Origin of the sequence: Pantoea dispersa (genome assembly GCF_019890955.1) — a bacterium.
Lineage (GTDB): Bacteria > Pseudomonadota > Gammaproteobacteria > Enterobacterales > Enterobacteriaceae > Pantoea > Pantoea dispersa.
Map to the genome: position 1 here is coordinate 2,739,869 of NZ_CP082346.1, position 224,795 is coordinate 2,964,663.

The 224,795-nt window shown below is 57.9% G+C and carries 226 protein-coding genes, 11 tRNA genes, 1 other RNA gene, 3 pseudogenes, 1 riboswitch and 1 other annotated feature (2 of these 243 running past the window's edge); of the genes and pseudogenes, 109 read left to right on the top strand and 132 right to left on the bottom strand.

Annotated elements, in window-relative coordinates; genetic code table 11:
- The 5 genes from moaE to moaA form a co-directional block, all read right to left on the bottom strand.
- Positions 1-247, bottom strand: partial view of a molybdopterin synthase catalytic subunit MoaE gene (gene moaE / locus K7H94_RS12765; protein ID WP_021508491.1) — the 5' portion only. The gene continues 206 nt to the left of window position 1, outside the view; only the first 247 of its 453 coding nucleotides appear in the window; the start codon lies at positions 245-247; its stop codon lies off the left edge, out of view.
- 2 nt (positions 248-249) lie between these two features.
- Positions 250-495 (bottom strand): molybdopterin synthase sulfur carrier subunit, encoded by a 246-nt coding sequence (moaD, locus tag K7H94_RS12770; protein ID WP_058757846.1) that lies wholly within the window; start codon positions 493-495, stop codon positions 250-252.
- Entirely contained in the window at positions 488-973 is a 486-nt protein-coding gene (gene moaC, locus K7H94_RS12775) for a cyclic pyranopterin monophosphate synthase MoaC (protein WP_058757847.1), read from the bottom strand. Before moaC ends, moaD begins: the two co-directional genes overlap by 8 nt.
- 2 nt (positions 974-975) lie before the next feature.
- Positions 976-1,491 carry a molybdenum cofactor biosynthesis protein B gene (gene moaB, locus K7H94_RS12780; RefSeq protein ID WP_021508494.1) on the bottom strand — a complete coding sequence of 172 codons (516 nt, stop codon included), beginning with the start codon at positions 1,489-1,491 and terminating at the stop codon, positions 976-978.
- Positions 1,492-1,508: 17 nt separating this feature from the next.
- On the bottom strand, positions 1,509-2,495 hold the full coding sequence (gene moaA, locus K7H94_RS12785) for a GTP 3',8-cyclase MoaA (protein WP_222951150.1): 987 nt from the start codon (positions 2,493-2,495) through the stop codon (positions 1,509-1,511).
- A riboswitch (molybdenum cofactor riboswitch) is annotated at positions 2,484-2,620 on the bottom strand. Its footprint overlaps the gene before it by 12 nt.
- Before the next feature lie 194 nt (positions 2,621-2,814).
- On the opposite strand from moaA, the gene K7H94_RS12790 reads away from it, so the two are divergent.
- Positions 2,815-3,717, top strand: a complete 903-nt coding sequence (locus tag K7H94_RS12790; protein ID WP_021508496.1) for a gluconeogenesis factor YvcK family protein — start codon at positions 2,815-2,817, stop codon at positions 3,715-3,717.
- 30 nt (positions 3,718-3,747) lie between these two features.
- On the opposite strand, the gene uvrB is transcribed toward K7H94_RS12790, so the two are convergent.
- Entirely contained in the window at positions 3,748-5,769 is a 2,022-nt protein-coding gene (gene uvrB, locus K7H94_RS12795; RefSeq protein ID WP_021508497.1) for an excinuclease ABC subunit UvrB, read from the bottom strand.
- A 918-nt stretch (positions 5,770-6,687) separates the two neighbouring features.
- Between uvrB and K7H94_RS12800 the strand changes: the two genes are divergently transcribed.
- Entirely contained in the window at positions 6,688-7,404 is a 717-nt protein-coding gene (locus K7H94_RS12800; protein WP_021508499.1) for an ABC transporter ATP-binding protein, read from the top strand.
- A 42-nt stretch (positions 7,405-7,446) separates the two neighbouring features.
- Here K7H94_RS12800 and bioD read toward each other — a convergent pair whose 3' ends face one another.
- Genes bioD through bioB form a run of 4 tightly spaced genes read right to left on the bottom strand, consistent with a single transcriptional unit; the run spans position 7,447 to position 11,034 of the window.
- Complete coding sequence (gene bioD / locus K7H94_RS12805; RefSeq protein WP_058775301.1) at positions 7,447-8,118, bottom strand: dethiobiotin synthase; 672 nt, start codon at positions 8,116-8,118, stop codon at positions 7,447-7,449.
- Entirely contained in the window at positions 8,115-8,870 is a 756-nt protein-coding gene (gene bioC, locus K7H94_RS12810) for a malonyl-ACP O-methyltransferase BioC (protein ID WP_222951151.1), read from the bottom strand. The genes bioD and bioC overlap by 4 nt, the downstream gene beginning before the upstream one ends.
- Positions 8,851-10,002 carry an 8-amino-7-oxononanoate synthase gene (gene bioF, locus K7H94_RS12815; RefSeq protein WP_222951152.1) on the bottom strand — a complete coding sequence of 384 codons (1,152 nt, stop codon included), beginning with the start codon at positions 10,000-10,002 and terminating at the stop codon, positions 8,851-8,853. The genes bioC and bioF overlap by 20 nt, the downstream gene beginning before the upstream one ends.
- Positions 10,003-11,034, bottom strand: a complete 1,032-nt coding sequence (gene bioB / locus K7H94_RS12820; RefSeq protein ID WP_058757850.1) for a biotin synthase BioB — start codon at positions 11,032-11,034, stop codon at positions 10,003-10,005.
- An 87-nt stretch (positions 11,035-11,121) separates the two neighbouring features.
- Between bioB and bioA the strand changes: the two genes are divergently transcribed.
- Both bioA and K7H94_RS12830 read left to right on the top strand, forming a co-directional pair.
- Positions 11,122-12,414 carry an adenosylmethionine--8-amino-7-oxononanoate transaminase gene (gene bioA, locus K7H94_RS12825; RefSeq protein WP_222951153.1) on the top strand — a complete coding sequence of 431 codons (1,293 nt, stop codon included), beginning with the start codon at positions 11,122-11,124 and terminating at the stop codon, positions 12,412-12,414.
- Positions 12,415-12,481: 67 nt separating this feature from the next.
- The gene (locus K7H94_RS12830) at positions 12,482-12,958 is read left to right on the top strand and encodes a kinase inhibitor (protein ID WP_222951154.1); all 477 of its coding nucleotides are present in this window, start codon (positions 12,482-12,484) and stop codon (positions 12,956-12,958) included.
- A 78-nt stretch (positions 12,959-13,036) separates the two neighbouring features.
- On the opposite strand, the gene pgl is transcribed toward K7H94_RS12830, so the two are convergent.
- Entirely contained in the window at positions 13,037-14,032 is a 996-nt protein-coding gene (gene pgl / locus K7H94_RS12835) for a 6-phosphogluconolactonase (RefSeq protein WP_222951155.1), read from the bottom strand.
- Between the two features lie 148 nt (positions 14,033-14,180).
- Here pgl and K7H94_RS12840 point away from each other — a divergent pair, with 148 nt between their 5' ends.
- The gene (locus K7H94_RS12840; RefSeq protein ID WP_222951156.1) at positions 14,181-14,999 is read left to right on the top strand and encodes a pyridoxal phosphatase; all 819 of its coding nucleotides are present in this window, start codon (positions 14,181-14,183) and stop codon (positions 14,997-14,999) included.
- A 107-nt stretch (positions 15,000-15,106) separates the two neighbouring features.
- On the opposite strand, the gene modC is transcribed toward K7H94_RS12840, so the two are convergent.
- The 4 genes from modC to K7H94_RS12860 all read right to left on the bottom strand — a co-directional run bounded on the left by modC (position 15,107) and on the right by K7H94_RS12860 (position 17,913).
- Positions 15,107-16,165, bottom strand: coding sequence for a molybdenum ABC transporter ATP-binding protein ModC (modC, locus tag K7H94_RS12845; RefSeq protein ID WP_222951157.1), 1,059 nt, complete (start codon positions 16,163-16,165; stop codon positions 15,107-15,109).
- Positions 16,165-16,857, bottom strand: a complete 693-nt coding sequence (gene modB / locus K7H94_RS12850; protein WP_222951158.1) for a molybdate ABC transporter permease subunit — start codon at positions 16,855-16,857, stop codon at positions 16,165-16,167. Before modB ends, modC begins: the two co-directional genes overlap by 1 nt.
- Positions 16,854-17,627 carry a molybdate ABC transporter substrate-binding protein gene (gene modA, locus K7H94_RS12855; protein ID WP_021508510.1) on the bottom strand — a complete coding sequence of 258 codons (774 nt, stop codon included), beginning with the start codon at positions 17,625-17,627 and terminating at the stop codon, positions 16,854-16,856. Before modA ends, modB begins: the two co-directional genes overlap by 4 nt.
- A 127-nt stretch (positions 17,628-17,754) precedes the next feature.
- Positions 17,755-17,913, bottom strand: coding sequence for an AcrZ family multidrug efflux pump-associated protein (locus K7H94_RS12860; protein ID WP_021508511.1), 159 nt, complete (start codon positions 17,911-17,913; stop codon positions 17,755-17,757).
- 117 nt (positions 17,914-18,030) lie between these two features.
- Between K7H94_RS12860 and modE the strand changes: the two genes are divergently transcribed.
- The 6 genes from modE (at position 18,031) to gpmA (ending at position 24,750) form a co-directional block, all read left to right on the top strand.
- Positions 18,031-18,813, top strand: a complete 783-nt coding sequence (gene modE, locus K7H94_RS12865) for a molybdenum-dependent transcriptional regulator (protein WP_141496545.1) — start codon at positions 18,031-18,033, stop codon at positions 18,811-18,813.
- 76 nt (positions 18,814-18,889) lie between these two features.
- Positions 18,890-20,362, top strand: a complete 1,473-nt coding sequence (gene modF, locus K7H94_RS12870; RefSeq protein WP_222951159.1) for a molybdate ABC transporter ATP-binding protein ModF — start codon at positions 18,890-18,892, stop codon at positions 20,360-20,362.
- A gap of 262 nt (positions 20,363-20,624) precedes the next feature.
- Entirely contained in the window at positions 20,625-21,668 is a 1,044-nt protein-coding gene (gene galT, locus K7H94_RS12875; protein ID WP_058757858.1) for a galactose-1-phosphate uridylyltransferase, read from the top strand.
- Positions 21,669-22,817 carry a galactokinase gene (galK, locus tag K7H94_RS12880; RefSeq protein WP_222951160.1) on the top strand — a complete coding sequence of 383 codons (1,149 nt, stop codon included), beginning with the start codon at positions 21,669-21,671 and terminating at the stop codon, positions 22,815-22,817. It begins immediately after the preceding gene.
- Positions 22,811-23,845, top strand: a complete 1,035-nt coding sequence (gene galM, locus K7H94_RS12885) for a galactose-1-epimerase (RefSeq protein ID WP_222951161.1) — start codon at positions 22,811-22,813, stop codon at positions 23,843-23,845. Before galK ends, galM begins: the two co-directional genes overlap by 7 nt.
- A gap of 152 nt (positions 23,846-23,997) precedes the next feature.
- Entirely contained in the window at positions 23,998-24,750 is a 753-nt protein-coding gene (gpmA, locus tag K7H94_RS12890) for a 2,3-diphosphoglycerate-dependent phosphoglycerate mutase (RefSeq protein WP_010616013.1), read from the top strand.
- A gap of 63 nt (positions 24,751-24,813) precedes the next feature.
- On the opposite strand, the gene aroG is transcribed toward gpmA, so the two are convergent.
- Positions 24,814-25,866 carry a 3-deoxy-7-phosphoheptulonate synthase AroG gene (gene aroG / locus K7H94_RS12895; protein ID WP_021508517.1) on the bottom strand — a complete coding sequence of 351 codons (1,053 nt, stop codon included), beginning with the start codon at positions 25,864-25,866 and terminating at the stop codon, positions 24,814-24,816.
- Positions 25,867-26,160: 294 nt separating this feature from the next.
- On the opposite strand from aroG, the gene K7H94_RS12900 reads away from it, so the two are divergent.
- From K7H94_RS12900 to zitB, 4 genes are all read left to right on the top strand, one after another.
- The gene (locus K7H94_RS12900; protein WP_058757861.1) at positions 26,161-26,520 is read left to right on the top strand and encodes a YbgS-like family protein; all 360 of its coding nucleotides are present in this window, start codon (positions 26,161-26,163) and stop codon (positions 26,518-26,520) included.
- 103 nt (positions 26,521-26,623) lie between these two features.
- Positions 26,624-27,208, top strand: coding sequence for a response regulator transcription factor (locus K7H94_RS12905; RefSeq protein ID WP_021508519.1), 585 nt, complete (start codon positions 26,624-26,626; stop codon positions 27,206-27,208).
- A complete protein-coding gene (locus K7H94_RS12910) occupies positions 27,190-30,270 on the top strand; it encodes an ATP-binding protein (RefSeq protein ID WP_222951162.1) in 3,081 nt (1,026 codons plus the stop codon). Before K7H94_RS12905 ends, K7H94_RS12910 begins: the two co-directional genes overlap by 19 nt.
- On the top strand, positions 30,245-31,201 hold the full coding sequence (gene zitB, locus K7H94_RS12915) for a CDF family zinc transporter ZitB (protein ID WP_021508521.1): 957 nt from the start codon (positions 30,245-30,247) through the stop codon (positions 31,199-31,201). Before K7H94_RS12910 ends, zitB begins: the two co-directional genes overlap by 26 nt.
- On the opposite strand, the gene pnuC is transcribed toward zitB, so the two are convergent.
- The 3 genes from pnuC to K7H94_RS12930 all read right to left on the bottom strand — a co-directional run bounded on the left by pnuC (position 31,198) and on the right by K7H94_RS12930 (position 33,646).
- The gene (gene pnuC / locus K7H94_RS12920; protein WP_021508522.1) at positions 31,198-31,917 is read right to left on the bottom strand and encodes a nicotinamide riboside transporter PnuC; all 720 of its coding nucleotides are present in this window, start codon (positions 31,915-31,917) and stop codon (positions 31,198-31,200) included. The two genes, zitB and pnuC, sit on opposite strands and share 4 nt — an antisense overlap.
- A 25-nt stretch (positions 31,918-31,942) precedes the next feature.
- Entirely contained in the window at positions 31,943-33,004 is a 1,062-nt protein-coding gene (gene nadA / locus K7H94_RS12925) for a quinolinate synthase NadA (protein ID WP_150058435.1), read from the bottom strand.
- 126 nt (positions 33,005-33,130) lie between these two features.
- Entirely contained in the window at positions 33,131-33,646 is a 516-nt protein-coding gene (locus K7H94_RS12930) for a methylated-DNA--[protein]-cysteine S-methyltransferase (protein WP_021508524.1), read from the bottom strand.
- A 158-nt stretch (positions 33,647-33,804) separates the two neighbouring features.
- Here K7H94_RS12930 and K7H94_RS12935 point away from each other — a divergent pair, with 158 nt between their 5' ends.
- Positions 33,805-35,265 (top strand): AlkA N-terminal domain-containing protein, encoded by a 1,461-nt coding sequence (locus K7H94_RS12935; protein WP_222952051.1) that lies wholly within the window; start codon positions 33,805-33,807, stop codon positions 35,263-35,265.
- A 496-nt stretch (positions 35,266-35,761) separates the two neighbouring features.
- On the opposite strand, the gene K7H94_RS12940 is transcribed toward K7H94_RS12935, so the two are convergent.
- The 22 genes from K7H94_RS12940 to sdhC form a co-directional block, all read right to left on the bottom strand.
- Positions 35,762-35,837: transfer RNA gene (locus tag K7H94_RS12940), tRNA-Lys, on the bottom strand.
- A 32-nt stretch (positions 35,838-35,869) separates the two neighbouring features.
- A tRNA-Lys gene (locus tag K7H94_RS12945) sits at positions 35,870-35,945 on the bottom strand.
- A gap of 50 nt (positions 35,946-35,995) precedes the next feature.
- Positions 35,996-36,071: transfer RNA gene (locus K7H94_RS12950), tRNA-Lys, on the bottom strand.
- A gap of 166 nt (positions 36,072-36,237) precedes the next feature.
- Positions 36,238-37,029 (bottom strand): cell division protein CpoB, encoded by a 792-nt coding sequence (cpoB, locus tag K7H94_RS12955; protein ID WP_058757869.1) that lies wholly within the window; start codon positions 37,027-37,029, stop codon positions 36,238-36,240.
- Positions 37,030-37,038: 9 nt separating this feature from the next.
- On the bottom strand, positions 37,039-37,557 hold the full coding sequence (gene pal, locus K7H94_RS12960; RefSeq protein WP_021508527.1) for a peptidoglycan-associated lipoprotein Pal: 519 nt from the start codon (positions 37,555-37,557) through the stop codon (positions 37,039-37,041).
- A 64-nt stretch (positions 37,558-37,621) separates the two neighbouring features.
- A complete protein-coding gene (gene tolB, locus K7H94_RS12965) occupies positions 37,622-38,917 on the bottom strand; it encodes a Tol-Pal system beta propeller repeat protein TolB (protein WP_021508528.1) in 1,296 nt (431 codons plus the stop codon).
- A gap of 116 nt (positions 38,918-39,033) precedes the next feature.
- A complete protein-coding gene (gene tolA / locus K7H94_RS12970) occupies positions 39,034-40,305 on the bottom strand; it encodes a cell envelope integrity protein TolA (RefSeq protein ID WP_222951163.1) in 1,272 nt (423 codons plus the stop codon).
- Between the two features lie 25 nt (positions 40,306-40,330).
- Positions 40,331-40,759, bottom strand: a complete 429-nt coding sequence (gene tolR, locus K7H94_RS12975; RefSeq protein WP_021508530.1) for a colicin uptake protein TolR — start codon at positions 40,757-40,759, stop codon at positions 40,331-40,333.
- A gap of 13 nt (positions 40,760-40,772) precedes the next feature.
- Positions 40,773-41,459: a Tol-Pal system protein TolQ gene (gene tolQ / locus K7H94_RS12980; protein WP_010616001.1), complete on the bottom strand. Its 687-nt coding sequence runs from the start codon at positions 41,457-41,459 to the stop codon at positions 40,773-40,775.
- On the bottom strand, positions 41,456-41,878 hold the full coding sequence (ybgC, locus tag K7H94_RS12985) for a tol-pal system-associated acyl-CoA thioesterase (RefSeq protein ID WP_168714917.1): 423 nt from the start codon (positions 41,876-41,878) through the stop codon (positions 41,456-41,458). Before ybgC ends, tolQ begins: the two co-directional genes overlap by 4 nt.
- A gap of 177 nt (positions 41,879-42,055) precedes the next feature.
- Positions 42,056-42,349: a cyd operon protein YbgE gene (gene ybgE / locus K7H94_RS12990; RefSeq protein WP_021508532.1), complete on the bottom strand. Its 294-nt coding sequence runs from the start codon at positions 42,347-42,349 to the stop codon at positions 42,056-42,058.
- Entirely contained in the window at positions 42,349-42,462 is a 114-nt protein-coding gene (gene cydX, locus K7H94_RS12995) for a cytochrome bd-I oxidase subunit CydX (RefSeq protein ID WP_010615998.1), read from the bottom strand. The genes ybgE and cydX overlap by 1 nt, the downstream gene beginning before the upstream one ends.
- A gap of 15 nt (positions 42,463-42,477) precedes the next feature.
- On the bottom strand, positions 42,478-43,617 hold the full coding sequence (gene cydB / locus K7H94_RS13000; RefSeq protein ID WP_021508533.1) for a cytochrome d ubiquinol oxidase subunit II: 1,140 nt from the start codon (positions 43,615-43,617) through the stop codon (positions 42,478-42,480).
- Positions 43,618-43,628: 11 nt separating this feature from the next.
- Complete coding sequence (gene cydA / locus K7H94_RS13005; protein WP_058757874.1) at positions 43,629-45,200, bottom strand: cytochrome ubiquinol oxidase subunit I; 1,572 nt, start codon at positions 45,198-45,200, stop codon at positions 43,629-43,631.
- Between the two features lie 676 nt (positions 45,201-45,876).
- Positions 45,877-46,752, bottom strand: coding sequence for a succinate--CoA ligase subunit alpha (sucD, locus tag K7H94_RS13010; protein ID WP_021508535.1), 876 nt, complete (start codon positions 46,750-46,752; stop codon positions 45,877-45,879).
- A complete protein-coding gene (gene sucC, locus K7H94_RS13015) occupies positions 46,752-47,918 on the bottom strand; it encodes an ADP-forming succinate--CoA ligase subunit beta (protein ID WP_006118458.1) in 1,167 nt (388 codons plus the stop codon). The genes sucD and sucC overlap by 1 nt, the downstream gene beginning before the upstream one ends.
- 70 nt (positions 47,919-47,988) lie before the next feature.
- Positions 47,989-49,203 carry a 2-oxoglutarate dehydrogenase complex dihydrolipoyllysine-residue succinyltransferase gene (odhB, locus tag K7H94_RS13020; protein WP_021508536.1) on the bottom strand — a complete coding sequence of 405 codons (1,215 nt, stop codon included), beginning with the start codon at positions 49,201-49,203 and terminating at the stop codon, positions 47,989-47,991.
- Between the two features lie 15 nt (positions 49,204-49,218).
- Positions 49,219-52,026, bottom strand: a complete 2,808-nt coding sequence (sucA, locus tag K7H94_RS13025) for a 2-oxoglutarate dehydrogenase E1 component (RefSeq protein WP_021508537.1) — start codon at positions 52,024-52,026, stop codon at positions 49,219-49,221.
- 206 nt (positions 52,027-52,232) lie between these two features.
- A complete protein-coding gene (locus K7H94_RS13030; RefSeq protein ID WP_021508538.1) occupies positions 52,233-52,949 on the bottom strand; it encodes a succinate dehydrogenase iron-sulfur subunit in 717 nt (238 codons plus the stop codon).
- Between the two features lie 14 nt (positions 52,950-52,963).
- Positions 52,964-54,730: a succinate dehydrogenase flavoprotein subunit gene (gene sdhA / locus K7H94_RS13035; RefSeq protein WP_021508539.1), complete on the bottom strand. Its 1,767-nt coding sequence runs from the start codon at positions 54,728-54,730 to the stop codon at positions 52,964-52,966.
- Positions 54,731-55,078 (bottom strand): succinate dehydrogenase membrane anchor subunit, encoded by a 348-nt coding sequence (gene sdhD, locus K7H94_RS13040; RefSeq protein ID WP_021508540.1) that lies wholly within the window; start codon positions 55,076-55,078, stop codon positions 54,731-54,733. It abuts the gene before it with no gap.
- The gene (gene sdhC, locus K7H94_RS13045) at positions 55,072-55,461 is read right to left on the bottom strand and encodes a succinate dehydrogenase cytochrome b556 subunit (RefSeq protein ID WP_021508541.1); all 390 of its coding nucleotides are present in this window, start codon (positions 55,459-55,461) and stop codon (positions 55,072-55,074) included. Before sdhC ends, sdhD begins: the two co-directional genes overlap by 7 nt.
- Positions 55,462-56,216: 755 nt before the next feature.
- Between sdhC and K7H94_RS13050 the strand changes: the two genes are divergently transcribed.
- A complete protein-coding gene (locus tag K7H94_RS13050) occupies positions 56,217-57,500 on the top strand; it encodes a citrate synthase (protein WP_021508542.1) in 1,284 nt (427 codons plus the stop codon).
- A gap of 345 nt (positions 57,501-57,845) precedes the next feature.
- Here the strand turns inward: K7H94_RS13050 and nei are convergent, their stop codons facing one another.
- The 11 genes from nei to K7H94_RS13105 all read right to left on the bottom strand — a co-directional run bounded on the left by nei (position 57,846) and on the right by K7H94_RS13105 (position 67,085).
- A complete protein-coding gene (gene nei / locus K7H94_RS13055) occupies positions 57,846-58,634 on the bottom strand; it encodes an endonuclease VIII (protein ID WP_058781263.1) in 789 nt (262 codons plus the stop codon).
- Between the two features lie 12 nt (positions 58,635-58,646).
- On the bottom strand, positions 58,647-59,294 hold the full coding sequence (pcp, locus tag K7H94_RS13060) for a pyroglutamyl-peptidase I (RefSeq protein ID WP_058775288.1): 648 nt from the start codon (positions 59,292-59,294) through the stop codon (positions 58,647-58,649).
- 7 nt (positions 59,295-59,301) lie between these two features.
- Positions 59,302-60,318, bottom strand: a complete 1,017-nt coding sequence (locus tag K7H94_RS13065; RefSeq protein ID WP_125309982.1) for a DUF979 domain-containing protein — start codon at positions 60,316-60,318, stop codon at positions 59,302-59,304.
- Positions 60,318-61,046 carry a DUF969 domain-containing protein gene (locus K7H94_RS13070; RefSeq protein WP_058775286.1) on the bottom strand — a complete coding sequence of 243 codons (729 nt, stop codon included), beginning with the start codon at positions 61,044-61,046 and terminating at the stop codon, positions 60,318-60,320. Before K7H94_RS13070 ends, K7H94_RS13065 begins: the two co-directional genes overlap by 1 nt.
- Positions 61,047-61,103: 57 nt before the next feature.
- Entirely contained in the window at positions 61,104-61,841 is a 738-nt protein-coding gene (pxpA, locus tag K7H94_RS13075) for a 5-oxoprolinase subunit PxpA (RefSeq protein WP_058769446.1), read from the bottom strand.
- Positions 61,825-62,763, bottom strand: a complete 939-nt coding sequence (gene pxpC, locus K7H94_RS13080) for a 5-oxoprolinase subunit PxpC (RefSeq protein WP_222951164.1) — start codon at positions 62,761-62,763, stop codon at positions 61,825-61,827. Before pxpC ends, pxpA begins: the two co-directional genes overlap by 17 nt.
- Positions 62,757-63,413, bottom strand: a complete 657-nt coding sequence (gene pxpB / locus K7H94_RS13085) for a 5-oxoprolinase subunit PxpB (protein ID WP_088516294.1) — start codon at positions 63,411-63,413, stop codon at positions 62,757-62,759. The genes pxpC and pxpB overlap by 7 nt, the downstream gene beginning before the upstream one ends.
- A 161-nt stretch (positions 63,414-63,574) precedes the next feature.
- Positions 63,575-64,318 (bottom strand): type 2 GTP cyclohydrolase I, encoded by a 744-nt coding sequence (locus K7H94_RS13090; RefSeq protein WP_222951165.1) that lies wholly within the window; start codon positions 64,316-64,318, stop codon positions 63,575-63,577.
- Positions 64,319-64,336: 18 nt separating this feature from the next.
- Entirely contained in the window at positions 64,337-65,764 is a 1,428-nt protein-coding gene (gene phrB / locus K7H94_RS13095) for a deoxyribodipyrimidine photo-lyase (protein ID WP_222951166.1), read from the bottom strand.
- A 12-nt stretch (positions 65,765-65,776) separates the two neighbouring features.
- Positions 65,777-66,733 carry a YbgA family protein gene (locus K7H94_RS13100; RefSeq protein ID WP_088516291.1) on the bottom strand — a complete coding sequence of 319 codons (957 nt, stop codon included), beginning with the start codon at positions 66,731-66,733 and terminating at the stop codon, positions 65,777-65,779.
- 151 nt (positions 66,734-66,884) lie between these two features.
- Positions 66,885-67,085: a YbfA family protein gene (locus K7H94_RS13105; protein ID WP_031279882.1), complete on the bottom strand. Its 201-nt coding sequence runs from the start codon at positions 67,083-67,085 to the stop codon at positions 66,885-66,887.
- Between the two features lie 246 nt (positions 67,086-67,331).
- On the opposite strand from K7H94_RS13105, the gene kdpE reads away from it, so the two are divergent.
- Positions 67,332-68,006, top strand: a complete 675-nt coding sequence (gene kdpE / locus K7H94_RS13110; protein ID WP_021508554.1) for a two-component system response regulator KdpE — start codon at positions 67,332-67,334, stop codon at positions 68,004-68,006.
- A 42-nt stretch (positions 68,007-68,048) separates the two neighbouring features.
- Here the strand turns inward: kdpE and pgm are convergent, their stop codons facing one another.
- Both pgm and seqA read right to left on the bottom strand, forming a co-directional pair.
- Positions 68,049-69,689: a phosphoglucomutase (alpha-D-glucose-1,6-bisphosphate-dependent) gene (pgm, locus tag K7H94_RS13115; RefSeq protein ID WP_021508555.1), complete on the bottom strand. Its 1,641-nt coding sequence runs from the start codon at positions 69,687-69,689 to the stop codon at positions 68,049-68,051.
- 25 nt (positions 69,690-69,714) lie between these two features.
- Positions 69,715-70,254, bottom strand: coding sequence for a replication initiation negative regulator SeqA (gene seqA / locus K7H94_RS13120; RefSeq protein ID WP_010616121.1), 540 nt, complete (start codon positions 70,252-70,254; stop codon positions 69,715-69,717).
- A gap of 248 nt (positions 70,255-70,502) precedes the next feature.
- On the opposite strand from seqA, the gene ybfF reads away from it, so the two are divergent.
- From ybfF to fur, 4 genes are all read left to right on the top strand, one after another.
- Positions 70,503-71,267 (top strand): esterase, encoded by a 765-nt coding sequence (ybfF, locus tag K7H94_RS13125; RefSeq protein WP_222951167.1) that lies wholly within the window; start codon positions 70,503-70,505, stop codon positions 71,265-71,267.
- A gap of 169 nt (positions 71,268-71,436) precedes the next feature.
- Positions 71,437-71,712, top strand: a complete 276-nt coding sequence (ybfE, locus tag K7H94_RS13130; RefSeq protein WP_010616122.1) for a LexA regulated protein — start codon at positions 71,437-71,439, stop codon at positions 71,710-71,712.
- A 137-nt stretch (positions 71,713-71,849) separates the two neighbouring features.
- Entirely contained in the window at positions 71,850-72,380 is a 531-nt protein-coding gene (gene fldA, locus K7H94_RS13135) for a flavodoxin FldA (RefSeq protein WP_021508557.1), read from the top strand.
- Between the two features lie 352 nt (positions 72,381-72,732).
- Positions 72,733-73,182 (top strand): ferric iron uptake transcriptional regulator, encoded by a 450-nt coding sequence (fur, locus tag K7H94_RS13140; RefSeq protein ID WP_021508558.1) that lies wholly within the window; start codon positions 72,733-72,735, stop codon positions 73,180-73,182.
- A gap of 61 nt (positions 73,183-73,243) precedes the next feature.
- On the opposite strand, the gene K7H94_RS13145 is transcribed toward fur, so the two are convergent.
- The 3 genes from K7H94_RS13145 to nagE all read right to left on the bottom strand — a co-directional run bounded on the left by K7H94_RS13145 (position 73,244) and on the right by nagE (position 77,728).
- Positions 73,244-73,639, bottom strand: coding sequence for a hypothetical protein (locus K7H94_RS13145; RefSeq protein ID WP_222951168.1), 396 nt, complete (start codon positions 73,637-73,639; stop codon positions 73,244-73,246).
- A gap of 236 nt (positions 73,640-73,875) precedes the next feature.
- A complete protein-coding gene (gene glnS, locus K7H94_RS13150; protein WP_058757889.1) occupies positions 73,876-75,543 on the bottom strand; it encodes a glutamine--tRNA ligase in 1,668 nt (555 codons plus the stop codon).
- 151 nt (positions 75,544-75,694) lie between these two features.
- Positions 75,695-77,728 (bottom strand): N-acetylglucosamine-specific PTS transporter subunit IIBC, encoded by a 2,034-nt coding sequence (gene nagE / locus K7H94_RS13155; protein WP_058758041.1) that lies wholly within the window; start codon positions 77,726-77,728, stop codon positions 75,695-75,697.
- A gap of 343 nt (positions 77,729-78,071) precedes the next feature.
- On the opposite strand from nagE, the gene nagB reads away from it, so the two are divergent.
- From nagB to K7H94_RS13215, 12 genes are all read left to right on the top strand, one after another.
- The gene (gene nagB, locus K7H94_RS13160; protein ID WP_222951169.1) at positions 78,072-78,872 is read left to right on the top strand and encodes a glucosamine-6-phosphate deaminase; all 801 of its coding nucleotides are present in this window, start codon (positions 78,072-78,074) and stop codon (positions 78,870-78,872) included.
- Positions 78,873-78,930: 58 nt separating this feature from the next.
- Complete coding sequence (gene nagA, locus K7H94_RS13165; protein ID WP_059012584.1) at positions 78,931-80,079, top strand: N-acetylglucosamine-6-phosphate deacetylase; 1,149 nt, start codon at positions 78,931-78,933, stop codon at positions 80,077-80,079.
- Between the two features lie 7 nt (positions 80,080-80,086).
- Complete coding sequence (gene nagC, locus K7H94_RS13170; RefSeq protein ID WP_058757890.1) at positions 80,087-81,307, top strand: DNA-binding transcriptional regulator NagC; 1,221 nt, start codon at positions 80,087-80,089, stop codon at positions 81,305-81,307.
- Positions 81,308-81,348: 41 nt separating this feature from the next.
- Complete coding sequence (locus tag K7H94_RS13175; RefSeq protein WP_021508565.1) at positions 81,349-82,101, top strand: HAD-IIA family hydrolase; 753 nt, start codon at positions 81,349-81,351, stop codon at positions 82,099-82,101.
- Between the two features lie 339 nt (positions 82,102-82,440).
- A complete protein-coding gene (gene asnB, locus K7H94_RS13180) occupies positions 82,441-84,108 on the top strand; it encodes an asparagine synthase B (protein WP_222951170.1) in 1,668 nt (555 codons plus the stop codon).
- Between the two features lie 216 nt (positions 84,109-84,324).
- Positions 84,325-84,401, top strand: a tRNA-Met gene (locus K7H94_RS13185).
- Between the two features lie 7 nt (positions 84,402-84,408).
- Positions 84,409-84,493: transfer RNA gene (locus K7H94_RS13190), tRNA-Leu, on the top strand.
- A gap of 21 nt (positions 84,494-84,514) precedes the next feature.
- Positions 84,515-84,589 (top strand) — tRNA-Gln (locus tag K7H94_RS13195).
- A 34-nt stretch (positions 84,590-84,623) separates the two neighbouring features.
- A tRNA-Gln gene (locus tag K7H94_RS13200) sits at positions 84,624-84,698 on the top strand.
- Between the two features lie 29 nt (positions 84,699-84,727).
- Positions 84,728-84,804, top strand: a tRNA-Met gene (locus K7H94_RS13205).
- A 7-nt stretch (positions 84,805-84,811) separates the two neighbouring features.
- Positions 84,812-84,886, top strand: a tRNA-Gln gene (locus K7H94_RS13210).
- Positions 84,887-84,914: 28 nt separating this feature from the next.
- Positions 84,915-84,989 (top strand) — tRNA-Gln (locus tag K7H94_RS13215).
- Between the two features lie 105 nt (positions 84,990-85,094).
- Here the strand turns inward: K7H94_RS13215 and ubiF are convergent.
- Positions 85,095-86,267 (bottom strand): 3-demethoxyubiquinol 3-hydroxylase, encoded by a 1,173-nt coding sequence (ubiF, locus tag K7H94_RS13220; protein WP_222951171.1) that lies wholly within the window; start codon positions 86,265-86,267, stop codon positions 85,095-85,097.
- Between the two features lie 596 nt (positions 86,268-86,863).
- On the opposite strand from ubiF, the gene miaB reads away from it, so the two are divergent.
- The 9 genes from miaB (at position 86,864) to K7H94_RS13265 (ending at position 96,170) form a co-directional block, all read left to right on the top strand.
- Positions 86,864-88,288: a tRNA (N6-isopentenyl adenosine(37)-C2)-methylthiotransferase MiaB gene (gene miaB / locus K7H94_RS13225; protein ID WP_021508568.1), complete on the top strand. Its 1,425-nt coding sequence runs from the start codon at positions 86,864-86,866 to the stop codon at positions 88,286-88,288.
- Positions 88,289-88,493: 205 nt separating this feature from the next.
- Positions 88,494-89,567, top strand: coding sequence for a PhoH family protein (locus tag K7H94_RS13230; protein ID WP_058757893.1), 1,074 nt, complete (start codon positions 88,494-88,496; stop codon positions 89,565-89,567).
- The gene (ybeY, locus tag K7H94_RS13235) at positions 89,564-90,037 is read left to right on the top strand and encodes an rRNA maturation RNase YbeY (protein WP_222951172.1); all 474 of its coding nucleotides are present in this window, start codon (positions 89,564-89,566) and stop codon (positions 90,035-90,037) included. Before K7H94_RS13230 ends, ybeY begins: the two co-directional genes overlap by 4 nt.
- Positions 90,038-90,119: 82 nt before the next feature.
- Positions 90,120-91,001, top strand: a complete 882-nt coding sequence (gene corC / locus K7H94_RS13240) for a CNNM family magnesium/cobalt transport protein CorC (protein ID WP_021508571.1) — start codon at positions 90,120-90,122, stop codon at positions 90,999-91,001.
- Positions 91,002-91,005: 4 nt separating this feature from the next.
- Positions 91,006-92,532: an apolipoprotein N-acyltransferase gene (lnt, locus tag K7H94_RS13245; protein WP_222951173.1), complete on the top strand. Its 1,527-nt coding sequence runs from the start codon at positions 91,006-91,008 to the stop codon at positions 92,530-92,532.
- A gap of 439 nt (positions 92,533-92,971) precedes the next feature.
- Entirely contained in the window at positions 92,972-93,865 is an 894-nt protein-coding gene (locus K7H94_RS13250) for a glutamate/aspartate ABC transporter substrate-binding protein (protein WP_021508573.1), read from the top strand.
- A 161-nt stretch (positions 93,866-94,026) separates the two neighbouring features.
- Positions 94,027-94,767 carry an amino acid ABC transporter permease gene (locus tag K7H94_RS13255; RefSeq protein ID WP_021508574.1) on the top strand — a complete coding sequence of 247 codons (741 nt, stop codon included), beginning with the start codon at positions 94,027-94,029 and terminating at the stop codon, positions 94,765-94,767.
- On the top strand, positions 94,767-95,444 hold the full coding sequence (gltK, locus tag K7H94_RS13260) for a glutamate/aspartate ABC transporter permease GltK (RefSeq protein WP_021508575.1): 678 nt from the start codon (positions 94,767-94,769) through the stop codon (positions 95,442-95,444). The genes K7H94_RS13255 and gltK overlap by 1 nt, the downstream gene beginning before the upstream one ends.
- Positions 95,445-96,170, top strand: coding sequence for an amino acid ABC transporter ATP-binding protein (locus K7H94_RS13265; RefSeq protein WP_058757895.1), 726 nt, complete (start codon positions 95,445-95,447; stop codon positions 96,168-96,170). It abuts the gene before it with no gap.
- A 341-nt stretch (positions 96,171-96,511) separates the two neighbouring features.
- On the opposite strand, the gene K7H94_RS13270 is transcribed toward K7H94_RS13265, so the two are convergent.
- Positions 96,512-96,994 (bottom strand): zinc ribbon-containing protein, encoded by a 483-nt coding sequence (locus K7H94_RS13270; protein ID WP_021508577.1) that lies wholly within the window; start codon positions 96,992-96,994, stop codon positions 96,512-96,514.
- A 221-nt stretch (positions 96,995-97,215) separates the two neighbouring features.
- Between K7H94_RS13270 and leuS the strand changes: the two genes are divergently transcribed.
- The 14 genes from leuS (at position 97,216) to K7H94_RS13340 (ending at position 111,887) form a co-directional block, all read left to right on the top strand.
- The gene (gene leuS, locus K7H94_RS13275; protein ID WP_222951174.1) at positions 97,216-99,798 is read left to right on the top strand and encodes a leucine--tRNA ligase; all 2,583 of its coding nucleotides are present in this window, start codon (positions 97,216-97,218) and stop codon (positions 99,796-99,798) included.
- A gap of 14 nt (positions 99,799-99,812) precedes the next feature.
- The gene (gene lptE, locus K7H94_RS13280; protein WP_021508579.1) at positions 99,813-100,412 is read left to right on the top strand and encodes an LPS assembly lipoprotein LptE; all 600 of its coding nucleotides are present in this window, start codon (positions 99,813-99,815) and stop codon (positions 100,410-100,412) included.
- Positions 100,409-101,440: a DNA polymerase III subunit delta gene (gene holA, locus K7H94_RS13285; RefSeq protein ID WP_021508580.1), complete on the top strand. Its 1,032-nt coding sequence runs from the start codon at positions 100,409-100,411 to the stop codon at positions 101,438-101,440. The genes lptE and holA overlap by 4 nt, the downstream gene beginning before the upstream one ends.
- Positions 101,433-102,077, top strand: coding sequence for a nicotinate-nucleotide adenylyltransferase (nadD, locus tag K7H94_RS13290; protein ID WP_222951175.1), 645 nt, complete (start codon positions 101,433-101,435; stop codon positions 102,075-102,077). The genes holA and nadD overlap by 8 nt, the downstream gene beginning before the upstream one ends.
- A 92-nt stretch (positions 102,078-102,169) precedes the next feature.
- Entirely contained in the window at positions 102,170-102,487 is a 318-nt protein-coding gene (gene rsfS / locus K7H94_RS13295; protein WP_021508582.1) for a ribosome silencing factor, read from the top strand.
- 3 nt (positions 102,488-102,490) lie between these two features.
- Complete coding sequence (gene rlmH, locus K7H94_RS13300; protein ID WP_058757899.1) at positions 102,491-102,961, top strand: 23S rRNA (pseudouridine(1915)-N(3))-methyltransferase RlmH; 471 nt, start codon at positions 102,491-102,493, stop codon at positions 102,959-102,961.
- Positions 102,962-102,995: 34 nt separating this feature from the next.
- Positions 102,996-104,900, top strand: a complete 1,905-nt coding sequence (gene mrdA / locus K7H94_RS13305) for a peptidoglycan DD-transpeptidase MrdA (RefSeq protein ID WP_021508584.1) — start codon at positions 102,996-102,998, stop codon at positions 104,898-104,900.
- Positions 104,901-104,908: 8 nt separating this feature from the next.
- Entirely contained in the window at positions 104,909-106,021 is a 1,113-nt protein-coding gene (mrdB, locus tag K7H94_RS13310; protein WP_031279886.1) for a peptidoglycan glycosyltransferase MrdB, read from the top strand.
- 10 nt (positions 106,022-106,031) lie between these two features.
- Positions 106,032-107,132, top strand: a complete 1,101-nt coding sequence (gene rlpA, locus K7H94_RS13315; protein WP_222951176.1) for an endolytic peptidoglycan transglycosylase RlpA — start codon at positions 106,032-106,034, stop codon at positions 107,130-107,132.
- Positions 107,133-107,250: 118 nt separating this feature from the next.
- A complete protein-coding gene (dacA, locus tag K7H94_RS13320; protein ID WP_021508587.1) occupies positions 107,251-108,462 on the top strand; it encodes a D-alanyl-D-alanine carboxypeptidase DacA in 1,212 nt (403 codons plus the stop codon).
- Positions 108,463-108,555: 93 nt separating this feature from the next.
- The gene (gene ybeD, locus K7H94_RS13325) at positions 108,556-108,819 is read left to right on the top strand and encodes a DUF493 family protein YbeD (RefSeq protein ID WP_010618866.1); all 264 of its coding nucleotides are present in this window, start codon (positions 108,556-108,558) and stop codon (positions 108,817-108,819) included.
- 69 nt (positions 108,820-108,888) lie between these two features.
- A complete protein-coding gene (gene lipB, locus K7H94_RS13330; RefSeq protein ID WP_150058449.1) occupies positions 108,889-109,539 on the top strand; it encodes a lipoyl(octanoyl) transferase LipB in 651 nt (216 codons plus the stop codon).
- A 176-nt stretch (positions 109,540-109,715) separates the two neighbouring features.
- A complete protein-coding gene (gene lipA, locus K7H94_RS13335) occupies positions 109,716-110,681 on the top strand; it encodes a lipoyl synthase (RefSeq protein WP_058757902.1) in 966 nt (321 codons plus the stop codon).
- A 156-nt stretch (positions 110,682-110,837) separates the two neighbouring features.
- Positions 110,838-111,887 carry a hypothetical protein gene (locus tag K7H94_RS13340; protein ID WP_222951177.1) on the top strand — a complete coding sequence of 350 codons (1,050 nt, stop codon included), beginning with the start codon at positions 110,838-110,840 and terminating at the stop codon, positions 111,885-111,887.
- Positions 111,888-111,963: 76 nt separating this feature from the next.
- On the opposite strand, the gene tatE is transcribed toward K7H94_RS13340, so the two are convergent.
- From tatE to K7H94_RS13370, 6 genes are all read right to left on the bottom strand, one after another.
- Positions 111,964-112,167, bottom strand: a complete 204-nt coding sequence (gene tatE, locus K7H94_RS13345) for a twin-arginine translocase subunit TatE (protein WP_010618871.1) — start codon at positions 112,165-112,167, stop codon at positions 111,964-111,966.
- Between the two features lie 98 nt (positions 112,168-112,265).
- Positions 112,266-113,036 carry an amino acid ABC transporter ATP-binding protein gene (locus K7H94_RS13350; RefSeq protein WP_058757904.1) on the bottom strand — a complete coding sequence of 257 codons (771 nt, stop codon included), beginning with the start codon at positions 113,034-113,036 and terminating at the stop codon, positions 112,266-112,268.
- Entirely contained in the window at positions 113,033-113,992 is a 960-nt protein-coding gene (locus tag K7H94_RS13355) for an amino acid ABC transporter permease (RefSeq protein ID WP_150058451.1), read from the bottom strand. The genes K7H94_RS13350 and K7H94_RS13355 overlap by 4 nt, the downstream gene beginning before the upstream one ends.
- Positions 113,989-114,876 (bottom strand): ABC transporter substrate-binding protein, encoded by an 888-nt coding sequence (locus tag K7H94_RS13360; protein WP_222951178.1) that lies wholly within the window; start codon positions 114,874-114,876, stop codon positions 113,989-113,991. Before K7H94_RS13360 ends, K7H94_RS13355 begins: the two co-directional genes overlap by 4 nt.
- A gap of 22 nt (positions 114,877-114,898) precedes the next feature.
- Positions 114,899-115,693 carry a deaminated glutathione amidase gene (locus K7H94_RS13365; RefSeq protein WP_211726313.1) on the bottom strand — a complete coding sequence of 265 codons (795 nt, stop codon included), beginning with the start codon at positions 115,691-115,693 and terminating at the stop codon, positions 114,899-114,901.
- A 2-nt stretch (positions 115,694-115,695) separates the two neighbouring features.
- A complete protein-coding gene (locus tag K7H94_RS13370; protein WP_222951179.1) occupies positions 115,696-116,655 on the bottom strand; it encodes a substrate-binding domain-containing protein in 960 nt (319 codons plus the stop codon).
- Between the two features lie 136 nt (positions 116,656-116,791).
- Between K7H94_RS13370 and K7H94_RS13375 the strand changes: the two genes are divergently transcribed.
- Positions 116,792-118,147 (top strand): aminotransferase class I/II-fold pyridoxal phosphate-dependent enzyme, encoded by a 1,356-nt coding sequence (locus K7H94_RS13375; RefSeq protein WP_222951180.1) that lies wholly within the window; start codon positions 116,792-116,794, stop codon positions 118,145-118,147.
- Here the strand turns inward: K7H94_RS13375 and K7H94_RS13380 are convergent.
- From K7H94_RS13380 to pagP, 3 genes are all read right to left on the bottom strand, one after another.
- Complete coding sequence (locus K7H94_RS13380; protein ID WP_222951181.1) at positions 118,131-118,556, bottom strand: GNAT family N-acetyltransferase; 426 nt, start codon at positions 118,554-118,556, stop codon at positions 118,131-118,133. The genes K7H94_RS13375 and K7H94_RS13380 overlap by 17 nt on opposite strands.
- Before the next feature lie 359 nt (positions 118,557-118,915).
- A complete protein-coding gene (cspE, locus tag K7H94_RS13385; RefSeq protein ID WP_010615627.1) occupies positions 118,916-119,125 on the bottom strand; it encodes a transcription antiterminator/RNA stability regulator CspE in 210 nt (69 codons plus the stop codon).
- A gap of 150 nt (positions 119,126-119,275) precedes the next feature.
- Positions 119,276-119,848, bottom strand: a complete 573-nt coding sequence (pagP, locus tag K7H94_RS13390) for a lipid IV(A) palmitoyltransferase PagP (protein WP_242868554.1) — start codon at positions 119,846-119,848, stop codon at positions 119,276-119,278.
- A 396-nt stretch (positions 119,849-120,244) separates the two neighbouring features.
- Between pagP and K7H94_RS13395 the strand changes: the two genes are divergently transcribed.
- A complete protein-coding gene (locus K7H94_RS13395) occupies positions 120,245-120,430 on the top strand; it encodes a hypothetical protein (protein WP_058775268.1) in 186 nt (61 codons plus the stop codon).
- 33 nt (positions 120,431-120,463) lie between these two features.
- Here the strand turns inward: K7H94_RS13395 and K7H94_RS23360 are convergent, their stop codons facing one another.
- On the bottom strand, positions 120,464-120,586 hold the full coding sequence (locus tag K7H94_RS23360; protein ID WP_445081475.1) for a small membrane protein YohP: 123 nt from the start codon (positions 120,584-120,586) through the stop codon (positions 120,464-120,466).
- 218 nt (positions 120,587-120,804) lie between these two features.
- Here K7H94_RS23360 and K7H94_RS13400 point away from each other — a divergent pair, with 218 nt between their 5' ends.
- Together K7H94_RS13400 and K7H94_RS13405 are read left to right on the top strand one after the other, a co-directional pair.
- Positions 120,805-121,050 (top strand): hypothetical protein, encoded by a 246-nt coding sequence (locus K7H94_RS13400; RefSeq protein WP_021508600.1) that lies wholly within the window; start codon positions 120,805-120,807, stop codon positions 121,048-121,050.
- A gap of 101 nt (positions 121,051-121,151) precedes the next feature.
- Positions 121,152-122,234, top strand: a complete 1,083-nt coding sequence (locus tag K7H94_RS13405; RefSeq protein WP_222951182.1) for a malate/lactate/ureidoglycolate dehydrogenase — start codon at positions 121,152-121,154, stop codon at positions 122,232-122,234.
- Positions 122,235-122,267: 33 nt separating this feature from the next.
- Here K7H94_RS13405 and gntT read toward each other — a convergent pair whose 3' ends face one another.
- Positions 122,268-123,584, bottom strand: coding sequence for a gluconate transporter (gntT, locus tag K7H94_RS13410; protein ID WP_021508602.1), 1,317 nt, complete (start codon positions 123,582-123,584; stop codon positions 122,268-122,270).
- 276 nt (positions 123,585-123,860) lie between these two features.
- Here gntT and K7H94_RS13415 point away from each other — a divergent pair, with 276 nt between their 5' ends.
- Positions 123,861-125,006 (top strand): iron-containing alcohol dehydrogenase, encoded by a 1,146-nt coding sequence (locus tag K7H94_RS13415; RefSeq protein WP_159378383.1) that lies wholly within the window; start codon positions 123,861-123,863, stop codon positions 125,004-125,006.
- A gap of 34 nt (positions 125,007-125,040) precedes the next feature.
- On the opposite strand, the gene K7H94_RS13420 is transcribed toward K7H94_RS13415, so the two are convergent.
- The 3 genes from K7H94_RS13420 to K7H94_RS13430 all read right to left on the bottom strand — a co-directional run bounded on the left by K7H94_RS13420 (position 125,041) and on the right by K7H94_RS13430 (position 127,458).
- Positions 125,041-125,868, bottom strand: a complete 828-nt coding sequence (locus tag K7H94_RS13420; RefSeq protein ID WP_021508604.1) for a Cof-type HAD-IIB family hydrolase — start codon at positions 125,866-125,868, stop codon at positions 125,041-125,043.
- 109 nt (positions 125,869-125,977) lie between these two features.
- On the bottom strand, positions 125,978-126,439 hold the full coding sequence (locus tag K7H94_RS13425) for an RcnB family protein (protein WP_058757914.1): 462 nt from the start codon (positions 126,437-126,439) through the stop codon (positions 125,978-125,980).
- 779 nt (positions 126,440-127,218) lie between these two features.
- The gene (locus tag K7H94_RS13430) at positions 127,219-127,458 is read right to left on the bottom strand and encodes a DUF1272 domain-containing protein (protein ID WP_010615634.1); all 240 of its coding nucleotides are present in this window, start codon (positions 127,456-127,458) and stop codon (positions 127,219-127,221) included.
- Positions 127,459-127,650: 192 nt separating this feature from the next.
- On the opposite strand from K7H94_RS13430, the gene K7H94_RS13435 reads away from it, so the two are divergent.
- The 5 genes from K7H94_RS13435 (at position 127,651) to K7H94_RS13455 (ending at position 131,245) form a co-directional block, all read left to right on the top strand.
- Entirely contained in the window at positions 127,651-128,754 is a 1,104-nt protein-coding gene (locus K7H94_RS13435) for an AI-2E family transporter (protein WP_222951183.1), read from the top strand.
- A gap of 263 nt (positions 128,755-129,017) precedes the next feature.
- Entirely contained in the window at positions 129,018-130,178 is a 1,161-nt protein-coding gene (locus tag K7H94_RS13440) for a diguanylate phosphodiesterase (RefSeq protein WP_222951184.1), read from the top strand.
- A 66-nt stretch (positions 130,179-130,244) separates the two neighbouring features.
- Entirely contained in the window at positions 130,245-130,526 is a 282-nt protein-coding gene (locus K7H94_RS13445; RefSeq protein WP_088516275.1) for a hypothetical protein, read from the top strand.
- A gap of 180 nt (positions 130,527-130,706) precedes the next feature.
- The gene (locus tag K7H94_RS13450; protein WP_021508609.1) at positions 130,707-130,967 is read left to right on the top strand and encodes a hypothetical protein; all 261 of its coding nucleotides are present in this window, start codon (positions 130,707-130,709) and stop codon (positions 130,965-130,967) included.
- A gap of 80 nt (positions 130,968-131,047) precedes the next feature.
- Positions 131,048-131,245, top strand: a complete 198-nt coding sequence (locus K7H94_RS13455; protein ID WP_021508610.1) for a hypothetical protein — start codon at positions 131,048-131,050, stop codon at positions 131,243-131,245.
- Between the two features lie 32 nt (positions 131,246-131,277).
- On the opposite strand, the gene K7H94_RS13460 is transcribed toward K7H94_RS13455, so the two are convergent.
- The 3 genes from K7H94_RS13460 to ycgZ all read right to left on the bottom strand — a co-directional run bounded on the left by K7H94_RS13460 (position 131,278) and on the right by ycgZ (position 132,290).
- On the bottom strand, positions 131,278-131,544 hold the full coding sequence (locus tag K7H94_RS13460; RefSeq protein ID WP_058757917.1) for a biofilm development regulator YmgB/AriR family protein: 267 nt from the start codon (positions 131,542-131,544) through the stop codon (positions 131,278-131,280).
- A 134-nt stretch (positions 131,545-131,678) separates the two neighbouring features.
- The gene (locus tag K7H94_RS13465) at positions 131,679-131,948 is read right to left on the bottom strand and encodes a hypothetical protein (RefSeq protein ID WP_150058461.1); all 270 of its coding nucleotides are present in this window, start codon (positions 131,946-131,948) and stop codon (positions 131,679-131,681) included.
- Positions 131,949-132,047: 99 nt separating this feature from the next.
- Positions 132,048-132,290, bottom strand: a complete 243-nt coding sequence (gene ycgZ, locus K7H94_RS13470) for a regulatory protein YcgZ (protein ID WP_021508613.1) — start codon at positions 132,288-132,290, stop codon at positions 132,048-132,050.
- 312 nt (positions 132,291-132,602) lie between these two features.
- Between ycgZ and K7H94_RS13475 the strand changes: the two genes are divergently transcribed.
- A complete protein-coding gene (locus K7H94_RS13475) occupies positions 132,603-132,842 on the top strand; it encodes a biofilm development regulator YmgB/AriR family protein (RefSeq protein ID WP_021508614.1) in 240 nt (79 codons plus the stop codon).
- Between the two features lie 221 nt (positions 132,843-133,063).
- Here the strand turns inward: K7H94_RS13475 and K7H94_RS13480 are convergent, their stop codons facing one another.
- Entirely contained in the window at positions 133,064-133,324 is a 261-nt protein-coding gene (locus tag K7H94_RS13480; protein ID WP_031279895.1) for a hypothetical protein, read from the bottom strand.
- A gap of 198 nt (positions 133,325-133,522) precedes the next feature.
- Positions 133,523-134,986, bottom strand: coding sequence for a sugar porter family MFS transporter (locus K7H94_RS13485; RefSeq protein WP_215800306.1), 1,464 nt, complete (start codon positions 134,984-134,986; stop codon positions 133,523-133,525).
- Between the two features lie 342 nt (positions 134,987-135,328).
- On the opposite strand from K7H94_RS13485, the gene K7H94_RS13490 reads away from it, so the two are divergent.
- The gene (locus K7H94_RS13490) at positions 135,329-135,904 is read left to right on the top strand and encodes a TetR/AcrR family transcriptional regulator (protein ID WP_193751834.1); all 576 of its coding nucleotides are present in this window, start codon (positions 135,329-135,331) and stop codon (positions 135,902-135,904) included.
- A 23-nt stretch (positions 135,905-135,927) separates the two neighbouring features.
- Here K7H94_RS13490 and K7H94_RS13495 read toward each other — a convergent pair whose 3' ends face one another.
- Positions 135,928-136,668: a BPL-N domain-containing protein gene (locus K7H94_RS13495; RefSeq protein WP_420874717.1), complete on the bottom strand. Its 741-nt coding sequence runs from the start codon at positions 136,666-136,668 to the stop codon at positions 135,928-135,930.
- A 239-nt stretch (positions 136,669-136,907) separates the two neighbouring features.
- Positions 136,908-137,363 carry a MarR family winged helix-turn-helix transcriptional regulator gene (locus K7H94_RS13500; RefSeq protein WP_215786389.1) on the bottom strand — a complete coding sequence of 152 codons (456 nt, stop codon included), beginning with the start codon at positions 137,361-137,363 and terminating at the stop codon, positions 136,908-136,910.
- 76 nt (positions 137,364-137,439) lie between these two features.
- Between K7H94_RS13500 and K7H94_RS13505 the strand changes: the two genes are divergently transcribed.
- Positions 137,440-138,519, top strand: a complete 1,080-nt coding sequence (locus tag K7H94_RS13505) for an FAD-dependent oxidoreductase (RefSeq protein WP_222951185.1) — start codon at positions 137,440-137,442, stop codon at positions 138,517-138,519.
- A 399-nt stretch (positions 138,520-138,918) separates the two neighbouring features.
- Positions 138,919-142,152, top strand: coding sequence for an autotransporter domain-containing protein (locus tag K7H94_RS13510; RefSeq protein ID WP_222951186.1), 3,234 nt, complete (start codon positions 138,919-138,921; stop codon positions 142,150-142,152).
- A gap of 260 nt (positions 142,153-142,412) precedes the next feature.
- Here K7H94_RS13510 and K7H94_RS13515 read toward each other — a convergent pair whose 3' ends face one another.
- From K7H94_RS13515 to K7H94_RS23010, 13 genes and pseudogenes are all read right to left on the bottom strand, one after another.
- Entirely contained in the window at positions 142,413-142,634 is a 222-nt protein-coding gene (locus tag K7H94_RS13515) for a hypothetical protein (RefSeq protein WP_136545622.1), read from the bottom strand.
- A gap of 150 nt (positions 142,635-142,784) precedes the next feature.
- Entirely contained in the window at positions 142,785-143,210 is a 426-nt protein-coding gene (locus K7H94_RS13520) for a cell envelope integrity TolA C-terminal domain-containing protein (RefSeq protein WP_245001374.1), read from the bottom strand.
- 329 nt (positions 143,211-143,539) lie between these two features.
- Positions 143,540-143,881 carry an MFS transporter gene (locus K7H94_RS13525; RefSeq protein ID WP_222951187.1) on the bottom strand — a complete coding sequence of 114 codons (342 nt, stop codon included), beginning with the start codon at positions 143,879-143,881 and terminating at the stop codon, positions 143,540-143,542.
- Positions 143,882-144,038: 157 nt separating this feature from the next.
- Entirely contained in the window at positions 144,039-145,154 is a 1,116-nt protein-coding gene (locus K7H94_RS13530) for a mandelate racemase/muconate lactonizing enzyme family protein (protein WP_058757922.1), read from the bottom strand.
- 35 nt (positions 145,155-145,189) lie between these two features.
- Positions 145,190-145,951 carry a GntR family transcriptional regulator gene (locus tag K7H94_RS13535; protein WP_058757923.1) on the bottom strand — a complete coding sequence of 254 codons (762 nt, stop codon included), beginning with the start codon at positions 145,949-145,951 and terminating at the stop codon, positions 145,190-145,192.
- A gap of 2 nt (positions 145,952-145,953) precedes the next feature.
- Positions 145,954-147,342 carry a dihydroorotase gene (locus K7H94_RS13540; protein ID WP_222951188.1) on the bottom strand — a complete coding sequence of 463 codons (1,389 nt, stop codon included), beginning with the start codon at positions 147,340-147,342 and terminating at the stop codon, positions 145,954-145,956.
- Positions 147,339-148,265 (bottom strand): ABC transporter substrate-binding protein, encoded by a 927-nt coding sequence (locus K7H94_RS13545; RefSeq protein ID WP_222951189.1) that lies wholly within the window; start codon positions 148,263-148,265, stop codon positions 147,339-147,341. The genes K7H94_RS13540 and K7H94_RS13545 overlap by 4 nt, the downstream gene beginning before the upstream one ends.
- Positions 148,265-149,305: an alpha-hydroxy acid oxidase gene (locus K7H94_RS13550; RefSeq protein ID WP_058757926.1), complete on the bottom strand. Its 1,041-nt coding sequence runs from the start codon at positions 149,303-149,305 to the stop codon at positions 148,265-148,267. The genes K7H94_RS13545 and K7H94_RS13550 overlap by 1 nt, the downstream gene beginning before the upstream one ends.
- Positions 149,292-150,818, bottom strand: a complete 1,527-nt coding sequence (locus tag K7H94_RS13555; protein ID WP_058757927.1) for an amino acid ABC transporter permease/ATP-binding protein — start codon at positions 150,816-150,818, stop codon at positions 149,292-149,294. The genes K7H94_RS13550 and K7H94_RS13555 overlap by 14 nt, the downstream gene beginning before the upstream one ends.
- Before the next feature lie 76 nt (positions 150,819-150,894).
- The gene (locus K7H94_RS13560; protein ID WP_058757928.1) at positions 150,895-151,791 is read right to left on the bottom strand and encodes a transporter substrate-binding domain-containing protein; all 897 of its coding nucleotides are present in this window, start codon (positions 151,789-151,791) and stop codon (positions 150,895-150,897) included.
- 85 nt (positions 151,792-151,876) lie between these two features.
- Entirely contained in the window at positions 151,877-152,848 is a 972-nt protein-coding gene (locus K7H94_RS13565) for a D-2-hydroxyacid dehydrogenase (protein WP_222951190.1), read from the bottom strand.
- Complete coding sequence (locus K7H94_RS13570) at positions 152,848-153,240, bottom strand: Rid family detoxifying hydrolase (RefSeq protein WP_222951191.1); 393 nt, start codon at positions 153,238-153,240, stop codon at positions 152,848-152,850. The genes K7H94_RS13565 and K7H94_RS13570 overlap by 1 nt, the downstream gene beginning before the upstream one ends.
- Positions 153,241-153,796: 556 nt before the next feature.
- Positions 153,797-154,057: pseudogene (locus K7H94_RS23010) on the bottom strand (hypothetical protein); the annotation flags it as partial.
- Between K7H94_RS23010 and K7H94_RS13575 the strand changes: the two are divergent.
- From K7H94_RS13575 to K7H94_RS13585, 3 genes are all read left to right on the top strand, one after another.
- Positions 154,032-154,559, top strand: coding sequence for a hypothetical protein (locus K7H94_RS13575; protein WP_222951192.1), 528 nt, complete (start codon positions 154,032-154,034; stop codon positions 154,557-154,559). The pseudogene K7H94_RS23010 and the gene K7H94_RS13575 sit on opposite strands and share 26 nt — an antisense overlap.
- 74 nt (positions 154,560-154,633) lie before the next feature.
- Positions 154,634-155,080 carry a hypothetical protein gene (locus tag K7H94_RS13580; protein WP_222951193.1) on the top strand — a complete coding sequence of 149 codons (447 nt, stop codon included), beginning with the start codon at positions 154,634-154,636 and terminating at the stop codon, positions 155,078-155,080.
- 248 nt (positions 155,081-155,328) lie between these two features.
- Positions 155,329-155,697, top strand: a complete 369-nt coding sequence (locus tag K7H94_RS13585; RefSeq protein ID WP_222951194.1) for a hypothetical protein — start codon at positions 155,329-155,331, stop codon at positions 155,695-155,697.
- Between the two features lie 354 nt (positions 155,698-156,051).
- On the opposite strand, the pseudogene K7H94_RS13590 reads toward K7H94_RS13585, so the two are convergent.
- Positions 156,052-156,168 (bottom strand): annotated as a pseudogene (locus K7H94_RS13590) (lysis system i-spanin subunit Rz); the annotation flags it as partial.
- Between K7H94_RS13590 and K7H94_RS13595 the strand changes: the two are divergent.
- Positions 156,157-156,390, top strand: a pseudogene (locus tag K7H94_RS13595) (tyrosine-type recombinase/integrase); the annotation flags it as partial. The pseudogenes K7H94_RS13590 and K7H94_RS13595 sit on opposite strands and share 12 nt — an antisense overlap.
- A 15-nt stretch (positions 156,391-156,405) precedes the next feature.
- Here the strand turns inward: K7H94_RS13595 and K7H94_RS13600 are convergent.
- Both K7H94_RS13600 and K7H94_RS13605 read right to left on the bottom strand, forming a co-directional pair.
- Positions 156,406-156,482 (bottom strand) — tRNA-Arg (locus tag K7H94_RS13600).
- A 95-nt stretch (positions 156,483-156,577) separates the two neighbouring features.
- Positions 156,578-157,081, bottom strand: a complete 504-nt coding sequence (locus K7H94_RS13605) for a DUF1198 family protein (protein ID WP_141496716.1) — start codon at positions 157,079-157,081, stop codon at positions 156,578-156,580.
- Positions 157,082-157,256: 175 nt separating this feature from the next.
- Here K7H94_RS13605 and folD point away from each other — a divergent pair, with 175 nt between their 5' ends.
- Together folD and ybcJ are read left to right on the top strand one after the other, a co-directional pair.
- Positions 157,257-158,123, top strand: a complete 867-nt coding sequence (gene folD / locus K7H94_RS13610; RefSeq protein ID WP_222951195.1) for a bifunctional methylenetetrahydrofolate dehydrogenase/methenyltetrahydrofolate cyclohydrolase FolD — start codon at positions 157,257-157,259, stop codon at positions 158,121-158,123.
- Positions 158,123-158,335: a ribosome-associated protein YbcJ gene (gene ybcJ, locus K7H94_RS13615; RefSeq protein ID WP_141496715.1), complete on the top strand. Its 213-nt coding sequence runs from the start codon at positions 158,123-158,125 to the stop codon at positions 158,333-158,335. Before folD ends, ybcJ begins: the two co-directional genes overlap by 1 nt.
- A gap of 148 nt (positions 158,336-158,483) precedes the next feature.
- Here the strand turns inward: ybcJ and cysS are convergent, their stop codons facing one another.
- Positions 158,484-159,869 (bottom strand): cysteine--tRNA ligase, encoded by a 1,386-nt coding sequence (gene cysS / locus K7H94_RS13620; protein ID WP_021508630.1) that lies wholly within the window; start codon positions 159,867-159,869, stop codon positions 158,484-158,486.
- 218 nt (positions 159,870-160,087) lie between these two features.
- Between cysS and ppiB the strand changes: the two genes are divergently transcribed.
- The 4 genes from ppiB (at position 160,088) to purK (ending at position 163,002) form a co-directional block, all read left to right on the top strand.
- A complete protein-coding gene (gene ppiB, locus K7H94_RS13625) occupies positions 160,088-160,582 on the top strand; it encodes a peptidylprolyl isomerase B (RefSeq protein ID WP_021508631.1) in 495 nt (164 codons plus the stop codon).
- Entirely contained in the window at positions 160,582-161,298 is a 717-nt protein-coding gene (locus tag K7H94_RS13630) for a UDP-2,3-diacylglucosamine diphosphatase (protein ID WP_222951196.1), read from the top strand. Before ppiB ends, K7H94_RS13630 begins: the two co-directional genes overlap by 1 nt.
- Before the next feature lie 133 nt (positions 161,299-161,431).
- The gene (gene purE, locus K7H94_RS13635) at positions 161,432-161,941 is read left to right on the top strand and encodes a 5-(carboxyamino)imidazole ribonucleotide mutase (protein WP_058769411.1); all 510 of its coding nucleotides are present in this window, start codon (positions 161,432-161,434) and stop codon (positions 161,939-161,941) included.
- Positions 161,938-163,002, top strand: a complete 1,065-nt coding sequence (purK, locus tag K7H94_RS13640; protein WP_058757935.1) for a 5-(carboxyamino)imidazole ribonucleotide synthase — start codon at positions 161,938-161,940, stop codon at positions 163,000-163,002. Before purE ends, purK begins: the two co-directional genes overlap by 4 nt.
- Positions 163,003-163,163: 161 nt before the next feature.
- Here the strand turns inward: purK and ybbP are convergent, their stop codons facing one another.
- A complete protein-coding gene (ybbP, locus tag K7H94_RS13645; protein ID WP_222951197.1) occupies positions 163,164-165,581 on the bottom strand; it encodes a putative ABC transporter permease subunit YbbP in 2,418 nt (805 codons plus the stop codon).
- Complete coding sequence (gene ybbA, locus K7H94_RS13650) at positions 165,578-166,264, bottom strand: putative ABC transporter ATP-binding protein YbbA (protein ID WP_021508636.1); 687 nt, start codon at positions 166,262-166,264, stop codon at positions 165,578-165,580. The genes ybbP and ybbA overlap by 4 nt, the downstream gene beginning before the upstream one ends.
- On the opposite strand from ybbA, the gene tesA reads away from it, so the two are divergent.
- The 5 genes from tesA to K7H94_RS13675 all read left to right on the top strand — a co-directional run bounded on the left by tesA (position 166,232) and on the right by K7H94_RS13675 (position 170,034).
- Positions 166,232-166,858, top strand: coding sequence for a multifunctional acyl-CoA thioesterase I/protease I/lysophospholipase L1 (gene tesA, locus K7H94_RS13655; protein ID WP_021508637.1), 627 nt, complete (start codon positions 166,232-166,234; stop codon positions 166,856-166,858). The two genes, ybbA and tesA, sit on opposite strands and share 33 nt — an antisense overlap.
- 31 nt (positions 166,859-166,889) lie before the next feature.
- Positions 166,890-167,663, top strand: a complete 774-nt coding sequence (locus K7H94_RS13660) for an SDR family oxidoreductase (protein ID WP_021508638.1) — start codon at positions 166,890-166,892, stop codon at positions 167,661-167,663.
- Between the two features lie 79 nt (positions 167,664-167,742).
- Positions 167,743-168,597: a thioredoxin family protein gene (locus K7H94_RS13665; protein ID WP_021508639.1), complete on the top strand. Its 855-nt coding sequence runs from the start codon at positions 167,743-167,745 to the stop codon at positions 168,595-168,597.
- Positions 168,598-168,661: 64 nt separating this feature from the next.
- Positions 168,662-169,576 carry an SPFH domain-containing protein gene (locus K7H94_RS13670; RefSeq protein ID WP_021508640.1) on the top strand — a complete coding sequence of 305 codons (915 nt, stop codon included), beginning with the start codon at positions 168,662-168,664 and terminating at the stop codon, positions 169,574-169,576.
- Entirely contained in the window at positions 169,576-170,034 is a 459-nt protein-coding gene (locus tag K7H94_RS13675) for an NfeD family protein (protein WP_021508641.1), read from the top strand. The genes K7H94_RS13670 and K7H94_RS13675 overlap by 1 nt, the downstream gene beginning before the upstream one ends.
- Here the strand turns inward: K7H94_RS13675 and cueR are convergent.
- Positions 170,010-170,426 carry a Cu(I)-responsive transcriptional regulator gene (gene cueR, locus K7H94_RS13680; protein ID WP_021508642.1) on the bottom strand — a complete coding sequence of 139 codons (417 nt, stop codon included), beginning with the start codon at positions 170,424-170,426 and terminating at the stop codon, positions 170,010-170,012. The two genes, K7H94_RS13675 and cueR, sit on opposite strands and share 25 nt — an antisense overlap.
- Before the next feature lie 95 nt (positions 170,427-170,521).
- On the opposite strand from cueR, the gene copA reads away from it, so the two are divergent.
- The 3 genes from copA to ybaK all read left to right on the top strand — a co-directional run bounded on the left by copA (position 170,522) and on the right by ybaK (position 174,544).
- The gene (gene copA / locus K7H94_RS13685; protein WP_222952053.1) at positions 170,522-173,032 is read left to right on the top strand and encodes a copper-exporting P-type ATPase CopA; all 2,511 of its coding nucleotides are present in this window, start codon (positions 170,522-170,524) and stop codon (positions 173,030-173,032) included.
- A 68-nt stretch (positions 173,033-173,100) separates the two neighbouring features.
- Entirely contained in the window at positions 173,101-173,901 is an 801-nt protein-coding gene (locus K7H94_RS13690; protein WP_222951198.1) for a TraB/GumN family protein, read from the top strand.
- 163 nt (positions 173,902-174,064) lie between these two features.
- Positions 174,065-174,544, top strand: coding sequence for a Cys-tRNA(Pro)/Cys-tRNA(Cys) deacylase YbaK (ybaK, locus tag K7H94_RS13695; RefSeq protein ID WP_021508645.1), 480 nt, complete (start codon positions 174,065-174,067; stop codon positions 174,542-174,544).
- Here the strand turns inward: ybaK and K7H94_RS13700 are convergent.
- On the bottom strand, positions 174,541-175,410 hold the full coding sequence (locus K7H94_RS13700) for a LysR family transcriptional regulator (protein ID WP_021508646.1): 870 nt from the start codon (positions 175,408-175,410) through the stop codon (positions 174,541-174,543). The two genes, ybaK and K7H94_RS13700, sit on opposite strands and share 4 nt — an antisense overlap.
- 90 nt (positions 175,411-175,500) lie before the next feature.
- Between K7H94_RS13700 and K7H94_RS13705 the strand changes: the two genes are divergently transcribed.
- Positions 175,501-175,932: a multidrug/biocide efflux PACE transporter gene (locus K7H94_RS13705; RefSeq protein ID WP_021508647.1), complete on the top strand. Its 432-nt coding sequence runs from the start codon at positions 175,501-175,503 to the stop codon at positions 175,930-175,932.
- Positions 175,933-175,966: 34 nt separating this feature from the next.
- Here K7H94_RS13705 and ushA read toward each other — a convergent pair whose 3' ends face one another.
- Positions 175,967-177,718 carry a bifunctional UDP-sugar hydrolase/5'-nucleotidase UshA gene (ushA, locus tag K7H94_RS13710; protein WP_058757939.1) on the bottom strand — a complete coding sequence of 584 codons (1,752 nt, stop codon included), beginning with the start codon at positions 177,716-177,718 and terminating at the stop codon, positions 175,967-175,969.
- A gap of 163 nt (positions 177,719-177,881) precedes the next feature.
- On the opposite strand from ushA, the gene K7H94_RS13715 reads away from it, so the two are divergent.
- Together K7H94_RS13715 and ybaL are read left to right on the top strand one after the other, a co-directional pair.
- Positions 177,882-179,081: an MFS transporter gene (locus K7H94_RS13715; protein ID WP_222951199.1), complete on the top strand. Its 1,200-nt coding sequence runs from the start codon at positions 177,882-177,884 to the stop codon at positions 179,079-179,081.
- Between the two features lie 219 nt (positions 179,082-179,300).
- Positions 179,301-180,989, top strand: a complete 1,689-nt coding sequence (gene ybaL / locus K7H94_RS13720; RefSeq protein WP_021508650.1) for a YbaL family putative K(+) efflux transporter — start codon at positions 179,301-179,303, stop codon at positions 180,987-180,989.
- 98 nt (positions 180,990-181,087) lie between these two features.
- Here ybaL and K7H94_RS13725 read toward each other — a convergent pair whose 3' ends face one another.
- From K7H94_RS13725 to K7H94_RS13740, 4 genes are all read right to left on the bottom strand, one after another.
- The gene (locus K7H94_RS13725; RefSeq protein ID WP_021507224.1) at positions 181,088-182,389 is read right to left on the bottom strand and encodes an inosine/guanosine kinase; all 1,302 of its coding nucleotides are present in this window, start codon (positions 182,387-182,389) and stop codon (positions 181,088-181,090) included.
- 58 nt (positions 182,390-182,447) lie between these two features.
- Positions 182,448-183,407, bottom strand: a complete 960-nt coding sequence (gene hemH, locus K7H94_RS13730; protein WP_021507223.1) for a ferrochelatase — start codon at positions 183,405-183,407, stop codon at positions 182,448-182,450.
- A 115-nt stretch (positions 183,408-183,522) separates the two neighbouring features.
- Positions 183,523-184,167, bottom strand: a complete 645-nt coding sequence (gene adk / locus K7H94_RS13735; protein ID WP_021507222.1) for an adenylate kinase — start codon at positions 184,165-184,167, stop codon at positions 183,523-183,525.
- Between the two features lie 151 nt (positions 184,168-184,318).
- The gene (locus K7H94_RS13740) at positions 184,319-185,146 is read right to left on the bottom strand and encodes a DUF6024 family protein (protein ID WP_222952054.1); all 828 of its coding nucleotides are present in this window, start codon (positions 185,144-185,146) and stop codon (positions 184,319-184,321) included.
- A gap of 189 nt (positions 185,147-185,335) precedes the next feature.
- Between K7H94_RS13740 and K7H94_RS13745 the strand changes: the two genes are divergently transcribed.
- On the top strand, positions 185,336-186,205 hold the full coding sequence (locus K7H94_RS13745; protein WP_058769402.1) for a LysR substrate-binding domain-containing protein: 870 nt from the start codon (positions 185,336-185,338) through the stop codon (positions 186,203-186,205).
- A gap of 130 nt (positions 186,206-186,335) precedes the next feature.
- Here the strand turns inward: K7H94_RS13745 and htpG are convergent, their stop codons facing one another.
- From htpG to K7H94_RS13775, 6 genes are all read right to left on the bottom strand, one after another.
- Positions 186,336-188,204: a molecular chaperone HtpG gene (gene htpG, locus K7H94_RS13750; protein ID WP_185749251.1), complete on the bottom strand. Its 1,869-nt coding sequence runs from the start codon at positions 188,202-188,204 to the stop codon at positions 186,336-186,338.
- A 106-nt stretch (positions 188,205-188,310) separates the two neighbouring features.
- Positions 188,311-188,916, bottom strand: coding sequence for a recombination mediator RecR (recR, locus tag K7H94_RS13755; protein ID WP_031279660.1), 606 nt, complete (start codon positions 188,914-188,916; stop codon positions 188,311-188,313).
- The gene (locus K7H94_RS13760; protein WP_010616869.1) at positions 188,916-189,245 is read right to left on the bottom strand and encodes a YbaB/EbfC family nucleoid-associated protein; all 330 of its coding nucleotides are present in this window, start codon (positions 189,243-189,245) and stop codon (positions 188,916-188,918) included. The genes recR and K7H94_RS13760 overlap by 1 nt, the downstream gene beginning before the upstream one ends.
- 49 nt (positions 189,246-189,294) lie before the next feature.
- Positions 189,295-191,274 (bottom strand): DNA polymerase III subunit gamma/tau, encoded by a 1,980-nt coding sequence (gene dnaX, locus K7H94_RS13765; RefSeq protein ID WP_222951200.1) that lies wholly within the window; start codon positions 191,272-191,274, stop codon positions 189,295-189,297.
- Positions 189,892-189,953: a sequence feature (DnaX frameshifting element), on the bottom strand. Its footprint overlaps the gene before it by 62 nt.
- Positions 191,275-191,521: 247 nt before the next feature.
- The gene (gene apt / locus K7H94_RS13770) at positions 191,522-192,073 is read right to left on the bottom strand and encodes an adenine phosphoribosyltransferase (protein ID WP_031279659.1); all 552 of its coding nucleotides are present in this window, start codon (positions 192,071-192,073) and stop codon (positions 191,522-191,524) included.
- Between the two features lie 150 nt (positions 192,074-192,223).
- Positions 192,224-192,607: a DUF454 family protein gene (locus tag K7H94_RS13775; protein WP_058757944.1), complete on the bottom strand. Its 384-nt coding sequence runs from the start codon at positions 192,605-192,607 to the stop codon at positions 192,224-192,226.
- A 58-nt stretch (positions 192,608-192,665) separates the two neighbouring features.
- Here K7H94_RS13775 and priC point away from each other — a divergent pair, with 58 nt between their 5' ends.
- From priC to rsmS, 3 genes are read left to right on the top strand one after another with little or no spacing between them, the layout of a single operon-like run.
- The gene (gene priC / locus K7H94_RS13780) at positions 192,666-193,175 is read left to right on the top strand and encodes a primosomal replication protein PriC (protein WP_021507214.1); all 510 of its coding nucleotides are present in this window, start codon (positions 192,666-192,668) and stop codon (positions 193,173-193,175) included.
- Between the two features lie 49 nt (positions 193,176-193,224).
- Positions 193,225-193,470 (top strand): GlsB/YeaQ/YmgE family stress response membrane protein, encoded by a 246-nt coding sequence (locus tag K7H94_RS13785; protein WP_010616865.1) that lies wholly within the window; start codon positions 193,225-193,227, stop codon positions 193,468-193,470.
- Between the two features lie 8 nt (positions 193,471-193,478).
- Positions 193,479-193,634 carry a pleiotropic regulatory protein RsmS gene (gene rsmS, locus K7H94_RS13790; RefSeq protein WP_072209946.1) on the top strand — a complete coding sequence of 52 codons (156 nt, stop codon included), beginning with the start codon at positions 193,479-193,481 and terminating at the stop codon, positions 193,632-193,634.
- Here rsmS and acrR read toward each other — a convergent pair.
- On the bottom strand, positions 193,631-194,269 hold the full coding sequence (acrR, locus tag K7H94_RS13795) for a multidrug efflux transporter transcriptional repressor AcrR (RefSeq protein WP_031279658.1): 639 nt from the start codon (positions 194,267-194,269) through the stop codon (positions 193,631-193,633). The genes rsmS and acrR overlap by 4 nt on opposite strands.
- Positions 194,270-194,411: 142 nt before the next feature.
- On the opposite strand from acrR, the gene K7H94_RS13800 reads away from it, so the two are divergent.
- The 4 genes from K7H94_RS13800 to ykgO all read left to right on the top strand — a co-directional run bounded on the left by K7H94_RS13800 (position 194,412) and on the right by ykgO (position 199,342).
- A complete protein-coding gene (locus K7H94_RS13800; RefSeq protein WP_058757947.1) occupies positions 194,412-195,602 on the top strand; it encodes an efflux RND transporter periplasmic adaptor subunit in 1,191 nt (396 codons plus the stop codon).
- 17 nt (positions 195,603-195,619) lie between these two features.
- The gene (locus tag K7H94_RS13805) at positions 195,620-198,769 is read left to right on the top strand and encodes a multidrug efflux RND transporter permease subunit AcrB (RefSeq protein ID WP_021507209.1); all 3,150 of its coding nucleotides are present in this window, start codon (positions 195,620-195,622) and stop codon (positions 198,767-198,769) included.
- A 159-nt stretch (positions 198,770-198,928) separates the two neighbouring features.
- Complete coding sequence (locus K7H94_RS13810; protein WP_021507208.1) at positions 198,929-199,186, top strand: type B 50S ribosomal protein L31; 258 nt, start codon at positions 198,929-198,931, stop codon at positions 199,184-199,186.
- 15 nt (positions 199,187-199,201) lie between these two features.
- Complete coding sequence (gene ykgO, locus K7H94_RS13815) at positions 199,202-199,342, top strand: type B 50S ribosomal protein L36 (protein ID WP_010616859.1); 141 nt, start codon at positions 199,202-199,204, stop codon at positions 199,340-199,342.
- A gap of 44 nt (positions 199,343-199,386) precedes the next feature.
- Here ykgO and K7H94_RS13820 read toward each other — a convergent pair whose 3' ends face one another.
- From K7H94_RS13820 to K7H94_RS13830, 3 genes are read right to left on the bottom strand one after another with little or no spacing between them, the layout of a single operon-like run.
- Positions 199,387-200,265, bottom strand: coding sequence for a metal ABC transporter substrate-binding protein (locus K7H94_RS13820; RefSeq protein ID WP_058769397.1), 879 nt, complete (start codon positions 200,263-200,265; stop codon positions 199,387-199,389).
- A 21-nt stretch (positions 200,266-200,286) separates the two neighbouring features.
- Positions 200,287-201,126: a metal ABC transporter permease gene (locus K7H94_RS13825; protein WP_021507206.1), complete on the bottom strand. Its 840-nt coding sequence runs from the start codon at positions 201,124-201,126 to the stop codon at positions 200,287-200,289.
- Positions 201,123-201,779: a metal ABC transporter ATP-binding protein gene (locus K7H94_RS13830; protein WP_141496706.1), complete on the bottom strand. Its 657-nt coding sequence runs from the start codon at positions 201,777-201,779 to the stop codon at positions 201,123-201,125. The genes K7H94_RS13825 and K7H94_RS13830 overlap by 4 nt, the downstream gene beginning before the upstream one ends.
- Positions 201,780-202,106: 327 nt before the next feature.
- Here K7H94_RS13830 and K7H94_RS13835 point away from each other — a divergent pair, with 327 nt between their 5' ends.
- The 3 genes from K7H94_RS13835 to K7H94_RS13845 all read left to right on the top strand — a co-directional run bounded on the left by K7H94_RS13835 (position 202,107) and on the right by K7H94_RS13845 (position 203,226).
- A complete protein-coding gene (locus tag K7H94_RS13835; protein ID WP_031279656.1) occupies positions 202,107-202,460 on the top strand; it encodes a hypothetical protein in 354 nt (117 codons plus the stop codon).
- A 145-nt stretch (positions 202,461-202,605) separates the two neighbouring features.
- On the top strand, positions 202,606-202,983 hold the full coding sequence (gene tomB, locus K7H94_RS13840; RefSeq protein WP_021313568.1) for an Hha toxicity modulator TomB: 378 nt from the start codon (positions 202,606-202,608) through the stop codon (positions 202,981-202,983).
- A 24-nt stretch (positions 202,984-203,007) separates the two neighbouring features.
- Positions 203,008-203,226 carry an HHA domain-containing protein gene (locus K7H94_RS13845; protein WP_021507203.1) on the top strand — a complete coding sequence of 73 codons (219 nt, stop codon included), beginning with the start codon at positions 203,008-203,010 and terminating at the stop codon, positions 203,224-203,226.
- Positions 203,227-203,354: 128 nt separating this feature from the next.
- On the opposite strand, the gene ffs is transcribed toward K7H94_RS13845, so the two are convergent.
- Positions 203,355-203,451: signal recognition particle sRNA small type (gene ffs, locus K7H94_RS13850), an RNA gene on the bottom strand.
- Between the two features lie 176 nt (positions 203,452-203,627).
- Here ffs and K7H94_RS13855 point away from each other — a divergent pair.
- The gene (locus K7H94_RS13855) at positions 203,628-203,939 is read left to right on the top strand and encodes an MGMT family protein (protein WP_021507202.1); all 312 of its coding nucleotides are present in this window, start codon (positions 203,628-203,630) and stop codon (positions 203,937-203,939) included.
- Positions 203,940-204,105: 166 nt separating this feature from the next.
- On the opposite strand, the gene K7H94_RS13860 is transcribed toward K7H94_RS13855, so the two are convergent.
- The gene (locus tag K7H94_RS13860) at positions 204,106-204,663 is read right to left on the bottom strand and encodes a YbaY family lipoprotein (RefSeq protein ID WP_222951201.1); all 558 of its coding nucleotides are present in this window, start codon (positions 204,661-204,663) and stop codon (positions 204,106-204,108) included.
- A 15-nt stretch (positions 204,664-204,678) separates the two neighbouring features.
- Between K7H94_RS13860 and K7H94_RS13865 the strand changes: the two genes are divergently transcribed.
- Positions 204,679-204,870, top strand: a complete 192-nt coding sequence (locus K7H94_RS13865; protein ID WP_222951202.1) for a hypothetical protein — start codon at positions 204,679-204,681, stop codon at positions 204,868-204,870.
- Positions 204,867-205,730, top strand: coding sequence for an acyl-CoA thioesterase II (gene tesB / locus K7H94_RS13870; RefSeq protein WP_058757950.1), 864 nt, complete (start codon positions 204,867-204,869; stop codon positions 205,728-205,730). The genes K7H94_RS13865 and tesB overlap by 4 nt, the downstream gene beginning before the upstream one ends.
- A gap of 72 nt (positions 205,731-205,802) precedes the next feature.
- On the opposite strand, the gene amtB is transcribed toward tesB, so the two are convergent.
- The 5 genes from amtB to K7H94_RS13895 all read right to left on the bottom strand — a co-directional run bounded on the left by amtB (position 205,803) and on the right by K7H94_RS13895 (position 211,747).
- Positions 205,803-207,092 (bottom strand): ammonium transporter AmtB, encoded by a 1,290-nt coding sequence (gene amtB / locus K7H94_RS13875; RefSeq protein WP_058757951.1) that lies wholly within the window; start codon positions 207,090-207,092, stop codon positions 205,803-205,805.
- A gap of 33 nt (positions 207,093-207,125) precedes the next feature.
- Entirely contained in the window at positions 207,126-207,464 is a 339-nt protein-coding gene (glnK, locus tag K7H94_RS13880) for a P-II family nitrogen regulator (protein WP_007886947.1), read from the bottom strand.
- Positions 207,465-207,723: 259 nt separating this feature from the next.
- Positions 207,724-209,499 carry a SmdB family multidrug efflux ABC transporter permease/ATP-binding protein gene (locus tag K7H94_RS13885; RefSeq protein WP_222951203.1) on the bottom strand — a complete coding sequence of 592 codons (1,776 nt, stop codon included), beginning with the start codon at positions 209,497-209,499 and terminating at the stop codon, positions 207,724-207,726.
- Complete coding sequence (locus K7H94_RS13890; RefSeq protein ID WP_132466448.1) at positions 209,492-211,261, bottom strand: SmdA family multidrug ABC transporter permease/ATP-binding protein; 1,770 nt, start codon at positions 211,259-211,261, stop codon at positions 209,492-209,494. The genes K7H94_RS13885 and K7H94_RS13890 overlap by 8 nt, the downstream gene beginning before the upstream one ends.
- Positions 211,262-211,285: 24 nt before the next feature.
- On the bottom strand, positions 211,286-211,747 hold the full coding sequence (locus tag K7H94_RS13895) for an Lrp/AsnC family transcriptional regulator (RefSeq protein ID WP_021507196.1): 462 nt from the start codon (positions 211,745-211,747) through the stop codon (positions 211,286-211,288).
- Positions 211,748-211,862: 115 nt separating this feature from the next.
- On the opposite strand from K7H94_RS13895, the gene K7H94_RS13900 reads away from it, so the two are divergent.
- Positions 211,863-212,897, top strand: a complete 1,035-nt coding sequence (locus K7H94_RS13900) for a PLP-dependent cysteine synthase family protein (RefSeq protein WP_021507195.1) — start codon at positions 211,863-211,865, stop codon at positions 212,895-212,897.
- 34 nt (positions 212,898-212,931) lie between these two features.
- On the opposite strand, the gene cof is transcribed toward K7H94_RS13900, so the two are convergent.
- On the bottom strand, positions 212,932-213,753 hold the full coding sequence (cof, locus tag K7H94_RS13905; protein ID WP_058757954.1) for an HMP-PP phosphatase: 822 nt from the start codon (positions 213,751-213,753) through the stop codon (positions 212,932-212,934).
- Between the two features lie 93 nt (positions 213,754-213,846).
- Between cof and K7H94_RS13910 the strand changes: the two genes are divergently transcribed.
- Positions 213,847-215,562 (top strand): SgrR family transcriptional regulator, encoded by a 1,716-nt coding sequence (locus K7H94_RS13910; protein WP_222951204.1) that lies wholly within the window; start codon positions 213,847-213,849, stop codon positions 215,560-215,562.
- Positions 215,563-215,588: 26 nt separating this feature from the next.
- Entirely contained in the window at positions 215,589-216,284 is a 696-nt protein-coding gene (gene queC, locus K7H94_RS13915; protein ID WP_058757956.1) for a 7-cyano-7-deazaguanine synthase QueC, read from the top strand.
- Positions 216,285-216,328: 44 nt separating this feature from the next.
- On the opposite strand, the gene K7H94_RS13920 is transcribed toward queC, so the two are convergent.
- From K7H94_RS13920 to tig, 8 genes are all read right to left on the bottom strand, one after another.
- Positions 216,329-216,736 (bottom strand): acyl-CoA thioesterase, encoded by a 408-nt coding sequence (locus tag K7H94_RS13920; protein WP_058769390.1) that lies wholly within the window; start codon positions 216,734-216,736, stop codon positions 216,329-216,331.
- Positions 216,737-216,837: 101 nt separating this feature from the next.
- Positions 216,838-217,161, bottom strand: coding sequence for a ComEA family DNA-binding protein (locus tag K7H94_RS13925; RefSeq protein WP_058775229.1), 324 nt, complete (start codon positions 217,159-217,161; stop codon positions 216,838-216,840).
- A gap of 139 nt (positions 217,162-217,300) precedes the next feature.
- Entirely contained in the window at positions 217,301-219,169 is a 1,869-nt protein-coding gene (gene ppiD, locus K7H94_RS13930) for a peptidylprolyl isomerase (protein ID WP_058769843.1), read from the bottom strand.
- A gap of 237 nt (positions 219,170-219,406) precedes the next feature.
- Positions 219,407-219,679 carry a nucleoid-associated protein HU-beta gene (gene hupB / locus K7H94_RS13935; protein ID WP_014606441.1) on the bottom strand — a complete coding sequence of 91 codons (273 nt, stop codon included), beginning with the start codon at positions 219,677-219,679 and terminating at the stop codon, positions 219,407-219,409.
- Positions 219,680-219,891: 212 nt separating this feature from the next.
- Positions 219,892-222,246: an endopeptidase La gene (gene lon, locus K7H94_RS13940; RefSeq protein WP_059010556.1), complete on the bottom strand. Its 2,355-nt coding sequence runs from the start codon at positions 222,244-222,246 to the stop codon at positions 219,892-219,894.
- A gap of 189 nt (positions 222,247-222,435) precedes the next feature.
- The gene (gene clpX / locus K7H94_RS13945; RefSeq protein WP_021507186.1) at positions 222,436-223,707 is read right to left on the bottom strand and encodes an ATP-dependent protease ATP-binding subunit ClpX; all 1,272 of its coding nucleotides are present in this window, start codon (positions 223,705-223,707) and stop codon (positions 222,436-222,438) included.
- A gap of 127 nt (positions 223,708-223,834) precedes the next feature.
- Positions 223,835-224,458, bottom strand: a complete 624-nt coding sequence (gene clpP / locus K7H94_RS13950) for an ATP-dependent Clp endopeptidase proteolytic subunit ClpP (protein ID WP_010616837.1) — start codon at positions 224,456-224,458, stop codon at positions 223,835-223,837.
- Between the two features lie 336 nt (positions 224,459-224,794).
- Position 224,795: a 1-nt sliver of a trigger factor gene (gene tig / locus K7H94_RS13955; RefSeq protein ID WP_021507185.1), read on the bottom strand. Its footprint extends 1,304 nt past the window's final position; a 1-nt sliver of its 1,305-nt coding sequence is all that appears in the window; its start codon lies beyond the right edge, outside the window; only part of the stop codon is in view: it crosses the right edge, with 1 base visible at position 224,795.

Here is a 224,795-nt window from a genome sequence, read left to right on the forward strand (position 1 = left end):
GATGAATCACCGTCACCTGCTGCAGTGCCCAGCGCTGACGCGCATCCGCCACAATCTCTGCCAGCGCTTTTTCCGTCATACCCGGATAGTGCTCCAGCGTTAACGCAGCCACGCTGTCGCCGAGATTGTGGTTGCGGACTTTGCCGGTGAAGGTGACGACCGCGCCGTCGCTGTCATGCGCCGCCAGCAGCGCATACTCGTCGCCAACGTTAAACGGCGCGCTGCCGACGCGAATTCGGGTTGTCATGCTCAGCCTCCGGTAACCGGCGGGAAGAACGCCACTTCATCACCGGCGCGCAGCGGATGGTTCATCGGCACCAGCGTCTGATTCACCGCCGCCAGCAGCTTGCCGGACTCCAGCGCCAGCGCCCAGCGATCGCTTTTCTGCGCCAGCGCAGCGCGCAGCGTGGCGACGTCAGCATACTCTGCCGCCAGATCCAGCGTGGCGGTGCCGGTCAGTTCGCGCACCTGGGCAAAAAACAGTACCTTAATCATGGCGCACCGCCTGGAAATCACCGGATTTACCACCGCTTTTGCTCAGCAGTCGCAGTTGGTCGATGACGATATCTTTCTGCACCGCTTTGCACATGTCGTAGATGGTCAGCGCCGCGACCGACGCGGCGGTCAGCGCTTCCATTTCCACGCCGGTTTTGCCGCTCAGGCGACAGCGCGAGGTAATGCGTACGCGGCTGTGCTCCGGCTCAGCCACCAGCGTCACCTCGACTTTGCTCAGCATCAGCGGATGGCACAGCGGAATCAGTTCCCAGGTGCGCTTCGCCGCCTGAATACCGGCAATGCGTGCGGTGGCGAAAACATCGCCTTTGTCATGGCTGCCGTCGAGGATCATTTGCAGCGTGGCCGGCTGCATTAACACCAGGGCTTCCGCCTGCGCTTCTCGCACGGTGTCAGTTTTGCCGGAGACGTCCACCATGTGGGCTTCGCCGGCCGCGTTGATATGGGTTAACGAGGACATGCTTATAACTTCTTCAAATGTGAGACAAAATTACACGGACGCGTACGCGCATCCAGCTGGGCTTCAATAATCCGCTCCCATGCACTGCGGCAGGCACCGGTTGAGCCCGGCACGGCAAACAGCAGCGTCTGGTTGGCCAGACCGGCCACCGCGCGTGATTGCAGCGTCGCGCTGCCGATCTCCTCGTAAGAGATCATGCGAAACAGTTCGCCAAAGCCGTCAATTTCACGATCCAGCAGCGGCAGCAGCGCTTCCGGCGTGCTGTTTTTACTGTTAAAGCCGGTACCGCCGTTAATCAGCACCACCTGCACATCTTCACTGGCGATCCAGCGCGACAGCGTGGCACGGATGCGATAACGGTTGTCCGGGACGATGGCGTGATCGACCACCTGATGCCCGGCTTCGGTCAGCGCCTCACGCAGATAGTCGCCGGAGCTGTCACTGCTGGCGTCGCGGCTGTCAGAGACGGTCATCACCGCCGCATTTAAGGCGACAAAATCGCCGGAAGGTTTACCCATGGCCGTAACTCCTGTGTTTAGCCACCAATGAAGGAGAGGTTCTGCGTGATGCCGGTATTGCCCTGATGCAGGAAATGCGTCTGCTTCTTCTGCCCGAGGCTGTGGGCGATGCGCGCCTGCAGCTCGGCCTGCTGATCGTCGGAGGCCAGCAGGTCGCGCAGCGGCACGCCGCCGTCGCCAAACAGGCACAGATGCAGGTTACCGATCGCCGATACGCGCAGGCGATTACAGCTGGCGCAGAAATCTTTTTCATACGGCATGATCAGGCCGACTTCCCCCTGATAATCCGGATGGCGGAACACCTGGGCCGGGCCATCACTGCGGCCGCGCGGCTGGCGCTGCCAGCCCTGCATGATCAGCTGATCGCGGATCACCTCGCCGGACACATGCTGACGGCGGAACAGATCGCCGCCCTCGCCGGTTTCCATCAGCTCGATAAAGCGCAGCTGAATCGGCCGGGTGCGGATCCACGCCAGAAAGGTCTCCAGACTGTGGCTGTTGACGTCGCGCATCAGCACGCTGTTGACTTTGACGGTGCTGAAACCGGCATCAAAGGCCGCATCAATCCCCGCCATGACTTCATGAAACTTGTTCTGCCCGGTAATGGCGTGAAACTGCCGTGCGTCGAGGCTGTCGACGCTGACATTGATATGGGTGAGGCCTGCCGCACGCCAGGCGCCGATGTCGCGCGACATGCGGTAGCCATTGGTGGTCATGGCGATCTGGCGGATTGCCGCGTTGTCGCGCACGGCGGCAATGATATCGGTGAAGTCGCGCCGCATCGAGGGTTCGCCGCCGGTCAGGCGCACTTTTTCGGTGCCCGCCGCCGCAAAGGCACGCGTCACGCGACGAATCTCATCCAGCGAGAGAAAACTTTTGTTGTGCACGCCGTTCGGCCGGTAGCCGTCGGGCAGGCAGTAGGTACAACGGAAGTTACACACATCCGTGACCGACAGGCGCAGATAATAAAAGCTGCGCGCATAGGCATCTGTAAATTGTGGCACCTGAACACCTTTCCAAAGTACGGGAGATGCAGTCATTTCTTTCTGCACCCTGGCAGCTCGCGGCTGCGGCCAGGCATCCATATCACACGACTTAGGAACGCAAGGCTTGGGAGTCTGTTGTCATTGTGGACAACACGGTTAAAGCAAATGGTAGCGCGATTTGACGCTCGCATCCATCGGCATTTATCGCTATATATATTGATACATAACGTTATTTCACCGCATTTTCGCGACAGGATACGGTAAAATGCGCGACAGATATTGATACACATCAGTTGAACGCCGTCTGCACCTCACGTGCGGCGTTTTAAGGAGCAGCATGAATCGTACCCTGGCAGATTTGGATCGCGTGGTGGCACTCGGCGGCGGCCACGGCCTTGGCCGCGTGATGTCGGCGCTGGCGCCACTGGGCTCACGCCTGACCGGCATCGTCACCACCACCGACAACGGCGGATCCACCGGCCGCATACGCCGTTCAGAAGGCGGCATTGCCTGGGGCGACATGCGCAACTGCATTAATCAGCTGATCACCGAACCCAGCGTGGCCTCTGCCATGTTCGAGTATCGCTTTACCGGCAACGGCGAACTGGCCGGGCATAATCTGGGCAATCTGATCCTGAAAGCGCTCGATCACCTCAGCGTGCGTCCGCTGGAAGCCATCAACATTATCCGCAACCTGCTGAAGGTGGATGCGTTTCTGATTCCGATGTCGGAGCAGCCGGTGGACCTGGTCGCGCAGGATAGCGAAGGCAATATGGTGTACGGTGAAACGGCGATTGACGAAATGAAGCAGGCGCCGGAAGAGCTGATGCTGCACCCTAATGTGGTGCCGACGCGTGAAGCGCTGGACGCCGTCGCCGAGGCCGATTTGATCCTGATTGGTCCCGGCAGCTTTTACACCAGCCTGATGCCGATTCTGCTGATGGAGGAGATGGCACGCGCGCTGCGCCGGACGCCCGCCACCATGGTGTTCATCGGTAATCTCGGGCGCGAACTGAGCCCGGCGGCGGCCAGCCTGACGGTCGCCGACAAGCTGGCGATGATGGAAAAAGCCATTGGCAAACGGGTGATTGACGCTGTAGTGGTCGGCCCGTCAGCAGACACGCGCGGCGTCACTGAGCGGTTGATCGTGCGCGAACCGCTGGAAGCCGCCGATATCCGCTATCGTCACGACCGCCAGCTGCTGCGCCGCGCGCTGGAGCATGCCATTCAGGCGGTTTAGCCGGCGCGCAACGCGACCGCCGGCTTCAGATTAAGAGGCGGCGATAAACAGTTCACGCAGCTCGTGCAGCTGGTCGCGCACCCGCGCGGCCTCTTCGAACTCCAGGTTCTGCGCGTGCTGCTGCATCTGCCCTTCCAGCTCGTGGATCTTCTTCTGCATGGCCTGTGGCGTGAGCGCCAGATAGCTGGCCTCAGCTTCGGCGGCAGTGCGTGAAGCCGTTTTACCTTTGCCGCGCGTTTTCACCACGTTTTTGCCCAGCTCAAGAATATCGGTGATTTTCTTGTTCAGGCCCTGCGGCACAATGCCCCGCTCTTCGTTATAGCGCTGCTGCTTCTCGCGGCGGCGCTCGGTCTCTTCCATCGCCCGCGCCATCGACGGCGTGATCTTATCCGCGTAGAGAATCGCTCTGCCGTTGACGTTACGCGCCGCGCGTCCGATGGTCTGAATCAGCGAGCGCTCAGAGCGCAGGAAGCCCTCTTTATCGGCGTCCAGAATCGCCACCAGCGACACTTCCGGCATATCCAGCCCTTCGCGCAGCAGGTTGATCCCCACCAGCACGTCAAACTCCCCGAGGCGCAGATCGCGAATGATCTCCATACGCTCAACGGTATCAATGTCTGAATGCAGATAGCGCACCTTCTCGCCGTGCTCTTCAAGATACTCGGTGAGGTCTTCGGCCATGCGCTTGGTCAGCGTGGTAACCAGCACGCGCTCGTTGATTTCGACGCGCTTGCGGATCTCCGACAGCAGATCGTCGACCTGGGTCGCCACCGGACGCACCTCAAGAATCGGATCGAGCAGACCGGTAGGCCGCACCACCTGATCGATGACGTCGCCGCCCGATTTCTCCAGCTCGTAGTTACCAGGCGTGGCCGAGACGTAAATGGTCTGCGGTGCCAGCGCTTCAAACTCTTCAAAGCGCAGCGGACGGTTATCCAGCGCCGACGGCAGGCGGAAACCGTACTCCACCAGCGTCTCTTTACGCGCGCGGTCACCGCGATACATGCCGCCAATCTGCGGAATAGTCACGTGGGATTCATCGACCACCAGCAGGCCATCCGCCGGCAGGTAATCAAACAGCGTCGGCGGCGGCTCACCCGGTCCGCGTCCGGAGAGATAGCGCGAATAGTTTTCAATGCCCGAGCAGTAGCCGAGTTCGTTCATCATTTCGAGGTCGAACTGGGTGCGCTGAGTGATGCGCTGCTCTTCCAGCAGTTTGTTGTTCTCCAGCAGCACTTTGCGCCGCACCGCCAGCTCATCCTTAATCTCTTCCATCGCCTGCAGAATACGCTCGCGCGGCGTGACGTAGTGCGTTTTCGGGTAGATGGTGAAACGCGGAATCACCGAGATCACCTGGCCGGTCAGCGGGTCGAACAGCGACAGGCGCTCAACCTCTTCATCAAACAGTTCAACGCGCAGACCAATGTCATCGGATTCCGCCGGGAAGATATCGATCACTTCGCCGCGCACGCGGAAGGTGCCGCGCTGGAAAACCTGATCGTTGCGGGTGTACTGCAGTTCGGCGAGGCGGCGCAGAATGCTGCGCTGGTCGATGATCATGCCGCGCGTCAGATGCAGCATCATTTTCAGGTAGAGATCGGGATCGCCCAGGCCGTAGATGGCAGAAACCGACGCCACCACAATCACGTCGCGGCGCTCCAGCATCGCTTTAGTGGCAGAGAGACGCATCTGCTCGATGTGCTCGTTTACCGCCGCATCTTTCTCGATGAAGGTATCCGAACTGGGCACGTAGGCTTCCGGCTGATAGTAGTCGTAGTAGGAGACGAAGAACTCGACGGCATTATCCGGAAAGAACTCTTTCATCTCGCCATACAGCTGTGCCGCCAGCGTTTTATTCGGTGCCATTACCATGGTCGGCCGGTTGAGATCGGCAATGACGTTGGCGATGGTAAAAGTTTTTCCTGAACCGGTAACCCCCAGCAGCGTCTGGTGCGCCAGTCCATCCTCCAGCCCTTCTTCAAGGCGACGAATCGCCTCAGGCTGATCGCCTGAAGGTTTGAAAGCGGAGTTGAGTTTAAAGGCTTTACTCATGGTATTACGGTTCCTGCTGAAGAAGTCGGCGGGCAGGCTGGTAATTCTACTCTGCTATGGCGATTTTGCCAGAAAAAAATACTGGATATAATTACAGATATGCTGCACGATGATGGGGAGATGCCGCGATTCGCTTCAGCGTAATTTATGCGGTAATCCGGAAGCGTTTGTTGCGCAAGGTTATCCCCAGACGAGCAACGCTTTTAACAATTGTCAATAGAGCGTCATTAAATTGCAGTCTGATGACAAGCCAGACAATTCTCAGGCTTGCTTTTAAATAACCTGCTGATTTAAAAGACTTTGACTCAAAAGCCCAGTTTCGCAGCATTATGTATGCAACCCGCGTATTTCCTCGCTTGCGCCCGGTTTTCAGTCGCTAATGCACAAGGTTATCCACAGGAATAGTGGATAACTGAATCCAGCCCCACGTCCATCGGCTGTGTATAATTTTCCCCTCGCTTATCCTGCCGTGCGAAAAAATTTTTTTTGCGATTATTTTTCCATCATCCCGTGCGGCTTTAACTATTCTTTTGGCGTACCCCATCGTGCCGTAACGGGAAAAAGCCCAGCGTTAAGGCCACTTATTTCTTCAGTCCCTGCCTTATGACAGCACAGATGCACCAGAAACGTTAAGCAGTCAGCACCGTCAAAGTGCAGGCGAGTTATTACTGTGGGCAATTGTTAAGCTTTTCTCATCAATTATGGCGAGTTTCGCTGCCTTTTACCCCGATTGAGGCTGCTTTGGCGGATCTGGCCTGGGAATTGCAGTGAATTAACGGTGGAGTGACGAGTCCATGCCGGCAGGATGAACAAGCGCCGCCGGCGACAGCAGTGTCCCAATAGCCATTGTGCATGACTGTATGCCAGACGACACAGAGCGGGAGCATTCAGGCGAATAATCTGGAAGGAGAATGTCAGATGCTGAGTTTACGTTCGGTGAATCAATTTTACGGTCAGAACCATATTTTATGGGATGTGGATCTCGATCTGCCGCCAGGCACCTGCACCGGCGTGCTGGGCAGCCCGGGGATGGGCAAAACCACGCTGGTGAACTGTATTATGGGTCGCCTGCCCATTAATAGTGGATCGATGACCTGGCAGGAAGACGGCGCGCCGCCGGAAAACCTGCTGCTGCAGCCTGCTGAGCAACGCGCGCGCATGGGCATCGGCTACGTACCACAGGGACGCCACATCTTTTCCCAGATGAGCGTGGAAGATAACCTGCTGATTGCGCTGATGGCGGCACAGGACGATCGCAGCCGCGCCATTCCCGAGATGGTATTCGATCTGTTTCCGGCGCTCTACTCGCTGCGTCATCAGCGCAGCGGCGAACTGCCGATGGATCAGCAGCAGCAGCTGGCCCTGGCGCGCGCGCTGGTGCTGCAGCCGAAACTATTGATCCTTGATGAACCCACCGAAGGCATGTCGCCGTGGCTGGAGGAGGAGATGGGGAATCTGATTCGCCGCCTGAACCGCGACTATGGCCTGACGATTCTGCTGCTGGAACAGCATGTGTCGTTCATTCGCCGCGTGGCGGACTATTTTCTGCTGCTGCATCGTGGCCGCAACGTGGCGCAGGGCAGCGTGGCACAACTGGATGATGTCACGGTGAGTAAGTGGTTAACGGCCACCTAGCGTCGGTAGCGTGCGGCGCAGAGTGCTGCGCCGCCGCGCCATTTACTGTGGCAGGGTAAGGTAACGGCCACAGTCGGCCTGCTGCGCCGCGCTGCTCAGCCACGGAATCTCACCGAGGAACGGGGCCGCAATGCGCTGTTGCAGCGTCGCCAGATATTCCGCATGTCGCTTACCCGGCGGCTGGATGTCATTGGCAATCCAGCCGGCGAGGCGCAACCCCCGCGCCTTCACCGCTTCCGCCGTCAGCATGGCGTGGTTGATGCAGCCGAGCTTCACGCCGACCACCAGAATCACCGGCAGTTGCTCGGCGGCGACCCAGTCGGCATAAGTTTGCGTCGCGGACAGCGGCGTGAACCAGCCGCCCGCGCCTTCCACCAGCACCCATTCAGCCTGCTGTTCCAGCGCGCGTAAGCCAGCGGAGAGCTGCGCAAATTCAATCGGTCTGCCCTCTTCCGCGCTGACGATATGCGGCGACGTCGGTTCGATGAACGCCAGCGGGTTCACCTGCTCATAGCTCAGCGCCAGGCTGCTGTAGCGCTGCAGCGCCAGCGCGTCGCTGTTGCGCACGCCGTCGGGCGTGACCTCGCAGCCGGAGGCCACCGGTTTATAGCCGGCAGTGCGTAATCCCGCAGCGCTGGCCGCCTGCAACAGAGCGCCGCTGGCGACTGTTTTGCCCACTTCGGTGTCAGTTCCGGTAATAAACCAGCGTGTCATTTTTGTAAAACTCCATACATCAGGTGATAACTGAGACGATAGCCGTGCGCATCATGCGGCCAGTGCTGCTCCAGCTGCGCCAGCTGCGGGCGCGTCAGCAGGGCCGCGTGTCGCCCATCGTGCAGGTGCGTCGCGCCGATGCCTTTCAGCGAGCGCATGGCGCTCAGCGCGCTGGGGAAATGCAGCGTGACGATCTCCGTCTGGCTGCGCAGCGGCAGGCCCACGGTCGCCAGGGCAAAGGCATCGCCGCTGAGGAAGCGATTGGCGTGACGCCGACCATCGATCTGCGCCCACGCCTGGTGCACCTCCTGCAGCGAGCCGTCGAGCAGCGTCGAGAACAGCACGCTGCCGCCCGGGCGCGTCACGCGCAGAAATTGCAGCAGCGCGGTGCGCAGATCGCTGCTCCACTGCACCGCCAGGTTGCTCCAGACGCCGTTGACGCTGTTATCCGCCAGCGGTAACTGGTCGATATCGCCCTGTAAATAGTCGTGCGCCGAGTGCTGTTCGCGTGCCGCCTGCAGCATCGCCGGTGACAGATCCAGCGCGCAGACCTGGCGACCGCGATCGCGCCAGTAGCGGCTGAACCAGCCGGTGCCGCAGCCGGCATCCAGCAGCTGCGGGCCAAATCCGGCCGGCGCCAGCGCCAGCAGCGCCTCGCCGCTCTGGCGCTGCAGCTGAGCATGCTGTTCGTAGTGCGCGGCCGCCCGGCCAAACGCCTGCGCCACCGCCTGTTTATTCACCTGCAGCGTCATACAGTGCCTCCAGCAACGCGTCGATATCTTCGGGATGATGCGCCGCGGTGAGCGTAATGCGCAGCCGCGCGGTACCCGGCGGCACCGTCGGTGGCCGGATCGCGCTCACCCAGCAACCGGCTTGCGCCAGCCGCTGCGCCAGCGCCAGCGCGGCGCGGTTTTCACCGACGATCAGCGGCTGAATGGCGCTGTCAGAGGCCATCAGCTGCCACGGCAACTGCGCCGCGCCCGCGCGAAAGCGGGCAATATTTTGCTGTAACCGCGCGCGCAACGCGTCGCCCTGCTGGATCTGCGCCAGCGCCGCCAGCAGCGCACAGCACTGCGCCGGCGGCATGGCGGTGGAATAGATTAAATGGCGCGAGAATTGCTCGACGTAATCTGCGGTAGCGTCATCACACAGCAGCGCGGCGCCGCTGACGCCAAAGCCTTTACCAAAAGTCACCACCAGCAGTTCCGGTTTCACCTGCTGCTGCCAGCAGCTGCCGCGCCCCTGCTCACCGGTGACGCCAATGCCGTGCGCATCGTCCACCAGCAGCCAGCCGCCCGCGCGCCGGGTTTCGGCGGCAAGTTCAGCCAGCGGCGCACTGTCGCCATCCATGCTGAATACGCCCTCGGTCACCACCAGCGTGCCGCCTTCCGCGCGCGTCGCCAGCAGTTTCGCCAGGCTGGCCGGCTGGTTGTGGGCAAAACGGCGCAGCGTTGCCGGACTGTGACTGGCGGCATCCAGCAGCGAGGCGTGCGTTAGTTTGTCAGCGATAATGCGATCCGACTTTTGCGCCAGCAGATGGATCACTGCCTGGTTGGCGGCAAAGCCGGAGATAAACAGCAGCGCGCGCGGGTAGCCGAGCCAGGACGCCAGCTGCTGCTCCAGCTGCGCATGGTGACGGCTGTAGCCGGTGACGTGGCCGGAAGCCCCGGCACCGACGCCCGCCTCGCGCACGCCCTGCTGCCAGGCAGCCATCACCGCCGGATGCTGGCTCAGGCCGAGGTAATCATTACTGGAGAAGTGGCGATAGCGCTGCCCGTCGAGGGTAATTTCACGCACGCTGTTGTGCTCAATGCGCCGCCGCTGCCGCCAGCCGTCGGCGGCACGCTGCGCCGTCAGCGCCTGCGCAATACGTTCAGACCACATTTACACGGCCGCGTTATAGAACTGCGCGCTGTCGGCGTGCAGCAACTGCTCGCTGAGCTGATGCTGCTGTTCGTTATCGCCCGCCGTCGTGGCGGTGTGCTCCGGATTCAGGCCCAGCTTGCGGAACAGGATCAGATCTTTGTCCTCTTCCGGGTTCGGCGTGGTCAGCAGCTTGCAGCCGTAGAAAATCGAGTTGGCACCCGCCATGAAGCACATCGCCTGGGTCTGTTCGCTCATCTGCTCGCGACCGGCCGACAGGCGCACGTGCGAGGTTGGCATCATGATGCGCGCCACGGCAATGGTGCGGATAAAGTCGAACGGCTCGACGTCATCGTTATCCGCCAGCGGCGTGCCTTTGACTTTCACCAGCATGTTAATCGGCACGCTCTCCGGCGGCGTGGGCAGGTTGGCCAGTTGCACCAGCAAACCGGCGCGGTCGTTGACCGTTTCGCCCAGCCCGACAATGCCGCCCGAGCACACTTTGATGCCGGCGTTGCGCACTTTATCCAGCGTATCAAGACGCTCCTGATAGGTACGGGTGGTGATGATGCTGCCGTAAAACTCCGGCGAAGTGTCAAGGTTATGGTTGTAAAAATCGAGCCCGGCGCTGGCCAGCCGCTGCGCCTGATCGTGGTCGAGCGTGCCCAGCGTCATGCAGGTTTCCATGCCCATGGCTTTCACGCCCTGCACCATCTGCTCCAGGTACGGCATGTCGCGCTCGTGCGGGTTTTTCCACGCCGCGCCCATGCAGAAGCGGCTGGAGCCGGCTGCTTTGGCCTTGCGCGCCGATTCCAGCACCGCTTCCACCTCCATCAGGCGCTCGGTTTCCAGCCCGGTTTTGTAACGCGCACTCTGCGGACAGTATTTACAGTCTTCCGGACAGGCGCCGGTTTTGATCGACAGCAGCGTGCTGACCTGCACCTGACGCGGGTCGAAGTGCTGGCGGTGCACCTGCTGTGCTTCAAACATCAGCTCGAGAAAAGGTTTATCAAATAGCGCCTGAGCCTGAGCCAGTGTCCAGCGATTAGCCATTGCTTACTCCAAAAAAGGGGGTTCATCCTGACGATTAACGTGGTTATACTTGTAAACTAAATCTTTTCAAAATGGTTTACAAGACAGATGTTCACACAGGACGACCTCCGCTTTGACCGCCAGCATATCTGGCATCCTTACACCTCAATGCGCGATCCGTTGCCGTGCTACCCGGTGGTGGCCGCGCACGGCTGCACGCTGCAGCTGGCCGATGGACGTGAGCTGGTCGACGGCATGTCGTCGTGGTGGGCAGCGATCCACGGCTATAACCATCCGCGCCTCAATCAGGCGTTGCAGCAGCAGATGGCGCAGATGTCACACGTGATGTTTGGCGGCATCACCCATCCGCCAGCCGTGGAGCTGAGCCGCCAGCTGATCGCCATGACGCCCGAGGCGCTGGAGTGCGTGTTCCTCGCCGATTCCGGCTCGATCGCCGTCGAAGTGTCGATGAAAATGGCGCTGCAGTACTGGCTGGGTCGCGGAGAGACGCGGCAGAAATTCCTCACGCTGCAGCGCGGTTATCACGGCGATACGTTTGCCGCCATGTCGGTCTGCGATCCGGAAAACTCCATGCACAGCCTGTGGCGCGGCTACCTGCCCGAGCATCTGTTCGCCCGCGCGCCGCAGTGTGGCTTTGACGATGACTGGGATGACAACGATATTGCCGATTTCGCCCGGCTGGCCGAACAGCACCATCGCAGCATTGCCGCGGTAATTCTGGAACCTATCGTGCAGGGTGCCGGCGGCATGCGCTTTTACCATCCACGCTATCTGCAACAGGTGCGGGTGCTGTGCGATCGCTACGGTTTATTGCTGATCGCCGATGAGATCGCCACCGGCTTCGGCCGCAGCGGCAAGCTGTTTGCCTGCGAGCACGCCGGCATCACGCCGGACATCTTGTGCCTCGGCAAGGCGCTGACCGGCGGCACCCTGACACTTTCCGCCACCCTGACCACGCGCGACGTCGCCGATACCATTAGCCGCAGCGCGGCAGGCTGCTTTATGCATGGTCCGACCTTTATGGGCAATCCGCTGGCCTGTGCGGTGGCGGTTGAAAGCCTGAAGCTGATCAACGAAGGGCACTGGCCGGCGCAGGTGGCGGCGATTGAGCAGCAGCTGCGTACGGAACTGCTGCCGCTGCGCGACCATCCGATGGTGGCGGATGCGCGCGTGCTGGGGGCGATTGGCGTGATTGAGACCCATCAGCCGGTGAACATGGCGGCGCTGCAGCAGTTCTTCGTGGAACGCGGCGTATGGATTCGCCCGTTCGGTAAGCTGATTTACCTGATGCCACCTTATCTGATTTCTGCCGCACAGCTGACGCAGCTGACGGCGGCGCTAAGCGCTGCACTGGCGGTGGACGGCCACTTTCAGCCCTGACACCGCTGGCACTCGCCGCCATTTTCCACCATCATGGAGAGCAGTACACAACAGGAAAGGAGAGATCATGCGCGTAGTGAGCCAGGATTTTAACGATGGCGATAAAATGCCCGAGCGCCACGTGTTTAACGGCATGGGTTACCAGGGCGATAATCTGTCGCCGCACCTGGCATGGGATGAAGTGCCGGCCGGCACCAAAAGCTTTGTGGTGACCTGCTACGATCCGGATGCCCCGACCGGCTCTGGCTGGTGGCACTGGGTGGTCGCCAATATCCCGGCTGAGGTGACCGTGCTGTCACAGGGCGCCGGTTCCGGCGTGGCGGAACTGCCGGAGGGTGCCATTCAGACGCGCACCGATTTCGGCCAGAACGGTTACGGTGGTGCATCGCCGCCGCAGGGCGAATCGCATCGCTACATCTTTACGGTGCATGCGCTGGACGTGGAGAAAATTGAGGTGGACGAAGGTGCCAGCGGCGCGATGGTCGGCTTCAACGTGCACTTCCATGCGCTGGCCAGCGCGTCGATCACGGTGAAATACGCCTGATTGCATAAGGTGCGCATCGCTGCGCACCCTGGCAGAGGTCGCCGTAGATGGCGACCCTGCATGACCGAAGCGCGTTCCTCAGTCCAGCGCGTGAATCACTACCCACATCGGGCCCTGACCCACGGCGTAACGCGCCAGCGGTTGCAGCAGGCCACGATCGCCGATGCGATAGACTTCAATGTGATGCGATTTCTGCCCCGCCGCCACCAGATACTGACCGCTGCCATCAATGTTAAAGCCACGCGGCTGAGTTTCGGTCGGCTGATAACCCTCAATCGTCAGCACCGAGCCGTCCTCACTGAGACTGAACACGGTCAGCGTGCTGCTGGTGCGGTCACAGGCATACAGGAAGCGACCGTCCGGGGTGATATGGATATCCGCTGCCCAGCGCGTATCGCTGAAGCCCGGTGGCATCATATCAAGACTCTGCACGCGCTCGACCTGGCCGTTAACATTATTCAGCGCCCAGACGTCGACGGTGCTGTCCAGTTCGTTAACCACATAGCCATAGGCGCCGTTCGGGTGGAACGCCATATGACGCGGGCCGGCGCCTTCTACCGTGGTCACCTGCGGCTGCGCGCGCGGTGCCAGCGTGCCGCCCGCCTGCAGCTGATACAGGCAGATGCGATCCTGTTTCAGCGCTGGCACAAACAGCGTCTGGTTGCTGAGGTCGATATTCGCCGAATGGCAGCCCTCCAGCCCGTTAATCACCTGCAGCGGTGCCTGCGGCAGGCCGTCGCTGCCAATCGGACTGATGCTGACACAGGCATCGTTATACGAGCCGCAGAACAGATAGTTGCCCTGGCGGTCGGTAGAAATGTGAGTCGGGCTGCCCGGCAGCGGCGCTTCACCGGCCAGGCTCAACGTACCGTCGGCCGCAATGCGGTACGCCAGTACGCGAAAATTCGGACGCACGCCGACATAGAGAAAATCTTTCTTCGGGCTCACCACCATCGGCTGCACCTGGCCGGCCACATCCGTGACCTGCAATAACGTCAGTGCGCCATCTTCCTGCATCTGCCAGGCGTGGATCTGCTGGCTCTCGGGACTGGCGGTATACACGACTTGTTTCATGCGTTTTCCTTATTCGCTGCCTGATGAAAAACAGTAACTGTAGCGCGTTTCACCGCGGCGCGCTGGGCTGATTTGTGCCCTGCTTTTTGTCTCAGGGCCGCTGGCGGGTGTAGACTTAATGCTTTGCTAACTCCGGACGGAAAGTGTAATGAGCTACCGCGTAATCGCCCTTGACCTCGACGGCACCCTGCTGACCCCAAACAAAACCATCCTGCCAGAATCCCTTGAAGCCTTAGCCCGCGCGCAACAGGCTGGCGTTCAGGTGCTGATCGTCACCGGTCGCCATCACTGCGCGATTCACCCGTTTTATCAGGCGCTGCAGCTGACAACGCCCGCCATCTGCTGTAACGGCACGTACCTGTACGATTACCAGGCGCAACGGGTGCTGGCTGCCGATCGGCTGGAGAAAAGTCAGGCGGCGCGAGTGATTGAGATGCTCGATCAGGAGAATATTCACGGTCTGCTGTATGTCGATGATGCGATGCTGTACCAGGAAGCGACCGGCCATGTGACGCGCACCCTCAACTGGGCGCAGTCGCTGCCGGAAGCGCAGCGCCCGCTGTTTGTGCAGGTGCCGAGTCTGGCGCAGGCGGCGCACGACGCGCAGTCGATCTGGAAATTTGCCCTGTCGCATCCGGATACCCGCGCGCTGCAGCAATTTGCCGAACGCACCGAACGCGAGCTGGGTCTGGCGTGTGAATGGTCGTGGCACGATCAGGTCGACATCGCTCAGGCCGGCAACAGCAAAGGCAAACGCCTGGCGCAGTGGGTGGCGAGCCAGGGTCTGAGCATGCAGGACGTGCTGGCGTTTGGCGACAATTACAACGATCTCAGCATGCTGGAGCAGGCCGGGCTGGGCGTGGCGATGGGCAATGCCGATGACGCCATCAAAGCACGCGCGCGCAAAGTGATCGGCACCAACCTTGAGCCGGGCATTGCGCAGGTGATCTACCAGGAAGTGCTGTAACGCCAGGCTGACCGCGGCATAAGGCATCAGTCAGGTTGACCGGAAAAAAGCGCGAAAAATCGCGCTGATCCGCAAACCGGACATACCGCGCTGTCGTCCGGTTTGGGTTACGCGGTAATCGACACGCTCTTGATCTGCGCATACAGCCACTGATCGGGCCGGATATTCAGTTCGTCGCGCGCCCACGGTGAAATGCGCGCCCACAGCTCGCTGACGCCGATGCGCAGCTTCACTTCGACCTGGTCGTCCAGCTCCAGCAGCTCCACCACCTGCGCCGGTAAAATATTGCGGATCGAGGTGTTTTGCGGCGGCTGCAGCGCCAGCGACACGTCCGCCGAGGCGATACGGATGCGCAGTACGCTTTTCACCGGCTGATTCACCCGGCTGACCCAGATGTGCTGATCGCCAAGCGACAGCGCGGTCATCGGGTAATCCGGATGCTGCTCCAGCACCTGCACGCGCAGCACGCTGCTGCGCTCGGCCGCCGGCAGCCAGGGCCGCATCGCGCTGCTGCCCCACACTTTTCCCAGCGCGCCGAAGGCTTTGACGTTACCGTTATCCAGCACCAGCACCTGATTCGCCAGCTGGACAATCTCCTCCAGGCTGTGGCTCACGTACAGCAGCGGAATCTCCACCTGCTTCGCCAGCTTCTGCAAATAGGGCATCAGCTCGCGCTTGCGTGGCAGATCGAGCGACGCCAGCGGTTCGTCCATCAGCAGGATATCCGGCGCGCTCAGCAGCGCCCGGCCCATCGCCACGCGCTGCTTTTCACCCCCCGACAGCGAGGCCGGATAGCGATCCAGCAGCGCATCCAGTCCCAGCAGCGTCACCAGCGCCCCGAACTGCGCCTTCATTTTAGGCGCCATGCCATACTGCAGATTGCCGCGCACGCGATAATGGGGAAACAGGCGCGCATCCTGAAACACGTAGCCGATGCGGCGTTTTTCCGGCGGCAGATTGATACCGCTGTCGCGGTCAAACAACAGACGATCGTTAAGCGCAATCTGGCCGCTTTGCGGCTGCGTCAGACCGCTGATGGCATTGATTAATGAGGTTTTTCCCGCCCCGGACACGCCAAAGATCGCGGTGATGCCGCTGGCCGGAATCTCCACATCGACGTTGAGCTGATGCTCGCCGAGCTGTTGCGCAATGTTGATTTTCAGCATCAGGCCGCTCCCAGCCGCTTGCGGCCCCAGCGCGCCAGCAGCTCCGAGGCCACCAGCGACAGCAGCGCCAGCGCAATCGCCACCGCGCACAGCCGCGCCGCGGTGCCTTCCGCGCCGGGCGTTTCAATCAGGGTAAACATGGCTGACGGGATGGTGCGGGTTTCGCCGGGAATGTTGGAGACAAAAGTAATGGTGGCACCAAACTCACCTAGCGAGCGGGCAAACGCCAGCACGGTGCCCACGATGATGCCCGGAAAAGTCAGCGGCAGCGTGATGGTGAAAAACACCCGCCAGCGGCCCGCGCCCAAGGTCCGCGCCGCCTGCTCAAGCCGGCTGTCTACCGCTTCCAGTGCCAGACGAATGGCGCGCACCATCAGCGGAAACGCCATCACCGCCGAGGCCAGTACCGCACCGCGCCAGCTGAAGGCGAAGGTGATACCGAACCAGTCATACAGCCAGATGCCAATCAGGCCGCGCCGTCCCAGCGTTAGCAGCAGTAAATAGCCCACCACCACCGGCGGCAGCACCAGCGGCAGGTGAATCAGGCTATCGAGCAGGGTTTTGCCAGGAAAGCGACAGCGCGCCAGAATCCAGGCCATCAGGATGCCAAACGGCAGGCTGCACAGCACCGCCACGCAGGAAACTTTCAGGCTGAGGAACACGGCCTGCCATTCGGGATCGCTCAGTATCATCTCTTCGGCGTAAATCCATACTGTTTAAACACGGCAGCGGCATCCGGCCCCTGCAGATAGTCATAGAAGGCCTGCACCGCTGCGTTCTGGTGATCGCTGACCACCGCCATCGGGTACTCTACGGGTTTGTGACTCGCTTCGGGGAAGCGTCCGACCACCTGCACCTTATCACTGGCTACCGCGTCGGAACCGTACACGATGCCATACGGCGTTTCGCGTCGCTCCACCAGCGCCAGCGCGGCACGCACGTTGTTAGCCGGTGCGAGCCGTGAAGCCAGCGTGTCCCACGCGCCCAGCTTTTGCAGCGCTTCTTTGGCATAAATGCCTGCCGGCACGTGATCCGGATCGCCCACCGCCAGGCGCTCGCCCTTAAGCAGGTTCTGCCATGGGGTCTGCGCATTGATGGTCACCGGCTGCGCGTTAGCGCTTTTTGCCGCCACCAGCACCAGATCGTTGCCCAGCAGCGTGTAGCGCGTACTGCCGATCACGCTGTTTTTCGCCACCGCATCGTCCATCCACTGCTGATCGGCAGAGATAAACAGATCCGCCGGGGCGCCCTGCTCGATTTGCCGCGCCAGCGTCGACGAGGAAGCGAACGAGGATACCACTTCAACGCCGCTTTTTTGCTGATATTGCGTGGCAATCTGCTGCATCGCATTGGTCAGCGAGGCCGCGGCGAACACGGTAATTTTCTCCGCCGCCAGTGCCTGACCCGACAGCGACACGGTGACCACGGCTGCCGCCGCCCAGTGATAAAGCGTATTTTGCATAGAGAGCTCCAGGTTACGTTATATAGTTGATAATACAACGCGAGCCTGAAAGCTGTCATGAGCTTTATATCGGCAAAAACGGCGGGAAGTTAAGGGCAAAACGCCCGCAGCGTGCGGGCGTTAAAAATCAGTGGTGTGAGCTATTGGCGGGACGATCGTCGCGGCGGCCAAATTTAGAGATGACGTTAAAGACTTCACCCAGGCCGTAAATCAGACCCAGCATAATCGCCATCACGATGGGCACCATGATGATGGCGACCGCCAGGCTTTTTAACAGTTCCAGCATGGAAACCTCGCGCAAAGAGTAAAAAAGTGATTGTAACGGCTGGAGAAAAAAAGGCACTGCCCTTTTCGTGCTTTTACTTTAGGCCTTACAATTGGCGCATTCACCTAAGGAGCTGACATGCAGGCAGAACTCTCTCTTCACATTCGTCTTCAGCAGAAACTGTTTGCCGATCCGCGCCGTATCGAGCTGCTCAGGCGCGTGCAGGAAACCGGCTCCATCAGCCAGGGCGCCAGACTGGCGGGCATCAGCTATAAAAGCGCCTGGGACGCCATCAATGAGATGAATCAGCTGGCGGATCAGACGCTGGTCGAACGCGCAACCGGCGGCAAAGGCGGCGGCGGTGCCCGGCTGACGCGCTACGGCGAGCGATTGATTCAGCTGTTTCAGCTGATGGAGCAGATCCAGCAAAAAGCCTTTGACGTGCTGCAAAACGACAGCCTGCCGCTCGACAGCCTGCTGGCGGCCATCGCCCGCTTTTCCCTGCAAACCAGCGCGCGCAACCAGCTGTTTGGCACGGTGCAGGCGCGCGATCGTCAGCAGGTGCAACAGCACGTTGAGGTACTGCTGAACGACGGCGTGACGCGCCTGCAGGTGGCTCTGACCGAACGCAGCGCGGAGCGGCTGCAGCTCGACAGCGGTAAAGAGGTGCTGGTGCTGATCAAAGCGCCGTGGATCCGCCTGACGCCTGACGCCGCAGAGGGCGATAATCAGCTGCCGGGCGTTGTCCACACCATCGAACCCGGCGAAACGCAGAGTGAAGTGCTGATTGCGCTGGCGGGCGGTGAAATGCTGTGCGCCACCATTCCCAGCCAGGCGCTTCGCCAGCATAATCTGCAGCCCGGCAGCGCCGTGACCGCCTGTTTTAATGCCGAACACGCCATCATCGCCACACTGCTCTGATCTGGCCGCCATGATTTGACTTCATTTCGCTGGCTCGCTACAACTGAGCGACTTGATGCAGAAAACGGAACAAATCATGGCCTCATTGCAAATTTCGCAAGGCATATTTCACCTGAGCGATAGCCGTACCCTGACCCTGCCGGACTTAACCCTGCACAGCGGCGAAAGCTGGGCCTTTGTCGGTGCCAACGGCAGCGGTAAATCTTCGCTGGCGCGCGCGCTGTCCGGCGAGCTGACGGCGGCAAAGGGCAAGCTGCGGCAGGATTTTCAGCGCCGCACCCGTCTGTCGCTGGAGCAGCTGCAACAGCTGGTGACGCAGGAGTGGGAGCGCAACAACACCGATCTGCTGAGTGAAGGCGAAGATGACACCGGCCGCACCGCGCTGGAGATCATTCAGGATGAAGTAAAGGATGAGGCGCGGGCGCGGGCGCTGGCCCAGCAGTTTGGCATCAGCGCTTTACTGACTCGTCGCTTCAAATACCTTTCTACCGGCGAAACGCGCAAAACGCTGCTGTGTCAGGCGCTGATGGCGCAGCCGGATTTGCTGATCCTCGACGAACCTTTTGATGGTCTGGATGTGGCATCGCGCGCCAGCCTTGCCGATACGCTGCATCAGCTGCATCGCGACGGTTACACCGTGGTGCTGGTGCTGAACCGCTTTGACGATATTCCGGATTTTGTCCAGCAGGTCGGCGTGCTGGCGGAGTGCACGCTGACGCACGTGGGCGCGCGCCAGGCGATTCTCGCCGAAGCGCTGGTGGCGCAGCTGGCGCACAGCGAACGCCTGCAGGGCATGGCGCTGCCGGAGCCGGACCAGCCGGATCAGCTGCCGCAGCTGGCGGCAGATGCGCCGCGCGTTATCCTGCGCAACGGCGTGGTGTCGTATAACGATCACGCGGTGATCGACGGCCTGAACTGGCAGGTCAATCCCGGCGAGCACTGGCAGATTATCGGCCCCAACGGCGCGGGTAAATCGACCCTGCTCAGCCTGGTCACCGGCGATCATCCGCAGGGCTACAGCAATGATTTAACGTTGTTTGGTATTCGGCGCGGCAGCGGTGAAACCATCTGGGACATCAAGCAGCATATCGGTTACGTCAGCAGCAGCCTGCATCTGGATTACCGCGTCAGCTGTAACGTGCGTACGGTGATCCTCTCAGGCTTTTTTGATTCGATCGGTCTGTATCAGGCGGTATCGGATCGGCAGAAAGCGCTGGCGCGCCAGTGGCTGGCGCTGCTTGGCATGGACAATGCGCTGGCCGATGCGCCGTTTCATAGCCTGTCGTGGGGCCAGCAGCGGCTGGTGCTGATTGCGCGCGCGCTGGTGAAGCACCCGACGCTGTTAATCCTGGATGAGCCACTGCAGGGGCTCGATCCCATTAACCGCCAGCTGGTGCGCCGCTTTGTTGATGTGCTGATCGGCGAAGGCCGTACTCAGCTGATGTTTGTTTCCCACCACGCCGAGGACGCGCCGCAGTGCATCTCCCACCGCCTGAGTTTTGTAAAACAGGGTGCGGGCTATGCTTATCAGCAGGAGGCGTTGCATTAGTTTTCATTGATGAGCGGGTCGCCATCCATGGCGGCCCGGCAGTAACAGTACGCACCTGACAGATTTCTTCCCCTAAAAATGTAACCGCTACCACTAGCCTGCCGCATTATTCAGCAAATGCTACGCATAAACCCACAAAATGAGAATCGTCACCTTGTGTAAACGATACCATTTATCCAGACTGGATCACGCTTTCAGCGCCACCGTTATGCTACGTTGAAGGCAGTGATTTTCTTCTGTTTGCCGATTACCAGGACTTGTTATGCAAAAATTTAACCCGGTCGATCATCCGCATCGCCGTTATAACCCGTTGATCGATCAATGGGTGCTGGTGTCACCGCATCGCGCCAAACGTCCGTGGCAGGGTGCGCAGGAGACGCCGGCGCTGGAGCAACTGCCCGCACACGATCCGGACTGCTTCCTGTGCGCCGGTAACACCCGTATCACCGGCGACAAAAATCCCGATTACAAAAGCACTTACGTATTCACCAATGACTTTGCCGCGCTGATGACCGATACACCGGACGCGCCGCAGAGCGATGATGTACTGATGCGCTGTGAAGGCGCGCGCGGTACCAGCCGGGTGATCTGCTTCTCACCGGATCACAGCAAAACCCTGCCCGAACTGCCGCTGCACAACTTGCAGGATATCGTGCGTACCTGGCAGGAGCAGACCGCTGAACTCGGCCAGCACTATCCGTGGGTGCAGGTGTTTGAAAACAAAGGCGCAGCGATGGGCTGCTCGAATCCGCATCCGCACGGTCAGGTGTGGGCCAACAGTTTTCTGCCGAATGAAGCGCAAAAAGAGGATGACAACCAGCGCCGCTACTTTGCTGATAAAGGTACGCCGCTGCTGGTGGATTACGTAGCGCGCGAACTGCAGGACGGCAGCCGTACCGTGGTTGAAACCGATCACTGGCTGGCGGTAGTGCCGTGGTGGGCGGCCTGGCCGTTTGAAACCCTGCTGCTGCCTAAAACGCACGTGAAACGTATTACCGATCTTAACGAGGCGCAGCGCACCGATCTGGCGCTGGCGCTCAAGCAGCTCACCAGCCGTTACGACAATCTGTTCCAGTGCTCGTTCCCCTATTCGATGGGCTGGCACGGCGCGCCGTTTAACGGCGAAGCCAACGATCACTGGCAGCTGCACGCGCACTTCTATCCCCCGCTGCTGCGCTCCGCCACGGTACGAAAATTTATGGTTGGCTACGAGATGCTGGCCGAGACCCAACGTGATTTAACGGCGGAACAGGCAGCAGAACGTCTGCGCTCTGTCAGCGCTATCCATTTCCGCGAGGAACAATAAATGTCTTTAAAATCGATCACTCAACAGGTTTTCGCTGACACCTTCGGCTATGCGCCGAGCCACAGCATTCAGGCACCGGGCCGGGTGAACCTGATCGGCGAGCATACCGATTACAACGACGGCTTCGTGCTGCCCTGCGCCATTGACTATCAGACCGTGATTGCCTGCGCCCGCCGCGACGATCGCCAGGTGCGCGTGGTGGCGGTGGATTACGACAATCAGCAGGATAGCTTCTCGCTGGATGCGCCGATTGAGCCGCTCAGCGAACCGATGTGGGCCAATTACGTGCGCGGCGTGGTGAAACATCTGCAGCAGCGCGACGCCAGCTTTGGCGGCGTGGATATGGTGATCAGCGGCAACGTGCCGCAGGGTGCCGGTCTCAGCTCGTCCGCCTCGCTGGAAGTGGCGGTAGGCACTGTGTTCCAGCAGCTGTATCAGCTGAAGCTCGACGGCGCAGCGATTGCCGTTAACGGGCAGGAAGCGGAGAACCAGTTTGTTGGCTGCAACTGCGGCATCATGGATCAGCTGATTTCAGCGCTCGGCCAGCAGGATCACGCCATGCTGCTGGACTGCCGCACGCTGGGCACGCGCGCCGTATCCATGCCGGAGGATGTCGCGGTGGTGATCATCAACTCGAACTTCCGCCGTAATCTGGTGGGCAGCGAATACAATACCCGCCGCGAGCAGTGCGAAACCGGTGCGCGCTTCTTCAACAAAAAGGCGCTGCGCGACGTAACGCTGGAGGAGTTTGCGGCGGCAGAACAGCAGCTCGATCCGCTGGTGGCCAAACGCGTGCGTCACGTGATCACCGAAAACGCCAGGACGCTGGAAGCGGCGGACGCGCTGAGCAGCGGCGATCTGCAACGCATGGGTGAGCTGATGGCCGCCTCGCACGCCTCAATGCGCGACGATTTTGAGATCACCGTGCCGCCCATCGATCAGCTGGTAGAGATTGTTAAAGCGGAAATCGGCCCGCGCGGCGGCGTGCGTATGACCGGCGGCGGCTTCGGCGGCTGTATTGTCGCCCTGATGCCAACCGATCTGGTCGATCAGGTGAAAGCGGTGGTGGCGCAGCAGTACGAAGCGCAGACCGGCATTAAAGAGACCTTTTACGTGTGCAAAGCCTCAGCAGGAGCCGGCCAATGGTAAGCGACGTCAACTCTCATGCGCCGGACGGCCAGCCGTGGCGCATCACCGTGCTGCGCAACCGCAACGGCATGGTCGCCACCTTTATGGACTGGGGCGCCACCTGGCTGTCGGCGCGCGTGCCGATGCAGGACGGCAGCGTGCGCGAAGCGCTGCTCGGCTGCGCCACGCCGTCCGACTATCTGCATCAGGATGCTTATCTCGGTGCCACCATCGGACGTTACGCGAACCGCATCGCCTTCGCTGAGCTGAAGCCGCTTAACCGGCTGCTGGCGGCCAATCAGGGTCCGCACCAGCTGCACGGCGGGCGGCAGGGTTTCGACAAGCGCCGCTGGCAGATCCTCAGCCAGAGTGACAGCGAAGTGCACTATCGTCTTGATTCGCCGGACGGCGACCAGGGCTACCCCGGCAATCTGATTGCCGATGTGATTTATCAGCTCGATGACGATAACTGCCTGTCGATTCGCTATGAAGCGCAGACCGATCAGGCCTGTCCGGTCAACCTGACCAACCATGCTTACTTCAACCTTGATGCGCATCATGGCGACGCGCGCCAGCATCGCTTACAACTGCAGGCCGATCGTTATCTGCCGGTGGACAGCGCAGGCATTCCCAATGCGCCGCTGAAAGCGGTAGACGGTACCAGCTTTGATTTCCGCCAGCCGAAACGCGTGGCGGACGAGTTCCTGGCCGATGACGATCAGCGCGCGGTGAAAGGTTACGATCACGCGTTTCTGCTCACCACCGCCGGTGACAGCAGCCAGCCTGCTGCGCAGCTGTGGTCAGCGGACGACAAACTTAGCGTGAGCGTGTTCACCGCCGCGCCGGCGCTGCAGTTCTACTCCGGCAACTATCTGGAGGGAACGCGCGCCCGTGAACAGGGCAGCTATACTGCTTTCCAGGGCATCGCTCTGGAGAGTGAGTTTTTACCGGATTCGCCCAACCATAGCGAGTGGCCGCAGCCTGATTGCTGGCTGCAGCCCGGCGACACATGGCACTCCGTGACGCGTTATCGCTTCACCCCGCACTAAGCGCCGGTTGAAAAATGCGCACTGCGGTGCCGACAGGCTTACGCCGTGCGCTGTTTTCCGCTATGGTATGGCGCTATCAGTGTGCCGCTAAAATCAGCGGCCGCAGCCGGTTTCTATCATCATCGAAACATTAAGCATTAAGGAGTAAAGCTATGGCCGTAACTAAGCTGGTTCTGGTGCGCCACGGCGAAAGCCAGTGGAATCAGGAAAACCGCTTCACCGGATGGTACGACGTGGATCTGTCCGACAAGGGTCGCACCGAAGCCAAAGCAGCCGGTCAGCTGCTGAAAAAAGAAGGTTTCGTGTTTGATTTTGCCTACACCTCAGTGCTGAAGCGTGCCATCCACACTCTGTGGAACGTGCTGGATGAGCTGGATCAGGCCTGGCTGCCGGTCGAGAAAACCTGGCGTCTGAATGAGCGTCACTACGGTGCGCTGCAGGGTCTGGACAAAGCGGAAACCGCCGCCAAATACGGCGACGATCAGGTGAAACAGTGGCGCCGCGGCTTTGCCGTTACGCCGCCAGAGCTGGATCGTAACGACGAGCGTTTCCCGGGCCACGACCCGCGCTACAAATCCCTGACCGACGCGCAGCTGCCGACCACCGAAAGCCTGGCACTGACCATCGATCGCGTGATCCCATTCTGGAACGAGAGCATTCTGCCGCGCATCAAGAGCGGTGAGAAAGTGATCGTTGCCGCGCACGGTAACTCACTGCGCGCGCTGGTGAAATACCTCGATAACATGAGCGAAGATGAGATCCTCGAACTGAACATCCCAACCGGCGTACCGCTGGTGTATGAGTTCGACGAGAACTTCAAGCCAATCAAACATTACTATCTGGGTGATGCCGACGAGATCGCAGCGAAAGCCGCCGCCGTTGCTAACCAGGGTAAAGCGAAGTAAGTTCACGCTGAAACGCAAAAGGCCAGACGCGAGTCTGGCCTTTTTTTATGCCGTGCGCTGCCGTTAGCCGCGACGGGTTTTGATCGCCTGCGCCAGCTGACGCAGCGCTTTTTCCGTGTCGTCCCAGCCAATACAGGCGTCGGTGACGCTCTGGCCGTACACCAGCGGTTTACCGCTGTCGAGGCTCTGGTTGCCTTCCACCAGGTGGCTCTCAATCATCACGCCGGTAATCGCCTGCTCGCCGCCAGCAATCTGCTGTGCCACGTCTGCGGCCACCACCATCTGACGCTGGAACTGCTTGCTGCTGTTGGCGTGGCTGAAATCGATCATCACCTGTGGACGCAGGCCCGCTTTTTCCAGCCCGGTTTTCACCGCCGCAACGTGCTCCGCACTGTAGTTTGGCTCTTTGCCGCCGCGCAGAATGATGTGGCAATCTTCATTACCGCTGGTTTCGACAATCGCCGAATGACCATATTTGGTGACCGACAGGAAACAGTGCGGCGCGCTGGCAGCGCCGATGGCATCGATCGCCACTTTGATGGTGCCGTCGGTACCGTTTTTGAAGCCGACCGGACAGGAGAGCCCGGAGGAGAGCTCGCGGTGCACCTGCGATTCGGTGGTGCGCGCACCAATCGCGCCCCAGCTCATCAAATCCGCCATGTATTGCGGCGTGATCATGTCGAGGAACTCACCGGCAGCCGGCAGTCCGGTGTCGTTGATATCCACCAGCAGCTTACGCGCCAGGCGCAGGCCGTCGTTAATCTGGAAGCTACCGTCCATGTAAGGATCGTTGATCAGCCCTTTCCAGCCCACCGTGGTACGCGGTTTTTCAAAGTACACGCGCATCACCACTTCCAGCTCACCCTTCAGCTCCTCGCGCAACGTCAGCAGGCGAGCGGCATACTCTTTGGCTGCCTGCGTATCGTGGATGGAGCATGGCCCAATCACCACCAGCAGGCGGTCATCTTCACCGTGCAGAATGCGGTGAATGGCCTGGCGGGCCTGGGCAACGGTTTGAGCAGCGTTATCGGTGGCGGGGAATTTTTCCAGCAGCGCAACAGGGGGCAGTAACTCTTTGATCTCTCTGATGCGTAAATCGTCGTTCTGGTAATCCATACTTATTCCATTCAAATTTCTGGCCCTGCGTACGCCGGGCGCAACCCGTCCAATGTATCCCTTCAGGCACCAGGTGTAAATTATGTCCTGTGCGCCAATGGCTCGCTCAGATTTGCATTTATTCGTTTATGGACTAAGCTTTTTAAACGTAAGCACTGAGGAATGAGGTGCTTTCGCTATTTATATTCATGCCGAACACTCATGACGGAATTAAATTCCGTCGCGGCACGCTTTTTTCGTCAAACAGCACCAGCGGGTGTCACGCGGCAACTATCCATTTATTACAGGAGCATAATGATGAATAAGTTTGCATTGATTTTTCTGACGGCAGCGATGACTTTGGGCAGCGGCGCAGCACTGGCGGCGGATAACAACAACGGCCAGGCGAATGCGTCAGCAGAAGCCGGCGCAGCCGCGGGCGGCGCGAAAGAGAATCTGCCGCCAAATAATGTCGACAATAGCAACATTAATAATGGCAGCATGAACACCAACGGTGCCGCGACTTCTGGTACCACCTCTGGCAATATGTCGGCCAGCCAGGAACACAAAAATACCATGTGTAAAGATGGTCGCTGCCCGGATATGAACAAGAAAGTTGAAACCAAGGAAGGCGGTGGTCACGTTAAACACAAAACTGACGGCACCACGCAGTAATCCACACGGAGCGTGATGCAGGGCGAGCTTCGGCTCGCCCTGTTGTTTTTCCCCTGCCCTATTTCCGCTATGCTAACGCTATGAAATTCACAGGAACTGTTTCATGGCTGCGCTGCTGCTTATCGATGATCACCCTTTAGTTGAAGTCGCGCTGGAAGCGGCCTGCCTCAACGCCCCTATTCCATTACAGCTTTACGCCGCCGGTGACGAAGCCCAGGCGCGCCAGCTGCTGCAACAGCATCATATTGACCTGATTGTGCTGGATATCGGCCTGCCGGATAGCGATGGTCTGGAGCTGCTGCGCCGTCTGCGTGCGCGCCATCCGCAGTGTCCGGTGCTGATTTACTCGGCCCAGCAGAGCCGCCACACGCTGCTCAGCGCCGCCTCGCTCGGGGCGGCCGGCTATGTGGTGAAGAGTCAAAGCATGGCGCAGTTGCTGAGCGCGATTCTGGCGGTGCTGGGCGGCCAGCAGGCGTTTCCGCCGCTGCCGGAGCGCATTGCGCTACCGCTCACCGAGAAAGAGCAGCAGATTGTGGCGCTGCTGGTGCGCGGGCTGTCGAATATCCAGATTGGCGAACAGCTGCACATCAGCAATAAAACCGTCAGCACCCACAAGAAAAATATCCTCGAGAAGACCGGCGTGCAGTCGGTGGTCGAGCTGGCAGAACTATGGAAAGCGCAGCAGTGAAATGCTGGCTGCTGCTGTTCGCGCTGTTTTTCAGTCTGCTGGCGCGCGCCGGATTGCAGCCCGCCAGCAGCGTGATGCTGCCCGCCATGATGCCCGCGCCGCACGCCGAGCCGTGGCCGGGAGCGGTGCTGCGCGTGGCAGTGCCGGCGCAAAACAGCGCGCCCTGGGCGATGCGCATCGGCGATCGCATCTGGGGCATTGATGCCGACTATCTCAGCGCCCTCAGCCAGCTGAGCGGCAGCACATTCAGCCTGCACGGTTACCCTGACTTTGCCGCCCAGCTGGCGGCGCTGCAGCGTGGCGACGTGGATATGGTGCTGAGCACCCGCCAGCGCGATCTGCCCGCCGACGTACTGACCAGCGAGAGCTGGTTCAACAGTCCGATGCGCATCTACCGCAATCGTGACAACCAGCGCGCGGTGATGTTCAACAGTGATAACGCTCAGCTGACCATCGCCGCCGACACGCTGGCGCAGCTGCCGCAAACCTTTGCACATCGCCACCGCTGGCAGACGCTGCCCGGCAATTTACAGGCGCTGTATGCGCTGCTGAACCAGCAGAGTGACTATCTGGTGGCCGATGAAGCCAGCGCCGGTTTCCTGCTCAGCCAGCTGCAGCAGGGACAGATTTATCAAATCACTGCCGATCCCGGTGCCGGCGAGCTGTCGCTGCGCGCACTGACGCGCGATCCGGCGCTGATTGCCTGGCTCAACCGCCAGCTGCGTTTGCTGCCAGCGGAGTTCAGCAACCGCGTGCAGCAGCGCTGGAGTCCGCCGCTGCTGCGCTATCAGGATACGCAGACCCTGATGCTGACGGGCGCAGAGAAACAGTGGCTGGCGCAGCAGGATGCCATTCCTTATGCCGCCGAGAGCGATAACGCGCCGTGGAGCTATCGCGATGCCAGCGGCAACGCGCGCGGCTTCGGTATTGACCTGCTTAACGCGCTGAGCCAGAGCACCGGTCTGCGTTTCACGCCGCGCTGGGTCAATAATCCGCAGCAGGCCGCCAGTCTGTTGCAGCAGCAGCAGGTGATGCTCAACCTGTTACAGCCGCTGTACGGGGACGATGCTAACCGCACCGCGCTGCCAGTGTGGCGCGCCATCTGGGGCATTTACACGCTGTCCGACAGGCAGCCGATGGACTGGTCCGCGCTGCACGCTCAGCGCGTCGGCGTGCTGCGTGGCGATCTGGCGCAGCGTCTGCTTCCGGCTGAGATCGCGCCCCAGCTGTTCGACGATCGCGCCCAGCTGTGGCAGGCCCTCAACACTGGCCAGATTGATGCAGTGGTGGATAACGTGCTGTCGGCGCGCTGGCGTATGGCCAGCCATGAGGGCAACCGCGTGCATCTCGCGTTTGTGGCCAGCGATATCGCCTGGCCGCTGGCGCCGCAGGTGAGCGCTCAGCAGCCGCAGCTGAGCGCCCTGCTCGACCATGCGCTGCAGCAGATTCCGGCGGATACGCTGAACCAGATGCGCGTCAGCTGGTCGCAGCCGCCGCAGCCCGGCACCACCATGACGATGCGCAATGTGCCGCTGCTGATTTTGATTGCGGCCGCCGTGATCATCCTGCTGTTGCTGGTATTGCTGCTGCGCCGTTATCTGCAGCAGCGGCGTGAGCGGTTACAGCGCGAGCAGGCAGAACGCGCCAATGCCGCTAAAAGTCAGTTTCTCGCCACCGCCAGCCACGAGCTGCGCACGCCGATGCAGGCGATTCTGGGTCTGCTGGAGCTGGAGCAGCAGCAGCATCCGAGCGCGCGGCTCGATCTGATGCACAGCAGCGCCCGGTCGCTGATGACGCTGCTGAACGACCTGCAGGATCATGCGCGTATCGAGAATCACAGCTTCCGCCTGACGCCGCGCCCGCTCGATCTCAGGTTGTGGCTACAGCAGCAACAGCAGTTTTACCACCCGCTGATGCGCGATGGCGGGCCACAGCTGCACGTAGCGGCGCTGACCCCGCTGCCGGCCAGCGTGATGCTCGACAGCGATCGCCTGCAGCAGGTGGTGAACAATCTGGTGGCCAATGCGCTGAAATTTACCCGCCACGGCGAAATCCGCCTGACGCTGGCGGTCACCGGGGATATCGCGCTGACGGTGAGCGACAGCGGCAGCGGCATTCCGCTCAGCGAGCAGGCGCAGCTGTTTGAACCTTGGTATCAGGCGCCGTCGGGCAAGCGCCATGCGGTGCAGGGCAGCGGCCTCGGGCTGTTTATCTGTCGCGAGATTGTACAGCGCATGGGCGGCACGCTGTCGCTGCACTCCGCACCGCAGCAGGGCACCACGGTGAGCGTGCGCCTGCCGCTGGAACCCTGTGCGGCGACAACGGCGGATGACGCCACGCACTGGCCGCACTATCCACAGCTGCGCGTAGCGATTGTCGACGATCACCCGACTAATCTGCTGGTGATGCAGCAGCAGCTGGCGAGCTTTGGCATTACTGCGGCGGTGTTTGAGGATGGCCGCGAACTGCTGCGGGCCGATGCGCAGCAGCCGTTTGATGTGCTGTTTATCGACCAGATGATGCCACGCCCGGATGGCCTGACGCTGCTGCGCATCCTGCGCCGCCGTCAGCGCCAGCGCGTGCAGCCTGCGCTGCGCATACTGTGCTCTGCCGACGTACAGCTGCTGAAACTGCCGCTGCAGGCGCACGAAGCGCAGCTGGTTAAGCCGGTGACTCTGCGGGATATTGCACCGCTTCTGGCGCAGGCAGTGCGCGATCCGCTGCAGGTGCTGCCGGACAGCCTGCAGATTCTGGCGCAGCACAATCCGGCTTTCATTCCGCGTATTTGCCACACCCTGCAGCGTACGCTGCAGCAGGATCGTGATGCGCTGCTGCAGGCGAGCGCGGCCGCAGACTGGCCGCAGCTGGCGCGCGCGGCGCACCGCCTGAAAGGCAGCTGGCTGATGCTCGGCATTGACGACGTAGCCGCCCGCTGCCAGCAGCTGGCCGACGCGGCAAAACAGCATCAGCCTGACCGTGACAATCTCAATTTACTGATATCATTAACGAACAGGCTACTTAACCAACTGGAACGTTATGGCACACACTCATTCTCACAGTGAGCACGGCGGCAACCGCACGCGTCTCGCCGCCGCGTTTGGCGTCACCGCGCTGTTTATGGTTGCCGAGGTCATCGGCGGGCTGGTGTCCGGCTCGCTGGCGCTGCTGGCCGATGCCGGACATATGCTCACCGACGCCGCCGCGCTGCTGATGGCGCTGCTGGCCGTGCAGTTCGCCCGGCGCAAACCGAATGCGCGTCACACCTTTGGCTTGCTGCGTCTTACCACGCTGGCCGCGTTTGTTAACGCCATCGCGCTGCTGGTGATTACCGTCCTGATCGTCTGGGAAGCACTGCGCCGTTTTTACCAGCCCGAGCCGATTGAAGGCGGGCTGATGCTCGGCATCGCCATTGCCGGCCTGCTGGCGAATCTGCTGTCGTTCTGGCTGCTGCACCGCGGCAGCGAAGAGAAGAATCTCAACGTGCGTGCCGCCGCGCTGCACGTGCTGGGCGACCTGCTCGGTTCGGTGGGCGCAATCGTGGCGGCAGTGATTATCATGCTAACCGGCTGGACGCCGATCGATCCGATTCTGTCGCTGCTGGTGGCGCTGCTGGTGGTGCGCAGCGGCTGGGCGCTGCTGCGCGAGAGCCTGCACGAGCTGCTGGAAGGCGCACCGACGCATATCGACGTGGATAAGCTAGCGCGGGCGCTGACACGTCACATTGATGAAGTGCGTAATGTGCATCATGTGCATGTGTGGCAGGTGGGCGAAAAGCCGGTATTGACGCTGCACGTACAGGTGATTCCGCCGTACGATCACGACGGCCTGCTGCGACGCATTCATCAGTATCTGCACCAGCATTATCAGATTGCCCATGCCACGGTGCAGATGGAGTATCAGCCCTGCGTCGGCCCGGACTGCGAGTTATGCGAAGAGAGCGGCACGCAGCACGAGCACGCAGCGCTGGAAGGCCACGCGCATCATCACCACTAATGGGACAGCGCGCGCGAACCCTGTTCCCGTGCGCTCTGCATCCACAGGCGCGTGCCGTTCAGCGCGATCAGCGTCAGGATGGCGTACTCCAGCGCCATGGCATACACGCCCTGACGCGCAAAGATCATCACGCTGATAACGTTGATCACCACCCACAGCAGCCAGTTCTCGACGTATTTGCGCGTCATCAGGATCATCGCCACAATCGACAGCACCATCATGCAGGAATCCCAGAATGGGAAGGCATCCGGCTGCAGCTGCGGCATTACCACGTTAAGACCGAGCGACTGCATCAGGCCCACCGCGGTGCGCGTGAGGAAAGCGAATACCGGGTCGATATAGCGCGTCATCAGCGCAATGGCGATCACGCAGGCGGCGCCCCAGCCGATGGCTTTCGGCAGCGGCAGCCAGCGGATTTTCAGCGCCGCTTCATGGCTGCTGGTCTGCCGGCTCCACGCGTACCAGCCGTACACATTGGCAACAAAGAAGAACAGCTGCAGCAGCAGGCTGGCATACAGCTGAATCTGAAAGAAAATCACCGCAAACAGCGTGACGTTAATCAGACCAAACAGGTAGTTGATAATTTTTTCCTGGCTGGCGAGCCAGATACACAGCAGGCCGGCCAGCGTACCGATCGCCTCAATCCATGACAGATCGTAGCCGCCGACGCCAATCGGAATATGAACCAGAATATTGTGTGTGCTAAAGAAGTCCATCATCTGCACCTGTATGAAAACCGCCTCAGGCGTTCCCTTTCAGCGTAAGTTTTAGTTGTGCTGCAAAGTCTAGCATGCGGTTGAGCGGCAGCAACGCTGCCTTGCGCAGTGCCGCATCGACGTGAATTTCATGCTGAGCGCCGCCGTGTGCCAGCCCTTCAGCGATAGCCTGCAGGCCATTCATCGCCATCCACGGGCAGTGCGCGCAGCTGCGGCAGGTCGCCCCTTCGCCTGCGGTAGGGGCTTCCAGTAACTCTTTATCCGGTACCGCCTGCTGCATTTTGTAAAAAATACCGCGGTCGGTCGCCACAATCATCTGCGGATGCGGCAGCGTTTTGGCGGCCTGAATCAGCTGGCTGGTAGAACCGACCGCATCGGCCAGTTCGACAATCGCCTGCGGTGACTCCGGGTGCACCAGCACTGCCGCGTCAGGATAGAGCGCTTTCATGCGCTGCAACGCCTGGGTTTTGAACTCATCATGCACGATGCAGGCGCCCTGCCAGCACAGCACATCAGCGCCGGTTTGCTGCGTGACGTAACGGCCCAGATGGCGGTCCGGTGCCCAGATAATTTTCTCACCGCGACTGTCGAGATATTCAATCAGCTCAACCGCAATGCTGGACGTCACTACCCAATCGGCGCGTGCTTTTACCGCTGCCGACGTGTTGGCATACACCACTACAGTCCGATCCGGATGCGCATCGCAGAAGCGGTTAAATTCGTCAATCGGGCAACCGAGGTCAAGCGAGCACTCCGCCTGCAGCGTGGGCATCAGCACGGTTTTTTCCGGGCTAAGGATTTTGGCGGTTTCGCCCATGAAACGCACGCCGGCCACCAGCAGCGTTTGCGCCGGATGCTGGCTGCCAAAGCGTGCCATCTCAAGGGAATCCGCCACGCAGCCGCCGGTCTCTTCGGCCAGCGCCTGGATTTCCGGATCGGTGTAGTAATGCGCCACCATCACCGCATCGCGTGCTTTCAGCAGGCGTTTAATTTCTTCGATGTAACCGGCTTTTTCCTGTGGGCTAAGGCGCGCCGGTTTCGGCGGGAAGGGATAAATGGCGCTTTCAGCATCAAACATTGCACTCATGACACGGCTCTCGTTTTATCGATTTAACAAAATCGCCCATCAGGACGATGATGCGGCATTAAATCCGCCATCGTGTTTTATATGCTAAACACAATAGCGGATTACACTGAGCCTGTCGTGTGATTTTTATGCGGGAAGTACCAGCTGCGCGCCGGCCTGCGCCTGTTGTGGGCTTTCCAGCTCAAGCAGAAACGCTTTTACCGCCAGGCCGCCAGCAAAGCCGGTGAGCTTACCGTTGCTGCCGATAACGCGATGACAGGGCGCCATGATCGACAACGGATTTTTACCATTGGCAGCCCCGACGGCGCGTACCGCTTTCGGGTTGCCGATCTGCTCCGCGATTTGCAGATAGCTGCGGGTTTCACCAAACGGAATGGTGAGCAGCGCCTGCCAGACCTTTTTCTGAAACGCAGTGCCAACGGTGTCGTACGGCATGTCAAACTGCTGGCGCTCGCCGGCAAAGTACTGGCGCAGCTGGCGCTCGGCCTCACAGAGAATCGGATGCTGGTCGTTACGCGCGATCGGTTTCAGCGGCACGCGCTGCGCCCCTTCGTTTTCCCATAAAATGGCTGACAGACCGCGATCCGTGGCAATGAGCGTCAGTTCTCCGACGGGCGTGGTAATGATTTTAGCGTGATACATGTTGCACCTCCGGCATGGGCTATGCGGATGATTATCGCACTTTTGCGCGGCAAAACTGGCTGTTTTCGGTCATGAGCATAAACTGGTTAGCTGTCCGATAGCAGCCAGTTTTCCATCCGCACCTGCGCGACGATGGTGTTTATTTGCCGGAGACGATGATGTTTGATCCTGAAATTGCCTATCAGGCGCTGACGGCGCGCGACAGCCGTTTCGACGGGGTGTTTTTTGTCGGCGTGACCTCCACCGGTATTTACTGCCGTCCGATCTGTCCGGTGAAAGCGCCGATGCAGAAGAACTGCCTGTTTTTCACCAGTGCTGAAGCGGCTGAAAAGGCGCACTTTCGCCCCTGCCTGCGCTGTCGTCCCGAGCTGGCACCTGGTTCGGCACCGGTCGATAGCCATCATCGCATCGCCGACCGGCTGATTCGCCGTATCGAAGAAGGCTTACTGGAAGAACAGGAGACACTGGCTGAGATCGCCAGCGAGTTTGACCTGAGTGAACGTCAGCTAAGACGGGTGATTCAGCAGGAGCTGGGCGTGTCGCCGCTTGAACTGCGGCAAACCCGGCGCATGTTGCTGGCGAAGCAGCTACTGACTGAAACCGCATTGCCGGTGACCGAAATTGCCTATGCCAGCGGTTTTCGCAGTCTGCGCCGTTTTAACGACGTGTTCCAGGCTCGCTATCGCATGACGCCATCGCGTCTGCGTAAGCAGATTCAGACGGAAGCCCTGAATGGTGAGCAGGAGAGCGCCGAACTGCGCCTCAGCTACCGGCCTCCTTATGACTGGGACGCCATCCTCGATTTCCTGCAACAGCGCGTGATGAAGCAAGTCGAGTGGGTCAGCGAGGGCGTTTATCATCGTACTGTGGCGCTCGGTCAGTGTCGTGGCTGGGTGCGCATTAGCCATTTGCCGGAAAAGCAGGCGCTGAAGGTGCAATTTACCACCACGCTGACGCCGGTGCTGCCTGCCCTGCTGCGCCGCTTGCGCGATCTGTTTGATCTGGATGCCCAGCCACAGCGCATCAGCGAGCAGCTCAGCCAGGATCCGCTATTAGCTGCGAGTCTGGCACGCTATCCCGGCTTACGCGTTCCTGGTGCGTTTGACGGCTTCGAGCTGGCGGTCCGCGCCATCCTCGGCCAGCAGGTGACGGTGAAAGCCGCGACGACGCTGAGCAGTCGCGTGGCGGAGCGTTTTGGCGCGCCCCTCACCACGCCGTGGCCTGCACTCTCCCGCTTACCGCCAGAGGCCGAATCACTGGCTACTGCCACCCTGGATGATATCGCCAGCCTCGGCATTGTGAGCGCCCGCGCGCAGGCGATCAAGGCACTGGCCGAGTCCTGCGCCTCAGGAGCGCTGCGCTTCAATGGCGCGGTAAATCCGGACGTGGTGCAGCAGCAGTTGCTGGCGCTGAAGGGGGTCGGGCCATGGACAGCGAGTTATATCGCCATGCGCGCCCTGCGCTGGCCGGATGCCTTTCCGAAAGAGGATATTGCGATCCGCAACAATCTCGGTGGCGTGAGCGCAAAGGTCGCAGAGCAGATGTCGCAGGTGTGGCGCCCATGGCGCAGTTACGCGGTGCTGCATATCTGGAAGAGCCTGACGCCGGAAAAGCGCTAGTGAGATTTGGCATGATATCGTTGCCAGAATAACTGTAATAGTGCCTTTCAGCCAAAGGGGACGGGGCGGTTGCGTAAAGTCGCCGTGAATACATCCCTGTAGGCTCTGCCGGCGGTTTACTCGCCTCATCCCTGAGGCTCGCCCACTTTGTGGGCCAACGCTAAGCGTTGTTCAAAAATGCTCCCGGCATTTTTGTCCATGCGCCGGAAGCTTTACTCCACCGCTCCGTACCCTTCGGCTTCATGTTAACTCTCTGCGCCTTGCTGAAAGCGCTGCAAAACTAAAGCAGCTGAAATGCCTGACAGCCAGAAAAGGCGGGTGCGGAGGAGCGAAGCGTCCGAGCCATGGATGGCGAGGCCGATCCACAGGGATGTGAGATTCCTTTGCGATCCGCCCCGCCTTATCTGGCCGGTGCACAATCTCAAAGCAACCCATCTAACACTGTATAAAACGTAAAAAAGCAAAAAGGCGCCTTTAGGGCGCCTTTCTACATAACTGGTGGGTCGTGCAGGATTCGAACCTGCGACCAATTGATTAAAAGTCAACTGCTCTACCAACTGAGCTAACGACCCGCTCGGGAAGTGGCTTACAACTTTCGACTTGATGGTGGGTCGTGCAGGATTCGAACCTGCGACCAATTGATTAAAAGTCAACTGCTCTACCAACTGAGCTAACGACCCATCAAGGTTGTGAAGCAAACTGAAGTGACATCAAAACTGAATGGTTGAGATGGTGGGTCGTGCAGGATTCGAACCTGCGACCAATTGATTAAAAGTCAACTGCTCTACCAACTGAGCTAACGACCCATCTTCAGTGCTGCCGATACTTGTTAAGATATGTCCCGGCAACGGCGGCATATATTACTGATTTAGCGGGAGGGCGCAACCCTTATTTTCCGCTAAATGTCTCAACTGCTTACCTTTCATGCGGCAAGACCAGAAATCAGACGAAATCCGGTCTTAACTGCAGCAATTACATTGCAGCGAGCCGTTTTTGTGCCTGCTTAGCAGACTCAGAGTTAGGGAACTGTTTGATCACCTGCTGGTAGACCGCTTTCGCTTTCGCTGTATCGTTCTTCTCCTGCATGATCACCCCAACCTTAAACAGCGCTTCCGCCGCTTTTGGCGATTTCGGGTAGTTTTTAACTACAGTGGCAAAATAGTAGGCCGCATCGTCCTTTTTGCCTTTGTTGTAAAACAACTGACCCAGCCAGTAATTGGCATTCGGCTGATAGGTGGAGTCCGGATACTTCTTCACCCACGCCTGCAGCGCAGTAATCGCCTGGTCGTACTGTTTCTTCTCAAGAATCAGCGCGACGGCAGCATTGTAATCGGTGTTGGCATCGCCGGTTTGTGCGGGTGCAGCGGCAGCCGTATTGCTGCTCCCCGCATCAGCGTTTCCCGCTGCGGCACCGGCTGCTGCATCCGCACCACCGCTGGCCTGCGCACCATTACTGCTGCTCAGACTGTCGATCTGCTGATAAAGCTGCTTCTGCCGCTCAATCACCTGATTAAGCTGATAACTGTTCTGCTGGATCTGCCCGCGCAGCGAATCGATATCGCTTTGGTTATCACTCATCTGCTGCTGCAACTGCTGCAGAAGCTGAGCCTGGGCATTGGAGATACGTTCAAGAGTGGTGACACGGTCTTCGACCGAGCCTGAGCCAACGCTACTGATTGACGCCTGGGCATTAGCGGCCCAGGGGGCCGCTACGCCAACCAGTAACGACAGACTCAACAGATGAAGTCTGAAGTTACTAATCATGTGATTCTCTTAGTAAACCAGTACGGCACGACGGTTTTTAGCGTAAGCCGCTTCGTCGTGGCCCAGTACAGCAGGTTTCTCTTTACCGTAAGATACGATAGACATCTGGTCAGCAGACACGCCTTTACCCTGCAGGTACATTTTAACGGCGTTAGCACGACGCTCGCCCAGGGCGATGTTGTACTCTGGGGTGCCGCGCTCATCCGCGTGACCTTCGATGGTCACTTTGTAAGATGGGTTGCTGCGCAGGAAAGCAGCGTGCTGATCCAGCATCTGAGCGTATTCAGACTGCACGTCATACTTGTCCAGACCGAAGTAAACGATGTTGTTCTGCTGCAGCTGCTGCATCTGCAGACGCGCCTGCTCGTCAGAAGACATGTTGCCGTTCTGGCCAGCGCCAGCGCCGTATGCACCGTCAGCACCCATACCGGTCTGATCGTTGTTGTTGTTTTTGTGAGAGCTACATGCAGCTACCGCGATAACCGGCAGAGCCAGCATCAAACCCTTCAGCACTTTGTTCAGTTGCATTTCTTTATCCTATTATTTTGTTTGCCATACATTTTACTCCCCCGCCAGGCAAGGGAGCGATGCATCACAGATACGGCGACCAGGCAGGAAATTTGACCTGTCCATCAGTTGCCGGAAGACGCGCTTTGAAACGCCCATCGGTTGAAACCAACTGCAACACGGAACCCATCCCCTGAGTAGAGCTATAGATTACCATCGTGCCGTTAGGAGCCAGACTTGGCGTCTCATCCAGGAACGTGTCCGTTATTGTCTGAACGGCTCCCGTTTCCAGATCCTGTTTGGCGACGTGCTGCGCGCCACCGGCGCTGCTGATCATCACCATCGTTTTACCGTCAGATGACACATCCGCATCCTGGTTCTGAGCCCCTTCCCAGGTAATGCGCTGTGGCGTTCCGCCGTTAACGTTAACTTTGTAAATCTGTGGCGCACCGGCCTGATCCGAAGTGTAAGCCAGCGTCTGGCTGTCCGGGAACCAGGTAGGTTCGGTGCTGTTGTAGCGGCCATCGGTCACCTGACGCGTCTGACCGGAGGCCAGATCCATCACGTACAGGTTCAGGCTACCGGTTTTCGACAGGGCGAAGGCCAGCTTAGAGCCGTCCGGCGAGAAGGCCGGCGCACCGTTGTGACGCGGATAAGAAGCCACCTGACGGATAGCGCCGTTGGCCAGCGTCTGCACCACCAGCGCCGATTTACCGCTTTCGAAGGTCACGTAAGCCACTTTGCTGCCGTCTGGCGACCAGGCCGGTGACATCAGCGGCTGCGGCGAACGGTGTACCACAAACTGGTTGTAACCATCGTAGTCAGACACGCGCAGCTCGTACGGGAACTGACCGCCGTTGGTCTGCACCACATAGGCGATACGGGTACGGAACGCGCCTTTGATACCGGTCAGCTTCTCAAACACTTCATCGCTGGCGGTATGCGCTGCATAGCGCAGCCACTGTTTGGTGACTTTATAGGAGTTCTGCGCCAGCACGGTACCCGGTGCGCCACCGGTATCCACCAGCTGATAAGCCACCTGGTAGCTGCCATCGGCGTTCGGCGTAACCTGCCCGACGACCACGGCATCAATACCCAGTGCGCTCCAAGCGGCAGGCTGTACTTCCTGTGCGCTGGTCGGCTGCTGTGGCAGACGAGAGCGATCCAGCGGATTGAATTTACCGCTGTTACGTAAGTCTGCTGCGACGATGCCACCAATATCTTCGGGTGCAGCGCCCGGACCGGCCCACTGGAACGGCACCACACCAATTGGGCGTGCGGTATTCACGCCCTGCGTAATTTCAATGCGTACTTCCGCGTGCAGCATCGCTGCCCACAGCAGTACAAAAAAACCTAAGGTTACACGAAGTGCCTGCTTCATCTTATCTCCCTTATCTGAACCTGAGTTCATGATAATTCGCACAGTTCCTGAAAAAACACGAGTACTCATAGAGTACGGCAAGCTAACCTTAGTTCAACCTGCCGTACGTTACTGCATTATTCTGGTTTGAAACGCATCGGTGCGTTCTTAAACACTTCATATACGGCCTGCGAAGGCGGCTTCGGAATGCGTGCCTGCTTCGCTGCGGTAATCGCCGCCTGACACAGCGCCGGATCGCCGCCTTCAGCTTTCACGTCAATCAGCAAACCATCCGGTGCCAGTTTAATCCGCAGATCGCAGCTTTTACCGCGATACAGATCGGCATCGTAGAAGCGGCTCTGAATCGCACTGGTGATCTGACCCAGATACGCATTCACCTCAGCACCTGAGGCACCGGCCTTCTTCTGATTGCCCTGACCTGCCGCCGCACCACCACCGGACGCCGCACCACTTTTCGGTGCATTCTTACCGGAAGAGAGACCGCCTAACAGATCATCCACGTCGCTCTCGTTCTTCGCCGCTTCGGCAGCCGCTTTCTTCTTCGCATCGGCGGCCGCTTTAGCTTTCGCCGCCGCATCCGCTTTGGCTTTGGCTGCTGCCTCAGCTTTCGCTTTGGCTTCGGCGGCCGCTTTCTCTTTCGCGGCTTCCGCAGCTTTCTCTTTGGCTTCCTGTGCAGCTTTGGCTTTCGCATCTGCAGCGGCCTGAGCTTTGGCTTCTGCCTCCGCTTTGGCTTTCGCTTCAGCTGCGGCTTTCGCCTGCTGCGCGGCTTTCTCTTTCGCCGCTTCGGCTGCGGCGGCTTTAGCCTGCTCTTCCGCTTTCTTCTTCGCGTCGGCTGCGGCCTGCTTCGCCTGCTCTTCCGCTTTGGCTTTCGCGTCCGCTGCAGCCTTCGCCTGAGCATCGGCCTGCGCTTTGGCATCGGCTTTGGCTTTCGCCGCGGCCGCTTCTGCGGCTTTCTGCTGCTCCTGCGCCTGCTTCGCTGCTGCTTCCGCCGCCTTCTGCTGCTCTGCCTGCTGCTTCGCCTGCTGCTTCGCCTGCTCTTTGGCTTCCTGCTGCGCCTGCAGACGCTCTTTTTCCAGCTCTTTCAGCCGCTGCTGTTCAGCGGCCTGCTTCTGCTGCAACTCTTCCGCCTGCTGCTGTGCCTGCTTCTGGCGCTGCTGCTCGGCGCGCTGACTATCACTCTGCTGATTCTGCTGACGGTTATACTGCTCAACCACCGCGCCAGGATCGACCATCACCGCGTCGATATCACTGCCGCCACCGCCGCCGCTGGCTTCGATATGTTCGTTAAACGAGCTCCAAATCAGCAGGGCGATCAGCACGATGTGCAGAATCACCGAAATGATTATCGCGCGTTTTAACTTCTCGTTCTGCTCGGTTGCCTTCGACACTCTCGGTTCCCAAAAACGGTTCGCGTTAAATCGGCTGCGTCATCAAACCGACGGATTTCACGCCAGCCTGATGCAACAGGTTCAGCGCCTTGATGATTTCGTCGTAAGGCACATCTTTCGCCCCACCAATCAGGAAGACCGTCTTCGGATTGGCTTCAATACGGCGCTGCGCTTCGCTCACCACCTGCTCCGGCGGCAGCTGCGTCATACGATCGTGATCCACCACCAGGCTGTACTGCCCTACCCCGGCCACTTCCACGATCACCGGCGGATTATCGTCGCTGGAAACGGTTTTCGAATCGGTTGCGTCCGGCAGGTCCACTTCCACGCTCTGCGTAATAATCGGCGCGGTTGCCATAAAGATGAGCAGCAACACCAGCAGCACGTCCAGCAGCGGAACAATGTTGATTTCCGACTTAAGATCGCGACGCCCGCGACCACGGGTTCTGGCCATCGTTAACCTCGACTTACTTGCTGTTGTCGGTAGAGAAAGCCTGACGATGCAGGATGGCCGTGAACTCTTCCATAAAGTTGTCGTAGCCCTGCTCCAGCTTGTTCACGCGCTGGTTCAGACGGTTATACGCCATAACGGCAGGAATAGCCGCGAACAGACCGATTGCGGTGGCGATCAGCGCTTCGGCGATACCGGGAGCAACCATTTGCAGCGTGGCCTGTTTCACCGCACCCAGTGCGATAAAGGCATGCATGATCCCCCACACCGTACCAAACAGACCGATATACGGGCTGATGGAACCGACGGTGCCAAGGAATGGGATGTGATTTTCCAGCGCTTCCAGTTCACGGTTCATCGAGATGCGCATGGCGCGACCGGCCCCTTCGACCACCGCTTCCGGCGCATGGCTGTTAGCGCGGTGCAGGCGGGCAAACTCTTTGAAGCCAGAATAGAAAATCTGTTCGGACCCGCTCAGCTCGTCACGGCGCGCCTGGCTCTCCTGATAGAGACGCGACAGCTCGATACCGGACCAGAACTTGTCCTCGAACGCCTCGGCCTCACGCCCCGCCGCGTTAAGAATGCGGGTGCGCTGAATGATGATTGCCCAGGAGGCAATAGAAAAGCCGATCAAAATCAACATGATAAGTTTGACCAGAAGGCTTGCCTTCAGGAACAAATCAAGAACGTTCATGTCAGTCACTGCTTGAACTCCGCGACAATAGACTTGGGAAGCGCAATCGGCTTCATTAGATGTGGGTTGATGCAGGCAATCAGGACGTCTGCTTCATTGAGCACTTTGCCTTCAGCATTCACGATACGCTGCGAGAACGTCATGGTTGCGCGCGTCATTGCTGTCACTTCGCTCTGGATCTCCAGAAGGTCGTCGAGACGTGCCGCGGCAATAAAGTCCACCGTCATGCGCCGTACCACAAAAGCCACCTGCTCTTCCAACAGGGCCTGTTGATTGAAATGGTGCTGGCGCAACATCTCGGTACGTGCTCGTTCATAAAAAGCAAGATAGCTGGCGTGGTAAACCACACCACCGGCGTCAGTGTCTTCGTAATAGACCCGAACCGGCCAGCGAAACAGCGTTGTACTCACTCTACATCCCGGTCTCATTTTAAACGTTGCTACTATACGCAAGTGAGATCGGCTTGGGAATGGTCCGCCAGAGCCAGGAGAAAATAATTATCAGACGTTAACAACTGGAAGGATTTTTGGGAGATTTCCTGACCAACCGCTGACAAAAACTCACGTCAGCAGCGGTAAAACAGCCCTTGCGGGCTGAGACAGAACTTAATGGTAGAACCAGTAAATTCCCAGCGCCAGCACGATCAGCGCCGGCAGCGGGGCAAACAGCGCCTGCCAGCGGGCTCGCTGTGGCCGGAAACCCGTGCCGTGAATCACGCCGCTGCACACCGCCCAGATTAACAATAATCCGTGCCAGACAGCGAGCTCACTGGTGTGTGCGGCAAAGCGCGCCGGCTGCCAGATGACGCATCCGGCCAGCCACAGCGCCAGAATCAGTGAAAGGGCCCGCAGCGGGCCCTTATCCATCAGACGATACAGCGTCTGTATCAGGCTGCGCATCAGAGCTTGTCGTCCTGCGCGCCGCCCTCTTCCACATGCTCGATCGCCAGTGCCGTGACCACGCCAAACGCACAGGCCAGCAAGGTGCCAAGAATCCAGGCAAAATACCACATGCTTAATCTCCTCAATCAGTACAGGGAGTGCGTATTGCGCTCAATGTGTTCTTTGGTGATGCGGCCATACATCTTGTAGTAACACCAGCTGGTGTAAGCCAGAATAATCGGCACAAAGATGATGGCGGCCACGGTCATGATCTGCAGCGTCAGCAGGCTGGAGGTCGCGTCCCACATGGTCAGGCTGGTGCCCGGCACGGTACTGGATGGCATGATGAACGGGAACAGCGCAATGCCCGCCGTCATAATGACGCACGCCAGCGTCAGCGAAGAGAAGATAAACGCCCATGCGCCCTTCTCCATGCGCGAACACAGGATCGTCAGCAGCGGCAGCAGCGCGCCGAGCAGCGGGAACAGCCACAGCACCGGCATCTGTTCAAAATTGACCAGCCAGGCCCCGGCTTCACGCACCACGTCTTTACCCAGCGGGTTAGACGCCGCGTGATGATCGATTGCGCTTTTCAGCACATAGCCATCAATGCCGTATTTCACCCACACGCCAGCCAGTACAAAGCCCACCAGCATCACCAGCGCGCTGATTTGCGCCGCGGTGCGGGAACGCAGGTGCAGTTCGCCGCTGGTGCGCATCTGCAGGTAAGTCGCGCCCTGGGCCAGAATCATCGCGACGCTGATCACCCCAGCCAGCAGGCCAAACGGATTAAGCAGCTGGAAGAAATTACCGGTGTAGAACAGGCGCAGGTACTCATCAGCATGGAACGGCACACCCTGCAGCAGGTTACCGAACGCCACGCCAATCACCAGCGGCGGCACAAAGCTACCAATGAAGATGCCCCAGTCCCAGGCACCGCGCCAGCGCATATCTTCAATCTTCGACCGGTAATCAAAGCCGACCGGACGGAAGAACAGCGAGGCCAGCACCAGAATCATCGCCACGTAAAAACCGGAGAACGCGGCGGCATAGACCATTGGCCAGGCGGCGAACAGCGCCCCGCCGGCAGTGATCAGCCAGACCTGGTTACCGTCCCAGTGCGGCGCGATGCTGTTAATCATGATGCGACGCTCGGTATCGGTGCGACCGAGGATGCGGGTCAGCATTCCCACGCCCATATCGAAGCCGTCGGTGACGGCAAAACCGATCAGCAGAATGCCAATCAGCAGCCACCAGACAAAACGCAACACTTCATAGTCAAACATGGTCGCTCTCCTTATCCGCGCGCCGGTTGAGTCACAGCCTGCACTGTTTCATGGTGATAGCGGCCGGTTTTCAGGCTACTTGGACCAAGGCGGGCAAATTTGAACATCAGATACATCTCCGCCACCAGGAACACGGTATACAGGCCGCAGATCAGGATCATCGAGAACAGCAGATCGCCGACGGTCAGCGACGAGTTAGCCACTGCGGTTGGCAGCACCTCACCAATCGCCCACGGCTGACGGCCATATTCAGCGACAAACCAGCCAGCTTCGACGGCAATCCACGGCAGTGGAATACCGTACAGCGCCGCTTTCAGCAGCCAGCGATTCTTACCGATGCGGTTACGAATCACGCTCCAGAACGACAGCGCAATGATGCCCAGCAGCAGCACGCCACACAGCACCATGATGCGGAAGGCAAAATAGAGCGGTGCCACGCGCGGAATGGAATCCTGCGTTGCCTGCTGGATTTGCGCTTCCGTGGCGTTCGCCACGTCCGGGGTATAACGCTTGAGCAGCAGACCGTAGCCGAGATCCTGTTTATGCGTCTCAAACTCACTGCGCACCGCCGGATCTTTACTGCCGGCACGCAGCTCGTTCAGCAGCGCATAGGCTTTCATACCGTTACGGATGCGCACTTCATGCTGCGCCAGCAGATCTTTCAGGCCGGTGACCGGCGTATCGACAGAACGGGTGGCGATCAGGCCGAGCAGATAAGGGATCTGGATGGCGTACTTGTTCTCCTGCGTCGCCTGATCCGGCACGCCAAACAGCGTAAAGGCCGCCGGCGCCGGCTGGGTTTCCCATTCGGCTTCGATAGCGGCCAGCTTGGTTTTCTGCACGTCGCCCATTTCATAACCGGATTCGTCACCCAGCACGATGACCGACAGCACGGCAGCCATACCGAAGCTGGCAGCGATCGCAAAGGAGCGTTTGGCAAACGCGATGTCGCGCCCTTTCAGCAGATACCAGGCGCTGATACCCAGAATGAACATCGCTCCGGTGGTGTAGCCCGCGGCCACGGTATGCACAAATTTCACCTGCGCCACCGGGTTTAGCACCAGTTCGGAGAAGCTCACCATCTCCATACGCATGGTTTCGAAATTGAATTCGGAGGCGATCGGGTTCTGCATCCAGCCGTTCGCCACCAGGATCCACAGCGCGGACATGTTCGAGCCGAGTGCCACCAGCCAGGTCACCGCCAGGTGCTGCACTTTACCGAGGCGATCCCAGCCGAAGAAGAACAGGCCGACAAAGGTGGATTCAAGGAAGAACGCCATCAGGCCTTCGATGGCCAGCGGCGCACCGAAGATATCGCCGACGTAGTGGGAGTAATAAGACCAGTTGGTACCGAACTGAAATTCCATGGTCAGGCCGGTGGCCACACCCAGCGCAAAGTTGATACCAAACAACTTGCCCCAGAATTTGGTCATATCTTTATAAATCTGTTTTCCCGACAGGACATAGACCGTTTCCATGATCGCCAGTAAAAACGCCATACCGAGCGTTAAGGGCACGAACAGGAAATGGTACATCGCCGTCAGGGCAAACTGTAAACGCGACAGCTCGACAATATCTAACATGATGACTCCTTGCTCCTCGCATGAACTCATCCTGCGAATAACAACCACAAACAGCGGGCAGTGCGATGCAGAATAAGGTCAGGAACGACTGATTATTGATTCCAGTTTTGTTACCGACAGCACAATGCGTACTGCGGCCCGAAGTGAGCGAGTAACAGTGGTGAAAATTCCCCGAAAAACCGATCGCTTCAGCCTGTTTCGAGCAGGAGTAAGATGAGGAGGCGACAGAATTGATATGACAACGCCTGGCACAAACTCCTGAAAAATGATGAAAAAGACTGAATTGATGCAGCGCAATTTATACCGGTTGGGTTGCTTTTAGCCAGCGGTAAAGTTTGCTATATATCGCCTTTTATTGATCTGGATTAAGACAATAATTTTCCAGATATGTAGTGTTAGAGTTGTTGTTAATTAGTTGTCATAAATCGATGGCGTAATTAAGAAAACAATTACCTTTCCCGTAATTATTTAACCTCTTTGCCAGCCAGACGCCTGGACGCTGACGGGAAAAAGCACGCCTCTTTGCCCTTCTTTACTCAACGACAAAGTAAGCATAGCCGCAGAAAATGTTGCCGTTACGTTTTTACTGCAAATGTGTGAGGACGGCTAATGGCCGTGCATGACAGCCATAAAAAAAGCCACCCGCAGGTGGCTTTGTTCTTTCAGCAGCAAAATCTTATTTCGCTGGCAGTACCGCTTTCACCGCGTCGCCGATATCGGCCAGGCTGCGAACGGTTTTCACACCGGCCGCTTCCAGCGCAGCAAATTTCTCATCGGCGGTGCCTTTACCACCAGCAATGATGGCGCCAGCGTGGCCCATACGCTTGCCTTTCGGCGCCGTTACGCCGGCGATATAGCCGACGACAGGCTTGGTCACGTGCTCTTTGATGAATGCCGCGGCTTCTTCTTCAGCGCTGCCGCCGATCTCACCGATCATCACGATCGCTTCGGTCTGCGGATCGTCCTGGAACATTTTCAGGATGTCGATGAAGTTAGAGCCAGGGATCGGGTCACCGCCGATGCCCACACAGGTGGACTGGCCGTAGCCGATGTCGGTGGTCTGCTTAACCGCTTCATAGGTCAGCGTACCGGAACGTGACACGATACCCACGCGGCCTGGCTGGTGAATGTGGCCCGGCATGATACCGATCTTACATTCGCCAGGCGTGATCACACCCGGGCAGTTCGGGCCGATCATGCGCACGCCTGCTTCGTCCAGCTTCACTTTTACCGTCAGCATATCCAGCGTCGGGATACCTTCAGTGATGGTGATGATCAGTTTGATGCCCGCGTCGATCGCTTCCAGGATACCGTCTTTGCAGAACGGTGCCGGCACGTAGATCACGGTAGCGGTGGCGCCCGTCGCTTCTACTGCTTCACGCACGGTGTTAAACACCGGCAGACCGAGATGGGTAGTGCCGCCTTTACCTGGCGTCACACCGCCAACCAGCTGCGTACCATAGGCCAGCGCCTGCTCAGAGTGGAACGTTCCCTGGCCACCGGTGAAACCCTGGCAAATGACTTTGGTGTTTTTGTCGATCAGAATGGACATTATTTACCCTCCGCAGCAGCGACAACACGCTGTGCTGCGTCTGTCAGGCTGGTTGCTGCAATGATGTTAAGACCGCTGTCCGCCAGTTTCTTCGCGCCCAGCTCGGCGTTGTTACCTTCCAGACGTACCACGACCGGTACGTTGACACCCACTTCAGCCACAGCACCGATGATGCCGTCTGCGATCAGGTCGCAGCGCACGATACCGCCGAAGATGTTAACGAATACCGCTTTCACAGCATCGTCAGACAGGATGATTTTGAAGGCTTCGGTAACGCGCTCTTTGGTTGCGCCGCCGCCAACATCAAGGAAGTTTGCAGGCTGACCACCGTGGTGTTTCACGATGTCCATGGTGCCCATCGCCAGACCGGCGCCGTTGACCATACAGCCAATGTTGCCTTCCAGCGCGACGTAGTTCAGTTCCCACTGCGTCGCGTGGGCTTCACGGGGATCTTCCTGGCTTGGGTCGCGCATTTCACGCAGCTCTGGCTGACGGAACAGGGCATTGCCATCGGCACCCAGTTTGCCATCCAGACAGATCAGGTCGCCCTGTTTGGTGATCACCAGCGGGTTGATCTCAACCATCGCCAGGTCGCGCTCCAGGAACATGGTCGCCAGACCCATGAAGATTTTGGTGAACTGGCTGACCTGCTTGCCGGTCAGGCCCAGTTTGAATGCCAGCTCGCGGCCCTGGTATGGCTGCGGGCCGGTCAGCGGATCCAGCGCCATTTTGTGGATCAGGTGCGGGGTTTCTTCCGCCACTTTCTCGATTTCCACGCCGCCTTCAGTTGACGCCATGAAGATCACGCGACGGGTGGCACGGTCAACCACTGCACCCAGATACAGCTCCTGATCGATGTCGGTCGCCGCTTCAACCAGGATCTGGTTTACCGGCTGGCCATTGGCGTCAGTCTGGTAGGTCACCAGACGTTTGCCCAGCCAGTTTTCAGCGAAAGCACGAATGTCTTCTTTACTGTTAACCACCTTCACACCGCCCGCTTTACCGCGGCCACCGGCATGAACCTGACATTTCACCACCCACGGACCCGCGCCAATTTTCGAGGCGGCTTCTTCGGCTTCACGTGGCGTGGTGCAGGCGTAGCCAGTCGGTGCTGGCATACCATACCGTGCAAACAGCTGCTTCGCCTGGTATTCGTGTAAGTTCATGATGTTCTATCCATTCAGATCTAAACAGGGTTAATTTGGGCGCGCCTCGTGCCAGCGCGCCCGGCGAAAATCAGACATCCAGCAGCAGACGCGCCGGATCTTCCAGCAGCTCTTTCACCGCGACCAGATAGCCGACAGATTCACGACCATCGATCAGACGGTGATCGTAGGAGAGCGCCAGATACATCATTGGCAGCACCACCACCTGACCATTCACCGCCATTGGGCGATCTTTAATGGCGTGCATCCCCAGAATCGCGCTCTGCGGCGGGTTGATGATCGGCGTAGACATCAGCGAACCGAACACACCACCGTTGGTGATGGTGAAGTTACCGCCGGTCAGTTCTTCCACCGTCAGCTTGCCGTCACGGCCTTTCACCGCCAGCTCTTTAATTTTCTTCTCGATATCGGCCATGCTCAGCGCATCAACATCTTTCAGCACTGGCGTCACCAGACCACGCGGCGTTGAGACCGCGATGCTGACATCGAAATAGTTGTGGTACACCACATCATCGCCGTCGATCGACGCGTTCACTTCCGGGAAGCGTTTCAGCGCTTCAACCACCGCTTTGATGTAGAAGGACATGAAGCCCAGACGCACGCCGTGACGCTTCTCGAAGGCATCGCCGTACTGCTTGCGCAGATCCATGATCGGCTTCATGTTGACTTCGTTGAAGGTAGTCAGCATCGCGGTGCTGTTTTTCGCTTCCAGCAGACGCTCGGCCACGCGCTTGCGCAGACGGGTCATTGGCACACGCTTCTCGCTGCGGTTGGCAACGGCCTGCGGAGCCGCATCGGCTGCCGGTGCCGCTTTCGCGCCGTCGGCTTTCTTCGCCAGATGTTTTTCCACATCTTCGCGCGTCAGACGGCCGCCAACACCGGTGCCTTTAATCTGGCTGGCGTCGAGGTTGTTTTCCGCAATCAGGCGGCGCACGGCCGGGCTGAGCGCGTCATTGCTCTCTTCTTCCAGAGATGCAGTCTGACGCTGTGCAGGCGTAGACTCCTTGCTTTCCACTTTCGCCGTGGTCTCTTTCCCGCCGCTGTTGCCTTCCTTCAGACGGCCCAGAATCTGGCGCGATGTTACGGTGGCGCCTTCGTCTTCCAGCACCGCTTCCAGCACACCGTCAGCGGCGGCAGGCACTTCCAGTACCACTTTGTCAGTTTCGATCTCGACCAGCACTTCGTCGCGGGTCACAGAGTCGCCGGGTTTTTTATGCCAGGTGGCTACCGTGGCGTCCGCTACGGATTCAGGCAAATCGGGAACGAGAATTTCTACGCTACTCATTTTCTTTCCTTTTAATTAACCAAGGTTCAGCGCGTCATTGACCAGGTCTTGCTGCTGTTGTTGATGAACGGACATATAGCCCACGGCCGGTGAAGCAGAAGCCGGACGGCCTGCGTAACGCAGTGACGCACCAAATGGAACCACTTCGCGGAAATGATGCTGACTGCAATACCATGCGCCCTGGTTCAGTGGCTCTTCCTGACACCAGACGAAATCCTGAACATGGGCGTAATTCTTCAGCGCTTCCTGCACCGCTTTGTGCGGGAACGGATAGAGCTGTTCGATACGCACGATGGCGACATCGGTCTGCTCGTTCTTACGACGCTGCTCCAGCAGATCGTAATAAACTTTACCGGAGCACAGCACTACGCGTTTCACCTGCTGCGGATCGAGGTCGTCGATCTCACCAATCGCCGGCTGGAAGCTGCCGTTGGCCAGCTCATCAAGGCTGGATACCGCCAGCGGATGACGCAGCAGCGACTTCGGCGACATCACGATCAGCGGACGGCGCATACCGCGCAGCGCCTGACGACGCAGCATGTGGTAGACCTGCGCTGGCGTTGATGGCACGCAGACCTGCATGTTCTGCTCAGCACACAGCTGCAGATAGCGCTCAAGGCGCGCGGAGGAGTGCTCCGGACCCTGCCCTTCGTAGCCGTGTGGCAGCAGCATCACCAGACCACACATGCGGCCCCATTTCTGCTCGCCGGAGCTGATGAACTGATCGATCACCACCTGAGCGCCGTTGGCGAAGTCACCGAACTGCGCTTCCCAGATGGTCAGCACGCGCGGCTCGGCGGTGGCGTAACCGTATTCGAACGCCAGTACCGCTTCTTCCGATAGCACCGAATCCCACACCTTGAACTGACCCTGACCGTTATGGATGTGGTGCAGCGGAGTGTAAGTTGAACCGTTCTGCTGGTTGTGAATCACCGCGTGACGGTGGAAGAAGGTGCCGCGGCCGGAGTCTTCACCCGACAGGCGCACCGGAATGCCTTCGTCCACCAGCGTGGCGTAAGCCAGGTTTTCCGCGCCGCCCCAGTCGAACAGCTTGTTGCCCTCCGCCATCTCTTTGCGGTCGTTGTAAATCTTGGCAACGCGCGACTGCACTTCCACCGCTTCCGGAATGCTGCTGATGCGGCGCGCCAGCTCCTGCAGACGTTTCATGTCCACGGTTTCCGGGTAGCTCTCATCCCACTCGTGGTTGAGGTACGGAGACCAGGTGAACGAGTGCAGGCTCATCGGACGCCATTCCGGCACCACGCACTCGCCTTCATCCAGCGCATCGCGGTACAGGTTTACCAGCTCGGTGGCATCTTCCTGCGTGGCCACGCCTTCGCTTTCCAGCTGATCGGCGTAGATTTTGCGCGGCGTCGGATGCTTTTTGATTTTCTGATACATCAGCGGCTGGGTTGCGCTTGGCTCGTCGGCTTCGTTATGGCCGTGACGGCGGTAGCACACCAGGTCGATGAACACATCGCGTTTGAAGGTGTTGCGATAATCCAGCGCCAGACGGGTAACAAACGCCACCGCCTCCGGATCGTCCGCGTTGACGTGGAAGATCGGTGCCAGCACCATTTTGCCGATGTCGGTGCAGTAAGGGGTAGAACGCGCATCTTTCGGATTCGAGGTGGTGAAGCCCACCTGGTTGTTAATCACGATGCGTACGGTGCCGCCCACTTCGTAACCGCGAGCCTGCGACATGTTCAGGGTTTCCTGCACCACGCCCTGGCCGATAACGGCGGCATCACCGTGAATGGTGATCGGCAAAACTTTGTTGCTGCCCGGCTCTGCCAGACGATCCAGACGCGCGCGCACCGAGCCCATGACGACCGGGCTTACAATTTCCAGATGCGACGGGTTGAACGCCAGCGCCAGGTGTACCAGGCCGCCTTCGGTTTCCACGTCTGACGAGAAGCCCATGTGGTACTTCACGTCACCGGTACCGAGGTGCTCTTTGTGCTTGCCGGAGAACTCGTCGAACAGATCCTGCGGTTTTTTACCCAGCACGTTGATCAGTACGTTGAGACGGCCGCGGTGCGCCATACCCAGCACCACTTCACGCGTGCCGCTCTTGCCGGCGTGGCGAATCATTTCGCGCAGCATCGGTACCAGCGCATCACCGCCTTCCAGCGAGAAGCGTTTGGCACCCGGGAATTTCGCGCCGAGGTATTTTTCCAGGCCCTCTGCCGCCGTCAGCTCTTTCAGGAAACCTTTTTTCTCGTCCGCGCTGAATGACGCATGGCCCACCACCGATTCCAGACGCTGCTGAATCCAGCGCTTCTCTTCGGTGTTGTTGATGTGCATGTACTCTGCACCAATCGAACCACAGTAGGTCTGCTGCAGTGCGGCATAAAGATCGGCCAGCTTCATGGTCTCTTTGCCAATGGCGAAAGAGCCTACGTTAAAGCTTTCCTGAAAATCGGCGTCGGTCAGATCGTGGAAGGCCGGATCGAGATCCGCCACGCGCTCCTGCTTCCACAGGCCGAGCGGATCGAGGTTAGCGTGCTGATGGCCGCGGAAGCGGAACGCATTAATCAGCTGCAGCACTTTAACCTGTTTGGAATTAGCGGCCGGATCGGTGACTGTGGAGGTGTAGCGGGTGGCGTCTTTCGCCAGGCGGCGGAAGTATTCACGCGTCGTGGAGTGAAACTGCTCAGGTTTCACACCGGTGCCCGGCAGCTGCTGGAACATCGAGCGCCACACTTCATCAACAGAGTCAGGATCGGTCAGGAAATCCTCATAGAGTTGCTCTATGTAGGACTGGTTCGCGCCGGCCAGCCAGGAGGAGTCCAGCCAGGGTTTCATCGCGCTGTTCTGCATTGTGATCCCTTAAGCATTAATCTGCTTTTTTGAGGTTTCATTTGTTGCCGCTTACGCGGCTTGCCGTAGTGAGTTCAGCGATACGAACCTGTGCGCAACCGGCGCCTGGCCCGTAAGGGAACCTTTATAAGCGTGGTCAGTACCGCGCTTATAGAGGCTTCCGTAAACGATCGGGAACCTGAGTTCCCGACCGTGACTTCCGTTTGTTACGCCCCGCGCTGCAGCAGCATCGACTTAATGTGGCCGATGGCGCGCGTTGGGTTTAAGCCTTTCGGGCACACGCTCACACAGTTCATGATGCTGTGACAGCGGAAAACACTGAAAGCATCATTCAGATTGTCGAGGCGCGCATCGGTTTCGGTGTCGCGGCTGTCAATCAGGAAGCGGTACGCCGCCAGCAGGCCGGCCGGACCGATGAACTTGTCCGGATTCCACCAGAACGATGGGCACGACGTGGAGCAGCAGGCACAGAGAATACACTCGTACAGGCCGTCCAGGTGCTCGCGCTGCGCAGGCGTTTGCAGATGCTCGCGCGCTGGCGGATTTTCCCCATTATTCAACAGGAAAGGCTTAATCTTCTCATACTGAGCATAGAATTGTCCCATGTCCACCACGAGGTCGCGGATTACCGGCAAACCGGGCAGCGGACGGATAACAATCTTCTTGCTGCCATTGCCCAGTGCGGAGACCGGCGTGATACACGCCAGGCCATTTTTACCGTTCATGTTGAGGCCATCGGAGCCGCACACGCCTTCACGGCAGGAGCGACGGAAGGCCAGCGTAGGATCCTTCTCTTTCAGACGGATCAGCGCGTCCAGCAGCATCATGTCGCGACCATCTTCCGCTTCGAGGGTATAATCCTGCATGCGCGGTTTGTCATCGACTTCCGGGTTGTAACGATAGATAGAAAATTCGAGTCTCATGATGATCTCCGCAATTAGTAAGTACGCGCTTTCGGCGGGAAGGCCGCACGCAGTTTCGGTTGCATGTTCACCTCACGGCGCGTCATGCTTTCCGTTTGCGGAACATAGAGGCTGTGGCACAGCCAGTTGGCATCATCACGCTCCGGGTAGTCGAAGCGGCTGTGAGCGCCACGGCTTTCGGTGCGGAAGTTGGCCGCTACCGCGGTGGCGTAAGCGGTTTCCATCAGGTTATCCAGCTCAAGGCATTCGATACGCTGGGTGTTGAAGTCCGGTGAACGATCATCGAGACGCGCGTTTTTCAGGCGCTCACGAATCTCTTTCAGCTCGGCCAGGCCTTCACGCATCGCATCCCCTTCACGGAATACCGAGAAGTTGTTCTGCATGCAGCGCTGCAGCGCCTTGCGGATTTCAACCGGGTCTTCACCGGTGGTGTTGTTTTCCCAGCGGTTGAAGCGGGCCATCGCCGCGTCGATTTCATCTTCGGTGGCGTCGCGCAGTTCGCCCTGCTCAGCGATGCACTCCATCAGATGAACACCGGCCGCGCGGCCGAATACCACCAGGTCGAGCAGCGAATTGCCGCCAAGACGGTTTGCGCCATGTACCGATACGCAGGCAATTTCGCCTACCGCGAACAGGCCCGGAATCACTTCATCTTCGCCCTGCTCGTTAACGCGCAGCGCCTGACCGGTCACGCGGGTCGGCACGCCGCCCATCATGTAGTGGCAGGTCGGGATAACCGGAATCGGTTCTTTAATCGGGTCGACGTGAGCAAAGGTACGCGACAGCTCAAGGATGCCCGGCAGACGGGATTCCAGCACTTCAGCACCCAGATGGTCGAGTTTCAGTTTGATATGCGGACCCCATGGGCCGTCGCAACCGCGACCTTCACGAATTTCCACCATCATTGAACGCGCCACCACATCACGGCCCGCCAGATCTTTGGCGTTCGGCGCGTAGCGCTCCATGAAACGCTCGCCATGCTTGTTCAGCAGATAGCCACCTTCACCACGGCAGCCTTCGGTCACCAGCACACCCGCCCCGGCGATGCCGGTTGGGTGGAACTGCCACATCTCCATATCCTGCATTGGCACGCCGGCACGCAGCGCCATGCCGACGCCGTCGCCGGTGTTGATGTGGGCGTTGGTGGTGGACTGATAGATACGGCCAGCACCGCCGGTCGCGAGGATAGTGGCTTTGGCTTTGAAGTAGACCGTTTCACCGGTTTCGATGCAGATGGCGGTACAGCCGACGATCGCGCCGTCAGCGTTTTTCACCAGATCCAGTGCATACCACTCGGAGAAGATGGTGGTTTTGTTTTTCAGGTTCTGCTGATACAGCGTATGCAGCAGGGCGTGGCCGGTACGGTCGGCAGCAGCAGCGGTACGCGCCGCCTGCTCACCACCGAAGTTTTTCGACTGACCACCAAACGGACGCTGATAAACGCGGCCGTCATCAAGACGGGAGAATGGCAGGCCCATGTGCTCCAGCTCCAGAATCGCTTCCGGACCGGTTTTACACATATATTCGATCGCGTCCTGGTCACCGATGTAATCGGAGCCTTTGACGGTATCGTACATGTGCCATTCCCAGTTATCTTCGTGGGAGTTACCCAGCGCCACGGTAATCCCGCCCTGCGCCGATACGGTGTGGGAACGGGTTGGGAACACTTTGGATAACAGAGCACAGCTCTGGCCCGACTGGGAGATTTGCAGCGCGGCGCGCATACCCGCACCACCTGCGCCGATCACCACGGCATCAAATTCTCTGACTGGCAAACTCATTTACACACCCCACACCACAACAGTTCCATAAATTGCATACGACAACAGCGCGACCACAATCACCAGTTGCAACACCAGACGCGTTGCCAGCGGTTTCACGTAGTCGGTCAGGACCTGCCACATGCCAATCCAGCCGTGGACCAGAATCGAGAACAGCGTCAGCAACGTGAACACTTTGGTAAAGGAGGAAGCGAAAAAGCCGCGCCAGACGTCATACGTCAGCGTGCCGGTCATCACGACAAAACCGAGGATGTAGAGAATGTAGAGCGTAATTAAGATTGCAGCAGCACGCAGTAACAGCCAGTCATGGATACCGTTGCGTCCTAATGCAGAAGCATTGCTTACCATACGAGGACTCCAGCCAGAATTGAGAGCACGACAGTGATAACAAAAACCGCTTGCGCGGTACGGGTTCCCACCTGCAGGGTTTCTGCCGTAAAACCGAAGTCGGCCAGCATGTGACGAATGCCGCTTGCTGCGTGATAAGCCAGCGCGGTCAGAATGCCCCACATGATGAATTTGGCGAAGAAGCTATCCATGATGGATGCCGCTTGCTGGAAACCTTCCGGAGAAGAGAGGGAGAGACCCAGTAACCAGAGCAGAATTCCGAGAGCGACAAAGGTAATCACGCCGGAGACGCGGTGGAGAATGGACGATATTGCAGTAACGGGAAACCGGATCGTCGAGAGATCCAAGTTAACAGGTCTTTGTTTTTTCACGGTTTTGCCCACACAGCTCTTTTTTATTTTGCTTCCTCCGGTCCTGAGTTACAGAAGAGCACAGTGCGTGTTCGGACTGCAACCGCCACCAAAATAGCAACATCCAGTGTTAAATGAAGCGGGTAAAACGCTGGGTGGCTCCTGGTGTCAGGGTATTCCGGAGACCTGGCGGCAGTATAGGAGGATCACATTCTGATTACAATTCCCCTACAATCTCTTTGGTCACATTTAAGCTGAACAGTGATCCGCCTCACGTATTTCACAATTTGTACATTTTTAATTATCTGATTTGACAATAGATCAACATTTCAGTTACAAACGAACGCACTAAAACCCTATGATGCATAAAAGTTATGGGGATACACTTTCCCCTAAGCTCAAGTTATGTAACATTGCCTTTACGAGCAACACAAACCGTCAGGTTATTGGTTACCAAGAAGTTATGTCGTGACAGGATCTTTAACATCCACGATGTGCAGCGCGTCATGCCCGGACACCACCGATTGGCTTTACACATTTCGCTCCGTAACCTTGCAGCATGAACGTTACCGCTGAGTGATGCTGTGAAGATTCTGTTTTAGCCTAAGTCGTGCGGGTTGCAACAAGGCAGTAAGCGTGCAAATGATGGGCGATTACGAAAGTAATTGACCGCACTGCGCGCGCGCAGCCAGTGTAGCGGCGGCCCGAAAATACGGCGGGTAAACGCAACATGATGACTGTTCTGGTGTCTAAGATCCTTACCTACTAAGGCGCTATGGAGACGAAAAATGACAGATAAAAAAGTGACGCTAACCCTACAAGATAACAACTCCGTGGAACTGGATGTGATGCAAGGCACGCTGGGACAGGATGTTGTTGATGTCCGCGCCCTTGGCTCAAAAGGCCTGTTCACCTTCGACCCCGGTTTTACCTCTACGGCGTCCTGCGAATCAAAAATTACCTTTATTGATGGTGATGAAGGGATTTTGTTACATCGCGGTTTCCCTATCGATCAGCTGGCTACCCACTCAAACTATCTGGAAGTGTGCTACATCCTGCTGAACGGCGAAGCCCCAACTCAGGCGCAGTACGACGAGTTCCGTACCACCGTAACCCGTCACACCATGATTCACGAGCAGATTACCCGCCTGTTCCACGGCTTCCGTCGTGATTCACACCCGATGGCAGTGATGTGCGGCGTGACCGGCGCGCTGGCTGCCTTCTATCACGATTCATTAGACGTGAATATTGAACGTCACCGTGAAATCGCCGCCTTCCGCCTGCTGTCAAAAATGCCGACCATGGCCGCGATGTGTTACAAATACTCCATCGGCCAGCCGTTTGTGTATCCGCGTAACGACCTCTCCTATGCCGGTAACTTCCTGCATATGATGTTTGCTACACCGTGTGAAGAGTACAAAGTGAACCCGGTGCTGGAACGCGCCATGGACCGTATTCTGATCCTGCACGCTGACCACGAACAGAACGCATCAACCTCTACCGTGCGTACCGCCGGTTCTTCCGGTGCCAACCCGTTTGCCTGTATCGCCGCCGGTATCGCCTCGCTGTGGGGACCTGCGCACGGTGGTGCCAACGAAGCCACGCTGCGTATGCTGGAAGAGATCAGCACTGTGGATCACATCCCGGAATTCGTGCGTCGCGCCAAAGATAAGAACGATTCGTTCCGTCTGATGGGCTTCGGTCACCGTGTGTATAAGAACTATGACCCGCGCGCGACCGTGATGCGTGAAACCTGTCATGAAGTGCTGAACGAGCTGGGCATGAAGGACGACCTGCTGGAAGTGGCGATGGAGCTGGAGCACATCGCGCTGAACGACCCGTACTTCATCGAGCGCAAACTCTATCCGAACGTCGATTTCTATTCCGGCATCATCCTGAAAGCGATGGGCATTCCGTCATCAATGTTTACCGTGATCTTCGCAATGGCGCGTACCGTTGGCTGGATTGCGCACTGGAAAGAGATGCACGACGAAGGCATGAAGATTGCCCGCCCACGTCAGCTCTACACCGGTTACACCGAGCGCGAATTCAGCTCGGCGCTGAAAAAATAACAATCAGGGCGGGTTATCCCGCCCTTTTCTTTTTTAGCATCCCACAGAAGTTCATGCTGTATCGTGCAGAGCCCTGCCTGGCTGAGCCCCGTTTCAGGCGTCCTCGCGCCGCTGACGCGGTACCTTCACACCCTTCGTCAGTCTGACGGACCGCCGTCGACGGGACATCCTGTCCCGGCTCCGGCTTTCACCCGCATCCATGCGGTCTCATCCTGACTTCCTCATGCTGTTCAGCGCTGCGGATTGCCTGCCCCGGGGCTCAGCCAGTCAGTGCATTAGCTCTGGTGCGATTTGCCGGAAGACGATGATGGCCTGTCCCGCGCCTCTTCTATAGATGATCAAAACTCAATGCTGACAGCCCGGACACCAGTAAAACGGTCGTGATGACAGTACGCCCTTCTCAATGACGGTACCGCAGCGCCGGCACTTTTTGCCCTGCCGGTGAAACACCTCGAAACGAAACGCCGCCTCTTCGTGATACTTCTTCATGCTGCCACGCATCTGATAAGACAAACGCGGCACCGCCAGCATGGCGTGGCTCAACGCATCCAGCTGCTGGTCGCTCAAATCCTGTGCACGATGCTGCGCCAGCAAACCGGCGTGCCACAAAATCTCGACGCGCAGATAGTTGCCGAGCCCGGCGAGAAATGCCTGATCCAGCAGCAAACCGCTGAACTGGCGGCGACGAAAAGGCGGCGACAGCAGCCGCTCGCGCACCTCTTCCACCGTCAGCGTAGCGTCCAGCACGTCAGGTCCGACGCGTTGCAAAAACGGATGCGCGCCAAGCGTATCTGCGTTCAGCAGCTCAATATCCGAAGCGCTATACAGCAAAATTGCCCGGTCGGCATTACCCAGCCGCACGCGCAGCTGGCGCGAAGTATTGGGCTCAGTCCCACTCGGCACCACACGCCACACGCCGTACAGCTGATTATGGCTGTACAGCGTCAGTCCGTTGGAGAAGTGTGTCAGCAGTGCCTTGCCGCGCGTTTCAAAGGCGTCGATGGTTTCCCCCATCAGCGCCGGTTCGTAGGTCTTCAGCGCCGGAAAAGCAAACCACACCTCGGTCAGAGGCTTGCCCACCATTGCCGCTGCAAGTTGATCCGCCGCGCGGCGGATCTCCGGTCCCTCTGGCATAACCGCTCCTGATTAATGGGTTGCGCCGCCCACTTCGCGAATGTCTTTCTCAGTGCTGAGAATCACCTGCAGCGACGTTTCCAGCGCCTGAATCACACTGGCGGTCGACATACTTGGTGCGCCAGGATGCTGCGCCGCCTGCTGCGGCATATAAGGAATATGCACGAAACCGCCGCGTGCTGCGCTGCCTGTGGTCTGCAGCCAGTGCAGCAGGTGATACATGACGTTATTGCAGGTAAACGTCCCGGCGGTTTGCGACACCGAAGCCGGAATCCCCACTTCGCGCAGTGCCGCGACCATCGCTTTGATCGGCAGCGTAGAGAAATAGGCCGCCGGTCCCCCGGCGACAATCGGCTGATCGACCGGCTGCTGCTGGTCGTTATCCGGAATGCGCGCATCGTTCACATTAATCGCCACGCGCTCTACGCTGATATCGCTGCGCCCGCCAGCCTGGCCGACGCACAGCACGCGGTGCGGCTGCAGCTCTTCCAGCGCGGCGGTCAGCACCTGGCCGCAGCGGGCGAATACCACCGGCAGCTGGCGCACCACAATCCGCGCGCCGCCGAACTCCCGACCATCAAAGCTGCGTACCGCTTCCCACGACGGATTAATGCGCTCGCCGCCAAACGGCTCGAACGCCGTCATTAACACCGTTTTCATCGCAACCTCACAGGAACATCAGGAAATAAAGCAGGAAAATATTTACTACTAACAGTAGCACACCGGTTGGCACCTGAGCCTTGATCACCGCGTTACGATCCGGCAGCTCCAGTAAACGTGCCGGAACAATATTGAAGTTGGCAGCCATCGGTGTCATCAGCGTGCCGCAGTAGCCGCAGAACATGCCGATCGCTGCCATCACCGCCGGATTGCCACCGTGCTGCAGCACCAGAATCGGAATACCGATGCCGGCGGTGACAATCGGAAACGCCGCAAACGCGTTGCCCATCACCATGGTCAGCAGCGCCATGCCCAGTGCATACACCGCGACCGCAATCAGCCGGTTATCCACCGCCAGATAGTGTTCGGTCAGATGCGAAATCGCCGTGCCGACGCCGGCGCTGGTAAACAGCAGGCCGAGCGTGGCGAGAATCTGTGGCAAAATAAACGCCCAGCCAACCGCATCCAGCAAACGCCGCGTCTCCTGCATCGACTGCAGCGGCTTCTCATGGGTAAACTTCAGCGCAATCAGCCAGCCCAGCACGCAGCCAATCATCATCGAAAACAGCGTGACCAGCGTCGAATGATTGCCCGGGCCAAATACCTTCTCCTGCAGACCGGGAATATGATTGAACGCCAGCACGCCAATCACCGTCACCAGCGGGATCGCCAGCGCCGGCAGGAACAGCTTATTGCCGAGACGCTGCGCGCTCTGCTGCTTCTGTTCATCGCTGCGCTGATGATAGCGACCGAGGCGCACGCCGCCGAACCCGGCAATCAGCGCCATGATCACCACCGCCGCGCCCACGGCAATATGCAACCAGCGACGTCCCAGCTCCGCATCACCGGCCCACTGCCCCATCAGTTGATAAGCACCGTCGCCAATCAGGAAAATCAGACCGTACAGCGCCCAGAATAAACCGGTGGTAAAACGGCGCGGGTTGGCGCTATCGCGCCATGACAGCAGCGCGACAATCAGCAGGATCGCCCCGGCCAGCCACATCAGATACTGTTGCTGAAACATCACTCACCTCCTTTTGCGCGCAGCGCCTGCTGGTTGAGCGCGCCCAGCTCACGCGACAGCTGACGGTCGAGCCGCACCAGTCGCGATGCATGAATCAGGAACGCACACAGCGCGGTCGGAATGCCCCACAGCGCGATGTGCAACGGTTCGGTGCTGATGCCCGCCGACTCCTGCATAAAGTTGTGCATAAAAATGATCGCGCCGAAGGCCACGAAAATATCTTCACCGAAGAACAGCCCGACGTTATCGGTAGCCGCCGACATGGCGCGCAGCCGCTGACGAATCTCCGGTGATACGCTGCCGTAACGGTTTTCAGTAGCACCTTCGGCCATCGGCGCCAGCAGCGGACGCACCATCTGCGGATGCCCGCCCAGGCTGGTCAGCCCCAGCGCCGCAGTCAGCTCACGCACGAACAGATAGACGATCAGTAAACGGCCGGCGGTGGCGGTTTTGATCCGGGCGATCCACGTCTGCGCACGCTCTTTCAAACCGTGGCGCTCCAGCAATCCAATGACCGCCAGCGGCAACAGCAGGATCAGCGGCAGATTACGGGTATTGAGAAAGCCGGAACCGAGCTTCTCCAGAATATCGCCGAGCGGCATATGCGCCGCCAGCCCGGTGACAAAACCGGCAACAATCACCACCAGCACCGGGTTGAAGCGCAGCACAAAGCCAAGCACAATCGCGGCAATGCCAAGTAACGGCCAGAGATTGACCACGTTATCCATGTTTTCCCCTCGTCAGAAATAAAAAGCCCGGCAACAGGCCGGGCTAACAGTCAATGATCAGGCGCTGGTGACAGCAATCTGATTTGTCGCAAAAGCGGCGCGCAGCGTGCGGGCGAATTCCAGCGCATGGGCACCATCGCCGTGCAGACAGACCGTCTGCGCATTCACCGCCACCCATTCGCCGCTGACGCTGCGCACCTGACGCTGCTGCACCATGGTGAGCGTCTGCGCCAGCGCCTGCTCAGCCTCTTCGATTAACGCCCCGGGCTGGCTGCGCGGCACCAGCGCGCCACTGGCCAGATAGCCGCGGTCAGCAAACACTTCTTCGCGCGTGCGCAGACCATGATGCGCGGCGGCGGCAATTGAGGCGCTGCCCGCCAGGCCAACCAGAATCAGCGCCGGATCGACGGCTTTCACCGCGCGCGCAATCGCATCCGCCAGCGCTGCATCCGCCGCCGCCTGGTTATACAGCATGCCGTGCGGCTTCACGTGCACCAGCTTCGCCCCTTCACTTTCAGCGAGGCTTTTCAGGGCACCAATCTGGTAGATCACCTGCGCGTAGACGGTTTCCGGTGGCAGCTGCATGGCGGTCCGGCCAAAATTTTCCCGGTCGGGAAAGCTCGGATGCGCACCAATCGCCACGCCGTTGGCGCTGGCCCAGCGCACCGACTGCAGCATGGTTTCGGCATCGCCGGCATGGAAACCGCAGGCGATGTTGGCCGAGCTCACCAGTTCCAGCAGGGCCCGATCGCTGGCACTGCCTTCACCGAGGTCGGCGTTAAGATCGATCTTCATGAGCAAGCCCCCAGGCTATCTGATCAAGCGAACGTTGCTGCTGCTGTTTGGCCAGCAGCGCCTCCTCCAGCGTGCAGCGGATGAAGTGAATCGGTTCTCCCAGACGAATCTGCGCCAGCTGATAGAGATCGGCTTCGATGACGCAGGCAATACGCGGATAGCCGCCGGTGGTTTGCGCATCGGCCATCAGCACAATCGGCTGGCCGTTCGGCGGCACCTGCACCACACCCGGCACCAGGCCGTGCGACAGCAGTTCACGTGCGACACTGCGCTGCAGCGGACTGCCCTGCAGCCGGTAGCCCATGCGGTTACTTTGCGGGCTGAGCTGCCACGGGTTACGCCAGAATGCGTCCTGCGCGTCGTGGGTAAATTCGTTGTACTCCGGCCCCGGCAGTGCGCGGATGCGGTTGCCCCACAGCAGCTGCCGTACGCCAGCCTGATGGCTGAAGCGACGCGTCGGCTTGCCCAGCGGCAGCTGATCGCCATCCTGCAGTTTACGTCCCTGCCAGCCACCAAAGGCCGCTTTGAGATCGGTGCTGTACGAGCCCAGCATGGCGTCGATGGCAAAACCGCCATTCACCGCCAGATAGCTGCGCATACCGCGCGTAGGCATGGACAGACTCAGCACCTGGCCTTTTTTCACCGGCAGACGCCAGCCGGTCCACACCGGCTGGCCATCCAGTTCGGCGCTGCAGCTGGCACCGGTCAGCGCAAACCAGCCGTTGCGACGAAACTCCGCTTTGAACTGGCCGAGCACAATCTCCAGCACCGCGCTGTTTTCCGCGTTGCCGACCAGCATATTGGCCGTGCGCATTGAAGGCTCATCCAGTGCACCGCTCAGGCTGATACCGTATTGCCGCCAGCCGTGGCGGCCGCGATCCTGCACCGAGGTCATTAATCCGGCACGCAAAATGTTTAACATACGCCCTCCCGTTGTGGCACGAAGCGGACGCTGTCGCCGGGACGCAGCAGCGTCGGCGGCTGTTGCTGTGGATCGAACAGGCTAAGCGGCGTGTGACCAATCAACTGCCAGCCACCGGGCGCGGCCAGCGGATAGATACCGGTCTGGCTGCCGCCAATGCCCACCGAACCGCCAGGCACCACCAGCCGGGGCTCGGCGCGACGCGGCGTGTGCAGCCGCTCATCCAGCCCGCCGAGATAAGGGAAACCCGGCTGAAAGCCAATGAAATAGACCACGTAATCCGCGCTGCTGTGCAGCTCCACCACCTGTTGCGAGGTCAGATCCGCCGCACGGGCGACCTCCACCAGATCCGGACCGCCCGCGCCGCCATACACCACCGGAATCTCAACCTGACGCGGCTCGGCCAGCAGCACCTCGCTCTCTTCCCACCAGCGCTGCAAACGCTCGATAGCATCCAGCGCTTTCAGCTGCGGATCGCGCAGTAGCAGCGTCAGGTTATTCATGCCCGGAATCACTTCCGCGATCTGCTCATTCTGCTGCAGCCGCTGGCACAATCCCCAGATGCGCTGCTGGCTGACGAGCGAAACCGGCGGTTCCAGCTCCAGTACCACCGCCCGCTCACCCAGCAGATAACAACGTGCTCGTTGCAAAACCCACCTCCCGGTCATTAATAAAACGCGCCGTGACCGCAGTGACGGCGCGCCTGAGGGCATTCGCTTATGCGAAAAGTCAATAAGTTATGCGAAAGTGAAGGAGATGTGTCAACTGATTTGCGCCCGGCACGTGTTTTCCGGGCGCATAAGCGAGGCGGTCAGGCGGGGTTGTCGATATCGATAAAGGTCACATCCAGACCATGCTGGCTGGCGAGCCACTCACCGAGCGCTTTGATGCCGCCGCGTTCGGTGGCATGATGGCCGGCAGCAAAGAAATGCAGCCCCTGTTCACGGGCGCTGTGAATGGTCTGCTCAGAGACTTCACCGCTGATAAAGGCGTCAACGCCAAAGGCGGCGGCCGCATCGATAAAGCCCTGACCGCCACCGCTGCACCATGCCACCCGGCGAATCAGCGCCGGAGCATTATCACCGCAGTGCAGCGGCTGGCGGCCGAGGCGCGCCGCGATTTTTTCCGCCAGCGCCGGACCGCTTAGCGGCTCAGCCAGCTCGCCCCAGGGCACCAGCGGCTGAATTTCACCTTTGACGTCGATATCAAACAGCGTGGCCAGCTGGGCGTTGTTGCCCAACTGTGGGTGAGCATCGAGCGGCAGGTGCCAGCCGTACAGGTTGATGTCATTGGCCAGCAGCGTGCGCAGACGCTGGCGTTTCATTCCTTTAATCACCGGCGCTTCGCTCTTCCAGAAGTAGCCATGATGCACCAGTATCGCATCGGCCTGGCGTTTTACCGCCTCATCCAGCAGCGCCTGACAGGCCGTCACGCCGGTGATTACACGGCGCACCTGCTCACGCCCCTCAACCTGCAAACCATTGGGCGCATAGTCGCTGAAGGCACTGGTGTTGAGTTGCTGATTGACAATCTGTTCTAACTCGAAATTTTTCATAACGGCTCCGTGACCGCCTCAGGCTGCGCTGCGCGCGCGCTCGAAGGCGTCTAGTGTCTTTTTACGTGCCGCCTTATGTTCCACGATTGGCGCCGGATAATCGAGTTTCTTGTTATTTTTCTCCGCCCAGTCGTGCGGCTGATGGATGGCGCTGTCCGGCACGTCTTGCAGCTCCGGCAGCCACCGGCGGATAAACTCGCCCTGCTTATCAAAGCGCTCGCCCTGGGTCGTCGGGTTGAAGATGCGGAAGTAAGGCGCGGCGTCGGTGCCGGTCGACGCGGCCCACTGCCAGCCACCGTTGTTAGCCGCCAGATCGCCGTCAATCAGTTGCTGCATGAAATAGCGTTCACCCTCGCGCCAGTCAATCAGCAGGTCTTTCACCAGAAAGCTGGCGGTGATCATGCGTAACCGGTTGTGCATCCAGCCCAGCGTATTGAGCTGGCGCATCGCTGCGTCAACAATCGGATAACCGGTTTTGCCCTGCTGCCAGGCGGTAAGGTGTTGCTCATTCTGTTGCCAGCTGACGTTGCGCGTCCAGTCGACAAACGGCTGATGCTTACACAGCGCCGGAAAAGCCACCATCAGGTGACGATAAAATTCGCGCCAGACCAGTTCATTCAGCCACACCAGCGCGCTGCCGTTGTTCAGCGCCTGCGGATGCTCCTTCAAAATGCGATGCAGGCACTGACGCGGCGACAGCACACCAATCGCCAGATACGGCGACAGGCGGCTGGTGCCGTCAATCGCCGGTATGTCGCGCTGCTGGTCATATTTTTCCACCCGCTGCTGGGCAAACTGGCGCAGCTGCTTCAGCGCCGCCTCTTCTCCGGCGGGGAACCAGGTTTCGTCGAATTTTTCCACAGGATAATCGAATGCCGCTATTTTTTTGCCGGCGGCCACGGGTGCCCCGGCGCGCGCTTTCGGTGCGTGATGGCACTCTGGCAGCCCCTGTTGCAGACGCCGGATAAACGCTTTGCTGAACGGCGTGAACACTTTGAACATGCTGTTGCTGCCGGTCTGTACGCTGCCCGGCGGTAACAGCAGGCTGTCATCGAACCCCTGGCACACCACGCCCTGCTGATCGAGCTGCTTCTCAACCGTAGCGTCGCGCTGGCGCTCATTGATTTCATACTGATAGTTGTAAAACAGCGCATCCACCTTGTGCTGCTGGCAGAAGGTCGCCAGATAGTCGACCGACGCGGCGAAGTCATCGCACTGATGAAAATGCAGCTTGATACCGCGTTCTGCCAGCGACTGCTGCAGCAGGCACAGGTTTTGATGGATAAAAGCCGCCTGTTTGGGGGCCATGCTGTGTTGCTGCCACTGGCCGGGCGTGGCGATGAACAGCGCCAGCACCTCGGCCTGACTGTCGCGGCAGGCCGCGGCCAGTGCGCTGTTATCATTCATGCGCAAATCGTTACGCAGCCAGACTAAGTGAGTGCTCATAACGCTCCGTGTTTACTGGCCGTAGCGCAGACGCAGCGCTTCCGGGTAGGGATCGAAATAACGCTGTTGCGCCAGCCACGGGTGCGGGAACTCTGCCATGTAATGTTTCAGCATGGTGATGGGGGCCAGCAACGGCTGCAGACCGCGACGGTAGCGGTCGATCAGCTGCGCCAGCTCCTGACGCTGCGGTGAACTCAGCTTCGGCCGGAAATAGCCCTGTACGTGCATCAGCACATTGGTGTGATTACGACGCGACGCCTGGTGCGACATCAGGTGCATCAGACGGTTACGGTATTCAAAGGCGTACGCATCCAGTGATTCCCACTGTTCCATCGCCGCGACAAACCGCCCCATCTCGCGGTACTCATCCTGCGCATGTGACAGCAGCAGTAGTTTGTAGCGACTGTGAAAGGCAATCAGCTTGTGACGCGTCAGCCCGCTGCGCCACATTTCGTTGAACTCATGCAGCGCATAGACGCGCCCCATAAAGTTTTCGCGGATCGCATCATCGTGCAGGCGTCCATCCTCTTCCAGCGGCAGCCACGGCAGCTCTTTCTGCAGGAACGAGGTGAACACGCCGGTGCCGGCTTTGCGATTGTTGTTAGTGTCAGGCTCGTAGACGCGCACGCGCTCCAGTCCGCAGCTCGGCGATTTGGCACACAGGATGTAGCCGCACAGATGGTGCAGCGATTTGACGCGCTCCGCAGACCAGCGGGCCATGTCGTCGGTCAGCTCTTCCCCGCCGTCTTTGCTGAAACACAGGTGGATCTGATCGTCGCTCTGTTTGACCAGCCGCAGCGCCGGGCGCGGCGTCGGCAGACCGATGGCCATTTCCGGGCAGACAGGTTCGAAGCGCACAAATGGCGCGAGCTCGTCAGTTGCAAAGGCAAAACGCTTGTGGCCGCCATCGAATCGGACGCTATCCCCGAGCAGGCAGGCACTGATACCTACAGGAATTTTCTCGCTCATACTTGTACAACCTCCAAAATCTTGTAGAGGTTTAAGTGTAGCTGAAATGCCGCGAGATAACAGCGGGACAATGCGTTTGTCGCACCACTTTAAGATAAAAAAACCCGGTGCCTTGAGCGAGGTCACCGGGTTATCACCGCGAAGCCGGGGGTTACCAGTAGATACCGCCTGCCGCCTCCGATTGCGCCAGCCAGACCGGTTTAGTACTGGTTTTGCACCACATGCGGTGCAGATAACTGTAGAAGCGCGCGCGATCCTGGCGGAACAGCATCACTGGCAGCGCCAGTACGCCAATCAATACCACCAGCACACGGCGCAGCACAATTTTGGCGAGTGGATATGCCTGATACATCAATGCCTCCTCGTGGTAAATTTTGCTATGAAATGTGATCTGCCTCAGATATTACGCCTGGCTGTGTAATTTTACTACTCATCCGACCACTATTTTGATCTTTTTTCAGCCATTTCCTGGCCGGGATGAAAGGAAGTTACATTTTTGTAAAATTTTGGATCACAGCGAGTTACTGAGATCGTGACGGACGCCGTCGCGGTTTATTGTTAAAGTAATGCGTTAACCTTATTTGCCGCAGGAGTCAGCGTGACGACCATCTTGATTGTCGAAGATGAAAAGGAGATTCGCCGTTTCGTGCGCCTGGCGCTGGAGAGCGAAGGCCTGAAGATTGTGGAAGCGGAGCAACTGCAGCGCGGCCTGATTGAAGCGGCTACGCGCAAACCGGATTTGGTGATTCTCGATCTCGGTTTACCGGACGGCGATGGCAATGCCTTCATCCGCGAAGTGCGGCAGTGGAGCAGCATGCCGGTAATTGTGCTGTCAGCGCGCAGTGACGAGCAGGATAAAATAGAGGCGCTGGATGCCGGCGCTGACGACTATCTCACTAAGCCGTTTGGCATCGGCGAACTGCTGGCGCGCGTGCGCGTGGCGCTGCGTCGTCATCAGCGCAGCCAGCCGGAACCGCTGGTGCAGTTTGGCGAAGTGAGCGTCGATCTCGCCGCGCGGCGCGTGCTGCGCAGCGGTGAAGAGGTACATCTGACGCCGACCGAATTCCGCCTGCTCAGCCTGCTGCTGAATAACGCCGGCAAAGTGCTGACCCAGCGCCAGTTGCTTAACCAGGTATGGGGGCCCAACGCCGTGGAACACAGCCATTATCTGCGCATCTATATGGGACACCTGCGGCAAAAGCTGGAAGCCAACCCCACCCAGCCAACGCACCTGCTGACAGAAACCGGCATCGGCTATCGCTTCATGCCATAAAAAAAGGCCGCAAACGCGGCCTTCTTCATGCAGGATGCCCTGTCAGGCGTTTTTCAGCACTTCGCTGACAATTTCTACCGCTTCTTTCTCGATCTGCTGGCGATGCTCAGCGCCGAGGAAGCTTTCACAATAGATTTTGTAGGCGTCTTCCGTACCGGACGGACGTGCCGCGAACCAGCCGTTTTCAGTCATCACTTTCAGACCACCAATCGAGGCACCGTTGCCCGGTGCCGCGGTCAGACGTGCGGTGATCGGGTCGCCTGCCAGCGTATCGGCGCTGACCATTTCAGGTGACAGCTTCGACAGTGCCGCTTTCTGCGCGGAAGTGGCAGGTGCCTGCAGACGGTTGTAGCTTGGCGCACCAAAACGCGCGGCCAGCTCATCATAGTGCTGCTGCGGGTTCTTACCGGTAACCGCAGTGATTTCCGCCGCCAGCAGACACAGGATGATGCCGTCTTTGTCTGTTGACCAGGCGGAGCCGTCGAAACGCAGGAACGAGGCGCCGGCGCTCTCTTCGCCGCCAAAGCCAAAGCTGCCATCGAACAGACCATCCACGAACCATTTGAAGCCGACCGGTACTTCCACCAGCTTGCGACCAATGTCGTTCACCACGCGGTCGATCATCGCGCTGGAGACCAGCGTTTTACCAACGGCCACCTCTTTGCCCCACTGCGGACGGTGCTGGAACAGGTAGTTGATCGCTACCGCCAGATAGTGGTTCGGGTTCATCAGACCGGCGGGCGTGACGATGCCGTGACGGTCGTAATCCGGATCGTTACCGAAGGCCAGATCGAACTTATCTTTATACGCCAGCAGACCGGCCATCGCGCACTCGGACGAACAGTCCATGCGCACCACGCCATCTTTATCCAGATGCATGAAGCGGAACGTCTGGTCGATGGCATCATTGACGATGGTCAGATCCAGCTGGTAGTGCTCAGCAATGCGCTGCCAGTAGGCCATGCCGGAACCGCCGAGCGGATCGACACCGATTTTCAGGCCGGCTTTCTGGATCGCCGGGAAGTCAATCACCTGCGCCAGACCTTCAACGTATGGCTGGATCAGATCCTGCTCAACGATGTGGCCACTGGCCCACGCCTGATCCAGCGCCAGACGCTTAACCTCTTTCAGCTCACCTTTAATCAGCTGATTCGCGCGATCTTCCACCACTTTGGTGACGTTGGTGTCAGCCGGTCCACCGTTCGGCGGATTGTACTTGATACCACCGTCTTCCGGCGGGTTGTGCGACGGGGTAATCACGATACCGTCCGCCTGCGCGCCGCCGCGCTTGTTATGCTCCAGAATGGCGTTGGAGATCGCCGGCGTCGGCGTATAGCCGTTGTCCTGCTGCACAATCACATCAACGCCGTTGGCGGCCAGCACTTCCAGCACTGACAGGATCGCTGGCTCAGACAGCGCATGGGTGTCTTTACCTACATAGCACGGGCCGGTGATGCCGTTCTTTTTACGCTCTTCAGCGATCGCCTGCGCAATCGCCAGAATGTGTACTTCATTGAAGCTATGACGTCCCGCGCTGCCGCGATGGCCGGAGGTGCCAAATTTCACCGCATGGTCCGGGTTCGCCGCATCCGGCTTCAGGACGTAGTACTGCGAGGTTAATTGTGCAACGTTAATCAAATCGCTCTGCTGGGCAGGTTGCCCGGCACGGGGGTGATTGGCCATTGGCGCTTCTCCCTGACGCTTCGGTTTAAATGGTGCCGCAAACTTTCTCTGCCAGTTCCTGCGGGAACTGCATGGCAAGCATGATGTGTTCCACCATGCTGCATTTACGACCTGTATTGGTATTGGTGATCACCCAGTACGGCGTGCCGGGCACGTGCTTCGGCTTAGTATGGGTGCCATTTTGCAGCAGCGTGTGCTCGTCGCCCGCAAAGTAGACGCGGGTGCGGCCCTGCAGCGAGGCAGTGGCATCAGCAAAGGCTGCCGGATCAAGACGATAAAGGGTTGACAGGATCAGCATGAAGCGATTAACCGCCTTCTTCTGCTCCGCATACTCGTCAGACAGCAGCAGCTCACGCACGGCGCGCACGCGATCCTGAGGTCGCGCTTCGCTGCGTGCAGCCGGTGCTTCTTTTACCGCCGCATTCGCCGCTGGCGCAGCGGATGCGCTCTGGCCGGCAGTGAATTTCAGCATACGGCGCAAAATGTCCGAGGCGCTTTCACCAATGTGCTGCGTGTGGCTGGCAATATAACGGTAGAGTTCTTCGTCAACTTCAATCGTTTTCATCTTTTTCCGTGCGATTCTGGCAAATGGCAGAACCACGCTACTTTGCAAAGGCCTTAACAAAATCCGGTCGTGCAAAATGTGAGCGGGTTCTAACATAAGGATTATAAAGTTAAATCCGCGACAGCCGATAGCGCTGGCATCGTTTACGGGCAAAAGTCGGAATATGCCCTAATGCCTGACCGCCTGGCGCCGGGACAGGTGAATCCATGATACCCTAAGCCCAGGTCTCAACCGAAAGAACTTTAGCCATGATTTTGAACGCCCGTCTGCAAACTGAACAATCTGCCCCTGATGCCCAGCCCATTCTGTTAATTCATGGCCTGTTTGGTAGCCTGGATAACCTCGGCGTACTGGCGCGCGGCGTGCGCGATGCACGACCCACGCTGCAGGTGGATGTCCGTAACCACGGCCTGTCACCGCGCAGCGAAGAGATGCACTACGCTGCGCTGGCGCAGGATATGGTCGATACGCTGAATGCGCACCACATCGAACGGGTTGATGTTATCGGCCACTCAATGGGCGGCAAAATTGCCATGGCGCTGAGCGCCGTTGCGCCCGAACGAATTGGCAAAATGGTGCTGATCGATATCGCGCCGGTGGATTACCAGACGCGACGCCACGATGAGATCTTCGCGGCAATCCGCGCGGTCAGTGCAGCTGGCGTCACGCGCCGCAGCGCTGCGGCCGACGTGATGCGTGAACACGTGCGCGAAGAAGGCGTGATTCAGTTCATTCTGAAATCTTTCCATGAAGGCGAATGGCGCTTTAACGTGCCGGTGTTATGGGACAATTATCCGGTGCTCTCCGGCTGGCAGGAGGTGCCCGCGTGGCCTCATCCGGCGCTGTTTATTCGCGGCGGTGATTCACCCTATCTGGACAATCAGCACCGTGATGCGCTGCTGCGCCAGTTCCCGCAGGCGCAGGCGCACATTATCAGCGGTGCCGGCCACTGGGTGCATGCCGAAAAACCCGATGCCGTACTGCGCGCGGTGCGCCGCTTTTTTAACCTGTAAAAGCAAAAGCTTGCTACGGGCGGTTTAGGGTTGGCGTCGCGCCGGGCGCTGGAGTATGATGTCGCGCTAAAAATTTGCCGCGGATGCTTTTTTCGCCGCGGTCGGGCCGATAAATGTTTAAATCGCGCAGCGCCTTTCCGCCGTTCGCGCCCACGCAGTTTCACAAACCATGGCAAAAGAACAGACAGATCGTACCACGCTCGATCTCTTCGCAGACGAGCGGCGTCCCGGTCGCCCTAAAACCAGTCCGCTGTCGCGTGATGAGCAGCTGCGCATTAATAAGCGCAACCAGCTGAAGCGCGACCGGGTGCGCGGCCTGCGCCGCGTTGAGCTGAAAATGTCCAGCGAAGCGGTCGACGCGCTTAATACGCTGGCCGAGCAGCAGAACATCAGCCGCAGTGAACTGATTGAACAAATGCTGCTGGCGCAGCTCAAACTGGCGTAACGTGCGCAGACCGCACGCTGGAACACAAACTCAGCGCTTTACACATTCCGCGCTTTTCGCCGGTCTGCTATCATTCGCATAACTGTGTCGTCTTCTGACTTACTTTCACAATCAGGATTTAAGAGGTTACTCACTCCATGGCAATCGTAGGCATTTTCTTCGGCAGCGATACCGGCAACACTGAAAACATTGCAAAAATGATCCAGAAACAACTGGGTAAAGATGTCGCCGAAGTGCATGACATTGCTAAGAGCACCAAAGAAGATCTCGAAGCATTCGATATTCTGCTGCTGGGTATTCCGACCTGGTACTACGGTGAAGCCCAGTGCGACTGGGATGACTTCTTCCCGACGCTGGAAGAGATTGATTTCAACGGTAAGCTGGTAGCGCTGTTTGGCTGCGGCGATCAGGAAGATTATGCCGAGTACTTCTGTGACGCGATGGGCACCATTCGCGACATCATTGAGCCAAACGGCGCAGTGATTGTGGGCCACTGGCCAACCGAAGGTTACCACTTCGAAGCCTCTAAAGGTCTGGCAGACGACAAACACTTCCTCGGCCTCGCCATTGATGAAGATCGTCAGCCTGAACTGACTAACGAGCGCGTCGACAAATGGGTTAAGCAGATCTTTGATGAGCTGCAGCTGCAGGCGATCATCGAAGCCTGATGCTTTCCTGTCCGATGTGGGCGCTGGCTCACATCGGGCAATGGAATTACCTATAAAAATAATAGCTACGGTTTTTTAACTTTTTCCCTCAATTCTGTAGAATACCCGCAACGGTCATCTGCTTATTCCTCGGGCATCAGACTGAGACTGCGCGAAAAGGAACATCGATCTGCACGATCCCGCTGAGGCTCACGACATTTCTCCTTACAGCATCCGGGGAATTGTCCGCCGCAGCCGGTTTTCATTTCGCAGGCTGAGCTCTATAATGAGACGCAAATGAGAATGCGCGTTGACCACACATTCAAGGCCTTTGCGCCGTAAGTGACTAGCAAAGTAACAGGACAATATCCGCATGACTGACAACAACTCCGCATTGAAAAAGGCTGGCCTGAAAGTCACGCTGCCCAGACTGAAGATTCTGGAAGTGCTTCAGGGACCCGGACCCGAGTCCCATCATGTCAGTGCGGAAGATTTGTACAAACGCCTGATCGACATGGGCGAAGAGATTGGTCTGGCGACGGTATACCGTGTTCTGAACCAGTTTGACGACGCCGGCATCGTGACGCGTCATAACTTCGAAGGCGGGAAATCCGTGTTCGAACTGACCCAGCAGCATCACCACGATCACCTGATTTGCCTCGACTGCGGCAAAGTGATCGAGTTTAGCGATGAATCTATCGAAACGCGTCAGCGTGAGATTGCAACACGCCACGGTATCAAACTCAGCAACCACAGCCTGTATCTGTACGGCCACTGTGCGCTGGGAGACTGCCGCGAAGACGAGACGCTCCACGATCAGTAATTGAATATGCTATGCAGTATAAAAAAACCGGTGCCAGGCACCGGTTTTTTTATGGCTGTGTTCAGGCGACCAGCGTTTCCTGCAAATAGCGCCAGCGCGGAACCGACGTGCTGCAGTCCAGCACCGCCAGCGAAATGCGGGTCTGGTTGTTGCCGTTGAGCATTTGCAGTTCGTGATACTGAATGGTCACTTCCTGCTGCTGCTGGGAAATGATGGCATGCTCACTGGTGGCGATTCGCATCCCTTCCCGCTGCCCGTGCAGTTTGCGAAACAGGGTTTCAGTGTCATTGAGATCGAGCTGTTTGCCTTGCGGCGTCACCATTTTGAAGTCGGGATGAAAGTGCGACAGCAGCAGATCCATACTGTCATCGCTGCCTTCGGTCTGATTAAAAATACGTTCGATAAGCTGATGTAAAACCACCACGCTATGTTTGGCTTCCAGAGCGAGACTTGTCATTTTTCTTCCTTCGCTAACCCGCACAGCAACATTTAAGAGCGCATAGCCTACCTGAAAATAACGATTTCACACGGGTAAATTAGTTAATTTTATTAAAGTCAGATTAGTCGTAATCGCGCGTAATTACTGTTTTTTGTCTGGTTCAGCATAATCGATTCCCGTTTGCAGATAACGGGCAATAAAAAAGGGCGATTGCTCGCCCTTTGCTGATCATATCGTGCTATCAAGCAGTAAAATTATTCGCCGATTTTTGCCCAGGTATCACGCAGACCCACAGTGCGGTTGAACACCAGTTTCGACGGCTGCGAGTACACGCTGTCAGCGCAGAAGTAACCTTCGCGCTCAAACTGATACGGCGCCAGCGCGCTGGCGGCACGCAGACCCGGCTCAACGAAGCCCTGTTTGATCTCCAGCGAGTTCGGGTTAATGGTGGTGAGGAAATCCTCGGCCGCGCCCGGGTTTGGCACGCTGAACAGACGATCGTACAGGCGGAATTCGGCAGGCAGCGCGTGAATCGCCGACACCCAATGGATAACGCCTTTCACCTTGCGGCCATCGGCCGGATCTTTGCTCAGGGTGTCGACATCGCAGGTAGCGTAGATGCAGGTGATGTTGCCGGCTTCATCTTTCGCCACGCGCTCGGCACGAATGACATAAGCGTTGCGCAGACGAACTTCTTTACCCAGCACCAGACGTTTGTACTGCTTGTTGGCCTCTTCACGGAAGTCGGCGCGATCGATCCACACCTCACGGCTGAACGGCACCTCACGCGTGCCCATCTCCGGCTTGTTCGGATGGTTCGGCATGCTGATGATTTCTTCATGCCCGGCCGGCAGGTTCTCGATCACCACTTTCAGCGGATCCAGCACCGCCATGGCGCGCGGCGCGTTCTCGTTGAGGTCGTCACGAATGCACGACTCCAGCGACGCCATCTCAACAATGTTGTCCTGCTTGGTCACACCGATACGGCGACAGAATTCGCGGATTGACGCCGCGCTATAGCCACGGCGGCGCAGACCGGATACGGTCAGCATGCGCGGATCGTCCCAGCCTTCAACAATCTTCTCGCTCACCAGCTGTGTCAGCTTACGCTTCGACATCACCGCATATTCCAGATTCAGGCGCGAAAACTCGTACTGACGCGGATGCACCGGAATAGTGATGTTATCCAGCACCCAGTCGTAGAGACGACGGTTGTCCTGGAACTCCAGCGTACACAGGGAATGGGTGATGCCTTCCAGCGCATCGGAGATGCAGTGGGTAAAGTCGTACATCGGATAGATGCACCACTTGTTGCCAGTCTGGTGGTGTTCGGCAAATTTAATGCGGTACAGCACCGGATCGCGCATCACAATAAAGCTGGATGCCATGTCGATTTTGGCACGCAGACAGGCTTTGCCCTCTTCGAAGCCGCCATCACGCATCTTCTGGAACAGCGCCAGGTTCTCTTCCACGCTGCGATCGCGATACGGGCTGTTTTTGCCCGGCGCGGTTAGCGTGCCGCGGTATTCACGGATCTGCTCTGGCGACAGCTCGTCAACGTAGGCCAGGCCTTTGTTGATCAGCTCAACCGCGTAGTTGAACAGTTGGTCAAAGTAGTCAGAGGAGTAACGAATGTTGCCGCTCCACTCAAAGCCCAGCCATTGCACATCATTCTTGATCGATTCAACGAACTCCATATCCTCTTTGACCGGATTGGTGTCGTCGAAACGCAGGTTGCACTGCCCCTGATAATCTTGTGCGATACCAAAGTTCAGGCAGATCGATTTTGCATGGCCAATATGCAGGTAACCATTGGGCTCAGGCGGGAAACGGGTATGCACACTGTTGTGCTTACCGCTCGCCAAATCTTCGTCGATGATCTGACGAATAAAGTTCGTTGGGCGGGCTTCAGCCTCACTCATCTCAAAATCCTCAAAACAATAGCGGGTGATTTGTACCACGAAGTAACGGAGTATGATCCACAAAGCGCTGAAGGGAAACAACCGTTTGTTGGTCGTTTTAAAACAAAAAAGGCAGGAATTGCTTCCTGCCTTCAGTGACGCTCAAAACGTGTTAATTTTTCACTTCATACAGCGGCGTAACGCCTGCCACCACGGTACCGCCTGCCAGCAGATTCAGACCAGCAAAATCATCGCTGTTGCTGACCACCACCGGGCTGATCATCGAACGCGCATTGGCGTTGAGGAAGTCCAGATCCATTTCGAGGATCGGCTGGCCCGCTGTGACGGTTGCGCCCTCTTCCACCAGACGGGTAAACCCTTTACCTTCCAGCGCGACGGTATCGAGACCCATGTGCACGACAATCTCGACGCCATTTTCGGCTTCAAGGCAGAATGCATGGTTGGTGTTGAAGATTTTCACCACGGTACCCGCCACCGGCGCGACGACAGTTTTATCGCTCGGTTTGATCGCCAGACCATCGCCTACCGCTTTGCTGGCGAAGGCTTCATCCGGCACGTTTTCCAGCGCTACCACTTCGCCACTGACCGGTGCCAGCAGCGTTGCAATCACCTTTTTCTCGCTGTTGCGCACGGCCTGGGGCTGAGCAGCCGCAGGCGCGGCGGTTGTTGCCGCTGCTGGTGCCGCTGCGCCGGCCACCGGGCCTTTGCTCAGTACGGTTTTCATCGCGGTCGCAATGCTTTCGGCCTGCGTACCAACAATGATCTGCACGCTCTGCTTGTTAAGGCGGATCACGCCAGAAGCACCGAGGCGTTTGGCCACACTCTCATTCACCTGCGCCGAGTCTTTCACATTCAGACGCAGACGGGTAATGCAGGCGTCGATGTTGGTCAGGTTGTCAGAACCGCCCACCGCGCCGATGTAGCGACGTGCCAGAGATTCGGTTTCGCTCTCACCGTTGCTGCTATGATCAACGTTGACGTCGTAGCCGTCTGTCTCATCACCGGCAGCCAGCTCGCGGCCCGGCGTCAGCAGGTTGAATTTCTGAATGGTGAAGCGGAACACCACGTAGTAAATGACGAAGAACACCAGACCCTGCGGGATCAGCATCCACCAGTGCACGGCCAGCGGGTTACGCGTCGACAGCACCATGTCCACCAGACCGGCACTGAAACCGAAACCGGCAATCCAGTGCATGCTGGCAGCGATGAAGACCGAAATACCGGTCAGCACGGCGTGGATGACATACAGCACCGGCGCCACGAACATGAAGGAGAATTCCAGCGGCTCGGTGATGCCGGTGAAGAAGGCGGCGAATGCCGCTGCCAGCATGATACCACCGACTTTGGCGCGGTTTTCCGGACGTGAGCAGTGATAGATTGCCAGCGCCGCACCCGGCAGACCGAACATCATGATCGGGAAGAAGCCCGCCTGATAGCGACCGGTGATACCCGGAATGCCGGTACCGTTGGCGATAGACTGCGCGCCGCCCAGGAATTTCGGAATGTCGTTGATGCCCGCCACGTCGAACCAGAACACCGAGTTCAGCGCGTGGTGCAGGCCAACCGGAATCAGCAGACGGTTAAAGAAGGCGTACACGCCCGCACCGACCGAGCCCAGTTTCTGAATGTGCTCACCAAAGCTCACCAGACCGCCGAAAATGATCGGCCAGACGTACATCAGGATGAAGGCGACCACAATCATCAGGAAGGAAACCAGGATCGGCACCAGACGGCGACCGCTGAAGAACGACAGCGCCTTAGGCAGCTCAACGTGGCTGAAGCGGTTATAGACTTCCGCCGAGAGAATGCCCACCAGGATGCCGACAAACTGGTTATTGATTTTACCGAAGGCGGCAGGAACCTGCTCCACCGGCATTTTCTGAATCATGGCCACCGCGGCGGGTGAACACAGGGTAGTAACTACGAGGAAACCTACAAAGCCGGTTAATGCCGCTGCACCGTCTTTATCTTTTGACATGCCGTAAGCCACACCAATGGCGAACAGCACGGACATGTTGTCGATGATGGCAGAACCCGATTTGATCAGCAGTGCTGCCAGCGCATTGCCTGCGCCCCAGCTGTCCGGATCGATCCAGTAACCTACCCCCATCAGGATTGCCGCTGCCGGCAGGGTCGCTACCGGCACCATAAGCGCGCGGCCGACCTTTTGCAGATATCCTAAAATACTCACCTTATTCTCCCCCTATGAGACTGGCGTTTTGCCGTGATGCGGGTTGATTTTATTATCCCGGCACCCGGTACCTTGATGACACACTTCACCACGAGGCGCAGTGTAAAGATAAATTAATTCGCCTCGCAAATTAAAACCAGTGTAACTGTGACTTTAATCACCAAAATGGACGTTTTTCACTGCGAAATGCTAGCCACCACCACAAACTTATTTTATGATGAAAAATATCAGGTCGCACTTTTCCAACGCCGCGAGCGCGCAAACGGGTTACCCTATAAGCAGCCAGCTGCAGCAGTAAACGCGACCCTAACTTTCCAATCTTAACTGAGGTGAAGACATGAGACTGATCCCTTTGGCCACACCGACCCAGGTGGGTAAATGGGCTGCACGCCATATCGTTAATCGCATCAATGCCTTTAAACCCAGCGCAGACCGTCCCTTTGTGCTGGGACTGCCAACCGGCGGTACGCCGCTGGAAGCCTACAAGCACCTGATCGAGATGCATAAAGCGGGCCAGGTTAGTTTCAAACACGTGATCACCTTCAATATGGATGAGTATGTCGGTCTGCCGAAAGAGCATCCGGAAAGCTATCACAGCTTTATGTACCGTAACTTTTTCGATCACGTTGATATTCAACCAGAAAATATCAATCTTCTGAATGGCAATGCCGAAGATATTGACGCAGAATGTCGCCAATACGAAGAGAAGATCCGCGCACTGGGTAAAATCCACCTGTTTATGGGCGGCGTCGGCAACGATGGCCACATTGCGTTCAACGAACCGGCTTCTTCGCTCTCTTCCCGCACCCGCATTAAAACCCTGACGCACGACACCCGTGTGGCGAACTCGCGTTTCTTCGACGGCGATGTTGATCAGGTGCCTAAATATGCCCTGACCGTGGGCGTCGGCACGCTGCTGGATGCGGAAGAAGTGATGATTCTGGTGACCGGCCACGTCAAAGCCCAGGCGCTGCAGGCGGCGGTAGAAGGTAACGTCAACCACATGTGGACCATCAGCTGCCTGCAGCTGCACCCGAAAGCGGTGGTGGTGTGTGATGAGCCAGCCACCATGGAACTGAAAGTGAAAACCGTGAAATATTTCCGCGAATTGGAAGCGGAAAATATGAAGGGTGTGTAACAACACGTTGTAGAAAGCCTGCTGTTAAGCGCAGCAGGTTCAGCCGGGAGAAGAGATGATGTACGCATTAGTTAACGGCCGGATTTTTACCGGTCATGAAGTTCTGGACAATCACGCCGTGGTGATTGCCAATGGCCTGATTGAGCGTGTCTGCCCGCGCGATGCGCTGGACGCCGCGATTCCACAACAGGATGTGGCTGGTGCGTTCATCGCTCCCGGATTTATCGACCTGCAGCTCAACGGCTGCGGCGGCGTGCAGTTCAACGACGACATCAATGCCCTGAGCGTGGAAACGCTGGAGATCATGCAGCGTGCCAATGAAAAATCCGGCTGCACCAGCTATTTACCGACGCTGATTACCAGCAGTGATGAACTGATGAAGCGCGCAATTGAAACCATGCGTGCTTACCTGGCGAAGCATCAGAATCAGGCGCTGGGCCTGCATCTGGAAGGTCCGTGGCTGAATAAAGAGAAGAAAGGTACTCACAATCCGCAGCTGATTCGTTTGCCGGATGCGGAACTGGTGGATTTCCTGTGCGCCAACGCTGACGTCATCACCAAAGTTACGCTGGCGCCGGAAAATGCGGGCAGCGCGGTGATTCGCCAGCTGCGTGACGCCGGGATTATTGTGTCATCTGGTCACTCCAATGCCACCTATGCCGAAGCCAAAGCGGGCATCAGCGCGGGCGTCACCTTTGCCACCCACCTGTATAACGCCATGAGCGCCTTTAGCGGTCGTGAGCCAGGTCTTATCGGTGCGCTGTTTGATTCGCCTGATGTATACTGCGGCATTATTGCAGACGGTTTACATGTCAATTACGCTAACGTGCGCAATGCAAAACGAATCAAAGGCGACAAACTGGTGCTGGTGACCGATGCCACCGCGCCGGCCGGTGCGTCGATTGATCAATTCATTTTTGCAGGTAAAACAATATACTATCGCGACGGCCTGTGCGTAGATGAGAACGGTACCCTGAGCGGATCTGCGCTGACAATGATTGAAGCGGTGCAGAATAGCGTGGAACATTGTGGTATCGCGCTGGACGAAGCGCTGCGCATGGCGACCCTGTATCCGGCAAGGGCAATGGGTGTGGAAAGGCAGTTTGGTACGGTGGAAGCAGGAAAAGTCGCCAACCTCACTGTCTTTACCCGCGATTATCAAATCACTAAGACGTTCGTCAACGGAGACAACGTCCTCAGCGAGTAAGTACTGAATGACCACTGGCGGCCAGACTCAAATAGGAAATGTCGATCTTGTCAAACAACTTAACAGTGCAGCTGTTTACCGGCTGATTGATCAACAGGGGCCGATTTCGCGTATTCAGATTGCCGAACTCAGCCAGCTTGCGCCCGCCAGCGTCACCAAAATTACCCGTCAGCTTATCGAACGCGGCCTCATCAAAGAGGTGGAGCAACAGGCCTCCACCGGTGGGCGCCGCGCCATCTCCATCATCACCGAAACCCGCCATTTTCATACCATCGGCGTGCGCCTGGGGCGTAACGATGCCACGCTGACGCTGTTCGATCTCAGCGGAAAATCGCTGGCGCAGGAAGATTATCCGCTGCCGGAGCGCACCCAGGAGACGCTGGAGAACGCGCTGTTCAACGCCATCAGTGCCTTTATGAGCACGCACCAGCGTAAAATTCATGAGCTGATCGCTATCGCGGTGATCCTGCCGGGGCTGGTCGACCCGATTAACGGCATCATTCGCTACATGCCGCACATTGCCGTTAGCCACTGGCCGCTGGTGGCGAGCCTGAAAAAACGCTTTAACGTCACCAGTTTTGTCGGGCACGATATCCGCAGCCTGGCGCTGGCTGAGCACTATTTCGGTGCAAGCCGCGACTGTGCAGACTCCATTCTGGTGCGTTTACACCGCGGAACCGGCGCCGGCATCATCGCGAACGGCCACATTTTCCTCGGCAGCAATGGCAACGTGGGTGAGATTGGTCATATTCAGGTCGATCCGCTCGGCGAACGCTGCCACTGTGGCAACTTTGGCTGCCTCGAAACCATTGCCGCCAATGGCGCGATTGAGAACCGCGTGCGCCACCTGCTCAATCAGGGTTATCCCAGCAGCCTGACGCTGGATGATTGCCAGATGCCGCAAATCTGCCGCGCCGCCAATCAGGGCGACGCGCTGGCCTGCGAAGTGATCGAGTACGTTGGCCGCTATCTCGGCAAAGCGATCGCTATCGCCATTAACCTGTTTAACCCGCAAAAAGTGGTGCTGGCCGGCGAAATTACCGATGCCGATAAAGTGCTGTTCCCGGCGATTGAGGGCTGCATTAACACCCAGGCGTTGAACGCGTTTCGCAAAAATCTGCCCGTGGTGCGGTCTGAGCTAGACCATCGTTCGGCAATTGGCGCTTTCGCGCTGGCAAAACGCGCTATGCTGAATGGCATTCTGCTGCAGCACCTGCTGGAAGAATAATAGAAAGCCTGCCGGCTGGCAGGCCCGACCGGAAGCCATCTATGACCATCAAAAGCGTAATCTGTGACATCGACGGCGTGTTGATGCACGACAATACCGCCGTGAAAGGCGCAAACGAATTCCTGCAGCGCATTCTGGAAAAAGAGATGCCGCTGGTGGTACTGACCAACTATCCGTCACAAACCGCGCAGGATCTGGCCAACCGCTTTGCCAACGCCGGCGTCGACATCCCGGATTCGGTGTTTTACACCTCCGCCATGGCCACCGCGGATTTCCTGCGTCGTCAGGAGGGCAAAAAAGCCTACGTGATTGGTGAAGGCGCACTGATTCATGAACTGTATAAAGCCGGTTTTACCATCACTGACGTCAACCCGGATTTCGTGATTGTCGGCGAGACGCGTTCGTTTAACTGGGAAATGATGCATAAAGCCGCCTTCTTTGTGGCTAACGGTGCGCGTTTTATCGCGACCAATCCTGATACCCACGCACGCGGCTTTGTGCCGGCCTGTGGCGCGCTCTGTGCCGGTATCGAAACTATCTCCGGCCGCAAACCGTTTTATGTCGGTAAGCCCAGCCCTTACATCATGCGCGCCGCACTGAATAAAATGCATGCGCATTCAGAAGAGACGGTGATTGTGGGCGATAACCTGCGCACCGATATTCTGGCTGGCTTCCAGGCCGGTCTGGAAACCATTCTGGTGCTGTCCGGCGTCTCTACGCTGAGCGATATCGACGCCATGCCGTTCCGTCCGGACTGGATCTACCCTTCCGTGGCTGATATCGACCTGTTCTGATTAGCGTCATGCTGTCTGCTTATGGCCCTGCACGCCGTTACGGTGTGCAGGGCTTTTTTATGTGTCTGGCATACCGCTGTGATTCAGCCGCTGACGCGGCCTCATCGGTTGCGCACAAAACCATCACTCCTGACAATTCATTAGACGACATCTAATTTAATCGCTAATTTTTTGAATAAAACTCAACATTAATTCACACCAACAATCTTTTTATCAGTATTTGGTGATTTTGCTTGCGTTACCACCATCAATTAGCGCATTTTCTTATACATCACGCAGCGCAGGCTGCCGGACAAACAAGTCAATAACATCGCCACAGGGTGAGATCAGGAGTCAGTTATGTGTTCGATTTTTGGTGTGCTGGATCTGAAGACCGATCCTGTTGAACTGCGCAAGAAAGCGCTGGAATGTTCCCGTCTGATGCGTCACCGCGGCCCGGACTGGTCAGGTGTCTTCGCTGATGAGAAAGCCATTCTGGTGCACGAGCGCCTGTCCATCGTTGACGTGAACAACGGCGCCCAGCCGCTGTACAACGCGGATCACACCCACGTACTGGCTGTTAACGGCGAAATTTATAACCACCAGGCGCTGCGCGCGGAACTGAGCGATCGCTACGCGTTCCAGACCGGTTCAGACTGCGAAGTCATCCTCGCGCTGTATCAGGAAAAAGGCCTCGATTTCCTCGACGACCTGCAGGGCATGTTCGCCTTCATTCTGTGGGACAGCGTCAAACAGCAGTATCTGATTGGCCGCGATCACATCGGTATTATTCCGCTCTATATGGGCAACGATGAGCACGGCAACCTGTATGTTGCTTCTGAAATGAAAGCGCTGGTGCCGGTGTGCCGCAGCATCAAAGAGTTCCCGCCGGGAAGCTACCTCTCCAGCACCGATGGCGAAATCCGTCGTTACTGGCAGCGTGACTGGATGGATTTTGCCGCCGTGGCGCATAACACCACCGATGCCGCTGGCCTGAAGCACGCGCTGGAAGAGTCAGTGAAAAGCCACCTGATGTCAGACGTACCGTACGGCGTGCTGCTGTCCGGCGGCCTCGACTCTTCCATCATCTCTGCGGTGACCAAGCGCTATGCCGCCAAACGCGTGGAAGATCAGGACAAGAGCGATGCATGGTGGCCGCAGCTGCACTCGTTTGCCGTCGGTCTGGAAGGATCGCCGGATCTGAAAGCGGCGCAGGCGGTGGCCGATCACCTCGGTACCGTGCATCATGAAATTCACTTCACCGTGCAGGAAGGTCTGGATGCGATCCGCGATGTGATTTACCACATCGAAACCTACGATGTGACCACCATTCGCGCGTCGACACCAATGTATCTGATGTCGCGTAAAATCAAAGCGATGGGCATCAAAATGGTGCTGTCCGGTGAAGGGGCGGATGAAGTGTTTGGCGGTTACCTCTACTTCCACAAGGCACCGAACGCCCAGGAGTTCCACGAAGAAAACGTGCGTAAACTGCTGGCACTGCACATGTTTGACTGCGCGCGCGCTAACAAAGCGATGTCGGCGTGGGGCGTGGAAGCACGTGTGCCGTTCCTTGATAAGAAATTCCTTGATGTCGCGATGCGCATCAACCCGGAAGACAAAATGTGCGGCAGCAACGGCAAAATGGAAAAACACATTCTGCGTGAATGTTTCTCCTCTTACCTGCCGGAGAGCGTAGCATGGCGTCAGAAAGAGCAGTTCTCTGATGGCGTAGGCTACAGCTGGATTGACACGCTGAAAGAAGTGGCGGCGAAGCAGATTAGCGAGCAGCAGCTGGCGACCGCGCATTTCCGCTTCCCGCACAACACGCCAACCTCGAAAGAAGCGTATCTGTACCGCGAAATCTTTGAGGAGCTGTTCCCACTGCCAAGCGCGGCAGAGTGCGTGCCGGGCGGTCCCTCCGTGGCCTGTTCGTCAGCGAAAGCCATTGAGTGGGATGAAGCGTTTAAATCGATGGACGATCCGTCTGGCCGTGCGGTAGGCGTGCATCAGTCAGCGTACAAATAAGCATTTTCTTTATGCGTATAAGGGGCCCATTGTGGCCCCTTTTTCTTGCATCTGACGCGGATACGATCGAAAATTGCCGAATAAATCATCAGCCTGGTTACAAGCCAGACAAACAGGCGCGTTAAGGCAAAAAACGGCAAAAAATTTGTTGACGCTACAAAGCTCAATACGCATAATGCGCCCCGCAACGCCGATGAAGGTAACGCGAAAAAAGATGGCTACGTAGCTCAGTTGGTTAGAGCACATCACTCATAATGATGGGGTCACAGGTTCGATTCCCGTCGTAGCCACCATCTTTTTGCGGGAGTGGCGAAATTGGTAGACGCACCAGATTTAGGTTCTGGCGCCGCAAGGTGTGCGAGTTCAAGTCTCGCCTCCCGCACCATTTCAGTCTTCGGCAGCCGGATGGGGTATCGCCAAGCGGTAAGGCACCGGTTTTTGATACCGGCATTCCCTGGTTCGAATCCAGGTACCCCAGCCAATCCGATGCACTCTCGTGGATACGAGTCGACGAATGGGATATCGCCAAGCGGTAAGGCACCGGTTTTTGATACCGGCATTCCCTGGTTCGAATCCAGGTATCCCAGCCATCATCGGGCGCAGTAAAGCAGTACAATCTGGCTACGTAGCTCAGTCGGTTAGAGCACATCACTCATAATGATGGGGTCACAGGTTCGATTCCCGTCGTAGCCACCAAACAAATTGGGGTGTCGCCAAGCGGTAAGGCAGTGGATTCTGATTCCACCATTCCGGGGTTCGAATCCCTGCACCCCAGCCATACAAAGACAATTTGACCAAACACCTATTGGGGTGTCGCCAAGCGGTAAGGCACCGGATTCTGATTCCGGCATTCCGGGGTTCGAATCCCTGCACCCCAGCCAAATTGCACAACAGGCCCGCTTTTGCGGGCTTTGTTGTTTTTGTCGTTACTGAATTTCACACCTTATACAACAGATGGCGCCACCACGATTGCGGCGCCCGGTGTGTTACAACCCCAGCGCGTAACGCAGCACCTGACGCTTGAGCACGCCAGCATTCTCTGCCGCAATCAGTCCAAGGTTACGCACCACACGCAGCGGCGGCAGCGCGTTGCTAAAGGCGAAGTAGAACAGATCCATACCGCCCTGCATCAGCAAATTATCTTTGTAGCGCTGACGGTGATAACGCTGCAGAACCGGCAGCGATGACCAGCGCTGCGCCTGACTGCGCGCGTCCACCAGCGTATCAATCAGCGCATCCACATCGCGGTAGCCGAGATTAACCCCCTGCCCGGCCAGCGGATTGATGGTGTGTGCAGCATCACCGACCAGCGCCAGGCCCGGCAGCACATAGCGCGTGGCATGGCGGCGCACCAGCGGGAACGACGCCGCGTTCTTCACCTCGAAGCGGCCGACGCGCGCCGGGAAATTAGCCTGCACCTCTTTGGCCAGCTGGCTGAGCGGCAGATTTTGCAGCTGACGGATCCGCGCCGGCGCGTCGTACCACACCAGCGAAGCGTGACGATCGAACAGCGGCAGAAACGCGCGCGGTCCGTCCGGCGTAAATTGCTGCCAGGTGGCATCGCCGGCCTCGTGTTCACACTCAACGCTGATTAGCATGCAGGATTGCGCATAGTTCCAGCCGCGCACGCCGATACCCGCGAGCTGGCGCACGCGCGAATTAGCACCATCGGCCCCCACCACCAGCTGGCTATCCAGCGTGGTCCCGTCATCCAGCTGCAGCTGCCAGCCGCCGCTGTGCGCCTGCAGCGCCTGCAGTGAGGCCGGACACAGCAGCGTTACGCCATCCTGCTGCATCTGCTCCCACAGCGCGCGCTGCAGCACGCTGTTTTCCACCATATAGCCCAGCTCGGGAATGCCCAGTGCAGCGGCGTCGAAGGTGACGTGTGCGCTTTGCCACTCCCAGGTTTCCAGCTTGCGGTAGGGCGCGCTGCGCATCGCCTGGACACGCGGCCAGACATTGAGCTGGCGCAGCAGCGCCACCGATGACGCACCAATGGCGGAGATGCGTATATCCGGCGCCAGGCTGGCGTCAAACGCGGCCGGTTCGGCACGCTCAATCACCGCCACGCGAAACTGCTGTTGCGCCAGACCACAGGCCAGCGCGGCACCGACCATGCCGCCGCCCACCACCACCACATCAAACTGTGAATCCTGCATTGACTCTTATCCTTCTGATTGCCGTGACGCCTTGCGGCAGCACTCTATGTGGCAAAGTGTACCGGAAATTTACCACACCAGCAGAAAAGCCCTGCTAACCTTGTGCTTCAGACGGCTCAGCCGCGCGAAGTATAACCGGGCATCATGCCCTAAATAATTCGTGCGCCAGGAAGGCGGCAAGCAAGGATCTCCCCGGGAGCTTACATCAGTAAGTGACCGGGGGAGCCGCGCGCAGCCAACGCACCTGGCGTGTGAAATACAACCGGGCATCATGCCCTAAATAATTCGTAGGCCGGGAAGGCGGCAAGCAAGGATCTCCCCGGGAGCTTACATCAGTAAGTGATCGGGGGAGCCGCGCGTAGCCAACGCACCTGGCGTGCGAAATATAACCGGGCATCATGCCCTAAATAATTCGTGCGCCGGGAAGGCGGCAAGCAAGGATCATCCCGGGAGCTTACATCAGTAAGTGACCGGGGGAGCCGCGCGCAGCCAACGCACCTGGCGTGCGAAGTATGACGGGCATGCTGGTCACACCCGCGCCAAAGCATTACAATACGCGCCCTGCACTTCTCTGCTCAGAATCAATGGCTAGTTCAATGACCAAAAAACTGCATATCAAAACCTGGGGCTGTCAGATGAACGAATATGATTCATCGAAGATGGCTGACCTACTGAACAGCACGCACGGCTATACCCTGACGGAGGAAGCCGAAGACGCAGACGTACTGCTGCTGAATACCTGCTCCATCCGTGAGAAGGCGCAGGAAAAAGTGTTTCACTTGCTGGGACGCTGGAAGAAGCTGAAGGCGAAGAATCCTGAGCTGATTATTGGCGTGGGCGGCTGTGTGGCTTCGCAGGAAGGCGATAAAATTCGCCAGCGCGCGCAGTGCGTGGACATCGTTTTTGGCCCGCAGACGCTGCATCGTCTGCCGGAGATGATTAATCAGGTGCGCGGCAGCAAAAGCCCGATTGTTGACGTCTCGTTCCCGGAAATCGAAAAGTTTGATCGCCTGCCGGAGCCGCGTGCTGAAGGGCCTACGGCTTTTGTCTCGATCATGGAAGGCTGCAATAAATATTGCACTTTCTGCGTGGTGCCTTATACGCGCGGCGAGGAAGTAAGTCGTCCCTGCGATGACATCCTGCTGGAAGTTGCCCAGCTGGCGGCGCAGGGCGTGCGTGAAGTGAATCTGCTGGGGCAGAACGTCAACGCCTATCGCGGCGCGACCTTTGACGACCAGATTTGTACCTTTGCCGAGCTGCTGCGTCTGGTGGCCGCGATTGACGGAATTGACCGGATTCGTTTCACCACCAGCCATCCGATTGAGTTCACTGACGACATCATCGACGTTTATCGTGATACGCCGGAGCTGGTGAGCTTCCTGCACCTGCCAGTGCAGAGCGGTGCCGATCGTATTCTGACGCTGATGAAGCGAGCGCACACTGCGCTGGAGTACAAAGCGATTATTCGTAAGCTGGTGGCCGCGCGCCCGGATATCCAGATCAGTTCAGATTTCATCATTGGCTTCCCGGGCGAAACCCAGCAGGATTTCGAGCAGACCATGAAGCTCATCGGCGAAGTTAATTTCGACACCAGCTTCAGCTTTATCTATTCGGCGCGTCCGGGGACGCCAGCGGCCGATCTGCCGGACGACGTGCCGGAAGAGGAGAAGAAGCAGCGTCTGTACATTTTGCAGGATCGCATCAATCAGCAGGCGATGGCATGGAGCCGTCGCATGCTTGGTACCGTTCAGCGTATTCTGGTGGAAGGTACCTCACGTAAGAATGTGATGGAGCTGACCGGCCGTACCGAAAACAACCGCGTAGTCAACTTTGAAGGCGACGTGCGCATGATCGGTAAATTTGTTGATGTCGAAATCGTCGATGTTTATACCAATTCGCTGCGTGGCGTCGTGGTTCGCACCGAAGAGGAGATGGGCCTGCGCGTCGCGGAGAGTCCGGCATCGGTGATTGCGCGTACGCGTAAAGAGGATGAGATCGGCGTGGGCCTGTATCAACCTTGAGACCGCGATTACTGAGCGACAGCGCACAACGCGCTGTCGCCTGTTTCATCCCGCAGCCCTTGCTTTCCGCAGCTGCCGCCCAAATATCTCCCCTGAAGCTTGCGCCCGGGCGCGACCCCATAAATAATTCCGTAAAGATGCTGACGCCTGGCGTACGGTATCTGCTATTTCTTTCAACTGGCCCTGAGTGACCCAAAGGATTCATTTGAATATCGAAACTCGTGAAATCGCCCTTGAACCGGCAGACAATCGTCGACTGATGAGCCTGTGCGGTCCGTTTGATGACAACGTAAAACAGCTGGAGCGCCGTCTGGGCATTGAGATTAATCGCCGCGACAACCTGTTTAAGCTGGTCGGCCGCGCGCTGAGTGTCGAGGCGGCCGCCAATATTCTGCGTTCGCTGTATGTTGATACCGCGCCGGTGCGCGGCCAGATCCCCGACATTGAACCGGATCAGATCCATCTGGCGATCAAAGAGAGTCGCGTGCTGGAGCAGACGGCCGACAGCGTGCCGGAGTACGGTAAAGCGGTAAACATCAAGACCAAGCGCGGCGTGATTAAACCGCGTACGCCAAACCAGGCGCAGTACATCGCCAATATTCTCGATCACGACATCACCTTCGGCATTGGGCCGGCCGGGACCGGGAAAACCTATCTGGCGGTCGCCGCCGCAGTGGATGCGCTGGAGCGGCAGGAGATTCGCCGTATTCTGCTGACGCGTCCGGCGGTCGAAGCCGGCGAAAAGCTCGGCTTCCTGCCCGGCGATCTCAGTCAGAAAGTCGATCCTTACCTGCGTCCGCTGTATGACGCCCTGTTTGAAATGCTGGGCTTCGAGCGCGTCGAGAAGCTGATGGAGCGCAACGTGATTGAAGTCGCGCCGCTGGCCTACATGCGCGGCCGTACGCTGAACGACGCATTCGTGATTCTCGATGAGAGCCAGAACACCACCATCGAACAGATGAAGATGTTCCTGACGCGTATCGGCTTCAACTCCAAAGCGGTGATTACCGGTGACGTGACGCAGATTGACCTGCCGCGCAGCACCAAATCCGGTCTGCGCCACGCCATTGAAGTGCTGGCCAATGTGGAAGAGATCAGCTTCAACTTTTTCCACAGCGAAGACGTGGTGCGTCATCCGGTGGTCGCACGCATTGTTAATGCTTATGAAGCCTGGGAAGAAGCAGACCAGAAACGCCGTGATAAACTGGCGGAAGAGCGTAAGCGTGAGGCGCAGGCGGCACAAACTGCCAGCCAGCCGACGCCGCAGGAGCCTTCATGAGCACGGTGATTTTAGATTTGCAGCTGGCGTGTGCCGATGAAAACGGCCTGCCCGCAGAAGCGGCGTTTCAGCACTGGCTGGAGGCGGCGGTCACGCCGTTTCAGCCTGAGAGTGAAGTCACGATACGGCTGGTCGATGAAGCGGAGAGTCATGAGCTAAATCTGACTTATCGCGGCAAAGATAAGCCGACTAACGTGCTGTCGTTTCCGTTTGAAGCACCGCCGGGCATTGAGCTGCCGCTGCTGGGCGACCTGATTATTTGTCGTCAGGTTGTTGAGCAGGAAGCCGCCGAGCAGGGCAAAAGCCCTGAAGCGCACTGGGCACACATGGTGGTTCACGGCACGCTGCATCTGCTGGGTTATGACCATATTGAAGACGAGGAAGCTGAAGAGATGGAAGCGCTCGAGACCGAGATAATGCTTGCTCTTGGCTATCCCGATCCGTACATTTCGGAAAAAGAAGACGCCTGAACCGCCGGTTCAGGACATTGCGCTGCTGGCGAGGATGCCGGCAGTTCCTTTCCCTCATTCGAGAGAACTAAATAAAAACGCCATGAGCGACGACCATTCTCAAAACAACGACGCACCCAGTAGTAAAAAGGGTTTTTTCTCCCTGTTAATCAATCAGCTTTTCCACGGCGAACCCAAAAACCGTGACGAACTGCTGGGGCTGATCCGCGATTCTGAGCAAAAAGAGCTGATCGACCAGGACACCCGCGACATGCTGGAAGGGGTGCTGGATATTGCCGAACAGCGCGTGCGCGACATTATGATCCCGCGCTCGCAGATGATAACCCTGAAGCGCAACCAGAGCCTTGAAGAGTGCCTGGCGGTGATTATTGAATCTGCCCACTCGCGCTTCCCGGTGATCAGCGAAGATAAAGACCATGTTGAAGGCATTCTGATGGCGAAAGATCTGCTGCCGTTTATGAGCAGCAGCGCAGAGCCATTCAGCATGGAAAAAGTGCTGCGCCCGGTCGTGGTGGTGCCTGAGAGCAAGCGCGTCGATCGCATGCTCAAAGAGTTCCGCTCGCAGCGCTATCATATGGCGATCGTCATTGATGAGTTCGGTGGTGTCTCCGGACTGGTGACCATCGAAGATATCCTTGAGCTGATCGTCGGCGAAATTGAAGACGAATATGACGACGAAGAAGATCGCGATATCCGTCAGCTCAACCGCCACACCTATACGGTGCGTGCGCTGACGCCGATTGAGGATTTCAATGAGGTATTTGGTAGCGATTTCAGCGATGACGAAGTCGATACCATTGGCGGTCTGGTGATGCAGGGATTCGGCCATCTGCCGGCGCGCGGTGAAAGCATCGACATTGAGGGTTACCAATTCAAAGTTGCGATGGCTGACAGCCGCCGTATCATCCAGGTGCATGTGAAAATTCCGGAAGACTCTCCGCAACCGCAACTGGAAGACGAATAATTTTATGGCATTAGCCTCTCTCTACTCGCAGCAGCGGGTTCGCCTGCTGCTGGCGTTAATTCTGGGTGCCGCGGGCACCCTTTCCTTTTCCCCATATGATTTCTGGCCCGCCGCCCTGCTCTCTCTGGCTGGTTTGCAGCTACTGTTGCTGGATCGCCGCAGCGCGCAGGCGGCAGGCATCGGTTTTGCCTGGGGCTTTGGCCTGTTCGGTAGCGGCATCAACTGGGTGTACGTCAGCATTGCGACGTTTGGCGGCATGCCCGGCCCGGTCAATGTGTTCCTCGTGGTGCTGCTCGCCGCCTATCTGGCGCTTTACCCGCTGCTGTTTGCCCTGCTGCTGAACCGCTTCTGGCCACGGGCCACGCTGTGGCGCATGGCGCTGGCGGCACCGGCGCTGTGGCAGGTCACCGAGTTTCTGCGCGGCTGGGTGCTGACCGGCTTTCCGTGGCTGCAGTTTGGCTACAGCCAGATCGATGGGCCGCTGAAAGGTTTGGCGCCCCTGGCTGGCGTGGAAACCATCACCTTCCTGCTGATGGTGATTGCCGGCCTGCTGGCCTCGGCCTGTTACCACCGCAGCGTGAAAAACCTGATTATCGCCGTCGCGCTGCTGCTGCTACCGTGGCCACTGCGGATGCTGCAGTGGTATCAGCCGCTGCCGCAGCGCAGCGTCAATGTGGCGATGGTGCAGGGCAATATTCCGCAGTCGATGAAGTGGGATCCGCAGCAGCTGCTGACCACGCTGCGCGTCTATACCGCATACAGCCAGCCGTTTATCGGCAAAGCGCCAATCATCATCTGGCCGGAGTCGGCAATTACCGATCTGGAGAGTAATCAGCAGCCGTTTTTGCATGCGCTGGATGACGAACTGCGCGCACGCGGCAGCACGCTGATCACCGGCATTGTTGATTCGCGCGTGGAGAGCGATAACCGCTATCACGATTACAACTCGGTAATTGTGCTGGGCGGCGCGCAGCCTTACAGCTATCAGAGCCGCAACCGCTACCAGAAAAACCATCTGGTGCCGTTTGGCGAGTTTGTGCCGCTGGAAGGTCTGCTGCGTCCGCTGGCTCCGTTCTTCGACCTGCCGATGTCCTCGTTCAGCCGAGGCGCCTACCTGCAGCCACAGCTGAAAGTGGCGGGTTACAACCTCACCAGCGCCATTTGCTATGAGATCGTGCTGGGCGAACAGGTGCGCGCCAACTTCCGTCCGGACACCAACTTCCTGCTGACGGTATCGAACGATGCCTGGTTCGGTCATTCGATTGGTCCGTGGCAGCATTTCCAGATGGCACGCATGCGTGCGCTGGAGCTGGGTCGCCCGCTGTTGCGCTCAACCAACAACGGTGTCACCGCGGTGGTGAATGCAAAGGGAGACGTGGAGAACATCATCCCGCAGTTCACCCGCGAAGTGCTGAGCGCAACAGTCACGCCTGCCAGCGGGGAAACGCCGTATGCACGCGTCGGTATCTGGCCGGTATGGCTGCTGACGCTGGCGGGCATCGTGCTGGCGATTTTACGCCGCCGCGCCTGATACCCCGCCTTCTCTCATCAGGCGAAGCGCAGGCTTCGCCTTTTTTTCTGCGCAGTTTTCCGCTCCCTTTATCCTTAGTCACCACCACTTTCTGCTGCCTTTTTACCCGCTGTCCGCGTACTGGCACGATCATTGCTAATTATTTCAGTGGTTTTAGCAACTTCCGTGATTTGTCAGCGTAATGCCCTGTTTGCGCACCATTATCTGGCACCGAAGCGCACTTAATTGGCGCAGAGGCTGTTTTTTGCCTCTTATTGGTGCGGAGCGGCTCGCAAAAAACAAACTTTTTTGTTTCATTACGTTAACAATTCGCTATGTTAATCACTATCCTGCGCGCAGTTGCGCTAAGGGATAATTAAAAAAGCAGCAGGAAATACACACAACATCACAATCTGCGCAGTTTATGTTCTGCGCAACATTCACACGAAGGAGTAGGAACATGCAGATTCGCAAAGTGGCATTATCGCTTCTGCTGTTGGGCGCAGCAGCGGGCGCGGCCCAGGCGGAAGATCTCACCGGCACCCTGAAAAAAATCAATGATAGTGGCGTGATTGTCGTGGGGCACCGTGAGTCATCCGTTCCCTTTTCTTACTACGACAATCAGCAGAAAGTGGTGGGCTATTCGCAGGACTACTCCAACGCCATTGTTGCCGCCATCAAAGCGAAACTGAATAAGCCGGATCTGCAGGTCAAAATGCTGCCGATCACCTCACAAAACCGTATTCCGCTGCTGCAGAACGGCACCTACGATTTCGAGTGTGGCTCGACCACCAATAACGTAGAGCGTCAGCAGCAGGCGGCGTTCTCTGACACCATCTTCATCATCGGTACGCGTCTTCTGGTGAAGAAAGGCGGCGACATCAAAGACTTCGCCGATCTGAAAGGCAAAACCGTGGTCGTCACCTCGGGCACCACCTCTGAGATTCTGCTGCGCAAGCTGAATGACGAGAAGAAAATGGATATGCGCATCATCAGCGCGAAAGATCACGGTGACTCGTTCCGCACGCTGGAAACCGGTCGCGCAGTGGCCTTCATGATGGATGACGCGCTGCTGGCCGGTGAACGCGCCAAGGCGAAGAAACCGGATAACTGGGAAATCACTGGCACGCCGCAGTCCAAAGAAGCCTACGGCTGCATGCTGCGTAAAGACGATGCGCCGTTTAAACAGCTGATGGATGACACCATCGCCAAAGCGCAGACGTCGGGTGAAGCCACCAAATGGTTCGATACCTGGTTCAAACAGCCAATTCCGCCGAAGAACCTGAACCTGAACTTCGAGCTGTCTTCTGATATGCAGGCGCTGTTTAAAGCACCGAACGACAAAGCACTCTGAATTAACAATGAAAACAAGGGCGGCACTGCTGCCCTCTCGATTGCTGAACACGCGGTGCGGACAGACAGACTGTAACAGGCCGTTCCCCTGAAGCAGGACACAAGACACCGCTCAACAATCTTATGGGTAGCCTCGCTACCCTTTTTTTACCGGAGCTCGTTATGGGTATCGATTGGAACTGGGGCATCTTTTTACAGCAGGCTCCGTTCGGCAATACGACTTACCTCGGCTGGCTGTGGTCCGGATTTCAGGTGACCGTTGCGGTCTCCTGCTGCGCCTGGATTATCGCCTTCCTGGTAGGTTCCTTCTTTGGCATTCTGCGTACCGTGCCTAATCGCTGGCTGTCCACGATTGGCACCTGCTACGTGGAGCTGTTTCGTAATATTCCGCTGATCGTGCAGTTCTTCTTCTGGTATCTGGTGGCGCCAGAACTGGTCGGGGAGAAGCTCGGCATGTGGTTTAAGGCTGAACTGGACCCGAACATCCAGTTTTTCCTCTCTTCAACCATCTGTCTCGGTCTGTTCACCGCCGCACGCGTGTGTGAGCAGGTGCGCGCCGCGATTCAGTCGCTGCCGCGCGGCCAGAAAAACGCCGGTCTGGCGATGGGCCTGACGCTGCCGCAGACCTACCGCTACGTGCTGCTGCCTAACGCCTACCGCGTGATTGTGCCGCCGATGACCTCGGAAATGCTTAACCTGGTGAAGAACTCCGCCATCGCCTCTACCATCGGTCTGGTCGATCTGGCGGCGCAGGCGGGCAAGCTGCTGGATTACTCGGCGCATGCCTATGAATCTTTCACCGCTATCACCCTGGCCTACGTCGGTATTAACCTGGTGATCATGCTGATTATGAGTCTGGTAGAACGCAAAATCCGCCTGCCCGGCAACCTGGGAGGCAAATAATGTACGATTTTGACTGGAGTTCGATTCCGCCCAGCCTGCCCTATCTGCTGAACGGCATGATCATTACGCTGAAAATCACGGCGGTGGCGGTGGTGTTTGGCATTATCTGGGGCACCATTCTGGCGGTGATGCGTTTGTCCGCGTTCGCCCCGATCCGCTGGTTCGCCAAACTGTACGTGAACCTGTTCCGCTCGGTACCGCTGGTGATGGTGCTGCTGTGGTTCTATCTGGTGGTTCCCAGCTTCCTGCAGCAGGTGCTTGGGCTGTCGCCAAAAACCGATATCCGCCTGATCTCCGCCATGGTGGCGTTTGCGCTGTTTGAAGCCGCTTACTATTCGGAGATTATCCGCGCCGGTATCCAGAGCATCTCGCGCGGCCAGTCCAACGCGGCGCTGGCGCTGGGTATGACGCAGTGGCAGTCGATGAAATTGATCATCCTGCCGCAGGCGTTCCGCGCCATGGTGCCGCTGCTGCTGACGCAGGGCATCGTGCTGTTCCAGGACACCTCGCTGGTGTATGTGTTAAGCCTGGCGGACTTCTTCCGCACCGCGTCCACCATCGGTGAACGTGACGGTACCCAGGTAGAAATGGTTCTGTTTGCCGGTCTGGTCTACTTCGTGATCAGCCTGAGCGCTTCGCTGTTGGTCAGTTATCTGAAAAGAAAAAGGACGGTTTAAATGATTAGCCTGAAAAATGTTTCTAAGTGGTATGGGCACTTTCAGGTGCTGACCGACTGCTCCACCGAAGTGAAGAAAGGTGAGGTAGTGGTGGTCTGCGGACCGTCCGGCTCGGGTAAATCGACGCTGATTAAAACGGTGAACGGGCTGGAGCCCGTGCAGCAGGGCAGCATTCAGGTGAACGGTACCGAGGTGAACAATAAAAAAACCAATCTCGCCCAACTGCGCAGCAAAGTGGGCATGGTGTTTCAGCACTTCGAACTGTTCCCGCATCTCAGCATCATTGATAACCTGGTGCTGGCACAGGTGAAAGTGCTGAAGCGCGACAAAACTGCCGCACGCGACAAGGGCCTTGCCCTGCTGAAGCGCGTGGGTCTGGCGGCGCATGCGGAGAAATTCCCTGGTCAGCTGTCTGGCGGTCAGCAGCAGCGCGTCGCCATCGCCCGTGCGCTGTGCATGGATCCTATCGCCATGCTGTTCGATGAACCGACTTCCGCACTGGATCCGGAGATGATCAACGAAGTGCTGGACGTCATGGTGGAGTTAGCCAACGAGGGCATGACGATGATGGTGGTGACGCACGAGATGGGCTTTGCACGCAAAGTGGCGAATCGCGTCATCTTTATGGATGAAGGGAAGATCGTTGAAGATACCAACAAGGATGACTTCTTCAGCAATCCGCAGTCCGATCGTGCCAAAGACTTCCTGGCGAAAATCCTGCACTAATACTCACAATGCTGGCGGTCCACGGACCGCCAAAGTCAGGGCTTATCTTGCCCCTCCTGCACTTCACCAAAATCGATATATTGCTGCTGTAATGCGGTACGCGACTGCGCAAGGCATAGCGTCTTGCCGCACCGGCATGAATCCTCCTGGAGCCTGCCGCCGCACCTGTTTTTTACGGCAGAAGGGATCCTGAACTAAGCCGGACGTCACGCGGCAGGGATGCCGCGTGTCGAGGCACGCAGGGATGCGGGTTTTGCCGATCCGGGCGTGTTCAGGTTCCCTTCTGACAGTCCGCACGCCTTCAGCAACAATACTTTTTTGCTTCAGAGCACGGTGATAATTCAGGGCTCAAACGGCTGACGCTGGAACTGATCGTGGCCGCACTCCGGGCAGCGCGTCAGGCTCTCCGGGGTGTAAATCGCCCGGGTAAAGCCGCACTTTTCACACACCAGATTGCCTAGTCCCACCACTTCGCCGCTCTGATACACGCCGTGATGCCGCAGATCCTGGAACACTTCGCGCCACTCCAGCTGGCTCTTATCGGTGATATCGGCCAGCTCTTTCCACAGGCTTTCACGGATCACCCGCAGAAACACTGAATCGCCGAGCGCTTCGCTGGATTCCTGATAGCTGAGCGCGAACTCGTGCAAATCGCGCCGCACCGCGCGCATGACCTCGTCGACTTCGGCGGTGGTCAGCGTCTGTTTCTGCAGCAGCGCACTACGCGCCTCGGCGACCAGTGCGTCGACATCACGCTCGCCACGCTCCAGCCGCTGGGTTAATGCTGCTACCGTTGCACGATACTCCTGCGCCACATTATTCATTTTGTTCTCCTTTCCGCTGCGGATGCTGAGTTAAGTTTAGCCGCTTTGCCATATTTGCTGCGCTTAGCGCAGAGGAAATCGCAAAAGGGTGAAAGCGCTGGCGCATTCCGCACAAATCACGCCGCCGGAGGGCGTCAATTGTTGTTGAGGGGCGGCCTTATGGGTATGCTATGCGGATCAAAAGTGTTTAAAAAACGATTTCACAAGGACCACAGGCAGCCATGCAAGAGCAATACCGCCCGGAAGAGATAGAATCCCGCGTCCAGCAGCACTGGGACGAAAACGAAACCTTCAAAGTGACCGAGCAGGAAGGCAAAGAGAAATACTACTGCCTGTCTATGCTGCCCTATCCTTCTGGCCGCCTGCACATGGGCCACGTGCGTAACTACACCATTGGCGATGTGATTGCGCGCTACCAGCGCATGCTGGGCAAAAACGTCCTGCAGCCGATTGGCTGGGATGCCTTTGGCCTGCCCGCCGAAGGGGCGGCGGTGAAAAACAACACTGCGCCAGCACCCTGGACCTACGACAACATCGAATACATGAAAAACCAGCTGAAACTGCTGGGCTTCGGCTATGACTGGAGTCGCGAACTGGCGACCTGTCAGCCTGAGTATTACCGCTGGGAACAGTGGTTCTTCACCAAACTGTACGAAAAAGGTCTGGTCTACAAAAAAACCTCCGCAGTCAACTGGTGCCCGAACGACCAGACCGTACTGGCGAACGAACAGGTGATCGATGGCTGCTGCTGGCGCTGCGACACCAAAGTCGAACGCAAAGAGATCCCGCAGTGGTTCGTGAAAATCACCGATTACGCCGAAGAGCTGCTCAACGACCTCGATAAGCTGGAAGACTGGCCGGAGCAGGTTAAGACCATGCAGCGCAACTGGATTGGCCGTTCTGAAGGTGTCGAGATCACCTTTGACGTGGCCAACAGCGCGGAAAAAGTCACGGTTTACACCACCCGTCCGGACACCTTCATGGGGGCAACTTATGTCGCCGTGGCAGCCGGTCATCCTCTGGCGCGCCAGGCTGCCGTCAACAACCCGGCGCTGGCTGACTTCATTGCTGAATGCAGCAACACCAAAGTCGCCGAAGCGGACATGGCCACGATGGAGAAGAAAGGCATGGCCACCGGCCTGCACGCTATCCATCCGCTGACGGGCGAAGAGATTCCGGTCTGGGTCGCTAACTTCGTGCTGATGGAGTACGGCACCGGTGCCGTGATGGCCGTACCGGGTCATGACCAGCGCGACTGGGAATTCGCCACCAAATACGATCTCAACATCAAGCCGGTGGTACTCAACCTCGACGGTACCGCGCCGGATGTCAGCGCCGCAGCGATGACCGAAAAAGGCACGCTGTTCAACTCCGGCGAGTTTGACGGTCTGGACCACGACGCCGGCTTCAATGCCATCGCCGATGCGCTGGCGGCCAAAGGCGTCGGCGTGCGTAAAGTGAACTATCGCCTGCGCGACTGGGGTGTGTCACGCCAGCGCTACTGGGGTGCGCCAATTCCGATGGTGACGCTGGAAGATGGCACCGTAATGCCAACGCCAGAAGATCAGCTGCCGGTGATTTTGCCGGAAGACGTGGTCATGGACGGTATCACCAGCCCAATCAAAGCCGATCCGGAGTGGGCGAAAACCACCGTCAACGGTCAGCCGGCGCTGCGTGAAACCGACACCTTCGACACCTTTATGGAATCATCGTGGTACTACGCGCGTTACACCTGTGCGAACTACAACGAAGGCATGCTGGATCCGGCGGCAGCGAACTACTGGCTGCCGGTCGATCAGTATGTGGGCGGTATCGAACACGCCATCATGCACCTGATGTATTTCCGCTTCTACCACAAGCTGCTGCGCGACGCGGGCCTGGTCAACTCTGACGAGCCGGCCAAACGTCTGCTGTGTCAGGGCATGGTACTGGCTGACGCCTTCTACTACGTCGGCTCCAACGGCGAGCGCAACTGGGTTTCTCCGGTTGACGTTAACGTCGAGCGCGACGAAAAAGGCCGCATCACCAAAGCCATCGACAATCAGGGCCGCGAAGTGATCTACGCGGGCATGAGCAAAATGTCGAAGTCCAAAAACAACGGCATCGACCCGCAGCTGATGGTTGAGCGCTACGGCGCAGATACCGTGCGCCTGTTCATGATGTTTGCCTCCCCGGCGGAAATGACGCTGGAGTGGCAGGAGTCAGGCGTGGAAGGCGCAAACCGCTTCCTGAAACGCGTGTGGAAGCTGGCATACGATCACGTGGCTAAAGGCGCGACCGTGGCGCTGGATGTCAACGCGCTCAACGATGAGCAGAAAGCGCTGCGTCGCGATCTGCACAAAACCATCGCCAAAGTGGCGGATGACATCGGCCGTCGTCAGACCTTCAACACCGCGATTGCGGCGATCATGGAGCTGATGAACAAACTGCTGCGCGCGCCGCAGGAGAGCGAACAGGATCGCGCCCTGATGCAGGAAGCGCTGGTCGCCGTAACGCGCCTGCTCTACCCATTCACCCCGCACGCCAGCTACGTGCTGTGGCAGGCACTGGGTGGCGAAGGCAGCATCGACGACGCCAGCTGGCCGGTTGCCGATGAAGCAGCAATGGTAGAGGATTCGCTGCTGGTGGTGGTGCAGGTCAACGGTAAAGTGCGTGGTAAAATTACCGTGGCGCCGGATGCGACGCAGGAACAGGTGCAGGCGCGTGCGGCACAGGAGCATCTGGTGGCGAAATATCTGGATGGCGTCACCCTTCGTAAAGTGATTTATGTCCCTGGCAAACTGCTTAACCTGGTCGTAGGTTAAGTTCAGGAGGAACTGTGCGACAACTCGTTATCAGGCTGTTTGTCCTGCTTGCAGTGCTGGTCACTGCCGGCTGTGGTTTTCATCCGCGCGGCACCACGCAGGTGCCACCGGAAATGAAAACGCTGATCGTCCAGAGCGGCGATCCGTATGGCCCGCTGGCGCGCACCGTGCGTCAGCAGCTGCGCATCAACGATGTCAAAATCGTTGAAGACAGCAAAGCGGCCAGTGCGCAATACCCGACGCTGCGTCTCGGCGCGGAGAGCCAGGGACGCGATACCGCGTCGGTATTCATCAGCGGCACCACCGCCGAATACTCGCTGGTGATGACCGTCAGCGCGCAGGTGTTGCTGCCGGGCAAAGGCATTTATCCGATCAGCACCACGGTGTACCGTTCGTTCTTCGACAACCCGAACGCCGCGCTGGCGAAGGATGCCGAGCAGGATATGATTGTGCAGGAGATGCGTCAGCGTGCCGCCGAGCAGCTGGTACGTAAGCTGCTGACGGTACACGCCGCGCAGGAGAGCAACAAAGAGACGCTGCCGCAACCTGAAGTGATTGCGCCAGGCGCGGACTCACCGGAAGTGCCCTCCTCGTCAGCCACCAGTCTGCAATGATCAGGATCTATCCTGAACAACTGCGCGCGCAGCTTCGAGAGGGGCTGCGCGCCTGTTATTTTCTCACCGGTAATGAACCCCTGCTGATTCAGGAGAGCGCAGATGCCATCCGCGCTGCCGCCGCTCAGCAGGGCTTCGACGAACATTTTTCCGTCAGCGTTGATGCGCAGACTGACTGGGAGGCGATTTTCGCCAGCTGTCAGTCGCTGAGCCTGTTCACACAGCGCCAGACGCTGACGCTGCAACTGCCGGAAAACGGCCCCAATGCCGCCATCGCCGAACAGCTGGTGAAACTGGCCGCGCTGCTGCACAGCGACATTATGCTGGTGCTGCGGATGGCGAAGCTGACCAAAGCGCAGGAAAACAGCGCCTGGTTCAAAGCGCTCAGCGCCAGTGCGGTGCTGGTGCCGTGCCAGACGCCGGAACAGGCGCAGCTGCCGCGCTGGGTGGCCGCCCGCGCGAAAGCCCTGCAGCTGAGTATTGATGACGCGGCAATTCAGCTGCTCTGCTACTGTTATGAAGGTAATCTGCTGGCGCTGGCCCAGGCGCTGGAGCGGCTGTCGCTGCTGTGGCCGGACGGCAAACTGACGCTGCCCCGCGTGGAAGAAGCGGTGAACGATGCCGCGCATTTCACGCCGTTTCACTGGGTTGATGCGCTGCTGGCCGGCAAGAGCAAACGCGCGCTGCACATTTTGCGTCAGCTGCAAAAAGAGGACAGCGAAGTGGTGATTCTGCTGCGCACGCTGCAGCGCGATCTGCTGACGCTACTGCAGCTGCAACGCCAGCAGGCGAAGCAGCCGCTGCGCACGCTGATGGATCAACAGCGTATCTGGCAGAACCGCCGTGCCCTGTTCACTGAAGCGCTGCAGCGACTGGATGCGCAACGGCTGCAGCAAGCGGTGCATCTGCTGGCTCAACTCGAACTGACCATGAAGCAGGACTACGGTCAGAATCTGTGGCCGCAGCTGGAGACGCTGTCATTGCTGCTGTGCCATCGTGATTTTCCGCTGGGTTTAACTGATGTCTGACCTTTACGCGCTGTTTGGCGGCACCTTCGATCCAATTCATTTCGGGCATCTGCGTCCGGTCACCGCGCTGGCGCAGCAGGTTGGCCTGCAAAAAGTGACGCTGCTGCCGAACAATGTGCCGCCGCACCGGCCACAGCCGAAAGCCAGCGCACAACAGCGCGTGGCGATGCTGCGCTGCGCCATTGCCGATCGTCCGCTGTTTGATATCGACACGCGCGAGCTGACGCGCACCACGCCGTCATGGACGGTGGACACGCTGGAAACCCTGCGCGCCGAGCGCGGTGCACAACAGCCCCTCGGGTTTATCATCGGTCAGGATTCTCTGCTAACGTTAGGAAAATGGCATCGCTGGCAGGAACTGCTGTCGCTGTGTCACCTGCTGGTTTGTCAGCGTCCAGGCTACGCCGCGCAGATGGCTACGCCAGAGATGCAGCAGTGGCTGGATGCGCACCGCGCGCATGAAGTGCAGCAGCTGCATCGCGCACCCGCAGGCCACATCTGGCTGGCCGATACGCCGCTGTTCGACATTTCTGCCACTGAGATTCGCCAGCGCCGCCATCATGGCCTGGACTGCGCCGATCTGCTGCCGGCGGCGGTGATCGACTACATCGATCGCGCGGGCTTATATCGCGATTGATCGCCGCGTGCTATACTGCGCCGCTTCATTTTTGGCTGCGTTTTCCGGGGCATTCAGCCTGCCCATAATCACCTGTTTTTAAGGGGAACCTTTTGCAAGGCAAAGCACTCCAAGAGTTCGTTATTGATAAGATTGATGATCTCAAAGGCCAGGACATCGTTGCGATTGATGTGCAGGGCAAATCCAGCATCACCGATTGCATGATTATCTGTACCGGGACCTCCAACCGTCACGTTTCCTCCATCGCTGACCATGTGATGCAGGAATCGCGCGCGGCAGGCCTGAAACCGCTCGGCGTCGACGGCAAAGCGGCTGCTGACTGGGTTGTGGTCGATCTCGGTGAAGTGATCGTGCACGTGATGCAGGAAGAGAGCCGCCAGCTGTATGAGCTGGAAAAGCTCTGGAGCTAAACGTTGAAACTGCAGCTTGTCGCCGTCGGCACCAAAATGCCCGACTGGGTTCAGACCGGTTTCATGGAGTACCTGCGTCGCTTTCCCAAAGATATGCCGTTTGAGCTGACTGAAGTGCCGGCCGGTAAACGCGGCAAAAACGCCGACATCAAACGCATTCTGGAAAAAGAGGGTGAAGCGATGCTGGCGGCGGTGGGCAAAGGCAACCGCATTGTGACGCTGGATATTCCCGGACAGCCGTGGGAAACGCCGCAGCTGGCGCAGCAGTTAGAGCGGTGGAAGCTGGACGGGCGTGATGTCAGCCTGCTGATTGGTGGGCCGGAAGGCCTGGCACCGGCGTGTAAAGCGGCAGCCGAGCAGAGCTGGTCACTGTCCGCGTTAACGCTGCCGCACCCGCTGGTGCGTGTGCTGGTGGCGGAAAGCCTGTATCGTGCCTGGAGTATTACCACTAATCACCCTTATCACCGTGAATAAACGCCTGACAACCTCCAGACAATAAACGCAGCGGATGAAATTACAGAGCAACGCTTTTCGCGATTACACTGCCGAACAGAAACTGTTTGTCCGCCGCGCCCTGGTGGCCTTTGTCGGCATCCTGCTGCTCTCCAGCGTGCTGGTGGTCAATCTGTATCATCTGCAGATCCTGCGCTTCGACGACTACAGCACCCGTTCAAACGAAAACCGCATCAAACTGGTGCCGGTCGCCCCCAGCCGCGGCATCATCTATGACCGCAACGGTGTGCCGCTGGCGCTCAATCGCACCATTTACCAGGCCGAGCTGGTGCCGGAAAAAGTCGATGACCTGAAGCAGACGCTGCAGGATCTGCGGCCGGTGCTGGATTTGACCGACGATGACATCGATGCGTTTGAAAAAGAGCGCAAGCGCTCGCGCCGCTTTACCTCGATTCCGGTCAAAACCGGCCTGAATGAAGTGCAGGTCGCGCGCTTCGCAGTGAACCAGTACCGTTTCCCGGGCGTGGAAGTGAAAGGCTACCAGCGCCGCTACTATCCCTACGGCCAGACGCTGACGCACGTGGTGGGTTACGTCTCGAAAATCAACGATCGTGACGTCAAGCGCCTTGATGAAGAAGGCAAATGGCCGAACTACGCCGCCACCCACGACATCGGTAAGCTCGGCATCGAAAACTATTACGAAGATGTGCTGCACGGCAAAACCGGTTACGAAGAGGTGGAAGTCAACAACCGCGGTCGCGTGATCCGTCAGCTGCATGAGCAGTCACCGCAGGCCGGACGCGATATCTGGCTAACCATCGATCTCAAGCTACAGCAGTACATCGAAACCCTGCTGACCGGCAGCCGCGCCGCCGTGGTGGTGAGCGATCCGCGCACCGGTGAGATTCTCGCGCTGGTCTCCACACCCAGTTACGATCCGAATCTGTTTGTCGATGGTATTTCGAGTAAAGATTATAAGGCGCTGCTCGGCGATGAGAACCGCCCGCTGTATAACCGTGCGCTGCAGGCATCGTATCCGCCAGCCTCCACGGTTAAACCTTATGTGGCGGTCTCAGCGCTCAGCGCCGGCGTGATCAACCGTAATACCAGCCTGTTCGATCCGGGCTGGTGGCAGCTGCCGGGCTCAGAAAAACGCTACCGCGACTGGAAAAAATGGGGCCACGGTCGCCTCAACGTCACCAAATCGCTGGAAGAGTCGGCGGATACCTTCTTCTATCAGGTGGCCTATGACATGGGCATCGACCGCCTGTCGGAGTGGATGACCAAATTCGGCTACGGCCACCGTACCGGTATCGACCTGCCGCAGGAGAGCCCCGGTAACATGCCGACGCGCGAATGGAAGATGAAACGCTTTAAAAAGCCGTGGTATCAGGGCGATACCATTCCGGTCGGTATCGGCCAGGGCTACTGGACGGCGACGCCGGTGCAGATGAACAAAGCGCTGATGATCCTGATTAACGACGGCGTGATTAAAGTGCCACACCTGCTGCGCGCCACCCGTGAAGGCAACAGCATGGTGCCGTATCGCCAGCCGCCGGATGCGCCGATTGGCGACATTCATTCCGGCTACTGGGAGATCGCCAAAGACGGCATGTATGGCGTGGCCAACCGCGCCAACGGCACCGCGCATAAAAGCTTTGCCGATGCACCGTACAAGATTGCGGCGAAATCCGGTACCGCACAGGTGTTTGGCCTGAAAGAGAATGAGACCTACAACGCGCACAAGATTGCCGAACGGCTGCGTGACCATAAGCTGATGACCGCCTTCGCGCCGTACGACAAGCCGCGCGTCGCCGTCACCATGATTCTGGAAAACGGCGGTGCCGGCCCGGCGGTGGGCACCGTGATGCGCCAGATTCTCGACCACATAATGCTGGGCGACAACAATACCGTGCTGCCAGAAGCCGCACCCATGCCGCCCGGCTACGAAGGTGAATAACGATGTCGATGAACGATAGTCCCCAGAAAAGAACGATCTGGACGCGTATCCATATCGACCCGCTGTTTATGCTGATCATCATCAGCCTGCTGGCCTACAGCGCCATTGTTATCTGGAGCGCCAGCGGCCAGGATCCGGGCATGATGGAGCGCAAGCTCGGGCAGATTGCCATGGGCACCATCATCATGCTGGTGATGGCGCAGGTGCCGCCGCGCGTGTATGAAAGCTGGGCGCCCTACCTCTACATTGTCTGCGTAATTTTGCTGGTGGCGGTCGATGCCTTCGGCCACATCAGTAAAGGGGCACAGCGCTGGCTCGATCTTGGTTTTGTGCGCTTTCAGCCGTCGGAAATCGCTAAAATCGCCGTGCCGCTGATGGTGGCACGCTTCATCAACCGCGATGTCTGTCCGCCGACGCTGAAAAACACCGGCATCGCGCTGGTGCTGATTTTCATGCCGACGCTGCTGGTGGCGGCGCAGCCGGACCTCGGTACCTCCATTCTGATCGCTGCCTCCGGCCTGTTTGTGCTGTTCCTCTCCGGCATGAGCTGGAAGCTGATTGGCGTGGCCGTGCTGCTGGTGGCGGCGTTCATCCCGATTCTGTGGTTCTTCCTGATGCACGATTATCAGCGCGACCGCGTGATGATGCTGCTCGATCCGGAGAGCGATCCGCTCGGTGCCGGCTACCACATTATTCAGTCCAAGATTGCTATCGGCTCCGGCGGCCTGCGCGGCAAAGGCTGGCTGCACGGCACCCAGTCGCAGCTGGAGTTTCTGCCCGAACGTCACACCGACTTTATCTTCGCGGTGCTGGCGGAAGAGCTCGGCCTGGTGGGCGTCCTGCTGCTGCTGGTACTTTATCTGCTGCTAATCATGCGCGGGCTGGTGATTGCCGCACGCGCGCAAACCACCTTTGGTCGCGTAATGTCCGGCGGCCTGATGCTGATTCTGTTTGTGTATGTTTTCGTTAACATTGGCATGGTTAGTGGTATCTTACCGGTGGTTGGCGTGCCGCTGCCGCTGGTGAGCTACGGCGGATCGGCGCTGATTGTGTTAATGGCCGGATTTGGCATCGTGATGTCGATCCACACTCATCGAAAAATGTTATCTAAAAGCGTTTAAGAGGCTGCACATGCGTAAGGACTGGCTTGGGGTTGCTCTGGCATCACTGGTACTGGCTGCCTGTTCCACACCGGAACAGCAGACGAACACGGCCCCGCCGCAGCCGGCCTACAATGGCCCGGTGGTGGAGATTCCCGGCGTGGAGCCGCGCTATGAGCCGATCAATCCCTCTACCAGCCAGGACTACAGCGTCAATGGCAAAACCTACCGGGTGATTAAAGATCCGTCCAACTACAGTGAAGTTGGTCTGGCAACCTGGTACGGCGAAGAGGCGCAGGGCAACCGCACCGCGCTGGGTGAAACCTACGATCCGGACGCGTTAAGCGCCGCACACCCTACCCTGCCACTGCCAAGCTACGTGCGCGTCACCAACCTGGCCAATGGCCGGCAGATTGTGGTGCGCGTTAACGATCGCGGCCCTTACACGCCGGGCCGGATTATTGACCTGTCGCGCGCCGCGGGCGATCGCCTGAATATTTCCAATAACACCCGCGTACGGGTGGATTACATCAAAGTAGCACCAGACGGTTCAGTATCCGGTCCGGGCACCATCGGCACCACCGTGGCCAAACAGAGCTATGCGCTGCCGGCGCGGCCTGACCTGAGCGGCGGCATGGTGATGACCGGCGCCAGCAGCGCGCCCGCCCCTGCCGCACAGGACGTCCGCGCGGTGGATAACAGTTCACTGCAGAGCAACGGCAACATCGGTGCACCGGTGCAGAGCAGCGGCTTTCTCGGCGCGCCGCAGCCGTTAGCCAGCGGCGTACTGGAAGGTAGCGCGCCGGCCACACCGGTTACCGCCAGCCCTGCCGCACCGGCTGCGGCTGCGGCAGCGAGTCCGGCTCCGGCCAGCCATAACGCCAGCGCCCATGCCGGCAGCGGTTTTGTGGTACAGGTTGGCGCCCTGAATGATGCCGCTCGCGCCCGGCAGATGGCGGACAGCCTTGGCCAGCGCTTTGGTGTACCCGGCGCGGTGGAAGCCAATGGCAACGTCTACCGCGTGCAGCTTGGCGGTTTCAGCAGCCGGGCTCAGGCCGCGGCGCTGCAGCAGCGTCTGAGCACTGAAGCGCAGATCAGCTCCTTTATTACCACGGCCCGCCCGTCAATGTGACGGGCCGTGCCCTTGCCTGCTGACACTGAGGCATAAAGCCAGATGTCGCACGATGGCAGCTTTGCTATAGTAAGGCACTTTTTTCACTCTTAACCCCACGGATGCTGTAGTCCTGAACATGAATACGCTGAAACCTTCTCGTTTTCTGAAACGCCTGACAGTGGGATCACTGGTCGCTCTCTCCCTCAGCCACGTTGCCTTTGCAGATGATGTTAATCTGAAAACCATGATTCCGGGCGTGCCGGACATCGATGCCGAAGCTTACGTGCTGATCGACTATAACTCCGGCAAAGTGCTGGCGGAAAAGAACGCGGACGCGCGCCGCGACCCGGCCAGTCTGACCAAAATGATGACCAGCTACGTCATCGGCCAGGCGGTCAAAGCGGGCAAAATCCATCAGGATGACATTGTTACCGTCGGTAAAGATGCCTGGGCAACCGGCAATCCGGTGTTCAAAGGCTCCTCGCTGATGTTCCTCAAGCCGGGCGATCGCGTACCGGTCTCTCAGCTGACGCGCGGTATCGTGCTGCAGTCCGGTAACGACGCCTGCGTGGCGATGGCCGATTACGTTGCCGGCAGTCAGGACGCATTCGTTAACCTGATGAACAACTACGTGGGCGCGCTGGGCCTGAAAAATACCCATTTCCAGACCGTGCACGGTCTTGATGCTGACGGTCAGTACAGTACGGCGCGTGACATGGCGCTGATTGGCCAGGCGCTGATTCGCGATGTGCCGGATGAATACGCGGTCTACAGAGAGAAAGAGTTCACCTTTAATAACATCCGCCAGATGAACCGTAACGGCCTGCTGTGGGATACCAGCCTGAACGTCGACGGCATCAAAACCGGCCACACCGAAGCCGCCGGCTATAACCTGGTGGCGTCAGCGACCGAAGGCCAGATGCGTCTGATCTCGGCGGTGATGGGCGGTCACACCTTCAAAGGCCGTGAAACCGAAAGTAAAAAGCTGCTGACCTGGGGCTTCCGCTTCTTCGAAACCGTGGCACCGCTGAAGGCGGGCAAAGAGTTTGCGTCTGAGCCGGTATGGTTTGGCAACAGCGATCGCGTGCAGCTCGGCGTGGAAAAAGATGCCTACCTGACCATTCCGCGCGGCCGCATGAAAGACCTCAAGGCCAGTTACGTGCTGAACAACACCGAACTGCACGCGCCGCTGCAGAAAAACCAGGTCGTGGGCAGCATCAACTTCCAGCTGGATGGTAAAACCATCGAACAGCGTCCGCTGGTGGTGCTGAACGAAGTGCAGGAAGGCGGTTTCTTCAGCCGCATCATCGATTACATCAAACTGATGTTCCATCACTGGTTCGGCTAAGGCGCGCTTGAAAAATCGCCAATCCGTCCCCAGATAAGCTACTATATTGCTCCCGCTTCGGCGGGAGCCTGTTTTTTATGCACCGGAGTTAATATGAAAACCAAACTGAATGAACTGCTCGAATTCCCGACGCCTTTTACCTACAAAGTGATGGGCCTGGCGCAACCGGAGCTGGTTGATCAAGTGGTTGAAGTGGTGCAGCGTCATGCGCCCGGCGACTACAGCCCTGACGTGAAGCCCAGCAGCAAAGGCAATTATCACTCGGTGTCGATCACCATTAACGCCACCCACATCGAACAGGTGGAAACCCTGTACGAAGAGCTGGGCAACATCGAAATCGTGCGCATGGTGCTGTAATGCTGACGCTGGTAAAGGCCGCTTTGCCAGCGTTATACTCTGCCCTCCACTCGCTACCGGACTTCTGCTTTGTCTGCTAATACGCTTCTTGTTCGTCAGCTTGGCCAGCGCGACTGGCAGCCCGTCTCCGATGCCATGCATCACTTTACCGATCGGCGCGACAGCGCCACCGCCGATGAACTCTGGCTGGTAGAACACCCCGCGGTGTTTACTCAGGGCCAGGCGGGCAAAGCCGAACATGTGCTGGTGCCGGGCGATATTCCGGTGGTACAGAGCGATCGCGGCGGCCAGGTAACCTATCACGGCCCGGGCCAGCAGGTGATGTATGTACTGATTGACGTTAAACGCCGCAAGCTGGGCGTGCGCGATCTGGTCACCGCACTGGAAGAGACGGTCATCGCTACGCTGGCTGATTACGACATCAGCGCGCGTGCGCGTGCGGATGCGCCCGGCGTATACGTTGGCGATGCGAAAATTTGTTCGCTCGGCCTGCGCATCCGTAAAGGCTGCTCGTTTCACGGTCTGGCGCTCAATGTCGCGATGGATCTGGCGCCCTTCCTGCGTATCAATCCCTGTGGCTATGCCGGCATGGAGATGACGCAGATCAGCGCCTTCCGGCCCGGCGTCACGCCGGCGGACGTGCAACCGCGCCTGGTGCAGCATTTCGCGCGCCTGACCGGCTTTAGCGACACGGAATGGCATGATGAGGCCGCGTGCTGACCTTGACCGTACGTGCGCATTTACAAAATTGTAACTTTCGCCACGGCTTATCGGCTGCTTCTGCCCCGGCGAGATGATATAATTTTTGCAATTTTTTCAAATAAAGTTGAAAGCCTGGTTCTCAGTTTGAGTGAGGAAGCTTTCAAATCGCAATCCCGACCGGAACCTGCAGATTTATGAGTAAACCAATTCAGATGGAACGTGGCGTCAAGTATCGCGATGCCGACAAAATGGCGCTGATTCCGGTAAAAACCGTGGTCACCGAACGCCAGGAAATCCTGCGTAAGCCGGAGTGGATGAAGATCAAACTGCCTGCGGATTCCAGCCGCATTCAGGGCATCAAAGCGGCGATGCGTAAAAACGGCCTGCACTCGGTGTGTGAAGAGGCTTCCTGCCCTAACCTTGCCGAATGCTTTAACCACGGCACCGCCACCTTTATGATCCTCGGTGCCATCTGTACCCGCCGCTGTCCGTTCTGCGATGTGGCACACGGTCGGCCAAACGCGCCGGACGCCAACGAGCCGCTAAAGCTGGCACAAACCATTGCCGACATGGCGCTGCGCTATGTGGTAATCACCTCGGTGGACCGCGACGATCTGCGCGACGGCGGTGCACAGCACTTTGCTGACTGCATCAGCGCCATCCGCGAGAAAAGCCCGACCATCAAAATTGAAACGCTGGTGCCGGACTTCCGCGGGCGTATGGATCGCGCGCTGGAAATCCTCACAGCTACGCCGCCGGATGTGTTCAACCATAACCTGGAAAACGTACCGCGCGTCTATCGTCAGGTGCGTCCGGGCGCCAACTACGAGTGGTCGCTGAAGCTGCTGGAGCGTTTCAAAGAAGCGCATCCGGACGTGCCAACCAAATCCGGTCTGATGGTCGGTCTCGGGGAAACCAATGCGGAAATCATCGAGGTGATGCGCGATTTGCGTCGCCACGGTGTTACCATGCTGACCCTCGGCCAGTACCTGCAGCCAAGCCGTCACCACCTGCCGGTACAGCGTTACGTCAGCCCGGCGGAGTTCGATGAGATGAAAGAAGAAGCGCTGGCGATGGGCTTTACCCACGCCGCCTGCGGTCCGTTCGTCCGCTCGTCCTATCACGCTGATATGCAGGCGAAAGGCCTGGAAGTGAAGTAATCTCCTGCCGCGATTGCGCCCTGCTGCGGCGCAATCGCAAAATTTTGCTTAAACCGCTTAATTCCTGTCGCAAATCTGTCGCTTTAACCGCTGAGGCCATAAGAGCCTGTTTATTATTTTTTATTTTCTCAGTGTTTTTTTCATAAAGGTCAGATTATGCAATCATCCTTTCATATCGATGAGCTCGATTTTATGCGGGCGGCGGATGTGTCAGGTCCATCCTCTGGTAGACCGCGAAGCGGCGCGTCGGGCGAAAGCCTGGATGCGCTAAAAGCGCGCACCACGCCCATGGATATCACCAATCCGTTCGTGACGCCCCATGCGTCGTGCGAACTGGCGTTTCTTGCAACCGCCATCAGCATCGACCACCGCTACGACGAAATTCATCTGCACCTGCCGCAAAGCGCGCAACCTGCGTCTGCGCCCGCGCCCGCACTGCCGTTCACCGAACTGCGCAGCGTAACGCCGGATGAAACGCCGTTGCTGCCAGCGCTGCCGCCGCTGGAGTCTGCGCAGCCGGCCGCCGGCGAGAGCGTCTGGCACAGCCAGCCTGAGGTTCCGGCGCTCAGCCCAGCGCTGTCGCTGGTCAGCGCGCTGCCTGCGGCATGGTATGCCGCTGAACATCAGACGCTCCACCCGTCGCCTGTCCCCACGCTCCCAGCCCGGCAGCCGCTGAGTCTGCCAGAGGTGGCTGTGCTGCGCGACATACAGCAACACGACTATGCGGTGGATTACGATGACAGCGGTGAGCCGAAAATGTTTAGCGGCACGCTGGCGGCGGGCGCTCAGGTGCTTATTTATATCGATAATGTGCTGATTGAAGTGGTAACGGGCGACGCACAGGGTCACTGGCAGTTCGCTCAGCCCGCCGATTTAAGCGCGGCACAGCATGTATTCAGTGCAGAGTTCGTCGATGAACAGGGGCATGTCAGCAGCCGTTACAATAAGTTGATTACCGTACTGCCGCAGCCTGCCGCTATTATCACGCCAATTGATGACAGCGATCTCAGCGCGATTGATTGTGCACTGATGGAACTGGCGATGCAGCAGGATGATATTGCGCCCGCTCTTCTGCCGCTGACCTTCAGCGAAGCATGGCTGGATGAGTGGCACAGCGCTGACAGCATACTGACCGCCAGCGGCGATCACGGCGGCAATCTGCCAGGCTGGGATGAACCGCTGGAACATCACATTGTCTGGCACTAAAAACGAAAACCAGACTGTGGCAGTCTGGTTTTTTAACGTAATAAACATTTACACTTATTGACGTTCAGCGCAGAGATTACTCTTTATGGCCGACGCGTTCAGCAGGCGTTTCTTCGGCACTGCTTTTGGTTGCGGTGGATTCATCATCTTTCATGGCTTTTTTAAAGCCCTTGATTGCGGAACCCAGATCGCCACCCAGTGAACGTAACTTGTTGGTGCCAAAAAGCAGTACGATAAGCGCACCGATGATCAGCAGTTTGGCAATACTGATACCTTCCATATTTTACCTTTCAACCTTCGCGAAAAACGGACAGCACTATTAACGCGCAGTTATTCACCACGCTCAACTGCAATCTGTAACAGAGTGAGATCTCAGCGTCAGATAAAGCGGCTGAGAAACGCCTGGGTACGCGGATGCTGCGGATTGCCAATCACCTGCTCTGGCGGTCCCTGTTCCACCACCACGCCACCATCCATGAACACCACGCGATCGGCGGCTTCACGCGCAAAGCCAATCTCATGCGTTACCACAATCATGGTCAGGCCGCGATTGGCTAAGGTACGCATGGTAGCCAGCACTTCCCCCACCAGCTCCGGATCCAGCGCTGAGGTCGGTTCATCGAACAGCATCAGCAGCGGTTTGATCGCCAGCGCACGGGCGATCGCCACGCGCTGCTGTTGTCCCCCCGACAAATGTCGCGGCCAGGCGTCGGCTTTATCGCTCAATCCGACCGTTGCCAGCAGCTCACGTGCGTGTTGCAGCACCTCATCACGTGGGAACTTGTGCACGCCAATCGGCGCTTCCATGATGTTTTGCAGTACCGTCATATGGGGATAGAGATTGAACTGCTGAAACACCATGCCGATTTTCTGCCGCTGATGGGCAATTTTCCGCGCCGACAGGCGATGCAGCAGACCGCGCTTTAGCGCGTAACCAATCTGCTCGTCGCCCACCATAATCGAGCCGGCATTCATCTCTTCCAGATGATTAATGCAGCGCAGAAAGGTCGACTTGCCTGAGCCCGAAGGCCCGAGAATCACCACCACTTCGCCCGGAAACACATCGAGATCGATGCCTTTCAGTACCGCGTTATCACCGAAGCTCTTTTGCACATTACGCGCACGCACCAGCGGCTGAATCTCGCTCATACGTCCTCCTTTAAACGCGGGGCCGCGGCCAGCGCCGTGTCACTGCTGGCGCGTCGTTTGTTCACCACCACGGTACGTTTGCTGCCGCGCGCGTAGTAGCGCTCAATGGCTGACTGGCCGACGTTGAGGATCGAGGTAATCAGCAGATACCAGATCACCGCCACCATCAGCATCGGAATGATTTCAAAGGTACGGTTATAAACGGCCTGCACCGAATAGAGCAGATCGCCCATCGCGATGACGCTCACCAGCGACGTGGCTTTGATCATGCTAATCAGCTGGTTGCCGGTCGGGGGAATAATGGCGCGCATCGCCTGTGGAATGATGATACGCCGCAGCGCGCGGCTGCGGCTCATGCCAAACGCCTGAGTGGTTTCAACCTGACCGTGATCGACCGACAGCAGGCCGGCACGGATAATCTCCGCCATATAGGCAGCCTCGTTGAGCGCCAGACCGGCGATGGCGGCAGTCAGCGGCGTGATCAGATCGTTAGTATTCCAGCTGGCAAAGGTGATGTCCGTCCACGGCACGGTGATCGAAAGCGTGGGAAACAGTGTCGACAGGTTGTACCAGAATATCAGCTGCACCAGCAGCGGCGTACCGCGAAAGAACCAGATGTAGAGCGCCGACACGCCGCTCAGCAGTTTATTCTCTGACAGCCGCCAGACCGCCAGCAGCAGCCCCAGCAGGGTGCCCAGCACCATCGACACCACCGTCAGCCCGAGCGTCACCTGCAGCCCTTTCAGCACCGAGCCTTCGGTAAACCACTGCAGCACCACGTGCCACTCAAAATTGGGATTGGTCACCACCAGCCACAGACCATTCGCTGCCAGCATCAGGACCACGATCCAGCTAACCCAGCGTCCATACGCGGGCGCGCTACGGGCAAAAGCGACGTCGCGCTGCGGCACGTCCCCCTGATCCGTGGGGCGCGCGTTGGGGCCGACGGCACTCATTTTGCCGTCTCCTGCGCCAGGTTACGTCCCGGCTGCGGCAGCATGTTGCCGTCCAGCTGCCATTTTTTCATGATGGCCGCGTAAGTGCCGTTGGCAAACAGTTCTTTGTAGGCATCCAGCACCACCTCGCCCAGCGGCGAGCCTTTGGGAACGACCGTGCCCTGAAAGATATCGCCAAAGCCGTTTTTCTGCCCCTGACCAGACAGTTCAAGCTGCCCCTGCGCCTGCTCAATGAAATAGGTCAGCGGCGCCTGCGAGGAGAAGAAGGCATCCGAACGCTTCGAGCGCACCGCCAGTATCGACGAAGGCCGATCGGTAAAGGACTGCACCACGACTGCAGGTTTGCCCGCAGCCTCACAGGCGGCTGACTGTTTGCGGATCACCTGCTCCGCCGAACCGGCCGCCATCACCGCAATGCGCTTACCGCAGGTATCTGCCAGACCGTTGATGTGCGCCGGATTGCCCTTCTGCACGCCAAACACCACGAACTCCTGCACGTAGTCGATGAAGTCCACCTTTTGCTGGCGATCCGGATAATCACCTATCGGCCCGATGGCCATCTGATAGCGTCCGGAATTAATACCGGCCAGTACGCCGGACAGACCGCTCACCGTCGCGTGTTCAATTTTCACGCCCAGCAGTTGGCCGAGCGCCACGGTAAGATCGGCCGAGGCGCCATCCATTGAGTGCGGCCCGTTAACGATCTCATACGGCGGAAAGGAGCCGTTATTTACCGAGATCATTTTGCCAGCCTGCTTGATCTGCGCCGGCAGTCTATCGTGCAGCGCCTGATCCATTTTTTGCGTCGGAATGGCGTCCGCTGCCTGGACGACGCTCGCCGTCAGGCCGGTCGCCAGCGCGATGGCGGTTAAAAGCATTTTCATCAGTCAGTTTCCCCCAGGCAGGTCAAAGTGATTGCAATTCCGGACGGGCAAAGCGGCGATTTTCCAGTACCGGCAGCACGCTGCGGGCGTAGGCGATGCGGGCCGGATCCAGTTCGGCAAACACCAGTGCGGCGCACTCCGGTGCCTTCGCAATCACCACGCCAAGCGGATCGACCACCAGACTGTTACCAATGTTGCGCGGCCCGCACTCGCCTACCGCCACCATGTAGCAGGTGTTTTCCAGCGCGCGCGCACTGGTCAGCAGTTCCCAGTGCATCTCCTTTAACGGTCCTTTTACCCAGGCGGAAGGCAGCACCAGCACGTCGGCACCGTCCAGCACCAGCCGGCGCGCCAGTTCGGGAAAACGCACGTCATAGCAGGTCATCAGCCCAACTTTCATACCGGCCACCTCAACCAGTGGCGGCACGGCATCACCCGGATTAACCCGCTGCGACTCCTGCATGGCGAAGGCATCGTACAGATGCAGCTTGACGTACTGCGCAATGATTTCGCCATTACGCAGGGCAATCAGTACGTTGTGCGCTTTGTTATCCTGCGTCGGCACGTGCACGCTCATCATGGTGGTCAGCGCGTTACCTTTGCTGGTTTCCAGCAGTTGACTGACAAACGGCCCGTCCAGCGGCTGTGCGGCCTTTAACACCAGATCGGGATCGGCGATATCGCGTGCCAGCACGCCTTCCGGCAGCACCAGCAGATCGGCGCCCGCCGCCAGCGCATCCTGCATCAGACCACGACAAATGGCGGTGTTCTCCTGCCATTCGCGGCTAACGGCGAACTGCCCCATGGCTACTTTCATCTTCACTCCCCTCTGGCCGCCGCCGGGAAAATCTCCTCCGGCGAGAGCAACGTTGTGGTTAAGCCCTGCTGAAACAGCTCACGGGCGAAGTCGGCAATCATCCTTTTGTTAGCGGTAAATCCGTTTTGATTCCAGTCGGCAGGCAATTCCTGCGCGGTGCGTCGCAAATCATCCAGCAGCCACGGCGTGGTATCCGCGTACTTCTCGCGTTTGCGCATCCACAGCTGATACGCGCGATCGATCACCTCGCTCAGCGCCTGCGGCAGCCACGGATGCGCCGCCGCCAGCGCCGGCTTCAGCGCCAGCAGATGAATACCGGGCACATAGCCGACGCGGTTGAAGTAGTCGCGCTCGGCACTGACGAAATCCGCCTGCAGCTGGCGCAGACCGGAATCTTTCAGGAAAAAGCCCTCAGGCATAAACGGCGTGAACACCGCATCCAGCTCGCCGGCTTTCAACAGTTCAATCAGCGGACGCTCGTCCGGCACCGGTTCGATACGGCCCGGGCGACCAAATCCCGCCAGCCGGTCAACAATCGGATGATCAGCAGTCAGGCGTCCGGCAAACCAGAAGGCGTCGTTGATATCGACGCCCGCTTCGCGCAGCACGGTGCGCGTCCAGGTATTGCCGGAGTCCTGCCAGCCGGTAACGCCGATTCTTTTGCCTTTCAGCTGGGCTGGCGTGGTGAGCGGGCTGGCGGTGGTGGTGATGATGCAGCGCTGGCGAAAGCCACGCATCAGAAAGTGCGGCAGGCCGAGCAGTGAGCTGTCGCCGCGCGCCCGTGCCTGCGCATAGCGGCTGAACGACACCTCACCGCCTTCGTAGTGTTCACTGCTGGCCAGGTTATCCACCAGCGTGCCTACGCGGTCAATGACCAGCCTGAAGCCCTGTGGCTGAATATCGCCCAGCGCCAGCGGCGTGAAGTAATCCCAGTCGCGCACCGCCAGTCTGATAGTGATCATCGTTGTGCTTCTCCGTTTGTTCAGCCGCCACGCTGGCGCTGTGCATTTTTTCTGCAAATTGTGCTTGAATTTGAGTCTAAAACGCGAATACTAATCTGAACAATCATTTCTTTGTTACTGAACAAAGCTTTTTCTTATGACGCAAATAGTGGATGCAGAGTGGCTCAGCCAGCAGATTAACGACGCCTCGGTAAAAGGCATTACCCTCGCCGCGTCAACATTGATTCGCGACGGACAGATTGCCGTGGGCATGCAGATGCCGGCGGTGCGCGATTTGGCGGAGCGGCTGGGCGTAAGTCCGGCCACGGTATCCGCGGCCTGGGCGCAGCTGAAAAAGCAGAAAGTGCTGGCGGGTAAAGGGCGAAGCGGAATCTGGGTGTGCGGCAACAGTGTGATGCCGCGACCGGTCCGCTTTGAGAAAATTGGCAACTATGGTGAAAACGTCAAAGCCGCGCTGGCGATGGCAGCACCCGATCCGGCACTGCTGCCGGATCTGCGCCCGGCGATGCTGGCCGGGCTGGCGTCACCGCAGCTGAATAGCTATCAGCGTGAGGCGATTTCGCCACAGCTGCAGGCGGCCATTGCGCCGCGCTGGCCCTGTCCGGCGGAGGCGTGGCTGGCGACCGATGGCGGCTTTGATGCCATGAACCTGATAGTGCAGACGCTGCTGTCACCCGGCGATCGGGTAGTGATTGAAGATCCGACCGCGACGCGTCTGCTGGATATGCTCGACAACATCGGTGCCGAGATCCTGCCGCTGCCCGGTGATGAGCAGGGACCGCTGCCTGAGGTGCTGGCGACACACTTACAGAAAGCGCCAGCGATGTTCATTTATCAGCCACGCACCCACTCGGCGACCGGCTACAGCGTCAGCCAGCAGCGCAGCGAAGCGCTGGCGCAGGTGCTGGCGCAGAGTGCCACCCTGATTGTCGAGGATGATGGCATCGGCGATTTGTCGCGCTGGCCGGTATGGAGTCTCGGCCGCCACTATCCGCAGCGCACGCTGCACGTGCACTCCTTTTCCAAAGCCTACGGCCCGGATCTGCGGCTGGCGGTGGTATCCGGCACGGCAGAACTGGTGAAACGGCTGCAGTCGTGGCGTAACTTCGGGGTCAGCTGGACCAGCCGTATTTTGCAGGATGCGGTGGCCTGGATGCTAAGCGATGCGCCCACCCAGCAGCGCATACAGCAGGCTAAAGCCACGTATGCCGCGCGCCGTCAGCAGTTGCTGGCCGCACTGGCGCGGCGCGGGCTGGTACAGGAAGATCGCGACGGCCTGAGCGTGATGTTGCCGGTGGCGTCAGAGCAGTATGCCATGATCACCCTCGCCGCCCGGGGCATCACCGTGCTGCCAGGCGAACGCTGCAGCATCAACAGCGGACAGTTCATTCGCGTCAGCATTGCGCGGCTGCCGGCCGATCAGCTCGACAGCATCGCCGATGCGTTAGTGATTGCCTGCGGACGCGAGCTTAATATCAGCCCAGATCTTTGATGTGATAGCGTGGCGACTCAACGTAGCCTTCACGCGCATAAAACTGGTTGGCTTTCAGTCGCGAGGCGTGACAATGCACTTCCATGCGGTCGCAGCCGCGGGCGCGCGCCAGTTGCTCGGCGTGGTTCAGCAGTTGCTGGCCGCTGCCTTTACTGCGCTCGCCCTCGGCGATACAGAAATAGCTGATGCGCGCGAAATCGCCCGCTAATGCCAACTGCGGAATGAAGTGCAGCGAAAGAAATCCCAGCACCTGGTTACCGTGTTCCGCCACCAGCAGCGTCTCGTCGGGATGGGCGCACAATTGCGCCAGCCGATGGCTAATAAATTTTTCCGTGCCGCGATAACCCAGCTCGGTTAACAGTGCACTCAGGGCAAAGCTGTCTTTGGCCTGTGCTTCACGTATGTTCATCCTGCCTCCTCAGTTCCCTGACTGCTGTTATATAGCGTTGCCGCTGAAAAATCTGCAAGTAAGCTTTGTTATGAGTATGTTACGGGAATTATCTGTGAGCGACGCCGCAGAATGTGCCTTGTCATGCCGCTGTCACGCTGGCTTAAGGCTGGCTTAATCTTGCTTTGCCATGCTGGCATAAATGAAGTTGCGAGGCATGGCACATGAAGAATCTGGTACCGCACTGTTTAAATGAATGGCTGGCGCTGTCGCTCAGTACGCTGGTGACTGTCGCCTGGGCCATTAGCTGGTGGCAGGGCTGAAAAAAGCACAAAAAAAAACCCGCCATCAGGCGGGTTTTTAAAATTCTGACTGTTAACTTACAGAGCGGTAACGTTAGCAGCAGATGGGCCTTTAGCGCCGTCGGTGATTTCAAACTCTACACGCTGACCTTCAGCCAGAGTTTTGAAGCCGTTGCTCTGGATAGCAGAGAAGTGTACGAATACATCTTTGCTGCCATCTTCTGGAGTAATGAAACCGAATCCTTTGGACTCATTAAACCACTTAACGTTACCTTTGATCTTGGACATCTATATTACCTTTACATGAAAAATGGACACTAAACTGTGTCGGCATCTAGTACAGCAATTGCAGTGACATTTGTCCAGCGCGAATTGATGAAAAAGTGATAAATATTGATTTTTTCCATGCCCTTCACACTTTCTGCGCATCTTCAGCGATTAAAACTGAAATCTTAACCAGGCAAAATAGACGTTGCCGTTGTTATAAGTGCCTGGAATGTAAGTCATTTGGAAGGTTGCCGGGCCATACCCTATCGAAGCCAGCGGCAATACCAGCGGAACCGGGATATATCGCCAGTTATCCCTGGCCGTCACACCCGCGGTGTAACCGGCGCCCAGATGGAAATTCTGATCGTTCAGCGGTCGCCAGGTCGCTTCCCAGCCGTAGCCGGCGATGGGCTCCCACTTGTTAAACGAGTCTTTGAACGCCATGGCATACAGGCCGTGCCAGTTGCCCTTTTCATCCCAGCGCGAAACGCCACCGCCCGCGCCCCACGGCCGCTCATTGTACTTTTTGATGTGTTCATCATCGTAAGTAAAGCGGTTGTGCCAGGTGATAGCCGGGACGTAAAGATCGTAATTTTGCGGTTGTGTCCAGGTTTGCGCCACGTTATCGGAGAAGGTATTCCAGCCCGATTTAATCGCTTCGCCTGTGGTTGCCGCTGGTGTCGAAAAAGAGACCGATGAAGTCAAAATACAGCCGCAATAGGCTGCAGAAATACGCCAGTTCACAACAATGCTTCCTGTTAAATCATCCTGTATCCGGCAGTCACCGCGTAGCGCCACATCGCGCCGCACCGTGCTGCCGTGGGTTAATCGCTGATGCCACGAGCGCGTGCAGCGCGCGCCACAATGGCGCCAGTTGCACCCGGCTCTGCAGGCAATCAGCTGGTTAATTTTACCTCACTGCGCGAACGGAGTCGAAACGGCAAATAAACAAAACGCAGAGGGTAAAAGGTGCAGAAAATGCACTGTTCAGTTGATGATTACTTAGGGTGATTACTTAATATTCAGCAACTTATCCACACAAATTGATTTCATGAATAAATTAATAAAATTTATCAATTGAACTCACCCGATGATTGAGATAAATCTCATCACTCCAGGACGGAGAGAGGAGGAACTGAGATGACAATTCGTTGCAGCCGCTGCGGTTGCGCCAAATTTTTTTATACAGTACCCGGCAAGGAAAAGGTCGACGATCCCGATCATCACGGCGCCTGTTGCGCCGCGTGCGGCAAGCCGATCAGCCTGCGCGATGTGATCCCGCTGTCATCCCTGCACCCGGCTTCTGCCGCCCGTCACGTTGAATAATGTTTTCAGGCACCCGGCGGGTGCCTGAACGCGTCAGAAAATCAGTTTAAACACGCCAGTAATCGTCAGTAACCCGACAATAAAGATAATGGCAATAATCCACAGTATTATTTTCATAGTTCGCTCCTTCAGGATGAAAAATAACGCATCGTGCATTCAGTATAGATGATTATTCCGGCTTCGCTGGGCGCTGCGAGCGCGATCCCAGTCACTTGCCTCAGAGACTGTTGCCTGCTCTTTTTTTCTGCGAGCCCGGTCGCAGCTTAACGCTTACGTTGCCATCCCGCCGCACGCGTAGCGCGCTGATTGTCTAAAATTACAGCGCCTGTAGCAGGCCTCAATTGTTCGCTATGTCTACGTAACAAGGAGATGATATGAGCACGATTAATACCAGTATGGGTCGTTACAGCCTCAAGGCAAAGGATCATGGCAGTCACATTCGTGGCAGCATTGCGATTAATGACGAAGGCGGTACGCAGCTCACCCTGCAAGAGTTTGATGAGCATTATCTTGACGATGTCGTCAACAACGTTATTTATCCAATCACGGGTGGGAACCGTGAAATTGCACGCGCACTGCGTGAACAGATGGTCAAAGCCGGCTTCGAACAGCCGCACTGAGTTTGTTGGGCCACGTGTTGTGGCCCTTTATCAGCCCTTACTTGCGGTTATTATCCATTTCAGCGCAGGATGCTCTCTCCCCCCATAAGGAGATTAACCGCGTGACTGAACTGCATCGTGTTTCCCCTTCCCGCTTACATCAGTTTGTTCAGGCTATCTGGCTGTATGCCGGTAGCAGTGCCGAAGAAGCGCGCCTGGTGGCTGACCATCTTGTTGCTGCTAACCTCGCGGGCCATGACTCCCACGGCGTCGGTATGATACCGAGCTATATGGCCTCGCTGACGCAGGGCTTTCTCCAGCTCAATCAGCACGTCAGCATCGAAAAAGACGCTGGCGCGGTCCTCACCCTTAATGGCCAGAAAGGCTTTGGTCAGGTGGCCGCGTACGAGGCCATGCAGCACGGCATTGAGCGGGCGAACAGGTTTGGCCTCGCGGCGGTCGGCCTGCATCATTCGCATCACATTGGCCGTATCGGTCACTGGGCGGAGCAGTGTGCCGCAGCGGGCTTTGTCTCCTTTCACTTCGTTAATGTGATGGGCGATCCGATGGTGGCGCCGTTTAACGGCAGCGATCGCCGCTTCGGCACCAATCCGTTCTGCGCGGTGTTTCCGCGTCGCGACGGCGAACCGCTGCTGCTGGACTTTGCCACCAGCGGCATCGCCTATGGTAAAACGCGGGTGGCGTATAACAAAGGTCAGCCGGTCGCGCCGGGCTATTTGCTTGATGCGCAGGGCCAGCCGACCACCGATCCGGGCGTGATGCATCAGTCGCCGTATGGCGCGCTGACCGCCTTCGGCCTGCACAAAGGCTATGCGCTGGCGACGATGTGCGAAATCCTTGGCGGCGCGCTATCCGGCGGTCGCACTACGCATGACGCCACGCTGCTTTCCGGCACTGACGCCATCTTCAACGGCATGACCACCATTATCCTGAACCCTGACGCGTTTGACGCACCGGCGATGCAGCAGGAAGCCGAAGAGTTTCTCGCGTGGGTCAGGCGTTCACCGCAAAGTGGTGAGGCGGAGATTCTGGTGCCGGGCGAATGGGAAACGCGCAATCGGGCAGCACGTGAACGCGAGGGCATTCCGCTGGACAGCAATAGCTGGCAGCAGATTTGCGCAGCGGCACGCCAGGCTGGCATGCCGGAGGAGGAACTGGCGGCCTTCCGCGCCTTAGCGCAGTAAGCCGCCGGGGCTGAGGCGCGGTGCCTCAGCCGGTTACAGCGCAGCGGACAGCAGCAAACAGCCCAGCAGACCGCACACCGAGATGATGGTTTCCAGCGCCGACCACGAGCGAATAGTTTCACCGATGGTCAGGTTGAAGTACTCCTTGAACAGCCAGAAGCCCGGATCGTTGACGTGCGAGAAGATGACACTGCCGGAACCGACGGCAATGACCATCAGCTCCGGGCTGGCGCCGCTGGTGGCAATCAGCGGTGCCACAATGCCGCCGGCGGTAATCGCCGCGACGGTGGCTGACCCCAGCGCAATACGCAGCACCGCCGCAATTGACCACGCCATAAAGATTGGCGAGACGTTGGTTTCATGCATCATGCCGGCGATGTATTTATCCACGCCGCTGTCCACCAGCACCTGTTTGAAGGCGCCACCGCCGCCGATGATCAACAGCATCATGGCAATGATTTTGATCGAGTCAGTGATGGTGCCCATCACCTCATCCATGCTGCGGCCACGGTTAAGGCCAAAGGTGAAGATGGCAATCAGCACTGCAATCAGCGTCGCCATGATCGGATCGCCAAAAAATTCCGCGTACGGTAGCAGTACATGGCCTTTCGGCAGCAGCATTTCTGCCACGGCACGCAGCGCCATCAGGATCACCGGCACCAGCGCCGTCCACACGCTAACGCCAAAGCCTGGCATCTCCGCTTCGCTGAAAGTTTTCGGGTTCCACAGCCCTTCCGGAATCGGCTTATCAATGCCTTTCAGAAAACGCGCATACACCGGTCCGGCCAGAATCACCGTCGGAATACCCAGCAGCGTACCGTACAGCAGGGTTTTCCCCATGTCGGCATTAAATAACGTGGCGATCGCAGTCGGGCCCGGATGCGGTGGCAGAAAGCCGTGCGTGACGGATAAGGCGGCCGCCATCGGCACGCCGACATACAGCAGCGGCACGCGCGCCGATGCGGCAATGCTGAACACCAGTGGCAGCATCAGCACGAACCCGACTTCATAAAACAGCGCAAAGCCCACGGTGAAGCCGGTCAGCACCAGCGCCCACTGAATGTGCTTCTGGCCGAATTTTTCGATCAGCGTGGTGGCGATACGCTGCGCACCGCCGCAGTCGGCCAGCAGTTTCCCCAGCATCGCGCCAAAGCCCATGATCAGCGCCAGGCTGCCCAGGGTGCCGCCGACGCCGGTTTTGATCGATCCAATCACTTTATTGACCGGCATGCCCTGCATCATGCCCACCGCCAGTGCCACCAGAATCAGCGCGATGAAGCCGTTAAGTTTGAAGCGAATCATCAGCAGCAGCAGTAACGCCACGCCAATTGCCACATAGAGTAATGGCATAATTTTTCTCCACTTTTGCGCTCGGCGTATTACCGGCAGCGGTTTGTTGTAATGGGACAAAGGGGTTATCAGTGCCAGATGTTTCAGAATGCGACATCCTGTTACCGGTATCATGTTAAGGGTAACATTGACGGGAAAGCACCTGGTGCAGCGGGTGAATTTCTGTTTTGCGAAGGTGATCAACTTTTTGTCGGAGGGTTATCAGAATGTTTGCCCCGGCAGCGGCGTGGCTTTGGTTACACTAGCTGTTTTATGCCAACCGATAAGGATCTGCAGGTGAGTGAGAATCTGATTGAGCTGTACAGTAATCAACAAACCCTGTTTGGCCGTGGCAGCATCGACCGCCTGGTCCCGCTGCTGGCGGCGAATCCGCAGCCCACGCTGCTGTTCTGCGGCCGCTCATTTCTCAACAGTCCGGCGTGGGCGCGTCTGGGCGCGACGCTGAACGATCACATTCTGGGCTATGAAATTGTCAGCCATGAAGCCTCGCCAGACGAGATCGATGGCTGGGTGACGCGCTGGCGTGGCCACGTCGATCGCGTTGTCGCCATCGGCGGCGGCAGCGTGCTGGATGCGGCCAAAGCCTTTGGCGCCATGATGCAGCATCCGCTGAATATCGCGCGCTACCTCGAGAAAGTGGGCGATACGCCGGTACAGGCGGTCACGCTGCCGCTGATCGCCATTCCTACCACCGCCGGCACCGGCAGCGAGGTCACGCAGAATGCGGTGGTGACCGATCAGCAGCACATTAAGGTGAAGGCCTCACTGCGCCATCCGGTTTTTGTGCCGCAGGTGGCAATTCTCGATCCCGATCTGCTCAAAGGAGCGCCGGATCGCGTACTGGCTACCTGCGCCATTGATGCCTTTACCCACCTGTTCGAGGCTTATCTGTCACGCAAGGGCAACCTGTTCAGTCAGCAAAATGCGCTCAACGGGCTGCAACTGTTCATGCAGGCGTGGCCGTACCTCAATCAGGACGACAGCCGCGGCGATGCGGCACGTGAAGCGATGATGATGGCATCATGGCTCGGCGGCGTTAGCCTGAGCAGCGCCGGTTTGGGGGTGATCCACGGTATTGCCGGCGAGTTGGGGGCGATTAAACCGTTCCATCACGGTGAAGTCTGCGGTCGTCTGCTGTTCCCGTTCCTTGATGTACTGGCGGAGCGCGCGCACCCCGAACAGCAGCGGCTGATGGCGGCGCTGGCTGAACGCCTGCTGCCCGATGAAACGGCACCGCCGGCGCTGGCGCTGAAAGCCTGGCTGCAGCAGCAGGCTATCGTGCCGTTCTGGCTGGAAGGACCCACCCTCGCCGCGGAAGAGGTCGACTGGATTGTGGCGCGCGCCAACAGCAAAAACGGCTGGGTCAATTATGATCCCGCCACGCTCACGGAGATGATTACCGCCGCATGGCGCGTCGTCTGAGCCTTTCGGGCAGCGCAGGCTGCCCGTTGCTTATTCAGCCAGCAAACGGCCCTTCCCCCGCCAGCATCTGCTCAATCACCTGCAGCACGCCTTCCTGGTTATTGGACGGTGCGCCGTAGCGCGCAGCGTCTTTGACCCGCTGCGGCGCATTCTGCATGGCAAAGCTGAAGCGCGACTGCACCAGCATCTCCAGATCGTTACCGCCGTCGCCAAACGCCAGCACCTCATCGCTGCTGATGTCCCAGCGCTGCTGCAACAGACGCAGCCCGTTGGCTTTGTGCAAGCCGGGCACAATCAAATCCACCGAGCCGTGCCCGCTGGAGGTCGCCGCCGCCGCGCCCTGATGCAGACGCTCAATATCAGCCATCAGAATATCGACATAATCATCGGACAGATTCAGCGCAAACTTGAACAGCCGGTCATCGCCCACGTCAGCGAGGCTATCGATCGCCTTGAGGCGATGGCAGTAGTGACGCATTTTGACCAGCCACTGCTCATCCATGGTGTTGAAGTGATAAGCGCTGTTGCGGCCGCAGAGGATGTATTTCAGGTTGGGATAGTTACCGCGCTGCAGGGTATCGAGCACGGCATTAACGTCCTCGCGCGAGAACGCGCCGCAGAACAGCTCCTCATCCCTGTCGAGGATCCACGCGCCATTTTCGGCGACAAAGGCGATCTCACTGGCGATGTCGGGAAAGAAGGATTTGAGCTGGTAATACTGATTACCGCTGGCGACCACAAATTTGATGCCGCGCCGCGTCATCTCCTGATAGCAGGCCTGAAAACGTGCCCGGTTGTACTGTTTTTTATCGTCGAGAAAGGTGCCGTCCATATCCACCGCCACCATTTTTACCATGGTCATCATGACTCCTTAACGCGTTGAAAGGAAAAACGGGTTGTCCAGAGAATAACCTGGTGAGCGGTGAAAGCGGAGAGAAACACGGATGGCCGTCGCCATCCGTGCGGCAGGATTAGTTAAATGCGTTATTCAGCAAAATGGCGGTGATAATCCCGGTCGCGGCCGCCACTAACACATAATTTCCGTCGATAAAGGCCCAGTGCTCGCCGCGCGGCGGCTCATACAGACCGCGTGCCCGCCAGTCATCGACGCGATAGTGTGGACCGCGAAACTCCGGCGGTGCCGGATAACCACGGCGAAAATCATGACCGCGCCAGGCAAAGCGCTCGCCGCCACGATGTCCCTCCGGCATACGGTGGTCAGCATAATGATCGTGACGATCCGGGCCCGGTCCGCGATCGTGGCCAAAGTCACGACGGTCATGATGATCGGGACCCGGGCCGCGTTCCTGATGGCGGTCGCCGCCGTGCGGGTCCCAGCGAGGGTCACCGGGACCGTCGGCCCAGGAGACGCTGGAAAACAATGTGCTGCATGCAATAAATGACGCAATAATCGTAAGTGTTGTTTTTTTCATGGTGTTACCTCCAGGGATAACGGCAGTCTGCGCGCCGTTGAGGCTTACTATTACCTAAACAAAGCTAAAGCAGCATTTCCAAAACTCTTAAAAATCGGTTACTTACAATACATTACGCCAGGTTAGCGCTTTCTTAACGATTGTGGAGACTTTATGGTGGCGTGGCACGATAAGGCTGGCAGGGAAATAAGCAGTTAATTCAGCGGAAATAAAGAAAACCCGATCGCGGGGATCGGGCGGACAATGCTATTTCCATAAAAAGCATAAAGCGGGGAAACCCTGCTAAAAAGAGGGTAAAACTGAAGCACACAACGCCACATCACTAGCATTGCCCGGAAAGAATAACATTCATCAGGGCAAAATACTTTCAGAAAACTTCTATTTTCAGAAAAAACCGTAAAAATGTTCATGGCAGCGAAAATAACCACCAAAGGTACATAACGTGAAAGGAAATAAGGTCCGTGCTCTGACCAGCTTTCGCCAGGAAATATAGTCAGCCCGTATAAAATATCGACATAAAATCACAATACATTGAATTTGAAAGGTAAAAATTAATCCATGCTATTTTTTAGTTATGCCGCCATTTAAGCCGACCGGCAAAATAGCTGACCCGCACATTTCATTGATAGCGAGAGCCCTATTGCTGTGCTGGCAATTAATCGATGTGCGTGATTAATATAACGCTAATTTTTCGTTGCGCTGAAGCATAAGGTTAAATAACCAGCAAGCGGGCGCACAATAATTATGCGCCGGCTGTTAATCCAATTGCGCTGGCGAATTTAGCGGGGTGGCGCAGAAACCGGATATCGCTGAGTTGCAGCCGGATGGCGCAGCAGCGCCTGCGCCGGACGTATCGGCCGCCGCACCAGTTCACCCGCACAGTTCGGGCAACGCTGCGCCAGCACGCCTTCCGCGCAGTCAACGCAAAACGTGCACTCAAACGAGCAGATGCGCGCATCAGGCGAGGCCGGCGGCAGATCTTTATCGCAGCATTCACAGTTAGGACGTAATTCCAGCATGGCACTCTCCTGTCAGGGTTCAGGGCTATCATCGTCGCCGCCGCCCCGGCGCGCCAGCCTGTGAGCGGACATAGGGCGGACAGTTCGGGACAGCTTTTCATCCTGCACGCCTTGCCTTGCGCGCTAAAAACATTACATTCCGCAAAAGCCGTTCTATAGTTCATTCGCTACGTTTATCTGCGAGGCTTTTGCATGCGTGTTCAAGGGTTAAATATCGGTTTCTTTATAGTGATTCTGGCGATTGTCACGATCGCCTTTTTTGATGTGCTGGCGCCCTATTTCTCCGCCATTTTGTGGGCGGCTATTCTGGCGGTGATCTTTGCGCCACTGAAGTCACTGCTGCGGCGCAAAATGGGCGACCGCAACGGGCTGGCCTCTTTCGTGACCTTACTGATTATCTGCCTGATCGTGTTCACGCCGCTGGCGATCATCACCTCGTCGCTGGTGGTCGAGATCAATACGGTGTACACCAAGCTGCAAACCAATTCCGCGCAGTTCCCGACGGTGTTTGCCTCGCTGCTGCAGCATCTGCCGGAGTGGGCACAAACCTGGCTGGCGGATCACGATCTGAACAATGCCGCACAGATTCAGCAAAAACTCTCCAGCTTTGCGCTGAAGGGCGGACAATACATGGCGGGCAGCGTGTTCCTGATCGGTAAAGGGACTTTCACCTTCACCGTGGGCTTTGGCGTGATGCTTTATCTGCTGTTTTTCCTGTTGAAAGACGGCGCCTGGCTGGTCGGACTGATTCTCGAAGCGCTGCCGCTCTCCACCTATGTTAAGCACCATCTGCTGATGAAATTTGCCGCTGTATCGCGCGCGACGGTCAAAGGCACCGTGGTGGTGGCCGTGGTTCAGGGGGTGCTTGGTGGCTTTGCCTTCTGGATCACTGACATCGACGGCAGCCTGCTGTGGGGCGCGCTGATGGCGTTCCTGTCGCTGATTCCGGCAGTCGGCTCGGCCATCGTCTGGGTACCCGCGGCCATCTTCTTCTTCGCCACCGGGGCGCTGTGGAAAGGCCTGTTCCTGGTGGGCTTCTTCGTCGTCGTGGTCGGGCTGGTGGACAACATCCTGCGTCCGCTGCTGGTCGGCAAAGATACCAAAATGCCGGATTACCTGATCCTGATCGCCACGCTGGGCGGCATGGAAGTGTACGGCATCAACGGCTTTGTGATTGGTCCCTTGATCGCTGCCCTGTTCATCGCCTGCTGGAATCTGCTCTCCGGCCGCGACAACCGGGAAAACGTCGAAGAGATCGACGAAGAGTTTATCGAAGAGGGTAAAACCCGCGAGTAGCGATAAGCAGCGCTACAACAGCTAAAGACCTGCTGTCGGGCTACTATCACTCACTGGCAGGCTTATCCGAAGCGGCGCTTTACGCGCCGCTTGTCTTTTCAGTGCGGCCACCAGGCTGTCAGCACCTTTTCCGACCTTTGAATCCCGCTCAACCCTTTTACCGGACTCAGTCAGCCGCCAGGCAGCACTCAGCCCGGACGTTTCACAATTTAACCCATGCTGCTAAGGTGTCAGAGGACAATCGCGACAATCTGGAGCGTAAAATGCTTACAACAATAATTTACCGCAGCCACATCTCTGAAGATGTTCCCGTCAATATCCTGCCGGAGATGGTGGCAAAAGCGAGTCTGCTCAATACTGAGCATCATGTTACCGGCATCCTGCTGTTTAACGGCACGCACTTTTTTCAAATCCTGGAAGGGCCGGAGCAAGGCGTTCTGGCAATCTACGCTCGCATTTGTGCCGACCGGCGTCATCACAATGTGGTCGAGCTGATGCGCGACTACTCGCCTTCGCGGCGTTTCGGTAATGCCGGCATGGAGCTGTTCGATTTGCGTAATCACCACAGCGGCAGTGTGCTGCAGGCGGTGCTTGATCGCGGCACGTCGAAATATCAGCTGACCTATGACGATCGCGGGCTACAGTTCCTCAGAACCTTTGTCGAAGCGCGTGAAAAAGAGAACTACTATGAAGTGCCGCCGGCGGATTACTGGGAGTTCATCCCCGCGGAAGGACAATCTCCCGCGCCGGCCAGTGGCGTCACTTTCCGCCCTGTGGTTGACCCCCTCGGCCGTGAAGTGACGGCCATTGAGGCAATTCCGCACGCGCAACCCGCCGGACTCGGGGAACATGAGCGTTACACTCATGACCTCAACGTGGTGACAGACGCACTGCATAAAGCCGGCCAGGCCTGTCCCGATGGCATGACGCTGTATATCAGTATCCTGCCGATGACGCTGGTTTATCTTCCCGATGCGGTAAGTCAGCTGGTCAGCGCCATCGCGCAGGCGGAGCTGGTGCCGCAGCAAATCATTCTTGGCGTGAGCGAAACGGAAGTCATCTCCCGGCTCGAAGACTTTTCCACGGCGGTCAGACAGCTGAAAGAGGCAGGCATCAGCCTTTCAATTGATAACTTCGGCGACGGCTCGGCAGGTCTCTCTTTACTGGCGCACGTCCAGCCTGACCGGGTACGTATCGGCGCAAATATTGTACGTGATATTCATCGTAGCGGCCCGAAGCAGGCGGTGATGCAGGCGGTCATCCGCTGTTGTTCGGCGCTGGAAATCAACGTCATTGCAGCCGGTATCGAGCGTCCCGAAGAGTGGATGTGGCTGGAGGCGGCCGGGATCATCGATTTCCAGGGCAGCCTGTTTACGCCTGAGGGCGGCGCCGTGGCATGGCCTGAGAGCCGCGAGGCGATCTGAAAGCGGTTAAGCCTGACGACGCAGAACCTCTGAAGAGATAAAACGTCAGGCTCACAGGAGAAGACAATGCTGAGCGATGCCCGACTGCAGTTTATATCCAGCCATCCGGAGGAGAACGAACCGGAGGCGGTTTCCATGGCGCGCGAGTTACTTCGGTACCGCAGTGCGCTGGCGCAGCCATGGGCTGTGGTGGAGGCACTGGGTGTGAAGTACGTGGAGGACGGTAACGGGGCGATGATCTGGCCGGCGCGTTACTGCGAACGCGGCGACACCTTACTTTATCGTCTGGATCAGGCGGCTTCAGAGGTCAGCGGGCGCGCTGAAGCCGCGGAACCCGTCAGAAAGTAGCGCCGTGATGGCCGGTGCGAACGCAAATGTCATCCTCTTTGCAACGCCGGCAACGCAATATGCTGATCATTGCGCCGATAACCCGCGTCCGGCATCTTTTAGCGGAGTTTGATGTGCTCAATGTGTCCGGGTGAGATTCCTGTGGTAAGCTCATTGCCCTAACCGCAGCCGGACAGACTGATGAAAAACAATTTTGACGATAAAATGGCGGATATCATCATCGGAGAAGCCGTAACGGCGTTACTCGATGATAACGTCGCCATAAGCTGGGCGGCCCTTAACGACAGGCTGCAGGCAATGCTTGACCGCGAAACAGACAGTGACCGCATTCGTGCTGTGCTGCGTGTCATTGAGGACGTCAGACGGGAAATGGAGATGAGCGCGGTGAAGAAAGAGGCGTTCACTGCCGGGCATTTTTCTTTTTCCGGCAAGCTGCACTGATCGCTGCCTGACAATCTGCCGCGCCTGACGCTGTGGTTTCTGCTATACTGTATGCTTATCCACCAACGGATGGAGGTCATTTGAGCGATGACACTACCGCCGAAGATATCTACGCCGTTATTGGAACGGTTGTGGCGCGCCTTCTTAAGCCGGACCAGCACCTGACACTTCAGGACATTACCCATGCACTGCATCATCTTGGCGAAACGGCAAGCGAAGATGAACTGCGGCAGGCCTGTTTAAACGCCATCAGTATGCTTGTGAAGCAGATGCACTAAGCTTAATTTACTGCTCCGGCTTACTAACCTTTTCAGAACCCTTCATCATCCGGCGTTCTGCCGACCACGATTTCAAGCACGTTGCGCAGTACATCCAGTTTGACAATATCGGTGGTCATCTCAAGCTCTGAGATGAGATACAGGATGATGGTTTTGCTCGTCACTTTTTGGCCATGGATGACGATGTCGCGAATCACGGCATCCAGTGCCGCGGCTTCGGCTGCATAGCGCTCACCGCCGCTGCGAAAATGGTGAATTAGGGCCGCTTCAGCGCTGAATGAGTGTTCATTGGTTTGCATGTGTAGTTATCCGTAAACCGGGCGCTGCCGACAGCCCGGTGGTCGCCAAAAAAATCGGCCATCCTGAGATGGCCGTGTTATGCCGGGCGTCCTGCCACACTCCGGTTAATCACGAGATTGTATCGTCCCTGTCATTAATGCTTTTTACCAGCTCTGGGTTGTGATATCCCGCCCAGAGCAGCCATCGGCTTTTCACGATTTCCCCGGGCTGCTGGCTGCATCTGCAGCTCCCTGATGGCGATCCTGATCGCCTCCAGACGGTCGGGGTTAAATTCCTCTGCGGCCATTGACCGCAGCCGGGCTGAAACGGTCGCCACATTGATTCGTTTATTATTATCGAGCAGCCTGACCACCGCCTCGCCCAGAACGATTTCGGTTAAACGTTCAATTTGACTTCTCTGCATGCCCACCCCCTGCGGGACTGTGCCCTTTCGGACAAGTGGCTGACCCTTCCCGGGTCATAAAGCGCATGCTGCAGGTACCACCGATTATCCCTTTTCGTATCAGCGTTCAAACAGCATGCCAATCAGCGTCTGGTAATGACGCTCTTCTTCATAATTTGCCGCGACCTCAAGGCGTCTCAGCAGTTTGGTGCAGATCGCCTTACGGTTGAGGTTTTTTCCTGCGCGCAGGATCTCAACGACAATCTGCCCCAGCGTTTCCTGCTGAGTAGGTGCTGTCGCTCTGCTGAAATAGCGGGCAATCTCACTGGCGCTGTCTGGAAATTTTGCAACATTCTGACGCATGATGAACCCCTCGAATGGTTAAAATACCGTCGCTTCTCTCTGTGCGTAAACTTATACAAAGAAATAAAACTTGTACAGCAATACTGTTTCTTTATTAGCTACGTTCTTGTGCAAAAAATGCTAACACCTTAATCTCAGGGGCTTACGTACTGAAATAACCGGCGTAATGGGTGGGTTCAGCGGCAGGAAAAACGGTATCGGTTTGGACAACCCGCTGATTTCCTGACACGGGGAGAGGATTGTTGCTGTACAGACGATATCGTATCGGTTACTTTGCGCCCTACAAGATGATCGTGTGCTGCAGGTGGACAAATGAGAAACAACGGGCTGCCGCCTTGTCACAATACCGGACTAGCCGGTTACTTCAGTCAGGTCACCGATCCCCGCCAGATTGCGCTACTGGGACGCATCACCGTTGAAATTTTGCGTCAGGAACGTCGGCTGACGCGCACCGCGATCTGCCTCAAGCTTATCGGGCACATCAATGACACGGACGATGACGTCGAAGCGGAACAGGCACGTTCCCTGCTGGCGATGCTGTTTGGTCGCTGATCGTTTGATTCATCCGCTCACCTTCAGCGCGTTGCACATCCGTCGCTAAAGCCCGCATCCGTTGCCACATGCCGCGTTGCCGAAAATCGTTAATACGAGGTTTGATGGTGGTGAAGACGTCATCCCTGACAGTTTTCTCCGGCCGGTACACGCTAACGCGCGTCCGATGAGGTCATCTACGTTGTCGTCTTCCGGCCAGAGCCGGACTACGTCTTATGGCGTCAGTTCTTCTCGTCGTTCAGGCCTGCAAGCGTCTGCAGGTACGGCACATGGATCGCGGCCTGCTCAGGCTCATCAAAGCTTCTGAGCCAGCCGATCGCCTCTGAAATCGCGGACAGGCGTGTGTCGCTGCCGCCAGCGCGTTTCATGTGTCTGAGCTCGTCGATAAGCGTATTAACGCTGATCTTCTTTTTGCCCAAAGCCAGGCTCAGTGCCGCTTCGCCAATAATGACGTGCCCTTTCCCGTCGTGTTGAATAGACAAATTTACTTCCTCCATTTCACGTTGATGAGAACCTCACGTCACACTGTAGACCCTATTGAGCGAACCGGTGCAGGCAAGTTCTGAAATGAAGCCTGTAACAGGATTTATTTAACGAGCATGAAAAATGCCGCGGCGGGTGCCGCGACAAAGGTTTCTGTCGGCAGGCGCTGGCGCAACCTGCCTCAGCATGACGACGATTCAGCCTGATGACGCGGCTTGATCCGCAGGTTCACCAAAATGCTCGCGCATGTGGGATTCAATTTCTTCCAGTGATTTCCCCCGGGTTTCCGGCAACATCACGGCAATAAACACCAGGGAAGCTACGTTGATTGCGGCAAAGATAAAGAACGCCTTATTACCCACCAGCGACAGCAAAGGCGGAAACGCCAGCGCCACCACGGCGTTGCATATCCACTGAAATGCTACCGCTGAACCGGTTAATACCCCGCGAACTTTCATCGGAAATAACTCCGACATCAGCAGCCAGTAAACCGGGGAAATGCACATCTGCATAAAGAACAGAAACACCAGAATACATGCCAGCGCCAGCAGGCTTTGCGTCAGGCTTTGTGGCATGAGAACCAGCACCGCGCCCAGCGCCAGCTGCATCGCAATCACCACCGCCAGCCCGGTCATCAGCATCGGGCGCCGGCCGAAATGACTGATGGCTTTAATACCGGCAAAGGTGGCCAGTACCGATACCACCCCGTTGCCGATGGTAGCCGCAATCGAAGCACTGGTGCCCAGCCCGGTACTTTTCAGAATGACTGGCGTGTAATACATGAAGGCGTTGACGCCGGTAAACTGCGCGACGATGCCCATGCCGCAGCCCAGCAGCAGCAGACGCACGATCCATTTCTCTTTTAACAGTTCGCGCGCGGGTGGCCCCTGACGGGCTTCGCGGGCATTCTGCCGCATCTCTGCCATCTCTTTTTTAATCTCGCGCGGATTTTCCCGCAGTTTGCGCAGGATACGCAGCGCCTCATTAAAGCGCCCTTCCGCCACCATCCAGTGCGGTGAGGCCGGGACAAAAAAGGTGCCAATAAACAGCAGAATGCCGGGGATCATCGCCAGCGACAGCATATAGCGCCACATGCCCGGATCGTGCAGTAGCAAACTCATGGCGGCGCTGACGACATAAGCCAGCAGTTGCCCTGACACAATCATCAGTTCGTTGCGGCTGACCAGCGGTGCCCGGCGCTTAGGCCCGGCAATTTCAGCGATAAAGACCGGAACCGTTGACGATCCGCCGCCCACCGCGAAACCCAGAATAAAGCGCATCACCACCATGATTTCCAGATTCGGCGCAACCGTGGTGCCTAACGCCCCGGCAATGAACAACAGGGCAAGGCTGCGTAACGTGATACGGCGACCAAAGCGGTCCGAGACATAACCGCTGATGAACGCGCCGAGCGCGGAGCCAAAGGTGAGCGCAGAGGTCACCAGCCCTTCGGTAAATGGCGTGAGATCGAGACCGCCCTGCGCGGCGGGCAGCGTCATGTAGGGCAGCGCGCCGGAAATAATGCCGGTGTCGTAGCCAAACGCCAGCGCGCCCATCGTGGCGACTAACACCACAAAAAACAGGCGCTGCTGAACAGTGAACGTCAGGCTGCCGCCATCATCTGATTGAGACTGCGAAGAATTTTGCTTGCTATCGTCCATGGGTGATTCAAGACCTGGTCAATGACGGGATAAAAAGGAGGTTTGAGTATAGTCAGAAACGAGAAAGTGTGAGGCTGGTCACGATTCTTACCGGATGGCGACTGAATAAAATTCTGCACCGCCCTGACTGCTCAGCGCAGGTTTGCGCCGCAGCCGCGCCCTCGCACTGCGTTCAAACCCTGGCTGGCCTGCTGCAATCCCGCCCCCGACAGGGGGAAAATTTTCTGCTAAGGTACGCTGGCTGGTTAATGAGAAACACGCTAAGGCGTAACGCAGAAAGGCAGGTCCGGCGACAGGTTGCTGAATTAACGTTCAGGACAACGGTGTCTTTTAAGGTTGAACGTGAAAAAAGAAACGGTTAAGAAAAATATCATTCTCGCGGCGCTGCAGCTTTTTCGCGAGCGCGGCTTCAACAATGTTTCAACCCGCGATCTGACCAATACGCTGGGCATATCCCGCAGCCATATCTACCACTATTTCAAAAACTGGGATGCGCTGAGGCTGGACTCGATTGCTTTCATGCTGGATGAGGACGTTGCCGCTTTCTCTGTAGAGAGTGAAAAGAGGGATGATTCACAGCATGACGTCTTTTTTCGTGCGCTGGTGGATTATCTCCTGCCAGACGGGCCGGCTTCTCACTGGTTGATCTACCTCGAGTTGTGGCCGCTGGCGGCAAGGGATACGCAATATGAGCAGCTGCTGCTCTCCAGCACGCAGACGTGGACGGCAATCATCCGTCAGGGCTTATCCGGCCAGGCATTTGGCCACCTCAGCGAAGCAGGTAAAGACGAGGTGGCGCGTAATCTTCACGCCCTGATTGACGGTTACTCAAGCGCGCTTATTCTTAACTACTCTGCGGATAAGCGGACACATTTTTTTCTTGAGATAATGGCCGCCTTGCAGAAACTTTGTCGCTAGCAGGGATTTTTCCACATAGCCGCTTACCTCCCGGGCTTTAAATCATTAATCAGTCTGGCCATCTTGCTGCCGGCTGAGGTGTAGGCCGGATTGTTTTTCTCCGGCGCCATCCAGCTTTCATCCGCTTCCGGATGCGGTCCGCTCAGGAGCACCGTGCCTTTACCGTAAGTATATTTCGCCAGCGCGATATCACCGTTGGCATAGCGCGCCAGAGCGACAAAGCCGTGCGCGTCTTCGGCATTCAGGTAAGGACCATCCTGATAATAAAATTTTTCGGTTTTCCCCTGCCAGACAACATCGACAACGTAATCGCCCTCGTCGGGTATATTGGTCCCCTTGCGCATGACTTCAGAGTCCAGCGATGAGGGGATCAGCCCCAGCCAGTTTTCATCAGCCAGATACGCGCCCATGCACAATCCGAGAAAGCTTTTTCCATTGCGGACAAATTTGCGTATGGCCTCAGCCCCTTCGTCGCCCAGCGCAGCAAAGGCGCCGGGGATGTCCTGTCCGCCTCCGGGCTGGATGTACACATCAAAAGTGGCGAGATTATCCTCCGTGACCTTTATTTTTTCCTGCTCTCCGACATACGCGATGTCCAGCGGCAGACCGCTCTGTTCCAGCGATTTACGGACCATTTCGGAGCAGCCCGGACAGCCGGCACCGCCGCGATAGATAGCGACATGGGTGACGGCAGCACTGGCCATATTCGCGGTGGCTAACCCGCCGGCAAGCAGAATGGCAGCATACGTCAGAAGGTTCTTCATCAGATAACGCCAGAAACGGGAGGAGACTCTCAGTAACATTGTTTTCACCATCAGCGGCAGGACCAGGCTCAAAATTAGAGCGACCGCTCAATTTAGGGCCAGCACGAAGAGGCTGTCAACAGCCTGACAGCGCGAAAAATACAAGCCCCTGTTTTAATTAATCTTTCACATAATCCCGTCAACGGCTGCCGCGATTGTGCCGGTTACAGAAGGAGTGTCTGAAGCTGACCGGCCGGGAGTTATTCGATAAAACCGCTGGCAGACTGCCGTAACCGCCCGGTGATGGCGATCAGCCCTTCGATGTCTTCCGGCGTCAGCAAATCGAGGAAATTTCGCCGCACGCCCGCGGCATGTATCGGCCGCGCTGTAGCAAGCAGCTGGCTCCCGGCCGCTGTCATGCGGACTGAAATCCCTGCGCGAGTCGCGCGGCTGCGCTGTACCAGGTCACGGGCGGCCATACGTGAAAGCTGGTGCGATAGCCGCGACTTGTCCCATTCAAGGTATTCCAGCAGCTCACGCTGCAGCAGTACGCCCTGCGGACTGCGGTTGATTTCCATCAGGATCATGAAATCCGGGCCGGACAACCCGGTCGCCTCATTGATCTCTCTGACAATGCGTCCGGTGATGATTTCAGCAAGCCGGCGATATCCGCGCCATGCCTGCCACTCTGCGTCTGAAATCTCTGTGCTGCCCATTATTTATCCCGCCACGTAGTTGATATGTCAACTTTGTGATTATACAGTATCCACTTTACATCGGGGAAGAACAGACATGTCGGACAAACTAACTATCGCTATCGTGGGCGGCGGCCCGGCAGGCCTCACGGCGGCCGTGATTCTTCAGCGCCACGGTTTTAACGTGACGGTGTTTGAGGATGAGCCGGCGGATGCTGCGCGGAGTCAGGGCGGTTCGCTTGATTTGCATGCTGACAGCGGCCAGGCGGCGCTGCGCAGAGCGGGCCTGCTCGAACAGTTCATCAACATCGCCAGGCACGAGGATCAGGAAAGCCGGATGCTGAATTACCTTACCGGAGAAGTTGAGGCCGACAGATTCACGCCGGAAGGTGAAATGGATAAACCGGAAATCGATCGCGGTGAGTTGAAAAACCTGCTGCTAAGCGCCCTGTTACCGCAGACCCTGCAGTGGGATCACAAACTGCATTACGTTGACGATGGCCAGCAAAAAGCGCACGGGCTGGTATTCAGAAACGGCAGGCGCTACGAAGCCGATATCGTGATTGGTGCAGACGGTGCCTGGTCGCGGGTCCGCCGTTATCTGACACCGGTACGTCCGGTTTATACCGGCATTACCTTTTTCGAAGGCTGGATAGATCACCCGTCCGACCAAATCAACAGCATTGCCGGCAACGGGACCGCTTTCAGCTTTGGCGGTGCGCAGGCGCTGGTCACGCAACGCAACGGCGGCGGGAGGATTTGCGTCTATGCGGCGATGAAGCGCGCCCCTGATGTCATCGATCAACACATAGCCTCCTCCGGCCTCACCGCCTGGGTGCGCGACAGCTACCGCGACTGGGCCGCTTCCCTGCAGTTGGTGGTAAACGCCACCGGTGACTATGTCAGACGCCCGATTTACAGCCTGCCCGCCGATTTTGGCTGGGCACCACGGCCGGGCATCACCCTGATTGGCGATGCCGCTCACCTGATGCCGCCGGTTGGCGTCGGAGTCAACCTGGCGATGCTTGATGCTTCAGACCTGGCTCTGGCACTGTGCGAGGCCTCGCACCCGCAGAACGGACTGCGCTCTGCGGAGACCCTGATTATGGAACGCGCACGCGACATGATGCCTGATGCAATAGCGGGGTTTCAGAACTGGTTCGATGAAAAAGCCTGAGCCGATGTGACAGCATGAGTTCAGACAACGCAGGCAACGCACTCGCGTATTATTGCCTAACCCGCGTGATAGCCGGTTTTTACTCCCTTAATTACGCTTTTGTCATCGTCGCTTCCCGGTAACATAAAAAACATAAAAATATTAATCATCTCTGGGTAGCGCATGAATGCTTCTTTAACCGCCGGGCGTATTTACGCCTGGCTGATAACGGCTGCTTTTTTTTGGGGTATCACTCCGTCAGCCTCAGCGTTATCTAACGGCTGTGCTACCGTCAATGCCCTGTCAGGTTCCACCTCTCTGTCCTATAGCGCCAACAGGTATCCTGCCTCGGACTTTACCGCTGGCGACGCGTTGACGCTGAGCTTTACTGACAGCGGTTCTGCTGTGGGCGGCACTCCCATGAACGCCGACAGTCTGAGCGTGGCTCGTTTTGACCTGAGTAATGCTCAGACTTACAACGCCGTAAATTCAACCACAACCTCTTCCCACACCGTGACAATCACCGTACCGGCCGGCAGTCTGGAGGCCAACGGGCTGGCCGTGCGGGTTACCACCTCGCATGGACAGATCAGTAACCTCGTATTTAACTGTACCAGTGCCTCATCGTCATCCAGCGATGCCACGTTGTCAGGTCTGTCATTGTCTGCCGGCGCGCTCTCACCCTCTTTCAGTGCCGCCACCAGCAATTACAGCGCATCGGTTAACTTCGATGTTTCGTCGGTGACGGTAACGCCGGTGGTGAATGAAAGCCATGCCACGGTGACAGTCAATGGCTCATCAGTGGCTTCGGGGTCGGCCTCGCAGGCCATCGCGCTGAACGTCGGAAGCAACACTATTTCCGTGGTGGTGAGCGCGCAGGATGGTACCACCCGCGGGTACAGCATCAGCGTGACCCGTGCAGAAGCGCCGCCAGCGTCGGCAAACAGCAGTTCAACCGTTGCGGCCAACAGCACCAATAACACTATTTCGCTGGCGCTCAGCGGTGGGGCGGCGACGTCGGTAACTCTCGTAACGCCTCCGGCGCACGGTAGCGCCACGGTTTCAGGTACTGACGTGATGTATACGCCGGCAGCAGGTTATTCCGGCAGCGACAGCTTTGTCTGGCATGCCGCAAATGGGGGTGGAACCTCTGCGGATGCTACCGTAGCGCTGATTGTCAGCGCTCCCGCGCTGGCGCTGTCACCGGCATCGGGTGCGCTGTCCGCAGCGACTGTCGGCAACACCTGGTCGCAGACGCTCACCGCCTCAGGCGGCACGGCTCCGTATACCTGGAGCAGCACCGCTTTGCCGCCTGGCCTGTCGCTGAACGCATCCGCCGGTACGCTGTCCGGAGCGCCCGCAGCGGCAGGAAATTATCACTTCCAGGTCATCGCGACGGACGCCCACGGGGCCAGCGGCTCCGCCAGCTACACGCTGACTATCAACGCTGCGGCCCCCTCAGCCAGCAACAGTGCAGCCACGGTCGCGGCCAACAGCAGCAACAATACGCTGCCTCTCAGCCTTTCCGGCGGCGTCGCGACGTCCATCACCATCATTACTCCACCTTCACACGGCAGCATTACCGTATCCGGCACCAGCATAACGTACCAACCTGCTGCAGGATTCTCGGGAAGCGACAGTCTCACTTACACCGCCAGCAACAGTAGCGGAACCTCCAGCAGCGCGCAGGTTTTAATCAGCGTGTCGCAGTCCGTTCTGACACTTTCGCCACCCGGCGGAACGCTGCAGCCTGCAACCGCCGGCAGCGACTGGACAACAACAGTGACCGCAGCAGGCGGGACGGCTCCCTATTCCTTCAGCGCGCTTAACCTGCCAGCAGGCATCAACCTGGACAGCCCGACAGGCAAACTCTCCGGCACGCCTGAGGCAGCCGGGAACTATCGCTTTCAGATCACCGCAGCAGACAGCCTGGGTAACCGCGGCACAGCCAGTTATACCCTGGCTGTCACGGCAGCTACGCAGTCAGTCCTGCAGCTACAACCCGCAGGCGGTCAGCTGCCACCGGCTGAAGCAGGAAAAATGTACGCACAGACTTTCAGCGTGACGGGAAGAACCGCGCCCTATCGCTGGCTGTCTGGCGGAACGCTGCCTGCGGGCATGGCATTCGCTGATGGACAGCTCAGCGGCGTGCCACAGGCAGCCGGTAATAGCCAGTTCAGTGTTCAGGTTACCGATGCTGTTGGCGCTACCCTGCGGGTTAATTACACGCTGTCGGTGACGGCTGCCGGGCCTCAGGCTACTGACCACAGCGCCACGCTTGTTGCCGCTCAGTCGGTCATGGTGAACCTGACCAGCGGTGCGACAGGCGGTCCGTTTACCGGTGCGCAGCTGCTTGATCAACCGGAAAGCAGTCTCGGCAAAGCTGAAATACATGCGTCGGGAAGTGAGTTTCAGCTGTTTTTCACCGCAGCCGCACAGGCCAGTGGCAGCGTCGCACTGCGCTATGTGCTGATCGGCCCTGCCGGCACAACACCGCCGGCCAGCGTGACGTTGACTATTACCGCCCGTCCCAACCCTGCGCAGGACGCAGACGTCGTTGGTCTGGTCAGCGCTCAGTATCGTGCCGCGCAGAGTTTCGCTCGCGCGCAGCTACGAAACTTCAGCGACAGGCTGGAACAGTTACACAGCGGCGGCGAACTCCCTTCGGACATCAACGGTATCCGCTTTTCGCTGCCATCGGCTCAGGCAGAGCATGATGCTGACGAGAAAATGTGGGTAACCGCGTGGCAGCAGAAAGCCTTCAATGATCAACGCCCGGCGCAGCCCTCTCTCCCCGCGCTGCCCTTCTCCACCGACAGGCAGGTACAGCGCCTGTCTTACTGGACAGGCGGCTATGTTGATTTTGGTGGCGATAAAGCCGGCGGCGTGCATTTCAGTCATACCACCGTGGGCGTGTCTACCGGTGCCGACTACCGCTTCACTTCCGCCGTCGCGGCAGGATTAGGCATTGGTTTTGGCCGTGACGTCAGCGACATTGGCGACAGCGGCACGCGGACCAACGGGCGCGCATTCAGCGCAGCACTGTATGGCAGCTATCATCCAGGGACGTTCTTCGTGGACGGCCTGCTTGGGCATGGCGTAATGGACTTCGATAGCAAACGCGTCATCACCGGCACCTCCAGTGAAGCTCGCGGCAGCCGCTCCGGACGGCAGATTTTCGCCTCGCTGACCTCAGGCTATGAATTGCGAACCACAGACAGCCTGTTGTCACCTTATGGCCGCCTGCAGTATTACCGCACATGGCTTGATGGCTACAGTGAGTCCGGCGCAGACGCATATAGTCTGGCTTATGCCCCGCAAACGGTTTCTCAGATCATTGGTGGCGCCGGGCTGCGCGGTGAGCATCGGGTAACAAGCGGTCAAATCGCGCTGCGCTTGCAGGGCCGTGTGGAGTATGCGCAGACACTCAGCAACAATGGTATCGCTCGCGTGGGTTATGCTGATACGGGCAACGATACGTGGCGAGTACCGCTGACCGAGCCAAGCCGCCAGACGTTAACGGCAGGCACCGCGGTCGATTTTCTGCTGCCGCACAATATCACGCCCGGAATCGCTTACCAGGGAACGCTGGGGCTTGATGCACAGCGAACCCGCGACCAGATGATTATGATTCGGGTGAATATTGGATTCTGAGTAGAGAGTTGCGGGGTTGGATAACTTACTGATGAGGCAAAGACTCATCACAAAGCAGAAGACACCAGTTGGAAGCTGCAGCTACTCAGTTCCATACACTGTCGATGTAAAGCCCAGCCTCTGACAGCAAAACCTAAAAAGCGTCCTTCGCGACGCTTTTTCATATTTATAAGACTTATTTCTGGCCAGGGCTAAATCAGACATCGCTCCCAGCCAGTCGCAAAAGATTATCACCCGGCTTTGAATATGCCCGGCGCGGTTTACTGTTGCTGTTGCTTTTGTTCCGCCTCTTTCTGTTTTTTGGCGGCCATGTGGTGGCCCACCGCGCAGCCAGCTGCCGCACCGGCAACGCCATGATGAACCAGATGACCTGCCACGCCGCCAGCGACAGCGCCTTTCAGGCAGCCTTTTGCCTCTGCCTGGGCGCTAACCACTAAAAGAAGGCCTGCCGCTGCCAGGGCCGCAATCCACTGTTTTTTCATTGCCGTAAATCTCCATAAAGATACGTGTTATGTCAGTAATGCTGAGCATAGCCTGGCAGCACTGACGGCATGATATACAGGAGGTAAACGGCGAACTTTGTTACCTATGGTTACGCTTATGCAGCAACGGTCTGCTCAGGACAAAGTCAGTCAGGGCGCAAAACGCACCGGTATCTTTTCTTTCAGATACACAGGCCGCATGGGGAAGGTGTTGGCATCTATCGCCTGCTTTACCGCATTGATAGCGACGGCGCACAGATCAGCATCTCCGCCCTGCGCAGTGACGTTTGTCGGTGGCTGACCTAAGGGTTGCGTAATGACCAAATCACAGGTCTTACCGTGATATAAATTCGCGTCAAAAAACCGATACTGTATTGCGGTAACGACCTGACAAAGCCACAGATGCGTATCTTTATTTGCTATTTGCGAGGAGGTTTGCGATTCGCACTCGCTTCTTATCTCGGAAGCGCTTGGAAACCTGAATGACTGCCTTGCTGTTTGTTTAATATGGGACTGGCAGCCGACTAATAACATGACGGCGATAAGTGAGAGTGTTTTTTTCATCATTGCATCCATGCAGATCATTTATGCATTTATAGCATCCCGGATAGATTGCGGAAACCGTGCCTGCAAACGAGTCACTCTCATCGGGCGCACCCACAAATGCGCCCGATGACGCACACTTTTTGCGGGTCACGATTCAAGCGCTGGCGTCAGGGGCCGACGGCTGAGACACCAGGCAAATAAGGTGATAATCAGGCTGACCGCCGCAAGCATCGCAGCGGCTAAAGGCACTGCGCGAATACCGAAACCTAAATCCAGCACCGTGCCTCCCATCCAGGTACCTAAGCCGTTGCCAGGATTTAAGGCAGAAACATTAACTGAGAGCGCCAGCGTCGGAGCGGCTACAGCCAGTGACTGAATGCGCGCCTGCAGAGATTAAGAGTGGCACAACGTATGTCGAAGCCGTAAATACCGCCCCCCTGAGCCAGCACTGTCGTAATCACCGCGAAAATAAGCGTTGGGTTGCCAGGCGCGCTCAGTTCACGATGCATGGCCCCCGGTTTTGACTGTTCAGCCTGAGGTAATTTAGCTGGCATAAATGCAGCAATTAACGCCGTTGAAATTAACGCAACTATCACGATAGCGACAAAGGTTGCGCGCCAGCCCAGATTCTGGCCGATGAATGTCCCGGGCGGTCCACCTGATGCATTTGCAAGGTTAAAACCAGGTGCAATCTTCGTCATGGCGGAGCCCTGCTTATCCGCAGCAGATGGCGCCCCTGTGCGTTGCGTTCGCCAAAGAACAGACGCGATTATTAGGTAGGGCGTGCCCTGGCATACCCGCAGGCGCAGCGAGCAGTATGAAGGCCGCGCCCTACAAATAAGACAGTCGTTTCGGTATTTATTCGCGAACCAAAAACTTCGCGATCACTGCCTCGTCTGGCTCGACGCCCAACCCTGGCTCGCTGGGTAACCATGCATAACCGTCGGCGATACGTACAGGTTTTTTCGCCAGTGAACGGCTGATTTCGCCCGGCTCAACGCAATATTCCATCACCAACGCGTTCTCAATCGCACACAGGAAGTGCAGTGAAGCGGCGGTGTTAATGTCGGTGGTGAAGTTGTGGTTACACACTTTGCGCCCACGGCTGTGCGCGTAACTGGCAATCTCCATCGCTTGAGTGAAGCCCGTGCGGGTCAGGTCGATCTGCACGATGTCGATACCGCCTTCATCAATTAAACGCTGGAAGCCGACAACGGAACACTCTTGCTCACCGGCGGCGATGTGCTGCTGGCACGCGGCAGACACCTGGCCGTAACCGGCGTAGTTATCAGGGTGCAACGGCTCTTCGATCCAGAACAGATTGAGGTGCTCATAACGCTGGCTGCGACGCACGGTGGTTTTGGCATCCCAAACGTGGCCGACATCCAGCATCAGATCGACGTGGTCGCCCATCGCTTCGCGCAACGCTTCAAGAAAGCGCAAATCCATGGCTTCGTCAGTACCAAACGGCTCCCAACCAAATTTCACGCCGGTATGGCCGGTATCGATGGCATGCCGGGCTCGCGCCACGGTCTCTTCCACGCTGTACTGGAACATGTTGGACGAGTAAACGCGCATCTTGTCACGCATCGCACCGCCTAACAGCTCGACAATCGGTTTATCCAGCGCTTTGCCTTTGATATCCCACAGGGCGATATCGATGCCCGCCATCGCCTGTAATACGGCACCGCTGCGACCGTAATAGATGGTGGCTCGGTGCATTTTCTTCCACAGGCGGCCGGTCTCCAGTGGGTTTTCGCCGATTAACAGCGATTTCAGACCTGTGACCATGGTGTGTGAATAGGGCGCTTCAATGATAGCTTTGGTGACATATGGGCTGCCATCCACTTCACCCCAACCGGTAATGCCGGCATCGGTGGTAATTTTAATAAGCAGCGCATCCTGAGAGCTATCTGTGCGCTGCTCAATAACCGGCAGGCGCAGATAAAACGCCTCAACATTGGTGATCTTCATCATGGTATCCTGGTGTAAAGGCAATCAACAAAGCATTAGCCCACAGCGGAACGCTGCTGTCGGCGCTGCGTAATCAAGGTTTCGTAATCCACATCCAGTGCCTGAATACGAATGTGGTTTTCAATCTCGTCGGTCATCTGCGCGATATCGCCGTCGGCGAACACGTTGATCAACCGCTGGTGTTCTTCAATGATGTCACTCATGGATTTGCCCATGGTGGAGAGGCCAAAAATCACCGTTAGTTGGCGTGCAATCGACTCCCACAAGTTGCTCAGTACCGGGTTATGGGCAAAGCTGCACAGCGTGCGGTGAAAATCGGTATCCGCCGTAGCAAAACCATACACATCATCGTTTTGCATCATGGTCTGCATCTGCGCGACGCCCTGATACAGCTGATTAAGCTGCCCGGCGCCGTTGCGACTGGCTTCGATGGCACGGCGGCAGGCCAGCGTCTCCAGTGGGATGCGAACGTCAATAATCTGCTCCAGCCGCTGATGAGATATCTCCATCAAACGGATGCCTTTATACGGCTCGCTGGTGACGATGCCCTGGCTCTCCAGAATGCGGAGCGCCTCGCGGATCGGCACGCGACTCATGCCCAGTTTGGCCACCAGGTCCGGCTCGGCAATGCGGTCGCCAGGCAGAATCAGGCCGCGTGATGCGGCACTCAGAATCGCGTCGACCGCATGATCGACCAGGGTGCGTGGGCGCGCGGTTTGCCAGCCCTCATCGGTGACGATGTCTTGTGCCAGCGGTGCGATACTCTTGCGGCGGGTGGGTGACGTTTTTCCTGCCATGGTTATTGTCCTGTTGCTGCCTGTCGGGTCACGAATTGGCCGAAGCCGGGTTCTACCTGCATCTGGTCATCCCTGAATACCGTGACCCCACGAATAAGTGTGCGCACCACTTTACCCTGACAGCGCATCCCTTCAAATGCGCTCCACTTGCCGAGCCCCTGAAACGCCGTGCCTTCCACTGTCCAGCTTTGTTGCGGATCGTAAAACACCAAATCGGCGTCAAAGCCCGGTGCGATCGCCCCTTTTTTGCCCCATAACTGGAATGCTTTTGCCGGACCGCTGGCGGTCATTCGGGCAAAGTCTGTTAATGCCAGGCCGCGGTCGATGTGTGCAGCGCTGAAGAACATCGGGCTGAGCGTCTCGACACCGGTTAACCCCATGCCAGCGTCCCAGATGCTGGTTTTACCGGCTTGTTTTTGCTCAGGCGTGTAAGGACAGTGATCTGAGGCGATCATATCGACGTCGCCACGGAGCAGCACTTGCCACAATGCGTCGACAACGGGACGGGGACGAATCGGTGGGCCGCAACGGGCGTCAGGACCAATGCGGACCAGGTCGTCTTCATCCAAAATCAGATAGTGCGGACAGGTTTCGAAGCTGGCGCGGACGCGGCCTTTGGCGGCGACGATGGTTTCGGCAGCGCGTGCAGAGCTCACATGCACGATGTGGCAACGCGCGCCGGTCTCTTCCGCGACCGTCAGCACACGGCCCACGGCCTCAATTTCGGCGATCTCAGGGCCAGCCAGCGCATGCGCACGGGTGTCTTTGCGACCGGCACGGCGCAGTTCGCTACCGGCACCGATCAGGATGTCGTGGTTTTCGGCGTGAACGCCAATCAGGCCGTCGAAGGTCGCCAGTTCACGCATCGCCCGCAGCAGACCATCGTCATCAAGTCGCGGCAGACCTTTCTCATCGGTGGCCTCTCCATTCACTGCACCGCTGCACAGAAAGGCTTTGAAGGCTATTGCGCCGGCGTGGTCTAACGCCGCCAGCTCGTGCAGGTTGCGGCCATCCAGTCCGGCCCACATGGCGTAATCCACCGAGCTGTTTTCAGCCAGCCACTGTTGTTTAGCGGTGAAGTTAACCAGGGTGGTGGCGGGGGGTAATGAGTGTGGCATTTCGACGATAGTGGTCACACCGTGTGCTGCCGCGCCACGCGTACCCTCTCGCAACTCCTGTTGTGGAAAATCATGCGAGCCGGTGAAGTGGGTATGCACATCAATGGCGCCGGGTACGATAATCAATCCCCTGGCGTCAATGATGCTGTCCACACCGTCAGGGATTGCACCAGGCGTCAGGATACCGCTGATTTTTTCGTCCTCAATCAGTAAATCGGCGGGAACGGTGCGCGTCTCGGTCACCACTAGCCCATTGATAATTAACTGTTTCATTTCTCTACTCCTGCCTGCGTAACCAGTGCGTGATACGGCACCGGCTGAGAAGGATCGAGCCAGCCAATCGCACTCAGAAGCTGGCTGAAGTGGGTAAACTCGGCTTGCGGAATCTGGCTGCCGGGCGCAAAGACGTGCGCTTGTTGATAAGCTGCCAGCCCGGTAACCAGTGCATCAAGGGGATAATCGGGGTAGTACTGCTGCACGCGTGCTGCCAGCTCGGCAGCATCGTGTGAGGCTATCCAGACCAGAGCCTGTTCGATGGCATGAGAGAAAGCGGCGAAAGCGGTCGCTTTCTCGACCAACACATCGGCGCGAGCGATATACGCGCTCCATGGGACGTTGCCGCACAATGTGGCGAGGCTACTGACACTGCACAGCTGTCCGTCGGCAATTGCCGGAGCCAGCATGTGCATGGCATGGAGTGCGTAGTCGGCTTCACCCGAGGCAACGGCGGCAAAATCCCGCGTCTGGTCGCCACTTCCAGCCATTAACGTCACCTCGTCCTGCAAACCGTGCTGTGCCAGCAACCAACGGAAAGTCATTGTGGCCGTGCCAACGTTGCCGACATCCACCACGCGCTTGCCACGTAAATCCCGCAGTTGAAAATCAGGCTCGGCCTGCGCGGCGGCAAGGAACCAGGGATTGGCCGCCACCGATGCACAAAAGCACTGCAACTCTGCGCCATGCTGCTGGAAGTGTTTCATGACCACCATCGGGCCACCCAGCGTCAGGTCGGCATCACGGTTCAGCACGGCAGGAACCTGGCCACCCTGCACGGTATGGCCACCTGATGCGCTGGTGGTGAACGTGACCTGTAATTGCCCGGCCGCGAATAAGCCGAGGTTGTCAGCCAGATAATGGGCGCAATAGTAGATGCGGGATTCGCTGGCATCCCCCTGATTGAAAATGAGTTGCTGCATCAGGTGCGTACCTCACTGACATAATTGCCGTTGAGCGACGCCATATCGCTGACGCCACACCAGTGGCTTATTGCCGTGATTTCATTGATCCAGCTGAAAAGCAGATCGAACACGGCATTTTCGCCACCTGCCACCAGGGCGCTGATGACCGGTCGCACGCTCAATGACAGCGATGCACCGAGGCAACGCGCAACCACGGCATCGCTGCCGCAGCGTAAGCCGCCGTCCAACAGCAGCGGCAAGCGTGTCACGGCCTGGAGATCGGCTAACTGGTCCACCGGTGTTGCCCAGCGTGCACTTTGGCGCAGGCCGATGTTGGAGACGATGAGGCCACTGACACCGTGCTGTGCGGCCTGAGTTGCATCGTCATGATGCAAAATCCCTTTCAGCCATAGTGGCAGTTGGATCGCGGCACAGTGTGCGGCGATCTCATCAATGTGCTGCCAGCGCCACACAGGAAAAGCCGGCAACGCTTCAACGCCTGGTTGGGTGCCGCCAATGGTATGCCAACCGCGCTGTTTTAAGGCATCACCAATCGAGAACCCGCCGGGCTGCAAACCGGCAACGGGATGGACCGGGGCCAGTACGGTGAGCACGATGTTTTTAAATCCGGCCTGTGCAGCCTGGTCGATCAAGCCTTTGATGCGCCCAACATCACCTGCCGCGCGCAACTGCAACCAACAGCGGTCATACTCTGCACCAATCTGTTCCAGCGGCGTCACGGTTTCTTCCGAGATCACCAGCGGCAATTGCAGGCGTTTACAGGCGCGAGCGATGGGCAGCACCCCCTCTTCATGGAAGATGCGATCACCGGCAAAAGCACCGACACCCAGCGGAGCAGCCCAGGGTTGCTGAAGCAGCGTTGTCTCGGTATTGATCCCCTCATTACCCTGCAAAACACGTGGCAGCAGGCGGAAGCGACGCAGCGCCAACTGATTGGCATCGGGGTCTTCAGGCAGTGCATCCGCGGGTTGTCCCTGCATATAACGGAACAACGCATCACCAAGACGTTCACGTGCAGCGAGATCATGCAGTGGCATGCTGGGCCTCCGCCGCGTTTTCATGCTCAAGGAAAGTGGCAAAAGCCGGCGTTTTCGGGGCCTGTAAAATGGCCGGAGGCCCTTCTTCAATCAGGGTGCCGTTTTGCAGAAACACCACGCGATCCGCGACACCTGCCGCAAAGGCAATGTCATGGGTGCTGATAATCATAGTGATACCGGTTTGCGCCAGATTACGCATGGTCTGGTTTACTTCACGTACCAGTTCAGGATCGAGTGCAGAGGTCGGCTCATCAAACAGCAGTATTTGCGGCTCGGCGGCCAGGGCACGGGCAATCCCCACGCGCTGTTTCTGTCCACCGGAGAGCTCATGCGGCAATGAAGCGGCGAAATCCTGCAATCCCACCATTTTCAGGGCTCGCATCGCTTTGGCCCGTGCGATCTCAGGCTGAGCGCCCTGCACGCGCAACAGAATGCTCATCACGTTTTCCAATGCGGTGAGGTGATCGAACAATGCGAAGTGCTGGAACACGATACCGATACCGGATTTTGCTCGGTTGGCCGGTAAATAACGTGCAGCCAATGGGCGCCCCTTCTCGTCGCTGCCCATATAGTGGCCTTCCGTCTGGATGGTGCCGCTGCTGCGTGGCGTGAGTGCCAGAATCGATTTCAATAGCGTACTTTTACCGGAGCCGGAACGCCCCAGCAGTACCACCACTTCACCACGGCGTACAGTCAGTGACAGCGATTTCAGCACCGCTTTGCCCGCGTATACGACACACAGCTTATCGACTTCCAGCACGGGGGCGGCAGTTTGCGTATCCCAGCGGCGTTTCGGTAATTGCACAGACATCACATCGGCTTCCGCTGGCAGTTTTTCCTGACGGGCACGGGCGCGGCGAGCACGTTCATCAAGGTTGTAGAACTTCTCCAGCCACCATTGGCCCCCCGCGAGCAGTGTGGAGAGAATCAGGTAAATGCCGCCAGAAGCCACCAGTACCGGAATAAACAGGAAGTTTTGCGACACAATCGCCTGGCCGCGCATGGTCAATTCATTGACGCCCACCACGGAGGCCAGTGAGGTGGATTTCAGCAGGCCAACCGTTTCGTTACCCATGGTCGGCAGAATGGCGCGCAGTGCCTGCGGAATGACCACGTGGATCATCTCTTTGGTGCGGGAATAGCCAAAGGCTTGTGCTGCCATACTCTGGTCGCGATCGGTAGCCATAATGCCGCCGCGAATGATTTCGGCACAGAAGGCGGTTTCGTTGATCATCAGCGCCAGCATCGCACTGGTGAAGGGGCTAAAACGCAGGCCAAATTCGGGCAGTACGTTATAGAGCAAAATCAGCTGTAACAGCACAGGCGTGCCGCGCAACAGATAGATGTAGACTTTTACGGGCACACGGATAAACCAGTGCTTCGATGTGCTGGCTAACGCCAGGAAAAAGCCGATCACAATGCCGCCCGCCAGTGCGCCAATCAGCAATTGCACGGCGATGACGGCACCTTCCCACAGATAGGGGAAGGTGAGGTATTTAAGAAAATCATCCAAGGCGTAATCTCCCCCAACGTGATCGTTTGGGTTGCACGCGCGGCGGCAACCCAATTGATCCGGCTGAGTTTATTCATTAACCACGTGCAACAACGGGACGTTCAGCAGCACTGCCCTGGCCCCAATAATCCAGTAATTTCTTCTGAGCACCGCTCTCCTGAATCACTTTCATTGCATCCAGCACGGCACTGCGCAGGATGGCGTTGTCTTTGGCGATCGGGAAGCCAACCATGATGGGCAGATCGACAGTGAAGCCGCTCTCCAGCGTTTTATCGGCTTTAGCAATGGCAATTGCTGAACCGGCTTCGGTCAGGTAGATGTCGGCACGACCGCTTTTCACCGCCTGGATGCTGTTGTCGGTGTTCTGCACCATCAGCATGCTAACTTCAGGCTTGCCAGCGGCGGCACATTTGGCGCTCTGCTCTGGCACCAATTTATTAGCTTCATACGAGCCCGCAGCGGCAGCCACAGTTTTGCCGCACAGGTCATCAACGTGGTGGATTTTCTTCGGATTGCCTTTCGCCAGAACCGATCCATCCTGAACCTGCATTGAGGCCACGAAAGCAATCTGTTTCAGACGCTCATCGGTGACATACAGCATCGGACCGATATCGGCACGGCCGCTGGAGATGGAGGTCAACAGTACGTTGAACGACCCCGTTTGATAGGTGTGTTTGGCGCCAAGACAACTGCTGATGCGCTCGAACAGTGAGGGATCAAGCCCTTCGATAATGCTCGGATCTTTCTCCGAGGGTGCTTCAAAACCTTTGGTGTAACCGCCGAGGCCCACAACCAAATCTTTACCTTTCAGTGACGGATATTTTGTCTGCAGCGCCTTGCACTGCGCCATCGCCGCAAAGTCGCTGGCGGTCGGCGTGATGGGATCGGTGCTGGCAGCATGCGCGCTGGAAAGTCCAGCCAGCAAGGTGCCGGTAATACCAGAGATGAGTAGTGCGATGCGAGCAAATTTCATAATAAGGTTCCCCTGGTGCTGGTGAAGGTGTAAGCGATGACCTTGTGTTTTATGAACGACCTTAAGGTATGTAAGTAATACGACTTTAATAACCTCTGGCTACATCAACCTGGTTACGCAACGGTTGACCGCTACGGAAACGCACCAAGTTATCGATAAATACGTCTAAACAACCCTGGAGATAAGCACTGTGATCGTCGAGGCTGCAATGCGGCGTCATGACCACGCCAGGCGTGTTCCACAGCGCGTCGTCAATCGGCAGCGGCTCTTGCGGATAAACATCCAGTACTGCACCTGCCAACTCGCCTGCACACAATTTTTCGCGCAGGGAGGTGTAATCAAATACGGCGGCACGTCCGACAATCACGACACCTGCACGCACAGGCAGAAGATCGAGACGGCGGCGATCAAATAATCTGTTCGTTTGCGGTGTCAGAGGCAGTGTTGAAACCAACACATCCACCTGCGGTAGAACGTCGTCTATGTCATCAATGCGGATGCAGCTCGCCACATCGGCATCACATTGACCGCTGCGCGTCACCCCAATGACCCGATAACCCTGCGCCGTAAGCCTGTTGGCGGCAGCCGCACCGATACCCCCGACGCCGAGCAACAGCACGGTTTTGCCGCGTGCACAGCCACCAAACGTGGGGCGCCACAGGCGCTGTGCTTGATCCTGTAAGAAGCCAGGAATGCCAAAATTGAACATCAGGGCGGCCATCAGGATGAACTCAGCGCCTTTGTCGCCGTGCACGCCTGAGGCGTTAGTGAGCATGACGCCCTCACGCCAGTTTGCCAGCCACTGTTCAACGCCCGCCGACATCACCTGCACCCAGCCGAGGCGGGGGGCAGTGAAGGCATCCAGCGCCAACTTGCGTCCGCTCCACATCACATCGCAGTTCGCGAGGAACGTGGCGGTTTGGGTAGCATCGCTGTTTTCCGTCAACGTGAAGTGGCTACGCAGTATGGGGTGCGCATCAAGCTGTTGTTGCAGCATTTCCCTTGACAGGTGCAAGGCAAGTGGGCCGCTGGCGTCGTTTTCGATATGAATATGCATTAGCGCATCGCCGTGACTTCCATCTCGACCAGCAGGTCGGGATGGTTAAGTTGAATACCGACCGTTGCGCGAGCCGGGAAAGGAAACTGGAAGAATTCGCTGTAGGCCGCGTTCATCTCGCTGAAGGTGCTGAGATCGGTGAGATAGATCGTTACGCGTACCACGTTGTCGAAGGTCATTTGCGCTTCGCTCAATAAATCGCCCACGTTCTTCATGACCTGGCGAGTTTGACTGGCGATGTCGTTGCCCACGATCTGACCACTATAGGGATTGATCGCAACCTGGCCTGAGATAAACAGCATCGGTTCGTGCAGTACGGCAGCGGAAAGCGGAGCTGGGCCCATTGGGCGATCGCTGGCATGCATTCCCGGGTAAGCAATTGCGGTCTTCATGGTGAAATTCCAGTCAAAACTGTTTCACCGCAATTTCGTATACGATTATACAAGTGTCAATGTGCAATTTTTGACCATTGGGTCGAAAAGGTGATTTATATCACGTAACAGGAATTGATTTAATAATGTGTATGATGTTGATATTAAATGATTAATAGTATTACTTCTGATCATTTCGAGGTGCGATTTTGAATCGTATACGATTTTCTTATCTCGCCGGTTTCAGTATAAAAATCCGGCTTGAACGCTAAGAATGTGCGCCAGGATGTAGAGATGAAAAGAAAAATTCAGGCATAAAAAAGACGTCAAATGACGTCTCTTGATATGAATTTGGCACGCCCTGCAGGATTCGAACCTGTGACCTACGGCTTAGAAGATAGTAGACCTTAATATAACCCATTGAAACAAGACCATTAATCCATGCTCGCAACACGGATTGTGTCGTTAAGCGTCATTCCATGTAATTCAACTTCATCTACATGCATTCTGTGGCGACACAATTACGACACAGTGTGCAAAGGTCTGGATAACGCAAACACTTTTGCATTCCCACTCAGATTATCGGCCGATTAGCCTCAATCAGCTGCCGTTCGGAAACCATCTTTTCGCTGGAAACCTGCCTGGAAACCTCACGTTTGGAAACCAGTGATTCAGCCTTGGCTTTTATCTTCGCTTTTAGGTCGCGCTCCCATCCCTATTTCTTCGCCCGCTTGTTAATCGCGGTATGGGTAATTCCTTGCTGCGATGCAATCTCGCGGATAGACATCAACCCAGCCCGGTAAGCCGACTCGATGGCCTCCCAATCTGGTGATGCCATTTTCAATATTTCCCATCAAGTTTTTATAGATAAGGCCGATATACTCTTAAAACTCTTTTCACTCATGGTGACTATGAACATACGAACTAACGCCAATGCATTTGCGCTCATCCTCTTAGGTCTATCTTACCCCGCTCTGGCTAACAGCGATTTATGTTCAACCGTTACTTTTGAAGCCTTCGGGGAACCTAAGCAGACTGTCAGAGATTGTGCTGACCCCTATGAATCCTTTTGGGTATCGGTAACGATTGATGGTGTGCGCTTTATGACACAAGGGTTAGGCCTGATCGTGCCGCAAACGTCATCTCACCAAGAGAGTGACGAGATACAATTCTTAACAGTTCAGGTCACTAAGAAAAATAATAAATATACTGTTCGCTTCCTGCGGGCGCTCAATGGTCAATCAATCTACTGGGCTGGTATCATTTTGCCCGGTCAGCAACAAGATGTAACCATCAAAGGGCATAAGGTTAATATCCGCTTTGAGCGTCAAAAAAACTGACATTCAACATTATCGCTCGCGACAGAACATCTCTTGTTTGTCGGTGAGTGCCATTTTAATTCCAGGAATTTAATATGTCAGAAGTTACTAAACGTACCGCAAAGAATGCCGGTGATGCAGGAGAATATTATATTGCCTATATGCTTTCTCGCCTTGGCATAAGCGCAGCTTTAACAACGAGCGGTTCAAGCAGGGTCGATATCATTGCGACAATTGACGGTTCTAAAAGCATAAGTATTCAGGTAAAAGGTTCTTGGGCCAGATCTGCTCCAAGGCAATGGACCGTTGGCAATCATAGGCCAATCGTGTCGCCAGACTTGTTTTATGTCTTCTGTAATATGTCTGAAGATATAAAAAACACTTCAGTTCCTACGGTGTATATTGTCCCAAGCCACGACGTTGATGCTCAGTCAACGTGGCATCATCAGGTGCCGCTTTTCAAAATATCTAAAGCAGACGATGAAAAGTATCTAGCTCGCTGGGATCGTATTCAGCTTGCATTGGCACATACTCCATCTTAAGCACGTCATTAGGAACCAAATATAACCAACCGCCACCGTAGATCAATTCCAATGAAGCCGTTGACTACTTCTGGCTGAGAGCTGTTCATCAGGCCTTCATGCGTTTCACAAGATTTGGTGGTTACTGTGATGCGGTAGGTGTCGGGCATTGAGAGCCTATTTATCCCCCCAGATATATTGCCATCAAAATGAGACAGTCCATGATGATGGCAATAATATGTTAACTTTGGCAAAACCAAGGAGACGGTATGTTTTCTTTTCTCACCACATTCAAGCGACTAATCACTAACCAGCAAAAACAGCAAGACTCCAGGCCAGGACATTCAACAGAAGAGCTTCTTCAATGGGCAACAGGCTGTATGCTTGATGGCCTACCTGATAATTTTTTTCAGGCCAGGCTTTTGTGTGTCCGGGAGCCTAATCCCACTAATCCAGATGGTTGGATAGTCAGTGTGAATCACGATGTGATGCTTAGTGCTGACTCAGATTATGAACGGTTTCAACCTGCTGATGACCTTTATCCTACGCAGTGCGTAGAGATGCTGCTTGATGGCAAGGAATGGCATAGCGCCTGTATTGTGTTCAACCAAGAAAAGACATCATTCCTATGGGAGTGAATATTTCCGAATCCAATTTGTGATGGCAATAAAAAAACCGCCCGAAGGCGGTTCGATTCATAATAGCTTCAGCAATTCTTGATACTGACCAGGCGTTAAGCATTTTACTTTGAGCCTTTAACCTCTTATCAAGACTTGCGCGACCTCGATGGCTGTGCTTTTCTTGCTTATGATTTCTTTAATCAGAAGATTGAACGAAGTAGTGTCTATTGGCTTCATGTTTTTATCTCGATGGTTGATTACACCACAGGATAATTCCATCACGACGCTTTACCTGCCAACCAGCTTCGCAACGCTTCACACCGCGGCTAACTGTTATCCCTTGTCGAAGAGATTCATCATCGGGGAGCAGGTCAGCTGATCGATAATTGCCTGAGCACTGACTAACTCCTTTGTGTATTTCGCATCAAGAGCAGCATCGTCACGTTGTCGCACCTGCATGTCATCAATCGTGGCGTTTTCCGTTTTCACGACCTGAGGCACACCTGGGCAAGCTGGCTTATTCAGGCAGGAGTTCCGCTATCGGCTTTGCAGGAAATGGGAGGATGGGAGAGCATAGAAATGGTTCAGCGTTATGCTCACCTGGCACCTAATCATCTTACCGAGCATGCGAGGCAAATTGACGCGATTTTTGGCAGTCGTGTCCCAAATTTGTCCCACGGTGAAATTTTGAAGGTTGAAGGAGGCTGTTAAGTCATTGAAAGTATTTGGCACGCCCTACAGGATTCGAACCTGTGACCTACGGCTTAGAAGGCCGGTGCTCTATCCAGCTGAGCTAAGGGCGCATAGAAGATGCGTCGGATTATACGTCGGCACGCTGGCGCGTCAACGTTTTTGCCGCCAACGGACGGCAGAGTGTCGAGGGAATGAACAATTCGCCTTAATGACGCTGACGCCACTCGCTCAGCGAGACCAGATTACTCACCTCCGCGGATTCCCCTTCCAGTTCAATCCCCTGCGGCGTGAAGCGCGCATTATACTGCTCGCGTAACGCATGCAGCTCCTGGCTGTCCGGCTCCAGCTGGCGCAGAAAGCCCAGCGCCAGCAACAGCTGCTGACGTGAAATCAGGGCGGAGAACCCCGCCTTCGTCAGAATGTGATGCCAGCGCTGCGCGTTCTCATCGCTGCCATCAACAATCAGCACCTGCCAGATCAGCAGCACTGCCGCGCCATTATTGAGGTGCGCTTCGTTGTCGCCGCGAATGTAATCGGTGAACTCGTTTGCCGCCTCTTTGCCCATCTGCGCAAGCAGCGATTCAACATGCACCGGCGGCAGCTGCAGCCGCTTGCTGAGCGCCTGCGCGGCGTGGCGCGAACCGGCAGTCAGCAGCTGAAATCCCACAACAAACACTATCGCCAGCGTGGCGAGCATCAACCAAATCATCACGTGTTCCACATCATTGCCTGGCGGGCATAATACGCGCTAAGCCTGGCGCGCGCCACGGCGAAAAATCGGGAAACCGGTCGCGTAAACGAATCTGTGACTGACAGCCGCACGCGCTTCTGACAGAATAGGCGCCATCCCCGATTTAACTCTCTACAGATGGATTTCCTCTCTGATGGCAGCAAAAATTATTGACGGTAAAACGATTGCGCAGCAGGTGCGCCTTGAGGTTGCCGAAAAAGTGCAGCAGCGTCTCGCTGCCGGTAAACGCGCCCCTGGCCTGGCCGTAGTGCTGGTCGGTGAAAACCCGGCATCGCAGATCTATGTCGCTAACAAACGCCGCGCCTGCGAAGAGGTCGGTTTTGTCTCGCGCGCTTATAACCTGCCCGCCTGCACCAGTGAAGCTGAACTGCTGGATGTGATCGATGAGCTGAACAATGACGACGCTATCGATGGCATTCTGGTGCAGCTGCCGCTGCCGGCCGGGATCGATAATGTCAAAGTGCTGGAGCGCATCACGCCGGATAAAGACGTTGATGGCTTCCATCCTTATAACGTCGGTCGTCTGTGCCAGCGCGCCCCTAAGCTGCGTCCGTGTACGCCACGCGGCATCGTGACGCTGCTGGAGCGCTATAACATCGATACCTACGGCCTGAACGCCGTGGTGGTTGGCGCATCGAATATCGTCGGTCGTCCGATGAGCATGGAGCTGCTGCTGGCCGGCTGCACCACCACTGTCACGCACCGTTTCACTAAAGATCTGCGCCATCACGTTGAGCATGCCGACCTGCTGGTAGTGGCAGTCGGTAAGCCGGGCTTTATCCCGGGCGACTGGATCAAACCGGGTGCGATTGTGATTGATGTCGGTATTAACCGGCTGGAAAGCGGCAAAGTGGTTGGTGATGTGGATTTTGCGTCAGCCTGTGAGCGCGCGGCTTACATCACGCCTGTACCGGGTGGCGTTGGCCCGATGACGGTCGCCACGCTGATCGAGAACACGCTGCTGGCGTGCGAACAGTATCACGACGTGGAGCAGGCATAATGGCGAGTTTTTCACTGGGTAAACATGCGCACGTTGATTTGTGCGATCTGCTGAAGCTGGAAGGCTGGGTGGAGAGCGGCGCGCAGGCCAAAGCGGTGATCGACGAAGGCGAAGTACGCGTTGATGGTGCTATCGAGACGCGTAAGCGCTGCAAGATTTTTCCCGGTCAGACGGTTGAATTTGCCGGTCAGCGCGTAATCGTTGTGGCCTGATTTTACCAGGCAAATCCGGACCTGTAGCGGCGCAATTTATTGCGCAATGAATTGCGCCGCTACGATAAGTGCATCAGGTTAATTACCCATAACCAGTGGGTTAAAGTTAGCCGTATAAAAAAGGGCGAACCGCAGTTCGCCCTTTTTGTTATTTACGGCGCCAGCTTGACCCCTGCGGGCCATCTTCCACGATAACGCCCAGCTCGTTCAGCTTGTCACGTGCGATGTCCGCCTGCGCCCAGTCTTTTGCAGCACGCGCATCGGCGCGGGTTTTCACCCAGTGTTCAATCTCCGCCACTTCATCGGCATTCACCTGTGCGCCACTCTGCAGGAACTGCTCCGGATCCTGCTGCAGAATACCCAGTACATCGGCCAGCTGACGCAGTTTTGCGGCCAGCGCATCGGCGGCGGCTTTATCTTCACCCTTCAGGCGATTGACTTCACGCGCCATATCGAAGAGCACCGAGTAAGCTTCCGGCGTGTTGAAATCATCGTCCATGGCAGTACGGAAGCGGGCTTCAAACGCCTCACCGCCAGCCGGCGTCGCGCTGGCATCGGTATGGCGCAGCGCGGTGTAAAGGCGCTCCAGCGCCGCGCGTGCCTGATTCAGGTTATCTTCGCCATAGTTAAGCTGGCTGCGATAGTGGCCGGACATCAGGAAGTAGCGCACGGTTTCCGCATCGTAGTGCTGCAGCACATCGCGCACGGTAAAGAAGTTGCCGAGCGATTTCGACATCTTTTCCCGGTCAACCATCACCATGCCGGAGTGCATCCAGTAGTTCACGTACGGGCCATCGTGTGCACAGGTCGACTGCGCCACTTCGTTCTCATGGTGCGGGAACATCAGGTCTGAACCGCCGCCGTGGATGTCGAAATGGGTGCCAAGCTGTTTGCAGTTCATCGCCGAGCACTCAATGTGCCAGCCCGGGCGGCCGTTGCCCCACGGTGAGTTCCACGCCGGCTCATCGGCCTTGGACATTTTCCACAGCACAAAGTCCATCGGGTTGCGTTTCACTTCCGCCACTTCCACGCGCGCGCCGGCCTGCAGCTGTTCGAGATCCTGACGCGACAGTGCGCCGTAATCTTTATCGCTCAGCACATCAAACATCACGTCGCCATTATCCGCCACGTAGGCATGGCCGCGATCGATCAGCTTGCCGACCAGTTCGATGATCTCCGCGATGTGGCGCGTGGCGCGCGGCTCGAGATCCGGCGGCAGAATACCCAGCGCGGCAAAATCTTTGTGCATTTCGGCGATCATCCGGTTGGTCAGCGTTTCGATGCTTTCCCCGTTTTCGTTGGCACGTTTAATGATCTTGTCATCGATGTCAGTGATATTACGCACGTATTTCAGCTTATAGCCCACGTAACGCAGGTAACGCGCGACCACGTCGAATGCCACAAAGGTACGCCCATGGCCGATATGACAGAGGTCGTAAACCGTGATTCCACACACGTACATACCGATTTCACCGGCATGAATGGGTTTAAATTCCTCTTTCTGGCGACTCAGGGTGTTATAGATCTTTAGCATTGAACGATTCCGTTGTTTACGTGTGCGGGATACGCCTTCTTGATGTAGCCGGTTATTGTGCCGTATTTTTCCGACTTGTGCATCGCTCGCTTCGCAACTGCCGTTGCCTTACTGACGCGTTATTGGAAATTGTGATATAAGAGGCGTCTACAAAAATGCCCCGCCGCCTTGCCGGTGCGGCAGTTGATACTGACGACAACCTCCACAGGACGAATATAATGGTCACTTTCCAGACGAACCATGGCGATATCGTAATCAAAACCTTCGATGACAAAGCGCCGGCTACTGTACAGAACTTCCTGGACTACTGCCGTGAAGGTTTCTACGACAACACCATTTTTCACCGCGTGATCAACGGTTTCATGATTCAGGGCGGCGGTTTCGAGCCGGGCATGAAGCAGAAAGCCACCAAAGCAGACATCCGCAACGAAGCCAACAACGGCCTGAAAAATACCAAAGGCACGCTGGCGATGGCGCGTACCCAGGCACCTCACTCGGCTACCGCACAGTTCTTCATCAACGTTGCCGATAACGATTTCCTGAACTTCCGTGACGAAAGCCTGCAGGGCTGGGGTTACTGCGTGTTTGCCGAAGTGGTTGAAGGCATGGACGTGGTCGAAAAAATCAAAGCAGTGAAAACCGGCCGCAGCGGCATGCACCAGGACGTGCCGGTTGATGACGTGATCATCCAGAAAGTGACCGTCAGCGAGTAATGTCGCGCACGCTGTTTATCGCAGATTTACATCTGTGTCAGGAAGAACCGGCAATCACTGCCGGTTTTCTGCATTTTTTGCAGCGGGAAGCGCAGCAGTGTGATGCGCTTTACATCCTTGGCGATCTGTTTGAAGCCTGGATTGGCGATGACGCTCCTAATCCGCTGCATCAGCAGATCGCCGACGCCCTGCGTGTCCTGCCGGTGCCCAAATTCTTCATTCACGGCAATCGCGACTTCCTGTTAGGTCAACAGTTTGCCCGCGCCAGCGGCATGACGCTGCTGCCCGAAGAGCAGGTGCTGGAGCGCTATGGTCAGCGCGTGCTGATGATGCACGGCGACACGCTCTGTACTGACGATCACGGTTATCAGCGTTTTCGCGCCAAAGTGCATCAGCGCTGGCTGCAGCGGCTGTTTCTCGCGCTGCCGTTGCGTCTGCGCATGCGCATTGCTGCGCGGATGCGGGCCGACAGCAAGCAGGCCAACCAGCACAAGTCACTGAGCATCATGGACGTCAACCCGCAGGCGGTAGCCGCGGCGATGACGCGCCAGCAGGTGCCGATCCTGATTCACGGCCACACCCATCGTCCGGCGATTCATCAGTTCGAGCTCGCCGGCACGCCTGCGCAACGCGCGGTGCTGGGTGCGTGGCATGAGCGCGGATCAATGATTCAGCTGGACGCACAGGGCGTGCAGTTGATCGAATTTCCTTTCTGATTGTTTGCGGCGGAAATGCCGGTTTTCCGCCCACGCAACCGTTTTCCTTGCCGCTGTCTCGTGCTATTCTCTGTGCCCTTCTTTACCTGCCCGCCCGGCCAGGTTCGTTTGATTATTCACAGGAGTTGTCCGCATGTCATCCAACGCCGCCCCGGCCCGTATCGCCATCGTCATGGGTTCCAAAAGTGACTGGGCTACCATGCAGTTCGCCGAGGAAATCCTTAACAGCCTGGATGTCCCGTTCCACGTTGAAGTGGTCTCTGCGCATCGTACGCCAGATAAGCTGTTCAGCTTCGCAGAGCGCGCAGCCGACAACGGTTTTCAGGTGATCATCGCCGGTGCCGGCGGTGCGGCGCACCTGCCAGGCATGCTGGCGGCGAAAACCCTGCTGCCGGTGCTGGGCGTACCGGTACAGAGCGCAGCGCTGAGCGGCGTGGATAGCCTCTACTCCATCGTACAGATGCCGCGAGGGATTCCGGTCGGAACGCTGGCCATCGGTAAAGCCGGTGCCGCCAACGCCGCACTGCTGGCGGCGCAGATCCTGGCGATTCACGATCGCGAGCTGGCTGCACGCCTGGCCGCCTGGCGCCAGAGCCAGACCGATGAAGTGCTGAATAATCCGGATCCGCGGGAGGACGCATGAAGCCAGTTTGCGTACTCGGCAACGGTCAGCTGGGCCGCATGCTGCGCCAGGCCGGCGAGCCGCTGGGCATCGCCGTGTATCCGGTCGGGCTGGACGCGGAGCCGTCGGCACTACCGATCGCGCAAAGCGTGATTACGGCGGAAATCGAGCGCTGGCCGGAAACCGCGCTGACGCGCGAGCTGGCTAACCATCCGGCGTTCGTCAACCGCGATATTTTTCCGCGCCTCGCCGATCGCCTGACGCAAAAGCAGCTGCTCGACCAACTCAACCTGGCAACCGCGCCATGGCAGTTGCTGGCTGATAAAAGCGAGTGGCCGGCGGTATTTAGCACGCTGGGCGAGCTGGCGATCGTCAAGCGCCGCACCGGCGGCTACGACGGCCGCGGTCAGTGGCGCCTGCGCGCCGACGAAACCGCAACGCTGCCGGATGAGTGCTACGGCGAGTGCATCGTTGAGCAGGGTATTAACTTCAGCGGTGAAGTCTCGCTGGTGGGCGCGCGCGGGCACGATGGACGCACGGTGTTTTATCCGCTGACGCACAACCTGCATCAGGACGGCATTCTGCGCACCAGCGTTGCCTTCCCGCAGGCTGATGCCGCGCAACAGCAGCAGGCAGAAGCGATGCTGAGCGCGATCATGCATGAGCTGAAGTACGTGGGCGTGATGGCGATGGAATGTTTCGTCACACCGCAGGGCTTGCTGATCAATGAGCTGGCACCGCGCGTGCACAACAGTGGCCACTGGACACAGAATGGCGCCTCAATCAGCCAGTTTGAACTGCACCTGCGTGCGGTGCTCGGTCTGCCGCTGCCGCAGCCGGTGGTGTTTGCGCCGTCAGTGATGGTCAACCTGATTGGTACCGACCTCAATACCGACTGGCTGCAGCAGCCGTTGGTGCATCTGCACTGGTACGACAAAGAAGTCCGCGCCGGACGTAAGGTCGGCCACCTGAATCTGACCGACAGCGATCCGGCACGCCTCACCGCCGCACTCAATGCGCTGGTACCGCTGCTGCCTGATGCCTATGCGAGCGGCATCGCGTGGGCCGTGGCGAAGCTGTAGTTCTGCGGTGTTCCCCTCACCCTTGCCCTCTCCCACAGGGAGAGGGGATTATACGGTGCGATTTTTCCGTTTGACGCTCACCTGAACGTCCTGAAGTGCAGAATCACGCATACAGGCTCGATCGGCCCCCTCTCCCGTGGGAGAGGGCTGGGGTGAGGGCATCAGGCAGCGTCAAACCGCCTGAACAGCGCTTTCCCCTTCAGTAAGCGGACACCCAGCCAGCCGCCGCACAGCGACAGCAGCGCCGCACCACACAGCGGCAGCGCCAGCCACAGCGGCCAGTCCGGCTGCCACGGGAAATCAAAAATCTTGCGCTGAAGTCCCCACAGTGCCGCTTCCGCCCCCAGCGCCGCCGCGATTCCCGCGACCACGCCAAGCAGCGCAAACTCACACCACAGCGTGCCGCGTAGCAGGCGCTGGCTGGCACCGAGCGTGCGATACACCACCAGCTCCTGCCGGCGCTGGCGCATGCCGACCTGGATCTGCGCCAGCAGCAGCAACACACCGCAAACCGTCACCAGGATCACCATGATCTCCAGCGCCTGGCTCACCTGCGCCAGCACCTGTCCAATCTGCTTCAGCATGCTGCCGACATCCAGCAGGCTCAGCGTCGGGAACGCGCGGTTGAGCTGCGCCAGCAGCGCGGGATCGTTCGCCATGCGGAAGCTGGTCAGCCAGGTTTGTGGCTGCTGATCGAGCGCGCCCGGCGGGAAGATAAAGAAGAAGTTTGGCCGCAGGCTCTCCCAGTCGACCTTGCGCAGACTGGTGATCGTCGCGCTGAACTGCTGCGTATCGCCGCTGAATGTCAGCCTGTCGCCGAGCCTGACGCCCAGACGGTCGGCCAGCTCGACCTCCATCGAGACTTCACCGGCTTTCGGCGGCCAGCTGCCGGCCACCAGCGGATTGTGATCCGGACGCTCCGCCTGCCACGTCAGATTAAGCTCGCGATTCAGCGCGTTATCCAGCCTGGGATCGGCCGGCTTGCCGTTCAGCTCAGTGAGCCTTGCCCGCACGATCGGATAGAAGGTACCGGCGTTAACCTGATGCTGCCGCAGGAACTCGTCTACCTGCGGCACCTGCTGCTGGGTCAGATTGAGCAGAAAATAGTTAGGCGCATCCGCCGGTAATTGCTGCTGCCAGCGATCGAGCAGATCGCCGCGCATCACCAGCAATAACGCCAGCAGCATAAAGGAGAGCGAAAACGCCGCCAGCTGGCTGAGCGTCATGGCTGGCTGACGCAGCAGACGGTTGATCGCCAGGCGCAGCGCCAGATTACGCACCACCAGTCTGCGCAGCAGCAGGAGCATGCCCCAGCCGAGCAGCGCCAGCAGCAGTGCCAGCATCACCACGCCAGCCAGCAGCGCCCACAGCATTTTGCTGCCGCCCATCAGCAGCGCAAGGAGTGCCACCACCACCAGCGCCATCACCGGCAGATAAATACGCAGCGGCCATAGCGTGGCTACTGCATCACGACGCAGCACGCGCAGCGGCTGTGTGGCCATCAGCAGACGGTACGGACGCAACCCGACCAGCAGCGAGATCACCACCAGCGCGCCAATCGCCCACAGCCACGGCCAGACGCTGGCAGCCGGTAAAGCGGCGGGCAGCACCGGTTTGAGCATCAGCAGCAGCGCGACTTCAATGCCCTGCCCCAGCGCACTGCCGGCGATGGCAGCCAGCAGCAGTACGGCCAGCCACTGACCGATAATCAGCCGCTGCAGCGATTTACGCGTGGCGCCCAGCGTTTTCAGCACCGCCACCAAATCGTAACGGCTGCGGCAGTAATGACTCATGGCGACCGCCACTGCGGCAATCGCCAGCAGCAGGGTTAACAGCGCCGAGAGCAACAGAAACTGCTGCGCACGCTGCATTGAGCGGCCCAGCGCATCCTCGGAATTTTCCACGCTGATCCAGCGCTCGCCGGCCTGCAACTGCGGCTGAATCCAGCGATCATAGCGCGCCAGCGGTGCCGCCTCGCCAGAAAACTTATAGCGCCAGCTCAGCCGGCTACCGGGCTGGATCGCGCCGGTTTTCTCCACGTCAGCAAGGTTCATCAGCAAACGCGGTGCCGTCTGAAACGGATTAAATCCGCCGTCCGGCTCCTGAATCACTTCGCCGGCAATGCGCAGCGTGGTATCGCCCACGTCAATGCGGTCACCGACCTTCAGGTTAAGCAGCGCCAGCAGACGCGGTGCGGCCAGCACCGTTCCGGCCACCGGACGCAGGCCGGGCGGATCCGTCTGCAGGGTGCCGAACATCGGGTACGCATCATCGACCGCTTTGACATCGGCCAGCTGCGGCGTCTCCTGCGCAAAGGTCATGGTCATAAAGCTGAGCTGCCGGCTGACCGCCAGCCCCTCTTCGCGCGCTTTGTCCAGCCACGCATCCGGTGCCGGTTTACTGCTGCGCAGCGTGCGGTCGCCAGCCATAAAGTCACGGCTCTGCTGGCTCAGCCCTTTCTCCATGCGATCGCTGATGGAGCCCAGCGCCAGCACGCAGGCCACCGCCAGCGTTAGCGCCAGCCAGACAATCAACAGCGAGGGCGAACGCCACTCGCGCCAGAACCAGCGCCAGATCATGCTTCCTCCCACAACTTGCCGTCGCGCAGCCGCAGGCGACGATCGCAGCGTGCAGCCAGCTGCTCATCGTGCGTCACCAGAATCAGCGTGGTGGCGAAGTCGCGGTTAAGGGAAAACAGCAGATCGGCGATGCGATCGCCGGTTTTGCGATCGAGGTTACCGGTCGGCTCATCGGCAAACAGCAGGCCGGGACGGCCGCTGAAGGCGCGTGCCAGCGCCACGCGCTGCTGTTCGCCGCCGGAGAGCTGGGCCGGCAGATGGTGCAGACGATCTTTCAGTCCGAGCTGCGTCAGTAATTCAGTGGCCTGCGCGCGACTGTCGCGATCGCTGTCTCCGCGCAGCAGTGCAGGAAGCTGCACGTTCTCCAGCGCGTTGAGCGTGGGCACCAGCATAAAGGACTGAAACACAAAGCCGACCTCACGCGCGCGCAGCGCGGCGCGCTGCTCTTCGTTCATCTGGTGCAGCGGCTGGCCCAGCAGATGCACTTCGCCGCTGCTGCCATCATCCAGTCCGGCGAGAATGCCCAGCAGGGTGGATTTCCCGGATCCCGACTCGCCGATCAGCGCCAGCGTCTCGGCTGGTTTGACAACCAGCTCAACTCCGGTAAGGATGGTCAGCTGATGCTCTCCCTGACCGACGGACTTAGTAAGATGATGAACTGCAACAATGTTTTCCGCTGGCATTATTCCTTCCTGTTGTTATTGCTGCTGCTGGTGTCGCGCATCGCCGCCGCCGATACCCTGCTGATTCTCGGTGATAGCCTGAGTGCCGGCTATCGCATGTCCGCCACCGCCGCCTGGCCGAGCCTGCTCGACAAAACCTGGCAACAGCAGCCCAAAGTGGTTAACGCCAGCATCAGCGGTGATACCGCCGGTCAGGGGCTGGCGCGGTTGCCGGGCCTATTAAAACAGCATCAGCCGCAGTGGGTGTTAATCGAATTGGGCGGTAACGATGGGCTGCGCGGCTTCCCGCCGCAAAACATCGCGCAGGATCTGAGTAAAATTATCGATCAGGTCAAAGCCGCTAACGCTCAGCCGCTGCTGATGCAAATTCGTCTGCCGGCTAATTATGGCCGACGCTACACCGACGCGTTCAGCGCGCTCTATCCGCGCCTCGCGCAGCAGTATCATATTCCGCTGGTACCGTTCTTTATGGAGCAGGTTTATCTGAAGCCGGAGTGGATGCAGCAGGACGGTATTCACCCCAATCCGGATGCACAGCCGTTCATCGCCAACCTGATGGCTGAGCAACTGGCTCCGCTAGTTAAGCATGATTAACGCCGCGATGAGCCCAATGACAGGTAAAGATATGCAAAAGTCCGTATTAATTACCGGCTGCTCCAGCGGCATCGGTCTGGTGGCGGCCAACGATCTGCTGGCGCGCGGCTATCGCGTGCTGGCCGCCTGTCGCCGCGCCGACGATGTGGCGCGCATGGATGAGCTCGGCTTCACCGGCATCCTGCTGGATCTTGACGATCCGGCCAGCGTGGATGCCGCCGCGGATCGCGTGCTGGCCCTCACCGACCACTGCCTGCACGGGCTGTTCAATAACGGCGGCTTCGGCCAGTACGGTCCGCTGACCAGCGTGTCGCGTCAGCAGCTGGAGCAGCAATTCTCCACCAACTTTTTTGGCACCCACCAGCTGACGCTGCGCCTGTTGCCGGCGCTGCAAAATAGCGGCGACGGGCGGATCATCAACACCAGCTCGGTGCTCGGCCTGATTTCCACGCCGGGCCGCGGCGCTTATGCCGCCAGTAAATGGGCGCTGGAGGCGTGGAGCGATGCGCTGCGCATGGAAGTGCGCCACAGCGGCGTGCGCGTCAGCCTGATTGAGCCAGGCCCGATTACCACCCGGTTTACTGAAAACGTGCAGCAGGGCGAACGCGACAAGCCCGTGCGCAACCCCGGCATCGCCGCACGCTTTAGCCTGCCGCCGGAGGCGATTCTGCCGAAACTGCGGCATGCGCTGGAGAGTAAACATCCGCGCCTGCGCTATCCGGTGACGCTGGTCGCCTGGGCGATGAGTCTGCTCAAACGACTGCTGCCGGGCTGGATGCTGGATCGCATTTTACGCAGTAACTAAACTGCAAGCCGGAATTGAACTTGAAGCCGGGGCGTTTGCCCCCATATCCTCAACACACTTTCTGCCAAGAGACGTATTCATGTCACACGCTTTGATTATCGACATCAACGAATCCAACCTGCAGCAGACGCTGGAGCAATCAATGCAGCTGCCGGTACTGTTCTACTTCTGGTCGGAGCGCAGCCAGCACTGCCAGCAGCTGACGCCGGTGCTGGAGCGTCTGGCACAGGAGTACGCCGGCCAGTTTATTCTGGCGAAGCTGGATTGCGATAAAGAGCAGCTGGTGGCATCGCAGTTTGGTCTGCGCTCTCTGCCGACCGTTTACCTGTTCCAGAACGGCCAGCCGGTCGACGGCTTCCAGGGCCCGCAGCCGGAAGAGGCGATTCGCGCGCTGCTGGAGAAAGTCCTGCCGCGTGAAGAGGAGTTAAAGGCGCAGCAGGCGATGCAGCTGATGCAGGAAGGCAAGCCGCTGGATGCGCTGCCGCTGCTGAAAGACGCCTGGCAGCTGAGCAATCAGAACAGTGAAATCGGTTTTCTGCTGGCAGAAGTCCTGATCACCCTGAACCGCAGCGAAGAAGCCGAAGCGGTGCTGGCTGTGGTGCCGTTGCAGGATCAGGATACGCGCTATCAGAGCCTGATTTCGCAAATCGACCTGCTGAAACAGGCCGCCGACACGCCGGAGATCCAGCAGCTGCAGGAGCAGATGGCAAGCGAACCGGACAACGCCGGTCTGGCTGCTAAACTTGCGTTACAGCTGCATCAGGTGGGTCGCAATGAAGAAGCGCTGGAGCTGTTGTTAGGTTTTCTGAAGCGCGATCTCAGCGCCGGTGACGGCGAAGTGCGCAAAATGTTCCAGGAGATTCTGGCGGCCCTCGGCACCGGCGATGCCCTCGCCTCGCGCTATCGTCGCCAGCTCTACTCGCTGCTGTACTGACCGGTACCGCGCGGTAAACGGGCCGAAGCGACTCGGCCCGACAATCTGACAGCCAGGAGGTTATATGTTAACAGTGATTCCCGTCATCATCGTGCTCGCGCTGGTTACCGTGTGGGCCGGTGTCAAAATTGTGCCACAGGGCTACCAGTGGACGGTGGAGCGCTTTGGCCGCTACACCAAAACCTTACCGCCCGGTCTGAATTTAGTCGTGCCGTTCATGGATCGTATTGGTCGCCGGATCAATATGATGGAGCAGGTCCTCGATATTCCGTCACAGGAGATCATCTCCAAAGATAACGCCAACGTCACCATTGATGCAGTGTGCTTTATTCAGGTGGTGGATTCGGCGCGCGCCGCTTATGAAGTCAGCAATCTTGAGCTGGCCATCATCAACCTCACCATGACCAATATCCGCACCGTGCTCGGCGGCATGGAGCTGGATGAGATGCTGTCGCAGCGCGATAACATTAATACCCGCCTGCTGCACATTGTGGATGAAGCGACCAATCCGTGGGGGGTAAAAATCACCCGTATTGAAATCCGCGACGTGCGCCCGCCGCAGGAACTGATAGCGGCCATGAACGCGCAGATGAAGGCTGAGCGTACCAAACGCGCCGATATCCTCGCCGCCGAAGGCGTACGCCAGGCGGCCATCCTGCGCGCCGAGGGCGATAAGCAGTCGCAAATCCTTAAAGCGGAAGGCGAACGTACCTCCGCCTTTTTGCAGGCGGAAGCGCGCGAGCGTCAGGCCGAAGCCGAGGCCAACGCCACGCGGATGGTGTCAGAAGCTATCTCTGCCGGAGATATCCAGGCGATTAATTACTTTGTGGCGCAGAAATACACCGATGCCCTGCAAAAAATTGGCGAAGCGAATAACAGTAAAGTGGTGATGATGCCGCTCGACGCCAGCAGCCTGCTCGGCTCGGTGGCCGGTATCAGCGAGCTGCTGAAAGAGAGCCGTCAGGAGCGCAAACCGTGATGCTGATGGAGCTGATTGCGCATCCGCACTGGTTCTGGCTCACGCTGGGCGGTTTACTGCTGGCTGCGGAGATGCTCGGCACCAGCGGTTACCTGCTGTGGAGCGGCGTGGCGGCGGTGCTGGTCGGGATCATTGAGTGGCTATTTCCGTTCTCGTGGACCAGCCAGGGCATGTTGTTCGCCGCCCTGACGCTGCTGTGCGTGTTTTTCTGGTATCGCTGGATGCGCTTTCGCGAAAGTGCGCAGCAGCCCAATACACTCAATCAGCGCGGCAGCCAGTTGATTGGCCAGCACCTGACGTTAGACAGTGCGTTAAAAGACGGCGTCGGTCATGTGCGCATTGGTGACAGCAGCTGGCGCGTGCAGGCGCAGGAAGATTTGCCGGCGGGCACGCCGGTGATCGTGACCGGCGTGTCAGGCATCACGCTGCTGATTCAGCCGCGTTTGCCGCCCTCCTGATGACCGCAGCCCGCCAGGTGATTGATGATGGGACATTCGGCACCGTCATCGCCCGGGCAGGCTGCAGCCAGTTCCAGCAGACGCGCGCGCATCGCGTGCAGCTCTTCAATATGCGCCGCGATCTCATCCGCCTTCTGCAGGGTACGCGCTTTGACATCGGCACTGTGGCGCGCCGGATTATTAAACAGTGCGACCAGTTCGCGGCACTCCTCGAGCGTGAAGCCCACCTGCCGCGCCTGGCGCAGAAAATTGAGCTCATCCAGGTGGTGCGCGCCATAACTGCGATAGCCGTTGTCACTGCGTAACGGCGGCGTAACCACCCCTTTCTGTTCGTAAAAACGAATCGCTTTGCTGGTCAGCCCGGTTTTTTTTGCTACATCGCTGATGTTCATCTCTGCCCCTTGACCTTCCCCTGAATGGAAGGTTTAGGCTTTATAACTAATGCAAACCTTGCAGCGAGTCAAACCTGATAAACGAGGAGTTGATGATGTCACACACACAATTACTGGCTCTGGACGGCTTGTCCTGTGGCCACTGTGTTAAACGCGTTAAAGAGGCGCTGGAACAGCGCAGCGATGTGGAACAGGCCGAGGTAACGCAGCAGGAAGCGCGCGTCACCGGCGCAGCCAGCGCCAGCGATCTGATTGCCACCGTTGAGCAGGCTGGTTATCACGCCACGCTGAAAAATGAGGCGTCCAGCCCAAAGCCTGATCCGTTGCCAGCTCAGGAGCCGCAGCCGGAGGCGCTGACAACGGAGTCGCAGCCGGCAGAAGAGAATCTTGCGGTGCACCATCTGCTGATAGGCGGAATGAGCTGCGCCAGCTGTGTCAGCCGCGTCGAGCAGGCGTTACAGAAAGTGCCCGGCGTGAGCCAGGCGCGCGTCAATCTGGGTGAGCGCAGCGCGCTGGTGCTGGGCGATGCCGTACCCTCAGCGCTGGTCAGCGCCGTAGACGAGGCGGGTTATTCTGCGGAAGTGATCGAAGATGAACAAACCCGGCGCGAGCGCCAGCAGGTCAACGCACAGCAGGCGATGCGCCGCTTTAGCTGGCAGGCGGCGCTGGCGCTGATCGTCGGCGTGCCGATGATGGTCTGGGGCATGCTCGGCGATCACATGATGCTAAACGACAGCAATCAGACGCTCTGGCGCGTGCTCGGTGCCGTCACGCTGGCGGTGATGGCGCTTGCCGGCGGCCACTTCTATCGCAGCGCGTGGCGCAGCCTGCGCCATGCTACCGCCACCATGGACACGCTGGTGGCGCTCGGTACTGGTGCGGCCTGGATCTACTCGATGAGCGTCGCGCTATGGCCGGCATTTTTCCCGCCGCAGGCGCGCCATCTTTATTTTGAAGCCAGCGTGATGATCATCGGCCTGATTAACCTCGGCCATGCGCTGGAACAGCGCGCGCGCCAGCGCGCCTCACAGGCGCTGGAGCGGCTGCTGGATTTAACCCCGGCGCAGGCCTGCGTGATCACCGCCGAAGGGGAAAAGCCGCTGCCGCTGAGCGAAATCGCACCGGGCATGACGCTGAAGCTGGTGACCGGCGATCGCGTACCGGTGGACGGCGAAGTCAGCCGCGGCGAAGCCTGGCTTGACGAAGCAATGCTCACCGGCGAAGCGCTGCCGCAGTCGCGCCGTCCTGGCGATAAGATTTATGCCGGGACGCTGGTGCAGGACGGATCGCTACAGTTCACCGCCCGCGCCACCGGCAGCCATACCACGCTGGCCCGTATTATCAATCTGGTGCGTCAGGCGCAGAGCAGCAAGCCGGAAATGGGCCGGCTGGCCGATCGCATCTCGGCGGTGTTTGTGCCGGTGGTGGTGGCGATTGCCCTGCTCAGCGGAGCGGTCTGGTATGTTGTCGGACCGCAGCCGCAGCTGGCCTATACGCTGGTGATTGTCACCACGGTGCTGATTATCGCCTGTCCGTGTGCGCTGGGCTTAGCCACGCCGATGTCGGTGATCGCGGGCGTCGGCCGCGCTGCCGAGCTGGGCGTGCTGGTGCGCGATGCCGATGCGCTGCAGCGGGCCAGTGAAGTCGACACCATTGTTTTTGATAAAACCGGCACCCTGACCCGGGGCACGCCGCAGGTCAGCGAGGTGCTGCTGTACAGCGACTGGGATCGTCAGCAGGTATTGCAGGCCGCCGCCCAGCTGGAGCTGGGGTCGGGGCATCCGCTGGCGAAGGCCATCGTCGCCGCCGCACCGACCGTCAGTGACGCCCGCGTTGCGCAATTTCGTACAATACGTGGCAAAGGCGTGAGTGCTACTGTCGCTGACAGAACGCTGCTGCTGGGCAATGCGGCGCTGCTGGAAGAGCAGCACATCGACCTGCGCGCCGCACAGCGGGATATTGCGCGACTCGCCGCGCAGGGCGCCACGCCGGTGCTGCTGGCGGATCAGCAGCAGCTGCTGGGCCTGATCGCCCTGCGTGACCAGCTGCGTCCGGAGAGCCGTGCGGCGCTACAGCGGCTGCATCAGCTGGGCTACCGTCTGATCATGCTGACCGGTGACCATCAGACTACTGCCGAAGCCATCGCTGCCGAAGCGGGTATCGATGAGGTGATCGCCGGCGTGCTGCCGGACGGTAAAGCGCAGGCGATTGCGCAACTGCAACAGCAGGGGCGCAGCGTGGTGATGGTGGGCGACGGCATCAACGACGCCCCGGCGCTGGCGCAGGCGGATGTGGGAATCGCCATGGGCGGCGGCAGCGATGTGGCGGTTGAAACCGCGGCGATGGCGCTGATGCGCAACGATCTGCACTGCGTGGCCGACGCGCTGGCGATGGCCAACGCCACGCTGCGCAATATGCGGCAGAATCTGCTGGGTGCCTTTGTCTATAACAGTCTGGGCATTCCGATTGCTGCCGGCATACTCTATCCGTTTACCGGTGTGCTGCTCAGCCCCATCGTTGCCGGTGCCGCCATGGCGCTGTCGTCGATCACCGTGGTGAGCAATGCTAACCGTTTGCTGCGCTTTAAACCGGCGCAGCGGCAATAGCAACCTCTGCCCTGTCTTTCGCTGAGCGAAATCGCTAGCATGGCTTTTTGACTTAAAAAGGACACGGCATGAGACGCAGTGTGTGGCACCGCCTGCAACAGCTGGCCAGCAGCCTGTTCCCCGCCAGCTACAGCTGGCCCGCCATGGATATCAGACTCGGAGACCGCCGTCTGCATCTGGCTGGCAGTATTCATATGGGCACGCGCGATATGCAACCGCTGCCGGCCGGCTTGCTGCGCCAGCTGCAGAAAGCCGATGCGCTGGTGGTAGAAGCGGATATTACCCGCGGCAGTTCACCATTCAGTGAGGGTGAAGCGTATCCGCCGCTGGCAACGCGGCTGACGCCAGAGACGCTGCAGCAGCTGACGGCGCTGTGCGATGAGCTGTCACTGAACATCGCGCTGTTTGATAGCCTGCCGTTCTGGCAAATTGCGCTGATGCTGCAGGCGCAGCAGGCGCAGCGGCTGGGGCTACGACCGCAGTACGGTATTGACTATCAGCTGCTGCAGGCAGCGCAGGCGGCAGGAAAACGCATTATTGAGCTGGAAGGGCCGGAAACGCAGATCGCGTTGCTGAAATCACTACCGCAGGATGGCCTGACGCTGCTGCTGGATACGCTGGAACACTGGCACACCAACGCGCGACTGCTGCAAACCATGATCAGCTGGTGGCTGGATGCGCCGCCCGCCAGTCAGCCGGTGGCGCTGCCGACTACGTTCAGTAGTGAACTGAACGATACCCTGATGCGCAACCGTAATCAGCACTGGCGCGAGCTGCTGCTGGCGCTGCCGCGCGGGCGCTATGTGGTGGCGGTCGGTGCACTGCATCTCTACGGCGAAGACAATTTGCCGCAGCTGCTGAAGGCATAAAAAAAGAAGGCCAATATTGCTATCGGCCCGTCAAAGAGGAATTTGTTTATGATTTTGGTTATCGCCAGGGTGACTGGCGCCGGCCAATTTTCGCGCAAAGTTCAGATTTTCGCCAGTACTTTCACGCAAACCGAGATAAGAATTTTCGTAGCAAGGATTGAATATGACACCCGCCGTAAAACTGCTGGAAAAACAACAGGTCGCTTTTACCCTGCATCCCTACGAGCATGACAGCCATGAAACCCACTTCGGTGACGAGGCGGTGCGCAAGCTCAACCTGGATGCGCGCCAGGTGTTTAAAACCCTGCTGGTGGCGCTTAACGGTGATGGCAAAGCGCTGGCAGTAGCGGTGACGCCGGTCTCCTCACAGCTGGATTTGAAAAAAGTCGCCAAAGCGCTGGGGGCGAAGAAAGCCGACATGGCCGATCCGCAACTGGCGCAGCGCGTCACCGGCTATCTGGTGGGTGGCATCAGTCCGCTGGGGCAGAAAAAGCGGCTGCCAACGGTAATCGATCAGCAGGCCAGCGAATTCCCGACCATCTTTATTTCCGGCGGCAAGCGCGGGCTGGATATCGAACTGGCCGCGCAGGATCTGGCACGGTTGCTGGATGCCACGCTGGCTGACGTGGCGCGCCGCGATTAATCAGGCTGCTGCGCGCACAGCTGGTCGATCATCCAGCGCCCGGCCGGGCCCGGCGGATTGCGCCGCGACCAGATGACATCCACTGCGATATGCTGCGGCCAGCCCGGCACCGGCAGCTCGCGCAAGACCTGATGACCAAACTGCTGCACCAGCCAGCGCGGCAGTACGCTCCAGCCAAACCCCTGCTCCGCCATCTCCAGCAATAAAAGATAGGTTGGGGCCGACCAGGTGCGGCCGGCTGGCAGCGGCTGGCGGGTTTCCACCCAGGTATTGAGCCGCAGCTGACGCAATTCGCCCAGCTGCGCCTCGCTCACCTGCGAACGGGCTGCCAGCGGGTGATCCTGATGCAGGAAAATCGCCATTTGCGCTTCAACCTGCAGTCGCGCCACCGCCAGATCCGGCGGCAAACGCGGCTGGGCGCGCACCACGCCAAGATGCACGCGCCCGGCCTGCAGTAAATCCAGCACATCCTCATCTTCCGCAATCATGCATTCAAACTCGATATCCGGATAGCGTGCCTCAAAGCGCGTCAGCAGATTTTCATGGTGATCAGCCTGCCAGAAGTCGGAAATGGCCAGGCTGAGGCGCGGCTCAACGCCCTGCGACAGCCGCACCGCCAGTTCATCCAGCCGCTGGCTGGCAGCAAGAATTTGCTGCACCTGCGCCAGCGCGCGCTGGCCCTGAGCGGTCAGCACCGGCTGGCGACCGCTGCGATCAAACAGCGCAAAGCCTAAGTCATCTTCGAGATTGGCCACCGCGCTACTGATGGTGGACTGACTTTTTGCCAGCGCACGCGCCGCTGCGGAAAACGAGCCGCTGGCGACGGTCTGGACAAATGCCTCAAGGGATTCTGGTGAGTACTTCATGCTGAACCATCGCTTTTATCGATAGGTAATCATTTTATCTTAGCATTGTGCAGTGAGAAAATGCGTGGCGTTACTCAAAAGGAGGTTTATATGCGTACCCGTTCACTGAAAGAACGTTTTTGTCATGCCGCAGGCTTTGAAGGGTTAGCGATCGTCACGGTTGCGCCGCTGGCCGCCTGGGTCATGGATAAACCGCTGTTTCAGATGGGCGCGCTGGCGATTATGCTGTCGACCGTCGCCATGCTGTGGAACATCATTTATAACAGCGGTTTTGACCGCCTCTGTCCGCCGCAGCGCCAGCGCGGTCTCGGCTTGCGCGCGCTGCATGCGCTCGGCTTTGAGGGCGGCTTTATCCTCATCGGCCTGCCGATTGCCGCGTGGATGTTGCACATTTCGCTGCTGGACGCTTTCCTGCTGGAAGTGGCGTTCTTTCTGTTCTTTCTGCCCTACACTATGGCTTACAACTGGGCATGGGATAAGCTGCGCCAGCGCTGGGTGAGCCAGAAATCCTGCCGCGCCTGAAAAACTACGGGCGGCTGAAGTGCCGCCCGTTTTGTCACTCGTGCGCCGCACGCGGCCAGATCCACGCCAGGATCATCTGCGGATAGCTGCGCTTCTTTTGCTTCTCCAGCGCTTTGTCGCGCTCCTCAACCTGCTGCGGTGTCAGGTGCACAATCTGCGGTGGCGCATAATCGGCGACGCGCAGCGGTGAGTGCTGACTGACATAGCTGCGCAGCACCTCGGCATCACGCAGGCCGCTGTTGCGGAAACCAGCATGGCCATCAATCACCGGGTAGCCGTCGCCGCCGCTGGCGTTAAAGCTGTTGGTGGCCATGCGATAGGTTTTATCCAGCTGCAGCGGCTCGCCATTGATTTTCACTGCGCTGACGCTTTTGCCATCGGCCACCAGGCTGATGTTGCTGAACTGCGCGAAACCGCCGGAATCGGCTTTGATATTCGCCACCGTCGCCAGGTAGTTCAGCAGCTCTTTGCCCGTCAGCGTCACGGACACTACCTGATTGCCAAACGGCTGGATCTGCAACAGATCGCGCCAGCTGATCTCGCCCTGCGCCAGCGAGGTGCGAATACCGCCGCCGCTGATAACAGCAAAATCGGCCTGAGTGGCCGCCATCTGCGCGCGCAGAATCAGCTGAGCCAGCGGCATTTGTTCAAAGCGCACCTTGCTGCGGTCGCCATCAAACACGCTGTCGCTGCGACCCACGTTGACCGCCAGCTGTTTGCCGGCGCGCAGCTGATACGGCGTCAGCAGCTTCATCATTGCGCCGTTCTGCGCTATCGCTTCCTGATACGGCAGCCAGGTTTCGCTGCCATCAAGGTTCTTCACCTTGTGCTTAAGGTTGACCGGAATCAGCTGATAGTTATCCAGCGTCAGCTCACCGTTGCGGAAGGTGAAATCGCCGCGACCGACAAATTTCCCCCACTCTTTCGCCTGCACGATCCACACGCCGTTCTGGCGATCCGGCTGGCACGGCTGTCCGGGCTGATAATCCGCCACGCTGACGTTCTCTTTTGCCATGCACACTGCATCGTGCGAATGCCCGCCGACGATCACGTTAACCGTGCCCGGCGGCAGGCTGCGCGCCAGTTCCACATCGCCCGGTGCGTTGCTGCCATGCTGCCCATCGTCGTAGTGGCCCATGTGCGTCAGCGCGATAATTACATCCGGCTTGTCGCTGGCGCGCAGTTCCGCCACCGCTTTTTCCGTCTCTTTCACCGGATCGCGAATCTCTATCTGCGCTACGTTCTGCGGATTGGCGATGCGCAGCGTGTCAGTGGTGGTCAGGCCGATCACCGCAATTTTCAGCCCCATACGATTGAATATCGCCCACGGCTTAAACAGGCGCCTATCGCTGCCTTTGGCATAAATGTTGGCGGCAAGAAACGGAAACTTCGCCCATTTCTGCTGCTTTTGCAGCACGCTGAGCGGTTTGTCGAATTCGTGGTTACCGAGCGCCATCGCGTCATAGCCGATGAGGTTCATGCCGCGAATGTCCGGCTCGGCGTTCAGCACATCCGATTCCGGCACGCCGGTGTTAACGTCGCCCGCCGACAGAATCAGCGCGCCGCCGCCTTTGGCCTGTACATCATACCGCTGCTGATCCATTAGCGTTTTCTGCGCGGCCAGACCATATTCACCCTGCGCGTTGGCCCAGAAGTGGCCGTGATGATCGTTGGTGTGCAAAATGCTGAAGCGATAGCTGCGGTCCGGCTGCCACGCCTGCGCCAGCAGCGGCAACAGCAGCATAATCAGCGCCAGCCAGCGCCCTCTGTGCGGTGATAACAACAAAGCCGATCTCCTTATTCTGCGTTTTTTACCGGGCGGTGCGCCTGATGTGCTTTTTCGCCCTTCTGTGTCGCACAGTTCGCCCTTTAACTCAAGGCCAAAGGCGAATACAGTCATGCATGACGTAACAATCTGATAACGAAATTCCCACCCCTTCAGGATCTTTATGGCAAGTGAACAGACGTTAACCCCGACGCGGCGCACCGGGCGTACCGCTTTTGGCATTCTTGGTGCCATCAGTCTCGCGCATCTGCTGAACGATATGCTGCAATCGCTATTACTGGCGATCTATCCGCTGCTGCAGAAAGATTTCAGCCTCAGCTTTGTGCAAATTGGTTTGATTACGCTGACATATCAGGTTACGGCCTCATTATTACAACCGCTGATTGGCTATTACACCGACAAATATCCGAAACCCTGGTCACTGCCGGTCGGGATGGGGTTTACCCTGTTCGGTCTGGTGCTGCTGACCTTTGCCAGCACTTATCCGCAGGTGCTGCTGGCCGCAGCGCTGGTTGGCTGCGGCTCATCGGTGTTCCATCCGGAATCGTCGCGCGTGGCGCGTATGGCCTCCGGCGGCCGCCACGGGCTGGCTCAGTCGCTGTTTCAGGTCGGTGGTAATTTTGGCAGCGCGCTCGGGCCGCTGCTGGCCGCCATCATCGTCGCGCCCTATGGCAAAGGCCATCTCAGCTGGTTCATGCTGGCCGCGCTGCTCGGCATCATTGTGTTGCTGCAGGTGAGCCGCTGGTACAGCCACCAGCAGCGCGCCACGCAGGCCAGCGCTGCCAGCAGGCCGCGCACCCCCCTGCCGCGCAATAAAGTGGCGCTGGCCATCGGCATTCTGCTACTGCTGATTTTCTCCAAGTACTTTTACCTCACCAGCCTGAGCAGCTATTACACCTTCTATCTGATGCACAAATTCGGGCTGTCCGTGCAGGCCTCGCAGTTCCATCTGTTTGCCTTTCTCGGCGCGGTCGCCGCCGGCACCATTATCGGTGGGCCGATAGGCGATAAAATCGGGCGGAAATATGTCATCTGGGGATCGATTCTCGGCGTGGCGCCGTTTACCCTGCTGTTACCGCACGCCAGCCTGATGTGGACCAGCGTGCTGAGCGTAATTATTGGCCTGATCCTGGCCTCGGCGTTTTCCGCCATTCTGGTCTATGCCCAGGAGCTATTGCCCGGGCGCATCGGCATGGTTTCCGGGCTGTTTTTCGGTTTTGCTTTTGGCATGGGCGGCCTCGGCGCGGCGGTCCTGGGCGTAGTAGCCGACCACACCAGTATCGAATGGGTGTATCAAATCTGCGCCTGGCTGCCACTTATTGGCCTGTTGACCGCTTTCTTACCTGATCAGCAGCAGCGCTGAGCCCTTTCGGGGGGCAACTATTTTTCTCTGCCCCCCTCCATTCTGCATAAATCCTGCCGATATGCTGAGATAACTGAGGAAAATAGCGCTTCGGCTGCGTTTTTGTCTCAATTTTTCAATTTTTTCGTCTTTCACCGCTCAAATGTTTAAACGCGGCGAACGATTGTGCATTACACTAGGTTGTTACAAGCGGATACATTTGCACACAAGGAGACAGGCATGCATCACACTACCCCGTTGATCACCACCATTGTCGGAGGTCTGGTCCTCGCATTTCTCCTTGGTATGCTGGCGAATCGCCTGCGCATCTCGCCGCTGGTCGGCTATCTGCTGGCCGGCGTGCTGGCGGGTCCTTTTACCCCGGGCTTCGTCGCGGATACCAATCTGGCCCCCGAACTGGCTGAACTCGGCGTCATTCTGCTGATGTTCGGCGTCGGTCTGCACTTCTCGCTTAAGGATTTGATGTCGGTAAAGTCGATCGCCATTCCCGGTGCCATCGCGCAGATCGCGGTCGCCACGCTGCTGGGAATGGGTCTGTCATGGGCGATGGGCTGGTCATGGATGACCGGCCTGGTGTTTGGCCTGTGTCTTTCTACCGCCAGTACCGTGGTGCTGCTGCGCGCGCTGGAAGAGCGTCAACTGATTGATAGCCAGCGCGGGCAAATCGCCATCGGCTGGCTGATCGTCGAAGACCTGGTAATGGTGCTGACGCTGGTGCTGCTGCCGGCCATTGCCGGCATGCTGGAGCAGGGAAATGCCAGCCCGACGCTGCTGGCGTGGGACCTGTTACTGACCATCGGCAAAGTCGCTGCCTTTATGGTGCTGATGATGGTGGTTGGCCGCCGCGTGGTGCCGTGGATTCTGGCCAAAAGCGCCGCCACCGGTTCACGCGAGCTGTTTACGCTGTCGGTACTGGCGCTGGCGCTGGGTATCGCGTTTGGCGCGGTGGAATTCTTTGATGTTTCCTTTGCCCTCGGCGCCTTTTTTGCCGGCATGGTGCTGAATGAATCAGAGCTCAGCCACCGGGCGGCACACGACACACTGCCGCTGCGCGATGCGTTTGCCGTGCTGTTTTTTGTCTCGGTCGGCATGCTGTTCGACCCGATGATCCTGCTGGAGCAGCCGCTGGCGGTGCTCGGTGCGCTGGCCATTATCGTGCTGGGCAAATCGATTGCCGCCTGGCTGCTGGTCACGCTGCTCGGCCACTCGCGGCGCACCGCGCTGACCATCTCCGTCAGCCTGGCGCAGATTGGCGAATTCGCTTTTATCCTCGCCGGACTGGGGATTTCGCTCGGCATGCTGAGCGACGAAGGCCGCAACCTGGTGCTGGCGGCGGCGATTCTCTCCATCATGCTTAACCCGATTCTGTTTACCGTGCTGGAGCGTTATCTCGACAAAACCGAGACCATGGAAGAGCAGACACTGGAAGAGGCAATTGAAGAAGAGAAGCAGATTCCGGTGGATATCTGCAATCATGCGGTGATTGTGGGTTATGGCCGCGTCGGCAGCCTGCTGGGACAGCAGCTGATGGAAGCTGATGTGCCGCTGGTGGTGGTGGAGAATTCGCGCCCGCGCGTCGAAGCGCTGCGCGAACAGGGCATCAAAGCCGTGCTGGGCAACGCGGCGCGAGTCGATACCATGGATTTAGCGCGTCTTGACTGCGCGCGCTGGCTGCTGCTGACCATCCCCAACGGCTATGAAGCCGGGGAAATTGTTACCGCCGCGCGCGAAAAGCGGGCAGATATTGAGATTATCGCCCGGGCGCATTACGACGACGAAGTGGCCTATATCATGGAGCGTGGCGCCAATCGCGTGGTGATGGGCGAGCGGGAGATTGCCAACAGTATGTTGCATGTATTGCAGGAAGAGATCGCGCAAAACCCGATTGTGCGCGAGTGCCCGATTTAAAGACATTATTACACCGTAGCGGCGCAATTTATTGCGCATACTAAAGCCATATCACGGCTGAAGAATGCGCAATAAATTGCGCCGCTACGGGTTCGTTATTACCTGTCCCAGTAAGACTCTTCTAAACTGTCTTCCCGCTCCGGCAGCCCGCGCGTCAAACGCGGTGAGTGCTGGTTCAGCACCTGATAACTGACGCGGTTGGCATATTTACACACCTGCGCCAGCGACGAGTAGGTCAGGTATTCGCGGGCGTGTTTGCTGGAGTTTGGCACTTTCTGACGATGGAAATTGTTGGCGGTAATATCGTGCAGCAGCGCCGCCAGCGCGCCATCACCGGCACCGTTGGTGTTCATGATCTTCTCCGGACCACCCATGTAAGGCGCAATGTGCGAGAAGATCCGCAGCGGTTGCTGGCAATCCTGATGGCGCATGGCGCGGCTGAACTCAAACTGGTTGAACTCGGCAATCGCCCCCGGCAACAGCGGATGATTGGTTTTGCGCTTAAACGCCTCTTCGGTGAACCCGGCCATATACAGCCCGGTCGGTCCGGCGGTGCACAGCACCAGATCGACCCAGTCGAGCGCCATGTTAGAGGCCAGCAGCGGATCCGCTTCGCCGGTCAGCGCGAACGCTTCCTCTTCATTCATCGCCACAATCGAGACGTGTTCGCGCAGGAAATCGCGCCAGAACTGCGGGTTATCCTGAATCACATATTTGGTACCCAGCGTCAGCACCACCGGTACATTGTGCTTTTTGGCGAACTCAATGGCCCGCAGCGTCGCTTCCGGCATCGGTTCGCCCGGCTGACAGCGCACCAGGTAGGATGTCAGCACCAGCGCCGACGCACCGGCAATCACCTCTTCCGGAATACTGGCAGCCTGCAGCTGGTTCATCAGGCCAGGGCTGATAGCAAAAGTGCGCTCGCCCTGCTCGCCGATCAGAGTAAAGCAGCGGCCAATGGCGCCATCGACGCCCTGCAGGAAGTTAAGGTCCATGCGGCTGGAGGTGTTGCACAGGTAGCGATAGGCGTAACCGCCAATCTGGATGTTGTTACACATCACGCCGAGCAGCACCGAACGGTCATCGGCCAGCACCGAGTAGTTGTGCAGCGTATTACCGATGGTGCCGCCGGCAAACTGGTGGCTGATCAGCTGCTCGCGCATCAGCTCGTTATACAGCGCTTCGGCGGTCGCATCGTCGATGACCAGCGAATGACCGGCGCTCAGGCCATAGCGCTGCAGGAAGTCGTCATCGACTTTGGCTTCGATATCCACCAGCGTCTGGTCGATACCCACCACCCAGCTGCCCTCTTCCTGCTCCTGCTGGGAAGCCTGCAGCAGCGGATCGCGCGCGTTGACGGGGAAATAGTGTTTGGATTTGCGTTTGCCGGGAAATTTCATGAAAGCTGCCGTCAGGGAAAATCAGGCAGAGAATGATATCACATTCTCTGCCGCACCCTTAGCGGCGCGCTTGTACCAGCTGCACCATCATCTCGATGTGCTCATCATCCGCATTAAGCGCCGGAATGTATTCAAATTTCTCGCCGCCAGCGTGCAGGAAGATTTCGCAGTTTTCGCCGCTGATCTCCTCCAGCGTCTCGAGGCAGTCCGCCGCAAAGCCCGGACTCATCACCTGCACATGTTTGATCCCTTTAGCCGGCAGGCTTTTCATGGTCTCATCCGTGTACGGCATCAGCCATGGCTCGCGGCCAAAGCGCGACTGGAAGGTCATCATGATTTTATGCGGCGCAATGCCGAGCGCGGCGGCCAGGGCGTCGGTGGTGTCTTTGCAGCGCAGCGGGTAGTCGTCGCCTTCATTGGCGAAGCGCTGCGGAATGCCGTGGTAAGAGAGCACCAGCAGATCCGGCTCGCCGTGTTGGGCAAACGAGCGCTCCACCGAGGCCTTCAGCGCGGCGATATAGGCCGGATGTTCGGCGTAATCGCGGATAAACGCCACTTCCGGCAGGGAACGCAGCGGTTTAAAGCTGGCCGCCAGGCCATCCCACACTGCCGCCACCGTGGAGCAGGAGAACTGCGGATAGAGCGGCAGCACGATGAATTTGGTGACGCCCTGCGCCAGCAGACGCTCAACCGCACCGTTGAGGCTCGGCTGGCCGTAACTCATGCCCAACTCTACTGGCATATCCAGCCGCTGCGCCAGCGCGGCACGCTGCCGCTTGCTGAACACCATCAGCGGGGAACCTTCGTCCATCCACACCGATGCGTACAGCTTCGAGACGCGCGGCGAGCGGAACGGCAGAATGATGAAATTAAGAATCGGCCACCACAGCCAGCGCGGCGTATCCACCACGCGCGGATCGCCGAGGAACTGTTTCAGATAGCGTTTCACCGCCGCGGTGGTCGGTGCGTCTGGTGTACCTAAGTTAACCAGTAAAACCCCTGGCTTATCTTGCCTCATTGTATTTCCTTGATGTCGCAGACAATGGTTCTGAATCGGGGGAAATTGTAGCGGAAAAAGCGGAGGGGGAAAGCAATTGCTGCAAAAGGGCCGGACAACCGGCCCAGGTCACCACTTAGCCGAGGATATCGGCCAGCTGTGCACTCACTTCGGTCACCTGGCGGGTGCCGTCGATTTTGTGGTATTCGGTGTTACCGGCTTCGGCTTCTTTGCTGTAGTAAGCAATCAGCGGCGCGGTCAGCTGATGGTATTCCACCAGACGCTTACGCACGGTCTCTTCCTGGTCGTCTTTACGCGTGGTCAGCTCTTCGCCGGTCACGTCATCTTTACCTTCCACTTTTGGCGGATTGTATTTGATGTGGTAAACGCGGCCTGACGGCGCATGCACGCGGCGGCCGACAATGCGATCGACAATCAGTTCGTCCGGTACGGCGAACTCGAGCACGTAATCCACCTTGATGCCCGCCTCTTTCATGGCGTCAGCCTGCGGAATGGTGCGTGGGAAACCATCGAGCAGGAAGCCGTTTTTGCAGTCTTCCTGCGCGATACGCTCTTTAACCAGCGCAATCACCAGCTCGTCCGTTACCAGTTTACCGGCATCCATGATGGCTTTCGCCTGCTGGCCCAATTCGGTGCCGGCTTTAACAGCCGCACGCAACATGTCGCCCGTGGAGATCTGCGGAATACCGTATTTCTCCATGATGAATTGAGCCTGAGTGCCCTTACCTGCGCCCGGTGCCCCGAGCAGAATAATACGCATTGCGTAATTCCCCTTGCGAATCGCATTGATCAATCTGAGAAGGCCAAGAACATACCATTATGACCCGCACACCACAAGGCAACGGGCCCCCGGGCGCTGAAAGGCTTACTTTGACCTGCTTTAGCGCGGTGCGCCAGTAGCAGGCGTATTTTTAAGAATTTCGGCTGTCTCTGAGCACCTCGCGCAGCCGTTTTTTTAGCGCAGCGGTGACGTTCTGCGGCTTATTGCCGTTGCCGCGTACGCTGACCGGCAAAAACAGGCGATGCGGCGCGGGCAGCAGCTGCATATCCGCGGGCAACGCTGGCAGCGCACTGCCGGGCGGCAAGGGCAGCAGCGCAAACGGCAGGCCGGGCTGGTGAATCGACTGCAGCGTGAAGGGCGTATCCAGCGTCAGGCTATCGACACTGGCAACGTTGAAGGGTTGCCATTCGTCCTGCGCCATGCACTCCAGCGCGCGTTCCGGCGCGTCACCCAGCGCCAGTCCCTGTTCGAACAGCCGCAGTTCGCTGCGCACCAGCGTACTAAAATCATGAGTACGCAGCGCAATCAGCACCAGATCGTCGCTCAGCATCGCATGCTGATTCAGCTGGGTGACAAACAGTCGTGCCTCGCTGATGAGTCGTTTATGCAATACGCTGGCGAAGGAGCCGGACGCGTGCGTCACGCCCTGGCTCTGGCAGGCACTGAGATTGCGCACCCGGCCCTGCTGCATATCGACGTGATCGACCAGCGCGATATTGCCCGCCATCATCGGCAGGGCCGGCAGCACGCTGAGTTCGCTGACCGGATATTGCGCGGCGTAGCGCGTCTGATTGCGCGCCTGCTCCTGGCGCAGAAACAGTTGCGAGAGCAGCACGCGCGCGATGTGCAGTGAAGGGGCAAAAAACAGATCGTAATTTTCCAGCCGATAGTGACGGGACAGCAAGCCGCGCAGCCGATCGCGCGCCGCCGCCCTGGCAGTAGCCTGTTGTGAAGTCATCACGTGACATTTCTCTTGGTTATTCTGCTGTATGAAGCTGGCGCTGGCAGCGGACATCGCCGCTGCTGTACACAGCGCAGCCGGTCCGTCAACCCGCCAGATTAAGCAGGAAAGGTTAGGTTAATGCGGCTGGACATTAAAATGATATAAACTGACAATCCCTGTTAGGTTTTTACACAGGGGATGAGTATGACCGCGCTTCCGTCGTTACGTGCACTGCACTATTTTCATCAGGCGGCGCTGCATTGCAGCTTTAGCGTCGCGGCCGAATGTCTCCATGTCACCCACAGCGCCATCAGCCATCAGATTCGCCAGCTGGAGAGCTGGATGGGCAAACCCCTGTTCATCCGCACTAACGGGCGCGTGCGCTTAACCTCTCACGGCGAACGTCTGCTGGTGAGCTGCCAGAAAGCCTTTAGCGAACTCTCTACCACCTGCGTAAGTATTCGCACCGGGATGCGCAATCACCTGAGCGTTGCCTGTACCCCAAGTTTTTTATCCCAGTGGCTGATTCCGCGCATCAGCAGCTTTTACCAGCGCTATCCCGATATTGAAGTGCAATTTCAGCCGCAGGGCGAGATTGCTCAGCTGCGCAGCGAACACACCGATGTGCTGATCCTCAGTTATGAACAGGCGCCGGACGACGACATAGATGCCTCGCTCATCAGCGATGATTACGTTGGCCCGCTGTGCGCCCCACAGTACGCGGCGCGTTTTCACAGCGAGCAGGATCTGGCGTCGCTGCCGCTTTTGCACGCCGATACCCGCCTGCAGGCCTGGGCCGAATGGGCGAAGATCAGCGGCGTGCGCGGTAATTTTTGGCTGGGCAAACATTTCGATAATCTGACGCTGGCGATTCAGGCCGCGAGAAACGGGCTGGGCGTGATTGTGGCGCCGCGCCTGCTGGTGCGTCAGGAGCTGAACGACGGCACGCTGATTGCGCCGCTGGGGTTTGTGCGCGCCGACCGTGCCACCTGGATGATGACCAAGCGGTCACGCCAGCACGATGCGGAGATTACGTTGTTCCGGGATTGGCTGCGGGATGAAGCGCTGAAGTAAGCAAGGGCGGCATAAATAAAAAAAGGTCGTCATTAATGACGACCTTACAGAGAGTGGACAGTTGTCGAATCGGTGACAGGTAACCTGTAGGGTCGGCATTCATGCCGACCGTTCCGATTACCGCACCGCGTTACGCCGTCAGCAACTGATTCATGCGGCGGATAAACTGGTTAGGATCGTCCAGCGTGCCGCGCTCGGCCAGCAGCGCCTGATCCAGCAGCAGTTCAACCCACTCCGCAAAGCGCGCTTCATCCTGGGTATCAGCCACGCGTTTCACCAGCGTATGCTCCGGGTTGATCTCAAAGATGTACTTCACTTCCGGCACATCCTGACCGGCTGCAGCGAACAGCTTCGCCATCTGCGTGGTCATTTCGTTGGCGTCGGTGGTGACAATCGCCGGCGTGTCGGTGAGGCGATGGGTCAGGCGCACCTCTTTGACGCGCTCGCCCAGCAGGGTTTTCACGCGATCGACGAATGGCTCCAGCGCTTTTTCCGCTTCCTTCTGCGCTTCCGTCTCTTCGTCCGCCAGCTTGCTCAGCGACTCATCCGCTTTGCTCACCGACTGGAACGCTTTGCCATCGAACTCCGTCAGGTAGCTCATCATCCACTCGTCGATACGATCGGACAGCAGCAGGACCTCGATGCCTTTCTTACGGAACAGCTCCAGATGCGGGCTGCTTTTCGCGGCGGCATAGCTGTCGGCAGTGATGTAGTAAATCTTCTCCTGCCCTTCAACCATGCGGCTGACGTAATCTTCCAGCGAAACGGTCTGCGCCGCGCCTTCGCTCTGGGTGGTGGCGAAACGCAGCAGTTTAGCAATCGCCTCCTGGTTGGCATGATCTTCCGCCGGCCCCTCTTTCAGTACCAGACCGAACTCTTTCCAGAACTGCTGATATTTCTCTGCGTCGTCTTTGGCCAGTTTTTCCAGCATTTGCAGGCTGCGTTTGGTCAGCGCGGCGCGCAGGCTCTGCGTGACGCGGCTGTCCTGCAGGATCTCACGGGAGACGTTGAGCGGCAGATCGCTGGAATCAATCAGGCCACGCACAAAGCGCAGATAGTTCGGCATGAACTGTTCCGCGTCATCCATGATGAAGACGCGCTGCACGTACAGTTTCAGACCGTGCTTGCTGTCGCGGTTCCACATGTCGAACGGCGCACGCGACGGGATGTACAGCAGGCTGGTGTACTCCTGCTTGCCTTCGACGCGGTTGTGGCTCCAGATGGCCGGATCGCTGAAATCATGAGCGATGTGTTTGTAGAACTCGTTGTACTCTTCGTCGCTGATTTCGCCTTTGTTGCGCGTCCACAGTGCCTGGGCTTTGTTGATCTTCTCCCAGGTGACGGTGTCGTTCTCTTCGTCTTTGGTCTCGATCTCCACCGGCAGCGCGATGTGATCGGAATATTTGCTGATCACGTTGCGCACGCGCCACGCGTCGAGGAAGTCATCTTCGCCTTCACGGAAGTGCAGCGTAATTTCGGTGCCGCGATCGGCTTTCTCAATCTCCGCCAGCGTATACTCGCCTTCGCCGGCGGATTCCCAGAATACGCCTTCGTCGGCTTTGGCGCCCGCAGCACGGGTGCGTACCGTCACTTTGTCAGCCACGATAAACGCCGAGTAGAAACCGACGCCGAACTGGCCGATCAGCTGGCTGTCTTTTGCCTGATCGGAACCCATCGATTCCAGAAACGCTTTGGTACCGGATTTCGCGATGGTGCCGAGGTTTTCAATCACCTCATCACGGCGCATACCGATGCCGTTATCGCTCAGCGTCAGCGTGCGTTTTTCCTTGTCGACCGAGATACGCACGCGCAGGTCGCCATCGCCTTCGTACAGATCCGGCGTCGACAGTGCGCGGAAGCGCAGCTTGTCAGCCGCATCGGAGGCGTTGGAGATCAGTTCACGCAGGAAAATCTCTTTGTTTGAATAGAGGGAATGGATCATCAGATGCAGAAGTTGTTTTACCTCTGACTGGAAGCCACGCGTCTCTTGTCCTTTCATGGTCATTGCTACCTCAACAGAATCGGGGTTGATCAATTGTTGAGAGTGAAATGGGGATGGTGGGAAGAATTTCAAGCCGGTATCGCAGCAGGATACCGGCAAGTGGTCAGAATTTAATCTTGTGCCGTCCGGCAAGCGAGTGCGACAGCGTTGTGCCGTCGACCATTTCCAGTTCACCACCGACCGGAACCCCGTGCGCAATGCGGCTGGCGTCAACGCCATACTGGCCGCACAGCTCGGCGATATAGTTAGCCGTGGCTTCGCCTTCCACCGTGGGGTTGGTGGCGAGGATCACTTCCTGCAGCGTCTCACGTTCGAGGCGCTGCTCCAGCCGATCCAGGCCAATATCCTGCGGGCCGATGCCGTCCAGCGGCGACAGATGGCCCATCAGCACAAAATAGCGACCGCCAAACTGGCCGGTCTGCTCGATGGCGTGGATATCCGCCGGGCTCTCCACCACGCAAATCTGGCCGTTTTGCTGACGGCGGGGATTGGCGCAGATGGTGCAGATCTCCTGCTCGGTGAAGGTGCGGCAGTCGGAACAGTGGCCGATCTCTGCCATGGCGCGGGTCAGCGCCTGCGCCAGACGCATGCCACCGCTGCGATCGCGCTGCAACAGATGAAACGCCATGCGCTGCGCCGATTTCGGGCCAACGCCCGGCAAACAGCGCAGCGACTCCATCAAAGCTTCAAGCAGTGGACTGGTTTGCATCAGAACGGCATCTTGAAGCCAGGCGGCAGCTGCATACCGGCAGAGACGGACGCCATCTTCTCTTTCTGCGTTTCATCAATACGGCGCGCCGCATCGTTGAACGCCGCAGCGATCAGATCTTCCAGCATCTCTTTGTCATCTTCCAGCAGGCTGGGATCGACTTCCACGCGGCGGCAGTTGTGCGCACCGTTGATGGTCACTTTGACCAGGCCAGCCCCTGATTCGCCGGTGACTTCCAGTGCGGCGATCTCTTCCTGAACTTTGGCCATTTTATCCTGCATCTGCTGGGCCTGTTTCATCAGGTTGCCCAATCCGCCTTTACCAAACATAGTTTTCTCTCTCTGCTGGGGCTGCGCGCAACGCTGCGCGACAGCGTGATCATACGGGTCGGATACTCTCTTCATCCAGGTCCGCATCAAAGAAGCGACGCAGCGTCTGAATGTGGGTATCGCTTTCGATCGACTGACGCGCCTGCGCCAGTTTCTCTTCATAAATGGCCTGACGCCACTCCAGCGGCGTCAATACCGCCGGATTATCGTCTTCCACGATGGTCAGTTCAACCGGCTGGCCGGCCGCCTGGCTCAGCGCCTCCTGAATCGCCTGGCGCGCCGGGGCAGAGTTGAGATGACGCTGGCTGCTGCGCAAATGCAGCGTCACGCCCTGCTCATTCACCTCTTTCCACGCGTTCAGCGCGACCTGCTGGACCAGCTTCGGCAGCGTCAGCGTGGCGATTTCCGCCGCCCAGGCATCGCGCTGCAGCGCCTCTTCCGCCAGTTTGAGCGCCAGCTCTGGCGTTTTCTCATGCTCCAGCGCAGAACGCAAGGCTTTTGGCGTCGCCACTGGCTCCGGCTTGATCTCCTCCTGCTGCTGGGCTTTCCAGCGATACGCTTCCGGTTTCGCCGGCGCTTTTACCGCCGGCTCAGACGCGCGCTGTTGCACGCGCTCGGTGACGCTTGCCAGACGTTCCAGCGCCGGGTTTGCCGGCCGCGCGGAACGCGCTGCCGGCTCACTCTTTTTTGCTTTGCCGGCTCCCTGACGCAGCAGCTGCGTCCGCGCCTGTAACAGCTGACTGGTGGCGTCGGGCAAGTTATCCGGGGCCGGCGCCATATCGGGATAATCATCGGCCGGCGGCGGCGACTCATCCATCGGCGGTGCCATCTGCGGCTGCGCGGCCACAGCGGGTGCGGCTTTGGTCTGAGGCGCTGGCGCGGCAACGGCCGGTGCGGCCTGCGGCGTCAGCGACGGACGCGCCACCGGTTCAGCGATGGTGGCCTGCGGATGAAACGCCAGCGCACGCAGCAGCGTCATTTCCACGCCCAGCCGACGATCCGGCGCCAGCGGCAAATCTTTGCGCCCCATCAGCAGCGTCTGATAATAGAGCTGAACGTCAGCAGGCGGCAGCACGCGCGCAAGTTCGCGCAGGTGCTGCGCCTGGCTGGCATCATCTTCGCCAAGCGAGCTGGGCAGCAGCTGGACCATCGCGATACGGTGCAGCAGACGCAGCATCTCCACCAGCAGCGCCTCCCACTCCACGCCGCGCGATGCGGCCTGATTCAGCAGCGCCATCACCTGTTCGCCGTTGCCTTCCACCAGCGCTTCAATCAGCGCCAGCGGCTGTTCATCATCCAGCGTGCCCAGCATTTGCGCCACGCTGTCGCGCGTGACGCTGCCCTGCCCCATGGCAATCGCCTGATCGGTGAGGCTGAGCGCATCGCGCATACTGCCGTCGGCGGCGCGCGCCAGCAGATGCAGTGCACGCGGCTCGGCGTCAATCTGCTCCTGCTGCAGCACGTGCGCCAGCTGCTGCTGAATCTGTTCGACGTCGAGGGCTTTCAGGTGGAACTGCAGGCAGCGCGACAGAATGGTTACCGGCAGCTTCTGCGGATCGGTGGTCGCCAGCAGGAATTTCACGTGCGACGGCGGCTCTTCCAGCGTTTTCAGCAGCGCATTAAAGCTGTGGCGCGACAGCATGTGCACTTCATCGATCAGATAGACCTTAAAGCGCCCGCGCGCGGGTGCATACTGGACGTTATCCAGCAGGTCGCGCGTGTCTTCCACTTTGGTGCGCGAGGCGGCATCGATTTCGATCAGATCGACAAAGCGCCCCTGTTCAATCTCGCGACAGTTATCACACTGTCCACAGGGCGTGGCCGTGATACCGGTTTCGCAGTTGAGGCCTTTGGCCAGCAGACGCGCAATCGAGGTTTTCCCCACGCCGCGCGTGCCGGAAAACAGATAGGCATGATGGATGCGTCCCAGTGACAACCCGTTGGCCAGCGCCGTCAGCACATGTTCCTGACCGACTACGTCGGCGAAAGCCTGGGGACGCCATTTTCGCGCAAGTACCTGATAGCTCATGTGGATTCAATCACTGGAGTTGTTTAACCTGGCACAGCAGCACGCTCAGTTGCGCCGATTCTGCCGTGGGACTTAGGGGAAAAATGCGGTGACGCAAACCCTGTTTATTTTGACAGGAGTGTAACAGCCACAGCCGGATATGCCTATACCCGTGATACGTTGCGCGCTGCGCTTAAGGCCAGAATACCCGTGTCAGGGAGTGCGAAGAGAGGCGCCGCCGGACATGAAGGCGGGCGGCGCGATGGCCTTAGTGGCCGGGGAAATTGACCAGGCTATAGCAGTCGATACCCAGCGCGTTCAGGCGCGCTTCGCCGCTTAAATCAAACAGGTTGATCACGAACGCGGCGTCTTTAACTTCACCGCCCGCACGACGAATCAGTTTCACCGTGGCTTCAAGGGTGCCGCCGGTAGCCAGCAGATCGTCCACCACCAGCACCACATCGCCGGGTTTGATGGCGTCTTTATGCAGTTCCAGCGCGTCTGAACCGTACTCCAGTTCATAGCTTTCGCTGAAAGTTTCACGCGGCAGTTTGCCCGGCTTGCGCACCGGCACAAATCCCACGCCCAGACCCAGCGCAACCGGCGCCCCGAACAGGAAGCCACGCGCTTCGGTGCCCACCACTTTGGTGATGCCTTTATTACGATAACGCTCCACCAGAATGGCGATCGCTGCGGCATACGCCTGCGGATCTTCCATCAGACTGGTGACGTCACGGAACAGGATGCCCGGCTTCGGATAGTCAGGAATGCTTTTGATGCTGTTTTTGATCAGTTCAAGCTGCTGCGCAGTTGCGGTCATAAAGGTTACGCCTGGAAAAATATCTAAAACGCGCAGCTTCCACAGCGCCAATACCCGGAAACCGGGTTAAGCGAAGTCGTTTCTCAAAGGGAAGCCACGCACGAAGATGCCCAAATCTAAGCAAACAGCCGGCTAAATGCAACCCTGATGCTACGGTTCGTGCGGGTTCGCACTTTCTGCTACAACCGGGATGCGCCACAGCATGAGCAACAATAGCGCCAGCATCACACCGAGCAGGATGCGCAGCCACAGCAGCTTCACCAGCCAGATTGAAACCGCAAAGGTGATGACAATCAGTAACATGGCCCGGCCTTTGGCACCGGGCGGCATGGCGCGATGCTGCTGCCAGTGACGCAGATAGCGGCCAAACGGCGAGCGCCACAGCAGCCAGTGGTGAAAGCGTGGCGACGAGCGGGCAAAACACCAGGCGGCCAGCAACACGAATGGCGTGGTCGGTAGTAAAGGTAATACAATGCCCAGCGTGCCCAGCACAATCGCCAGCCAGCCAAGGCTTAACAGTAAAATGCGCTGCATGCCAGATGCCTGAAAAATGTCACAACAGCGCTACGTTAACACAGACGGAATCGAAGTGATGCCTCAACTGCCCGCCCAACAGCGTCTGCACGCAATGATTGACACGCTGCGCCAGCAGATTGCGCAGCAGCCGGACGGTAGCTGCCGTCAGCCGCGCTTTGACGCGCAGCTGTTTCGCTGCAAAGGCACGCGACTGGCTGACTATCTGCAAGAGCTGCAGCACAATGCGGCGCAGCTCGCGGCGTCCGACAGTGATGCGTCGCGCCGCCAGTGGCTGGCGCAGAAGGTGCTGGACCAGATTGCCGCGCTGCAGCGCGAGTGCAGTAGCCAGCAACTGCGCGTGGTGCGTGAACGGCCGCGTCGCGATCCGCTGCAGCCGAAGCGTGATGAGTACCGCGGCTACGAAACGCGATTGCTGGCCATGCTGCAGCAGCGCGAACAGCACCTGGCACGCGCTGAAACGCTGAGCGTGCAGCAGCAGCTGATGCGCGAGGTGGAGATTCTGCAGGAGCGGCTGGCGCGCTGCCGCGCCGCGCTGCATAAACTGGAGATCGCGGCGCAGCCGTAAGCCGTTCGCTTTCCTCTATACTGGAAACAGCGCTGACGGGAGGAGAAGCATGACCCTTATCATCTGGATTATTATTGGCCTGGCTGCCGGCTGGCTGAAGCGGAGGGTGTTTCCCGGCCGTCCCGGCGGACTGGTGCCGACGCTGGTGCTGGCGGTGATCGGCGCGCTGATTGGCGGCTACATCGCCACGTATTTCACCACGGGCGACCTCGGTACGCTGCATCCGACGGGCTTTGCCGTGGCGCTGGCCGGTGCACTGCTGATGCTGCTGGTCGCCGCTAAACTACGTATTTAGGAGACACTATGACGCTGGATACCGCGCCGGACGACATCAAGCTGGCGGTCGATTTAATTCAGCTGCTGGAGGAAAACCAGGTACCCACGGCCACGGTGCTGGCTGCGCTGGCGATTGTCCAGCGCGATTACGAGCAGAAGCTGGCGGCCGAACACACCGCTTAGCGCGTGCCGGCGAGCGTCGGGCTCAGGCGCAGCATATCTATAAAGGCCTCAACCACCTGCGGCGCTTCACTCACCAGATCAAAACTTTGCGGATTGAATAACCAGCTTTCCATCATGCCGCTGATGTAGCCGCGCATCAGCAGCGCCGCCTGGCGGGTGTTGAGGCTGGCCGGAAGCTGCCCGGCCTCGATACAGCTGCGCAGCACCTCTTCGATGCGGTCATAACACGCCTGCAGCAGCCCCTGCTGCATCGCCATTAACGTCGACATTTCGCCGACGAACTCACATTTATGGAAGATAATCTCCATTAATGCGCGTCTTTGTGGATCCTTTGCTGTGGCTTCAAGGATATAGATCAGCATCGAACGCATTACAGAAAGTGGATCGCCAGGGTATTTTGTCTGATACTCAAGTTCCACATCGTCGAGCCCGGCGTCGCAGCGCAGCCAGATCTCCTGTAACAGATCGGCTTTATTTTTAAAATGCCAGTAGATAGCGCCGCGCGTGACGCCAGCGGCCGCGGCGATATCCGCCAGTGAAGTGGCGGCCACACCGTGTTCAGAAAAGTGAGCTAAAGCGGCATCCAGAATTTGATGTCGCGTTTCAAGTGCTTGCGCTTTGGTTTTTCGTGCCATAGAGGACTGTTTTTACAAACTGGCAAGTTTACATACATTTGTGAATGTATGTACCATAGCACGACCCGTGTTTTAACGCAGCAATGGGTTTAACGGTTTGTGATCCATTGATCATTTGATATCGGACACTAGAGGTTTATTTATGAATAAAAACAGAGGATTAGCGCCTCTGGCGGCCGCCGTGATGCTTACAGGCAGCTTTTTGTTAACAGGATGTGATGATAATAAATCCCAGCAAGCCGCCCAGCAGCAGCCCCCGGAAGTGGGTGTTGTCACGTTAAAAAACGAGCCCCTGAAAATCACCACCGAACTGCCAGGCCGTACTTCGGCGTTCCGCGTGGCTGAAGTGCGTCCGCAGGTGTCAGGTATCATTCTCAAGCGTAATTTTGTTGAAGGCAGTGATGTTAAAGCCGGCGATTCGCTGTACCAGATCGATCCCGCCACCTATCAGGCCGCGTACGACAGCGCAAAAGGCGATTTAGCCCAGGCTCAGGCCAACGCGCGCGTTGCCCAGCTGACGGTGAATCGTTACAAGCCGCTGCTGGGTACCAAATATATCAGCCAGCAGGACTACGATAACGCCGCGGCCACCGCCGCGCAGACCGCCGCAGCCGTACAGGCGGCGCAGGCCAATGTGGAAACCGCCCGCATTAACCTGGCGTACACCAAAGTGACCTCGCCAATCAGCGGCCGCATTGGTAAATCCTCGGTGACGGAAGGTGCGCTGGTGTCGAACGGCCAGACCACCGCGCTGGCGACCGTGCAGCAACTCGATCCGATGTACGTCGATGTGACCCAATCCAGCGATGATTTCCTGCGCCTGCGCGGCGAGCTGGAGTCGGGTCAGCTGAAACAGAACGACGGCAAAGCTAACGTTACCCTGCTGATGCAGAACGGTAGCGCATACAGCCAGCCGGGCACACTGGAATTTTCTGATGTTACCGTGGATGAAACCACCGGCTCGATTACCCTGCGCGCGATTTTCCCGAATCCGGATCATCGTTTGCTGCCGGGCATGTTCGTGCGTGCACGTCTGGATGAGGGCACTAACCCGACGGCGCTGCTGGTACCGCAGACCGGCGTAACCCGCACGCCAACCGGTGAGGCCACCGCGATGGTAGTGGGCGCGGATAATAAAGTTGAAGTACGTAAGATTACCGCGAACCAGGCGTTTGGCGACAAATGGCTGGTGACCGATGGCCTGAAAGAGGGCGATCGCGTGATTACCGTCGGTATTCAGCGTGCTAAACCGGGTGCTCAGGTGACGCCGCAGGAAGTCAAAGATGATGCCAAAGCCGCACCGGAATCTCAGTCTGCTAAATCATCGTCATAAACAGGAGCCGTTGATACATGGCTAAGTTCTTTATCGATCGCCCCATTTTTGCCTGGGTGCTTGCCATCATTATTATGCTGGCGGGTGCGCTATCGATTATCAAACTGCCGATCGAGCAATATCCCAACGTTGCGCCGCCGGCAGTTGAAATCCAGGCATCTTATCCGGGTGCAGATGCGAAAACGCTACAGGATTCGGTAACGCAGGTTATCGAACAGAATATGAACGGCATCGACGGGCTGATGTATATGTCCTCGAGCAGTGACTCTTCTGGTACGCTGACGCTGACGCTGACCTTCCAGTCTGGTACTGACGCCGACATTGCTCAGGTGCAGGTGCAGAACAAACTGCAGCTGGCAATGCCACTGCTGCCGCAGGAAGTACAGCAGCAGGGGATTCAGGTGAAAAAATCCTCCAGCAGCTTCCTGATGGTCGCCGGTTTCGTCAGCGAAGATGGCAGCATGACGCAGAACGACATCTCAGACTACGTAGCGTCGAACATCAAAGATCCGATCAGCCGTACGCCTGGCGTCGGTGATACTCAGGTGTTTGGTGCGCAGTATGCGATGCGTATCTGGCTCGATCCGCACAAGCTTAACAACTACCAGCTGACGCCGGTGGATGTGATCAGCGCGCTGCAAACCCAGAACACCCAGGTGGCTGCCGGTCAGCTGGGCGGTACCCCACCGGTGCCAGGTCAGCAGCTTAACGCCTCGATCATTGCCCAGACGCGTCTGACCTCGACCGAAGAGTTCGGTAACATCATGCTGAAGGTCAATCAGGACGGCTCACAGGTGCGCCTGCGCGATGTCGCGAAGATTGAACTCGGCGGTGAAAACTACGAGATCATTGCCCGCTACAACGGCAAACCAGCGTCCGGTATCGGTGTCAAACTGGCGACCGGCGCCAACGCGCTGGATACCGCCGACGCGGTGAAAGCGGAACTGGCCAAGCTGGAACCGTTCTTCCCGGCCGGCATGAAAACCGTTTACCCGTACGACACCACGCCATTCGTTAAGATCTCTATTTTCGAAGTGGTGAAAACGCTGTTCGAAGCCATCGTACTGGTGTTCCTGGTGATGTATCTGTTCCTGCAGAACTTCCGCGCGACGCTGATTCCTACCATCGCCGTGCCGGTAGTACTGCTGGGCACCTTTGCCATCATCAGTGCTTTTGGCTACTCGATAAACACCCTGACGATGTTCGGCATGGTGCTCGCCATCGGCCTGCTGGTGGATGACGCCATCGTGGTGGTGGAAAACGTTGAGCGTGTCATGGCGGAAGAAGGATTACCGCCAAAAGAAGCCACCAAACGCTCGATGGAACAGATTCAGGGCGCGCTGGTTGGCATCGCGCTGGTGCTGTCAGCGGTATTTATCCCGATGGCGTTCTTCGGTGGCTCAACCGGGGTGATTTATCGTCAGTTCTCGATCACCATCGTTTCGGCGATGGCGCTGTCGGTGCTGGTGGCGTTGATTCTGACGCCAGCGCTGTGTGCCACCATGCTGAAGCCCATCAAGAAAGGTGAACACGGCAAAACCACCGGTTTCTTCGGCTGGTTTAACCGCCTGTTTGATAAGAGCACCAACCATTACGTTGACAGCGTCGGCCACATTGTGCGCAGCACCGGCCGCTATCTGCTGATTTATCTGCTGATTGTGGTCGGCATGGCTTACCTGTTCCTGAAACTGCCTACCTCGTTCCTGCCGGAAGAGGATCAGGGGCTGTTACTGGCGCAGGCGCAGCTGCCTGCCGGTGCGACTCAGGAACGTACGCAGAAGGTGCTGGATCAGGTTACGGATTACTTCCTGACCAAAGAGAAAGACAGCGTGAATTCGGTGTTTACCGTTAACGGCTTTGGCTTCGCCGGTCGTGGACAGAACACCGGTATCGCCTTCGTCAGCCTGAAGCCATGGGATGAGCGTGGTGATGCCAGCCTGAAAGTGCCGGCGATTGCCGGACGTGCGATGCAGGCGCTGGGTCAGATCAAAGATGCCATGGTGTTCCCGTTCAACCTGCCGGCCATTATCGAACTGGGTAACGCCACCGGTTTCGACTTCCAGCTGATCGATCAGGGTAACCTCGGCCATGAGAAGCTGACCGCCGCGCGTAACCAGCTGTTTGGCATGATCGCCCAGCATCCGGATACGCTGGTGGGCGTGCGTCCAAACGGGCTGGAAGATACGCCGCAGTACAAACTGATTATCGATCAGGAAAAAGCGCAGGCGCTTGGTGTGTCGCTGTCTGACATCAATACCACGCTGGGTGCGGCCTGGGGTGGTTCTTACGTCAATGACTTCATCGACCGTGGTCGCGTGAAGAAAGTGTACGTGATGGGTCAGGCCGACTCGCGCATGCTGCCGGATGACATCAGCAAATGGTACGTGCGCAATAGCGCCGGGACCATGGTGCCATTCTCTGCCTTCTCTTCGGCGAAGTGGCAGTATGGTTCACCGCGTCTGGAGCGTTACAACGGTCTGCCATCAATGGAGATCCTGGGTCAGGCGGCACCGGGCAAGAGCTCGGGTGATGCCATGAACCTGATGGAGAGCCTCGCCTCGAAGCTGCCTGCGGGTATCGGCTACGACTGGACCGGCATGTCCTATCAGGAACGCCTGTCCGGCAACCAGGCGCCTGCACTGTACGCCATTTCGCTGATTGTGGTGTTCCTGTGTCTGGCCGCGCTGTATGAGAGCTGGTCGATTCCGTTTGCGGTCATGCTGGTGGTGCCGCTGGGTGTGATTGGCGCCCTGCTCTTCACCACGCTGCGCGGTCTGAGTAACGACGTGTACTTTGTGGTGGGTCTGTTGACCACCATTGGTCTCTCGGCGAAGAACGCCATCCTGATCGTCGAATTCGCCAAGGATTTGATGGAGAAGGAAGGCAAAGGGCTGGTCGAGTCGACGCTGGAAGCCTCACGTATGCGTCTGCGTCCGATTCTGATGACGTCGCTGGCGTTCATCCTCGGCGTACTGCCGCTGGCGATCAGCAGCGGTGCCGGCTCCGGCGCACAGAACGCCGTCGGTACTGGCGTAATGGGCGGGATGGTGACAGCCACCGCGCTGGCAATCTTCTTCGTGCCGGTGTTCTTCGTGGTGGTGCGCCGCCGTTTCAGCAAGAATAAGTCTGAGCTGGAACAGGGCCATCCGGTGGATCACCCTCACTGATAGTTTCTCTCTGCTAAAAGGCCGCGCAAGCGGCCTTTTTTATTGCGCACTCCCCTGCCCGCTCGTCCCATGACAAATCCGTACCGGAAGCGTGGTTGCAATCCTGCGGCGCGAGGTTCATAATATTGTTATATTATAACATTACACGAGAGCACTATTATGAAACCAAACATTCATCCGCACTACCGTCCTGTGGTGTTCCACGACACCACCGTCGACGAATACTTCAAAGTCGGCTCAACGATTCAGACCGATCGTACCATCCAGTTTGAGGGCGAAGAGCTGCCGTACGTCACGCTCGATGTGTCGTCGAAGTCGCACGTTTACTACACCGGTAAACAGAAAGAGTTTGCCAAAGAGGGCAGCGCCGCACGCTTCAACAAGCGTTTTGGCAGCTTCCTGACGCGCAGCAAATAACCGGAGTTCAGCCACATGCAAGTTGTCAGTTCATTGCGGTCTGCCAAGACCCGTCACAAAGATTGCAAAGTCGTGCGGCGTAAAGGTCGTATTTATGTGATTTGCAAAACTAACCCGCGCTTTAAGGCGGTGCAGGGAAGAAAGAAAAAACGTTAGGAAAGTGTCGTGATAATTGGCCGGGATGCTCCCCGGCCTTTTTTTTACTTCATGCTGTGCAGCAGAGTTTCCACGTTGTGCTTAAACGCCGCCTCATAGGTGGGCGCCGGCCCGCTGGCCGCTGACAGCGCTTCCGGATAGAGCTCGCCACCGGGTTGCGCACCGGTTTCACTGGCGATCTGTTTCACCAAACGCGGATCGGTCTGATTCTCCATAAAGTAGGTGGTGATGTGCTCGGCCCGGAGCTGTTTGATGATAGCGGCGACATCGCTGGCGCTGGCTTCCGCTTCGGTTGAGAAGCCCACCGGCGCGAGGAATGTCACGCCGTAGCGCTGGCCGAAGTAGCCAAAGGCATCATGGCTGGTGAGTACCTTGCGTTTACTTTGCGCCACGCCGGCAAATTCACTTTTGGCCCAGCTATCCAGCTTTTGCAACTGCTGAATATAGCGTTCACCGCTGTGACGGATGTCGGCAGCATCGTCCGGATCAGCTTTGATCAGCGCGTTCATCACGTTGGTGGCGTAGATCACGCCGTTGTGCATGCTGTTCCACGCGTGTGGATCGGTGATGGTTTTGCCATCCTCCTCCATTTTGCGCGTATTGACGCCGTTCGAGGCGACCACCACCGTGCCCTTGTAGCCGGACGCGCTAATCAGCCGGTCCATCCAGCCTTCCATGCCCAGCCCGCTGACGAACACCACATCGGCCTGCGCCAGCGCCTGACTATCCTGCGGCGTCGGCTCAAAGGTGTGCGGATCGCCATCCGGCCCCACCAGCGATTTCACCTTAACGTGATCGCCGCCGACCTGTTTAACGATGTCAGCCAGCACGGTAAAACTGGCTACGGCATCAACGGTTTTTGCCAGCGTCAGCGGGCTAATCAGCATCGCGCCAATCGCCAGACTCAACGGTAACTTCTTCATACCTATCCCCTTGTCATCTTATTATCGACGGCGCAGCAGGCCGCCACATGGTCCTGTCAACACAGACAGCAAAAACAGTACGGCCGCACTCAGTACCACCGCCGGTCCGGCAGGCAGGGCATAGTGCCAGGAGAGCAACAGGCCGATAAAGGCGGCGATCAGCGCCAGCAGCATGGCAATCGCCAGCATGCGCGTAAGGTGACGGCTCCAGAAGCGCGCGCTGGTAGCGGGCAACATCATCAGCCCAACGGACATCAGCGTGCCGAGCACCTGAAAACCCGCCACCAGATTCAGCACCACCAGCGTGAGGAAAATGCCGTGCACCAGCGGTGCGCTCCATTTCCCCTGCGCACGCAGAAAATCAGGATCAAAGGCATCAATGACCAGCGGCCTGAAGATCACGGCCAGCATCAGCAGGGTGAACGCGGCGATGCTGCCAACCAGCACAATCGCGCCGTTATCCACCGCCAGCAGCGAGCCGAACAACACGTGCAGCAGATCGACACTGGAACCGCGCAGTGATACCAGCGTGACGCCGAGCGCCAGCGAACCCAGATAGAAGCCGGAAAAGCTGGCATCCTCCTTCAGATGGGTGTAACGGCTGACCGCACCGGACAGCAGCGCCACCGCCAGCCCGGCAATCAGGCCGCCAATGCCCATCGCCACCAGCGACAGGCCGGACACCAGATAGCCGATGGCGGCGCCCGGCAGTACCGCATGGGACAGCGCATCGCCCACCAGGCTCATACGGCGCAGCGAGAGAAAGACGCCGAGCGGCGTCGCACTGATCGCCAGCGCCATGCAGGCCACCAGCGCCCGGCGCATAAAACCAAACTCAATAAACGGCTGGAGTAACGTCATGACGCCACCCGACACAGCCGCGGTTGCTGCGCACTGTCACGCTCATCCAGCGATAGCACGTCACGAAAATGGCGCGCCACCAGCAGCTTGTCATGCAGCACCACCAGCAGCGTGGTGCCCGCCCGCTGCTGCTGTTCGAGAATCGACATCAGTAAGGTTATTGTCGGCGTATCAATGCCGTTGAAGGGTTCATCCAGCAGCCAGAGCTGACTGCGCTGGAGCATCAGGCGCGCAAACAGCACGCGCTGCAACTGCCCGCCGGAGAGCATCGCGGGCTGCGCAGTGGCGAAGTCGCGCATCTGCACCGCCTCCAGCGCCGCATCAATCTCCTGGCGCAGCGCACGCGTGATGCCACCGAACCAGCCGCAGCGCGGCCAGCAGCCCATTGCCACCAGCTCATAGACGGTGAGTGGGAAGCGGGTGTCCAGCTCGCTGCGCTGCGGCAACCAGCCCAGCGCTTTTCGCGGCAGCTGCAGTTCACAGCGTCCCGCCACTGGCGGCAGCAGTCCGGCGATAGTTTTGAGCAAGGTTGATTTGCCCGTTCCGTTGGCCCCGATCAGTGCCGTCATACTGCCGGCCGCCAGTTCGCCATTCACCACCGGCGTCACCGCCCTGCCCTGATAGCCGCCCTGCAGACGATGAAAACGCATCATTGGTGCAGGCCCCAGACGATGGCTAAAGCCAGCAGGCTACTCAGCAGTAGCGCTACCAGCAGGCGCCCGCCAAGCGAGAGAAGTAATCCACTGTGATTCATGACACGCCACCAAAATGTTATAACATAACAATATACTACCTGATGGCGTCATCGTGACGCGCGGAGGAAAGTGTTTCAAAAGTTGATCAGTGGCGATACGCCTGGGCGATTTGTGCCATCAAGCCAGCGCCCATCGCAGCAATCGCCCTTTCTGTTTACCAATGGCTTGCAATGTCCGGGCTGAAAGCCAATGATAGAACTCTCCTTGCTTTTTACGGGATGCAGAATGCAGTCTATTATTCATAGTGATATTGATGTGAATGAGGATGATTGCGGCAAGTTACGCCAGATTATCCAGGGGAATATTCTCAAAATAGCCCAGGACCTTGCCGGCGATTTACAGTGGTATTCTCAAAACGCGCAATTAGTTCCGGACAGTTTTACCATTATTTCCATTCAGCCCGTCGGCCACAAACGATTTAAAATGCTTTACGATTTCACGTGGGATTTATTTAATCCCTGCCTTGATTTAAATGAAACCTTTACCCAACGTGAAGAAGTTATGTTCCAGACAACGCCCGGTGCACTGGTGTTTGAGGTGATAGACAATACCCGCCCGTCACCGTGCGACGAATTGTAATATTTAGTAATTGGGTGAGCAAAACTAATGATTGTGGATTATATTTAAAAGGTCGCTGAATTCTTTTTATTCGTGATCGCTCCCTGGTAGCTTTTCCAAATCTCGCCGCGTCGCGGTAACTGTGCTCGCTATGGAGGGGAAAAAGATGGACGAATACTCACCGAAACGGCATGATATTGCCCAGCTTAAATTTCTGTGTGAGAACCTGTTTGACGAAAGTATGGCGACGCTAACCGACAGCCATCACGGCTGGGTTAATGATCCCACTTCGCCAGGCAATTTACAGCTCAACGATTTGATTGAGCATATCGCCTCTTTCACGATGAATTACAAAATTAAGCATGTTGAAGATGAAGCGCTGATTACGCAAATCGATGAATATCTTGATGATACCTTTATGCTGTTTAGCAGCTATGGAATCAATACTCAGGATCTTCAACGGTGGCAACGTTCAGCAAAACGCTTATTTAATCTGTTTGCCGAAGAGTGCGCTTATCTCCAGCAACCCAGCCATTCCTTTTAGCATCAGAGTGAGACCGGTTTATTTATGAGCAACCCAGCCTTAACCAAAACAGACTATTTGATGCGACTGCGTCGTTGTCGCTCAATTGACACCCTTGAACGGGTGATTGAAAAGAACAAGTATGAATTACCCGATGATGAGTTAGCGGTATTCTACTCCGCAGCCGATCACCGTCTGGCCGAGCTGACCATGAACAAGCTCTATGACAAAGTGCCCGGATCTGTCTGGAAGTACGTCCGCTAAGTTTTCTCCCCGCAGGTCGTTTCGTTACTCACCTTTATTTCCACGGATGACAGGCAGGCAAAGGAGTGCCGACAGGGTGCTGTGCCGCATTGCGCGCAGGGATTTTGCATGGGCAGAAATGGTGGAGGCCCTGCCAGCTACATCCCGGCACACGCGTCGCCTGCTGCGGCTGCTTCCTTCCGGACCTGACCGAGTTCACAAGTTAGCGTTGCGGGAGAACCAACAGGGCCCCCATTGACGAGCTCTCATGTTGAGAGCGCTGGCATTATCGGGGAAGCCCCTGGCAATTGCAAGCGCAGGCCGGGCAACCGTTGGTTTCTTGAACAGGCCGGCGGCAAAACCCTGCAGATAGCCGCAATCGCATGCTAAAGTGGCGCTTTTCCCGCAGACGAGGTGCGTGAGTGAGTGAACAGAGCAATTTTTCCGAGCGCGTCTGGCAAATTGTTGCCGCTATTCCTGCCGGTAAAGTGACGACCTACGGCGATGTCGCGCTGCTGGCCGGTTCACCGCGCGCCGCACGTCAGGTGGGCGGCGTGCTGCGGCGCCTGCCGCCAGGCAGCAAATTGCCGTGGTTCCGCGTGATTAATCGTCATGGTCGTATTTCGCTGCAGGGTGATGATCTTTTTCGTCAGCGCGATGCGCTGGAAGCCGAAGGTATTGAAGTAAGTGATGCAGGAGAAATTGAACTGGCGAAGTATCGCTGGGAGTATTAATGCTGACAGGCCGCACTCCCTTTAAAGCGCGGGAATGACACTGCAGAAAGTAAAGCGTCACACGCAGGGATGGCGTGTGCCGAGCGATCAGGGACGAGACAGCGCCTTTACTTTCTGCAGCGCCATTCTGGCGCAGCTTCCGTAACGCGCTGTCTCCCGTTTCAACTTACAGACTGGTTGGTGCCGGCACGGAGGCTGACGGCGTAACCTGAGTTGGCGACGTCGAAGGCACAGTGGTAGCAGCGCCCGGCTGGGTTGGCATCGCCATATTGGTCACCGGTACCAGCAGCAGTTCCGCTTTCGTTCCACCCTGATTAATCACCGGTTTCACCGTATCGGTAATAAACGCCAGCTTGCCGTCGATGGTGATCGCTGCGCTCAGCAAAATGCGCGCGTTCGGCTGGATATCGGCCGGGTTAAAGGGCAGCACAAACTGGAACGGTGCCTGTTTGCCCTCGGTGCGAACCACACGCTGTGACAGCACTTTGGACGTCGCGTCCGCCAGTGACGCATCGGCCAGCGTCACGGTCAGCACCGCATCCGGCGGCAGCGCAATACGCTGGCGAATATAGACGGAACCGCTTACGTTCGGCTGGGCAATTGCCGACGGCTGCCCGGCCACGCTGGCGCCTAAAGTTGGCGTCGGCACGGGTTTACTGTGATCGGCACAGCCTGTGATTGCCACCGCCAGTGTCATACCGCTAATTACATGCCAGAGTTTCATCGATGTCGTCTCCTTATGAACACTATGATTGTCGGCGGTAAATTTATTGGCTGGGTTTTCCACCGCCGATTGCTGTTAATTCTGGCACAAAAATCCGCTTTGCGCCTGAAGCCCCGCCATGCTGCTGAAAACCGGGTAAAAGCGTTGCGCAAACTGGTCGGATCTTTCACACTGACGCCATTGGCATCACTGAGGGATCCGTTATGAGCCAGGCACTGCATAACCTGCTTAATTTATTGAATCTGGAAAAACTGGAAGAAGGCCTGTTTCGTGGGCAGAGTGAAGACCTCGGCCTGCGCCAGGTGTTTGGCGGCCAGGTGGTGGGACAGGCGCTGTATGCGGCAAAACAAACCGTGCCGGAAGCCCGTATCATTCACTCCTTCCACAGCTACTTTCTGCGCCCGGGCGACAGCCAGAAAGCCATTATTTACGATGTGGAAACCCTGCGCGACGGTAAAAGCTTCAGCGCCCGCCGCGTCAGCGCCGTACAAAATGGTCAGCCGATCTTCTACATGACCGCCTCCTTTCAGGCACCGGAAAATGGCTTCGAACATCAGAACAGCATGCCGCAGGTGCCGGGACCCGATAACCTGCCCTCCGAGCAGGATCTCGCCCACCGGCTGGCTGCGCACCTGCCGCTCAAGCTGAAAGAAAAATTCCTCGCCGAGCGCCCACTGGATATCCGTCCGGTGCAGATCCACAATCCGCTGAAAGGCCACGTTGATGAGCCGCTGCGCCAGGTCTGGGTGCGTGCCAATGGCCAGCTGCCGGACGATCGCCGCATTCATCAATATCTGCTGGGCTACGCTTCCGATCTCAACTTTCTGCCGGTCGCGCTGCAGCCGCATGGCAAAGGCTTCCTTGAGCCGGATATGCAGGTGGCGACGATTGACCACTCCATGTGGTTCCACCGTCCATTCGACCTCTCCGAGTGGCTCCTGTACAGCGTGGTAAGCACCTCAGCGTCCGGCGCGCGCGGCTTCGTGCGCGGTGAGTTCTTCAGCCAGGACGGCACGCTGGTGGCGACGACGGTGCAGGAAGGGGTGATGCGTCAGCGCGAAGCATAAAAAAAGGGGCGATTATCTCGCCCCTTTCTCATCATTATAGTTATAGCGCACTGCTCTTCTGCCAGCCGGCACTTACTGGTTGTAAGCGTTCTCGCCGTGGCTGTTCACATCCAGACCTTCACGTTCCTGTTCTTCCGGTACGCGCAGGCCAACAATCATATCTGCCAGCTTGAAGCCGATGAAGGCGACCACGCCAGACCAGACGATGGTCAGGCCACAGCTGAACAGCTGAACCCAAACCTGATGGCCCATAGTCACGCCTTCTGCGTAGCCCACGCCGCCCAGTGACGAGGAGGCAAACACGCCGGTCAGGACACAACCGAGGATACCGCACACGCCGTGCACACCGAACACGTCGCACGGGTCATCCACGCGCAGCCATTTCTTCAGCGTTGTCACACCCCAGATACCTGCCAGGCCACCGGCCAGACCGATAATCAGTGCGCCGCCGACGCCGACATAACCACAGGCTGGCGTGATGGCAACCAGACCGGCGATGAAGCCAGAAGACGCACCCAGCAGTGAAGGCTTACCGCGCAGCGCCCACTCACCGAACACCCACGACAGCACGGCACCCGCAGTGGCCACCACGGTATTCAGGAAGGCCAGCGCCGCGATTTCGTTCGCGGAAGACGCAGAGCCGGCGTTGAAACCGAACCAGCCAACGTACAGAATCGCGGTACCGGTAAACACCATCGGCAGGTTATGCGGTTTGAACGCTTCTTTACCGAAGCCAGCACGCTTGCCTACCAGGTAAGCACCAACCAGACCGGCAACGGCGGCGTTGATGTGCACCACGGTACCGCCAGCGAAGTCCAGCGCGCCATCCTGTGCCAGGAAGCCGCCAGCCCACACCATATGTGCGATAGGCAGATAGGCCAGCGTCAGCCACACCAGTACGAAAATCAGTACCGCAGAGAAGCGAATACGCTCAGCCAGCGAACCAACAATCAGCCCCACGGTGATACAGGCAAAGGAAGCCTGGAACGCCACGTGAATGTACTGATAGAAGCTGCCCATCACCGCTTTCAGCTCAATATTTTTCAGCATCGCCCACTGGAAGTTACCGAAGAAGGCGTTGCCTTCGCTGAACGCCAGCGAGTAGCCGTAGACGATCCACAGTACGCACACTAACGCGAACGTCACCGCGACCTGCGTCAGCATCGACAGCACGTTTTTGCCGCGAATCAGGCCGCCGTAAAACAGGGCAATGCCGGGAATTGTCATGAACAGTACCAGCGCGGTACAAATCATCATAAACGCGTTATCGGCTTTATCCGCTACGGCAGGCGCAGCTGCCATCGCAAGAGACGGTAACAGCGCCAGGCTGGTGAGGCCCAACTTAGTCATTACTTTATTCATTTCTTTCCATCCCATCACAATTCAGAGCCCCAGTTACAGTGCTGCTTCGTCGGTCTCGCCGGTACGAATACGAATCACGCGCTGCAGTTCCGCGACGAAAATTTTGCCGTCGCCAATTTTGCCGGTGTACGCGGCTTTGCTGATCACATCCACCACTTCATCCAGCTGATCGTCCGCAATCGCAATATCGATTTTTACTTTTGGCAGGAAGTTAACGCTGTACTCGGCACCGCGGTACAGTTCTGCATGGCCTTTCTGACGACCGAAGCCTTTCACTTCGGTCACGGTCAGGCCCTGAATGCCAATGGAGGATAAGGCTTCACGCACGTCCTCCAGCTTAAATGGTTTGATTACCACGGTAACCAGCTTCATACGTTCCCCTCCGGATATAAAAATAGGTGAGTCTTCGCGGACACGCAGAGAGTTAAGCAAAGGCTGTGCCACAAATGGCAAAAGTGGGCGCTAAGGCTGCCGGGCGCAGAGTATCGCGCTCCGGTATGGCGTAACGGGCAAGGTTTTCACTCGGAAAAACAGAAAGGTGGGACTTTACTGCACTCCTTTGGTGCTTGCGGCCTCAAAGGAGTGCATCAATACAGAACATTCCGATAAATCTGCGCAAAAAAGGTGCAAATCACCCCTCTGCCGTTGCGGGTATGCCCGCCGCGAGTTCATCGCCAGCCTGCTGCAGCTGGTACATCTGCCAGTAACGGCCCTGCTGCGCCAGCAGTTCGGTGTGTGTGCCGCGTTCGACTACCTGACCACGGTGCAGCACCAGAATCTGATCCGCTTCGGTGATGGTGGAAAGACGGTGAGCAATCACCACCAGTGTGCTGTGCTGGCGCAGCGTGCGCAGCGCCTGCTGAATCGCCTGCTCGGTGCCTGAGTCGATATTGGCAGTGGCCTCATCGAGGATCAGAATCTGCGGCAGCGACACCAGCACGCGTGCCAGCGCCAGCAGCTGCTTCTGCCCGACCGACAGCGTGTTCCCCTGCTCACCGAGCCGGGTATGAATACCGTCGCGCATCGCGCGGGCCAGCGGTGCCAGCTGCACCTTCTCCAGCGCGCGCCACACGTCCTCTTCGCTGATATCGCGTCCCAAACGCACGTTGGCCAGCAGCGTATCGGCCAGTACCACCGGATCCTGTTGCACCATCGCCACGCTGCCGCGCAGCACATCGTGCGTCAGCTGGCGCAGCGGGCGGCCATCCAGTTCTATGCTGCCGCGCGTCACCGGATAGTAGCCCATCAGCAGATTGGCTAAGGTGCTTTTGCCGCTGCCGGTGTGGCCGACCAGTGCCACGAAGCCGCGCGCCGGCACCTCGAGATCGATATGGCTGAGCACGTCGCGGTTGTCGCGGTAGGCAAAGCTGACATCGCGCAGGGTGATACGCCCGGAAGCCAGCGGCTGAGCGTCACTGCCGTAGCCCTGCTGCGCCGCATCCATCAGTTCAAAAATACGCTCGCCCGACACCACCGCCTGCTGCAGCATTGACTGCTGCGTGGTGAGCTCAATCAGTGGCTCGTTAAGGCGGCCAAGATAAGTGATAAAGGCATAGAGCACGCCAACCTCAAACACGCCCGGCGTAGCAAAGCTGAACAGCATCAGCAGACCGCACAAAATCAGTGCAGAAAACAGGCTGAGCAGCGGACGCAGCAGAAAGCCGTCCAGCCGCAGCGTCTCCATCCGCGCCAGATAGTGTGAACGGCTGGCTTCGCCCATGCGCTCGCCAAAGCGTGCCTGCTGGCGAAACTGCTGGATCACGCTCATGCCGTTAATCACTTCGTTGAAGCCATTATTGATTTCGGCCAGATAGCTACGTACGCGGCGCGCAATCGGCGTGCTGTAGCGCTGATAGATCAGCATCACCGTTAACACCAGCGGGAAAATCACCAGCGCCACCAGCGCCATACGCCAGTCGAGTGCAAACATCGCCACCAGCATCGCGCCAATCAGCGCAGCGCTGCGCAGCACAGTGGCCACCACCGTGACGTAAAGATCTTTGATCACTTCGGTGTCGTTGGTGACGCGCGAAATAATCTGCCCTACCGGCTGGGTATCGAAGGCACTGAGCGGCTGGCGCAGCGCCGCATTCATCACGTCGACGCGCAGCTGCTGCACAACGCCAATCGCCGCGCGGTTAAACAGCAGCGCCTGGATATAGTGCAGACCCGCTGCCAGCAGCTGTAGCAGCACAAAGCCCACCAGCAGCCCGGCCACGATGCCCCACGGCATCTGGTGTTTTGCCACCAGGTTATCGATAAAATAGCTCACCAGCACCGGACCGGTGACTTCGGCAGCAGCAGCGATCCACAGCATGCCGACGGCCAGCCACAGCGATTTGCGCCACGGTTTACCGTAAGCCAGCAGGCGTTTCAGCGTTGGCCATAAGCGTTGCGATTTAGCCATGGTCGGCTCCCTGTTCTGACTCGTCCTCATCCAGCGCGGCTTCCAGCTGCTGATAGCGATACATATCGCGATACCAGCCCGGCTGCGCCGCCAGCGTATCGTGATCGCCGCGCTGTGCCACTGCGCCCTGCTGCAATACCAGAATCTCGCTGGCTTCGGTCAGCGCCGACAGCCGATGCGCGCTGATGATCAGCGTGCGCCCTTTGCCCCACAGGCGCAGGTTATGCAGGATTTCATGTTCGGTACGGCCATCAACCGCCGACAGCGCATCGTCGAGGATCAGAATCTCCGCGTTGAGCAACAGCGCACGCGCAATGGCGATGCGCTGTTTCTGCCCGCCAGAGAGCATGACGCCGCGCTCGCCCACTTCGGTCGCGTACCCCTGCGGCAGACGCAGAATGTCATCGTGCACGCAGGCCATCTGCGCCACGCGCTCGATCTCTTCCTGCGTTGCCTCCGGGCGGCCCAGCGCCAGGTTATTCGCAACGGTATCGGAAAACAGGAACGGCGTCTGGCTGACCACCGCCAGCCGGCTGCGCCAGCTGTCCAACCGCAGCTGCGGCAGCGGAATGGCGTGATAGCAAATCTCGCCCTGATCGATATCAAAATGGCGCTGAATCAGGCTCAGCAGCGTGCTTTTGCCGCAGCCGGTAGGCCCGCACAGCCCAAGCATCTGCCCGGGTTGTAGCTGGAAATGCACGTTGCTCAGCACCGGCGCGCTGCTCGCCGGATAGTGGAAGGCGCGGATCGCCACCTGCAGCACGCCCGCATCCGCCGGCAGTGGCTGCTGACCATCTTCAACCGCAGGCGCTTCCGCCAGCAGCGCGCCAATACGGCTCCACGCGGCGCTGCCGCGCTCGACGATGTTAATCATCCACGCCAGCGCCAGCATCGGCCAAATCATCAGCCCTAAGTACATGACGAAGCTGGTGAGCTGCCCGAGCGTTAGTGAACCGTGCCACACCATCCAGCCGCCACCGCCAATCGCCAGCAGATTCGAAAAGCCCACGGCAATATAAATGATGGGATCGAAGCGCGCATCGACGCGCGCCACGTGCAGATTTTTGCGGCCGGTGTCGCTGGCGATATCGGCAAACTGGCTCGACTGATGATCTTCCAGGCCAAAGGCTTTGATCATGCGGATGCTGGTCAGGCTCTCCTGCGTTTGATCGTTCAGGCTGGAGAACGCCGCCTGCGCCACTTTGAAGCGCTGATGCAGGCGCGCGCCGTCTTTCTGGATCACCAGCGCCATAATCGGCATAGGAATCAGCGCCAGCAGCGTCAGCTCCCAGCTGATCTGCACGCTCATTACCGCCAGCACGACCAGCCCCATCACCAGCGAATCCACCAGCGTCAGCACCCCTTCACCCGCGGCAAACACCACGCGATCGACATCGTTGGTCGCGCGCGCGATCAGATCGCCGGTACGGTGGCGCAGGTAAAACGCCGGATGCTGGCGGCTAAGCTGGCGATAAAAATCTTCGCGCAGCTCCACCGCCAGCTGGTAAGAGGCGCCGAACAGCAGCACGCGCCAGACGTAGCGCAGCAAATAGACAATCACTGCGGTCACCAGCATCACGCCGATCCACAGAAAAATTTCGCCGCGCGTCAGGCTGTGCTGGGTCACGCCGTCGACAATCACGCCGACCAGATGCGGAGGCAGCAGCTGCAGCAGCGCAATGATAATCAGCAAGCTGATGGCGCCCAGATAGCGCCGCCACTCGCGCAAAAAATACCAACTTAACTGGCTGAATAATCGCACAAAACAATCTCTTGTGATGCCCGTTCAGGGCGCTACCGGCAAGGCGGTGGTGTATTTAATCTCTTCCATAGCGAAGCTGGAGGTGACGTCAATCAGTCCCGGCACGCCGTTAACCAGACGCTTGTAAAACGCGTCGTAGCTCTTCATATCGGCCACCTGAATGCGCAGCAGGTAGTCGTACTCGCCCGCCATGCGGTAAAAGGCCATCACTTCCGGCATCTGCTGTACCACCGCGACAAACTGCTGAAACCAGTCGCTGCTGTGCTGCTGGGTTTTGATCAGCATAAAGGCGGTGAGCGACAGGCCGAGCTTTTCACCATCCAGCAACGCGACGCGCGCCCGAATAATGCCATCATCTTCCAGCTTTTTCAGGCGTTTCCAGCACGGCGTGGTGGTGAGATTCACCGCATCGGCCAGCGCCTGCAGCGACAGCGTGCAGTCTTTTTGCAGCAGCGCCAGCAGTGTGCGGTCAGTTTTATCTAGCATTCGCCACCTCAGGAGAAAAATTTTCTCTTATTTGCCGATTATAACCAACTTTTAGCAACCTCTTTTTCCTGCCAGTGCCTTACACTGAGCGCAATCTCGCTGCCGGAATCGCACCATGCAAACGCCCTGGGTTCGCCACGCTATCAATGAAATTAACGCCGACTTTCAGCGCTCCGCTGATACGCACCTGATCCGTTTTACGCTGGACGATTTCCCCGGCATTCGCTTTTATCTTAAGGATGAAAGCACCCATCCAAGCGGCAGCCTGAAACATCGCCTGGCGCGTTCGCTGTTTCTCTATGGTCTGGCCAATGGCTGGATTGGAGAAAACACGCCGATCATCGAAGCCTCCTCCGGCAGCACTGCGGTGTCGGAAGCCTATTTTGCCCGTCTGCTCGGCCTGCCGTTTATCGCCGTGATGCCAGCCAGTACCGCACGGCGCAAAATCGAGCTGATCCGCTTTTACGGCGGGGAGTGCCACTTCGTCGCCGATCCGTGCCAGCTGTACAGCGAATCCGAGCGTCTGGCGCGTGAACTCAACGGCCATTTTATGGATCAGTTTACCTACGCCGAACGCGCCACCGACTGGCGCGGCAACAATAATATTGCCGAAAGCATTTTCCGCCAGATGGCGCATGAACCCTTCCCGGTGCCGCACACCCTGATCATGAGCGCCGGCACCGGCGGCACCTCGGCTACGCTGGGGCGCTACATCCGCTATCAGGGCCACGACACGCGCCTGCTGGTGGTCGATCCGCAGCACTCGGTGTTTTTCGATTACTGGCACAGCCGCGATCGCACGCTGCGCAGCGAGCGTGGCAGCCTGATTGAGGGGATTGGTCGCCCGCGCGTTGAGCCGTCGTTTTTACCGGATGTGATTGACGAAATGATGAAAGTGCCCGACGGCGCCACCGTGGCGGCCATGTTAAGGCTGGAGCAGATACTCGGCCGGCGTCCGGGTGCCTCTACCGGCACCAATTTCTGGGGCATGCTGCAGGTGGCAAAACGGCTGCGCGCGCAGGGGCAATCCGCCGCGCTGGTCACGCTGCTGTGTGACAGCGGCGAGCGCTATCCGGATACCTATTACAATCCACAGTGGGTCGCTGAGCAGATCGGCGATATTCAGGCGTGGCAGCGCGAGCTGCAATAAAAAACCGGACATCCTGTCCGGTTCACTGTAAGCCTCAGCATTCGGGGGAATAATCGAGGTGTGGTGTGGTCATCCAGTGATTTAAGTAGTGAGACACCGCCTGTGTCTCGCAATGGCCAATGATCGGTAAATGGGGCAGCGAGGTTTTGAGCTGATGCATGGCGTTGCCCATGATAAACCCACGCCCGACGCGCTCCAGCATTTCGCGGTCGTTCATCGCATCGCCAAATGCCATGCAATCCGCCAGCGACAGCGACAGATGCTGGCACAGCCGCGCCAGCGCGGCGCCTTTGTGGCAATCCACCGGTAAAACTTCCAGACACTCCCTGGCGGAGAAGCACAGGCTGGCGCGATCGCCGAGCGCCTGTTGCAGTTCAATCTTCAGCGCCAGCAGCATCTCGTACGGTGCGATAAAGCAGATCTTGGTGACTTCATGTGCCGGCATGCGGCGCAAATCACGCAGCTGATAGTGAAACCCGCTCATCGCGTGCGCTTCCAGCAATCCCGGGAGCGGTTTATCGGTAAACCAGCCTTCGTCATTGAAGATGTGGATCGACGCGGGGGTTTGCCAGTGACTGTGCAATACCTCTTCCGCCACCGACGGCGCTAAATCACAGCCGTACAGCTGCCTGCCCTCGACATCGTGAATGCGCGTGCCGTTACCGGTGATCAGCCAGGCGGGCAAGGTGATCTGCTGGCGTACTGCCTGCATATCCAGCAGGTGACGCCCCGTGGCAAACGCCAGTGTAACGCCACGCTGGTGTAGGGCGTTGAGGCTCTGCAGCGTCTCCGCACCTAAACGGTGGGTAGGCAGCAGCAGTGTACCGTCCATATCAAATGCCGCGAGGCGGGCCATAGCAACTCTCCGGTCTGAATGAGGGGTTTACTATCGCCTGGTAATTACGGAACTAATAGTGAATACTTTCAAAAAACTGTTCCGGGTTTAATCATGCGACAGCTTCATCGGGTTAATCAGTTTCAGCGCCTGTGGCAGCTTAGCCAGGGCGAAGCGCAGCGCATCAGCGTTGCGGCCATGGCGCAGCACTGCTATTGCAGCGAGCGCCACGTGCGTACCCTGCTGCGGCAGTGGCAGCAGGCGGGCTGGCTGCAGTGGCACGGTGCGGCGGGACGCGGTAAACAGGGCGAACTGCGCTTTCTGCTCTCTCCCGAACAGCTGCGTCAGCAATTGCTCAGCCAGCAGCTGGCAGCCGGTGAAGCGGTACAGGCACTGCAGGTACTGGATGTCGCGCCTGAACGGCTGGTGAAAATGCTGCGCCCACTGATGGGCGGCCAGTGGCAGAATCAGGCGCCGGTGCTGCGCATTCCCTATTATCGCGCGATGGAAGCGCTGGATCCGCTGCAGCTCACCGGACGCGCCGAGCAGCATCTGGTACGCCAGATTTTCTCCGGCCTGACGCGCTTTAACGCGGATGATGTCGAGGGCGATCTGGCACATCACTGGCAGCACGATGCGCAGGGCCGCGAATGGTATTTCTGGCTGCGGCCACTGCTCAGCTGGCATAACGACGAACCGGTGCAGGCGGCACAGCTGGTTCAGCAGCTGCAACGAATCATGCAGACGCCGCAGGGCGGCCGTCTGCTGGCGGCGGTGGAACACATCGATGCACCACATCCGCTGGCGCTGCGTATCCGGTTGCGCACCAGCGATTACTGGCTGCCGCAGCGGCTGGCGCATCAGTTTTGCCTGCTGCCGCATCCGGAGCATGCCGATACCGGCAGCGGACCATGGCGCCTGACGCACTTTACCCGCGAGCTGGTGCGGCTGGAGAGCCATGCACGCTGGCACCATCAGCGTCCGCTGATTCAGGTGGTTGAATACTGGATTACGCCGCAGCTGTTCGAGCGCGGGCTGGGCACCAGCTGCCGCCATCCGGTGCAGATCGCCATTGGCGATCCCGACGAGCTGGACACGCTGCGGCCGGTGGATCGCAGCATCAGTCTCGGTTTCTGTTACCTGGCGCCGCGTTTCTCGGCTCGCTTCAGCCAGGCGCAGGCCAAAACGCTGCTCGCGCTGATTCAGCACAGCGGCGTCATTCAGCAGCTGCCGCTGGATGAAGGCTTAATTACACCAACCGCAGAGCTGCTGCCCGGCTGGCCGCTGCCCGCCCCGCACCGCCCGGAGGGCACACTGCCCGCAACGCTGACGCTGCATTATCACCTGCCCATCGAACTGCACGTCATGGCCCAGGCGCTGGTGCCGCTGCTGGCGGCACAGGGCTGTACCCTCACCTGCGTATTTCACGACGTAAAAAGCTGGCGCGACGACATCGATCTGAGTGACGCCGACATCATCATGGGCGACCGTCTGATTGGTGATGCGCCGCAGTTTACCCTGGTGAACTGGCTGGAAAATGATGCGGCCTGGCAACCGCTGCGTCCGGCGGTGCTGCAGGCACCGCTGCACGCTATCGCCCGTCAGGCCAGTCCGGCACTGCGCAGCGCCGCGATTCATCAGCTGTTTCAGCAGCTAATGCGCGACGGCCATCTGCTGCCGCTGTTTAACTATCGCTACCAGGTGTTTGCTCCACCAGGCGTCGAAGGTATTCAGCTTAACAGCATGGGCTGGTTCGATTTCACCCGCGCCTGGATCCCGCCGCCTGCCGCAGGCGGTGCTGTTCAGCCCGCGCCAGAGCCAGTACCATAGGCGCACTGATTTATGGGGAAGAAAACATGAAACGAGCCGTTGTCGTATTCAGTGGCGGACAAGACTCCACCACCTGTCTGATTCAGGCGCTGCAGCAGTATGATGAAGTGCACTGCGTGACCTTTGATTATGGTCAGCGCCATCGCGAAGAGATCAGCGTCGCCGCAGAGCTGGCGCACCAGCTGGGCGCGCGGGCGCACAAAGTGCTGGACGTAACGCTGCTCAATGAACTGGCGGTCAGCAGCCTGACGCGCGATAACATTCCGGTGCCAGCCTACAATCCACAGGCCAGCGGCCTGCCCAGCACCTTTGTCCCGGGACGTAACATCCTGTTTCTGACGCTGGCCTCAATTTATGCCTATCAGGTGGAAGCCGAAGCGGTGATCACCGGCGTGTGTGAAACCGATTTTTCCGGCTACCCGGATTGCCGTGACGAGTTTGTCAAAGCGCTGAACAACGCCGTCACTCTCGGCATGGCGCGCGACGTGCGTTTTGAAACGCCGCTGATGTGGCTGAATAAAGCGGAAACCTGGGCGCTGGCGGACTACTGGCAGCAGCTGCCGCTGGTTCGCTCGGAGACGCTAACCTGCTACAACGGCGTTAAAGGCGACGGCTGTGGCGAGTGCGCGGCCTGCCACCTGCGCGCACGCGGCCTGGCCGATTACCAGGCCAATGCGGCCAGCGTGATGGCGGCGATGAAACAGAAAAGCGGCCTGCGCTGATTGCGGCCGCGCTGCGGGCTGGCGTGCTTTCTGGGCATGCCAGCTCAGGAAGGCGCGGTCATCAATGCCGCCAGGCGTTCACGTAACTCCCCTTCCAGCGGCACGGTTTTTTGCGTGCGCAAATCGATGCAGACGAAGGTCAGCGCCGCATCCGCCACCAGCGTGTTGTCTCCTGCCAGCACCACCCGCTGTAAAATAATGCCGCTTTTGCCGTTGAGCTGCGAGACCTCGCTCTCAATGTGCAGCACGTCGCCCAGCACCGCCGGACGACGATAGTTAATGTTGATATTCACCACCACAAACGCCAGCTGTTGTTCCAGCAGCCAGTGAAAGGCATCGGCATCTTCCAGCCACTGCCAGCGCGCCTCTTCCAGAAATTCCAGGTAGCGCGCATTGTTCACATGCTGATAGACGTCAAGATGATAGCCGCGCACTTTGATGGTGGTTTGCATGATTGCTCCTGTTCAGGCTGTGAATGACAACTGGTTGGACCTGTTGAGCATAGCACAGCCTGATGGGCCGCTTTAGCAATCCTTCAGAGTCGCGAGCCGCTTCACAATTTCAGCCGCGCGCTGTTCCGCTCCACCAGCGCACTGCCAATACCCGGTACTTCTTTCAGCTGCTCGATGGCGCTGAAGGGCCCGTACTGCTCACGATAGCTGACAATTGCCTGCGCTTTTTTCAGTCCAATACCGTTCATGGCGGCGGCCAGCTGCTCGGCCGTGGCCTGATTGATGCTGACCTGTTCCTGCTGCGGCGTGGACACCTGCGTCGCCTGCGTTTCACTGGGGCTTTCCGCCGCCGCCAGTCCGCTGGTCCAGAGCGCGCCGCCCAGCGCCAGCGTGATGCAAAAGGCACGAAATGTTGATTTAACCATGCTGTGTTTCTCCTTGTGTTTGACAGCCACTGCAGGGTGGCACAAGCGAGAAACCCACTCAAAAGGCGATGATCAGAAATGGAAAAGGCCGCAGAAGCGGCCTTTCGGTATTGCAGCAGTTTACCTTTTTTTGTGAGGCTTACTGGTTTTGTGCGGCGGCGCCGTACTTAATCTTCGCCTCTTTGCGCAGGTTTTCCAGCAGCGCTTCAAAGGCAATCTGCGCGTTGTTTTGCGTCACGCCTTTCACCATTTCGTCGATCTGCGCCTGCGGCATGTTGCCCGCGCTGACCTTATCCAGCGCGACCAGCACCACGTTGCCCTGCATATCTTCGCTGACACCCCAAGACGGCTTGTTATCCGCTGGCTGTGGCAGGTTGAATGCGGCCTGAGCCACCGGATCCTGCGCGTTGCGATCAACGGTTTTGCTGGCGCTCAGCGTCAGGCCAGCCGCCTGCAGCGCGTCCTGTTTGCCCGCTTTCAGCTCGGTCAGCAGTTTGTCTGCCTGCGCTTTGGCCTGCTGCGTCGCTTTGTCATGCTTCAGGCTGTCGGCAATCTGCGCTTTGACCTGATCCAGCGGTTTAACCGCTTCCGGTTTGTGCTCGCTGATGCGCAACACAAATGCCCGATCGCCATCGACGCTGATGATGTCAGAGTTGTTGCCCGGCGCGCCGTTCTGACCGGTCAGGCCACCGTTGAAGATCGCCTGTTTAACCGCATCGAAATCGAGATCGGCCGGCACGTTATCGCGGGTGATCCAGCCCGTTTCCACCACTTTCAGGCCAGATGCCTGTGCGGCGCCCGCCAGGGATTCGTTGTCGTTGCTGGCGGCTTCGCTCACCTTCTGCTGCATCTTATAGAAGGCGTCGACGGCTTTTTCCTGCTTCACTTTATCCGCCACCGCATCGTGCACGTCCGCCAGCGGTTTAACCTGCTCTGGCTGGATATCGTCCAGACGCACCACCAGGAAACCTACTGAGGACTTGATCACGCCAGACAGCTGACCTTTCTGCGTCAGGTTGGCGTTTTTCAGCTCATCCGGCGTGGTGTTCGGCTCCAGCCAGCCCATGTCGCCGCCTTTACGCGCAGAGATTGGGTCGATGGATTTGCTCTTCGCCAGCGTGGCGAAATCCTCGCCTTTTTTCAGCGCATCCAGCACCGCGTTGGCATCGGCTTCGGTTTTGGTCTGAATGATGCTGTAACGGTTACGCTGCGGCTGTGAATAGTCGGCTTTGTGCTGATCGTACCAGCTCTGAATATCCGCTTCGCTGGCGTTCTCCTGCAGGCTGGCCGCATCCATTTTGATGTAGCTGACGCGGAACTGCTCAGGTGCCATAAAGCTGCTCTGATGCTGCTGGTAGTACTGATTGATTTCGTCGTCGCTGGCGGTTTGTTTCGTGGCCAGCGCGTTAACGTCAATCACCGCCTGACGAATCTCGCGCTGCTGCGAGACCAGATCCACCAGCTTGCTGGTTTCACCCTTCAGCATGAAGTCGGTATTGGCGATGGCGTTGATCAGCTGCTGCGTCGCCAGCTGCTTGCGCAGCGCTTCGGCGTACTGATCGGCACTGAAGCCCATGCTGGCGATCAGGCCGTTGTATTTCGCGTTGTCGAACTTACCGTTGGTCTGGAAAGCCTGCTGATTGAAAATAGCCTGCTTCACCTGATCGTCGCTGATGCCAATGTGCAGATCTTTGATGTACTGATCGAGCAGCGCCTGATCGATCAACTGTGACAGCGCCTGCTGGCGCATCTGCTGCATGTAGCCGTCGTTGCTGGCCAGCTGCGAGAACTGGTCGCCCAGCATCTGCTGCTGACGGTTGCGCTCGTTATTAAACGCCTGTTCCAGCTCACCGCGGCTAATTTCATGGCCGTTCACTTTGGCAGCGTAATCGCTGTTACCGCCAATCAGGTAGTTGCCCACCCCGGTCAGTACGAATGACAGGATGATCAATCCCAGAATGATCTTGAGCACGACATGGTTCGACGCCGCGCGTAAATTGTCCATCATGGTATGACAACACTCCGCTGTAGTGTGGATGTAAAGCTCTGACACGATGTCATCATCGTGCAGCTGCGGTTCAGGCTGGCAGCTGGCAACCATGCGGAGACTGAAGCCAGCGGCTAAAGTCGCGCATCAAGATAAAAAAAGGCACATCAAAAATGATGTGCCCGTATGTTACATGAGAACGCCTTTTTCGTCCTCAATCCATGGAAGAAAATGCTTCGATGGACAGGTCAGCGGTCATTAATTGACGGCGTCTTTCAGTGCTTTACCTGCACGGAAGCCCGGTACTTTACCAGCCGGGATGGTGATTTCTTTACCGGTTTGTGGGTTACGGCCGGTGCGGGCAGCACGCTCGCGTACAGAGAAGGTACCGAAACCGACCAGTGCCACTTCGTCACCGCCTTTCAGCGCGTCAGAAACGGAGCCCATGAATGCATCTAACACACGTCCCGCTGCCGCTTTAGAAATGTCAGCGTCTGCAGCAATTTTGTCGATCAACTGTGACTTATTCACTCTCTTCATCCCCTCTTTTATTATTCACTCGCACCCGCGCTTCCCGCCCGGTGCGAACGCGCAGCCAGTTATATCAAGCCTGTGGAGCTGAAACAACGGTATTCATCTTAATCGTTGATCCAGCAGCCCCCTAAATTAGCGGCACAAAAAAAAGCTGGCAAGCCCGATTTGGCCTGCCAGCTTCGCTTTTTAGCGCTTTTTGTCGCTAATCACTATTTTGCCGTGGCAACCTGCATCCCGTACGGGGCATTTTCCAGCGCCAGGCTCAGCACTTCTTCAATACGCTTCACCGGATGGATCGACAGATCGGCAATCACGTTCTGTGGAATCTCTTCCAGATCGCGCTTGTTTTCGTCCGGGATCAGCACGGTTTTGATGCCGCCGCGATGCGCCGCCAGCAGTTTCTCTTTCAGGCCACCAATCGGCAGTACCTGACCGCGCAGCGTAATCTCGCCGGTCATCGCCACGTCCGAACGCACCGGGTTACCGGTCAGACAGGAGACCAGTGCGGTACACATCGCGATACCGGCGCTTGGACCATCTTTCGGCGTCGCCCCTTCCGGTACGTGCACGTGGATGTCACGCTTCTCGTAGAAGTCACCGTTGATGCCGAGTTTCTCCGCACGGGCGCGGACTACCGTCAGCGCCGCCTGGATTGACTCCTGCATCACCTCACCGAGTGAACCGGTGTAGGTCAGCTTGCCTTTGCCCGGCACGCAGGCGGTTTCGATGGTCAGCAGATCGCCGCCCACTTCGGTCCACGCCAGGCCGGTGACCTGACCAACACGGTTTTCGCTGTCGGCACGGCCGTAGTCAAAGCGCTGCACACCCAGGAAATCCTTGAGGTTTTCGCCGGTGATTTTGATGCTCTTTTTCGCTTTGTCCATCAGCAGTGCTTTCACCGCTTTACGGCACAGCTTGGAGAGTTCGCGCTCCAGGCTACGCACGCCCGCTTCACGGGTGTAATAGCGGATAATGCCGATAATGGCGCTATCGTCAACGCTGATCTCTTTCTCTTTCAGCGCATTACGCTCGATCTGCTTCGGCAGCAGGTGCTGTTTAGCGATGTTGAGCTTCTCATCTTCGGTGTAGCCTGAGAGACGAATCACTTCCATACGATCCAGCAGCGGAGCCGGAATGTTCATGGAGTTAGAGGTAGCCACAAACATCACATCTGACAGATCGTAATCCACTTCCAGATAGTGATCGTTGAACGCAATGTTCTGCTCCGGATCCAGTACCTCCAGCAGCGCTGAAGCCGGATCGCCGCGCATGTCGGATGACATTTTGTCGATCTCATCCAGCAGGAACAGCGGGTTTTTCACGCCGACTTTGGCCATTTTCTGGATCAGTTTGCCCGGCATCGACCCGATATAGGTACGACGGTGGCCGCGGATTTCCGCTTCGTCACGCACGCCGCCCAGCGCCATACGCACGTATTTACGGCCGGTGGCTTTGGCGATTGACTGTCCCAGCGAGGTTTTACCCACGCCCGGCGGTCCGACCAGACACAGAATCGGCCCTTTAATTTTGCTGACGCGACTCTGCACCGCAAGATACTCAAGGATGCGGTCTTTCACGCGCTCCAGACCGTAATGGTCGGTATCCAGCGTCTCCTGCGCTTTCCGCAGGTCTTTTTTCACCTTGCTGCGCGCGTTCCACGGTACCTGCACCATCCAGTCGATGTAGCCGCGCACCACGGTGGCTTCCGCTGACATCGGTGACATCATTTTCAGCTTCTGCAGTTCAGCTTCGGCCTTCTCGCGCGCCTCGGCCGGCATTTTCGCCGCGTCGATTTTGCGTTTCAGCGCTTCGTATTCATCCGGCGCATCATCCATCTCGCCCAGCTCTTTCTGAATCGCTTTCATTTGCTCATTCAGATAGTACTCGCGCTGGCTTTTCTCCATCTGCTTTTTAACGCGGTTGCGAATACGCTTCTCAACCTGCAGCAGATCGATTTCCGATTCCATCATCGCCATGAGATATTCCAGACGCTCATTGATGTCGGACATCTCCAGCACTGACTGTTTGTCAGCCAGCTTAAGCGGCATGTGCGCCGCCACGGTGTCGGCGAGACGCGCCGCGTCGTCGATGCTGTTGAGTGAAGTCAGCACCTCCGGCGGGATTTTTTTGTTCAGCTTGATGTAGCCTTCAAACTGATTGATGGCGGTACGCACCAGCACTTCCTGCTCGCGCTCTTCAATTTCCGGCGAGATCAGGTATTCGGCCTGGGCAACAAAGTGGTCGCCATTGTCCGCTAAAGTGGTGATGTGTGCGCGCTGAAGACCTTCCACCAGCACCTTAACGGTGCCGTCTGGCAGTTTCAGCATCTGCAGTACGGAAGCAACGGTCCCTACCGCGAAGAGATCGTTAATACCAGGTTCATCCGTTGAAGCCTCTTTCTGGGCAACCAGCATGATCTTCTTGTCATGATCCATCGCCGCTTCGAGGCAACGAATCGATTTTTCCCGACCAACAAACAACGGAATTACCATGTGCGGATAAACCACCACGTCGCGCAACGGCAACACGGGGATTTCAATGCGTTCAGAACGCTCAGGATTCATAGAGCTCTCTCTTAGTTTAATGTCCGCCAGGTGATGGGAACCGCGTGATACAGGCTGTATGCAGTTAGACCCACAGGATTATGAGTATATGGGGATGCTTGCACGACATTCAATGTCACAGAGGTGAGAAAAATAAAAGGGGAAACATTTTCCCCTTTTTTAAGATAACAACGTGGTGTAATTGATTATTTATTCGCCAGAAGCCTGGGCTTCATGCTTACCGTAAATCAGCATCGGGTCAGATTGCCCCTCGATCACTGACTCATCGATCACCACTTTCTCTACGCCTTCCATTGATGGCAGGTCGTACATGGTTTCGAGCAGCGCCGCTTCTACGATAGAACGCAGACCACGTGCCCCGGTTTTACGCGAGTTCGCTTTCTTCGCAATCGCCGTCAGCGCTTCGTCACGGAACTCCAGCTCCACGCCTTCCAGGTTAAACAGCGCCTGATACTGCTTGGTCAGCGCGTTTTTTGGTTCACGCAGGATCTGGATCAGCGCTTCTTCGCTCAGCTCGTTGAGCGTCGCCACCACCGGCAGACGACCAATGAACTCTGGAATCAGACCAAATTTGATCAGATCTTCCGGCTCAACCTGTGACAGCAACTCGCCTTCGCTGGCTTTCTGCGATTTACCTTTGACAGTCGCGCCAAAGCCAATACCGGAGCCGGTTTCAACACGCTGTGAAATCACTTTATCGAGGCCGGCAAACGCACCGCCACAGATAAACAGGATTTTCGAGGTGTCGACCTGCAGAAACTCCTGCTGCGGATGCTTACGTCCACCCTGCGGCGGCACGGCAGCCACCGTGCCTTCAATCAGTTTCAGCAGCGCCTGCTGCACGCCTTCACCTGACACATCACGGGTGATAGACGGGTTGTCTGATTTACGGGAAATCTTATCGATTTCATCGATGTACACAATACCGCGCTGCGCTTTCTGTACGTCGTAGTCGCACTTCTGCAGCAGTTTCTGGATGATGTTTTCCACATCCTCGCCCACATAACCGGCTTCGGTCAGCGTGGTGGCATCCGCCATAGTGAAAGGCACATCCAGCAGGCGCGCCAGCGTTTCCGCCAGCAGGGTCTTACCGCTACCGGTTGGACCGATCAGCAGAATGTTACTTTTGCCCAGTTCAATCCCGTTGCTGGTGTCGCCGTTACGCAGACGTTTGTAGTGGTTGTACACCGCCACCGCCAGCACTTTTTTCGCCTTCTCCTGACCGATAACATAATCGTCAAGGTGATGGCGGATCTCATGCGGCGTCGGGAGCGCGCTGCGCTCGCGGTGCGGGGCCACTTCTTTAATCTCTTCACGAATGATGTCGTTACACAGATCGACACACTCGTCGCAAATATACACTGACGGCCCGGCAATCAGCTTACGGACTTCATGCTGGCTTTTGCCGCAGAAAGAGCAGTACAGCAACTTACCTGAACCGTCTTTGCGCTTATCTGTCATCAGCTAACCTCTTTTCGTTCTCAGACCTAATTGGTGTACGGCAATGGCCGCACAGCAACGGCCGATATGCATGCAACTCACCTGTCTGCACCCGTTAACTATAGCGTAAGGGGCAGACAGATGTGTCTTATTGGCGATGCGTCAGGATGGAGTCGACCAGGCCATACTCTACCGCTTCGCTGGCAGAGAGGAAACGATCGCGCTCGGTGTCGCGTTCAATCTGCTCCAGCGATTTGCCGGTATGTTCCGCCATCAGCTCATTCATACGCTGCTTCACTTTCAGGATTTCACGCGCGTGGATCTCAATGTCCGTCGCCTGGCCCTGATAACCGCCCAGCGGCTGGTGAATCATCACGCGTGAGTTTGGCAGACAGAAGCGCTTGCCTTTGGTCCCCGCCGTCAGCAGGAATGCGCCCATCGAACAGGCCTGGCCCATACAGATGGTGCTCACGTCCGGCTTGATGAACTTCATTGTGTCATAAATCGACATACCGGCGGTAATCACACCACCTGGCGAGTTAATGTAGAGGTAAATGTCTTTTTCAGGATTCTCAGCTTCCAGAAACAGCATCTGCGCCACAATCAGGTTCGCCATGTGATCCTCAACCTGACCGGTCAGGAAGATCACGCGCTCTTTAAGCAGGCGGGAGTAGATGTCGTAAGAACGCTCGCCGCGCGAGGTTTGTTCGACCACCATTGGCACCAGCGCATTGGTTGGTGCAGTAAATTCACGATCGCCACTGTATGACATTACCGTCTCCTGATAAATTTCATTGGCAACATTCTGTACCGATTTTACGCGAGGCGCGCGGCGAAAACTATGCGCAGCGGTCTCGTTCCGACATTACAGGACGGTTAATCAGCCAGTCTTACTGTTTTCACGCATTCTCCCTGTATCTGGGGATGCAGCCCAGTTGTTTCAAGCATAACAACCTTTTCCCCATTCGCTAACACGGAAAAACAGCTTAGCGAAGAATTTGCCGATTAATTAGTCAAATAGCGCACAAATGTGGTTGGTTTCCGCCAGAAACGAAAAAGCCCGCGACACAGCGGTCGCGGGCTTTAGCACTCAGGGTTAACTCACGAAT

Excerpts from the sequence above, each read along its gene's own strand:
- moaD (WP_058757846.1), bottom strand. The coding sequence starts at position 495 with ATGATTAAGGTACTGTTTTTTGCCCAGGTGCGCGAACTGACCGGCACC.
- moaC (WP_058757847.1), bottom strand. The coding sequence starts at position 973 with ATGTCCTCGTTAACCCATATCAACGCGGCCGGCGAAGCCCACATGGTG.
- moaB (WP_021508494.1), bottom strand. The coding sequence starts at position 1,491 with ATGGGTAAACCTTCCGGCGATTTTGTCGCCTTAAATGCGGCGGTGATG.
- K7H94_RS12790 (WP_021508496.1), top strand. The coding sequence starts at position 2,815 with ATGAATCGTACCCTGGCAGATTTGGATCGCGTGGTGGCACTCGGCGGC.
- uvrB (WP_021508497.1), bottom strand. The coding sequence starts at position 5,769 with ATGAGTAAAGCCTTTAAACTCAACTCCGCTTTCAAACCTTCAGGCGAT.
- K7H94_RS12800 (WP_021508499.1), top strand. The coding sequence starts at position 6,688 with ATGCTGAGTTTACGTTCGGTGAATCAATTTTACGGTCAGAACCATATT.
- bioD (WP_058775301.1), bottom strand. The coding sequence starts at position 8,118 with ATGACACGCTGGTTTATTACCGGAACTGACACCGAAGTGGGCAAAACA.
- bioC (WP_222951151.1), bottom strand. The coding sequence starts at position 8,870 with ATGACGCTGCAGGTGAATAAACAGGCGGTGGCGCAGGCGTTTGGCCGG.
- bioF (WP_222951152.1), bottom strand. The coding sequence starts at position 10,002 with ATGTGGTCTGAACGTATTGCGCAGGCGCTGACGGCGCAGCGTGCCGCC.
- bioB (WP_058757850.1), bottom strand. The coding sequence starts at position 11,034 with ATGGCTAATCGCTGGACACTGGCTCAGGCTCAGGCGCTATTTGATAAA.
- bioA (WP_222951153.1), top strand. The coding sequence starts at position 11,122 with ATGTTCACACAGGACGACCTCCGCTTTGACCGCCAGCATATCTGGCAT.
- K7H94_RS12830 (WP_222951154.1), top strand. The coding sequence starts at position 12,482 with ATGCGCGTAGTGAGCCAGGATTTTAACGATGGCGATAAAATGCCCGAG.
- pgl (WP_222951155.1), bottom strand. The coding sequence starts at position 14,032 with ATGAAACAAGTCGTGTATACCGCCAGTCCCGAGAGCCAGCAGATCCAC.
- K7H94_RS12840 (WP_222951156.1), top strand. The coding sequence starts at position 14,181 with ATGAGCTACCGCGTAATCGCCCTTGACCTCGACGGCACCCTGCTGACC.
- modC (WP_222951157.1), bottom strand. The coding sequence starts at position 16,165 with ATGCTGAAAATCAACATTGCGCAACAGCTCGGCGAGCATCAGCTCAAC.
- modB (WP_222951158.1), bottom strand. The coding sequence starts at position 16,857 with ATGATACTGAGCGATCCCGAATGGCAGGCCGTGTTCCTCAGCCTGAAA.
- modA (WP_021508510.1), bottom strand. The coding sequence starts at position 17,627 with ATGCAAAATACGCTTTATCACTGGGCGGCGGCAGCCGTGGTCACCGTG.
- K7H94_RS12860 (WP_021508511.1), bottom strand. The coding sequence starts at position 17,913 with ATGCTGGAACTGTTAAAAAGCCTGGCGGTCGCCATCATCATGGTGCCC.
- modE (WP_141496545.1), top strand. The coding sequence starts at position 18,031 with ATGCAGGCAGAACTCTCTCTTCACATTCGTCTTCAGCAGAAACTGTTT.
- modF (WP_222951159.1), top strand. The coding sequence starts at position 18,890 with ATGGCCTCATTGCAAATTTCGCAAGGCATATTTCACCTGAGCGATAGC.
- galT (WP_058757858.1), top strand. The coding sequence starts at position 20,625 with ATGCAAAAATTTAACCCGGTCGATCATCCGCATCGCCGTTATAACCCG.
- galK (WP_222951160.1), top strand. The coding sequence starts at position 21,669 with ATGTCTTTAAAATCGATCACTCAACAGGTTTTCGCTGACACCTTCGGC.
- galM (WP_222951161.1), top strand. The coding sequence starts at position 22,811 with ATGGTAAGCGACGTCAACTCTCATGCGCCGGACGGCCAGCCGTGGCGC.
- gpmA (WP_010616013.1), top strand. The coding sequence starts at position 23,998 with ATGGCCGTAACTAAGCTGGTTCTGGTGCGCCACGGCGAAAGCCAGTGG.
- aroG (WP_021508517.1), bottom strand. The coding sequence starts at position 25,866 with ATGGATTACCAGAACGACGATTTACGCATCAGAGAGATCAAAGAGTTA.
- K7H94_RS12900 (WP_058757861.1), top strand. The coding sequence starts at position 26,161 with ATGATGAATAAGTTTGCATTGATTTTTCTGACGGCAGCGATGACTTTG.
- K7H94_RS12905 (WP_021508519.1), top strand. The coding sequence starts at position 26,624 with ATGGCTGCGCTGCTGCTTATCGATGATCACCCTTTAGTTGAAGTCGCG.
- K7H94_RS12910 (WP_222951162.1), top strand. The coding sequence starts at position 27,190 with ATGGAAAGCGCAGCAGTGAAATGCTGGCTGCTGCTGTTCGCGCTGTTT.
- zitB (WP_021508521.1), top strand. The coding sequence starts at position 30,245 with ATGGCACACACTCATTCTCACAGTGAGCACGGCGGCAACCGCACGCGT.
- pnuC (WP_021508522.1), bottom strand. The coding sequence starts at position 31,917 with ATGGACTTCTTTAGCACACACAATATTCTGGTTCATATTCCGATTGGC.
- nadA (WP_150058435.1), bottom strand. The coding sequence starts at position 33,004 with ATGAGTGCAATGTTTGATGCTGAAAGCGCCATTTATCCCTTCCCGCCG.
- K7H94_RS12930 (WP_021508524.1), bottom strand. The coding sequence starts at position 33,646 with ATGTATCACGCTAAAATCATTACCACGCCCGTCGGAGAACTGACGCTC.
- K7H94_RS12935 (WP_222952051.1), top strand. The coding sequence starts at position 33,805 with ATGTTTGATCCTGAAATTGCCTATCAGGCGCTGACGGCGCGCGACAGC.
- cpoB (WP_058757869.1), bottom strand. The coding sequence starts at position 37,029 with ATGATTAGTAACTTCAGACTTCATCTGTTGAGTCTGTCGTTACTGGTT.
- pal (WP_021508527.1), bottom strand. The coding sequence starts at position 37,557 with ATGCAACTGAACAAAGTGCTGAAGGGTTTGATGCTGGCTCTGCCGGTT.
- tolB (WP_021508528.1), bottom strand. The coding sequence starts at position 38,917 with ATGAAGCAGGCACTTCGTGTAACCTTAGGTTTTTTTGTACTGCTGTGG.
- tolR (WP_021508530.1), bottom strand. The coding sequence starts at position 40,759 with ATGGCCAGAACCCGTGGTCGCGGGCGTCGCGATCTTAAGTCGGAAATC.
- ybgC (WP_168714917.1), bottom strand. The coding sequence starts at position 41,878 with ATGAGACCGGGATGTAGAGTGAGTACAACGCTGTTTCGCTGGCCGGTT.
- ybgE (WP_021508532.1), bottom strand. The coding sequence starts at position 42,349 with ATGCGCAGCCTGATACAGACGCTGTATCGTCTGATGGATAAGGGCCCG.
- cydX (WP_010615998.1), bottom strand. The coding sequence starts at position 42,462 with ATGTGGTATTTTGCCTGGATTCTTGGCACCTTGCTGGCCTGTGCGTTT.
- cydB (WP_021508533.1), bottom strand. The coding sequence starts at position 43,617 with ATGTTTGACTATGAAGTGTTGCGTTTTGTCTGGTGGCTGCTGATTGGC.
- cydA (WP_058757874.1), bottom strand. The coding sequence starts at position 45,200 with ATGTTAGATATTGTCGAGCTGTCGCGTTTACAGTTTGCCCTGACGGCG.
- sucD (WP_021508535.1), bottom strand. The coding sequence starts at position 46,752 with ATGTCCATTCTGATCGACAAAAACACCAAAGTCATTTGCCAGGGTTTC.
- sucC (WP_006118458.1), bottom strand. The coding sequence starts at position 47,918 with ATGAACTTACACGAATACCAGGCGAAGCAGCTGTTTGCACGGTATGGT.
- odhB (WP_021508536.1), bottom strand. The coding sequence starts at position 49,203 with ATGAGTAGCGTAGAAATTCTCGTTCCCGATTTGCCTGAATCCGTAGCG.
- sucA (WP_021508537.1), bottom strand. The coding sequence starts at position 52,026 with ATGCAGAACAGCGCGATGAAACCCTGGCTGGACTCCTCCTGGCTGGCC.
- K7H94_RS13030 (WP_021508538.1), bottom strand. The coding sequence starts at position 52,949 with ATGAGACTCGAATTTTCTATCTATCGTTACAACCCGGAAGTCGATGAC.
- sdhA (WP_021508539.1), bottom strand. The coding sequence starts at position 54,730 with ATGAGTTTGCCAGTCAGAGAATTTGATGCCGTGGTGATCGGCGCAGGT.
- sdhD (WP_021508540.1), bottom strand. The coding sequence starts at position 55,078 with ATGGTAAGCAATGCTTCTGCATTAGGACGCAACGGTATCCATGACTGG.
- K7H94_RS13050 (WP_021508542.1), top strand. The coding sequence starts at position 56,217 with ATGACAGATAAAAAAGTGACGCTAACCCTACAAGATAACAACTCCGTG.
- nei (WP_058781263.1), bottom strand. The coding sequence starts at position 58,634 with ATGCCAGAGGGACCGGAGATCCGCCGCGCGGCGGATCAACTTGCAGCG.
- pcp (WP_058775288.1), bottom strand. The coding sequence starts at position 59,294 with ATGAAAACGGTGTTAATGACGGCGTTCGAGCCGTTTGGCGGCGAGCGC.
- K7H94_RS13065 (WP_125309982.1), bottom strand. The coding sequence starts at position 60,318 with ATGTTTCAGCAACAGTATCTGATGTGGCTGGCCGGGGCGATCCTGCTG.
- K7H94_RS13070 (WP_058775286.1), bottom strand. The coding sequence starts at position 61,046 with ATGGATAACGTGGTCAATCTCTGGCCGTTACTTGGCATTGCCGCGATT.
- pxpA (WP_058769446.1), bottom strand. The coding sequence starts at position 61,841 with ATGAAGATCGATCTTAACGCCGACCTCGGTGAAGGCAGTGCCAGCGAT.
- pxpC (WP_222951164.1), bottom strand. The coding sequence starts at position 62,763 with ATGTTAAACATTTTGCGTGCCGGATTAATGACCTCGGTGCAGGATCGC.
- K7H94_RS13090 (WP_222951165.1), bottom strand. The coding sequence starts at position 64,318 with ATGAAAAATTTCGAGTTAGAACAGATTGTCAATCAGCAACTCAACACC.
- phrB (WP_222951166.1), bottom strand. The coding sequence starts at position 65,764 with ATGAGCACTCACTTAGTCTGGCTGCGTAACGATTTGCGCATGAATGAT.
- K7H94_RS13100 (WP_088516291.1), bottom strand. The coding sequence starts at position 66,733 with ATGAGCGAGAAAATTCCTGTAGGTATCAGTGCCTGCCTGCTCGGGGAT.
- K7H94_RS13105 (WP_031279882.1), bottom strand. The coding sequence starts at position 67,085 with ATGTATCAGGCATATCCACTCGCCAAAATTGTGCTGCGCCGTGTGCTG.
- pgm (WP_021508555.1), bottom strand. The coding sequence starts at position 69,689 with ATGGCCAATCACCCCCGTGCCGGGCAACCTGCCCAGCAGAGCGATTTG.
- seqA (WP_010616121.1), bottom strand. The coding sequence starts at position 70,254 with ATGAAAACGATTGAAGTTGACGAAGAACTCTACCGTTATATTGCCAGC.
- ybfF (WP_222951167.1), top strand. The coding sequence starts at position 70,503 with ATGATTTTGAACGCCCGTCTGCAAACTGAACAATCTGCCCCTGATGCC.
- ybfE (WP_010616122.1), top strand. The coding sequence starts at position 71,437 with ATGGCAAAAGAACAGACAGATCGTACCACGCTCGATCTCTTCGCAGAC.
- fldA (WP_021508557.1), top strand. The coding sequence starts at position 71,850 with ATGGCAATCGTAGGCATTTTCTTCGGCAGCGATACCGGCAACACTGAA.
- fur (WP_021508558.1), top strand. The coding sequence starts at position 72,733 with ATGACTGACAACAACTCCGCATTGAAAAAGGCTGGCCTGAAAGTCACG.
- K7H94_RS13145 (WP_222951168.1), bottom strand. The coding sequence starts at position 73,639 with ATGACAAGTCTCGCTCTGGAAGCCAAACATAGCGTGGTGGTTTTACAT.
- glnS (WP_058757889.1), bottom strand. The coding sequence starts at position 75,543 with ATGAGTGAGGCTGAAGCCCGCCCAACGAACTTTATTCGTCAGATCATC.
- nagB (WP_222951169.1), top strand. The coding sequence starts at position 78,072 with ATGAGACTGATCCCTTTGGCCACACCGACCCAGGTGGGTAAATGGGCT.
- nagA (WP_059012584.1), top strand. The coding sequence starts at position 78,931 with ATGTACGCATTAGTTAACGGCCGGATTTTTACCGGTCATGAAGTTCTG.
- nagC (WP_058757890.1), top strand. The coding sequence starts at position 80,087 with ATGACCACTGGCGGCCAGACTCAAATAGGAAATGTCGATCTTGTCAAA.
- K7H94_RS13175 (WP_021508565.1), top strand. The coding sequence starts at position 81,349 with ATGACCATCAAAAGCGTAATCTGTGACATCGACGGCGTGTTGATGCAC.
- asnB (WP_222951170.1), top strand. The coding sequence starts at position 82,441 with ATGTGTTCGATTTTTGGTGTGCTGGATCTGAAGACCGATCCTGTTGAA.
- ubiF (WP_222951171.1), bottom strand. The coding sequence starts at position 86,267 with ATGCAGGATTCACAGTTTGATGTGGTGGTGGTGGGCGGCGGCATGGTC.
- miaB (WP_021508568.1), top strand. The coding sequence starts at position 86,864 with ATGACCAAAAAACTGCATATCAAAACCTGGGGCTGTCAGATGAACGAA.
- ybeY (WP_222951172.1), top strand. The coding sequence starts at position 89,564 with ATGAGCACGGTGATTTTAGATTTGCAGCTGGCGTGTGCCGATGAAAAC.
- corC (WP_021508571.1), top strand. The coding sequence starts at position 90,120 with ATGAGCGACGACCATTCTCAAAACAACGACGCACCCAGTAGTAAAAAG.
- lnt (WP_222951173.1), top strand. The coding sequence starts at position 91,006 with ATGGCATTAGCCTCTCTCTACTCGCAGCAGCGGGTTCGCCTGCTGCTG.
- K7H94_RS13250 (WP_021508573.1), top strand. The coding sequence starts at position 92,972 with ATGCAGATTCGCAAAGTGGCATTATCGCTTCTGCTGTTGGGCGCAGCA.
- K7H94_RS13255 (WP_021508574.1), top strand. The coding sequence starts at position 94,027 with ATGGGTATCGATTGGAACTGGGGCATCTTTTTACAGCAGGCTCCGTTC.
- gltK (WP_021508575.1), top strand. The coding sequence starts at position 94,767 with ATGTACGATTTTGACTGGAGTTCGATTCCGCCCAGCCTGCCCTATCTG.
- K7H94_RS13265 (WP_058757895.1), top strand. The coding sequence starts at position 95,445 with ATGATTAGCCTGAAAAATGTTTCTAAGTGGTATGGGCACTTTCAGGTG.
- K7H94_RS13270 (WP_021508577.1), bottom strand. The coding sequence starts at position 96,994 with ATGAATAATGTGGCGCAGGAGTATCGTGCAACGGTAGCAGCATTAACC.
- leuS (WP_222951174.1), top strand. The coding sequence starts at position 97,216 with ATGCAAGAGCAATACCGCCCGGAAGAGATAGAATCCCGCGTCCAGCAG.
- holA (WP_021508580.1), top strand. The coding sequence starts at position 100,409 with ATGATCAGGATCTATCCTGAACAACTGCGCGCGCAGCTTCGAGAGGGG.
- nadD (WP_222951175.1), top strand. The coding sequence starts at position 101,433 with ATGTCTGACCTTTACGCGCTGTTTGGCGGCACCTTCGATCCAATTCAT.
- mrdA (WP_021508584.1), top strand. The coding sequence starts at position 102,996 with ATGAAATTACAGAGCAACGCTTTTCGCGATTACACTGCCGAACAGAAA.
- mrdB (WP_031279886.1), top strand. The coding sequence starts at position 104,909 with ATGAACGATAGTCCCCAGAAAAGAACGATCTGGACGCGTATCCATATC.
- rlpA (WP_222951176.1), top strand. The coding sequence starts at position 106,032 with ATGCGTAAGGACTGGCTTGGGGTTGCTCTGGCATCACTGGTACTGGCT.
- dacA (WP_021508587.1), top strand. The coding sequence starts at position 107,251 with ATGAATACGCTGAAACCTTCTCGTTTTCTGAAACGCCTGACAGTGGGA.
- ybeD (WP_010618866.1), top strand. The coding sequence starts at position 108,556 with ATGAAAACCAAACTGAATGAACTGCTCGAATTCCCGACGCCTTTTACC.
- lipA (WP_058757902.1), top strand. The coding sequence starts at position 109,716 with ATGAGTAAACCAATTCAGATGGAACGTGGCGTCAAGTATCGCGATGCC.
- K7H94_RS13340 (WP_222951177.1), top strand. The coding sequence starts at position 110,838 with ATGCAATCATCCTTTCATATCGATGAGCTCGATTTTATGCGGGCGGCG.
- tatE (WP_010618871.1), bottom strand. The coding sequence starts at position 112,167 with ATGGAAGGTATCAGTATTGCCAAACTGCTGATCATCGGTGCGCTTATC.
- K7H94_RS13350 (WP_058757904.1), bottom strand. The coding sequence starts at position 113,036 with ATGAGCGAGATTCAGCCGCTGGTGCGTGCGCGTAATGTGCAAAAGAGC.
- K7H94_RS13355 (WP_150058451.1), bottom strand. The coding sequence starts at position 113,992 with ATGAGTGCCGTCGGCCCCAACGCGCGCCCCACGGATCAGGGGGACGTG.
- K7H94_RS13360 (WP_222951178.1), bottom strand. The coding sequence starts at position 114,876 with ATGAAAATGCTTTTAACCGCCATCGCGCTGGCGACCGGCCTGACGGCG.
- K7H94_RS13365 (WP_211726313.1), bottom strand. The coding sequence starts at position 115,693 with ATGAAAGTAGCCATGGGGCAGTTCGCCGTTAGCCGCGAATGGCAGGAG.
- K7H94_RS13370 (WP_222951179.1), bottom strand. The coding sequence starts at position 116,655 with ATGATCACTATCAGACTGGCGGTGCGCGACTGGGATTACTTCACGCCG.
- K7H94_RS13375 (WP_222951180.1), top strand. The coding sequence starts at position 116,792 with ATGACGCAAATAGTGGATGCAGAGTGGCTCAGCCAGCAGATTAACGAC.
- K7H94_RS13380 (WP_222951181.1), bottom strand. The coding sequence starts at position 118,556 with ATGAACATACGTGAAGCACAGGCCAAAGACAGCTTTGCCCTGAGTGCA.
- cspE (WP_010615627.1), bottom strand. The coding sequence starts at position 119,125 with ATGTCCAAGATCAAAGGTAACGTTAAGTGGTTTAATGAGTCCAAAGGA.
- K7H94_RS13395 (WP_058775268.1), top strand. The coding sequence starts at position 120,245 with ATGACAATTCGTTGCAGCCGCTGCGGTTGCGCCAAATTTTTTTATACA.
- K7H94_RS23360 (WP_445081475.1), bottom strand. The coding sequence starts at position 120,586 with ATGCACGATGCGTTATTTTTCATCCTGAAGGAGCGAACTATGAAAATA.
- K7H94_RS13400 (WP_021508600.1), top strand. The coding sequence starts at position 120,805 with ATGAGCACGATTAATACCAGTATGGGTCGTTACAGCCTCAAGGCAAAG.
- gntT (WP_021508602.1), bottom strand. The coding sequence starts at position 123,584 with ATGCCATTACTCTATGTGGCAATTGGCGTGGCGTTACTGCTGCTGCTG.
- K7H94_RS13420 (WP_021508604.1), bottom strand. The coding sequence starts at position 125,868 with ATGACCATGGTAAAAATGGTGGCGGTGGATATGGACGGCACCTTTCTC.
- K7H94_RS13425 (WP_058757914.1), bottom strand. The coding sequence starts at position 126,439 with ATGAAAAAAACAACACTTACGATTATTGCGTCATTTATTGCATGCAGC.
- K7H94_RS13430 (WP_010615634.1), bottom strand. The coding sequence starts at position 127,458 with ATGCTGGAATTACGTCCTAACTGTGAATGCTGCGATAAAGATCTGCCG.
- K7H94_RS13435 (WP_222951183.1), top strand. The coding sequence starts at position 127,651 with ATGCGTGTTCAAGGGTTAAATATCGGTTTCTTTATAGTGATTCTGGCG.
- K7H94_RS13440 (WP_222951184.1), top strand. The coding sequence starts at position 129,018 with ATGCTTACAACAATAATTTACCGCAGCCACATCTCTGAAGATGTTCCC.
- K7H94_RS13445 (WP_088516275.1), top strand. The coding sequence starts at position 130,245 with ATGCTGAGCGATGCCCGACTGCAGTTTATATCCAGCCATCCGGAGGAG.
- K7H94_RS13450 (WP_021508609.1), top strand. The coding sequence starts at position 130,707 with ATGAAAAACAATTTTGACGATAAAATGGCGGATATCATCATCGGAGAA.
- K7H94_RS13460 (WP_058757917.1), bottom strand. The coding sequence starts at position 131,544 with ATGCAAACCAATGAACACTCATTCAGCGCTGAAGCGGCCCTAATTCAC.
- K7H94_RS13465 (WP_150058461.1), bottom strand. The coding sequence starts at position 131,948 with ATGCAGAGAAGTCAAATTGAACGTTTAACCGAAATCGTTCTGGGCGAG.
- ycgZ (WP_021508613.1), bottom strand. The coding sequence starts at position 132,290 with ATGCGTCAGAATGTTGCAAAATTTCCAGACAGCGCCAGTGAGATTGCC.
- K7H94_RS13475 (WP_021508614.1), top strand. The coding sequence starts at position 132,603 with ATGAGAAACAACGGGCTGCCGCCTTGTCACAATACCGGACTAGCCGGT.
- K7H94_RS13485 (WP_215800306.1), bottom strand. The coding sequence starts at position 134,986 with ATGGACGATAGCAAGCAAAATTCTTCGCAGTCTCAATCAGATGATGGC.
- K7H94_RS13495 (WP_420874717.1), bottom strand. The coding sequence starts at position 136,668 with ATGAAGAACCTTCTGACGTATGCTGCCATTCTGCTTGCCGGCGGGTTA.
- K7H94_RS13500 (WP_215786389.1), bottom strand. The coding sequence starts at position 137,363 with ATGGGCAGCACAGAGATTTCAGACGCAGAGTGGCAGGCATGGCGCGGA.
- K7H94_RS13505 (WP_222951185.1), top strand. The coding sequence starts at position 137,440 with ATGTCGGACAAACTAACTATCGCTATCGTGGGCGGCGGCCCGGCAGGC.
- K7H94_RS13510 (WP_222951186.1), top strand. The coding sequence starts at position 138,919 with ATGAACGCCGACAGTCTGAGCGTGGCTCGTTTTGACCTGAGTAATGCT.
- K7H94_RS13515 (WP_136545622.1), bottom strand. The coding sequence starts at position 142,634 with ATGAAAAAACAGTGGATTGCGGCCCTGGCAGCGGCAGGCCTTCTTTTA.
- K7H94_RS13520 (WP_245001374.1), bottom strand. The coding sequence starts at position 143,210 with ATGGATGCAATGATGAAAAAAACACTCTCACTTATCGCCGTCATGTTA.
- K7H94_RS13525 (WP_222951187.1), bottom strand. The coding sequence starts at position 143,881 with ATGACGAAGATTGCACCTGGTTTTAACCTTGCAAATGCATCAGGTGGA.
- K7H94_RS13530 (WP_058757922.1), bottom strand. The coding sequence starts at position 145,154 with ATGAAGATCACCAATGTTGAGGCGTTTTATCTGCGCCTGCCGGTTATT.
- K7H94_RS13535 (WP_058757923.1), bottom strand. The coding sequence starts at position 145,951 with ATGGCAGGAAAAACGTCACCCACCCGCCGCAAGAGTATCGCACCGCTG.
- K7H94_RS13540 (WP_222951188.1), bottom strand. The coding sequence starts at position 147,342 with ATGAAACAGTTAATTATCAATGGGCTAGTGGTGACCGAGACGCGCACC.
- K7H94_RS13545 (WP_222951189.1), bottom strand. The coding sequence starts at position 148,265 with ATGCAGCAACTCATTTTCAATCAGGGGGATGCCAGCGAATCCCGCATC.
- K7H94_RS13550 (WP_058757926.1), bottom strand. The coding sequence starts at position 149,305 with ATGCCACTGCATGATCTCGCTGCACGTGAACGTCTTGGTGATGCGTTG.
- K7H94_RS13560 (WP_058757928.1), bottom strand. The coding sequence starts at position 151,791 with ATGAAATTTGCTCGCATCGCACTACTCATCTCTGGTATTACCGGCACC.
- K7H94_RS13565 (WP_222951190.1), bottom strand. The coding sequence starts at position 152,848 with ATGCATATTCATATCGAAAACGACGCCAGCGGCCCACTTGCCTTGCAC.
- K7H94_RS13570 (WP_222951191.1), bottom strand. The coding sequence starts at position 153,240 with ATGAAGACCGCAATTGCTTACCCGGGAATGCATGCCAGCGATCGCCCA.
- K7H94_RS13575 (WP_222951192.1), top strand. The coding sequence starts at position 154,032 with ATGGCCTCCCAATCTGGTGATGCCATTTTCAATATTTCCCATCAAGTT.
- K7H94_RS13580 (WP_222951193.1), top strand. The coding sequence starts at position 154,634 with ATGTCAGAAGTTACTAAACGTACCGCAAAGAATGCCGGTGATGCAGGA.
- K7H94_RS13585 (WP_222951194.1), top strand. The coding sequence starts at position 155,329 with ATGTTTTCTTTTCTCACCACATTCAAGCGACTAATCACTAACCAGCAA.
- K7H94_RS13605 (WP_141496716.1), bottom strand. The coding sequence starts at position 157,081 with ATGATTTGGTTGATGCTCGCCACGCTGGCGATAGTGTTTGTTGTGGGA.
- folD (WP_222951195.1), top strand. The coding sequence starts at position 157,257 with ATGGCAGCAAAAATTATTGACGGTAAAACGATTGCGCAGCAGGTGCGC.
- ybcJ (WP_141496715.1), top strand. The coding sequence starts at position 158,123 with ATGGCGAGTTTTTCACTGGGTAAACATGCGCACGTTGATTTGTGCGAT.
- cysS (WP_021508630.1), bottom strand. The coding sequence starts at position 159,869 with ATGCTAAAGATCTATAACACCCTGAGTCGCCAGAAAGAGGAATTTAAA.
- ppiB (WP_021508631.1), top strand. The coding sequence starts at position 160,088 with ATGGTCACTTTCCAGACGAACCATGGCGATATCGTAATCAAAACCTTC.
- K7H94_RS13630 (WP_222951196.1), top strand. The coding sequence starts at position 160,582 with ATGTCGCGCACGCTGTTTATCGCAGATTTACATCTGTGTCAGGAAGAA.
- purE (WP_058769411.1), top strand. The coding sequence starts at position 161,432 with ATGTCATCCAACGCCGCCCCGGCCCGTATCGCCATCGTCATGGGTTCC.
- purK (WP_058757935.1), top strand. The coding sequence starts at position 161,938 with ATGAAGCCAGTTTGCGTACTCGGCAACGGTCAGCTGGGCCGCATGCTG.
- ybbP (WP_222951197.1), bottom strand. The coding sequence starts at position 165,581 with ATGATCTGGCGCTGGTTCTGGCGCGAGTGGCGTTCGCCCTCGCTGTTG.
- tesA (WP_021508637.1), top strand. The coding sequence starts at position 166,232 with ATGATGAACTGCAACAATGTTTTCCGCTGGCATTATTCCTTCCTGTTG.
- ybbA (WP_021508636.1), bottom strand. The coding sequence starts at position 166,264 with ATGCCAGCGGAAAACATTGTTGCAGTTCATCATCTTACTAAGTCCGTC.
- K7H94_RS13660 (WP_021508638.1), top strand. The coding sequence starts at position 166,890 with ATGCAAAAGTCCGTATTAATTACCGGCTGCTCCAGCGGCATCGGTCTG.
- K7H94_RS13665 (WP_021508639.1), top strand. The coding sequence starts at position 167,743 with ATGTCACACGCTTTGATTATCGACATCAACGAATCCAACCTGCAGCAG.
- K7H94_RS13670 (WP_021508640.1), top strand. The coding sequence starts at position 168,662 with ATGTTAACAGTGATTCCCGTCATCATCGTGCTCGCGCTGGTTACCGTG.
- K7H94_RS13675 (WP_021508641.1), top strand. The coding sequence starts at position 169,576 with ATGCTGATGGAGCTGATTGCGCATCCGCACTGGTTCTGGCTCACGCTG.
- cueR (WP_021508642.1), bottom strand. The coding sequence starts at position 170,426 with ATGAACATCAGCGATGTAGCAAAAAAAACCGGGCTGACCAGCAAAGCG.
- copA (WP_222952053.1), top strand. The coding sequence starts at position 170,522 with ATGTCACACACACAATTACTGGCTCTGGACGGCTTGTCCTGTGGCCAC.
- K7H94_RS13690 (WP_222951198.1), top strand. The coding sequence starts at position 173,101 with ATGAGACGCAGTGTGTGGCACCGCCTGCAACAGCTGGCCAGCAGCCTG.
- ybaK (WP_021508645.1), top strand. The coding sequence starts at position 174,065 with ATGACACCCGCCGTAAAACTGCTGGAAAAACAACAGGTCGCTTTTACC.
- K7H94_RS13700 (WP_021508646.1), bottom strand. The coding sequence starts at position 175,410 with ATGAAGTACTCACCAGAATCCCTTGAGGCATTTGTCCAGACCGTCGCC.
- K7H94_RS13705 (WP_021508647.1), top strand. The coding sequence starts at position 175,501 with ATGCGTACCCGTTCACTGAAAGAACGTTTTTGTCATGCCGCAGGCTTT.
- K7H94_RS13715 (WP_222951199.1), top strand. The coding sequence starts at position 177,882 with ATGGCAAGTGAACAGACGTTAACCCCGACGCGGCGCACCGGGCGTACC.
- ybaL (WP_021508650.1), top strand. The coding sequence starts at position 179,301 with ATGCATCACACTACCCCGTTGATCACCACCATTGTCGGAGGTCTGGTC.
- K7H94_RS13725 (WP_021507224.1), bottom strand. The coding sequence starts at position 182,389 with ATGAAATTTCCCGGCAAACGCAAATCCAAACACTATTTCCCCGTCAAC.
- hemH (WP_021507223.1), bottom strand. The coding sequence starts at position 183,407 with ATGAGGCAAGATAAGCCAGGGGTTTTACTGGTTAACTTAGGTACACCA.
- adk (WP_021507222.1), bottom strand. The coding sequence starts at position 184,167 with ATGCGTATTATTCTGCTCGGGGCACCGGGCGCAGGTAAGGGCACTCAG.
- K7H94_RS13740 (WP_222952054.1), bottom strand. The coding sequence starts at position 185,146 with ATGACTTCACAACAGGCTACTGCCAGGGCGGCGGCGCGCGATCGGCTG.
- K7H94_RS13745 (WP_058769402.1), top strand. The coding sequence starts at position 185,336 with ATGACCGCGCTTCCGTCGTTACGTGCACTGCACTATTTTCATCAGGCG.
- htpG (WP_185749251.1), bottom strand. The coding sequence starts at position 188,204 with ATGAAAGGACAAGAGACGCGTGGCTTCCAGTCAGAGGTAAAACAACTT.
- recR (WP_031279660.1), bottom strand. The coding sequence starts at position 188,916 with ATGCAAACCAGTCCACTGCTTGAAGCTTTGATGGAGTCGCTGCGCTGT.
- K7H94_RS13760 (WP_010616869.1), bottom strand. The coding sequence starts at position 189,245 with ATGTTTGGTAAAGGCGGATTGGGCAACCTGATGAAACAGGCCCAGCAG.
- dnaX (WP_222951200.1), bottom strand. The coding sequence starts at position 191,274 with ATGAGCTATCAGGTACTTGCGCGAAAATGGCGTCCCCAGGCTTTCGCC.
- apt (WP_031279659.1), bottom strand. The coding sequence starts at position 192,073 with ATGACCGCAACTGCGCAGCAGCTTGAACTGATCAAAAACAGCATCAAA.
- K7H94_RS13775 (WP_058757944.1), bottom strand. The coding sequence starts at position 192,607 with ATGCAGCGCATTTTACTGTTAAGCCTTGGCTGGCTGGCGATTGTGCTG.
- priC (WP_021507214.1), top strand. The coding sequence starts at position 192,666 with ATGCCTCAACTGCCCGCCCAACAGCGTCTGCACGCAATGATTGACACG.
- K7H94_RS13785 (WP_010616865.1), top strand. The coding sequence starts at position 193,225 with ATGACCCTTATCATCTGGATTATTATTGGCCTGGCTGCCGGCTGGCTG.
- rsmS (WP_072209946.1), top strand. The coding sequence starts at position 193,479 with ATGACGCTGGATACCGCGCCGGACGACATCAAGCTGGCGGTCGATTTA.
- acrR (WP_031279658.1), bottom strand. The coding sequence starts at position 194,269 with ATGGCACGAAAAACCAAAGCGCAAGCACTTGAAACGCGACATCAAATT.
- K7H94_RS13800 (WP_058757947.1), top strand. The coding sequence starts at position 194,412 with ATGAATAAAAACAGAGGATTAGCGCCTCTGGCGGCCGCCGTGATGCTT.
- K7H94_RS13805 (WP_021507209.1), top strand. The coding sequence starts at position 195,620 with ATGGCTAAGTTCTTTATCGATCGCCCCATTTTTGCCTGGGTGCTTGCC.
- K7H94_RS13810 (WP_021507208.1), top strand. The coding sequence starts at position 198,929 with ATGAAACCAAACATTCATCCGCACTACCGTCCTGTGGTGTTCCACGAC.
- ykgO (WP_010616859.1), top strand. The coding sequence starts at position 199,202 with ATGCAAGTTGTCAGTTCATTGCGGTCTGCCAAGACCCGTCACAAAGAT.
- K7H94_RS13820 (WP_058769397.1), bottom strand. The coding sequence starts at position 200,265 with ATGAAGAAGTTACCGTTGAGTCTGGCGATTGGCGCGATGCTGATTAGC.
- K7H94_RS13825 (WP_021507206.1), bottom strand. The coding sequence starts at position 201,126 with ATGACGTTACTCCAGCCGTTTATTGAGTTTGGTTTTATGCGCCGGGCG.
- K7H94_RS13830 (WP_141496706.1), bottom strand. The coding sequence starts at position 201,779 with ATGATGCGTTTTCATCGTCTGCAGGGCGGCTATCAGGGCAGGGCGGTG.
- K7H94_RS13835 (WP_031279656.1), top strand. The coding sequence starts at position 202,107 with ATGCAGTCTATTATTCATAGTGATATTGATGTGAATGAGGATGATTGC.
- tomB (WP_021313568.1), top strand. The coding sequence starts at position 202,606 with ATGGACGAATACTCACCGAAACGGCATGATATTGCCCAGCTTAAATTT.
- K7H94_RS13845 (WP_021507203.1), top strand. The coding sequence starts at position 203,008 with ATGAGCAACCCAGCCTTAACCAAAACAGACTATTTGATGCGACTGCGT.
- K7H94_RS13860 (WP_222951201.1), bottom strand. The coding sequence starts at position 204,663 with ATGAAACTCTGGCATGTAATTAGCGGTATGACACTGGCGGTGGCAATC.
- K7H94_RS13865 (WP_222951202.1), top strand. The coding sequence starts at position 204,679 with ATGAACACTATGATTGTCGGCGGTAAATTTATTGGCTGGGTTTTCCAC.
- tesB (WP_058757950.1), top strand. The coding sequence starts at position 204,867 with ATGAGCCAGGCACTGCATAACCTGCTTAATTTATTGAATCTGGAAAAA.
- amtB (WP_058757951.1), bottom strand. The coding sequence starts at position 207,092 with ATGAATAAAGTAATGACTAAGTTGGGCCTCACCAGCCTGGCGCTGTTA.
- glnK (WP_007886947.1), bottom strand. The coding sequence starts at position 207,464 with ATGAAGCTGGTTACCGTGGTAATCAAACCATTTAAGCTGGAGGACGTG.
- K7H94_RS13885 (WP_222951203.1), bottom strand. The coding sequence starts at position 209,499 with ATGGCTAAATCGCAACGCTTATGGCCAACGCTGAAACGCCTGCTGGCT.
- K7H94_RS13895 (WP_021507196.1), bottom strand. The coding sequence starts at position 211,747 with ATGCTAGATAAAACTGACCGCACACTGCTGGCGCTGCTGCAAAAAGAC.
- K7H94_RS13900 (WP_021507195.1), top strand. The coding sequence starts at position 211,863 with ATGCAAACGCCCTGGGTTCGCCACGCTATCAATGAAATTAACGCCGAC.
- cof (WP_058757954.1), bottom strand. The coding sequence starts at position 213,753 with ATGGCCCGCCTCGCGGCATTTGATATGGACGGTACACTGCTGCTGCCT.
- K7H94_RS13910 (WP_222951204.1), top strand. The coding sequence starts at position 213,847 with ATGCGACAGCTTCATCGGGTTAATCAGTTTCAGCGCCTGTGGCAGCTT.
- queC (WP_058757956.1), top strand. The coding sequence starts at position 215,589 with ATGAAACGAGCCGTTGTCGTATTCAGTGGCGGACAAGACTCCACCACC.
- K7H94_RS13920 (WP_058769390.1), bottom strand. The coding sequence starts at position 216,736 with ATGCAAACCACCATCAAAGTGCGCGGCTATCATCTTGACGTCTATCAG.
- K7H94_RS13925 (WP_058775229.1), bottom strand. The coding sequence starts at position 217,161 with ATGGTTAAATCAACATTTCGTGCCTTTTGCATCACGCTGGCGCTGGGC.
- ppiD (WP_058769843.1), bottom strand. The coding sequence starts at position 219,169 with ATGATGGACAATTTACGCGCGGCGTCGAACCATGTCGTGCTCAAGATC.
- lon (WP_059010556.1), bottom strand. The coding sequence starts at position 222,246 with ATGAATCCTGAGCGTTCTGAACGCATTGAAATCCCCGTGTTGCCGTTG.
- clpX (WP_021507186.1), bottom strand. The coding sequence starts at position 223,707 with ATGACAGATAAGCGCAAAGACGGTTCAGGTAAGTTGCTGTACTGCTCT.
- clpP (WP_010616837.1), bottom strand. The coding sequence starts at position 224,458 with ATGTCATACAGTGGCGATCGTGAATTTACTGCACCAACCAATGCGCTG.